The following is a 181,499-nucleotide window of genomic DNA, read 5'->3' as shown; positions in this document are numbered from 1 at the left end:
AGCTATATCCCCCTCCGCCGAGGATTAAAAATCCCCGTCTCATACGGAAAAATCCATTAAAATGGATTAAACGCGCGATCGTATTTTATCGGATGAGGTGACAGGAATAAATCATGGTGATATCCGGATCCGCCGAGGATTAAAAATCCCCGTCTCATCCGAAAAATCCATTAAAATGGATTGAACGCGCGATCGTATTTTATCGGATGAGGTGACAGTAATAAATCATGGTGATATCCGAATCCGCCGAGGATTAAAAATCCCCGTCTCATACAAAAAATCCATTAAAATGGATTGAACGCGCGATCGTATTTTATCGGATGAGGTGACAGTAATAAATCATGGTGATATCCGAATCCGCCGAGGATTAAAAATCCCCGTCTCATACAAAAAATCCATTAAAATGGATTGAACGCGCGATCGTATTTTATCGGATGAGGTGACAGTAATAAATCATGGTGATATCCGAATCCGCCGAGGATTAAAAATCCCCGTCTCATACAAAAAATCCATTAAAATGGATTGAACGCGCGATCGTATTTTATTCACGATTATGACCCGAGTCCTCTTGAGAGGACTTTTCATATGAGGCAGGGAATTCTATTCCCTGACGGATCTGACGGATCTTGTATGAAGCAAGACACGCTATTTTTTGTCAGATATTTGGCGGATCGTCTCGATTTTGGATAATTTCCAAAGCTGCGATCGCCGTTTTATTCGCATGATGTTGTTTTTGATTTTGAACGTAAGCGATCGCGCGATCGAGTTGTTTGCCACCGAGAGAAAAAATGCCATAACCTTCCTGCCAAGCAAATTGTAAAGAATAATCGGTTATGTTATTTAAAAAACGAGAGCTGCTGCCTTTAATCTTCTTCACAAATTCCGCGATCGCCAATTTGGGTGGAATTGAAACAATTAAATGAATATGGTCTTCAATACCTCCAATTGCATGAACGATGCAACCCAGCGAATCGGCTTTATTGATAAGATAAGGATATAATTTTGTTTCTTTAGTTTGGGTTAAATAAGGATAGCGGTTTTTTGTTGCCCAAACCAAATGATAATACAAACGCCAATATGCCATTTTATGAAATTGTCTTGATTTGCGATCGCATTTTATCGGATGAGGTGACAGGAATAAATCATGGTGATATCCGAATCCGCCAGGGATTAAAAATCCCTGTCTCATACAAAAAATCCCTTAAAATGGATTGACCGCGCGATCGCTATTTTATTCACGATATAACCCGAGTCCTCTTGAGAGGACTTTTCCTATGAGACAGGGAATTCTATTCCCTGACGGATTATCGATAAAACCGACAGAGTGTAAACAAGAAATAACAGCTATATCCCCCTCCGCCGAGGATTAAAAATCCCCGTCTCATACAAAAAATCCCTTAAAATGGATTGAACGCGCGATCGCTATTTTATTCACGATATAAGATTTAGTCCTCTTCAGAGGACTTCTCATATGAGGCAGGGAATTCTATTCCCTGACGGATCTGACGGATCGCAAACGAGAACAAGTATCTCAATCATGCCCTCAAACTTCACCTTTCTCAAACCCGACTTTCCCCAACTCTTCGACCACGCCGCCAACGCCGAAGGATTGGTCTATAGCGCCCCTCGCGCCAGTTGTTTCTATTGTCGTTTTACCCTCGAGCAAGCCGTCATCTGGCTCTACGATAACGACCCTTACTTAAAACTTCCCTACGATACTAACCTCAGCGCCCTCATTCACGAGAGCACCTTTCAAGATAATCTTTCCCGCGAACTCCGTCCCAAACTCCGCACCATCCAAAAAATGGGTAACGTTGCCGTCCATCGTGCCGTTACCGTCAGCAAAAAAGACGCTCTCCACCTGATCGAAGAACTCTTTCACTGCCTTTATTGGCTCTGTCGCTACTATTCCCCTAACGGTAGAAATCTCGGTAAACTCGACTTTAATCCCAAACTCATCCCGCAAACTCAAGGACAAGCAGAATTAACCCGACAAGAATTGCAAAAACGCGATCGCGAACTCTCTCAAACCCAAGAGATGAAGCGCATCGCCGAAGAGAGACGCAAACAAACCGAAAGCGAACTCGCTGCCGTTAAAGCCCAACTGAATGCCCTCCTCACTGCGAATAAAACCCAAGGCGATCGCCACGACTACAACGAAAAGCAAACCCGAGATCGCCTCATCGATGTCATGCTCAAAGAAATGGGTTGGGATCTCGCTCATCCCGATGCGATCGAGTATCCCGTAACAGGAATGCCCAAATCTGTTAACCCTTCCGGAAAAGGAAGAATCGATTACGTCCTTTGGGATGATAACGGTTTACCTTTGGCTGTCGTCGAAGCCAAACGCACCCGCAAAAACGTCCGAGAGGGACAACAACAGGCCAAACTTTACGCCGACTGCCTCGAAAGAAAATTCGGTCAACGTCCGATTATTTTCTATAGTAACGGTTATGAGACCTACATCTGGGACGATCGCAACTATCCCCCCCGAGAAATTCACGGTTTCCTGAAAAAAGACGAATTGCAATATCGCATTTGGCAACGCGACAACACTAAACCTTTAGATAGCGTAGACATTAACCTCGATATTGCTGGAGGCGATCGCATCTATCAAACCGAAGCCATTCATCGCATGCGGGAAACCTTCAGCCAACGCAACCGTAAAGCCTTACTCGTCATGGCTACCGGTACCGGCAAAACCCGCACCGCGATCGCCCTCGTCGATATCCTCATGAGTGCCAACTGGGTGAAGCGAGTATTATTCCTCGCCGATCGCAAAACCCTCGTGACCCAAGCACAACGGGCATTTAATAAGCACTTACCCGATATCAATACCGTCAACTTACTGAAAGAAAAAGACATCGCCGGAGCAAACGCCATCTTTTCCACCTATCCCACCATCATGAACGAAATTAACAAAGTGGAGAAAGAAGGCAGAAAAATCGGCCCCGGCTACTTCGATCTGGTGATTCTCGACGAAGCACACCGCAGCGTTTACAAAAAATATCGCTATCTTTTTGATTACTTCGATACCCTCCTCCTGGGACTCACCGCCACCCCCAGAGATGAAGTCAACCGCGACACTTATCAAATCTTCAACCTCGAACCCGGTAATCCCACCTTTGCCTACGAACTCGGCGAGGCGATCGCAGACGGTCATCTCGTCCCCCCGAAAGGAATTAACGTCCCCTTTAAATTCCTGCGAACCGGTATAAAATACAATGAACTTTCCCCCGCAGAACAAGAAGAATACGAAGAGAAATTTACCGACCCAGAAACCGGAGAAATTCCCGCAGCGATCGAACCCAAAGCCGTCAATGATTGGCTCTTTAACGGCGATACCATCGACCAAGCCCTCGAAATCCTCATGGAATTGGGGTTACGGGTCGATGGAGGCGATCGCCTCGGCAAAACCATTATTTTCGCCCGCAACCACAACCACGCCGTTAAAATCGAAGAACATTTCAATCAAAATTATCCCCACTATAAAGGTGCATTCGCCAGAATTATTGACAGTCACGACAACTACGCTCAAACGATTTTAGATGACTTTTCCGAAAAGAATAAAGACCCCGCGATCGCCATTTCCGTCGATATGCTGGATACTGGGGTAGACGTGCCGGAAGTAGTCAATTTAGTCTTTTTCAAACCCGTTTACTCCCGCGTCAAATTCAACCAAACGATCGGACGAGGAACCCGTCTCTGTCCCGATCTATTCGGCATCGATCGCCACAAACAAGAATTTTTCATTTTCGATCTCTGCGGTAACTTCGAGTATTTTCAGCAACAAGTGAGAGAAGCAGAAGGAAAACCCGCCGACAGCCTGACCGCAAAAATCTTTAAAACTCACCTCAAACTCTATCAACAATTGAACGATTCGCCAGAACTGGTAGAATTGAGAAGAGAAATCGGCGATCGCCTCCACACCCATATCGCCAGCATGGAACCGCAAAACTTTATCGTTCGCCGTCACTTAAAAGAAGTGGAAACCTTTTCCCAACGCGATCGATGGGCAAAACTCGACCGCAAAGACCTGCGAATCCTCGGGGATATCCTCTCCCATCTCCCCAACCAACTCCCCCGAGAAAACCCCCTGATAAAGCACTTCGATCTGCTTTGCGGCCAAATCCAACTCGCCATCTTGTCAAACCATCCCAACTTTATAGCCTTGCGAGATAAAGTGAGGGATTTACTCGATAACCTCGAACAAAAACGAACGATTCCCATGATTCAAGTGCAACTACCCTCGATCGAAGCCGTGAGAGAGGAAGAATGGTGGCAAGATGTCACCCTGCCTATCGTAGAATCCCTGCGAAAAAATCTGCGAGACTTGATGCAGTTTATCGATCGCCAAACCGAACCCATCATTTACACCGACTTTCAAGACGAACTGGGAGACCTCGACGAAACAGAAGTTCCCATCCAACAAACCGGCTTCAGTCCCCAACAGTACCGCAAAAAAGTAGAGACATATATTAGAAATAATAAAGACCACGTAGCAATTGCCAAACTGCGGCACAATCTCCCTCTCACCGAAACAGACTTGCGTTCTCTCGAAACCATGCTATTCGCTGAAGAAGGTTTAGAAAGTCGGCAAAAATTCACCGAAGTCTGTCCCGAGGAAGCCCAAAATTTACCGCGTTTTATCTGTTCTCTGGTGGGATTGGATCGTACTGCCGCGAAAAAAGCCTTTGCCCAATACCTTGACCGCCAACACTTTAACGCCAATCAAATTCGTTTTGTCGAACAAATTATCGACTTGCTGACCCAACAAGGGACTATCGAGCCTTCCCGACTCTACAAACCCCCCTTTACTGATTTCCATAGCGACGGCCTTGATGGGGTTTTTGGCGATCGCGATGCGGATAATCTGATCGAGATCGCGCGATCGTTCCCTCGGGCAGTTGAGATGAAATTTGGGGCGTAGAAGACAAACCCCAGACTCCTAACAGTTTTTTCTGCTCGAATCTTCGCGATCGCCGGATCGAGCATCGGTTAGAATTATTAACGGTTAAGTGTTAACGATTGGCTGAAAACGCATGACGCAAGCAAAGAAAGCCCTAATCACGGGAATTACCGGTCAAGATGGTTCTTATTTAAGCGAACTCTTACTTGAAGAAGGTTATGAGGTTCATGGAATTATCCGGCGAACTTCTACATTTAATACGGATCGAATCGATCATATTTATGTCGATCCTCATAGTGAAGGAGCAAGATTTTTCCTTCACTATGGCGATCTCACGGATGGAACGACGTTGGGGCGCATCGTTGAAGAAATTCAACCCAATGAAATCTATAATTTGGGCGCTCAATCTCACGTCCGAGTTAGTTTTGATTCTCCAGAATACACCGTTGATTCTGTGGCCATGGGAACCCTGCGACTCTTAGAAGCCGTGCGGGATTACCAACAGCGTACCGGTCAAGAAGTCCGCTACTATCAAGCAGGTTCTTCAGAAATGTTTGGTAAGGTGCAGGACGTTCCTCAAAAAGAAACCACTCCCTTTTATCCGCGCAGTCCCTACTCTTGTGCGAAGGTTTACGCCCACTGGCAAACGATTAATTATCGCGAATCCTACAATCTCTTTGCTTGTAATGGAATTTTGTTTAACCATGAAAGTCCTCGTCGTGGCGAAACTTTTGTGACTCGCAAAATCACTCGTGCAGTAGCTCGCATCGTTGCCGGACAACAAAAAGACCTCTATTTAGGGAATTTGGATTCCAAACGAGATTGGGGCTATGCCAAAGATTACGTGCGGGCAATGTGGCTGATGTTGCAACAAGAGAAGCCCGATGATTACGTGATTGCCATGAATGAAACCCACTCGATTCACGAGTTTCTCGATTTGGCCTTTAGTTATGTCAATTTGAACTGGAAAGATTACGTAAAGTTCGATCCCCGCTATTTGCGTCCAGCCGAGGTGGATTTGCTCATCGGCGATTGCACGAAAGCGAAAGAGCAACTGGGTTGGCAACCTTCGGTTTCTTTTGAAGAATTGGTGCATTTAATGGTAGAAGCAGATTTAGCCGCCTTGGGACAGTCTTCCCCCAATAAAACCGATGCGATCGCGCAAAAATTAGTGGAAGATAATGCCTACATCCGGCAAAATAGGGGCAAGACTGTCGATTAAACCGAGAAATTTAAACTGACGAAATTGACGAGAGGGAAGAAAACGCAATGCTAGATTTACGGGATAAGCGGATCGTCGTCACTGGCGGTGCGGGGTTTTTGGGCAAACAAGTGATTGCCCAATTACATCAAGCTGGAGTCAAGCCAGAGAAAATTTTTGTGCCGCGATCGCAAGAATTCGATCTCTGCACCTTGGCAGCTTGTCAAAAGGTCGTCCAAAACCAAGATATTGTGATTCACTTGGCGGCTCACGTCGGTGGGATTGGTCTTAATCGAGAAAAACCCGCCGATTTGTTTTATGACAACTTAATGATGGGGACGCAACTCATTCACGAAGCTCACAAAGCAGGAGTCGAGAAATTTGTCTGCGTGGGAACGATTTGTGCCTATCCCAAATTTACCCCCGTTCCGTTTAAGGAAGACGACCTTTGGAATGGCTATCCAGAAGAAACCAACGCCCCCTATGGCATTGCCAAAAAAGCCCTTTTAGTTCAACTCGAATCCTATCGACAGCAGTACGGGTTTAATGGGGTGTATCTACTGCCCGTAAATCTCTACGGGCCTGAAGATAATTTCGATCCTCGCAGTTCTCACGTCATCCCCGCTTTGATTCGTAAAGTTTACGAAGCACAAAAACGAGGAGATAAAACGTTACCCGTTTGGGGCGATGGTTCTCCCACGCGAGAATTTTTGTACTCCACCGATGCGGCGCGAGGAATTGTCATGGCGACGCAAAAATATAATCAATCTTTACCCGTGAATTTGGGAACAAATCGAGAGATTTCCATTCGAGATCTGGTAGAACTCATTTGCCAACTCATGGCATTTGAGGGGGAAATTATTTGGGAAACAGATAAGCCTAACGGCCAACCCCGACGGTGTTTGGATACCCAACGCGCTAAAGAAAAATTTGGCTTTGTTGCGGAAGTCGGCTTTGAAGAAGGCTTGAAAAACACCATCGAATGGTATCGAAAAAATGCGGAATAGGTAATGGGTAATGGGCAATGGGTAATTGCCCGCCGTTTACTGTTTACTATTTTTGATTAAAACCAATGGGCCAAGCAATCGTTCCTCGAATTATTTTCGCGCTTTTAACAGGGTTGTGTACTACCGGATTTATTCTCATTAATCCAGTCCCGATGCTCGCCCAATATTCACCTCAAAATCAACAACTCAACGATCTCTTGCGTCAAGCGCGAGATTTTGCCGATGCCGGCGATTACGATCGCGCGATCGCAACCTACGAACAAGCGGCATATTACGATCGCCGCAATGCCAAAATTTACTCGGGCATCGGTTATCTCCGCACCCTACAAGGGCAATACCGAGAAGCCTCTCGCGCCTATCAACAAGCCCTCGCGATCGAGAGTAACAATCCCGATTTTCAATATGCCTACGCTTATTGTTTGGCGCAGATGCGGGACAATCGCAACGCCATCCGCGCCTATCAACGGGCGATCCAACTCGATCGCCGCAATCTCAAAAGCTATATCGGTTTGGGAGTTGTCCTCATGCGGGAAGGCTACCACGATCGCGCTTTACAAGTGTACGAGCGCATCGCACCGGAAAATCCCGGAGATGGCAGCGTTTACGGGTTGATGTCCACGGCACTGTTAGAACTCGATCGCCCCCGAGAAGCGATCGATCGCTTGCAGCGTGCCGTACAACGCTATCCCAATAACGCGCAATTGTGGCTGCAATTGGGGATTTTTCTGGCAGGGCTGACTGAAAATGAAGAGGCTGCATTAATGGCCCTCGAAAGAGCGGCTCGCTTGAATCCCAACGATCCTCGCGCCCAGTTGCAAATTGGCTGGATATTCCAAGAACAAGGACAAGAGGAGCGAGCAAGAGCGATGTTTAATAAAGCCTCTCTCTCGGGTTACGATTCCTTTGCGGTTCAAATGGAAATCGGGAATATTTTTCTCGAGCAAGATTCTTATTTGACGGCGACGATTGCTTACCGTCGCGCCGTCCAACTTGCGCCCAATAATCCCGAAGCCTTTTATAAACTCGGTTTGGTTCTCAAAGCAAGAAATCGCCGAGAAGAAGCGATGGCAGCTTGGAATCGCGCGATCGCACTATATCGTCGTCAAGGCGATCGCGCGGGTATCCAAAAAATTCAAGCCTTATTAGATGAGGAAGAAAGCACTCGCGAGCGAGTTTTTGAACCGTTTAATTAATTGTAGGGAAAACACCATGCGATCGGGTTTATTGTTCTTATTTTTCTCTATTCTTTGGGCTACTCCTGCTTACGCGGCCAATCCCGCCCATATCGAGCGCTTATTAAATACTAACTCTTGTCCTCGGTGCGATCTCAGAGAAGCGCAACTTGCTCGAGCCGAGTTAGTTGGTGCTGATTTACAAGATGCCAATTTAGAAGGTGCGGATTTAAGCGGCGCAAATTTACAAAGTGCTAATTTGCGCCGTGCCAAGTTAAATGGGGCGCGGTTGGTTTTTGCGGATTTAGTGGGTGCCAATTTACGATTGGCATGGTTTAACCCTATTGGCAAAAATGAAGAAAGAAGGGTTGCAAATTTAGATAGTGCTAATTTACAGGGTGCGGATTTGTCCTCGGCACGATTAGAATTTGCTTTGTTAAATCGGGCCAATTTAAAGAATGTGAATTTAGCTTTTGCCCGATTATTTGCTTCGGATTTGAGGCAGGCAAAACTCGATGATAGTTTCTTGGGTGGTGCTAATTTTTCAAATGCGAATTTAGCGCAAGCCAGTTTAAAAAGAACCGATGCGAGAGGCACGGTTTTTACTAGCGCCAATCTCGATCGCGCTATTTTAACCTTAAGCGATCTGAGAAATAGTAACTTTCAAAGTGCCGTTTTACAAGGTGTCACAGCGAGGGCGACAAATTGGGCGGGCGCAAATTTAATTCGGGCTACATTACAAGAAGCAAATTTTAAAGGGGCTGGTTTTGTTAAGGCCAATTTAACGCAAGCCAATTTGAGTCGCGGTATTTTTCAAGATGCTAGTTTTAATTGGGCTAACTTAGAAGCAGTCAATTTAGAAGCGGCCAATTTAACGCGGGCAAAACTAGCGATCGCGGACTTAACCGACGCGAATTTAATTGGCGCAAGATTACCTTCTGCTTATCTGCACGGAACAAATTTGGTTAACAGCGATCTTAGTGGTGCGGATTTATCTTATGCGACCTTGAGAACAGCCAAATTAACTGATACTATCTTTGTTGGCAGTACATTAGAAAAAGCCGATTTAAGTCAAGCAGAATTAATGAATGCAGATCTCAGCTACACGAATTTGCGAGAAGCAAAATTAATTGATGCTAACCTAGAACGAGCAAATCTCAGTGATGCCAATTTACAACTTGCCGATCTCAGTGGAGCCATCCTTTTAGATGCCAATTTAACCCGCGCCGATCTCACCGATACTATCTTCAAAGGTGCAACTTGGGTCACTTCAATGAACAGTAATCAGTAATCAGTAATCAGTAATCAGTAAATCGCAAATACCCCATTACTCATTATCTAATAAAATGAATACACCGAGTCATTATGTTTTTAATCTTGCCCTCATGGGAACGGCGCTTGCACCGGAGGCAAAAATTGCCATTACGGTAGGTTCAATGTTACCCGATGCGCCGATTTTTGTCTTTTATGCGGTTGCTAAATTCATTTATAGATTGCCAGAGCAACAAATTTGGGGTGAAGCATATTACGAACCATCTTGGCATAATATCATTGCTTTATCTCATTCTATTCCTGTTGCTGCGATCGCCGTTCTCATCTGTCTTTATTTTCGGTGGAAAATGGCGGCGATTCTTTTTGGAAGCATGATTCTTCATTCCTTATTTGATTTGCCTTTTCACCATGATGACGCACACCGTCATTTCTTTCCTTTTCACGATTATCGCTTCATCAGTCCAATTTCTTATTGGGATCCTCGGCATCATGGAACTTGGGTGGCGTTGGCAGAATTGCTTTTAGTTTTAATCGCAACGCCGTTTGTTTTTAAAATGCTCGATACGCGAGTCGCAAAGATAATTCTGGTTTCGATTAATGTGATTTATATTGCAGCTTATTTGCGTTTTTATGTATTTCGTGGTGGTTTTTCGTTTTAGCCAAGGGCTATTGTTTCAACTTAGATATTGATAATTTAATTGTTCATTGAAAAAATTCCTTGAGTTGGACTGAATAAAAAGGCTAAAATAAATAAGCCTGTTGCTACTAAAACGATCGCGGGACCGGAAGGCAAATTATAAAAATAGCTGAGATACATGCCGCTAATACTGGAAATTATACCAAAACCCACGCCCACTAACATCATATGGTGCAAGCGAGTGACTAATAAATAAGCTGTGGCTGCGGGGGTAATGAGCAGAGAAAGAACTAAAATAACCCCAACGGCTTTTAAACTGGCAACAATGGTCATACCAATGAGAATCATTAAGCTAAAATCAAGAAGGCCAACCGGCAATCCGACGGCTTGTGCGCCAAGTTTATCAAAGGTATAAAAGAGAAGTTCTTTATAGAGGAGAAAAACAATCGCTAAAACAATAAGTGCAATAATGAGCGTGTCGCGAACATCCCCTAGGGTTACTCCGAGAATATTGCCAAAGAGAAAGTGATTGAGATCGATTTTATTGTCTTTTTGGATAACGGTGATGAGGGTAATACCGAGGGCAAAGAAAGCAGAGAAAACAATACCCATTGCAGCATCTTCTTTGATTTGCGATCGCGTGCGAATGATATTAATAAAAACCGTACTGAGAATCCCAGCAATAAATGCACCGATGAAAATATTGGCTCCAACCATAAAAGCGATCGCCAGTCCGGGTAAGACGGAATGGCTGATGGCATCACCCAACAAAGCGAGACGCTGTACCATGAGGTAACATCCCACAACTGCACAAATAATGCCGACGATGACAGCAACGATTAGCGATCGCTGCATGAATCCATATTGTAAAGGTTCGATAAGAGCGTTTAACATTACAATCGATTTTAAATTAAAAATTAAGCAGCAAAGTGAGTAGAGTTTTCAGAAAAGAAAGCAACTTTCCCACCGTAAGCGCGATATAAGTTTTCTTCTTGTAAAACAGTTTGTCGTTGTCCGACGGAAATTAATTCTTTATTCAATAAAATCAAATCGTCAAAGTTAGTTATTGATTCGCCAAGATCGTGATTGACGACTAAGACAATATTTCCCGCATCTGCTAACTCGCGGAAAATATTAAATAAAATGGCTTCGGTTTTGCGATCGACTCCGACAAAAGGTTCGTCAAAAAAGAAAATTTCGGCTTCTTGTGCTAAAGAACGTGCTAAAAAAACGCGCTGTTGCTGTCCTCCCGATAATTGTCCGATGGGACGATTTTTAAACTCTAGCATTCCCACCCGCGAAAGGGCTTCTTTAGCAATACGATGACTCACGATGGAAAAACGATGAAACCAGCCTGTTTTTTTGACTCGTCCCATCATGACGACATCCCATACTGTCGCGGGATAACTCCAATCAATTTGCGTCCGTTGGGGGACGTAAGCAACCCGATCCAATTGCTTTTGCAAAGCGCGATCGCCGTACATAACTGGCTGTCCTCCGGCGGGAATTAATCCTAACATGGCCTTGAGTAATGTACTTTTTCCCGCCCCATTGGGACCGATCGCTGCCGTCAGCCGTCCCGGTTGCAAATCAAGGCTAATTTCTCGCAAGGCTTCTAAGGTACGGTATCTCACCCCTAAATTTTTGACTGCGATCGCATTCGTTCCGTCCATTTTTTTTCTTCCGTTTGCTGTGAATGAGAGGGCAAATATTAAACCTCTACAGATCGACTCTAGCAGAAAATGAAAAGAATATGATAAAGATTATGAAAGGAATATGATAAAGATTGTAACGGAGACACGAGAATGATGACTCGCATTTGGGGAAACAAGGTTCGTTGGTCTGCGATCGCTATTATTGCGATGGGAATTTGGCTCAATGGTTGCCAAAGCCCAAAAACCGAAACAGAAAGCAGTCGCCCGCAAGTCGTGGCAACCAGTACTATCATTGCAGATATAACTGAGAAAGTGGGAGGCGAGGAAATCGAACTCAAAGGAATTCTCAAAGCAGGTGACGATCCTCACCTTTACGAACCCGTCCCCCAAGATACCATTGCTCTAGAACGTGCCGATCTCATTCTCTACAACGGTTATAACCTCGAACCCGCTCTCATTCGCCTCGTACAAGGAACGGGGGGAAAAGCGATAAAAGTTGCTGTCGGAGAAAAAGCGATCGCTTTACAAAATACCAATTATGGCAATAACGTTCCCGATCCTCACGTTTGGGGAGATGCGAAAAATGGAATATTAATGTTAGAAGCAGTGCGAGATGCGTTAATTGAACTGTCCCCAAGCGATCGCGAAATATTCGAGAAGAATGCGGCAAAACTGCAAGCATCTCTGCAACAATTGGATATTTGGATCGGCGAACAGATCGCCACGATTCCCCCGGAAAATCGCCAACTCGTCACCACTCACGATGCCTTTGAATATTATGCCCGCGCCTACGGATTGGACGTGACAGGGACATTAATTGGTATGAGTACAGAGGAGCAACCCAGCGCTCAAACCGTGAAAAGTCTCTCCGACGCGATTAAAATAGCCAAGATTCCCACAATTTTTGCGGAAACGACCATTAACCCGACTTTAATTGCAACCGTCGCGCAGGAAGCAGGAGTCACATTAAGCGATCGCCAACTCTATTCCGACTCCATTGGTATTGCAGAAAGTGAGGGGGATAGTTATGTTAAAATGCTGGTAGCTAATACCCGCACTATCGTTGAAGGTTTGGGAGGTAAACATACACCTTTTCTCGATCGCTGATAACTGATAACTGATAACTGTTCACTGGTAACTGATAACTGATAACTGTTCACTGTAACAGGGTATTTCAATGATAAATGTAGTTTTACCGGTTTGGGAGGTACAAGATAGTTTACCGTTGTGTTTTTCGGTTACGATCTGATAGCTAATTGATAAACCCAAACCCGTCCCTTTCCCGACCTTTTTGGTGGTGAAAAAGGGATCGAAAAGTTTGGCTCGGGTTGCCTCGCTCATGCCCAATCCATTATCGCTGATACGAATAATAATATTATCTCTTTTGTGTTGGGTTTGGATGCGAATTTGGCTGGGATTTTCCTGCATTTGTTCTCGGGTTCGCGGGCGATCGCGTTCCTCCAAGGCATCGATCGCATTGCCGAGAATATTCATAAACACCTGATTGAGTTGTCCGGCATGGCATTGCACCCGAGGCAATTCGCCATATTCCTTGATCGTTTGGATTTCCGGTCGCCAATCTTGCGCTCGCAAACGAGTTTGTAGAATCATTAAAGTGCTGTCGATTCCTTCATGAAGGTCTACATCTTTCACCTCCGCTTCATCGAGACGAGAGAAAGTTCGCAGAGATTTGACGATTTCTTGAATGCGATCGGTGCCAACGCGCATCGATTGAAAAAGTTTTTGCAAGTCTGTTTTGAGAAACTCGAGATCGATCGCTTCAATTTCATCGCAGATATCGGGATGAGGTTGGGGGTAATGGCCTTGATAAAGGTCGAGTAATCCCATGATATCGCCCATATATCCGTCCGCATGAACGAGATTGCCGTGAATGAAGTTAACAGGGTTGTTAATTTCGTGGGCGACACCCGCCACCATTTGCCCCAAACTGGACATTTTTTCACTTTGAATGAGTTGGGTTTGAGTGTGTTGCAATTTTGTGAGCAAGTCTTCGAGTTCTTCGGCTCTTGCTTGACTTTGAGCGAGGAGATCTGCTTGGTTGACGGCGATCGCGACTTGAGCAACGACGGCTTCGAGAAATTCGATTTCATCATCGTGCCAAGGTCGCACGCTTTGGTGATGAATGCAAGCAATAATGCCAAAATTTCCCCCTTCGGCTCGCACGGGTAACACCAGTATTGATTGATGTCCTAAAGCCGTTAATACGTCTTGCAAAGCCGAATCTTGAACCGTTGAAGTATCATCCAGTCGTAAAATTTGCTGGCGCAGCAATAGTTCCGAAAGTGCGCCGAAATTCACGGCGTGATGCTGGCCGACTAAACTCGGTAGATCGGGATTTTGCACTTCAGCAATCACATTCCAATAGGCTTCGCGAGCATCGCGGATATACCAAGCAAAGTGACAGCGATCGACATTGAGAAAATGCTGAATCTCTCGTACTGTGGTGTTGAGAATGCGATCGAGATCGAGAGATGTGCGAATCTGATTGGCAATTTGATTGAGTAGTTGCTCTTGTAAGGCTTGTTGGTGAATTTGTTCGGCAGATTCAATCAGGGCAATTTCAGCCATTTTACGCTGAGTGTCATTCAAGATCGATCCCATTAAACCAATTGTTTCTCCCTTCTCATTTCGCCAAATTTCTCCCTCTGCGCGAATCCATTGAATGCTTTCATTAGGAAGAACGATCCGATGTTCGATGTTATATTCTCCTTCAGTTTCGAGGGTTTGCGCGATCGCTTGCAAAACCTTATCTCGATCGTCTGGGTGAATTAAAGCAATATAATCTTCAAATGTGCCGCTAAACGCACCGGGTTGTAAACCTAAAATGCTTTCTACTCCATCAGACCAACCGATCTCGTGGGTTTGTCGGTGCCAACGCCAACAGCCCAATTTTCCCGCTTCGAGGGCTGTTTGCAGGAGAACATCTTTCTCTCGCACGGTTTGTTCGGCTTGTATTCGTTCGATTTCTGCGCCTGTCCGAGCGGCAAAAATCTCTAATATAGAAGACTGTATTTCTAAATCTCGTTCCATGGGGGCGGTATCGAGAACCGCAATAAAACCCAATAAATCTCCTTGAGGATTTAAGATCGGAACGCCAGCATAACTTTCTGCTTCAATCTCAACGAGATACGCATCGTCGGGAAATTGAGACTGAAGAGAATGGGGATAACAACACAAATTGCGAGTGTTGACTATATTAAGACAAGGCGTTCCTTTTAGCTCATATTGGAAGTTTTCCCCGACTCTCGAACCGTCCCAAGACGCAAGAGTTTTGGCAATTTGTCCAGTTTCCGTTGATTGTACTTCTACAATGAAAGCATAGCGAACTTCTAGAGCAAAAGAGAGAGATTTGACACAGGCGCGGAAAAAGGCTTCTCCAGTTTGGGAGGCGGTTCCTTCAACAATGGAACGCAAGGCTTGATTTTGATGTTGCCGATCGCGTTCTAAGCGTATTCTCTCGGTGATATCGCGATCGATGCCTCGATAGCCTTGTAAATTGCCCTCAGTATCAAAAATAGGAACGCCACTGGTTTCTAAAATGACGAGATGCCCGTCTTTATGCCGGATCGTATTTTCAATTTGTTCGATCGCCACCCCCGCCTCAATTTGTTCTCTAAAAATCGGGGTGAGTCTTTGCGCTTCTTCGATGGGCATTAAATCAAAAAGAGTTTTGCCAATAATTTCGGTGGCGGTGTAGCCGGTAATCGTTTCCACTTGAGGACTTACGTAAGTATAAACCCCGTGAGAATCGCATTCCCAGATCCAATCATTCAGGGTTTCTACTAAGCCCCGGAAGCGCTCTTCGCTGTGGCGCAGGCGTTCTTCGGCGGCTTTGCGAGCGCTAACATCCGCGACACTCGACCAAATAAGAGATTCTCCATCTTTCTCGACGATCAACCCGGATAAGACCACGGGAACGAGATGGTTATCTTTGTGAATGTACTCTTTTTCATAGGGGCCGTAGCGTCCGGTGGTTTCTAGGCTCTGTAGCTGTTCGGCTTCGCGATCGGCATATTTATCGGGGGTAATCTCCCAATAAGTCAGTTCTAAGGTTTCTGGAATTGTCCGACCCATAATATCAGCATAGGCCGCATTAACTTTCAGGATTTGTCCGTCCATGCGACAGAGTACTAAGCCGATAGGAAACTCATCAAAAAGATAGCGGTTAAAGGCTTCGCTTTCTTGTAAGGCTTGCTCGGCGGCTTTGCGATCGCTAATATCTAAAGCCGTCCCTACAAGGCGATAAATCCGTCCTGTTGCATCTTTGAGGGGATTAATCGTGGTAAAAAACCACATTGTTCCGTTGGGAAAATTGCGACATTCTTCATAAGCAGAGGATTTGCCTTCCGTAACAACGCGCTGCAAATCTCGACTCATAGCGGCGGCTTGTTCTGGCTCAAAAACCTCCCCGATCGCTTTGCCGGCGATCGCTTCGGTTTTGAGTCCCGTCATGGCTTCGGCAGTGCGATTATAACTGCAATAGCGAAATTCTCCTTCTTCATCGACATCCATGACGAAAATTGGGTGAGGAACGCCATCGTAGATATTGCGAAGAAGTTGCTCTTGCTCCAGAATGTGTATTTCTGCTTGTCTAATCTCGCTAATATTAAAAGTCGTGCCGACAATGCGATAGATACGTCCATCGCGATCGCGCAAGGGGATAAATGTAGTTTGCCACCATGTTTGTTGACCGCCTAAGTGCAAACATTCTTCAATTTCAAGCGGTTTGCCTTTGGCAATACACTGCTCAAAACGCGCGCAAATTTCTTTTCCTGCTTCTTCTCCCATCCAGTCTTGGGGGGTTTTGCCGATAATATCTTCTCGTTTTATTTTCGTTGCTGTTTCGCAGGCCATATTACAGCCCAGATAGCGAAAGTCTCGATTTTCAGTCACATCGACGACAAAAATCGGATGGGCAACGCCATCGTAAACGCTGCGGAGAAATTGTTCTTGTTCTTGGAGTTTGAGTTCGGTTTGTTTTTGTTGGCTAATATCGGTGATAATCCCCAAACAGCCGATGACGCGATCGCTTTCGTCTTTAATACTATCAATGCGAATAATTGCGGGAAAGCGACGACCTTGGCGAGAGATTTGCTCGAGTTCTTCGATCGCAGATCCCCCCGTCACCACCGTCGCGATTAAATCGGGGACAATTGCTGGTGTGGGAGAACAAGCAACAATGCCGCCGGTTTGGTTGAACCTTTCTACCGTTTCGCAGCCGTAGAGTTGGGCGTGAGTGGGATTTTGATAGATGAGATTTCCGGTGGGATCGGCAAGGGCGATCGCATCGCTGGAACTTTCTACGGCTCGTTTAAATAAGCGTAATTCTTCTTCGGCCTGCTGGCGATCGCTAATTTCTTGGCGAAGTTCCTGCGTTCTTTCGGCCACTCTTCGCTCTAATTCTTCGTTCAGTTTCTGCTGTGCTAACTCTGCTTGTTTGCGTTGGGTAATATCGCGGCAGATGCAAATAAATGCGCCTTCTTCGGTGACATTGAGAGAAAGTTCTTGGGTAAAGGTACTGCCATCTTTGCACTTGGCGGTCGCTTCTCCTTGCCAAGAGAGGTTTTGTTGCAACAAAGGAAGAACTTCTCTCCCGAAACGTTCGATTTCATCGGTATCGTAAAGGATTTCCCAGCTTTTGCCCAACAGTTCTTCGGGAGTGTCATAACCGAACATTTGGACGTGAGCTTGATTGACATAAATAAATCCCTCTTGCGTCGAGATCCCAATTCCATCCTTGGCATCAGCGATGGCGATCGCCTGTTGTTTGAGTTGTTTGTCGGTGGCAATGCGATCGCTGACATCCGCAAAAGTTCCCAAAATGCCGATAACCTTGCCGCGATCGTCGTGCAAAGGAATTTTATTGGTTTCGAGCCAATGTTGAGAGCCATCGGCCTGTTGTTGGGGTTCGATAATGCCCAATTCTGGCGTATCGGATGTCATGACCCGGCGATCGCATTCCAGAAAAAATTCAGCTTCTTCGGTTTTCCAAGGCAAATCGCGATCGGTTTTGCCCATAATGTCGGTGGGTGAATCCAAACCCGCGAGCGTCGCAAAATATTGATTGCATCCCAAGTAAACAGATTGACGATCTTTCCAAAACACCGCTTGAGGAAGATGATCGATCGCCAAGCGCAAAAAACGTTCTGAGTCAGAAAGTCCCCGTTGCTGTCTTTCTAAATCATGTCGAGTCTGTTGCAGTTCTTGAGATTGTTGGTTGCAACGCTGCTGAATTTCGGCCAACTGCTGTTGCAAGCGTTGGTTGTCTCTCTCGAGTTGGGCAATTCGTTGTCGATTATCTTTGAGTTTCTTGGACATCGATGTTTTCAGCAGGGACTTTCGGCTCAATTCTCAAGATTTCTTCAGAGAATAGATCTCCTGTCCCGTATGCAGACTTTTTCTCTAAACTTTGATTCTCGAGTTTACACGATAATTGTGAAAAACTTGTGAAAATGACCGATGTTGATTATCTCAAAAAGTCCTCAAGATTGGTTCGATTTATTTTTGTCGAATAGGAATTTTAATTCAAGAGGTTGTTTCACTCGTGTGGGATGTACAAGAAAAGATAACTGAATATTATTTGGTAATAATTTGATAGCTAATCGATAATCGCAATCCCGTTCCTTGTTCGATCGGTTGAGTCATAAAAAAAGGAGCGAACATTTTGAGGGAGAGTGTCTTTCTTCATACCGATTCCATGATCCACGATCGCGATCGTAACTTTTTCGTCTTTAGTGTGGGTGCGAATGCAAAGGATAGGAGCATATTTTTTCTCTGAAAGGAAGGAATTCGTATTTCTCGCTCTTGGATACAATTACTGATGCAAAATATGGATAGCGATCGCCGTTCGAGGAATAGTTCATTCTCTTTTTCTCTGGCTTCGGCCAAAAATCTCAGGGCAGTTTGGTTGCGAAACATCCAGAGGCAACGGATAATCAAATTTGTATCGAGGGTAACTTTTTCTTAAAGATTTAGCGGTAAGCCTTGTAATTGAACGACGGGAGACACATTGAATTTTAGAACAATTAAACGGGACTGGCTCTCAAACATTCGAGCCGATCTTCTTGCTGGAATGGTTGTCGCACTGGCTCTGATTCCCGAAGCGATCGCCTTTTCGATTATTGCTGGAGTTGACCCGAAAGTGGGGCTATATGCCTCTTTTATCATTGCGATGGTCACAGCAGTGGTAGGGGGGCGATCGGGATTAATCTCGGCTGCAACGGGGGCAATGGCGCTTTTGATGGTCTATCTGATTAAAGATCATGGACTACAGTATCTGTTTGCTGCGGGGATATTAGCGGGAATTCTGCAAATCATCTTTGGTTGGCTGAAACTCGGGCGACAGATGAAATATATCCCGCGTGCTGTGATGGTGGGTTTTGTCAATGCTTTAGCGATTTTAATTTTTCTCGCTCAACTCCCTCAGCTAACTAATGTTCCGATTGCCGTTTATCTCATTACGGCTGCATCTTTGGGCATTATTTATCTCCTCCCGCGATTCACGACCCTGATTCCGTCACCATTGGTTGCGATCGTGACCATGACAGCAATTTCTATCTTTGCAAAAATCGACGTACCCACAGTGGGAGATATGGGAGAACTTCCCAGTACCTTTCCCCCCTTTGCTTTGCCCCAAGTGCCGCTAAATTTAGAAACGCTGAATATTATTTTCCCGTATGCGATAACCTTCGCCATTGTGGGCTTGTTAGAATCTTTACTCACGGCTTCTCTACTGGATGAATTAACCAATACTCCCAGCGATAAAAACCAAGAAGCCACCGGACAAGGAATTGCCAATATTGTCAGCAGTTTCTTTGGCGGTATGGCAGGCTGTGCGATGATCGGACAGTCGGTCATTAACATTCAATCTGGCGGACGAGGGCGACTTTCTACGTTTAGTGCGGGGGTTTTTCTCCTCTTTTTTATGTTGGCGTTGGGGACTTGGGTGCGGCAAATTCCCATGGCGGTATTAGTTGCAGTCATGATTATGGTGTCTATTGGCACGTTTAACTGGTCATCTCTGACGCAAATTCGTAAAATTCCCCGCAGCGAAACGGCAGCAATGGTAACAACAGTATTGGTAACAATCTTTAGTCATAATTTAGCGATCGGTGTTGTGGTTGGAATTGCTTTGAGTACGGTTTTCTTTTCCCGCAAAATTGCTAAAGTTGTCTTTGTCGATCGCCTTCTCAGCGAAGATGAATTACATCGGACTTATAGTATTGGGGGACAAATTTTCTTTGTGGCGATCGACGATCTTCTCGAACAATTTGACTTTCACGAAGAAAGGGAAAAAATTACCCTAGATTTTACCCATGCCCATATTTGGGATCAATCCGCAGTGGGGGCGATCGACCAAATCGTGATTAAATTTCGTCGGACTGGGGCGGATGTCGAATTAGTGGGATTGAATGAAGCCAGTGCGGCTTTAATGGATAAATTAGCCATGTACAACGATCCCAAAGCATTAGAAAAAATGGCAAGTCATTAACGGAGAGCAAGAATCGTGAAACGAATTTTATTATGTACTGATGGCTCAATGTTTTCTCATAGCAGCTATGAATATGCCGCGTGGGTAGCGATTCGCTTGGGGGCAACGGTAGATGTGCTTTATGTCACCGATGCACGTAAAAAAGCGGCGGTGGAAGCGAGAAATTTTAGCGGTAGTCTGCGTGCGGGGGCATCGCAAACCCTGCTGAATCAATTGGTTGCTTTAGAGCATGAAAAAGCCAAGTTAGACCACGAACAAGCTAAGCTAATTTTACAAGAAGCCGAACGAATATTAACCCGTAATGGCATTGAGGAAGTTAAGACAATTCACGAAACAGGTTCTTTGGTTGATTATTTATATCACCTTGAAGCCGAAGCGGATTTAATTATTTTGGGAAAACGAGGGGAAACGGCTGAATTTGCTGCCGGACATTTGGGCAGCAACGTGGAACGTATTATTCGTGCCAGCTATAAACCTTGTTTGATAACATCGGAAAAATTTACATCTCTCGAACGTCTGTTGTTAGCTTATGATGGCAGTCCCAGTTGTCAGAAGATGCTGCAATTCCTGATTGATTCGCCGACATTCAAAGGGTTGGCACTCGATATTTTGACCGTTGCTAAAAATGGACGAGATGAGACTGCGATCGCACGCATGAATGACGCGAAACAACAGGCAAAAACGGGCGGATTTGAACCGATCTGTCAAGTGATAGAAGGGAATCCAGAAATTGCGATCGCTCAGTATGCTGAAAACAACAATATCGATTTACTGATGATGGGTGCCTATGGACATAAACGCATTCGTCATTTGGTGATTGGTAGCACAACCACGCAAATTCTCCGCCGTATCAATCTGCCTGTCTTGCTCTTTCGATAATGATATTATTCATAATATCATTCCCTTGATGGGATAGGGATTTCAATCAGAAAGATTGTTTCTCCTTTCTTGGAAGTACAAGACAGTGTTCCTTGGTGTTGTTCTGTGATAATTTGATAGCTAATCGATAATCCTAAACCCGTTCCTTGCCCAATAGGTTTGGTGGTAAAGAAGGGATCGAAGAGTCGCGATCGCGTTTCTTCACTCATTCCCATCCCATTATCGCCGATCGCGATCGCGATCTTTGTGCCGTTGGTTTGGGTGCGAATAAAAATCGTGGGAGACTCTGGGCGATCGCTTTCGTCTAACGCATCAATGGCATTATTGAGAATATTCATAAAAACCTGATTCAATTGTCCGGCATAGCAGGAAACTAAAGGTAAATTGCCATAGTTTTTAATCACTTGTATTTCTTCTCGTTTTTCTTGTTTTTGCAGGCGATTTTGGAGAATCGTTAACGTACTTTCAATCCCTTCGTGTAAATCCACGGCTTTAAATTCCGATTCATCCAAACGCGCAAAATTTCGCAAGGATGTGACGATATTCTTAATGCGATCGCTGCCACTTTGCATAGATTGTAAAAGATTGTGGAAATCTTTTTGCAGAAAAGGTAAATCGATCGCCGCGATCGCGTTTGCAACTTCTGGATGAGCCTGAGAATCGTATCTTTGATAAAGTTCGAGTAAATGCAAAACATCTCTCATATACCCATTCGCATAAACGATATTGCTTTGAATAAAACCGATCGGATTGTTGATTTCATGGGCAATTCCCGCGACCATTTGCCCCAAACTATACATTTTTTCACTTTGGATTAGTTGCAGTTGGGTCTGTTGCAAGTCGCGAAGTTCTTGCTCGAGTTTGAGTGCCTGTTGTGCTTGTTGGTACAGTCGCGCATTTTCAAGGGTAATGGCAGCTTGGGCACAAAGTAAAGAAAGCACTTCCACTCGATCTTCACTAAAAGCGTTGCTACATTGATTATTTTCGAGATAAAGGATGCCAATATGCCGATCGCGATCTTGCAAAGGCAAACATAAAACAGAATGAGGTTGATATTGTTGAATGTAAGCATCCCTCGCATAAGCAGTTTCCAGACTTGCATCTGCCAGAATGAGGGGACATTGCGTCCGTTTAACCGTATTGACGATCGCTAAAGGGACTGCATGGCTCGCTTCAACGGGAATCGCCTCAATCGGTTCGCTGCATCTATTCGTAACTTTCGCTTCTAAGCATAATGTATCTTCGTGAAACAACATTAATACCACGGTTTCAGCAGCAGCATTTTCCCGAATCACTTGCATTAAATTAGCGATGGCGCGATCGCGTTCGATTTCTTGCGACAAGGTGCGAGCGGCTTTCATTACCGAGGCTAAATCTAAGATTGCGCTGACTCCAATACTGGTACTTGCGATCGTTGCATTGGCAGTTAAGTCACGCTTTTGTGAGCCAAGAATAGAGGCAAGGAATTGAGGATAACGTTTTTCTAGGTCATCGGTTTTGGCTTTGGCTCCCCAACGAATATAACAATAGTAAGCTTCTTGGATGTAGAGGCGGGCAAACTTTTCTTTGTTCCAGTCTAGGCAGAATTTTCCAGCGAGTTCATTGGCTAAGGCTTCATCTTGAATGTATTCGTTTTTCTTGGCTCCGGCGATGGCGCGATCGTAAAGTTCGATCGCTTCTGCTTTACGATCGAGAACCCGTGCGGTTTCAGCAGCGATCGTATCGAGCTTATGTTGAAAATTTTCAGGGGCATGGGTTGCCCATATTTCTAAGCGTTGTTGCTGAATTTTAACCTCCTGCAATATTTGCGTTTGCTGTTGAGGGCGAGCGTTGGGATACAGAGCCAATAAGGCCAATGCTCGATACCAAGGAACCTGAGTAATCGGCAACAATCCTCCCGCAGTTTGTTCGTATTGGCTGGCCGACTGGGTATGTATGAGAGTTCCTTCATAGTCAGCGAACAAATAATGCAAAATCGCTTTCGTGATATAGACAAAGAATAAGGCAGTAAAAGCCTTTTGCTCTCTCAGTTTTAGGATTTGCGTCCGTTCGTCAAACCGTTGCCCGACTAATTGTTTGGGGTCTCGGGATATCCCCATGAGATTATTGACAAACTGTCCCCAGATTGCAGCAGCATCATATTGAAATTCTTGCCGGAGGCTATGGATTAATTCAAGATAGTAGGTTTGTTTTTGGTGAACTGTTGGCAAAGGTTCGCCGATGAAACAGAGATTGTCGCAATAGTTAATCGCGGAATAACAGGCAAATTCAATATCCCCTGTTTCTAAGCCCGTGAGTACATTATCCGCCAGACATTCGACGCGATCGCGTGCCGGCTCTTTCCAGTTCCGAATAAAGGCATGAAAGAGTTGATTGACTTTGCAAGTTAATTCCGCATTTTCATATCGCTCTAGAGTATGCAATGCTAGTTTTCCGAAACGATAGCCCAATTCAATGTCCGTCGTCGCCGCACAGAGCAACATACCATAGAGAGCATAGGCAAATGCACCGGTTGCTGAGTTCCCGTGGGTTACAGACAGATTCAACATGGTTAAAATGACTTGAGGCAATCGTTCGGGATCTGCGATGAATGCCGGTGCCCATAATTTACTGAGAATGCTCAAAGCCGCGATCGCTTTCCCGTCGTCGATCGTGGGCAAATGGTAAAGGCGATCGATATCGATATCGGGTGGCGGTGTATTGTAGAGGGAAATATCGAGGGACGTTAAAACCTCAAAACCTATATCTAGCGCTGCTTGACACTGACCTTGCGCGACCCACAGTTGAATGGAAATTTCGTAAACTTTGATGCGATCGAGGATATCTGTCGTGTTCGCCAGAACGATTTGAATCGATTGCTCTGCGGTGGCAAATTCACCATTGAGATAACTAACTTCTGCGAGTAAGTTATGGAGTTGCAACAAGAATGAGTCATGGGTTTGCCATATCTTTAGACTCGTGGGATCGATCCAGATCAGCGCGATCGCTGTTTTTAAGTAGGTCGCAGCAGCATCATAGGCAGCAGATGATTTTGCCTTCCTTGCGGCAGCTAAATTTAAGTGTGCGAGGTTTTCTCGTTCTGTTTGGTTTGCCAACAAGGAAATCCCCATGTTCAATTGGTTCGCAATTTGAAAGAGGGTGTTTTCCCGATCCTGTTCGGAGGTATTCTGCCACAACAATCGTCCAATTTTGAGATGCGTCATCTGTCTGCGCTCTTCTGGAATCAAAGCATAGGCGGCTTGTTGCACGCGATCGTGTAAAAAGCGATAACTGACTGAAACAGGTTCGTTTTCCCCCTCCTCATGCTCGTCTCGTTGAAAAAACTTGTAGGTCTCGCTCTCGGGTAGAATGAACCCTTCTTGCAAGGCTGCCCATAAATCTGTTGCGACCTTTGTTTGAGGTTCTCCGCAGACCATGGCCGCCGTCACCAAATTAAACTGATTCCCAATACAAGCTGCCAGTTTTAAAACCTGTTGGGTGGCCGGTGATAGTTTCAGCAATCGCCTGACCATGAATTCCACCACATTATCCGTCAATGCCAACTGTTGCACTTGGGTTAGATCGCACTGCCAATATCCCACCTCGGGAGCGATCGCGATCCAGCCATCCTCATATAATCCTTGCAAAAACTGAGTGGTAAAGAACGGATTTCCTTTCGTCTTCTGATAAACTAAAGCACTCAGAGGAGCAGCAATTTCTGCGGAACATCCCAAAGTATCGGCAACCAAATGAATAATATCCGCCACATCTAAAGGTGCTAAGGTCAGGGTGTAAAGCCTTGCCTTCTGGTTTCGCATTTCATCTAGGGTCAGCATCAACGGATGGGCCGGAAAAACTTCATTATCGCGATAAGCCCCCAATACGAGCAGATTTCCAGACTTGGATTCCTTCATTAACAATTTCAGCAGGTTTAACGAGGCTAAATCTGCCCATTGCAAATCGTCAATGAAGAGTACGAGAGGATGTTCTCGCAGGGCAAAAACCCCAACGAATTTCTCGAACAGCAAGTTAAAGCGGTTTTGCGCGGCATTCCCCGACAACGCAGGAGCCGGAGGTTGCAAGCCGATAATCTCTTCGAGTTCGGGAATCACTTCGATCATCACTTGCCCATTACCTCCGAGGGCCGCCAGAATTTTCTGTTTCCATCGTTGCAATTGTCGATCGCTTTCTCCTAAGAGCTGCGCCATCAAATCTCGAAAGGCTTGAACGAAAGCAGAGAAGGGAATATTTCTCTGCAATTGGTCGAATTTCCCTTTAATAAAATAACCCCGTTGATGAACGATGGGTTTGTGAACTTCATGGATAACGGCAGTTTTGCCTATTCCCGAATAGCCTGCGACCAGTAGTAGTTCGCACTTTCCTCCCTTCACGCGGTTAAAAGCATCGAGAAGAATTTGTACTTCTTTTGCTCGTCCGTAGAGTTTTTCAGGAATCAAAAAGCGATCGCTCCTATCTCGTTCTCCCAAGACAAACGGTTCGATTGTCTCATTCTCTTGCCACTGTTTTTGACATTTTTCGAGGTCGTATTTCAATCCCAAAGCACTTTGATAGCGATCTTCCGCATTTTTCGCCATCAATTTCATCACAATATCTGCAAGAATTTCTGGAATTGGATCGCCGATAACTGATGACCCTTCGGGGCAGAGCTTCTTGCAGCCGGACGCAGGTTCCGGCTTAAGCACTGCCTGATAACTGTTCACGGAAGGTGGCATTTTTGCAATATGACAGTGAACCAATTCAAGCGGATCGTCACTGGCAAAAGGCAGTTTTCCACTCAAGAGTTGATAAAAAGTAACCCCGAGACCATAAAAGTCGCTACGATAGTCAATCCCGCGATTCATGCGTCCGGTTTGTTCCGGGGAGAGATAGGCGAGAGTTCCTTCTAATAAATGGGGAGTTTGAATAGTTTGATTTTCTTTGGGCAACAAAGAGGAAATACTGAAATCAATGAGCTTGACTTGTTGAGTTGACTGCTGAATCAGTATATTTGCGGGTTTAATATTTTTATGAATAATACGATTTTGATGGAGTTGATGAAGAATTTCAGCCAGTTGAATGGCAATATCAAGAAATTGAGAAATTGTGAGCGATAAAAGCTGACGGGCGATCGCTTCTTCTAAAGAAATACCGTCAACATCTTCCATGATTAAGGCATAACGATTATCGTATCGCTCTAGCGCATAAGGTCTAATAATACCTTCAATCGCAATATCTTTGGCAATGGTGTATTGGTTACGAAATTGAACTAATTCATTCAAGGAAGGATATTGATTTCGCATCAATTTAATCACAATCGGTTGTGAGTCTTCCAATTGCCTTCCGCGATAGACAAGAGTGCGATCGCTTTTATAGATGAGGGATATCGTTTCATAGTTGGAAAATGTCACCGCTTCTGTTTTTATCATGGGATGATGTTATAAATCAATCAATATTGATGATATTTTCAGAGCTTAGAGTGTAATTGTGAAAAACTTGTGAAGGTTATTGGCAATTTAATAAATTTTTATATTCTCTTGGTAAAAATCACCAAAACTATTCTGGAGAAACCGGCAGCGCGATCGTAAATACTGTTCCTCTCTTAAGTCTAAAGCACAGCTCATTGTACTTTTGTATTTCGCAAAAGAGAGAATCATAGTCATTCTAAATAAGGACGAGACGAATATTTGACTAGAATCCCAAAATTTCAAGGTCATGGTGTCTCAGTCTAAATCGAAATTACTATATAGGTTATTGTAACCCAGTGTTTTTCGGTAACGATTTGATAGGCGATCGCTATAGCACTAAGGGATGTACTTCTCTCTCTGTGTTTCTCTGTGACTCTGTGGTTCATTTTCTTCATGTCCTAACGTATTGGCGTAAGGCCTATACTCCTAACCTCATGCCTTTTCCTATTGAGCGATCGCTCAAAAAGAGATTGACAAATTGTGAAAGTCAAGTCAAGAGAATTATCTGATAGGAAGAGAAATAATAAATTCTGCACCTTTACCCAATTCTGACAGACAGGTTATTGTACCGCCATGTTTTTCGGTAACGATTTGATAGGCGATCGCCATCCCCAAACCCGTTCCTTTGCCTACGTCTTTGGTGGTGAATCCTTGCTCGAATATTTTCGCTTTTATCTCCTTGCTCATCCCTTGCCCATTATCAGTAATGCAGATGATAACTTTATTTTTATCTCGCTCTAATTTTGTTGCAATTGTAATTCGATTCGGAGTATTTTGTATTTCATCATAGGTTTTGCCTGTATTCCTTTCCTCTAACGCATCGATCGCATTGGCCAATATATTCATAAACGCTTGATTGATTTGCCCTGCATAGCATTTCACTTCCGGAATATCGTCGTAATCTTTAATAATTTCAATGTCGGGACGTTGTTCGTTCGCTTTGAGGCGGTATTTGAGAATTAATAAGGTGCTGTCGAGACCTTCATGAAGATTAAACTCAGTTTTCGTATCGGTATCCATGCGAGAAAATGTTCGCAAAGATGTGCTAATATTATAAATGCGATCGCATCCAGATTGCATAGATGCGATAAGCTGAGGAAAATCTTTAGTAATAAACTCGATGTCCAAGTCTGCTAATTTTTCGACAAGCTCTGGATCGGGGGATGAGTATTTTTGTTGGTAGAGTGCGAGAGCCGAGAGTAAATCTTGTAAATGCTCTTGCGCGACATTAATATTGCCTCCAATGAAGCCAACAGGATTATTGATTTCGTGAGCCACACCTGCCACGAGGTTTCCCAGAGTCACCATTTTTTCAGTTTGTACCAATTGCAGTTGAGCGTGGCGTAATTGTTCGTAGTTCTTTTGCAATTCTCGATTTGCGTTTTCTAAAGATTGATTCAATTCTAAAAGTTGGCGGTTTTGTTCGGCAAGTTGTTGCGCTTGAATGGCATTTGTTTCTTGTAGCTTGCTTTTCATTTGGTACAATTGCAAATGAGTTGCCACTCGTGCCAAAACTTCTTCTGCTTGAAAAGGTTTGCTAATATAATCCACACCGCCTACTTGAAATGCTTTCACCTTATCAAAAGTTTCATGTAAAGCACTGATAAAAATCACGGGTATATTTTGAGTGACTTCGTTGGCTTTAAGTTGTTGGCAAACTTCGTAGCCATTGATTTCTGGCATCTGGATATCCAACAATATCAAATCGGGGGTGGAATACTTGATTCCTTCAAGAGCCAGTTGCCCTCTCGGAAACGATCGCACGTCATAGCCGGCATTTTCCAAAAGAGTAGAGAGGAGGTGCAAATTAGCCGGGGTGTCGTCAACAACAGCAACTTGACCGAAAGGTTTAGAGGGATTGTTCATGGTTAACTATACTTAGGTGCAAAGTCTTAATCGTATGCAAAATTAGGCAAATCGTCAGCGATCGCTTTAACAAGAGCCGTAAGGATTTGTAAAGGTTGTCCTCAAGCCAGAGAATGAGCGTAGGTAGGGAATTCCCTACCTTTACCGAATTTTGATTGACTAGAGATTGTCCCTCCGGGGGTTTTACCGCGATTTGAGTCTCTCTACGTTAAGCCCCTCATCTATCCGAAGGATGATGAGCGGGTGTATTCACGCACGATCGCCATTATTTTTTCTTGGTGATTGAGAATTATTGGGGGTTAACGATCCTCTTGGGGAAGGAGATGCAAAATTTTATCGTATTCAAAATTCTGGAAACAATCCGCGATCGCCTCTGCCAAAGCAGTATTTTCTGCTCCGATCGCTTCAATAACTATCGCCATTTCTGTCTTGCTAGCACCGATCGTAGCTTGCCGCAGTTGCCTTTGTATTTCTGGCGATAAAGCCTGAAGATTTTCCCAAGTTAACACCGCGATTTTTTGACGATTCTCTTCTGATTTGGGCATTGCTTCTTCATAGACGTAGCGGACCCCTAAATACCGTTCCATTGCCTGAAATATCTGGTCTTCCCGAAAAGGTTTCCGCAGGAAATCATCGCATCCTGCCGATAAAACCATTGCTCGTTCCTCTTCTAGCACGCTCGCAGTTAAGGCGATAATGGCGATCGCTTGTCCGGCAGTAGTGGCTTTAATCGTTTGAGTTGCTGTAAATCCATCCATTACAGGCATCCGCATATCCATCCAGATTAAGTTAGGCTGCCATTGTTGGGCTATCTCCACGGCTTCTTGACCATTATTCGCTTCTTGCAATTCAAAGCCCAAAGGATTCAACAGTTGTACCAACAATTGTCGATTCACCGGTTTATCATCGACGATCAGGATGCGATAGCGAGGCTGGTTGGGTGCGAGAGCGATAATGCGACGTTTAGCTTGCTGGCCTTCGACTTCTGTGGCTTTAACCTCCTCGACCTCAATCTCAAAGCGGAAGACCGTACCTTGTCCCACTTGAGAATTCACCGTTAGATCCCCTCCCATCAACTGCGCGAATTTGCGGCTGATAGAGAGTCCCAAACCCGTTCCTTCTTGAGCTTTTTTCCCACTTTCGGTTTGAGTAAAGGCTTGAAAAAGTTTTTCGAGGTCTTTTGAGGCGATACCGGCTCCAGTATCCTCCACTTCAAAGGCGATTTTATTCTCATCAATCTTTTGACTTCTGAGACAGATTCTCCCCGCTTCGGTAAACTTGAGGGCATTGTTAATCAGATTGATCAGGATTTGCCGCAGTTTAACGGCATCGGTGCGAACGTAGCGGGGAAGTTCGGGAGCGATTTCTAATAAGAATGGCAAGCCTTTATCTGCGGCTTTGAGTTGGAACATATCATGGATATCGGCGAGAAGGCGATGGAGGTCGAAGTTATTCGGGTTGAGAGCGATCGCACCGGCTTCAATTTTGGAGAGGTCGAGGACGTTGTTAATTAAAGTGAGAAGGTGTTCGCCACTGCGATTGATGATGCTAACATTTTCTTGGTGTTCGTGGGGGAGAGTTTGAGAGCGGGTCATAATTTGAGCAAAACCGAGGATGGCGTTGAGGGGAGAGCGCAACTCATGGCTCATATTGGCGATAAAGGAGCTTTTGGCTTGATTGGCGATTTCGGCTTTGTCTTTAGCAATCTCCAGTTCTGCGGTGCGTTTTTGCACGCGGGTTTCTAATGCTTGGTTGGTTTCAGCGAGGCTATCTAGGGCGGAACGCAAGCGGGTTTCGGCGGTGCTTCGCTCTGCGATCGCTGCCATCAATACTAATGAGGTTAAAACAATAACAGCAATAAAAGATTGTAATAAGATTAAAGATTCGTTCGCATCTTCCCGTGCGAATACCCCTAATCCTCTGACTGTTCCCAAAACTGCCGTTGCCGATACGATAAAAATCAGAAAAGTCGTGCCAAATTGGCCGAAGCGAAATACAGACCAAATCAGAAGCGGAATTAAGACGTACTCGATAGGATAGCCTCCCCAAAAAGAATTTTGAGCAATCCAAAATAAGGTTGCAAATAAAATAACTCCTTCCAAAATACGCTCGGTTTTAAGTTGACGAACCAATAATAAAATCTGGTTTTTAAAATCACGAAATCCTCGTTCTTTTTGCCAAGATTTTATGTTATTTTTGTTTGAGCGAAACCAATCTCCCAAACACAAAATTAAGGGCGTAACAACAAATATACCGGCAACATCACCGATCCACCACATCAGCCAGATTCTCGCGTAAATACTTCCCGGAATCGTCCCCTGTAATAATAATAATGTTACGGCTAATGTCGTCCCTAAAAGTGGAGCTAAAAGACCGACAAAAATCAAAAATTTGCATACATCTTGAATTCGCTGAAAAGGATGGCGATTTTTAATCATTTTTCGCCCTAAAAAAGCACTAAACCAATATCCCAAGACAACACTTATTGAGAGGGTCAAAATAACTAGGCTGGAAACGATTGCAGATGTTAAGCTCGTCCCTTGAAAAAAGGCAAACATTGTGGTAAAAATCTCGCCAATAAAAGCGCCGATTAAGGCGCGATTTCCTAGCAGTAAAACGGCTGCGACAGCGATGCCGGCAGATGGCCAAATGGGACTGACATTTTCAGAGGTAGAGGCAATATTGCGAGAAAGTTCTGCTGCCCCATAAAAGATAAGTGCGATTACTACAACAATGATAATATTGAGAATAATCGTGACAGCTTTTTTGTTGCTTGTTTGAGTAAGCTCTGGGTTGTTCATCGGTCAATTTGCGACTCAAGATAATAATTTTATAAAGGAGAATCAAAAAGATATACCCGCAAGATGAAAATCAACGTTTCTGGGGAAGCACGATGACCAATTTCACTCTCCATATTCATTCTGACATACAAACAATTTTTGCTCTATATTTTTCTGCAATAATTGCGCGATCTAAACTCAGTATTTTTACTTGATTTTGATTGACAAGCGATCGCGACTCCATGTTTTTCTGCGATAATCTGACGCGCGATCGCCATCTCCAAACCCGTTCCTTTGCCAATTCTTTTGCAATTCTCGATTTACGCTTTCTAAAGAGGGAGAATAAATCCCTCTTCTGCCTAGAGTGACAGAAGAGAGTAAGAAATTTAACTGAACGGAATAGAGATCGTAAATTCCGTACCTTGACCTAATTTTGATTGACAAGCGATCGCACCACCATGTTTTTCTTCTATGATTTGACGCGCGATCGCCATTCCTAAACCCGTGCCTTTGCCGACTTCTTTCGTGGTAAATCCTTGGTCGAAGACTTGCCTTTTTATCTCCTCGCTTATTCCTTTGCCATTATCAGCAATTCGGACAATGATATTCTGTTTCTCTTGGCTCAATTCACTACTAATGGTAATACAATTAGGAGAAGTTTCAATTTCAGTATATGTTTTTCCTTGATTGCTTTCCTCTAATGCATCGATCGCATTAGCCAAAATATTCATAAACACTTGATTGATCTGTCCGGGATAGCATTCAATTTCAGGAATATCTTCATAATTTTTAATGATTTTAATATCAGGTCTTTTTTCATTAGCTTTGAGGCGATATTTTAAAATTAATAAGGTACTATCAAGTCCTTCATGAAGATTAAATGACATTTTTGTTTCGCGATCGCGGCGAGCAAAGCTTCGCAATGCCATGCTAATCTCGAGAATACGATCGCAACTAACTGTAATCGAATTCAGCATTTTCGGAATATCGTCGAGCAAATACTCTAGATCGATATCTTCTTCGCAATCTTGAATGATTTCATCGGGTTTGCGATCGCGGTACATTTGTAAAAGCTTGAGAATGTCGGCGATCGCTAGTTTTGCCTCGCTGGTATTGCCGCTAATCGCCCCGAGAGGATTATTAATTTCGTGAGCGACTCCAGCAACTAAATTTCCCAAAGCTGACATTTTTTCACTCTGGACTAATTGCAGTTGAAATGTATTTAATTTCTGTAAAGCCGCTTCTAATTTTAGCGTTCGTTCTGATACTTTTTGTTCTAAATTTTGGTTGAGTTGTCGCAATCGTAAATGAGTATCGACTCGGGCGAGCATTTCTTGTTCTTGGAAAGGTTTGGTAATATAATCAACTCCTCCCAAAGAAAATCCTTGTACTTTACTCTCAACATCAGCAAATGCCGTAATAAAAATAATCGGAATTCCGGATGTTTCTGGATTTGATTTAATTTGCCGACAAGCCTCAAAACCATCCATCCCCGGCATTTTAATGTCGAGCAATATTAAATCTGGCTGATAGTTTTTTAGGCGTTTGAGGGCGCGTTCTCCATCAATTGCTGCGACGACAGCATAACCCGCATCGCTTAAAGTTTCGCCAATGACTTCTAAATTGGCGGGGGTATCATCAACTGCTAAAATCTTACCTTTATCAGACATAGTTGTTCTCCTTAATGAGGTGGTTTTGTAAAACTTCTTCAATTTCTTCAATTTTAAAAGCTCGGGCAAGTTCAAGAAGAGGAATTGCAAAGTTTTGATAAGAACTATTGGAATGCACCAAATTTTCGAGTTTCTCTCGCACTCCTCTGATATCTCCTTGCTGTGCGATCGCTAATAATTCCTCTAGCTCTTCAGAGGAGGGTAAAACAATTTCTTTTGTTTCTTCTTCTTGCTGGGAGGATTTTTCTTCAATCCATGCCAATTGCAAATGCTGGGACAAACATTGCAATAATTCTCCCATTGCGACGGGTTTGGGGAGGAAATCATCGCCTCCTGCTCTGAGTGCCATTTGGCGATCGGTTTGGGCGACGGATGCAGAAGAAACGATCGCTTTAGATGCTTGCAATTTCTTATCCTTGCGAAGGCGATCGAGGAATTCAAACCCGTTCATCACCGGCATGGCAATATCGACGATCGCTAGATCCGGTTGCTCTTGACGCATTTTTTCTAGCCCTTCTAAGCCATTTTCGGCTGTACTGACTTGAAAGCCTAAAGGTTCCAATAATCCCACTAAAACATCGCGATTTTCAGGGCGATCGTCAATGACCAAAATGTGACGGCGATTCTCTGTCGCAGAGACTGGATCGATGCTAGTATACCCTGTAATCTTCTCGAACCTATTGCTTGTTTGTTGTTGATTCCAATCATCTACGAGAGGAAACTCTACGGTAAAGAAAAATTGACTCCCGACCCCCAATTGACTCGCGACCTCAATGCGTCCTCCCATCAACTGGACGAGCTTTTGAGAGATAGCCAGTCCTAAACCCGTTCCTTCTGATTGTTTGGCGCGATCGCCCACTTGCTTGAAGGTTTGGAATAGTTTAGCAAGGTCATCAGGAGCAATTCCTACTCCAGTATCCGAGACTTGAAACTTGAGGAGAGCGCGATCGCGCAGCGTCTCGGTACGAGAATCGCTTTGAGTTGATTCTAGCACCTCTACAGACAGCGTGACTGACCCTGTTTCGGTAAATTTGATCGCATTGCCCAACAAGTTAATTAACACCTGTCGCAAGCGTTTCTCGTCGGCTTCAATGCCTTCGGGTAGGCGATCGCTTGGCTCGTAAATAAAATCAACTCCGCGATCGCGGGCGCGAATTTCGCACATTTCCCCGACACTTTGCACCAGAGAGGGAAAATGCACGGGACTGGGATTTAATTCTAGTTTGCGAGCCTCAATTTTAGCTAAATCTAAAACATCATTAATAAGGGTTAATAAATGAGAACCGCATTGATGAATAACATTAACCCCGTTACGTTCTTTCTCCGATAATCCTCGAGAGCGAGACAAGATTTGAGCATAGCCGAGAACGCCATTGAGAGGGGTTCGCAATTCGTGGCTCATATTGGCTAAAAAGTCACTTTTGGCTTGATTGGCACTGTCTGCGGCTTCTTTAGCTGCCTTCAGTTCTAAGGTGCGTTCCTGTACTTTCTGTTCTAGAGTCGTAAAAGATTCTTGGATTTGAGCGGCCATTTGATTAAATGAGTTTGCTAGTTCGCCAACTTCATCGCTGCGTTCGGTTTTTACCTGTTTGTACCATTGACCGCGAGCGAGTTCTTTGGCCGACTGATTTAGGCGTAGTAAGGGTTGCGTGACCCAGCGTGCTGTCAGAATGCCGATGGTACTGGCTACGACTAAGGCGACCAAACAAAGGAGAACGGTCGTGCGCGTATTCGCGTTAATCTGTTCGAGGAAGTCGGACTCGGGTACTGCGATCGCGACGAGCCAATCCAATCCTCCTTCATCTTGAAAAGGTATGACTTTTAAAAAGTACCATTCTTGGTCGATCTTGAGACGAGTGCGAACATTTTCATTGATTTTCGTGAATTTGCCAAAGCGAGAGAGTAAATATTGAGCACTTTCCCCGATCGCTTGATTGGTACTGTCTGCAGCATTAAGTCGTTCTTCGGTTTGCTTGTTTGCGTTGGGGACGAATAGCTCATTTTGATGAGAAGAGGCAACTATTAACCCCGATCGCTCGATAATATAAATTTGTCCCGATTGACTGATTTGCAAATCTTGTAGGAATGTAGAAAGTTGAGCGAGGAGTAAATCCACTCCTAAGACTCCTTTTAAGGTGCGGCGATCGTCAGAAACTGAATGAGCCGCACTGATCCCGAGAGAGGCTTCCAAAGCACCGGCATAAACTTCACTCCAAACGGGAATTTCGGTTGCGGCTGCAGATTTATACCAACCTCGTTGACGGGGATCGAAATCCGGTCTAACATTAGTTAGCGTTTTGGGATTACCAATTTCATCTGTGGAATAGCGTTTAAAATTGCCACTCACAAAATCATCTGTCAGAGAAATATTAAAAGTATGAGTTTCGTCGCGTCCAACCGAAACAATCCCCCCTCGTTCATTGGCAAAATAAATATAATCAACCGTATCAAATTGCTGTAATTGTTGCCAAAAATGTCGTCCCAGCTTCCCCGGATCGGTCGCATCAAGATTCTCAGAGCGGATCAGATCGCGATTGATTTGATTGACAAGATTGGCGGTTTCTAGATAAGCCTCTAATTTTTGTTCGATGCGATCGCCTGTTTCCTGAATGAGTTGGTTGGCGATATCTTCTACAGATTTTTTTCCACTTCTAAAGGAAAGGTAGCCCACTAATGATACCATGCCGACAATTTGAATGACGAAGGGAATAATTAAAATATTCCGCAATGAAGTCCTTTTAATTTTCTGAGAAATTAGGTGCATGAGTCAAAGATAAGAAACTATGCTAACAACTACTATTATGCTAACAACTACTATAAAGAAACCGGGAGCGCGATCGCAAATTCTGTACCTTGACCTAATTCTGACCGACAAGTTATTGTCCCGCCATGTTTTTCTTCGATAATTTGCCGCGCGATCGCCATACCCAAACCCGTTCCTTTACCGACTCCTTTCGTCGTAAATCCTTGGTCGAACATTTTTGCTTTCACTGCTTCTAGCATTCCCGTTCCGTTATCGAGCATTCTGACTGTAACATTCTTTTTATCTGCGCTGAGTTCTGTGTTAATTGTAATGTAATTGGGTGCTTTTTCTATCTCTTCAAAGGTTTTGCCTTCATTACTTTCATCCAAAGCATCGATCGCATTGGCCAATAAATTTATAAACACTTGATTGATTTGCCCGGCATGGCATTTTACTTCGGGAATATTGCCATAGTTTTTCACAATTTCAATGCTCGGTCTTTGCTCATTGGCTTTGAGGCGATATTTTAAGATTAATAAAGTGCTATCGATGCCATCATGTAAATTAAATTCGGTTTTCTTATCCGTATCTGTGCGAGAAAACGTTCGCAGAGATGTACTGATGTTGCCAATGCGATCGCATCCCGATTGCATCGATGCAATGAGTTTGGGAAAATCTTCGGCGATGAATTCGGGATCGAGGTCTTCGATCGCTGCGGCAATTTCTTCGGGAAGGGAGGCATTTTCTTGATAAAGTGAAAGAATTTCTAGCAAATCTTGCAAATGTTCTTGCGCTGCCCCCACATTCCCACCAATAAAACCAACGGGATTATTGATTTCATGGGCAACTCCTGCTACAAGGTTTCCCAAAGTTGCCATTTTTTCGTTTTGCACTATTTGCAACTGTGCATTTTGCAAATCGGTGAGGGCTTGTTGTGCCTGTTGGTAAAGTCGTGCATTGGTTAAGGAAATTGCCGCTTGAGCGCAGAGTGCATCTAATAAGTCTACGCGATCTTTGGTAAACGCATCGGCAGTTAAAATATTTTCTAGATAAAGAACGCCGATTAAATTGCCGCGTTCGAGTAAGGGCAAACAGAGCAAACTTTGAGGAGAATAAAGTAGCAAATAGTTATCGGCAGCAAATTGCGTTTGTGCAGTTTTTGCATCTAAAAGAGCAGTTTCGGTAGTGCGTCGGACATAGTTAATTAATCCTGCGGGTAAGTCTGGATAATCATCTAGAGGTATAGATTGATGCAGAGAATCAAATTTTAACTCTTTTTCTGTATTGGTGCGGGTGGCGATCGCTTCTATCGTTAAACCTGTTTCGCCTATTAATAATAATGCCCCTTTCGTTGCTCCTGCATTTTCGAGAATGAGTTTCATGAGAGTAGAAAGCAGGCGCTCGAGTTCGATTTCTCCCGAGAGAGTTTGAGAGGCTTTCAAGAGTGAAGAAAAATCGAGAAGATTGGAAATATTAGCAACTGTTGCCGTTTGAGAATAAGAATTGCTGGTAATTTTAGCAATGGTAACTTTTGCAGATGAGGAGGAGCGATCTCGTTGCACAATTGGCTTTAACAGTTGAGGATAGCGTTGTTCGAGATCGCTAGTTTTTGCTTTTGCTCCCCATTGAGCATAACAATAATAGGCTTCTTGCATATGCAGAACTGCAAACTTTTCTTTGCCCTTGGATTGAGCGTTGTTGAAGTCCCAGTCGAGGTAAAATTTAGCTGCGAGTTCGTTGGCGAGAGCTTCTTCTTGGATGTAACTATTTTCTTGTGCGTTTGCTATAGCCAGATCGTACAGTTCTACTGCTTTCCAAAAGTCGCCCCGAATGCGAGCAATTTCTGCTGACAAAAGCTGATATTTGTGCAAAAAACTATAGGGACAATTTTGAGACCATGTATAGAGAACTCTTTTTAGCTCGTCAAGTTCTTGCCAGTCAATTTCTTGTTGTTTTCTGTCTGATTGCGAAGAAAGTGCAGTTAGACTGAGTGGGTAGTAAGTATAATAGATAATAATAGGAGAAAACCCAAAATTAGCAGGGAGTGTAGGTTTTAACGAGCGAGCAACTTGAACTGCTTCTGTATATTTTTCTTGTAGATAAAGTCGCTGTACAATCAAAAAACCATACCAATTAATTCCATGATCGTAGTTTTTCTGTCGCCAAATTGAACTTAGAGAACCGTTAAAAAAAGTATGGCAAGTTAACATATTATCAGAAACTGATTCTTCGATGAGTTCTCGTACAAATTTTTGTTTGAGTTCAAAAGAATGCAGCATATTGATATCGTTAATATCTCGGACATAACCAATGTATTTTTGAATTTCTTCATTGATAAAATAAAGCTCGCTGCCTTTGATAATATGAGTCCAAATAATGAAATCAACAGCCCAAACTCCAAAAATCAAATCTCCTAATTCCAAACAAATTTCAAAAGACTGTCGATATAAAGATAAATTGTCTTCAAGAGGACACATATAAGCATTAACTGCATGACCAAAATGATTATTATTTTTGGCAATAAACTGCTTATTATTAAATTTGCGATCGACATCAAGCGAAACCCGACCAAACTCATAGGCTTTTTGATATTGCTTTTGATAGGCTAAGGTCATGCCATAGGAACAGAAAGAGAAACTAGAACTCTCCGCACGACCGTATTTGAGAGAAAGATTCATCATGCGTAGCGTTGTGAACCAATTGAGAGTTGGATTACCTGCCACATAAGCGGCCGACCAGAGAATGCTCAGGAGCTTCATACAACTTTGCTGTATCGGATCTCTCATATCAGGCAACTCTAGAAGTATTGTTGGGGAAGCTGTTTTAAAAAAATCGCGAATTTGTTGGTGTTCTTGTTCGACGAGAGAATTCAATGCTTCTGAATCTGTAGGGAGTTCCATTCCTAAAACAGCTAGTCCTTGTATTCCTGCTTCAACACTTGATAAAATATCAGTACATTGGGTGGTGCGTTGAGTCATTAAAATGCCATAAATTCGAGCTGCATCAAGAGGATGTTGGACTTTAAGCAAAATGTTATTGAGGATGTTTTCAGATTCTTCAAAATGCCCTAAGAAATAATGACATTCCGCTTTCTCCCGACTGAGATCGAGTTTGAGTTGAGAGTAATCAAGCCAACTATTTACAGGAAGCTGAGAGAGACCAAAATCGAAATAATTAATGGCTGCTTGATAGGCAATGGAGAGCTTGGCTTTCATCCCAGCAGACAGGGCAAGACCTGCAAGCTGTATGACAGGAATAGCCAAAGGATCGGCATTGATTCCCACCATCAAATGATTCAAGATATTAAAAATATCCTTATCTGAACCCGTAACTGATTGATGGGCAAGTAATCGTTTGCCAATGGTAAGATGAATGGGCTGTTTTTGAGACTCATCAATCAGTAGATAAGCGGCTTGCTGTACCCGATCGTGAATAAAGCGGTATTTTACCAAAATATCGTCTGAATATTTCTCATCGCGATCGTCCACCTGAAAAAACTTATCAGCCTCAGTAATCGGTAAAATTAACTCGTCTCGTAATGCTTCCCACAAATCTTTTGCCACTACCTCAGCATCTGACTCACAGACAACTGCTAACGTTTCTAGGTCAAACTGGTTGCCAATACAAGCTGCCAACTTCAAAACATTCTGGGTTGTTTGTGGTAATTTCTGCAACCGTCCCACCATAAACTCCACCACATCATCCGTGAGGGCAGCATCTTGCACTTGAACCAAATCGCATTCCCAATATCCCAAATTGCGATCGAAGGCAATCAACTTATCCTCATGCAATCCCTTTAAGAATTGAGTGATAAAGAAGGGATTCCCTCGAGTTTTTTGATACACTAAATGAGTTAGCGATCGCGCAATTTCTATTCCACAACTCAGCGTTTCTGCCACCAATTGATTGATACAATCGACAGATAAAGGAACTAGAGTAATCGTAGAAATCGCCGTTTGTTTTTCTTTTGGTGCGCGTTCCCAAGGCGAATGCGATTCGCCGGGGTCGCACCGCTTCTTTAATTCCGCTATAGTTAACATCAATGGATGGGCGGGAAAGACTTCATTATCTCGATATGCCCCCAATAAGAGTAAATATCCTGTTTGATTGTCCTTCATCAATACTGTTAGCAAGTTTAATGAGGCCGAGTCCGCCCATTGCAAATCATCGAGAAAGATTGTTAAGGGATGCTCTTTTGTCGTGAAAACAGCGATAAATTTCTCAAAGAGTAAGTTAAATCGATTTTGGGCAGCACTCCCAGAAAGTTCTGGAACGGAAGGCTGTTGTCCGATGATGCGCTGAAGTTCGGGAATGACATCAATGAGAATTTGCCCATTTTCTCCCACGGCTTCAAGGATTTTTGCTTTCCATTGTTGCAATTGAGCATCATTTTCTCCGAGTAATTGCCCCATCAAGTCTCGGAAAGCTTGCATGAAGGCACTGAAAGGAAGATTGCGATTGAATTGGTCGAATTTGCCTTTGATAAAGTAGCCTCGTTGCCGCACGATGGGTTTGTGGACTTCATTGACGACGGCAGTTTTCCCGATACCGGAAAAGCCGGCCACTAGCATCATTTCTGCTCTTTTTACAGGGAGTGAGGAATCGGGAGTGGGGAACCGAGCAGGATTGGCGACTCGTTCAAAAGCATCGAGTAAGGCTTGCACTTCTTTTTCCCGTCCGTAGAGTTTTTCGGGAATGAGGAAGCGATCGCACAGATCCCGTTCTCCCAATACAAACGGCTCGATTTCTTTTGTTTCTCGATATTGCACGAGGCATTGTTCTAAATCGTGTTTGAGTCCCAAAGCACTCTGATATCGCTCTTCGGCGTTTAGGAGTTCGTAAAACGTGACTCCCAAGGAATAAAAATCGCTACGATAATCAATGCCTCGATTCATTCGTCCGGTTTGTTCGGGGGATAAGTAGGCTAAGGTTCCCTCTAAGATATTGAGGGTTTGCAGGGTTTGAGTTTCTCTGGGCAGGAGACTAGAAATACTGAAATCGATTAATTTGACTTGTTGGGTTTCCGGATGAATCAGGATATTTGCAGGTTTGATATCTTTATGAATAATATTATTTTGATGCAGATAATGTAGAACGTCTGCCAGTTGGATCGCAATATCGAGAAATTGAGACAAAGAGAGAGATGCTCTTCCTTGATATTCGGCTAAAGATACACCTCCCATATCTTCCATAATCAGAGCGTAGCGGTTTTCGTGGCGCTCTAGGGCATGGGTTCTGATAATGCCTTCTATCTCTAAATTTTTGGCAATCGCGTATTGGTTGCGAAATTTGACTAATTCGTTAAAGGAAGGATATTCATTGCGCATTAACTTGATAATGACGGATTGCCCGTTTTCTATCTCAAGGCCGTGATAAACGAGGGTGCGATCGCTTTCGTAGATGAGTTCTTCGATTGAGTAGTTGGCAAGTTGGGGAAAATCGACCGTTATCATAACAATTGAGAATTTATTGTTTCCAAGATATACGGGAGATCTTAAGCAAAAATTGTGAAAAACTTGTGAAGGCTGTTTTAGCGTTAACAATTTGTAACGGAAGGGCGATCGCTCTTGAAATTTAGTCTACAGATAGAGAAATGATGAATTCTGTCCCTTTACCTAGTTCTGAATGACAAGCGATCGCGCCGCCGTGTTTTTCTTCGATGATTTGACGCGCGATCGCCATCCCCAAACCCGTTCCTTTGCCTACTGTTTTGGTAGTAAATCCTTGCTCGAATATTTTTACTTTCACCTCTTCTGACATGCCTAATCCATTGTCAGAAATTCGGATAATGACATTCTGTCGATCGTCGCTTAATTCGCTACTCATCGTAATTTGATTGGGTGCTTTTTCTATTTGTTCATAAGTTTTCCCTTCGTTGCTTTCATTTAACGCATCGATCGCATTCCCCAAGATATTCATAAACACTTGATTCATTTGTCCGGCATAGCATTTCACTTCGGGAATATCACCGTAATTTTTCACAATTTCAATAGCGGGGCTTTCTTCGTTGGCTTTGAGGCGATATTTTAAGATTAATAAGGTGCTATCGAGACCTTCGTGTAAATTAAATTCGGTTTTTTGGTCTGTATCTGTGCGAGAAAAGGTTCGCAGAGATGTGCTGATATTGCGAATGCGATCGCCTCCATCCTTAATTGCTTGCATGAGTTTAGGTAAATCGTCTTGAATGAAATCTAGCTCGAATTCCTCGAGTTCCTCTGTAAAATCTGCGCCAAGTTGGGGAAACCTATTCCGGTAGAGATCGATAATAGAGAAAAGATCGTTGATGTAACCCTGAAGCGGATTGACATTGCCAACAATACAACCAATCGGATTATTGATTTCGTGGGCGACTCCTGCAACTAACTGTCCCAAAGTAGACAGTTTCTCTTGTTGAACCAGTTGCACTTGAGCCTGTTGCAGTGCTTGAGTTCGTTCTGCTACTTTTTGTTCTAAAGTATCGGTCAGTTGTTTCAATTGCCAGTGAACTTTCACCCGCGCTAACACTTCTTCTTGCTCGAAGGGTTTAGTAATGTAATCCACTGCTCCTAACGATAAACCTTTAACCTTATTTTCGGTATCTGCCAATGCTGTCGTGAAAATCACTGGAATTCCCTGGGTTGTCGGATTTGCTTTCAGGCGACGGCAAGTTTCAAAGCCATCCATTTTTGGCATTTCCACATCGAGTAAGATTAACTCGGGGAGATTGCGCTCGATCTGCGCCAAAGCATCTTCACCATCCATTGCCATGCGGACTTTGTATCCAGCTAGTTTTAAGGCTTTCGAGAGAATGGATAAGTTGGTCGAATTGTCATCGACCGCCAAAATAAAGGGCTTGGTATCGGGCATAGCAGGGAACTCCTAGTGTTAGGTCAGGTATTGCTGAATAAATGCTTTTAATTGTTTGATTTCGCAAGCCTCGGCAAGCAGAATGATTTTTTGGAAAAAGGCAGTTGCGCGAGCATTTTGGTCAGCTCGGGCCATGTCGAGAACGCCATCGAGATCGCCATTGTCAGCGAATTCGGCAAGTTGAGTCAAAATAACGATGTCTGGAGGCTCAATAGTCGTAGCCGCAGATATTTCGGGTTTCTCATTTTCATTTTTGCGATAAATCCAATCGAGTTGTAAATACTCGTGTAATTGTTCGAGCAAGGTTTCTGCTTGTACGGGTTTGGGTAAAAAGTCATTCCCGCCGGCCTCGATACTCTTGTGGCGATCGAGATCGAAGACGCTGGCAGAGGATACGAGAACGATTTTATGTTGAAGTTGGGGATGCGATCGCAGTTGTCGCAAAAACTCAAATCCATCCATTATCGGCATCGCGAGGTCAGTGATAATCAGATCGGGATTCGTTGCCAAAGTTTGTTCGATTCCTTCTTGACCGTTACTGGCTTCCACGATTTCAAAGCCGATGGGTTCTAAAAGATTGAGGAGAACCGAGCGATTTTCCCAACGGTCGTCGATGAGGAGAATTTTAAGTTTCTGACCCTGATAGCCAATAATCTGACCTTGCTCGGAAACTCTCGATGCGGTTGCCCAATTACCAGCAAGGGGAAGTTCGACTTCAAACGAAAAGGTACTGCCTTGAGTGGGGATACTGCTCACTTCGATTTCGCTCCCCATCATCGCAATGATTTTGTGGGTAATGGCGAGTCCTAAACCCGTCCCTTCTGCTTGCTTTTTCGTATTGCCCACTTGCTCGAAAGGGAGAAAGATTTGCTCGATTTGTTCCGGGGTCATTCCCACCCCCGTATCTGCAATTTGAAAGCGAATCTTTTCACCGACGGATTCAATTTTAAAAGTGACAGTCCCGCGATCGGTAAATTTAATGCCATTACCCAGCAGGTTAATTAAAACTTGGCGCAACCGTTTTTCATCGGCAGAAACACCGACCGGTAAGCGATCGTCAGCTTGAAACTGAAAGTCAATCCCTTTTTGTTCGGCACGGATGCGAGTGATTTCAACGATACTTTGCAGGAAGGAAGGAAAGTGAAATGGGGCAGGATGGAGTTCGAGTTTGCGAGCCTCGATTTTGGAGAGATCCAAGATATCGTTAATCAGGGTCAGGAGGTGGGAACCGCATTGGTAGATGATATCAACGCCGTTTTTCCCTTTAGCCGTGAGGGGTTCGCTGCGTTGGAGGATTTGGGCATAGCCGAGAATGCCATTGAGCGGTGTTCGCAATTCGTGGCTCATGTTAGCCAAGAATTCGCTTTTGGCTTCGTTGGCACTGTCAGCCACTTCCTTCGCTTGCTGAATCTCCTGATTGGCTTGCTGAATTTCCTGAAATTTATCTTGGAGGGCACTGACCATGAGTTGAAAGTTATTAGAGAGGGTATTGATTTCTGCGATCGCGCTAGTGGGGATTTGCGGCGATTGCTGGTCGGTGAGTTTGTCGGGCAAATTGTTAGTCAGGGTGGCAAGTTGCAATAAAGGTTTGACTAGATTGCGACTGATGGGTTTGGCCAGAAGGGGAGCGAGGATCGCGATCGCCATGAGAATCGCAAAACTTTTCGTATAAATCCCGTCGAGGACGACCAGATGAGACGCACTCGATCTTTCAATGGCGAGAGTCCAAGGAAGGTCGTCACCGACTACATTCTCGTGTATGTAAAATGATTTCCTCCAGCGCACGACTTTGGCGACGTTCGGTAGAATGGGAACCCAAATATGGGTGTTTCCATCGACCGGCTCGATTTCTCCATTGCCATCGCGATCGAAGGGCTGACCTGCTTTTAAATCCTCGCGGGTGCTAGTAATGACCCGATTTTGTCGATCTAATAGGCTAACCAGTTGGTTTGATGAGGCTTGACCCGTGGGCAATAGCTGTTTCAAGGTCTCTACATCCAGCTCTGCCAGAAGTTGTCCCACCAAGTTTTCATCTTGAAAGATGGGGATGCTCTGGAAGATGGTCGGTGAGTTGGCTATCATCAAGACTTCAGACATCAGGGGCTGTTTTGCCTCGAGCAAAGCCTGAAAGGGTAAAGTTTCTAAGGTTGTGGCATTTTGGGTAGAATTGAGAATGTTTCCGTTGGTATCGACGATAGAGAAATTGCGGAATTCGGGAAGGGTTTGTTGAGCGATTTGTATTTGTTCTTGGAATGTCGATTGGTCGGAGCGATCGCTATTGTCAATGCGAGAGGCTAACCCTTGCAATTTTTCTAAACTTTGCTGATGCCAGTCTTGAAAATCGGCACTAATATTATGATGAGTGTCTTCTAGACGGGTGACTAAGTTTTTTTCTTGAACGGCGGTTGCATCCTGACAATTCCAAATGGTCAGCACCAGTGCGGGAAGCAAGACAAAGGCCACTAACAAATTAAGAAGAGTTTGTTCAAACGCATGCGTTCGGCTTTTCTTTATCCCCAACCACCTAGCAAGAGGCGTATGAGTCAAAATGAGGCTGGCGATCAGGGCGTTACAAATTTGATTGACTGGATTTTTGAAGGAGATCAATAAAACGGCTTGAGGAGGAACTTTCGCCAAGAAAACATACAGCAACCACAGGAGAGGGAAGCCAATCAGTCCCCAATAGATAACGTCGAGTAATAATAAGTTATTGCTGCGCCGTCGTAGTCCCCAGCCGACAAACAGGGCTTCCAGCGTGAATAAAATAAAGGCAGCAGGATGTTTCCACAGCACAATTGTATAGCTGCTGGCGATCGCCGCCGCGATCGCACCCCAACCAAACCCATACAAACGAACAACCAACATAACAAACAGACTGCCAAAGAGCCAGTCTATATGTAGGAGTATCGGAATGCTGAAGTAGTTTCCCAAATATCCAGCAACGAGAAGACACAACAACGCGATTATCGATCTCAACCGATACTTTGAGGATTTTGAATGTCTGTTGTTGTTATCGAGTTCTAAAACATTGGTCATGATTTTCTCCTCATTAAAACTATCGCGTGCTAATTGCAAAACTTGACTAATTTGTTAAAGGAAGGATATTCATATCGCATTAACTTGAATAGGTTGCTGATTATCGGTATTCCTGCCGCAATCAACGAGAGGGCGATCGCTTTTGTAGATGAGTGCGATCGCTCGATAATTAAGAATTTTAGGGAGGTCCGTCGAAATCGCGCTCATTGTTTCTTATCGTTCTGGAAATAGATTCTCAGTGTAAACAAAGATTGTGAAAAACTTGTGAAAAGTTGTGGGAATTTACATTTTTTAAGAATGATGAAGTGTAATTCAGCTTATTGGTAGAGAAATTATAAGTTCTGTTCCTTTCCCGAGTTCCGATTGACAAGCGATCGCGCCGCCGTGTTTTTCGGTTACGATTTGACGTGCGATCGCCATCCCCAAACCCGTTCCTTTCCCTACACCTTTGGTCGTGAATCCTTGCTCGAATATTTTCTCTTTTACCGCTTCTTGCATTCCCATTCCATTGTCGATAATTCTGATAATGATATTTTTTTTGTTCTCGCTTAATTCTGTATTAATTGTAATGTGATTGGGTTGTTTTTCTATCTCATCATACGTTTTTCCTGCATCACTTTCCTCTAAAGCATCGATCGCATTAGCCAATAAGTTCATAAACACTTGATTGAGTTGTCCGGCATAGCATTTGACTTCGGGAATATCACTGTAATTTTTAACAATTTCAATAGCGGGGCGTTGCTCATTGGCTTTGAGACGATATTTGAGGATTAATAAGGTGCTATCGATGCCATCATGTAGATTAAATTCGGTTTGCTTATCTGCATCTGTGCGGGAAAAGGTTCGCAGAGATGTGCTGATGTTACGAATGCGATCGCAGCCTTTTTGCATGGATGCAATGAGCTTGGGGAAATCTTCAGCAATAAACTCGGGATCGAGGTCTTCGATCGCTTCGGCAATTTCTTCAGGAGGAGAGGTATTTTCTTGATAAAGAGAAACGACTTCGAGTAAATCTTGTAAATGTTCTTGCGCTGCACTCACATTCCCACCGATAAAACCGACAGGATTGTTAATTTCGTGAGCAACCCCCGCCACGAGATTTCCTAATGTTGCCATTTTTTCATTTTGGACTAATTGCAACTGTGTCTGCTGTAGGTCTTTGAGTGCCTGTTGTGCTTGTTGGTAAAGCCGTGCATTGGTTAAGGAAATCGCTGCTTGAGCGCAGAGGACATCCAATAAGTCTACGCGATCGCTTGTAAACGCATCGGCGGTTAAATTATTTTCTAAATAAAGAACGCCGATTAAATTCCCTCGTTCGAGTAAGGGCAAACAGAGCAAGCTTTGAGGAGAGAAGCGCAGTAAATAGTTATCGGCAGCAAATTGGGTTTGTGCGGTTTTCGCATCTAGAAGAGCGGTTTCTGTGGTGCGCCGGACATAGTTAATCAATCCGGTGGGTAAATCGGGATAATCATCTAGGAGAATGGATTGATGCAGAGAAGCGAATTCTAACTCATTTTTTGTATCGGTACGAGTGGCGATCGCTTCTACGGTTAATCCCATTTCATTCGTTAATAATAATGCACCTTTGGTTGCTCCGGCATTTTCGAGAATTGTTTTCATTAACTTTGAGAGGAGGCGATCGAGTTCAATTTCTCCGGATAGGGCTTGGGAGGCTTTTAACAAGGAAGAAAAATCGAGAATTGAGGAAATATTGGCAATCGTTGCAGAATGAGAAGTACTGGTAATTTTAGAAATGCTCGTACCGGAAGATAAAGTAATGCGTTCGCGTTGCAAAATTGGCTGTAAAATTTGAGGATAGCATTGTTCGAGATCGTCTGTCTTGGCTTTTGCTCCCCATTGAGCATAACAATAGTAGGCTTTGTTTAAATAGACCTCGGCGATCGCTTCTTTGCCCCATTCAAGGTAGAACTTGGCGGCAAGTTCATTGGCCAATGCTTCTTCTTGGATATATTCATTTTCTTTCGCTCTGGCAATCGCGCGATCGTAGTATTCAATCGCCTCTAATTTTTCCCCTAAAATGCGATGGTATTCTGCTTGTAACAAATCGTATTGATGTTGGTAATTTGTTGGTACGTACCCAGCAAAACTCAGAAGTTCCCCTCGAGCGAAGATCACTTTTTCTAAAGTAGTAGATTGTTCTTTCAAGTTTTGTTTTGGGTGTAGTTGGAGATATGTTAGAGAAGCATAAAAGTATAAAATTGCAACGATAAAATCTCCAGCTACGGCATTGATATACTCATAGGCCAAATTAGCATCTGCTCGGGCTTGCTGAAAATTACCAAACCAGTAATGAACGATCAGCCCATTTAAGTGACAAGTAAATAATCCGTAAAGGTCATTATCTGCTTTAAACCGAGCTTGTTGTCGAGATAGTTCGGATTGAAGTTCCTCAACAGAAAAATCCGGGTTATTAGAATTAACTAATAAATCGATTGTTATTTGGTAAGGTTTTATATAGTTAGCACAAACTTCTTGGCCAAATTTTTGGAGAGCATGGAAATAGGAATAAACTTGAGGTTTAAGAGACTGTAAGTGCTGGCTGCGAAAGAATGCCGTATAACAATAATGCAATGCTGTATGCCCGACAAATTCTAAATCTCCCGCATCTAGACAGAGTTGATACGCGCGTTGAAGCTCCTCCAATACATTATCTAGTGGTAGCTCCCAGACATGAACAAACACGCTAACCACGAATAATGTCCGAGCTTGAAGGCTGCGATCGCTCATTTTCTCAGCTACAGCTAATGCCACTCGAGCAACTTCATAGCCAATGTTGATTGTTTGAGGACTGCTACAGCACATTAAAGCATAACAGGCATACCCAAAAGAAGATAAAGAAGTATTACCATGTTCTAACGAGAGTTGAATTAATTTCAGTACCATTAACTGAAATAAGTTTGGCTCAATGCGGTAACTTGTTGGCATTGAGGCTTGAAGAATTGCAGCAACAGCTAGAAAATGCCTATCGTTCATTGGAGGCAGATCGACAAGGTTGGAAATTGGCTGTCGAGCCAGCATTTTCTCTGTTATCTCGCGAGCCTGTTGAAGGTCTGCTGGAGTAGGTTTTCTGGGCAAGAAAATGTCTAATTCGGCTAGAAGATCTAGTGCTTCTCGGACTACTTCTCCTTGTTCTCCTCCAGATAATGCTTGCAGTTTAATTCGAGCAACAGGAATGCGATCGTAAATCGAGGCGGCATTGCTCAAAACGACTGTAGTCCATGATTCCATTTGGGAGAAGCAGCCACTTAGATAAGCAACTTCAACGGCCAAATTATAGATTTCTAAAGTTTTTGTATAGTTGTGTTGCCAAGTATCTACATTCAAGAGTGCGATCGCCGATCGCAAATACTGAAATGCCGCATCATAAGCGGTGACAGCTTTTGCGTGGCGACCTGCTAGTAAATTAAGGTAAATTAACTCCTCTTTGAGAACTGGGTCAACAATAATATCGACAGCTAAATTCAGGGGATCGACAATTTCAAAAATCCTCTCTTCCTGTTGAGATTTTGGAATAGAGTGCAACAATAATTGACCGATTTTTAAGTAAATTTCTGGTTGGCGGCCATCGGGAATCAAGGAATAAGCAGCCTGCTGAACGCGATCGTGTAGGAAGCGATAACTAATGGCAATATTATCTGCTTTCTTTTCGTCTTTTTCCCATCCTTGAAAAAACTTATAGGCTTCGCTCTGAGGTAAAACCAACCCTTCTCGCAGGGCATTCCATAGATTGGTAGCGACTTCCTCGGAAGAGATTTCGCAGATAATCGCTAAAGTCTCCAAATCAAATTGATTGCCGATACAAGCGGCTAATTTCAGGACGTTTTGAGTGGTTTCTGGTAACTTGTGCAATCGTCCTGCCATAAATTCCACTACATCATCCGTCAGTGCTGCCTCTCGCACCCGCGTCAAATCGCATTGCCAATAGCCTGCCTTGGCATCGAAAATAATATACTTATCCTCGTATAATCCTTGTAAAAACTGGGTTGTAAAAAAGGGATTCCCTCGCGTCTTTTGAAATATCAACTTCGATAAAGGTTTCGTCGTCTCCGGAGAACACTGCAACGCATCTGCGACCAAACAAGTAATTTGTTGGTGTCTTAACGGGGCGAGGGTGAGAGTATTAACATTGGCTTTCTCTTTGCGAATTTCCTCGAGTGCCAGTATGAAGGGATGAGCGGGAAAGACTTCATTATCTCGATATGCTCCCAACACCAACAAATAACCGGTTTCTGATTCTGTCATTAACAGTTTTAATAGGTTGAGGGAGGCAGAATCTGCCCATTGCAAGTCATCGAGAAAAATCACGAGGGGATGCTCTGGGGTCGCGAATACTTGCACGAATTTACCAAAGAGCAGTTTAAAACGATTTTGTGCCGCACTGCCGGAAAGTTCTGGGGCATCGGGTTGCTTGCCGATGATTCGTTCGAGTTCGGGGATGACATCAATGAGAACTTGTCCGCTTTCTCCGAGGGCTTCGAGAATTTTAGACCTCCAAGCAGCCAAAACCGTATCGGATTCTGATAACAATTGCCCCATTAAACTGCGAAAGGCTTGTACGAAGGCAGAGAAGGGAATATTGCGATTAAATTGGTCGAATTTGCCTTTGATAAAGTAGCCTTTGTAACGAGTAATGGGTTTATGAACTTCATTGACGACGGCAGTTTTCCCGATTCCTGAAAATCCTGCCACTAGCATCATTTCTGCTCTGGGGTGTAGAGACGTTGCCGGCAACGTCTCTACAGGAGTTGAGGGAGATGTCACCCGTTCAAAAGCATCGAGTAATGCTTGCACTTCTTTTTCCCGTCCGTAAAGTTTTTCGGGGATGATAAAGCGATCGCACAGATCCCGCTCTCCTAATTCAAACGGCGCGATTTCTCCGGTTTCTCGATCTTGAGTCAAACATCGTTCTAAGTCGTATTTTAGTCCGAGAGCGCTCTGATAGCGATCTTCGGCATTTTTTGCCATTAATTTTAAGACAATATTCGAGAGGGGGGCAGGACAGAATTTTCCTTCCAAACAAACCCATTTACTTGGCGGATCTGGAGTTTGGGCAATATGAGCGTGAATCAACTCTAAAGGATCGTCGTGGGTAAAAGGGACGTTTCCCGTCAGCAATTCGTAAAAGGTGACTCCCAACCCATAAAAGTCGCTGCGATAATCAATCCCGCGATTCATCCGTCCGGTTTGTTCTGGAGATAAATAAGCTAAGGTTCCTTCTAAAACATTGGGAGTTTGTAGGCTTTGAGTTTCTTTCGGCAGAAGAGTAGAAATACTGAAATCAATTAATTGAATTTGCTGAGTTTCTGGGTGAATTAGTATATTTGCAGGTTTGATGTCTTTATGAATAATATTATTTTGATGCAGATGGTGCAGAATGTCTGCTAATTGGATAGCGATCTCGATAAATTCCGAGATAGAGAGAGTTGTTTTGCCTTTGTATTCCGCTAAAGATACGCCTCCCATATCCTCCATAATTAAAGCATAGCGATTCTCGTAGCGCTCTAAGACATGGGTTTTGACAATGCCTTCTATCTCTAGATTTTTGCTAATTGCGTATTGGTTGCGAAATTGAACTAATTCGTTAAAGGAAGGATATTCATTTCGCATTAGTTTGATAACGACAGACTGCCCATTCTCCTCATTGCGAGCGCGATAAACGAGGGTGCGATCGCTTTCGTGAATGAGCGAGATCGCTCGATAATTGAGAACTTTCGGCAGGTCGGTTAAAATGGTGCTCATTATTGCTTCTCGTTCTGGAAATACGGTTCAGTTTAAATTAAACAAAGATTGTGAAAAACTTGTGAAAGTTTTCAAGAATTTACAATTTTTAACAATTGGGTGCAATTCAACTTATCGGCAGAGAAATTATAAATTCTGTGCCTTTATCTGATTCCGATTGGCAAGCGATCGCACCGCCATGTTTTTCTTCGACGATTTGACGCGCGATCGCCATGCCCAAACCCGTCCCTTTGCTAACTTCTTTGGTGGTAAATCCTTGCTCAAAAATCCGCGATTGAGTTGCGGGTTTCATACCGCAGCCGTTATCTTGAATGCGAACCCGTACCTGCTCGTTTTCTAGCATTTTCGTCTCAATTATAATGCAATTTGGCTGAGCTTGAATTTCCGTAAAAGTTTTGCCTTGATTGGCTTCATCAAGAGCATCAATGGCATTAGCCAGCAAATTCATAAAAACTTGATTGAGCTGCCCCGGAAAACAGTAAATTTCCGGAATATTATCGTAATTTTTCACAATTTCTATTGCTGGTCGGTCTGCGTTGGCTTTAGTACGGTGCTTGAGAATAAGTAGGGTGCTATCGATCCCATCATGCAGGTTAAAGGCAATTTTGTGGTCTCGATCGTCTCGTGAAAAGGTTCTCAGGCTATCGCTCACATCACAGATACGATCGATCCCCAAGCCCATTGAATTAATGAGCTTGGGTAGATCTTCGCGAATAAACTCCAAGTCCACTGCTTCGAGTTCATCTTGAATATGAGTTGCATCCTTGGGGCATTCTTGCAACAGAAAATCAATAAGACCGAATAAATCCTGCACGTAGGTTTGAGCAGGGTTGATATTTGCTTTGATAAAACCCGTTGGATTATTGATTTCATGGGCAATTCCTGCCATTAATTCACCCAAAGATGCCATTTTTTCAGCTTGAATTAACTGGAGTTGTGTCGCTTTCATCTGGCAATATTGAGCCTGTAAATCTTGGTTGATTCGGCTCAATTTTTGGTTTTTCTCAGCCAGTTGTACGGTCTGGTGATAAAGTCGTTGCCGGAGATGGTAAATTTCAAGATGAGTGGCAATACGAACCAAAATTTCTTCCCGTTGGAATGGCTTGGCAATATAGTCAATCCCCCCTGCATTAAACGCTTTGACTTTATCTAAAGCCTCATCGAGAGCGCTGATGAAAACGATGGGAATATCTTGGGTTTCCGATCGCGATTTAATGGCTTGACAAAGGGCATAACCGTCCATATCCGGCATCATCACATCAAGTACGATCAAATCCGGTCGAGGATTTTGTACCACCAACTCCAAAGCCTTTGTGCCATTTTTTGCGGCCACAATCGCATAATCCTTTTTAAGGATTTCCAGTAGAATGTGGATGTTCTGAGGATCGTCATCAACGATCAACACCTTAGATTTAGTGGGATTTGTTGGAGCATGAGAGTTCATGAGGTTGAGCTTCCTAGAATTAATGAGTAATTATACTCTGATAAATGCGAGATGGGCGGTACGGGAATTGACAACATTGGTTATGCGTCTATGCGTGCAATTAACTCTTGTAAACGAACGAGTGCGACATCAGTATCAAAATTCAAGACTGTGTCTTGAAGTTGTTGAATTTCAGTGCCGTGTAGGGTTCCTTGGGTGACTTCTGTTAACGCTTTGAGTTGCTCTAAAGCTGTGGCTATATCGGTTTGCAAAAGATGTTCCAGTTCTTGCAGACGCTTTTTCAGGGTTGATGAGGCGATCCTCGTGCTTGCACGTATCGCATTTGTAGAGGGTTTAACCGATAGCTCTAGCTGCTCGAGAGAATCCATCACGACAGTGAAACACTCCTTGAAGGTTGGCATTAAATCGGATAGGGTTTGGGCTGGAGAATTGTTCTGCAAAGATTTTTCTAGGACAGCCGCAGCAGTAAATAAGGCTTCGGCTCCGATATTGCCCGCTACGCCTTTGATCGCATGAACTCGATTCCGAGCGGTAGCATAGTCTGTTGCGGCGATCGCTCCTTGGATATCTGCAAGGGTATTTTGATTCTGTTCGCGAAACTGCCTCACAATCCGGCAGTAGGCCTTGAAATTTCCTCCAATACGATCGACACCAGCTTCAACATCGATCCCTGCTAAAAGGCGCAGCTTCTCGGCAGCAGGGAGCAAGGGAAGAGTAGAGATTGCCTCGGACTCGACCTGTTGTACCGTCGTGTCGCTGTCGATCTTGCCATTGGGCGATTGAAGCCAACGGCGCAAGGTTAGGAAAACAAGGTTGGGATTGATGGGCTTGGTGATATGGTCGTTCATGCCTGCTTGCAGACTCAGATCGCGATCGCCAATCATGGCATGAGCCGTCATGGCAATGATAATTAAATTTGTGAAGCGTTGGCGATCGGGGCGATCCGATTGACCCAGAGCGCGGATGCGCCGAGTGGCCTCAAGACCATCCATTTCCGGCATTTGAATATCCATTAACACCGCATCATAATGTTTGTGCTTCACTGCTTCGAGGGCTTCCAGACCGTTATTCGCGGTATCGAGATTCGCCCCTGCCCCTGCCAATAGTTCTCGGCCGATCTGCTGATTGATTTCGTTATCCTCTACCAGCAAAAGCTTATAGCCCGAAAGAGAATGAGTATCGACCATCGAGCGATCGCTCTCAGATTGAGGGACAGTATCAGAGCCGAAGGTTCTCACTAGAGTATTATAAACCGTCGAACGATTGACGGGTTTGGTTAAACAATCCTCAGCCCCCACTTGTTCGGCACGCTGCTTCACCTCGATTTGCCCATGGCCGGTAATCAGTAGAATCCGAGGCTGGTGGAGCAAGGAACTCGCACGGATGCGTTGAATCAACTCAATCCCATCCATCCCGTCGGGCATCCGCCAATCCGTCATCACCAGTTGATAGGGAATCTTGGTGGTTTGCAGTTCCTCCAGTGCTTCTTCCCCAGAAGCAACGGTGTCAACCTGTAGAGAAAAGGACTGCAACAGTTCCTTGAGAATCTTGCGGGCTGCGGGGTTATCATCGACGATCAGTACTTTGATGTTTTCCAGTGCTGCGGGGGGGTTGGGATATGTTAAGGCGGTCGATATGGTTTCAAATACGGCAAAGAATTGAAAGTTGCTGCCTCGATCGGGCTGACTCTCTACCCAAATCTCGCCGCCCATTAGGTTGACCAAGCGTTTGCAAATGGCTAAACCTAAGCCAGTACCGCCATATTTGCGCGTGGTCGAGTCGTCGGCTTGACTGAAGCTGCGGAACAGGCGCTTGCATTGGTCTTGGTTTAGCCCGATCCCCGTGTCCCGAACGGAAAACCCGACTATAATGCGATTGTTTTGCCGCTCTTGCAAAACAACCCGAATGACAACCTCCCCCACTTCCGTAAATTTGACGGCGTTACTGGTCAGGTTCAGAAGGATTTGTTCTAATCGCAGGGGGTCGCCTCGCAGAAAGTTCGGGATTTCTGGATCGATCGCGATCGAGAATTCGAGGCCTTTTTCTTCTGCCCGCAAGCCGACGAGATTGGTTACATTTTGTAAGATTGCATCCAACTCAAAATCAATTTTTTCCAGTGCGAGTTTACCCGCTTCAATTTTAGAGAAATCGAGAATATCGTTAATGAGGCGCAGGAGGGATTGACCGGATCTTTCGATTTTCTCGACATAGTCCACCTGTTGGTTGTCGAGGTCGGTGCGTAATGCCAAGTGACTCAACCCCAAAATTGCATTCATGGGGGTTCTAATTTCGTGGCTCATGACCGCTAAGAAATTGCTTTTTGCCGCGCTGGCGGATTCGGCCAACTCCCGCGCGTCTTCGAGTTGCTTGGCTCGAGCCTGTTCCGTTTTTCGCAGGAGATCGAGCTCGAGCAATTCCTGTTTGAAGAGGTTGAGACTGCCTAAAATGCCATCGAATTCCAAGTCGTAGCGCCCTTGCTCGATTTCGTAGTCTCCTTCACGCGATCGCAGATATTCCACGGCAAACGTGATTTTATGTAAAGGCTGAAGAATAGCAGTGCGAACGTAGAAAATTAACAGCAATACCAGAGAAATACCAGCGGCGATCGTAAACATCGTGACAATATTGAGGTATCTCACCAATTGGTTGAGGGAGTTTTTACTTTTGCCCACCTGTTCTCGAGCGGTTTGCGAGAGGCTTTCTAACAATTTTTCGGCTTCTTCGTAGTTGCGGCGCTCCAAGTTTTCAATGGTTTGGAGAGCCTCTTCGCGATTATTTCCTTGGTAAGTCTTGAGAATGCTCTCTCCTTCATTTTTCAGCTCGCTAAAGAGCCGTTCGATCTCCCTGAGTCGAATGGTTTCCTGTTCTTTTTTCTCTAGGATTCTGAGATTGTCGAAGGTGATTTCAAAATCAAGGGCATACTGAAAGAACTCTTGTTTGGCATTCGCATCGTTAAGAATGAAGCGGTTCAAGGTAGCAAGCATATTACCGGCGAGTTCGGACAGTTCCAGATAGTAACGAACCCCCGGAAGGTCATCCCGCAGCACCTCCTCGAAACTCTTTGATTTGCCCGCATCTGCCAGTTCTTCCTCTTTGAGTTCTTGCAAAAGCCTTTCCATGGGGATGCCCACCTCTTTTAGGAGCGTGCTAATGCGATCGCTGGCTTTGCGATCGGCACTGGGATCGTAGCCCTCAAACACTTTTTTCTCTGATTCTGCCTTAAAATCCTCAATCAGTCTGTCCAAGCGATCCCAGTCGCGCTTGCGAGTGCTGCGAATTTGGAGAGAAATATTATCGCGAAATTCTAACAACTCCTTATAGTTTTTGAAGTATTCCTGCTCTTCTTCTTCTTCACCGAGAACATATTCTAATAAGTTGCCGCTCATGGTGCCCAACTCTTGAAGCATACTAATCGTACCGACGGCTTTGGGTACTTCTACGTCTAGCACTTGTTGGGTGGATCTTTTGACCTGATAACTAAAAAATAGAACGCCAATGGAAACGCCGCTAATCACGAGAAATATTAAGAAGAAGATAAAGTTTAGGCGCACGACAACCGAACGCTTTTTTTTAAAAAGTTGTTCTTGTATGAGTTTCCAATAACTTGGAGATGTTGAATGGGTCGCGTTCGGAGAAATTCTTTTCTGCATGAGAACCCAACGATAGAATGATGAGTTCAGTATAAACTAAAGATTGTGAAAAACTGGTGAAGGTGTTGGAGGTGGATAAGTTAGCACAAGGACTTATTCTATCGGTAGAGAAATAACGAATTCTGTGCCTTTGCTCAGTTCTGAATGACAGGAGAGGTTACCGCCATGTTTTTCTGCGATAAGACGCGCGATCGCCATGCCTAAACCCGTTCCTTTTCCTACATCTTTGGTGGTAAATCCTTGCTCGAATATTTTCGCTTTTATCTCCTTGCTCATCCCTTGCCCATTATCAGCAATGCAGATGATGACCTTATTTTTATCTCGCTCTAATTTTGTTGCAATTGTAATGCGATTCGGAGTCTTTTTTATTTCATCATAGGTTTTTCCTTCATTTCCTTCATCTAAGGCATCGATCGCATTAGCAATCAGATTCATAAACACTTGGTTGAGCTGTCCGGGAAAACATTGGACTGAGGGTAAGTTTCCATAGTCTTTAACTATTTCAATCTCCGGTCGTTCCTCATTCGCTTTCAGGCGATGCTTGAGAATTAACAAAGTGCTGTCCATACCTTGATGGAGGTCAAAAGGCACTTTATGCTCTTTATCCGTGCGGGAAAAAGTCCGTAAAGAAGTGCTGATATGACGGATGCGATCGGTTCCTTCCGCCATCGAACCAATCAGTTTGGGTAAATCCTTTCGCACAAACTCTAAATCCATCTCTTCGATTTCTGCTTCAATCTCTTCATCTGAATTGGGATATTTCTCTCCATAGAGATCGATTAAATTCAACAGATCCTGCACATAATCTTGGGCAGGTTGTAAATTCCCCGCAATGAACCCAACTGGATTATTGATTTCATGGGCGACCCCAGCGACTAAATTGCCTAATGCCGACATTTTCTCACTTTGTACCAGTTGCAGTTGAGCCTGTTGTAAACCCTTTAGGGATTGTTCCAATTGTTCGGCGTAGATTTGAGCTTGTTGATAAAGTCGAGCATTTTCAAGAGAAATTGCCGCTTGAGAGCAAAGCATGTTCAAAATTTCGATTCGGTCTTGAGTAAAGGCATCTACACTGAGGTTATTTTCTAGATAGAGAATGCCAATAAGCTGACCTTGGCTAAGAATGGGGGTGCAGAATAGGCTTTTGGGTTGCTGTTGGCTCAGATAGCTATCCGATGCAAAGCGGGTGTCTTTTTCGACTTGGTTGAGAATGACGGTTTGTTGAGTCCGTTGGACGGAACGAACAATGCTTGCTGGGAGTGTATCCGCATTGTTGAGAGAGGTTAAGGATAATTCGCAGACTTCTTGGGCGCACTGAGCGACCACTTCCCAAGTTCCGCCGTTGTTCAAGACTAATGCACCTTTATCTGCTCCAGCATTTTCGAGGACGATTTGCATCAGTTGGGCGAGCAAAGCCTCCAGTTCGATTTCACCAGAGAGAGCTTGGGCGGCTTTGATGGCTGCGGAGAGATCGAGAAGGGAGATGGCTGCACTGGTGGAAGTGGCGGTGCAAACCGTTTGATGGGAGGTGAGGGTGGTGGTGGCGTTTAGAGTGAGGGACGATGGGGATTGTTGGAGAATGGGAGTCAGAAGTTGGGGATAGGTGGCTTCGAGGCGATCGGTTTTGGCTTTGGCTCCCCAGCGTGCATAGCAGTAGTAGGCTTCTACCATATAAGTCTGGGCGATTTTCTCTTTACCCCAGTCGAGGTAGAATTTGGCGGCGAGTTCGTTGGCGAGGGCTTCTTCTTGGAGGTATTTGTTTTCTTTAGCTCCGGCTATGGCTTTGTCATATAGTTCTATTGCTTGCAAGCGATCGCCTTTGAGACGAGCCATCTCTGCTGAAATTAATTGATATTTGTGTTGGAAATTCTCTGGACAATTCTGAGACCATGTCTTAAATAATTGCTTTTTCTCTTGTATTTTCTGCCAGTAAATCTCTTGGGTTTCACGATCGACTTCGGGATAGACTGCCGTTAAGCTGAGAGTATAGTAAATATGATAGACAATAACAGGAAAAAAACCAGAAGGAGATTCTAACAATGAAGAGACTTGCAACGCTTCGACATAATTTTCCTTGAGATAAAGTCTTTGTAAGACGAGAAAACTATACCAGTTTATCCCGGGATCGAAGTGACTTTGCTGCCAAATCTTTAGTAATGGGTTATTGAGGAAACCTTGGTAAGTTAAAGATCCATCCTCATTCGTTTCATCCATCATTTCTCGGACAAATTGCTGTTCGAGTTGAAAAAGATAGAGCATATTTTTATCATTGGCTCCTTGGACATAACTAAGATATTTCTCACTTTGCTCTTCCACATCGGCTAGAGCCGTGCCTTTAAGTAGATGAGTCCAGATGAGCAATGCCGCCGCCCATACACCAAAAAGGACATCTCCTACTTCAGAGCAAATCTCAACGGATTCTTGATATAGAGGTAAATTTTCTTTGAGGTGACGGGTGTAAGGATTGATCGCATTGGCAAAGTGATTATTATTTTTGGCAATGAATTTAGGATTGTAAAAGATGCGGTCAACCTCTAGAGCAACTCGACCAAACTGATAGGCTTCGGGATAACGTTCCTGAGAGGCTAACACCATACCATAGGCACAATAGGAAAAACTAGAATTGTCAGCACGTCCATGTTGATTGGAAATATTCATCATGCGTAACGTTGTGAGCCAGTTGAGTCTGTGATTACCAGCTATATAGGATGCAGACCATAAAGTTCCTAGAAGTTTCATGCAGCGTTGCTGCACTGGATCGCTCATGGGAGACAACTCTAAAAGCACTTGCGGAGACATCTGCTCGAAAGCGTTCTGAACTTGCTGTAGTTCTGCCTCAACTAAGGATTCTAAGGCTAGTCCTTCAGTGGGTATTTTCATCCCCAAAATAGCTAAACCTTTGATACCGGCATCGACACTAGACAGGATATCTGTTCCTTGAGTCATGCGTTGAGTCATCAAAATGTCATAAATTTGGGCGGCATCAAGGGGTTTTTGGACTTGTGCTAAGGCATCATTCAGTATGGATTCCGATTCTGCAAATTGCCCCACTAAATAGTGGCATTCTCCTTTTTCTCGGTTCAAATCGAGCATGAGTCGATAGTGAGTATTCCAAGAATCTTGGGACAGTCGAGAGATGCCAAAGTGGAAGTAGTCAATCGCTGCTTGATAAGCAATGGAAAGTTTTGCTTTCATCCCGGCAGAAAGTGCTAGTTCCGCAAGCTGCTTGACTGGAATTGAAGATGGGTCAGCATCAATACCCATCATCAGATGATTCAAGATATTAAAAATATTATCGCTATCTTCTTGCTCGGCGTGCGATTTATGAGCTAAGAGCAATTGTCCAATTTTAAGATGAACGGGCTGTTTTCGGTTGTCAGCAATGAGTAAATAAGCGGCTTGCTGAACGCGATCGTGTAAGAATTGATAGCTTGCTGAGATATCCATTGAGGATTCTCGTGTTTCACTTTCACGACCTTGAAAAAATTTGTAAATTTCGCTTTGAGGTAAGACCAGACCTTCTTGCAGTGCTTTCCACAGTGCGGTTGCTACTTCCTCTAGGGACTGTTCGCTCACAATGGCTAATGTCGCTAAATCGAACTGATTGCCAATACAAGCCGCTAACTTCAACACTTCTTGAGTCTCTGATGGCAACTTCTGTAACTGAGCGGCCATGAACTCTACGACATCTTCTGTCAGTGCCAGTTGCTGCACCGCAACGATATCGCATTGCCAGTAGCCTAATTCTCGGTTGTAACTAATCCATTCGCCTTCGTTGAGTGCCTTGAGAAATTGGGTGGCAAAAAATGGGTTTCCTTTGGTTTTTTGATAGATCAACTCTGTTAAGGGAAAGGCGAGATCGAGGGTGCAACCGAGGGTATCAGCAATCAGATGATTTAATCCCGACTCACTTAAAGGGTCTAGAGTAATGGTGTTGAGAATGGCTTGATTCTTGGTAATCTCATTCAACGCCAACATCAAGGGATGAGCCGGAAAGACTTCGTTATCTCGATAGGCTCCCAACACCAATAAGTGTCCTGTTTCCGCGTCCCCCATCAACAATTTGAGCAGGTTCAACGAGGCGGAATCGGCCCATTGCAAATCGTCAAGGAACAGGACGAGAGGATGCTCTTTGGTGGTGAAGACGCGAACAAATTTGCCAAAGAGTGAGTTAAAACGATTCTGTGCTGCACCTCCAGAAAGTTCGGGGACGGCAGGTTGTTTGCCAATGATCCCTTCAAGGGAAGGAATCGCGTCGATGATGATTTGTCCGCTGTCCCCCAACACTTTGAGGATTTTGGCTTTCCACTGTTGCAATTGAGTATCGCTTTCAGCCAATAATTGCCCCATCAAATCCCGAAATGCCTGCACAAAGGCACTGAAGGGAATATTGCGATTGAACTGGTCGAATTTTCCTTTAATAAAATAACCTCGTTGGCGAACGATGGGTTTGTGAACTTCATTGATAACTGCGGTTTTGCCAATACCGGAAAATCCTGCCACTAGCATCATTTCGCTATTTCCGGCTGCGACTCGTTCAAAGGCATTGAGAAGGGTTTGTACTTCAGTTTCCCGTCCGTAGAGCTTTTCGGGGATATTGAAGCGATCGCAAATATCTCGTTCTCCTAACACAAATGGCTCGATTTTTCCACTTTCTCGATATTGAACGAGGCATTGTTCTAGATCGTATTTGAGTCCCAAGGCGCTCTGATAGCGGTCTTCGGCATTTTTTGCCATCAGTTTCGCGACAATATCCGAGAGGGGTTGAGGACATGGCTTTTCTGCCCAACCACTCTCTTGACTCATCGGATTGGGATGTTGAGCAATATGAGCGTGAATCAATTCTAAGGGATCTTCTTGACTAAACGGCACTGTTCCCGTGAGTAGTTCGTAAAATGTCACCCCCAGAGAATAAAAGTCACTGCGATAGTCGATGCCGCGATTCATGCGTCCGGTTTGTTCGGGGGAGAGATAAGCGAGGGTTCCTTCTAAAATATTGGGGTTTTGAATGGTTTGGGTTTCTTTCGGCAATAGGGTCGAAATACTGAAATCGATGAGTTTAACTTGTTGGGTGTCCGGGTGAATCAGTATATTTGCCGGTTTGATATCTTTATGAATAATATTATTTTGATGCAGAGGATGCAGAATGTTTGCGAGTTGAATGGCAATATCGAAAAATTGCGGCAGCGAGAGAGATGATTTTCTGGAATATTCGGCTAAGGATATGCCACCTATGTCTTCCATAATCAAGGCATAGCTGTTTCCGTAGCGTTCTAAGGCATAAGTTTTAACAACGCCCTCGATATCAAGATTTTTGGCGTTCGCGTCAGCGATGCGGAGCATTATCGTATATTGGTTGCGAAACTTGACTAATTCGTTAAAGGAAGGATATTCATTTCGCATCAGTTTAATGACAACCGGTTTGCTATCATCGGTTTTGCATCCGCGATAAACGAGAGTGCGATCGCTTTCGTGGATGAGTTCAGTTGCTTGATAGTTGGTAATTTTTAAAGCTAATGCGTTCATGCCTGTTGCGTTTTGTGCTTGATGAATTTAATCAGTACCCAATCTAGAGAGCAATTGTGAAAAACTTGTGAAGGTTACAGCACCAAGAAACATTTTTTAACAGTTATTAAATTGCTCGAGTTTAGCTTAGAGGTAGAGAAATAATAAATTCTGTGCCTTGACCTAATTTTGATTGAATTGCGATCGCACCGCCGTGCTAATTGTAATACAATTGGGTGCTTTTTCTATCTCTTCAAAAGTTTTACCAGTATTATTTTCATCTAACGCATCGATCGCATTGGCCAAAAGATTCATAAACACTTGATTGATTTGCCCGGCATAACATTCGCCTAAATTTGGATGAAATTAGCTGGATTTTGATCGCGCCGATCGCGCACCGGAATGGGTATTCCTTGGCGATCGCCAGATAGCGCTGCCGTGGTTTCTAATGCTTCTCTCAGTCGTTTGGCGGCATAGATGGACATATCTCTCGGTACGCTAATGCGATCGCGCAAGTAGCGCAAGGCTGGATCGGAAGCAGAGGGAGGCGGACAGAGTTCTCCCGTTATCATGTAAGTTAGAGCGCAACGCAAGGCTTCATCAAAGAGGCGATCGTCGGCTGGATTAACGCGAATGATATTATGACGATGCTTTATCACCCGGTGCAGAGCTTCTCCTCGAGACGTTTCGGGTTCTGGATACATCACATCTGGTAATCCGAACCATGGACCGCAATCGACTTGTTTTTGATTAATCTCAGTTTGAGATTCTTGGTTAGGATAGCATCCACCCATTTGCGGTGGTAAATCGTGGGCATGGGTATGAAAATCGCTTTGTGTCCCTCGATAGGTGGATCGGGTTTCCATCGCATCAAACCAGTTAGAGAACTTTGGGTTTTCTTCCCGTAATGAATAGCCTTTGTAGTAGTAGAGGCTGGCATTCATCCGCTCGACATAGGGGGTAAAAACCACATCAACTGTACCAAATTCTTCGAGAAAATAAGGCCCCGGAGTACTGGACAAAGCCGCCTCAACTCGAGCAACGATGGCGGTAAATTGCTCGCGATTGCGTTGTTCGTCCCTTTGCGATCGCGTGGGGTAGCACAACCAAGAACACCAGCCTCGAAAGAGTAGGCGTTCTAGCTGACGCAGAGGCAACGCTTGGCGATCGCGCATTCCCACCCGATTTAACGGGCCAAATGCGTCTTCTAATGCTAATAAAATATCATCACTTTCTGTAATTAACCGACCGTCAAGTTCTACTGCCGGAAGCATTCCCGATCGCACTTTTTGCTTATACCACTTTTCTTTCGTTCCATAACAGAACATCGTGACTTTCTCGATACGATACGGAATCCGCTTTTCCTCTAACCATAGCCACACCTTTTGGCAATACGGACACCAAGCATGATGGTCGCGATAGAGAGTAACTCGCACCTCTGATTCTGCTTGTCCAAACAGCCGCAATCTCGCTTGAGAATTGGTTGCCCCGTTAACCGTATCTCGCTCAAATGTGGCGAATTGTTGTAGTTCTTCCCAACTCAAAGGCAAAGATTTGGTCGATCCCATAAGTTACTCCAGAAAAGCAAAAGCGTTCAACGATCGAAAATAGTCGATTGAACAGATGCTATCCCATTTCGTGGCACAATTTCTACTCTTCTCCGGCTACAGGTAGAGCGATCGCCAAGAAACACTAGAGGATGATTGCGAGTTAGAGTACGATCGGGAATTAGAGGGTCTGATGAGTAGTGATGGCGATTGCATTTATTTTAAAGGTAGAGAAATCTTGAATTCTGTTCCTTGTCCGAGTTCCGAATGACAGGAGATTACACCTCCGTGTTTTTCTTCAATAATAGACTTCACGATCGCCATCCCTAAACCCGTTCCTTTGCCTACTTTTTTGGTGGTAAATCCTTGCTCAAATATTTTCGCTTTCACCTCTTCTGACATTCCCATTCCATTATCAATAATTTGAACAATAACACTTTTTCGATCCTCGCTTAATCCTGTATTAATTGTAATGCGATTGGGTTGCTTTTCTATCTCTTGGTAAGTTTTTCTCTCGTTGCCTTCATGTAGCGCATCGATCGCATTGGCCAAAATATTCATAAATACCTGATTGAGTTGCCCTGCATAGCATTTCACCTCGGGAATATCACCGTAATTTTTGACAATTTCAATGGCAGGGCGATGTTCATTAGCTTTGAGGCGATATTTTAAGATTAATAAAGTGCTATCAATCCCTTCATGTAAATTAAAGGCGGTTTTTTGATCTGCATCCGTGCGGGAAAAGGTTCGCAGAGATGTGCTGATGTTGGCAATGCGATCGCATCCCGATTGCATCGATGCGAGGAGTTTTGGGAAATCCTCGGCGATGAATTCGGGATCGAGGTCTGCGATCGCTTCGGCAATTTCTTTGGGGATAGAGGCATTTTCTTGATAGAGAGAAAGGATTTCCAGCAAATCTTGCAGGTGTTCTTGCGCTGCACCCACATTCCCACCGATAAATCCCACGGGATTATTGATTTCGTGGGCGACACCCGCCACCAATTGTCCTAAAGTTGCCATTTTTTCACTTTGCACTAATTGTAATTGTGTGTTTTGCAGCTGTTGAAAGTTTTTTTGTAGTTCTTGATTGGCATCTTCTAAACGCTCGATGGTATATTCTAAAATAATATTTTGTTCTTGAAGTTGTCGATCCTGATCTTCTGTTTTTTCCTGTAGTGTTTTCTGAAATCGATATAAGCTAATATGGGTTTGCACCCGTGCTAACACTTCTTCTGTTTGAAACGGCTTGCAAATATAATCCACCCCGCCGACTTTAAAGGCCTTGACTTTATCAAAGGCATCATTTAAGGCACTGATAAAAATAATCGGAACCCCTCGAGTGCATTCATCCTCTTTGAGGTGTTGACAAACCTCATAGCCCGTCATGTCCGGCATATTGATATCCAATAGAATCAAATCCGGCACGATCGCCTTCACCGATCGCAAGGCCAGATTCCCATTCGTTGCCTTTCGGGTTGAATATCCTTGCTCCCTCAAAACAGTTTCTAAAAGTCGGAGATTGTCAATAATATCATCCACGAGCAAAATTTCGGCTGAGGTATTGGCGGTCATGATTGATAATCCTCCACTAAATTCAGTAATTGTTCTAAATCAAATTGCTCCACCAAAGTTTTCAGGGAGCGAGCGAGAGTTGCGTGAGTAGCAGGAATTTCTTGAATGAGAGTTATCATGACCTCTTCTCTACCTTCGATAATGGCTCGAGCGAAAGCCATTTTCCACGCCTCGGGCATGACGGCTAACATTTCCGGAGTTAGATGGGATAAAGACTCGGACTCGAAGGATTCCTCTTCTTGGCACTCTTCATACACATAGTCCACCCCTAAATGACGGTTGAGATAGGCAAAGATTTCATAGTCTTGAAAGGGTTTTCGCAAGAAGTCATCACAGCCAGCCTCGAGCAGCGCGTTGCGCTCTTCAGCTAAAGCACTAGCAGTGAGGGCAATAATTTTGGTTTTAGCGTCCCCCTCTTGCTCCCGAATCAATCGCGTTGCGGTAATGCCATCCATTTCCGGCATTCGTAAATCCATCCAAATGAGATCGGGATGCCACTGCTGCCAAAGGGCGATCGCTTCTCGACCATTCCCCGCTTTTCGCAGATCAAACCCCAACGGAGCCAATAGTTCATTCAATAACTGACGATTGATCTGAGTATCATCGACGATTAAGAGTTTGTAGGTGGGCTGTCCGGGGGCTAAGGCCACCACCTGCGATCGCCCTTGAGGAGTCGTCGCCTCGGATTTTTCCACTATTTCGGTTTGCATATCAAAGGCGAAGGTACTCCCTTGACCAACTTGAGAGCGCACGGTAATTTCTCCCCCCAGCAAGCGAACGAATTGGCGACTGATGGATACAAGCATGACATTGGGAGACACCCCCAACTGATTGATAATGAGCTTTGCCCCTTGTCCGTCAGCTTGGCGATATTGATATTCTAATAAGCCGGCGGCTTGACTGGCGGTAAAGATACTCTGTTGGCGAATGGCAAACTCAGTACGCTCTCGGGCGCGTAAGAATTCTTGCCGGAAGACGATCGTGCCAATCAAACCACCAAATCCCAAAATTAAGATGGGAATAGAATAGCGCAGGGGCCAAGTGAAGGGGTGCAATGGGGTTCTCATGATTTTAGAGTTGGCTCAGGGGACTCGGATCGAGCAATTTATCGAGGGGGATGACGGTTTCTAAAATTTTCCGATCTTTGAGAAATTGAGCCAAGTTTTTCATCCCTGTCAGAGCATCGCGATCGGTTTGATTGAGAATAGCGAGATTTTCTTTCAGGGTGGGAAAATACAATTGGGATAACCCTCGTTTCACTTGCTCTGGGGTCAGTCCTTCCCGTTCGGCAATACGAGCGATCGCATCATCGGAATTGGTTTGCAGATAATCTAAGGCTTGAAACCAACCGGAAAATAAAACTTGTAGTTGTTTCTTATAAGTCGCGGGTAAATCGGCTCGACCCACCAAAAGATCGACAATTTCACCCGACATTTGCGAGCTATCAAATAAGACTTTCGCGCCTTCAGCTTGGAGTGTAGAGAGTATCGGATCGAAGGTAACGAGAGCATCGATTTCTTTATTTTCAAAAGCGGTTTCTTGCTGGGACAAATCTAAAGTAATAATTGTTGTTTCTTCCGGGGTCAAATTCGCTTTTTCCAAAGCACGAGTTAAGACGAGTTCTCCCATTGGAGCCGGCAATATGCCGATGCGCTTACCTTTGAGATCGCTGAGTTGTTCGATCTCGGGTTGGGCAATTAACGCATCGGCACCATTGGAGATATCCATCACCAAAAAGGTGCGAATATCGTCTTGCAGGGCAGCATTCTCTAGAGTAACGTCTAATGTGGCCGTCACCATTTCCACATCGCCGTTAATAAACCGTTTGATCCCGGCGAGGTGATCTTGGGTCTCAACGATTTGAATGGGAGTTTCGCCAAAATATCCCAGATCGCGAGCCAGCATTAAGGGTTCGTAGCCCAACCAGACGATACAGTTAATGCGTAGAGGTTGAAGAGGTGCAGTGGTACAACTAACGATGAAGGCACAGGTGGCGATCGCAATACCAATGAGTTGCCAAATTTGCAATCGTTTCCCAACCCGTCGCCACTCTATTTTGAACTGCATTGGTTTGCCTCCGTTCATCGCTGATTCTTGGGATTATGTTTGCTGAGTCGAGTAATTTCAACTTTAGACGATCATTGTGAAAAACTTGTGAAGGTCGGCAGCAAAAATGCTTGTTTTCTCAGAATGCGATCGCATTGCCAACATCAATTAATGATAAGGAAGAGAAATCGTAAATTCCGTTCCTTTGCCGAGTTTGGAATGACAAGCGATCGCACCCCCGTGTTTTTCTTCGATAATTTGATGCGCGATCGCCATCCCCAAACCCGTTCCTTTTCCGACTTCTTTCGTGGTAAATCCCTGCTCGAAAATGTGCGTTTCTACCTCTTCTGGCATTCCTATTCCATTGTCGATAATTCTGACAGTAACATTCTTTTTGTCCTCGCTTAATTCCGTGCTAATTGTAATGCGATTGGGTTGCTTTTCTATCTCTTCGTAAGTTTTACCTTGATTGCCTTCATCTAGTGCATCGATCGCATTGGCCAAAATATTCATAAAGACTTGATTGATTTGCCCCGGATAGCATTTGATGTGAGGAAGATCGCCGTAATTTTTGACAATTTCAATCGCGGGGCGGTGTTCGTTAGCTTTAAGGCGATATTTGAGAATTAATAAAGTGCTATCGATACCCTCGTGCAAATTAAACTCGGTTTTTTTATCTGCATCCGTGCGAGAAAAGGTTCGCAAAGATGTGCTGATACTACCAATGCGCTTAACTCCCTCCTGCATCGAAGCAATCGTTTTGGGGATGTCTTCCAAGAGAAAATCGAGATCTAATTCTTCAATCTCTTCTGCAAGTTGGGAACTGGGCTCGGGATACTCTTTGCGATAGCCCTCGATAATCGTAGAGAAATCGGTAAGATTGTCTTGCAAAATTTGAATGTTACCCCCAATGAAACCGAGAGGGTTGTTAATTTCGTGAGCAACCCCCGCAACGAGATTGCCCAAAACTGCCATTTTTTCACGTTGGACGAGTTGTATTTGCGACGAGCGCAATTCTTGCAACGCTTGAGTTAACTCGGCAGTTCGTTGTTTGACCTGTTGTTCTAAGTTCTTGGTCAAGTTTTGGACTTGAAGATGAGTCTTGACGCGAGCGAGAATTTCGGCTTCGCGAAAGGGTTTGGTAATATAATCGACGGCTCCGAGAGAAAAGCCCTTGACAATGCTCTCCTCATCCGAGAGAGCGGTAATAAAAATAATGGGAATCTTGGCAGTGTTGAGATTGGCTTTAATTTGCCGACAGGTTTCAAAGCCATCGATGCCCGGCATCTGAATGTCAAGGAGGATGAGATCGGGAACGTAGGTTTTCAATCGTTTGAGGGCGCGTTCGCCACTCGTCACGGCTGCAATAGTATAACCGGCTAAGGATAAGGTTTCCGTTACCACCTCCAAGTTTGCCGGGACATCATCCACTGCTAAAATTTCAGCGCTACGATTCATGGTGTTCTCCTTCAATGAGATATTGTTGCAGTCGGTTTTCAATCTCTTCGGTCTCAAATTGCTTGGCCAGCTCCAGCAGGGGTTGAGTAAAAGAGATAGAGGTCGCGTCGCGAGCGGCCAACTCTTCCAAGCAATCGCGCAGGTCCTTAATATTATCCCGTTGCGCCAAATCCAATAAAGTATTGAGGATGGAGAGCGGTGGCAAGAAGGTTGTTGTCGCAGTGGACTCAGCTGCAATCTCGGCATCTTCTGGGTTCTCATAAATCCATTGTAAATCCAAGCACTCGGCGATCGCCGCGAATAACTCTCGGGCATCGACGGGTTTGGACAGGAAGCAATTGCCTCCTGCTTTTAGAGCTTGATGTCGATCCATATGGCTGACGGATGCTGACGAGACAATGACTTGATGGTGTTGTAAATCTTCTGCGCTGCGGAGGTGCTGGAGGAATTCAAAACCATCCATGACGGGCATGATAAGGTCGGTTACGACCAAATCCGGCTCGATCTCGCGGAGTTTTTCCAGCCCTTCGCGACCATTTTCCGCCTCTAGGATCTCAAAACCGAGGGGGGCGAGTAAGTTGGAGAGAACGGCGCGGTTTTCCCAGCGATCGTCAATGGCGAGAATCCTTCGCCGATCGCCTTCATAGCCGAGAATGCGCTCTCCTTTATCTAACACGGCTTGGTATTCGGCCCAATCTGTTGCCAAGGGAATGCGAACCGAGAAAGAAAATTCGCTCCCCCGACCCAATTGACTGGTCACTTCAATTTTGCTGCCCATCAACTCGACAATTTGTTGGGAGATTGCCAATCCCAACCCCGTCCCTTCGGATTGTTTGGCGCGATCGCCAACTTGTTCAAAGGCCGCAAAAAGTTTGCTTAAATACTCTGGAGCAATACCCACTCCCGTATCGATGACTTGAAAGAGCAATTCTGCATCGGTCTCGGATCGTGCCAATACATCCACGCACAGGGTCACCGATCCCGAATCGGTAAACTTAATCGCATTGCCCAGTAAGTTGATTAACACTTGACGAGTGCGTTTTTCATCGGTCTCTACTCCTTCTGGCAAGCGCGTGCTGGGCTGATAGATAAAGTCGATACCTTTCTGTTCGGCTTTAATTTTGCACATTTCGACGACGCTCTGGAGCAAAGCGGGCAAATGTATGGGCATCGCAACCAGTTCCAACTTGCGTGCCTCAATTTTGGCTAGATCCAGCACGTCATTAATCAGAGTCAGGAGATGATTGCCGCATTGATAAATAATCCCCACCTTTTCTCGTTCTTTGTCACTTATTCCCTCAGACCGATTCAAGATTTGGGCATAGCCGAGAATGCCATTGAGGGGCGTTCGTAACTCGTGACTCATGTTAGAGAGAAATTCGCTTTTGGCTTGGCTGGCGCGATCGGCCTCTTCTTTGGCGATGGCTAATTCTGAGGTGCGTTTTGTCACTCGTTGTTCCAATTCGTCATTAGTTTTGATCAGTTCGAGAGCAGCTTGGCGATTTTCGTTGATAATCGCGTAAAGAATGTAACCCGTCAACCCGACGACCAGAATAAATGATTGTAGCAAAACTAAGGACTGGGATATATCCTCACGCACAAAAGGACTGAAACCCTGCCGTGTGGCGACAATAGCGATGCCATCAATCAAAAAGACCAGCAGGGTTAATTCTCGTTGCCGAAATCGAAATGCACACCACATCAAGAGGGGAAGTGTCATGTATTCTAAACCATACCCCTGCCAAAAGGAGATATAGCTAATGCCGATGCTCGTGCCAAAAAGTAGGGCAAATTCTCCGATCTGCACACCGCCCCATCGCTGCTTATTTTGCCAATGCACCCAACTCAGTAATCCGGGGGTAATGATGGTGATGCCACTAAAAATAGCAACGTACCAAAGCCGCCACATGACAATAAAATCACTCCAGAGAACAATTCCGTGCAGACAGAGTAATCCGGCGGCTAGATTAGAACTGATTGCGGTGACTCCCAATACAATTGCCAAGAATTTCAAGAAATCTTGAGAACAGTTGAGAAGTTTATGATGTCCGATCCAACGTTGAATTAAAAATCCGAGGATGATAATTTCGCTACCATCGACCAAAGCGATTGACACGATCGCGGAAGCAGTTTCGTAAAAGATGAAATTACCAACGATGTCGGCTAAAAATATCGCCGGCCAAATCCGCCATTTGAAAATCAGCAGGGATGCTAAGTAGAAACCCGATGTCGGCCAGATGACACTGGCTCCACTCGTATCGGATAAGTAGATCGACATCTTTGCTAATCCGTATTGGATTATCGGCATGATGAGGCAAGCTAGCAAAGTGATGCGATCGAAGGCTAATATTTTTCTCTTATTTAATATCATTAATTACTCGTGCTAATTTTCCTAGATTTAAATTCTATTATCTAGATAGCAAGCATTATAAGAAGTAATTGTGAAAAACTCGTGAAGATCGACTGCAAAATAATACGGAAAAAAGCAGAGTGTTTGATTTTTTTCTCTGGCGATCGCTTTTAACTTAAAGGTAGGCAGATCGCAAATTCCGTACCTTTACTTAATACGGAATGACAAGCGATCGCGCCACCGTGTTTTTTCGTAATAGTTTGATAGGCGATGGCTATACCTAACCCCGTTTTCTTTGGTCGTAAAAAATTGATATGAGGAGTCCGGAGCAACTCCTATCATTCGATGAATTTGTTGACTGGTATCCGGAAAATGCGATCGATACATACAAACTAGGCGATCGAGGAGAATTGCCAGAGTTGTTATCCCCGGCTACAGCATCTGGGGCAAGGGGCTTATATTAAGGCTAGTGCTGCTATTCCTGCGTCAGGGTAAATTAACATTACTAGAAGAAGTGCTCGAATAATGAAGCGATCGGGTAAAATTGAGAGTGAGCTGTAGTGGGCGTTACCCAATCTACAATAACAAACCCTGTGGTTATTTTCTTGTATCATGCAGAGCTTATTATTTACGATCTTCAATGATGGGGATGAGATTGAAGGCAGATTTAAATGGGGTAGAGAGAGGCATAAAACCTTTGAAAGGCTAGATAATGCTTTAGACTTGTTTGACTGTGGTGAAACAAAAAAAGCGATAAGCAGACTGAGAGCAATCATAAAAAAAGATCCGTATTTTATTGATGCGTATAATAAAATTGGAGCCGACTTTTTGGAGAGAAATATGGATTATCATTATTTAAGCAGGGTTATTATGCTGATTCAATCGTACAATTCTGGTTGGGATTTTGCGAAAATATATATATAGCTCAGATGATCCTGAATTACCCTGTAATAGTATATGATGTTTCTCATTCTAATAGCTTTAAGTACCCCGATATTGCACAAGAATATTATCGTGATAATATACTGTTGTGGATAGGTGATACTGAAGCCAAAGAATTCGTTAGGAAGATTTTCTTGACACCTTTAGTAAGATATAGAATTGAAGCTATTTATGGGTGTAGGAGATCATTGAAGTATACTAAAGCAGATTCTGAGGAGCAAATAAATGATAGACGCAAATTGCTTAATGATATTGAGCAGATGAAGGACATGATAACTCTCGCAGCAGCACAGAGAATCTATGATAATATGACAGGTCTCTAAATCCAAGTACAATCGCCTAATACCAATTCGTAAAAGTAGCACTATACTTGGTATACGACTAAGAAGAGATAGGGCTGTTTCATGTGTAGTCAAGATTTAGAGATTCTCTTCGATGTCAGAGCGTGAGATGTTTGCCTACTGCGATCGCAGGCATTTTGCGAGTGCGATCGCTTGCTATGCTTTCCTAGAAAATTAGGATATAATGCAATTAAATCGAGAGTTTCACGTTGAGAGATAGGAGTTATTAATGGCTTTTAGTGATTATAAAACTATTGCTCGAGTTCAAGAAGAGTATAAGATTAAATATTTGGAAGCAAACTTTATTGAAATTACCGATCTAAAACCTTCCGATTTTTTTGTTAAGGAATTTGAATTCAGCGAACAGAATATGGATATATACACATCTGAATACTCAAGATGTGAAAATATTATTTACCCAATTTTAAGAGAAGTCTATAAAAGTTTTAGTGATGAATATACGCTTTGGAGCCACAAATCTATAACCTATGATGCAAAACTAAATGGAACACCCGATTACTTGTTCTCAACAAAATCGGAATTAGGTAAAACTGTTTTGGGTTTGCCCATCGTTATTATTGTTGAGGCAAAAAAGAATGATTTTAGCGAGGGATGGGGGCAATGTCTCGCTGAGTTGGTTGCCGTGCAAAAATTAAATGAAGCCGAGGAACTTCCCGTATATGGGATCGTAACAGATGGAAAATTATGGCAATTTGGAAAATTAGTAGCTGATGAATTTACAAAAAGCAAGTTGAGAATTACGATTACCGATTTAGATAAAATTTTCGGAACGATAAGTTTTCTATTGTCAAGCAAAAGAGAAGCAGATGTTCCTGACACATAATTTGGAGAGCGATCGCCCGGGTTCAACGCCAAAATTCGATAGCTCTCCATGTCCCACAGCATTCTATAATTGAATCATGGAACAGCTTACCCTGACCCGACCTGACGATTGGCATCTCCATCTCCGAGACGGCGCAGCACTAAAAGCAGTTTTGCCCCATACGGTGCGCCAGTTTGCCCGCGCGATCGTGATGCCCAATTTGAAACCGCCAGTCCGATCGCTCGCTGATGCGGCGGCTTATCGCGATCGCATTCTTGCTGCAATTCCGGTGGGGAAACAGTTTGAGCCATTGATGACACTGTACCTCACGGACAATACCAGCCCGGAAGAGATTATCGCCGCCAAAGCCTCCGGGTTTGTCAAAGCCGTCAAATATTACCCATCCGGTGCAACAACGAATTCAGAATTCGGGGTAACGGATATTCGCAAGTGCGATCGAGTTTTTGAGGCCATGCAGCAGATAAACTTGCCCTTATTGCTACATGGAGAAGTGACAGATAAAGATGTTGATGTGTTCGATCGCGAAAAGGTGTTTATCGAACGACATTTGATTCCCCTCAAACAGCGATTTCCCCAACTGCGCGTGGTGCTGGAACATATTACCACTTCAGATGCAGTGGAATTTGTCCTAGAGGCAAACAATATCGGGGCAACCATTACCCCACAACACCTATTATTTAACCGCAATCGCATCTTCAAAGGAGGAATTAACCCCCATTTTTATTGCTTGCCCATTTTGAAACGGGAAACCCATCGCCAAGCCCTACTGCAAGCTGCAACATCGGGCAATCCTAAGTTTTTTCTCGGCACCGATAGCGCCCCCCATACCCGTACCCGTAAAGAAAGTGCCTGTGGCTGCGCCGGTTGCTTTTCCGCCCTGCACGCGATGGAATTATATGTAGAAGCCTTTGAGAGTGTCAATGCCTTGGATAAGTTGGAAGCGTTTGCCAGTTTCTACGGACCGGATTTTTATCAACTCCCGCGCAATACCGAACAGATTACCTTGACCAAAACCACTTGGCGAATTCCCGATGAAGTCGCATTTACTGAATCTGGGCTAGTGCCTTTACGGGCAGGTCAGGAGATGACATGGCAAATGGTTTAACGTGGTAGATTTTCGCCCCAATCTTGTGAAGCTCCCGACAGAATCTTTGATTTGTCGGGAGAGAACGTCCCTATATCAAGGAAGTGAGCGCGGTAGAAGCGATGGCGATCGCGCTTAACTCGCGGGCAGAGAAATAATAAATTCCGTCCCTTGCCCGAGTTGCGATTGACAAGCGATCGCGCCTCCGTGTTTTTCTGTGACAATTTGATAAGCGATCGCCATCCCCAAACCCGTTCCTTTTCCTACTCCTTTCGTGGTGAAACCTTGCTCGAAGATTCGCGCTCTCGTTTCGGGTTTCATGCCACAACCATTATCTTTAATCTGAATTTTGACTCGATCGGCAATGATTGAAGTGTGAATCGCAATAACATTCAGATTTTGCTCGATTTCCTCGTAAGTTTTGCCGCGATTGGACTCTTCAAAAGCATCGATCGCATTGGCCAAAATATTCATAAACACTTGATTGATCTGTCCGGGATAGCATTTGATGACAGGGATATCCCCATATTCTTTAATAATCTCAATAGCCGGGCGATGTTCGTTCGCTTTGAGACGATATTTAAGAATTAACAGGGTACTATTGAGGCCATCGTGAAGATTAAATGCGGTTTTCATATCGGTATCGGCACGAGAAAAGGTTCGCAGAGATGTACTGATATTGCCGATACGCTTGACCCCTTCTTGCATGGATGCAATGGTTTTGGGTAAATCTTCGAGGAGAAAATCGAGTTCGAGTTCTTCGATATCTTCTGTGAGTTGGGGACTGGGGTTGGGGAGTTCTGCCCGATAACCTGCGATAATCGCAAACAGATCGGCAAGGTAATCTTGTACAATTTTGACATTCCCGCCAATGAAGCCGAGGGGATTATTAATTTCGTGGGCGACTCCTGCGACGAGATTGCCCAAGGTGGCCATTTTTTCATTTTGGACGAGTTGCAATTGTGCTTGTTGCAGGTCTGTCAAGGTTTGTTGCGCCCGTCGATACAAGCGAGCATTTTCGAGGGAAATGGCGGCTTGAGAACAGAGTAAATTGAGAATTTCCACGCGATCGCCAGTAAATACCCCTGTGCATTGATTATTTTCGAGATAGAGAATACCGATAAGCCGGCCGCGAACGCTCAAGGGAACGCATAAAATGGATTGGGGCTGATAATGTTGAATGTAGGGATCGCCAGCATAGGCGGAGGTATTGCGGGCATCGTCAAGGATCGCCGCTTTTGCCGATCGCTTGACGGTATTGATAATAGAATGGGGCAGGGTATTACTTTCTGCGGCGGGAATGGCTGCGATCTTGCCTGCTTCGTTGGGCGTAATTTTAGCCTCTAGCATTAAAGTGTCCCCGCGAAAGAGCATCAGGGCAACGGTTTCGGCTCCGGCATTTTCTCGGATGACCTGCATTAAATTGGCGATCGCGCCCTCTAATTCGATTTCCTGCGAAAGGGTGCGAGAGGCTTTCATCAAGGCGGCCAAATCCAACATTTCTCCGGTGTTGGTCGTCGTTTTGGAAATCGTTTCCGCACTCAAATTCGCGAAGGTTGCACTCGATGCGAACTCGAGTTTCTGCGAGTCGAGAATGGATTTGAGGAGGGAAGGATAGCGTTGTTCTAAGTCTTCGAGTTTGGCTTTGGCTCCCCAACAAGCATAGCCGTAGTAGGCTTCTTGCATATAACCGCTCGCGATTTTTTCTTTACCCCAGTCGAGGTAGAATTTTCCGGCGAGTTCGTTGGCTAAGGCTTCTTCTTGTAAGTATTCGTTGGCTTTTGCTCCCGCGATCGCGCGATCGTACCAATCTCCAGCTTTATAATTCTGGCCCGAGACCCGGCATTTTTCCGCTTCCACCAAATCTACTTTATGCTGGTGATTCATGGGAGCGTGGTTTGCCCAATGTTGTTGCAATTGCGTTTGATTGCGTTCCACTCTCTCCCATGCTTGCGATCCCTCGGGAGACTCCTGCGATCGCGAATTCAACGGTGCTAAGGCAATTAAGGAATCATAGAAATAAAATGCAGGCTCGACAATCAGCCCGATCGTTGACATCAAATAGCCCTCGGCTTCCGTGGCACACTCTCGCGCCGCTTCCATGTCCCCAAACAGGTAAGCAAGCATCAACTGATATAAGTAGAAGAGAAATAACCCACAAAAGTCATGAGCAGAGAGCAGTTTAGGTATAAATTCGCTCTCGTGAAGTGCTTCCCCAGATAAAATGTGAGGATTCTTGGCAACCCCCAGTAAATTTAAACTTGCTTGCCACACGATCCGACAGTAATTGCCCGTCGTGACTTGATTCGATTGCCTGAGCTTCTGGCAATAAGCGCGAACTTCTGGCTCTACTGAAACGAGAGAACGACCGGACCAAAAAGAATGAATGCAAAAATTATAAGCGTTATAGCCGACGTATTCCAAGATACCGATTTCTAGAGCCGTCATATACCCTTCTTTCAGGAGTGGTAATGTTTTTTTGAGGTGAGATTGGCGATGTAAAATAAAGGACCCGACCACCATTGACACCTCGGGTTGGAACGATCTGGCATCGAGATGCGAGACAACTTGGAGCGCCAATTGACCCCACTTCACCCCCATATCAATAGCTTTTAAGAGATTGCAAGTAATAATGCCATAGGCGGCATAAGCTGTGGTCGAAACGGACGTATTGCCATATTGCAGGGAGAGCTTAACGGTGAGAGTAATCAATAAAGGAAACAAGGGAGACCCAGAGAGATAAGCGGCGGGAGTAATGCTGTTTGCAATTCGCGCAATGGCGATTTTTTCGGGATCCGTCATTCGCGGTAGGCGTGCAAAATCGGTAATTTCCCGGTCTCCGATTAACTGGTCGATTTCGGCAATAGCGTGCTGAATATCTTGCTCTGTAGGGGTTTCGGGAAAAGTTACTCCCAATTGCTGTAAGAATTCTCGGGCGATGGCGATCGCTTCAGCGGGCTGATTCAGGGAGACTTGAGAGAGGATTTTAATGCGATAAACATCAACGCATTCCAGTAAAGATTGCGATCGCGCGATAACGGTCTCGACGAAACTTTCCATTGCCGCGAAGTCACCGCAGAGGGAGGCTAATTCTGCCCCTAAGTTATGGAAGGCGAGGGTCAGGTCATATTGCCTTTGCCAAGCCTCTTCCCCGAGCAAAGATAAGGCGATGCGGACATATTCGCGACCGGCTTGATAGGCGATCGAATTTCTGGCTCGGCGACCGGCGATGAGGTTGAGTTGGGCGAGTTCGTCCCGTTGAGCGCGATCGGCGATCGCTGCCGTGCCATAGTTTAATTGACCCACGAGTTCAAAAATTCGTTCTTCTCTGGCTTCTGGGGGCATCTTTTGCAGCAGCAGTCGTCCGATGCGGTAATGGCTGATTTCTTTTTGGCCGTCGGGAATTAAGGTGTAGGCGGCTTGTTGGACGCGATCGTGTAAAAATTTGTAGCTGATGGAGATATTATCAAACTGTTCTCGCTCCTCGATATCGGTTTCTTGGAAAAATTTATAAGTGTCGTTAACGGGCAATACCAATCCTTCTTGCAGTGCCGGCCAGAGGGCTGTTGCAACCTCTAGCAAAGGTTGTTCTCGGGCGATCGCTACCGTGGCAAGATCGAAGGAATTGCCGATACAACTGGCTAATTTTAAGATCTCCTGCGTGGCTTCTGGGAGCTTGTGCAATCGGGCGGTCATAAACTCCACCACATCCTCAGAAATCGCCAACTCTCGCACTCGTGTCATATCGCACTGCCAATACTCCAAATCCCCACTAAAGGCAATGCAACCCTCCTCGTACAATCCTTTGAGAAACTGAGTGCTAAAGAAAGGATTGCCTCGGGTCTTGGCATAAATTGCTTCCGTTAAAGGCAAGGCGATGGCGCGATCGCAACTGAGGGTATCGGCGACCAAATGATTGAGATCGCTTTGACTTAAAGGTGCAAGGGTTATCGTTGCGATCGCGGCTTGCGATTTGTTCATTTCCTCGAGGGTCAGCATCAAGGGATGAGTCGGAAAGACTTCGTTATCTCGATAAGCGCCCAACAAGAGTAGATAACTCATCCCTGCATCCTCTATCAATAATTGCATTAACTTCAGCGAGGCCAAATCTGCCCACTGTAGATCGTCAATGAAAATCACTAAGGGATGGTCGGGAGTGGTAAAAACTTGAATGAATTTTGCAAACAAGCGGTTAAAGCGATTCTGAGCCGCATTTCCGGAAAGATCGGGGACTGAAGGCTGCTGGCCGATAATTCGTTCTAACTCGGGAATGACATCAATAATAACTTGTCCGTTTTCCCCCAAGGCTTGGAGAATTTTGCTTTTCCACCCCAATACTTGCGCGTCGCTTTCTCCTAAAAGCTGTCCCATTAAATCCCGGAAGGCTTGCACGAAAGCAGAGAAGGGGATATTGCGCTGAAACTGGTCGAATTTACCTTTGATAAAATAGCCGCGCTGTCGCACAATCGGTTTATGAACTTCGTTAATCACCGCAGTTTTCCCAATCCCAGAAAAGCCCGCGACGAGCATCATTTCTGCTCGGGGGTGTAGGGATGTTGCCTGCAACGTTCCTACAGAAGCTGGGGAGGATGACGGGGATGCAACCCGTTCAAAAGCGTCCAGTAATGCTTGCACTTCTTTTTCCCGTCCGTAGAGTTTTTCCGGAATGAGAAAGCGATCGCAGCGATCGCGCTCTCCCAATGCAAACATCTGAATTTTCCCATTTTCTTGCCATTGGTTTTGACATTTTTCAAGGTCGTATTTCAATCCCAAAGCACTCTGATAGCGATCTTCGGCATTTTTCTCCATCAACTTCATCACAATGTTGGCAATTGGTTCGGGTATTGATAACGAGCGATCGATTGAAGGGGGGATTTTTGCAATATGACAGTGAACCAATTCTAAGGGATCTTTATTTTCAAACGGAAGTTTGCCACTCAAAAGTTGATAAAAGGTGACACCGAGATTATAAAAGTCGCTGCGATAGTCAATGCCGCGATTCATGCGTCCGGTTTGTTCGGGGGAGAGATAAGCGAGGGTTCCTTCTAATACATTGGGGGTTTGAATGGCTTGATTTTCTTTCGGTAATAAAGAAGAAATACTGAAGTCAATAAGTTGGACTCGCTGAGTTTCCAAATGAATCAGTATATTCGCGGGTTTAATATCTTTATGAATAATGCGATTTTGGTGGAGTTGCTGGAGAATTTTAGAAAGTTGAATGGCAATGTCGAGAAATTGAGGAATAGTTATTGATAAGAGATGATGGGCGAGCGCGTCCTCTAAAGAAATACCGCCCATATCTTCCATAATCAGGGCATAACGGTTATTATAGCGTTCTAGAGCATAGGGCTTAACAATGCCTTCAATGGCAATATTTTTGGCATTCGCGTCAGCGATGCGGAGCATTATTGCGTATTGGTTGCGAAATTGAACTAATTCATTAAAGGAAGGATATTCATTCCGCATCAGTTTGATGACTACTGGTTTTTCGTCATCATTGTGCTGTCCGCGATAAACGAGGGTGCGATCGCTTTCGTGGACGAGTTCAATGGCTTGATATTTGGCAATTTTAAGCTCTAATCCGTTCATCACAAGCTCTCTCTTTTTTAATATAAGGGTTTTATGAATACCTTCAAACTTAGAGAATAATTGTGAAAAACTTGTGAAGGGTTGAGAAAAGAAACATTCTGTAATAAAAAGAGCCGCATCCGAAATCGACCCCAATGACAAACCGGTCCAATGAGAGCGATTCTCGCCGCAATAATTTCCGCGATCGCGCTTTGAATTTTAACCCAAAGGAAGAGAGATTATAAATTTTGTTCCTTGACTTGATTCTGAGATACAAGTTATCGTGCCGTCATGTTTTTCTGCGACAATTTGATAAGCGATCGCCATGCCCAAACCTGTTCCTTTTCCGACTTCTTTGGTGGTAAAGCCTTGCTCGAATATGCGTTCTTTCACGGCTTCACTAATTCCCATGCCATTATCGGCAATTCGGACAATGACATTCTTACCATCTTGGCTCAATTCTGTAGCGATCGTAATGCAATTGGGAGTGTCTTCAATCTCAGTATATGTTTTACCTGAACTGCTTTCCTCTAAAGCATCGATCGCATTGGCCAAAATATTCATAAACACTTGATTGAGCTGTCCGGGATAGCATTTGATGGCGGGGATATCCCCATATTCTTTTATAATCTCAATAGCCGGGCGATGTTCGTTCGCTTTGAGACGATATTTAAGAATTAACAGGGTACTATTGAGGCCATCGTGAAGATTAAATGCGGTTTTCATATCGGTATCGGCACGAGAAAAGGTTCGCAGAGATGTACTGATATTGCCGATACGCTTGACCCCTTCTTGCATGGATGCAATGGTTTTGGGTAAATCTTCGAGGAGAAAATCGAGTTCGAGTTCTTCGATATCTTCTGTGAGTTGGGGACTGGGGTGGGGGAGTTCTTCCCGATAACCCTCGATAATCAGAGATAAATCGGCAAGATTCTCTTGCAAGATGGTTACATTCCCGCTAATGAAGCCGAGGGGATTATTGATTTCGTGGGCAACTCCTGCGACGAGATTGCCCAAAGTTGCCATTTTTTCCTTTTGGACGAGTTGCAATTGTGCTTGTTGGAGATTGGTTAATGCTTGTTGAGCTTGTTGGTATAAGCGAGCGTTTTCGAGGGAAATGGCGGCTTGGGAACAGAGTAAATTGAGAACTTCAATGCGATCGTGGGTAAATGCCCCGACAATGCGATTATTTTCGAGATAGAGAATGCCAGTGAGTTGACCGCGTTCGAGCAAAGGAAGACATAAAATAGATTGGGGTTGATATTGTTGGATGTAAGCATCTCCTGCGTAAACTGCTTCTTGGCTGGCATTTTCTAATACCAACGGTTTTCGACAACGTTTAACTTGATTGATAATGCTTGCGGGAACGCTATTGCTGGTTTCAATGGGAATGGGAGCGATCGCGATCGCCTCTTTCCCAGTCACTTTAGCGGTTAGCATGAGAACTTGTTCTTGAAAGAGCATTAAAGCGACCGTTTCAGCACCGGCATTTTCTTGGACGACCTGCATTAAATTGGCGATCGCGCCTTCTAATTCGATTTCCTCAGAAAGGGTGCGAGAGGCTTTCAGGAGTGTGGCTAAATCTAACATTGCTCCCGTTTCTGTGGTGGTTTTGGAGACTGTTCCTACACTCAATCTGGTGATGGTTGCACTGGGATTGGGTTTTTGCCGTTCGAGAATCGAAGTAAGAAGAGTGGGATAGCGTTTTTCTAAGTCTTGGGTTTTGGCTTTGGCTCCCCAATGGGCATAATTATAATAGGCTTGCTGTAGATAGATCTCGGCAAATTGCTCTTTGCCCCACTCTAGATAGAATTGAGCGGCAAGCTCGTTAGCAAGGGCTTCTTCTTGGATGTATTGATTGGCTTTGGCTTCTGCGATCGCGCGATCGTACAATTCGATCGCTTCCAGTCGTTTCCCTGCCACTCGCGCTCCCTCGGCTTCGACGAGTAAATACTTATGGAGAAAGTTTTCCGGGCAACTCTCGGCTAAAGTTTTGAGGTATGCTTGATTGGTTTTAATCTCTTCGAGAGCATTTTGGCGATCGTCCTCGGACAAATTGCCATAGCATCCCAAGCCATTGAGAGAACCATAATAGTAATAGCCTGTAGCAATCGTGCAAGACTCGCAAGCCAAGAGAAATTGACGGGCTTCCCTGCCAAAGTCAACACCTTTCTCGAAATCTTGTTGCAAGCAAGCCACGTGCATCTGGAGAATGTGATAAATGCCGAGGGGTAAATAAGAGTGTGCGGCTTGATGGCGTTCGAGCCAAGCCTGTTCTCGGGCCAAGGTGTCAGCCGCATCTCGATTCTTGGCTGTGTGAGACAGTCGATTGATAAAGAAGCGACAAGCCTCAATAACACTCAAGGCGAGATCGTTGTGAATTTTGGCTGCGATCGCCCAAAATTTATCGAGGTCTGTCGCGATCGTCGCCAAGTTTTCCCCTTGAAAGAGGCGATTGTAAATATTGGCAAATAAGTTATAACCGGCATATTGTAGCTCCCCGGAATCCATCCCCGCCAAGAATCCTTCGTAATTCAGTTCTGCGGCTCCTTGGATGGGTTTGGCTTTCACATAAACGCAGCCTCCCAGCAAGAAACAGGCACTCGATCGCTCGGACTTGTTTTCCAGTTTATAACTCAGTTGCAAGGCCAGATCGGCAAATTGCATGCCTCGTTGATGTTGGTGTTGTAACAAGGCTAACCATTCGCCATAGCTGGCATAAGTCATAATCGACTTAGGGATATTCCCGTACTCCATTGACAAACGCACGCTTCTGACTACGGCAAACCCATAGAGATCGCGATTGGAACTGATATAAGCTGCTGATAGTAGTTTCATCAACAATTCGATCGCGACTTTTGCTTCAGGGTGAGTCGCCTCGGGTAAATCCAGCAAAACATCAAGAGGGCGATTGTTGAGCTTTTCTGCAATGACTCTCGCATCTTCTCGCACCAATTGTTTGACATTATCCTCATTGACCGTAATTCCCAATGCTTGCAATCCCGCTAAACCGCTTTGAATCGCATTGGCATAAGCACCTTGCAAGGAATATTGATTGACCTTGAGAACGTAAATACGCGCGCGATCGAGAGATGAATGGGCAAACTCGAGTAAAGTTGCGATCGTTTGCTCCAACGATGGAAAATCAACACTCATTAACTGGACTTCTGCGAGAACGAAATGAAGTTGAAAGGCGCGATCGCTAGCCGTTGTCCAAGCATTGTTTGGCAATAAATCAATACCGATCTGAAAGTAGATTTTTGCTGCATCATAAGCCGTAGAGACTTTTGCTTTTTGACCCGCATTAAGATTAAGTTCGAGGAGTTGTTGTTTCTCCTGTTCGTCGGCGATCGCACTGCGTCCGATATTGATTTGATTGACAATATCAAAAATTTTCTCGTCTCGTTCTGCGGGGGATAATTGTGCGAGGAGGCGTTTGCCGATACGATAATGAGTCGTTTGTTTTTGCTGTTCGGGAATCAAAGAATAGGCCGCTTGTTGAACGCGATCGTGTAAAAACTTGTAGCTGACTGAAACATGATGGGGCTGTTCTTCCTCATCGGCATTCATTTCTTGGAAAAACTTATAAGTATCGCTGACCGGTAACACCAAACCCTCTTGTAGTGCCGACCACAGCGCTACGGCCACGTCCTCCAAGGAGCGATCGCAGGCCATAGCCAAAGTTCCTAACTCGAACTGATTGCCAATACAAGCCGCCAGTTTTAACATCTCCCGAGTCCTTTCGGGGAGTTTGTACAGCCGGGTTGCCATAAACTCTACAACATCATCAGAGAGGGTTAATTCCCGTATCTTGGTCATATTGCCTTGCCAGTAACCCAAATCCCCATTAAAGGCAATCCAGCCATCCTCGTGCAATCCTTTGAGAAACTGAGTAGAAAAAAATGGATTTCCCTTGGTCTTTGCGTACACCAAATCCGTTAAAGGGGATGAAAGTTGGCGATCGCAACTGAGACTATCAGCCACCAAGCAATTGAGATCGGCTTGACTTAAAGGTGCGAGAGTTATCGTCTCGAGGCTTGCCCCGGATTTGCCGATGTCATCGAGAGCAAGCATTAAGGGATGAGTGGGGAAGACCTCGTTATCGCGATAAGCCCCCAACAAGAGTAGATAACCTGTTTCCAAATTTCCCATCAGTAATTGCATCAACTGCAAAGATGCCGAATCTGCCCATTGCAAGTCATCAATAAAGATCGTTAAAGGATGCTCGGGGGTGGTAAAGACTTGAATAAACTTCTCAAACAAGCGGTTAAAGCGATTTTGGGACGCACTTCCGGACAACTCTGCAACGGGGGGCTGCTTGCCGATAATTCGCTCTAATTCGGGAATGACATCAATAATAACTCGGGCGTTTTCCTCCAAGGCCTTGAGAATTTTATTTTTCCATCGTTGCACTTGAATATCGCTTTCTCCTAACAATTGCCCCATTAAATCCCGGAAGGCCTGCACGAAAGCAGAGAAAGGAATATTGCGCTGAAACTGGTCGAATTTGCCTTTGATGAAAGAACCGCGCTGACGAACAATGGGCTTGTGAACTTCATTGATAACGGCGGTTTTGCCAATACCGGAAAAACCCGCCACCAATAACATTTCTGTTTGACCCTTGCCCACGCGGTCAAAAGCAGCGAGGAGGCTTTGAACTTCCGTTTCTCGTCCGTAGAGTTTTTCGGGAATGAGGAAGCGATCGCAAATATCCCGCTCTCCTAATGCAAACATCTGAATTTTTCCGTTTTCTTGCCATTGATTTTGACATTTTTCAAGGTCGTATTGCAATCCCAAAGCACTTTGATAGCGGTCTTCTGCATTTTTCTCCATCAATTTCGTTACAATATTAGCAATCGGTTTCGGGATTGATAGCGAGCGATCGATTACCGGAGGGATTTTCGCAATATGACAGTGAACCAATTCGAGCGGATCGTCACTTTCAAAAGGCAGTTTCCCGCTCAAGAGTTGATAAAAAGTCACGCCAAGATTATAAAAGTCGCTGCGATAATCAATGCCGCGATTCATGCGTCCGGTTTGTTCGGGGGAGAGATAAGCGAGGGTTCCTTCTAATACATTGGGGGTTTGAATGGCTTGATTTTCTTTCGGTAATAAAGAAGAAATACTGAAGTCAATAAGTTGGACTCGCTGAGTTTCCAAATGAATCAGTATATTCGCGGGTTTAATATCTTTATGAATAATGCGATTTTGGTGGAGTTGCTGGAGAATTTTAGAAAGTTGAATGGCAATGTCGAGAAATTGAGGAATAGTTATTGATAAGAGATGATGGGCGAGCGCGTCCTCTAAAGAAATACCGCCCATATCTTCCATAATCAGGGCATAACGGTTATTATAGCGTTCTAGAGCATAGGGCTTAACAATGCCTTCAATGGCAATATTTTTGGCATTCGCGTCAGCGATGCGGAGCATTATTGCGTATTGGTTGCGAAATTGAACTAATTCATTAAAGGAAGGATATTCATTCCGCATCAGTTTGATGACTACTGGTTTTTCGTCATCATTGTGCTGTCCGCGATAAACGAGGGTGCGATCGCTTTCGTGGACGAGTTCAATGGCTTGATATTTGGCAATTTTAAGCTCTAATCCGTTCATCACAAGCTCTCTCTTTTTTAATATAAGGGTTTTATGAATACCTTCAAACTTAGAGAATAATTGTGAAAAACTTGTGAAGGGTTGAGAAAAGAAACATTCTGTAATAAAAAGAGCCGCATCCGAAATCGACCCCAATGACAAACCGGTTCAATGAGAGTGATTCTCGCTGCAATAATTTCCGCGATCGCGCTTTGAGTCTTAACCCAAAGGAAGAGAAATAACAAACTCTGTTCCCTTGTCTAATTCTGAGATACAAGTTATCGTGCCGTCATGTTTTTCTGCGACAATTTGATGTGCGATCGCCATGCCCAAACCCGTTCCTTTTCCGACTTCTTTCGTCGTAAATCCTTGCTCGAAGATTCGCTCTCTTGTTTCGGGTTTCATGCCACAACCATTATCTTTAATCTGAATTTTAACTCGATTGTCAATCATTGAGGTGTCAATGGTAATAATATTGGGATTTTCCTCAAGTTCCTCGTAAGTTTTGCCATAACTTGACTCCTCAAGCGCATCGATCGCATTACTCAATATATTCATAAATACTTGGTTAATCTGTCCCGCATAGCATTTCACTTCCGGAATATCTCCGTAATTTTTTATAATTTCAATGCTGGGTCGTTTTTGATTGGCTTTGAGGCGATATTTTAAAATTAACAAGGTGCTATCGATACCTTCGTACAAATTAAACCGGGTTTTCCGGTCAGTATCCGTGCGTGAAAAGGTTCGCAAAGATGTACTGATGTTGGCAATGCGATCGCATCCCGACTGCATCAATGCAATAGTTGAAGGGAAATTTTCGAGGAGAAAATCAAGATCGAGTTTCTCAATAGTCTCTGCCAGTTGAGGGCCGGGGTTCGGGACTTCTTCTCGATAACCTTCAATAATGGTAAAGAAATCGGCAAGATAATCTTGGATAATATTGATACTACCACCAATGAAACCAAGAGGATTATTAATTTCGTGGGCAACTCCAGCCACAAGATTGCCCAATGTTGCCATTTTTTCATTTTGGATTAATTGCAGTTGAGTTTGCTGTGCTTCTTGATAAAGACGAGCATTTTCAAGAGAAATTGCCGCTTGGGTACAAAGAATCTTGAGAACAGTAATTCGCTCTTGAGTGAAGGCCTCTGAAGTTAGATTATTTTCTAAGTAGAGAATACCTATCAGTTTATTCTCGTGTTCTGGAGAAGAATTGAGATGAATGAGGAGAGGCATACACAGAAGACTTTGCGGAGAACAATGTCTTAAATAAGCATCAGCAGCAAATTGAGTTTGTACGGCTTTGGCATCAAGAAGAAGAATTTCGGTAGTATGTCGAACGTAGCGGATCAGTTTGATGGGAAGATCTTCACTTGCTTCTAGAGGTTGCGATTGACTGAATGCTTCAAGATTTATTGTCCGATCGCTATCATCATAAGTCGCAAAGATAGCAATTGTTAAATCTTTTTCCGAGGGAAGCAATAATGCACCTTTCGTTGCTCCTGCATTTTCGAGAATTACTTTCATTAAAGTTGAAAGCAAGCGATCGAACTTGATTTCTCCCGAAAGAATTTGCGAGGCTTTCAGAACTGAAGAGAAGTCCATTAACAGTGAAAGGTTGGCGGTCTGGGTATTATAAGAATCTGTGGTGATTTTAGCAACGGTCGCCTTGGTCGGAACAGGACGAGTTTTGCGATCTTGGAGAGAAGAAAGAATTTGCGGATAACATTTTTCGAGGTCTTTAACTTTGGCTTTTGCACCCCATTGAACATAACAATAATAGGCATCAATGAGATAAAGATGAGCAATTTTCTCTTTGCTCCATTCGAGGTAAAATTTAGCGGCGAGTTCGTTAGCTAAAGCCTCTTCTTGAATATAACCATTTTCTTTAGCACCAGCAATAGCGCGATCGTAAAGTTCCATTGCTTCTAATTTTCGATCCAAAATTCGACATTTCTCGGCGGCAATCAACTGAAGTTTATGAGCATAGTTCATCGGAGCAAGATCGGCCCATTGTTCCATTCGAGTTTGATGAGATGAGATTCGCTCGATCGCTGTTTCTTTTTCTTTTTCCTCTAGAGTAGAATAAAGAGAAAGCCATAACAAGGCATCATATAGATAGAATAGCGGTACGAAGACTTGCCCGGGGATTGCTTCTAAATAAGATTCTGCTTGGCGAGAATTTTTTAGAGCTTGAAGACTATTGCCAAACAAATAAGAAAGAAAGAGCTTATTAATATAAAACAAGGCGAGAAAACTAATGTTATTGCCTTGTTGATGAATAGGTAACATTGTTTCTTCATTATAGGCCGTCCCTTTAAGAATAGATGGATTATCATTTCTGGTAATTAGATTTAAAACAATTTGTCGGTGCAGTTCATTAACATTAAACATCGCCTTTTGTTGTAACTCATCGATCGCCGTGCTATAATAAAACATCTTCTTTTCTAGATCGATGAGATTTTCACCACAGACCAAAGAATGAGCGCAATAATCACAAGCAGCAAAAGAAGCTGATTCAAAGTCACCGGATTCTAAGCCAATTTTATATGCCTCTAAAAGTAATTCTAATGTTGAATTGATATGTTCTTTCCAATGTTTAACAGAAAGACAAACGATTTCAATGGTTTTAGCATAAAATTCTTGAGAATTGATTTGATGTAATAGATTCAGTGCTAAATTGCCAAAGTCATAGCCCAAATTGAGATCGTTAACGACACTACAAAGAATTAATCCATAGTTTGCATAAGCAGAAGGAGAAACATCCATATTTCCGTAGCTAATAGATAAATTAACCTGTTTCGCAATAATAATCGGGAGTAAATTGGGGAGTCTCAAGTAAGCTGCATTTAAGATTCCTGAAAGAATTCGCATTGATGCTAATTGATTTTTATCAGTTGAGATAGGTAAAGCTGTTAATGACTCAATACGATGGCGAGATAGCTTGGTATCTAACTCTGATAAGGCGCGATCGATATCAAACTCATTGGGATTTTCAGGAAGATTGATGCCTAAACGAGAAAGAAAATCTAAGCCGATTTCAATGGCTTTCATGGGTTCATTTTTACCAATCAAAACTTGGATATTGATTTCACAGGTTTTAATTGTATCTAATAGCGTTTTGGCGCGAGTGAATATCAGTTCTATAAAAGTTTCTGCTGTAATAAAATCACCGATTAGATAAGCTATTTCTACAGATAATTCAAACAAGGATAAAGTAAATTCATAATTCTTTTCCCAAGAATTTTCTGAAATCAACCGCCGGGAAATCTCAGTATATATAGAAGCAGCAGCATATGCTGTTGCTGATTTTGCCTTTTTTCCGGCTATAAAATTTAATCTTGATAACCGATCTTTTTCTGATACTTGAGTAATGAGTTCCGAACCGAGATTGATTTGGTTAACAATGTCAAAAATTTTATCTTCAATATTTTCACTGGACGTATGATTAAGTAATTGTTTGCCAATTTTTAAATGAGTCGCTTTTTTTTGGTCATCGGAAATCAGAGAATATGCTGCTTGTTGAACGCGATCGTGTAGAAATTTATAATTAACTAAGATATCTTCAGATATATTTTGTGGGTTATTTTCACTATCTTGGAAAAACTTATAAGTCTCGTTGGTCGGTAAAACAAGTTCTTCTTGTAGTGCTTTCCATAATAGTATAGCAACTTCTTCTGGGGATTTTTCGCTAACAATGGCTAATGTGGAAAGGTCAAAAATATTGCCAATACAAGCAGCTAATTTTAATATTGCTTGCGTTTTTTGAGGTAATTTATGCAGCCGAGAAGCCATAAAATCCACGACATTATCGGTTAAAGATAATTGTCGTATCCTTGTAATATCACACTGCCACCCTCCTTGAATTTCTGTCTCAGTTAGGGAAGATTGAGAGGTATGAAAGGTGATTTCTCCATCTTCGTACAATCCTTTGAGGAATTGGGTCGCAAAGAAAGGATTTCCTTGTGTTTTTTGATAGACCAATTCTGTTAATGGAATTGCAAGCTCTAGCGTACATTTCAATGTATCAGCAATCAGATGATTTAAACCCAGTTTACTCAAGGGTTCTAAGGTTATTGTATTGACAATTGCTTCATTTTTGCTAATTTCATCAAGAGTTAACATTAAAGGATGAGCGGGATTTACTTCATTGTCTCGATAAGCTCCTAAAATCAATAAATATGAGGATTCAGTTTCCTTCATTAGCAATTTTAATAAGTGCAAAGAAGCTGTATCTGCCCATTGCAAATCATCGAGAAAGATAACCAAAGGATGGTCTTTTGTGGTGAAGACTTGAATAAACTTATTAAAGAGTAAGTTGAAACGGTTTTGAGCCGCATTTCCAGAGAGTTCGGGAATGGGTCTTTGTTGGCCGATAATGCGTTCGAGTTCGGGAATAACTTCGATGATAACTTGGGCATTTTCCCCCAAGGCTTGGAGGATTTTATCTCGCCATTGTTGTAGTTTATTATTGCTTTCAGAAAGGAGTTGACCCATCAAATCGCGGAAGGCTTGCACGAAAGCAAAGAAGGGAATATTGCGGTTGAATTGGTCGAATTTTCCTTTGATGAAATAGCCATGTTGTCGGACAATGGGTTTGTGAACTTCATTGACCACAGCCGTTTTACCAATTCCTGAAAAGCCAGCAACTAAAACCATTTCTGCTCCCTTCGTCTTCCCTTTCTCAATCAGGTCTTCAGGAGGATTAGCAACTCTCTCAAAGGCAGAAAGCAATGTTTCGACTTCTTTCTCTCGTCCGTAGAGTTTTTCGGGGATCAGAAAGCGATCGCAGATATCGCGTTCTCCCAACACAAAGGGTGTGATTTTTTCGGTTTCTTGATATTGTGCGAGACATTTTTCTAAGTCATATTTGAGTCCTAATGCACTCTGATAGCGCTCTTCTGCATTTTTTGCCATCAGTTTCAGGACAATATCCGAGAGGGATTGAGGACACAATTTTCCTTCCAGACACACCCAATTGCTAATTGCTTCGGGATTCCGAGCTATATGGGCATAAATTAACTCTAACGGGTCTTCATTATCAAAAGGTAATGCCCCTGTTAGTAATTCATAAAAGGTGACCCCGAGATTATAAAAGTCGCTGCGATAGTCAATACCGCGATTCATGCGTCCGGTTTGCTCGGGGGATAAGTAAGCAAGAGTTCCTTCTAAGATATTAGGAGTTTGAATAATTTGCGTTTCTTTCGGCAAGCGCGTAGAAATACTGAAATCAATGAGCTTGATTTGTTGCGTCCCTCGATTAATCAGTATATTTGCAGGTTTAATATCTTTATGAATAATGCAATTTTGGTGCAGTTGATGGAGGATTTCAGCGAGTTGAATAGCGATCGCGAGGAATTGAACGAGAGAGAAGGAAAGTGCCGTCGGACGGTAATCGGTTAAAGAGATGCCGTCAAAGTCTTCTAGAATGAGGGCGTAACGGTTTTGATAGCGTTCTAGGGCGATCGCTTTGACAATCCCTTCAATTTCAAGGTTTTTGCCAATGGTATATTGGTTGCGAAACTGAACGTATTCATTAAAAGAAGGATATTCGCGCCCCATCAATTTGATGATAACAGACTGCCCATTATCAGTGTTCCAACCGCGATAGACGCGAGTGCGATCGCTGTCGTGGATGAGTTTAATCGCTTGATAATTGGAGATTTTCAAGTCTAGTCCATTCATGGCTAACTCTTTTGTCATGAGTTAAATCCTTCAACTATAAGAAATCATTGTGAAAAACTTGTGAAGTTATCGAATAAAGAAACATTTTGTAATAAAAGAAAACTGGATGAGCAATTCTCAGAGCCAATCTGGATCGTCTATTTTGAGATTTTCGATAATATTACGGAATGGGAACAGAGTCTTTGTCTCACACCCAATCAAAAATTATGGCGTGAGACTTGACGGAATTTAGCTAAATTCCCGGAATATCCCGGAAATCCTGATTAATCTGTTCCTCGACGGTAAATCCTGTCGCTTGCTTCCATTCTTCTACTGTAAAGTCATAGCCCAATAAATTTGCCCAATGCACAAAAGTTTCTTCATCGGGGGCTTTGTTCATCTCCTCCTTGAGTTCGGGGGTAGTTTGGGAGGCTTGAAATAAACGTTTAACCTCATTCATGGACATAATAGGGGACTCCTAATGCGCCTTTTTCATTACCATACCAATTTGAGGTCAAACTTGCGAAGGGTGAGAAAATGATGGGATTCGCCAAGGGAAAATCGTAGAGTTGCACTGATTGCCGTAGATATCTGCGATCCCGCAGACGCGTTAGTCTGTCGTTAAAATCAATCTCAAATCAATTATTTGTGTCAGAAACAATCGACTATGAAATTCTTAAGCAAACTTGTCATTATTTTAGGAATTACCTTATCGGGATATAGTTCTACATTAACCAACAATACAAATAATCAAACTGCACAAAATTTGGATAGCTTCCCTGAAATCGTTTTTACAAAAAATAATTGTTTTTCTGGCTTGAGATTCGATTAAAAGTTGGGAGAAACATGCGATCGCTTTCCTCGTTTTGACGATCGGTGCGATCGCATCTCTGAATTTAATCTTAACGTCAGTTCGGGGTCAGAAATTCTTCTAGAGTTTAGCGTTAACTTATCCCGAACTCAGGTTAATTAGCAACATTCACTACTACATATTGTATCCTTTGTATCTTCACATTTTTTGCTTCCCAAATAAGTGTTCTCTGATAAGTAAAAACCAGTGAAAGACTCTTCAAAATCCTCCGCGACAGACCTCATAGCAAGACCGCTACTCAGCAACGCAGATTGCCACGCTTTGACTTTCGGGTAGCCGGCAAGAAAATCGTAGCAAGTATAGCGGTTTATAATATCTGCTCGATGCAAAAGGGTTAACCAAGCAATATCTACATTGCCAATAGATTCGCCATTAAAGAAAGGACCCTCTCCCAATACCTTCTCTACCTTGTCAAAAGCGGCACTTAACTTCTTTGTCCGTTCCACTAAAGTTGCCTCATCAGCACTTCTCATGGCACTGCACTGCACAAGATAGTTCTTTGTTGCCTGATAACTCCAAGCACGGTTAATCGCGCGTTCCTCCGCAGATCGATTCGCGTCCAAAGGTGGTTGGATCTCATTAAGATACTCAACGATGGCATCTGACTCAAATAAAGGAACATCTGTGTTTGCGATCAATACAGGAACTTGACCATTCGGCGATATGTCCAAAAACCACTGCGGCTTTTCATTAAGACTAATATATTCAATGTCATAGGGCATATTCTTTGCTTCGAGCAAAGCGGTTACTCGTTGAACAAAAGGGCAAATTTTAAAGCTAACGACCTTCATCATGCTTCGAACCTCATCTTTAGTGTGTCTACTTATAAGACGAGGTTCCTTCGAAAAAGACGAAAAAACTCAGCAATTCTGGCAATCTTCTGATTTTGGCTCATATTCCGCAAGATGTCCCGAACAATCCAAGGTGAAGTGGCAACATTTTTCAAACAGGTTTCGTAATTGTATCCGAGCCTTCTGAACTCGCGATTTTAGCGTAGAGTAGTTCACCCCAAGAGCATTGGCATAATCCTTTTGAGATTGACCTTCTAGCTCAATAGCTGTCAGGAGTTGTGCAGAGTCCTCTGGCAGAGCTTGAATAAACGGCTTTACGCATTGTGACAATTCTTCATGGATTTTCCGATCCTCTTTGGAGTACCAAAGATTGTTAGGATCAAGGTCTTGGGTTCTGGATTTCTGCCGGTAAAAATCGACGATCGTATTATTTGCAATCTGGAATAGCCACGCTTTAATACTCGCTTCATTCTTGATTGTATGGAGCTTTTCGTATGTCTTGATTAACACTTCTTGCAGCAGATCGTCTACCTCAGTCGCATCGGAGACCTTAGAGTGCAAGAAAGACTTGATATTGCTTCTATATTCTGACCAAATTCGTTCGATTTTCACGGTGTACGTTGTGTTAAATATGGGCGATCTTTAGTATAACAACGGAGAAAAAAAGGTCGCTCATGCTCAAAAACAACGGATCGCGAACCCAATTCGCGATCGCACCCTCTCTCTTGACCTAAGACTAGAGATGCGATCGCGCCTTTCTGCCATCATTTTTCCAGACTTTTGTCGATTTGCAAAAAAGGTAGAACAGACATCTGGCCAGAAGAATTCGCGTTTCGGCACATTTTTTCCTCTCACCCTTAGAATAAAATCAATATCGAGATAAACCCAAGGATCGACCCGCCCCTATGAAGTTACTTTGTTTGAGCAACGGTCATGGAGAAGATGGTATAGCCGTTCGCATTCTCGAAGAATTGCGGAAACTCCCCAATGCACCGGAAATTGCTGCCCTCCCTCTCGTTGGCGAAGGACACGCTTATACAAAGGCAGATATTCCCATTATCGGCCCGGTGAAAAATATGCCCTCGGGCGGTTTTATTTACATGGATGGGCGACAGGTGTGGAAAGATGTACGCGGCGGCTTATTGGGACTGACCTGCGCCCAATATCGTCTCGTGGGTCGTTGGCACAAGCGAGGTGGATCGGTGCTGGCTGTAGGAGATATTGTCCCTTTACTCTTTGCTTGGTTGAGTGGGGCAAATTATGCCTTTGTCGGTACAGCCAAATCAGAATATTATTTGCGGGATGAGTCGGGATGGCTGTCGCGATCGCGAGGCTTAGAAGGTTGGTCGGGATCTGTGTATTTGCCTTGGGAGAGGTGGTTAATGGGTCGAAGTCGCTGCAAGGTAATTTTTGCTCGCGATCGCCTCACTACCAGCGTACTCAAGCGCTTTTCCCTGCCTGCATTCGATCTGGGCAATCCCATGATGGACGGTATTTTACCCGAGATTCCCGAACCGATATTTTATGAAAAGGACGCAGAAGAAAAAGAAAAGATCAGACCTTTAAAAGTCTTGTTATTGCCGGGATCGCGAGGGCCAGAAGCCTATAATAATTGGCAATTGATTCTTCAGGCCGTCGCCAATCTCCTGCAAGAATTTCAGGATCGTTCCTTACTATTTTTAGCAGCGATCGCCCCTGCTTTAGATATTGACAGATTTCGAGAAGGCTTATCGACATGGCAAGAAGAAAATCGCCTTCCCGAAGATGCCCCCATTAACGATGTCTCTGCCTTGGTTTTCTCCCGCGATCGCGGACAATTGGTTTTGACGCAAAACGCTTACAATGCTTGTTTGCTGACCGCAGATTTTGCGATCGCCATGGCCGGGACCGCAACGGAACAGTTTGTCGGTTTAGGCAAACCCGTGATTACCTTTCCGGGAGAAGGTCCTCAATTTACCTATCGCTTTGCTGAAGCTCAAACGCGCTTGCTCGGCAATTCGGTAATCTTGGTAGACAAACCCCAAGAAACAACTAAAACCATTCAAGGGGTTTTCGATAAACCCGATCGCTTGCAACTGATTGCTCAAAACGGCGTTAAACGCATGGGAAAACCCGGTGCGGCTGCCAGAATTGCTGACTGTTTATTGGCAAGGATGCAGGATACGCGATAATTTTTACGTCAATTGTTGCATTTAACAATCGACAGAATGATATTGACAAAAACCAAAGTGAGTGTTAAACATATCCCATTGCAAACGCCTATCTAAAGAAATCGATACTATTCTTGCGAGTTGTTCTTCCTTTTGTCCTTAACTCAGTCGAAATACCCAGTCAAAATCCTTTAGATTCTTACATAAAAAGAATCTAAAGGATTTTGAGATTAACCCTAAAAAATCGTACATTGCAAAATGTCTACCTGACTAGAGTGACATAATTTTGTCGTTGTTAATCTTTTTCCATTCTTCAACACAAGGATATATAACGTATGTTGGCTGCTCCGTTTAAAAAGTCGTCTGGTTTTTCAGCGCGATCGATCTCTGAGTATCAGAAATTGCTGAAACAAAAACACTTTATTTATGTGGAAAATGAAGATCCGGATTTTGACTGGATTGAATTTTCCAAATCCGTTACGGGTGAAGACTTAATACTGCAATATGGCAAAGAAATTTTCCAAGTTCAGTTAAAACCCGAGTTTATGAGATTTTCCGATGCCAGAGGTGCAAAACTCGTACTTCCTCATGCCGAGGCCAGCGATTATCCCAACCCACCGAAATATCTGGCGCTTTTTTGTCAAAAACCTGCTGATTGTGGCGGTGGCATGACAACCTTAGCCTATGTGACAGAATTCTTAAAGACCCTCACGGACGCAGAACAGCAAAAACTGACAGAGACTCAGTACTATTTTGGGGCAACAGGAGGCGTTCACGCTAACCGGACGAAGGGAGCAACTCATCCCATTCTTACCTTTGTAGAAGATAAACCGGTGATTCGGTTTTCTTATAATTACATTAAATATGGAGATTACAGTCCCGATCCAGATAACATAAAACCTTTTACACCCGATGCGTTTTTGGAAGACATTGCCGATCGCTTTTTAGCCTATTACGAGCAAAATCACTTGGCAATTCGCATCAAACAGTACTCGGTTTTACTGTGGGATAATCAATGTATGGTTCATGCCAGAACGACCTATAATGACCCCACTCGAAAACTCGATCGCATTTTCTTAGGGTAACTTTAGAACCATAATTCAGGATAATCTCATGCAAATCTTCAGTCAATTGGAATCTAATGTGCGGAGTTATAGTCGGTTATTTCCGACGGTGTTTAAAACCGCACGAGGCGCTATTTTAGAAGATAAAGAAGGCGTGCAGTATCTTGATTTTTTGAGCGGTGTAGGAACTCTGAATTACGGACATAATAATCCTCAAATTAAAGAACGATTATTGCGTTATTTGGAGTCCGATGGTATTGTCCACGGTCTCGATCTGGCCACTGTCGCGAAACAAGAATTGCTGGAAGCTTTTGCTGAGATTATCCTCAAACCCAAGCAATTAAACTATAAAGTTCAATTTCCCGGACCGACGGGAACGAATGCTGTAGAAGCTGCATTAAAATTGGCCCGGAAAGTAACGGGACGAGAAACAGCGATCGCTTTTTCTAATGGCTATCATGGCGTTACCTTGGGATCCTTAGCCACAACGGCCAATACTTCTCAACGCAGTGCGGCGGGCATTGCGGTTTCTGGGGTCACTTTTATGCCTTACGATGGCTACTTGGGGGCGGATATCGATACGACAGAATATCTCGATCGCATCCTGACGGATAAAGGTAGCGGGGTCATGATTCCCGCCGCCGTGATTTTAGAAACGATTCAAGGGGCTGGCGGGGTGAATGTGGCGAGTTTTGAATGGTTGCGATCCCTCGAAAAAGTCTGTCGCAAACACGAGATTCTCTTAATTGTGGACGATATTCAAGTGGGATGCGGACGGACGGGTTCTTTCTTCAGTTTTGAAGAGGTGGGCATTTCCCCCGATATTGTCACCCTGTCTAAATCTTTGAGCGGTTTCGGCTTGCCTTTTTCCTTAGTGCTGATGAAATCGGAGTTAGACCAATGGCAACCCGGCCAGCATAGTGGTACTTTTCGCGGACCCAATCTGGCTTTTGTTACGGCCAAAGCGGCTTTAGAACTGTATTGGCAAGACGACAGTTTTTCGACTTCTATTCAAGAGAAAGGAAGGCAAATGCGATCGCGATTAGAGCAAATTGCCAAAAATCACGAATCAGCCGCTCTTACTGTCAGAGGAAGAGGCATGATTCAAGGGTTAGACTGCCAAGATGGCAATCTCGCCGCTCAAATTATACAGAGAGCTTTTCAAAAGAGGCTCATTATGGAAACGGCTGGCTCGCAAGGGCAAGTGATTCGCTGTCTTCCTCCTTTAACCATTGCGGAAGCGGAATTAGAACAAGGGTTAGACCTACTCGAAAAAGTTGTGATGGAAGCGATCGCCCCATGAAAATTATCTTAGAAGATTCTCCAGAAATTCTCGCCCGCATCGGCCAAATTGAAGCGATTTGCGGACGAGATATTGGCAATGGGATACAACCCCTCGTACAAGCAGCAAAAGGGGAAATGCTCGAGGCGGCGCGATCGCTTGCCGAACATCCATCCCCTCACGTCGCCATTATGACCGGCTTTTTTGTCCCGCGTGGCAATCCTCCCGCAGCCGAAACCGATGGTCCCATCGGTGCCGCTCATTTAGCCGCAGGACTGCTCGGGGTCGGGATTCCCGTCCGTCTCGTCACCGATTCCTTCTGTTTAAATGCCGTCAAAGTTGCCGCTCGGGCCGCCGGTATCGCCGCTAATATTCCTGTTGATGTCGTTCCCCTCGAGGCAGTCAGTGCAGAAGATCCGGCGATCGCGGCGATTATTAACGCTTGGCAAAATAGTAAAACCCCCGTTTCTCATGTCATTGCCATCGAACGGGCGGGCCCGGGTTACGATGGGATTGTCTGGAACATGATCGGCAAGGATATCACCCCTCAAACCGCTCCTTTACATCTGCTCTTTAATCTCCCTAACATTATTTCCATCGGGATTGGGGATGCGGGGAACGAACTGGGAATGGGTAAACTGCCTCGAGAACTGATTGCGAAGGGGGTCAGTACAGGAGGGCAAATCGCTTGTAATATTTCCTGTCATTACCTCATCGTTTGTGGCGTATCCAATTGGGGAGCGATCGGGTTACTGGTGGCCCTCGCTTTATTGCGAAATGAATGGAAACGCCGATTAACTGAAAGGTTGACATTAGAGACCGATCTTCATATTTTACAGGTGCTCATTGAGGAAGGTCCCGCAGTGGATGGAGATACGGGAGTCCAAGAACTGGTAGTGGATACTTTACCTTGGGAATATCATGGCAAAGTCTTGACGGAAATTTTGTCAACTGCCGGTTTAATCGCCTCAGTTTGAGAGTGCAGCCCCGATACTGTCCTGCAAAATATCTAGCCCTTGTTTTAAGGTATCAATTTCAACAGTGAGAGTTGGCTGTAGATTAATTACCTCTTTGTGAGTTCCCATCGGCTCAAAAATCAAACCTCGTTTGAATGCTTCATGGCTGACTTTTTTAGCCAAACCCGGAGTTTTGCAGGCAATTCCTTGAATTAACCCCAGTCCTCGATGTTCCCCGCCAATTTCGGGATAATGGGCGATCGCTTCGTGCAGTCGCTTGCTCGTTATCTCTCCTTTGGCGGCAATCTCTCGGGCAAAAGCATCGGTTTGCCAGTATTCCTCGATCGCGGCGGCGGCTGTCACAAAAGCGAGATTGTTACCTCGGAATGTACCGCTATGTTCTCCCGGTTTCCAGCAGTCCAAATCCGGTCGTATTAAGACAACCGCCATCGGTAGTCCATAGGCACCCAAAGATTTAGAGAGACAAACGAGATCCGGTTGGAAATTGGCTCGCTCAAAACTAAAGAATGGCCCCGTGCGACCGCAACCGACTTTAATCTCATCGACAATCAGGAGAATCTCGTGCGATCGCGCAATGTTGGCCAAGCGATCGAGCCAAGGGACGCTCGCTACGTTAATACCGCCCTCAGATTGAACGGTTTCGAGGATAATTGCGGCGGGTTTTTCTTCCTTCCGACTCAATTCTTGGATGAGTGCTTCGAGGCGATCGAGGCTGGTATCTTCTGCCTCGTTTTTTTCTTCAAAAGACACCGTTACCGCATGATTGAGGGGAATGCCTGCCGCTTTTTGATAGACGGGGTTGGGAGTCACGGCAAGAGCGCCTAAAGTGTGACCGTGATAGCCCTTGGCAAAACAAATGACCGTTTTTCGCCCCGTTGCCTTCCGTGCCAGTTTCAATGCCGCTTCTGCCGCATTCGTCCCGGTTGGACCGGTAAACATAACCTTATAATTGAGTCCTCTGGGCTTTAGAATAATGGACTCAAAACCTTCGAGAAATTTGCGCTTAGCCGCCGTAAACATATCGAGACCGTGGGCGATCGCATCGGATTCAATGTATTCAAGAAGATGCTGTTTGAGTTTGGGATTATTGTGGCCGTAATTGAGGGCACCGGCACCCGCTAAGAAGTCAATGTAAGTGCGCCCGTTTTCATCGGTGAGGCGATCGCCGACGGCCTTCGTAAAAACCGTGGGAAATAAGCGACAATAGCTGCGGACTTCAGATTCTAGTCTTGTGAAAACACTCATCTGTTCAATTTTTCCTATTGTCAACAATGGATAGGGACTCAAAGCACGTCATTTTGTCGAGTCTCTTTTGTAGATATCGTCGGTTTGACTAAAAGTTGACGATATTTAAGGTCTACTTAAGGATATCCAGAACCCAGAATATTATATGCTGCGATCGGACAATAACATCAATGTCATGAGTATTGTGAAACAAGGTAAATTTAGCGAAACTGACACAGAAGCATTATTTGACAATCTCGAACGAGATAAGCGTTTTCGCAGTTTCTGGAATCCAGAAGGCTGTCTTCATTGGGGTTATTTCGATAACTTAGCGACGACTCGGGCAGAGGACTTTGTGTCGGCTTGCGATCGCTGGGATCGGTATATGTTAGAACAGAGCGGTATTACTGCCCAATCCAAAGTCTTAGAAGTCGCTTGCGGTAATGGTAACGCTTCGATTTGGTTAGCACGAGAGACGGGATGTGAAGTGGTGGGAGTCGATCTCTGTAGTAATTATATCGACAATGCTCGAGCCAAGGCCAGCCAATATCCATCTCTACGCTTGAGCTTTCACAAAGAATCTGCGACTCATCTTCCTTTTGCCAATGACACTTTTACTCACGTCTGGAGTCAAGCTGCCCTTTACCATATCCCCGACCTGAGTCTAGCTCTGGCAGAAGCATACCGCGTTTTAAAAACCGGGGGAGTATTCCTCTTTGATGACTTGGTAACTCCTGTCCCGAATGTCAGCAAAATGGCTCGTCAACACGTTTACGATCGCTTGCGGTTTGAGCCGACATTTAGCCCGGAAGCCTACGCCGAAAAGTTGACGCAGCTTGGGTTTACAGTGTTACAACAGACAGATATGAGCGAACATCTGAATAAAAGCTACGAACTCGTGGCCCAATCAGCTCGGGAGGAATATCCCGAGCTAAGTGCTGCTTTTGAGAAAACCCGGGAAGCGATCGTTTCTCGCGATGTGGGTTGGTATTTCCACCTCTGTAAAAAATAAGCAATTTTTACTTAATATTGCACTCATTCAATTTTAGGTTTTGCTTCATTCAAGAGAACTAAAAGAGAGATTTTGATCTTGAGTTGGGGAAGATTGACTAGATACAGAGATGCAAATTCCGAATAAAATGATTGCAAAAACTATCCAGTTCAAAACACCCAACTTCTCTGTAAAAATAATCCAAGCCAGTATAGCGGTAAAAGCGGGATCGAGTAAAAGCACTAAAGCGACGACCTTCGAAGGAATGTCTTTAAGGCTATAGATGACTAATATCTGGCCTAAACTAATAATCGATAAACCGATGAGAAACAACCAACCTAGTCTCGAACTCGGAAAAATAGGAGCATGACTAATTAGGACTAAAGGTAAAGTTAAAATCAAACCAATCCCATAACGCCACCAAAATATTGTAGTTGCCGTAAACTGCGTTCGGAGTTTTTCCGTACAGAGTAAGTAAAACGCATAACAAATTGACGCGAGTAAGGCAATTCCATCTCCTTGTAAATGAAGTGCGCTTTCTGAAAAATCTAGGACTCCCAAAATACAACTTCCGCCAATAGCGATCGCCATGCCAATACCAAATTTAAGACTAAAACCCTTGCCCCAAATCAACCAATCTAAAATAGTCGTGAATAAAGGTGTCAGACCAAAAGCAAGAGCAGAAGTTGCAACTTGAGTTTGCGTTAAAGACCAACTCCAGAAAATGAGACTCCCACAGCCACATATTCCCATTGCGATTAAAAGCAGCAATACTCGATAAGTATAGACAACTTCTTCTCTCGGTTGAGGTTCAGATGCTCGATAAAATGTGCTGTGAAGACCATTCCCTAACCCAAAAAGCACAAGCGCAATCCAAAAGTGATTGAAAATGGTTGCATTAGGATCGAGGGTACTTTCGCTCAATCTAATCAGAATAGGAATAAATCCTTGAATAATTAAAGCACCGAATAAGGCAATACTTGCGATCGCTACCGATGTCCTCAGGCCGGTTCTTCGAGTCGGGGTTTTACGCTCTGACTTCTCAGCCGCTATAATATTATCCACACTATACCCAATAAACTATACTCAATAAATTGTACAAGCTAATTTGCTTACGGTTTTATGCTTCTCTAGAGACACTTTTAGCTATTGCCATTGCTAGAATTCTAGCGCCGAATTCTAGTCAAGTCGCTTCAATTGCGACTATAATCAGGTTCATCTGCTTTTTGGGGAATTGAGATCGCAACAGTTTCTCCTTTTTGTAGATTCTCGTGGATTCTCTATGGTACTATATTGTTCCTTAACAAACAACAAATAACAAAACATGAAACTCAGCCTTTGTACGATTGTTAAAGACGAAGAAAAATCCTTACCACAATGTTTGGATAGCGTGAAAGGTGTCGTAGATGAAATTATTGTTCTCGATACGGGATCGAGCGATCGCACGCCGGAAATTGCGGCGGAATACGGTGCAAAAGTGCATTATTTTGAATGGGGCAATGATTTTGCTGCGGCGCGAAATGAAGCACTAAAATATGTCGAAGGAGATTGGGTATTAATTTTAGATGCAGATGAACGTTTAAATCAAGAAATCGTGCCGCAAATGAAGGTAGCAATGTTGGAAGAACGAGCATTAGTCATTAATTTAATTCGCAAGGAAGTCGGTGCAGCACAAAGTCCGTATTCTTTAACTTCGCGTCTCTTTCGCAAACATCCAAAAATTCAATTTTCCCGACCCTATCACGCTTTAATTGATGATAGCGTCGTCGCTTTGGTGAAAAAGGAACCTCAGTGGCAAATTGCTTCTCTTCCCAGTGTTGCCGTTTTCCACTACGGTTACGATCCCCAAGAAATTGCTGCCAAAGAAAAAGGCGATCGCGCAAAAGCAGTGATGGAAAGTTATATTCAAGATCATCCCGATGATTCCTATGCCTGCAACAAATTAGGGGCGCTCTATTTGGAGGACGGAAAAATTGAAGCAGGAATCGAACTTTTAAAACGAGGGTTAAAAGATATCAATGCTGGGGCAATGGTTGTTTATGAATTAAATTATCACCTTGCCAATGCTTACAATCGCAAACAAGACGTGAATCAAGCAGTCGTGTACTATCAGGCGGCTTTAGCACAAAATATTCTTCCCGCCTTAAAATTAGGGGCGTATAATAATCTCGGCACGCTGTTGTTTTCGGCTGGAGAATATCAAATGGCAGAACGCGCTTTTGCGGCCACTGTTGTTGCCGATCCCAGTTTTGCCTTTGGCTACTATAATTTAGGCATGACCTTAAAAGCACAGGGCAATTTTGACAAGGCCATTCAAGCCTATGGGAAAGCGATCGAATGCAAGCCCGACTACGCCCAAGCCTATCAAAATTTAGGGGTGACTTGGCTCAAATGCGGTAATGTTCAATTGGGTTTGCAAAGCATGGGACGCGCGATCGCTTTATTAGAAATGCAGAATCTTCTCGAAGCCCAGCGTCTGCGTCAAGAGTTAAAAGATATGGGTTTTGATGTTCCTAAAGTGAAAATCGAATCGATTCTTCAATGAACGGCGAATAACTAACTACTAATAACTAACAACTAACAACAAATTATGAACCCTCTTCTCATCGGTCAAGGACTCCCTCCTTTTGCTAAAATCGACGCAGCCCACGTCATTCCGGCAGTGAAACAGTTATTAGAAGATTTAAGCACCTTGCAAGAAAAATTAGAAACTTCTGCAACTCCAACATGGGAAGGTTTAGTCGAACCACTTACGGAAATTGAAGAACGCTTGGGCTGGACTTGGGGGATTATCGGTCATTTAATGGGGGTCAAAAATAGCCCTGAATTACGAGAAGCCTACGAAACCGTACAGTCGGATCTCGTGAAATTTAGCAGTCAACTCAATCAAAGTAAAACGATTTACAAGGCATTTAAAGGCATCCAAGAAAATGAAGGTTTTGTCAGCCTCGAACCCGCTCAAAAACGGATTGTAGAGGCTGCAATTCGCGATGCCGTGCTTTCTGGAGTTGCCTTGGAAGGAGAAAAACAAGAACGCTTTAATGCGATCGAACTGGAGTTAGCAGAATTGTCCACCAAGTTCTCTAATAATCTCCTCGATGCAACCAAAGCTTTTAAACTCAAATTAACAAATCGAGAAGAAGTTGCAGGGTTGCCGGAAAGTTGGCTGGCTTTCGCCGCCCAAAATGCTCGCGAAGAAGGAGAAGAAAAAGCCACTCCTGAAGCAGGTCCTTGGTTGGTAACTCTCGATATTCCGTCCTTTTTTCCTTTTATGAAATATGGGAAACGTCAGGATTTGCGAGAGAAACTTTATCGAACAAGAATTACTCGCGCTTCCCAAGGAGAATGGGATAATAATCCTCTCGTCGATCGCATTTTAGCTTTACGAAGAGAACAGGCTGAAATTTTGGGTTTTTCCAGTTATGCCGAGGTCAGTTTGACCCAAAAAATGGCCCCGGATGTGGCCACTGTAGAAAAATTATTGGAAGAATTGCGATCGCCAGCTTATCAAGCCGCACAAACAGAATTAGCACAGGTCAAAGAATTCGCCCAAACTGACGATTTAAAGCTCTGGGATATTGCCTTTTGGTCGGAACGACAAAGAGAAGAGAAATACGCCTTGAATGCTGAAGAATTACGCCCTTATTTTCCTTTACCACAGGTATTGGATGGCTTATTCGGTCTCATTCAGCGACTTTTTGGTGTAACGATTTCAGCCGCCGATGGACAAGCTTCAGTTTGGCACGAAAATGTCCGATATTTTCAAGTGAAGGATGAAACCGGAGAAGCGATCGCATATTTCTTTCTCGATCCTTACAGTCGTCCCGCAGAAAAACGCGGCGGGGCTTGGATGGATGATTGTATTGGTCGCAGGAAAATTAAAGAAAACGGCGTAATTAAAAATCGCCTTCCTGTCGCTTATATGATCTGCAATCAAACCCCGCCTATCGACGGAAAACCTAGTTTAATGACCTTTGAAGAAGTAGAAACTCTCTTTCATGAATTCGGTCACGGATTGCAACATATGCTGACGAAAATTGACTATCCTCAAGCGGCAGGAATTAATAATATTGAGTGGGATGCCGTGGAATTACCCAGTCAATTTATGGAGAATTGGTGTTACGATCGCGCGACTTTATTTGGCATGGCGAAACACTATGAAACGGGGGAAACTTTACCAGAACATTACTATCAAAAGCTCCTAGCAGCCCGCCACTATCAAAGCGGTTTATCGACTCTGCGTCAATTGCATTTCGGGTTATTGGATATCGAATTACACCATCGCTATCAACCGGAAAGAAAGGAAACTCCGCAAGAAGTTCGCGATCGCCTTGCCAAAATTACTACGGTTATTCCACCTTTACCGGAAGATTCTTTTTTGTGTTCTTTCGCTCATATTTTCTCTGGGGGCTATGCCGCCGGCTATTATAGCTATCATTGGGCAGAAGTTTTGAGTGCTGATGCCTTTGCTGCTTTTGAAGAAGTGGGTTTGGATAACGAAGAAGCTATCGTGGAAACCGGACAGCGTTTTCGCAATACGGTATTAGCTTTAGGAGGAAGTTTGTCCCCGATGGAAGTGTTTAAAACTTTCCGAGGTCGGGAACCGAAAACCGAACCTTTATTACGTCATAAAGGGTTAATTACTGTTAGTTGATTTTATCAGTCGCGGGAATGCTAACACGAATGCAAAGCGTCTCTGGAAGAGTTGTTCGATTCGTCGAGGTTGCACCGCTTGCACAATGAATGAGAAACCCATATTATTCTATCTCAAAGAGTAGGAATTTGCGAGGAAAAAGAGGTAGAAATGATTCTAAATCTATTGAAGGAAGAAAGTAGAATGATTATTAGTCTTATGAAAAAGTTAGAAAAATGAAATCTATTCCCTGTTCCCCGTTCCCTCAAGACCAAATTATCATTGTGCTATCAATTGACTCCTCTAATACTTTCAGTAACAAATATAACTTAATTTGCGATCGCAAAAAGACAATGAAGAACATAAAAATAATTGAAATTATAGTGATGGCTCTTTTCTCGATAAAATAATCAAGCATTAAAGACCGAGAACGAATTGCCCCGAAATCGCTCTCAAACCAAGTTTTCAGCCCGTCTTATGGTAGAATTCGCTAATATTGGAGGGCTAATTTAGGAAAACCCTTGAAAAAAAAGGACATAGCAGGAGTTTTGTCGAACGTGAGTAAAATTGTTCTTGTTTCCGATACCAATTTCGAGCAGGAGGTCTTTCAATCTCAAACCCCCGTACTCGCCTATTTTTGGGCAAATTGGTGCGGGCCTTGTCGATTGGTCGCTCCTTCAGTGGAACATATTTCCGAACAGTATAGCGATCGCCTCAAAGTTGTCAAGATGGAAATCGATCCCAATCCTAATGCCGTCAAGCGCTTCCAAGTTGAAGGTGTTCCCGCTTTGAGAGTAATTCAAGGAGATAAGGTGATCAAATCCCATGAAGGGGCAATTACGCGGGCGGCCTTGATAGAAATGGTTGATGAGTGTTTAAATTAACTGTTTAAATTAACTGCCCCTAAATCATGCAATTGGCTCGGCGACTTTCTTCTCTACAAACCAATGTTTTTGCCGATATGGATCGGGCAAAAGCAAAAGCGATCGCGGCAGGACAAGACCTTATCGATCTATCTTTAGGGTCGTCAGATCTCCCCGTCGCCCAGCCAATTATCGATGCGATCGCTTCTGCCCTTCAAGATCCCGCCACCCACGGCTATACTTTATTTCACAGCACTCAGCCTTTCCGAGAAGCTGTTGCCCACTCATACCAGCAAAAATACGGCATTACCATCGATCCTGAAACCGAAGTGCTGCCCTTAATTGGCTGTCAAGAAGGTACCGCCCATCTGCCTTTAACTGTCCTCGATCCGGGGGATGTTGCCCTACTCTGCGATCCCGGTTATCCGTCTCATGCGGGGGGCGTGCATTTAGCAGGAGGCGAAGTACATCTCATGCCCCTGCGAGAAGAAGAACAGTTTTTACCTATCTTTACTGAGATTCCGCAAGATATTGTCCAGCGATCGCGCTTGATGGTTTTAAGTTATCCTCATAATCCCACCACAGCGATCGCATCCCTTGAATTTTTCCAAAAAGCCGTCACTTTTTGTCAAGAAAATAATATTATCTTGGCCCATGATTTTCCCTACGCTGATTTTGTTTTTGCGGGCAGTGAGATTCCCCCTTCTATTTTGCAGGCCGATCGCGAGAAAACTCACGCCATTGAATTCTTTACCTTCTCTAAATCCTATAATATGGGGGGATTTCGCATTGCTTACGCGATCGGGAATCGGGAACTCATCGGCGCATTGCGTCGAGTCAAAGCTGTTATCGACTTCAATCAGTATCGCGGCATCATGCGCGGCGCGATCGCGGCTTTATCGGCAGAACAAGCGATCGTCAAAGAAACCGTCTCCACGTTCCAACAGCGCCGCGATATTTTTGTTAGATCTCTCAATAAGATCGGTTGGAATGTCCCTACCCCTGCCGCGACTTTATATGCTTGGGGGAAATTACCGCCCCCTTGGGAGAATAAGTCCCTGCAATTTTGCTTGCAATTGGTAGAAAAAACCGGAGTCGCTCTCTCTCCGGGTTCCGGTTTCGGTCAAAACGGGGAAGGTTACGTGCGTTTTGCGCTGGTACATCCCCCCGATATCCTACAAACTGCGGTGGCGCGGATTGCTGAATTTTTAGAGAATAGTTAGGACGTAGGGACGTTAAATTTAACGTCCCGGCATTGGAAATTACGGGATAAGGGCGATCGCGATCGCAGAAAAAAGCGTCTCTTCCTTCTATATTAAGCAATGGGTGGAGGAAGTCAGCTTCCTTAAAGTAACATTCTACTCCGGTAGAAAAAACCACAAAATCTTTATCGAAAACCGAGGAAACTTTACACAAATTTCACCCATTTGAGAAACATATCCTTTTTAATGAGAAAAGGAAAAGAGATAAATTAACGGCTTCCAGCCAAGCCTATAAAAACTCGCTCGCACATCAAGAGGAAAATTACTATGAAAGGGATCGCTCAAAAACTTTTAGTTGGTACATCTGTTTTAGTTGGCACGATCGCAACTTCTGCACCTGCCCTTGCTTCATCTCTCAGCAACGTGCAAATGTTTGGTACTGACTACGGCGTTTACGGTGCAGGTGATGCAGTCACAGCTTTAACGGACAACGATCGCTACAGCCACGTTGAATTAAACATTGCCGACGAAATTTTAAGCAATAATGACACGGGTTTTACCGGAAACTTAGGGTCTGACTCCATTCGAGTCGAAGGTATTACCCAAGATGACTGGGATGGCGGTTTAGGCGCGCAATGGATGGCAGATTTTACCACAGCATATCCTCTGCTTGCTAATGCAACTTATAATAATGTTCCCATCGGTCAAATCATTAGTGCAGAAATCGAAACCGCGATCGGACGTTCTGGCGATCCCAACGTAGCTTACTTGGCTAAAGATGATGGTTCCGGAGACATTGAAATCGACTTAATTGGTCACTATAACGTTTGGGATGCACCTTGGGTAGAAACTTATGAAGCTAATCCTCTTTACGCTCCAGTCATTGCCGCACTCAAAACAACAACTCCTCTGTTGCAAATCAGTGAAATTGCGAAAGTGACGGTTAACGGAGAAGTCCAATACGCTTACAGTTTCTCGGCTGAAAATACTGGAGTTGTCGCAGGAGACGATGGAGTTTCCCACTCTGGACGCTATACCGTCGCTTTAGCCGGAACTGCGGAAGAAGATCCCACAGATGTCCCCGAACCTTCGATCGTTCTTGGTTTGATGACGGTTAGCGGCTTATTTGCTGCTTCTAAGCGCAAGTCTCAAAAAGCATAATTCATTCTCATTCATTCAAGGTTTCTCTCGTATCAATCCTCATAATCTCAATTGGGAAGCAGATTACTGCTTCCTTTTTTTTGCTATGGTGTGAATATCTCGATATTGCAGAGAAATTAATCAATTTGCAGCACGCGATCGCTAAAGCCTTCCTACAAGAACGAGGTAACGGCAACATGGATGAATAAACCGATTTTTGCCAAACCTGCAAATCGCAGTAAAAGATTTATGGGGCGGGTGTTTGAATCATTCCCCGATCTTTGGTATATTAGCGGCGTATCTCGTCAAGAAAAGATTTGGTGTTCTGATGTCGTTCGTTGGTTGAATGAATATCGCGTTTATATTCTTCATTCTCAAATTATTGGTATTTATGTTTATGAGCAGAAAAGCGATCGCGGTTTAGATGAGGCAATTATTCAAGAAGCGATTCAATGTTTGGATAATGCAGGAGAATCGGTAGCAGGATATGCTTTAGATTTTGGCGTATTGAGTACGGGAGAAACAGCACTGATTGAAATGAACGACGGATTTTCCTTGGGAAATTATGGCTTGAGCGATCGCAACTATACCGATTTATTATTAGCACGATGGCAAGAGTTATTACAAAAGTGAGGCGATCGCATTTTTAGCTAAGATAAAATATAGTTTTAAAATATAGTTTTAAAATATAGCTTTCTTCTCTACAGTACGATTAATATGCGAATTAAGTTTTCTAAAATAACCTCTTCCTTCTTAATACGTTTCAGCACTACAATTTTATTGTTATTTTTATCCAGTTTGAGTTTTGCACTTTATCTTGCATCTAATCGTCTCTTATTTCCCAAAAAGCCGACCTTGGAAAAGCGCCATCTGCAAATTATCCAAAATCCACAAAAAGTTGGGTTTAATTTGCAACCATTTACCGTCCAAGCAAAGGATCGTGTTGCGATCGCAGCCTATTTAATTTCTCCCAGTGCCGAGATTGTACAATCCTCAAAACCGCGAGGAACAATCTTGATGTTACACGGAATATCGGGGATTAAAGAACATAACTTTGCGATCGCAGAACGATTCGTTGCAGCAGGATTTAATTGCATTACTTACGATAGTCGATCGCATGGTGAAAGTTCCGGTCAATTTGTTACTTATGGACTCCAAGAAGTTGCCGACGCATCATTAATTCTTGATGAAGCCAGCCGCCTTTTTGGGGAAGATTTAGCACCTTATAGTTTATTTGGTATTTCTCTCGGGGCATCAGTGGGCTTACAACTCATTCCTACAGATTCGCGCATTCAAAAAGCAATTATTGTCAGTCCTTTTTCGAATTTAAAAAAATTAGTCGGAGAGCATAGTCAACAATATTTGGGAGAAATAGGAATGAATTTATTTGTTCCTTTATTATTTTGGTTAACTGAAAAACGCACGAGTTTTTCTTTCCATCAAGTTAACCCGATCGCTTCAGCAAAAGAGATTAAAATTCCCATTCTCATCGTACATGGAGAACACGATCCTTTTACCGCGATCGACCACGGAAGACAAATTGATACAGCCATCCCTAACCCGCACAAAGTTTGGCGAATTGTCCCCCAAGGAAATCATCATCAAGTTTTAATGCAAGGTGGAGATGAGTTATATCGAGAAATAGTCGAATTTTTAATCCCTTAAATGACTCAAAAACTCTCTCTGCGTCTTCTGTGTCTCTGGGGTGTATTAATAATCATCTTCCAAAAGCTCATCAATCATTCCTCCCGGATTTTCGATGCGATTTTCCCAATATTCAAGATTGGTATTGTCAGGATCGACTTGTTTCCAAATTCCCAACCACGATCGCGCCCCATCGGGTTGTTTTTTGGCCAAATCTAATTCAATATTCGTCTGACATAAGAAATGAAAGGCGAGATAATTCATCGACTTCCATTGAATCATCGGCTGAAGGAGTTCCTCTGTTTTTTCAAGTTCCTTGCGATCGAGATGGCATTTCGCGAGAGCAACTCTGGCAAAGGGATAATTCGGATCGCGATCGTAGATTTCTTGACATAATGCCTCCATTTCTTCGTCCCGATCTTGCATTTGATAAGCGATCGCTAAATTATAATTCAGATCTCGTGCTTCTGGGTTAATTTCTAAAGCTTGCTTAAATAATTCTTCGGCTTTTTCAGCATTGCTGGCTTTTAATTCCGCGATTCCTGCTGTCAAGAGCTTCGAGGTTTCTGGGGAATGTTCGTCAACCATTTCATTATGTAATTCAATGCCAATCAAGAGAATATCTTGCCACTGATCTCGAATCCACATTCTTGTTTGTCCTGCCGGCATTAAACCCGCTTGGGAAGCAATATAACCCGCTTCGTGGCGCATTTCATCGGGGCCGATATCGCTGAGAGCAAATTCTCGCAAGACTGCTAATAATTCTGGAGTTTTAGTATATTTTGCGAGGGCGATCGCAAGGGTTCTGCTACTCGGATCGCCACGCTTTATCATGAGAGGAATAAGAGTGTTTAATTCGGGGTATTTTTCCAAACAGAATTGAGCAGCTTCTTGTAATTTTTCTTCCTCTCCTTCTATTGGAGCGATCGCTTTCACAATTCCTTTTCGAGTTGCACCGAATAACCAGCGATCGCTCGAAAAAAACCACGGAGAATGGTGAAAGCCTGCGGGTTGTTTCATATCTTCTAAATTAGCGCGAGCAATACCGAGATTAGGATTTTGTTTGAGTGCTTTTTCCCAAAAAATCTTTGCTTCTTGTTCGTGTTTTTTTTGCAGATGAGCAGCAGCGAGATAATGATAAAATATTCCCATTAAGTTCTTTGAATTATTGCTCTCTTCTGCTGTTTTGTATAACTCAAATATACTTTCATCGTCTTCTAGCCAAGCAAAAGCCTCCGCCGCTTTTGTCCAATAATCGGGATCTTTGTGCCAGCGATCGCTTGTTTGTTTCAATTTCTCTATATATTCTTCTAAGCCATCTTGACGGCCTAGCCAGACACGGTAAGCAATATAATTAGAGATAGCATGATAACTATTGGGATTGGCAGCCAGACATCGTTCTGTGACCGCGATCGCTTCTTCAGGTTGGTTATCAAACCAATAAGCAAAACTGAGATTATTTAATGCTCCCGCAAAATTCGGTTCAATTTCTAATAACTGTTCGGTATATTGTCGCGTTTCGGCAAAGTTATTAATCGCTAAAGCGGACATGGCTTTCTCGTGTAGTAACATAATTTGTTGCGTGCGATCGCCAACTTCCATGTCGCTTTCTTTGGCGATTTCTGCGATCGCTTGTTCGAGAGTGGCGATCATTTCACTAATCTCTTTTGTCTCTTCACTATCGGGAAATTTGTCGCGGGCGAGATTGAATGTTTCTAATGCAAGGGCTGGACGTTCTTTTTCCACATAAGCAGCCCCAAGAGCCAGTAAAGCATTGCGATCGTCTGGGGCTGCTTTGACCCACCTTTCGAGGTTAAATTGATATAAAGAAGAATGCCCGAGTTCATTATAAGTATAAGCTAAATATTTCAGCACTTCTGGGCGATCGGGATAGCGATCGTCAAGTTCGCGCAATTTAGTAAGAGCATTATCGAGTTCTCCAAGAGCCAGAAACTTTTGTGCTTTGGCGACACCGGCTTGGACATTTTGGAGATTAAGACCAAATCCTTTTTTAGGAGAACGAGTAACATATTTTTTCTTCTTCTTAGCCATGTTTTCAGTCTCTCAGTTTATTATTTTTACTATAGATTACTCAGCATATCGTTTTTATTCCTTCTTAAGAGATAATTGCTTGGTTTTTCTTAATGAAATTCGGTGGGATTTTCAAAAAATCAAATATTTTCTTGACGTTTGGCACAATTTATGAGAGAGGCTGGCTTTTATCGAGGTGAAAGCGATCGCCCAATTCTGAAAGAAGAATGTAAAGAAATTCAAGAAAAGCGATCGCCGGAAATAGAGAAGTAATGCGATCGCACAATTCATAATCAAACGATCGCATCAATCAAGCTAACTACTAAAATATTCTTTTTCGAAGAATTTATCGTGCAAAATTCTCAAACAATTTTGGCACTTGAAGTTTAAGAGACTATACTTAGGATCTAAATTTTTCTAAAGTCCCTATCAATGAAAACTCAACTTAAACCCAAGCTTCTAAGGTTACTCTATCTTCTATTCTTCGCTTGGTTTCTAGGGGCTAACACCCTCCCAGCACGCTCCGAGTCCATTACCGCAGCACCGGATGGTACGGGAACAATTATTAACTACAACGGCAATACCTACCATATTAACGGAGGAACCCAAGCCGGGGCCAATTTATTTCACTCCTTCGAGGAATTCGGCTTAAACCCGCAAGAAATTGCCAACTTCCTCTCTAACCCCGACATTCTCAACGTCGTGGGACGAGTCACGGGAGGAAATACCAGTATTATTGAAGGACTCATTCAACTCACGGGGGGAAATTCTAACCTCTTCTTGATGAATCCTGCGGGATGGGTCTTTACCCAAGGGGCGAGTTTGGACGTACCCAGCAGTTTTGGGGCAACAACCGCCACGAGAATCGGTTTTGGGGACAACTACTTCAACGCCTATGGCGACAACCTTTACGGCGAACTAACAGGCAATCCCACCAGTTTAATTTTCGACCAAAATGCCCCCAGTTGGATCGTCAACGAAGCCGATTTAGCCGTACCTGCTGGAGAAAGTTTCTGGTTAGTCGGTGGGGGAATCATCTCGACAGGAACCGTAGAAACAGAAGGGGGCAATATCACCCTCGCCGCCGTCCCCGGCAAGAGTCAAATCGAACTCTCTCACGATGGATTGATATTAGACTTCATCTTAACTGCTGCCCCCGTAGAAGGAAGCGTTATTATCCCCACCCATGCAACAGGCATGAGAGCCGTAGATATTCCCCGTTATCTCACTGGAGGTAGCGAGGTCGGCCACGCCAATGAGGCCATTGTTGAAGCCGATGGGACGGTGAGTTTAGTGAGATCTAACACCACCATTACAGAAGGCGATACCGTCATCGCAGGGGAAGTCAACGCCGAGAATATCGCTCTGATGGCAGCCGGACGAGTCACCTCCCTTGATAACAACCTCATCAGCAATAATCCCACCGTTGTTTTATTCCCAGAAGCGATCGGAGATACAGTCGAAACCAGCTTCATTGACGAAGGCGTAGAAGACTATCAAACCCTGCTCTATGGCGGCAAAAGCGGTACGATCTCCCAAGTCGTTACTCATCAGGAAAATGGGATTAATTTCGTCACCGATACCCTGACAGAAATAGCCGCACAAGGTGGAGAAGTCAGCGCGGTACATCTGCTCAATGAAGGGAATGAAGGAGAATTTTGGTTAGGAAATGCTTATGTTTCCAATGAGACAATCGGACAATACCAGGCACAATTAGAACAATGGGGAGTCGCCTTAACCCCAGAAGCAGATATTTTACTTTATGCCTGTTATACCGCCTTGGGAGGAAACGGGATTGAATTGGTCAATACTCTCGCAGGGTTAACCGGAGCAGATGTAGCCGCATCAACGAATTTAACGGGAAATGCAGCTTTGGGGGGAGATTGGAACCTAGAAGTCCAAACCGGAAGCATCGAAGCAGAGTTGGGACTCCAACAACAGGTCATGGATGACTTTGCGGGCAAGTTGCAGGTGTTTACCGCCAGTGATGCGGCAACTTTGATCGCGGCCATTACAACCGCCAACGGGAATACTCAGACCGATACAATTAATTTTGCTGGGGATATTACCCTAACAGCAGTGGATAACGTGACGGATGGACCCAATGGCTTACCCTCAATTGTGGCAGATGGGGGGAATAAATTAACCATTAATGGGATGGGGAATACGCTTTCTCGGGATGCCGGCGCACCTAACTTCCGACTGCTCCATGTTGCCTTGGGTGGCGATTTGGAGATAAACGAGACTACCCTTTCGGGTGGGGTAGCTGACACGGGCAGCACGGTTGTACTTGTACCCGCAGATAGTGGGGGAGCTATCTTCAATCGAGGAACGGTGACCCTGAATGATAGTACCCTTTCTGGTAATCGGGCATTAAATGATGGTGGCGCTATTTATAGCACTGCTAGTACTGCTAATACAGCGACGACGAACATCATCAATAGCACCGTTTCTAACAATGCAGCAGGGGACAACGGCGGCGGCCTCGCCAACTCGGTCTTTGTGGGCGGAGCGGGTGCACTTCCCAATGCCTCGGTAGTAAACATCACCAATAGCACGTTTTCGGGCAATTCAGCGACGGATGGCGGCGCTGTTTCCAACTTTGGACAAAATGGTGACGGTGGTTCCGTGATGAACATTACCAATAGCACCCTTTCTGGTAATACTGCCAACTCCACTGGCGGTGCCATCTACAGCCGGGGACAAAGCGCTCTCTTTGGATCGACGGTAACCCTCACCAATAGTACTGTTACCAATAATACAGTGGTCAATGCGGTGGGCCGAGGAGGTGGCATCTTCAACACTGGCTTTTTTAGTGTTAATGCAAGCAGGATTATCGTCGGGAACAGCATCATTGCCGGAAATACAGCTGCGATAGAAACAGATGTTCACCAAGACAACCCTGCCGCCAATGCCCCGTTTGTCGATCAAGGCAATAACCTGATTGGCGTTGATTCTCAGACGCTATTCGCTACCAGTACCCTCGTCGGCAGTGCTGCAAGTCCACTCGATCCCGGCCTCCTTCCTCTGGGGGATTATGGCGGCCCAACCCAAACCCACGGTTTCGATCCCTCCAGTCCTGCTTTCAATGCTGGGAGTGATGCCCTTGCAGCCGCATTAACCACCGATCAACGGGGCGCGCCCGGACAGCGCATTGTTGATGGGACGGTAGATATCGGGGCGTTTGAATTTCAAGGCAGTTTTGAAATCATCCCTGTTGGCGACCAAAATCTAGCCGTGAGCAGTCTTCCTTCTACGATTGATGTCAGTGTTAAAGTTGTGGAAGCCGTGTTTAATCTTCTCCCCAGTGTTGGCACGACTGTTAATTTTAGTCCGGTGGGAACCGTAACGGGATCCTTTACCAACGGCGCTAGCGTTGTTACCAACTCTAGTGGTATCGCCCTCAACTTCTTTGACATCTTGAGTGCAACTGGGGATTTCCAAATTTTAGCAGCATCAACGGGTTTGGACTCCCTCACCTTTAACGTTACCCCTACCGCCTCTGCCATCTCTTCCGCCGCCTCTGCCGCCAGTTCGAATTCACTCTCAAACTTCGAACAGATATTCGAGTCTCTCGAAGTTCCCCGAAATGACATTCTTTTCGGACGGGGTTGTGCTGCTCCCCCACAGGATGAGCTCCTTCAGCAAGAAGAAAATTCTGATGAGGAAGAAGTCGCGGCAGCAGAAGAGGGGAATGCTTCGCTGAGTTATGACGGCAGTTGCGATCCCGTTGATGCCGGTGGCGATGGTGGCGGCGAAGGATCTTAAGATCGTTCAGAGCAATAACCAACATAGACCGATTGCCGACGATTCAATAAATATTGAGAAGAGATGTCGGCGATCGACTTTTTTGGCTTATTTCTCGATCGCCCAGTTCGCGGCACTTCATATTGTCTAGCCGCCGTGGATGCCAATGCAAGTAGATCTGTAAAATTGTCAGATTACCGGACAAAACCATAACATTAGTAGCGTGAGGAACAAAATGCCTTCTCAAAGATTGAGTGCTTTTACCACTATTATTCTCCTATCCAGTTTTACTGCTCCTACCTTAGCCGAACCCGTTAGTTTGCAAGCTGTCGATCTTATCGGACAGTCTCCTCAAGAACGCACCGATCCCACCAGTCCCGATCGCGATTTCCTCCAACCCATCGATCCCGTTCTCCCTCCCGAGGAGGAACCCGACTTTTTCCCCGATATTGAGGATACTACTCCCTCAGACTCCCCCAGCGAAGGCGTTTCCTTCCCCATTAAACGCATTGAAGTCGTTGACAGCACTATTTTCAGCCGCGAAGACTTTACCGAAATTCTCGACCCCTTGCAAGGACAAAACGTTACCCTTGCTCAACTCGAAGAAGCGGTCGATGCTATCACTCAACTCTACATTAGCAAGGGCTATATTAATTCCCGCGCCGTCCTCGGAGAACAAAACATCGCCGATGGAGTTGTCACTATTGCTATTATCGAAGGTAGCATTACCGATATCGAACTGAACGGACTCGAACGGTTTCAACCGGTTTATTTTACCTCTCGCCTCGATCTCGGCACTGATACTCCCTTTAATGTCAACGCCCTCGAAGACCAGCTGCGCCTATTGCAAATTAATCCCTTGATTGAAGATTTGCAGGTAGATCTCCAACCCGGAGAGGAAGCGGGAGAAAGCACCCTACTCCTCGATATTGAAGAAGCCTCGCCCTTTTTTGGTACGGCATTTTTTGATAACTATTCGGCTGCTAGCGTCGGTTCCGAACGTTACGGACTCAATGGAGGATATCGCAATCTTTTAGGATTAGGGGATATTTTCAGCGCTACCGTCACGCGCTCGTCTACAGGAGGATCTCGCGTCTACGACTTCAGCTACAGCATTCCTATCAATGCGATGGACGGCACCGTCAACGCGGGAATTACCCTCGATCGCAACAATGTCACCCAGTCCCCCTTTGACGTTTTAGGCATTCGAGGAGAGTCAGAAACTTACGAACTTTCCCTGCGCCAACCCCTCATTCGCAGGTTTGCCGAAGAATTTGCCCTCTCTGTGGGATTGCGACATAAAACCGGGCAAACTTTCCTATTTGATAATACGGGAACTTCTTTTAGTAGTGGTGCGGACGCTGATGGAAGCACTCGCACGATGGTGTTGAGTTTTGGGCAAGATTATCTCAAACGCGATCGACAAGGAGCGTGGATTTTCCGTTCTCAGTTTAATTTCGGGGTTGATTGGTGGGATGCAACCAACAATAACGACCCTACCCCAGACGGTCAATTTTTCAGTTGGACGGGACAGGCACAACGCATCTATCGGTTAGGCGATCGCCATGTCTTTGTTATCCAAGGCGATGTACAACTGTCTCCCAATAACTTGTTAGCTTCAGAACGATTTGGCATCGGTGGCGGCCAAACCTTGCGAGGTTATCGTCAAGGGGCGCGATCGGGGGATAACGGTTGGCGCATTTCCATCGAAGATCGCATCACTTTAGCGTCTGGAGACCCTGCCGTGCATTTGTTTCAGGTGATTCCTTTTTTAGATATGGGGATGGTGTGGAATAATCCCAGCAACCCCGACCAAATTGCCAACGAGCATTTCTTGGCGGGTGCAGGAGTGGGATTGCTTTATTCCCCTGTGGAAAATGTAACCATGCGCCTCGATCTAACTTTGCCTTTGGTTAATGCCAGCGATCGCTCGGTTAATGCTCAAGATGATGGCGTTTATTTTAGTCTGGCTTATCGTTTTTAAGCGCAGAAATCTAGACTTCCTCTCTGTACATTTCCGATGGATAGAGAGGAAGAATAACTTATTTTTGTACGCTCCAACCGAGTTGCGTGGGTTGTTCGTAGATCTTTTTTAAAGTATTGATATCTCGTGGAGAAATTGGTGGCGGATCGCCTGTTTGCGCCTCATAAAGGGCATCGGTTTCTAAGGGACTGTGACCCCAAATTCCGAGGGCGTGACCTAACTCGTGACGTGCGGTCCCTAAAGTATGTTTCTCGCTTTGATGAGCACCTAAAAAAATCTGGAAGCGATGGGCGAGAAGGGGGGGATCTGTCGATCGCAAATAAAAATCATATTTTGCTTCGGCAGTCCGGGCGCGAGGGATAATTAATTGGCGGTTTTCTCGGTCGATCCTCGCTCGCATGGGGGGTCGCGATCGCACCCAAATGATATCTGCATTTTCTTTTTCAGTGACTTCTTGTAAGGGGAGATAAATATTCCATTCTGCGATCGCGTCTCGGATTGCTTTTGTCCATTTTTGCTGCGTCTTATCGCGATCGGGTTCAAGATAAACTTTAACTGGAAAATCCGACCAAACTAAATATCCTAACGGGGTAGCATCAATGCGATCGAAATAATCCCCGTTAGGATTTTGCCATTGTTCTAATTGTTGGGGTAAGGGATGGGAGCTTGCCGCAGGAAGGGAGGCAGAATGAGCAAAAAACGATGAATTTAAATTTCCCAACAGGAAAAATAAAGCCAAATGCAAGACAATTCCCAAACTAAAAAAACGCCCCCAGTTCCTCATGCTTCAAGATTAGTGCGTCGGTTACTGCACTACCATAACCGTACAAGTAGCATGGTGCAAGACATAATTGCTGACGCTGCCGAGGAGCATTTCCGAAAGTCCCGATCGTCCGCGACGACCGATAACGATTGTATCGGCACCCCAACTTTCAGCCAAAGCGCAAATGGTTTGACCGGCATCCCCTTGCTTGTAGTCAAATTCCGTAGCAATGCCTAAATCTGTCAGTTTTTGACACCAAGATTGCAACCACGCTAAAACCTCATCTTTTCGTTGTTGTGCTAATTTTTGGGATTGTTCGAGCATTTCGACGGAGTAACTACCCCCATAAATGCCCATACTTCCTGCGGCTAAAACATTAGAACTATTGGGAAAAGGATCTCCCATGCAATAGAACAGCATCAAATGACCGTTAAACTGTTTGGCCAGAGAAACTGCTTTTTCTAAAACTTCTGGGGGGGTAGATTCGCGATCGATCGCGACTAAAATCTTCTGAAACCCTTTATCGTCAATCTGAAAATCAGCGATCGCATTTTCGAGTGTTTTTTGACTCAGTTCTTGAACGGTCATAATCTCCTCCAGCAATTCAAAATAGGGAGATTTCGCCTTATCTCAATTCTCAATTTACAATTAGGAAACCCTTAAGAATAGACATTTTAAAGACGAAATTCTTATACTTTTAGGTTGACATATTTCTCAATGGTTGGATTGATTCTGACAGAAAAATTAACAGAACTGACCAAGATTCCTCTCTAATTTTTATAGGGGATTAATAGCGAATCCGAGGATCGATGTAAGCGTTGATAATATCGATCGCGATACTAGCAAACACGACAATGCCACCAAAAAAGACCAGAATGCCCTGTACGGTAGGATAGTCGCGATCGCCAATTGCCTCGTACAATCGTTTTCCCAACCCCGGCCAAGAGAAAGTGACTTCGGTTAAAAGAGCGCCTCCCAATAAAGCAGCAATGGTTAAACCCAAAACAGTAATTACAGGAATAAGGGCATTTTTAAAGGCATGAGCAAATAAGATACGCCGTTCGGGAATACCTCGGGCTCGGGCGGCTTCGATATAATCGGCTTTTAAGGTATGTTTCAGGTTGACTCGCACGATACGTTCAAAGATACCGCTCAGGAGCAAACCCAAGGAACCACAAGGTAAAACAAGATAATAGAGAGCGGTAAAAAGTTGTCCGAAGTTGCCCGTGAGGAGACTATCAAGGGTGTAGAGTCCGGTAATTTGTGCGGGAGGCAGCACATTGATGGGATAGCGCGTCCCTAGAGGAAACCAGCCCAATTTCACTGAGAAAATGAGTTGAAACACCATTCCCATCCAAAAGAGGGGCAGAGAGTAGGTAATAATGCCAAATAAGCGTCCGCCAGCATCCATGACCGTCCCCGGACGAGAAGCGGCTAGCATTCCTACCGTAACGCCAATGAGAACGGCGATGGCCATCCCAAAGAAAGTTAATTCAACCGTCGCGGGGAAATGTTGTTGAATGACCTCCCAAACCGGTTGTCCTTGACTGGTCACAGATTCCCCTAAATCGAAGCGCAGAAGTTGTCCTAAATACTTAAAATATTGCAACCAAAGGGGATCTGTGAGGCCGAGACGCTCTCTCAAGATTTCTTTGGCGGCTTCTGGGGCGCGATTGCCGAGGATAGCATCGGCGGGATCCCCCGGGGTTGCTCGCAAGAGAAGAAAAACAAGTGTTACAATTGTTAGTAACATTAAAGGGGCGAGTAATAAGCGAGTCAGAATATAAAATTGTAAGGCTTTAGTCCGTGACATTATTTAGAGGTAATGGGTTAGAGTAAAATTATCCCATCAGAAATGCTGCCCCGATCGCGAAACAAATGCTGAAAACCATTACGCGACTCTTAGATTGGTTAGAACGTCATTGGGTGAAACCTGCTTATTCTGGCGGGGTTTTACTGGGAATTGCACTCTGTTTTTTCGGGGCTGCCACTAATACAATGGCGGGTTGGTTATATGCCATTAGCGGTATTATTTTTGCCCTCTTGGGACTCGGTGCCGTCCTTGCTGCGCGATCGCTTGCCTCGATTCAAGTGCGTCGTCGTCTCATTGCCCCTATTAGTGCGGGGGATGACCTGATCCTCGAGTTAGAGTTAGAAAATACGAGCAATCAACCGCGATCGCTTCTACAAGTCTGCGATGTTTTGCCCTCAGTTCTCGGTCGCGCTAAACCGACAGCGATCGAGGTGATTCCTCCTCATCAAACTCATCGTATTACTTATTATCATCCGACTCAAAGACGAGGAGTTTATCGCTGGCAAGAAGTAGAATTGAAAACAGCGACTCCTTTAGGGTTATTTTGGGCGCTTCGCAGTCGTCTTGTACCCGCAAAAGCAATTGTTTACCCACAAGTTTTACCCTTGCGTTCCTGCCCTCTCGTAGATACCATCGGACGAGAAGAAAGCCTGCAAACCGAACGCGATCGCCGTTATGAATCGGCAACTGAAGGGATTACAAAAGCCCTCCGCCCCTATCGTATCGGCGATCCGACCCGTTTAATTCACTGGCGAACAAGCGCGAAACTGGGGAATTTACAAGTACGAGAACTGGAAGTAATTACCAGTGGGAAAGAAGTGATTATTTGTTTGGATAGCGGGACGGCTTGGGATTCTGAGGCCTTTGAGCAAGCTGTTATTGCAGCAGCATCGCTTTATTTTTATGCCAGTCGCTGTCAATTTAGCGTTCAGTTGTGGACGGCACAAACAGGTTTAGTGAAAGGGAATCGCGTCGTTTTGGAAACTCTCGCGGCCACTTATATTCAAGAAGAACAAAATGCAGCCCCACCCACAGAGCCGCCCTTGGTTTGGCTGAGTCCAAATACGAATAGTCTGAATTCTCTACCTCGGGGAAGTTGTTATTTAGTCTTTGCTCGTGCTGTTGCCAAGACCACTCCTTCTAATCTCAATTTAAAGGGTTTGGCCATCGATCCAGAACAACCATTATCAGACCAGTTACAGAGACCAGTTAGATGATAGGGGCATAAGTTAATTAATTATTAATTTGTCAATTGCTGATGTCGCGATCGCTGATAATAGGAAGTCTCTAATCGATCGTGGATTTCATGTCAACAGCAACAATTCCTAACCCCAATCTCGCTCAAACGTCCTCTTCTCCGGATACTTTAACCATTGCCGGACGTACTTTTCAATCTCGTTTGATGACGGGAACGGGTAAATATTCCAATATTGAAACCATGCAGCGCAGTATTATTGCAAGCGGTTGCGAAATTGTCACGGTTGCAGTGCGACGAGTGCAAACTCAAGCCCCCGGACATGAAGGACTCGCAGAAGCGATCGACTGGAATAAAATTTGGATGCTGCCCAATACTGCCGGCTGTAAAACTGTGGAAGAAGCCGTGCGCGTTGCCCGTTTGGGGCGAGAAATGGCGAAACTTTTGGGACAGGAAGAAAACAATTTTATCAAACTGGAAGTGATCCCCGATGCCAAATATTTACTTCCCGACCCCATCGGCACCCTAGAAGCTGCAGAACAGTTGGTAAAGGAAGGATTTGCCGTTTTACCTTATATCAATGCCGATCCTCTCTTAGCCAAGCGTTTAGAGGAAGTGGGGTGCGTGACAGTAATGCCGTTGGGTTCTCCTATTGGTTCCGGACAAGGGCTGAAAAATGCCGCCAATATCCAAATTATTATCGAACAAGCTAAGGTGCCGGTGGTTATCGATGCGGGGATCGGTTCCCCTAGTGAAGCCGCCGCAGCGATGGAAATGGGGGCAGATGCTTTATTGATTAATAGCGCGATCGCCCTTGCTCGAGATCCTATTAAAATGGGGCAAGCAATGGGGATGGCCGCAGAAGCCGGACGCATGGCCTATCAAGCCGGACGCATTCCCGTGAAAGCCTACGCGAGTGCTAGTTCTCCCCTTACGGGTACGGTGGCTTAAAACAATACAGAGGAAGAAACCAAGAATAAATTCTTCCTCTGTCCTCTATTCCTTGGTATTTTTTATGACTTGAAGAAACATCTCGATTTCTTTGATCAAGTTATTATAGAGTGCGCTTTCTTGTAAGAGTAATTGTAAATCTGAAATGCGATCGGGATAGCGATCGCGCCAAAATTCGCTTGGGACAAAATTAGTTTTCACTAATTCAAAATCCACATCTAAATAGAGGGCAAGAGGAGTATTTGCACAGCCTTGCGCTTGCCATTCTTGGTTTAAACGACGAGAAAACAGACTCAGTCCTAAAGGGGTAATAGGTCGCACATGGGTGGGATCGTGCATAAAATCATCGTGACGAGGATGGGGAACGATAATATGAATCATTGCACCATTCGCACAAATGCGATACATTTCTTGAATGATTTTCAGATAAGTATCGGTTTGTTGTCCGAGATGTTCGAGGACGTGAATGAGTTTAATTTCCATAACACTGTTATCTGGCCACGGCCAGGGAAAGGTTTCGAGATCGAACTGGAGATCGGGATTTCCAAAGCGATCGACGTTGACATAACCTGCTAATAATTTGCAGCCACAGCCGAGATTTAAACGTAAATTGGACATATAATTACCCGATAGGGGAGAATATTCATCACTTTGTATTTTAAAGAAAGAAGAAACATTGATGACAATTCTCTCTCAATTATTCACTACTCACGATCTAAAACCATGGACGACAAAGCAGCAGTCATTGCAGTCAATGAAGCCTTTTATCGTGCTTTTGAGAAAAAAGATATCGGGGCCATGTCCGAAGTTTGGTCTCAAGGAACATGGAGTTCCTGTATCCATCCCGGACGAGAAACTTTACGAGGATGGGAAGAGACTCGCACCTCGTGGGAACAAATTTTTCGCAATACGAATTATCTCGAAATCAATACAGAAATTATCAATGTCGATCTCGGAGAGGCGATCGCTTATATAATCCTTGTGGAAAATGTCATGCAAATTGTAGGAAATCAGCGTTATGAGGCGCGATCGATGGCGACAAATATATTTCGGAAAATGGCACAAAAATGGTATCTCATTCATCATCATGGTAGCCCTATTGCAAGTAGAAGAGAATAATAAATGAAACCAAAAATCTTCTTTAACTCTCGCTTTCTGTTTCTCATGATCTCGATTTTTATTATTTTAGAAGGGGGATTACGTTTTAAATTTGGTTTGGGAAATCCAGTATTAAGTCAAGCTGATGCAGAAATTGGATATCGTTTTCAACCCAATCAAAATATAACTCGTTTTGGGAATAAAATTATTTACAATCAATATTCTCAACGTTCCGATCGCATTCTCTCTCCTAAACCTGAAAAAACTCTGAGAATTCTTATGGTTGGCGACTCGGTATTAAATGGAGGAATGTTAACAGATCAAAACCAAATAATTTCCGAACAGTTAGAAGCAGAAATCAAAGAAATAGGCATCAATGTAGAAGTTTTAAATGCGTCGGCAGGATCTTGGGGAATTGGCAATCAACTCGGATATTTGCATGAATTTGGCACATTTGCCAGCGATCTGCTCATTTTACAGATTGGCACTCACGATTTAATTCAGCCGACCAGTATCGGAAATCGCGTGGGAATTGACCCTAATTATCCCGATCGCAAGCCATTATTTGCCTTACAAGAACTCTTTACTCGTTATATTATCCCACAAGTTTTACTGCGTTTGCACTTACCTCCATCATATCAGGAAATTCCCTCTACTGTAACCCCAGAGGAACAATTTCAAAAAAATATTGCGCTTTTAGATCGCATTCTCGATCGCAATATCCCCATAATTATTCTCTTTACTCCCAACCGTATTGATGTTATTCCAACGCCCAATATTCCTGCATATAAAACCAAGTTTTTTCAGTTTTTAAAAACTCGTCAAATTTCGATTATCGATACTCATGCGGCTTGGTCAAAATTACCTGCAACCCAGACAGAATCTTATTTTCGCGATCTCGTGCATTTAACACCTGAAGGCAATACCGCGATCGCACAACTTTTATTTGTGCAAATTTGCCAGCGCGATCGCTTATGTTCTCCCTAAATTCTTGCTTCTTATTCAGAAGATTGAATTAAAATCGTTCCCTTACCCGTAAAATTCAATTGTCTTTCTTCTCCAGATTTTTTTAATCCCGCTAAACTTCCTACCGCAGACACAACATCTTTAATATATTCATAATCATAATGATAAGAAGGACTGGGTAAATCTGCCCATCCTAAAACAGCCTCGGGATCGACTTTTGCCGGTGCCTCAAGAAAGACGACAGGACCGTTAGAAGAGGCAATGAGTTGACCTGTCCCTAGAAAAGTCAAATAACCTCCCAAGGTTGATTCTTGACAGGTTAAAGACGAAGAAAATGCCAAAACCCGAGACGCTTTGACTGTCAAATGTGCGTCCTCTAAATCGTAAGAGGCAATTTCGCAAGCGCGATCGCCTAGAATGAGTTTTCCTTGTCCCGTTACCACAATAAACTCATTAGCATATCGAGGTGTATTAATTGATTCTTGCACAATCAAATCGAGCAAATTTGCCCCTACTGCTTGAAATCTCAACATTCCATAATAGGCAATCATCTTGCCTTTTTTTATCATCATCTGGTTGACAACATTCAGACAATAACTAAACTTATTGAGATTATCATTGTCGGGTAAGGTTTCGTAGTTATAAATCATAATTGCCTATTATTTGAATTTATAATTTTAATTTTGAATTGATGTAGTTTCTCGTTCGTATGCTTGAATATAAACTGTACCTTGTCCGCTAAATTTGAACTGATAACTTTCTCCAGAAGTTTGACCGATTAAAGTTTTCCAATTCACATCTGTTACAAACTGAGAAGTTAACATTCCTTTGTGACCGAGATAGGCATTCAGATCGACAAATATCGGCTCTTTTGGCGTCACCTCAAGTGCGATCGCATCCCCTTGAGAAATAATGGCGACTTCTCCATGTCCCGAAAAAGTCGTTGTAAACAAACCTTGACCGCTAGCAACTCCTTTAATAATTCCTTGAATACCACTTTGATTTCCTTGAAAAACTGTTCCAGTTTGCAAACGATTATCATATGCTAAAACACTATCGCTTTCAATGTACAATATCTCGCCTTGTAAAGGAATAATCGTTACATACTCACCTTGATAACCATAGCAAACTTTCCCTGTCCCTCGGGCGCGCATCAGGATTAATTCTTCGTTTGTAACTTCGCGCAGGGCTAAATTTTGTACTCCACCTCCCGCCAAATAACTGCGAGTAAAGTTTATTTTTCCGGTATAGCAAAGCATTGAACCACGTTTGGCAAAAACTTCCTCATTGTTCAGTGCGATCGCTAACATTTTATAATTAACTAGGCTGTAGGTAGGCATAATTTCTCCACGGTTAAACTGTTAAATATAGATATGCTATTGATTGATAATTGCTCATTGTTCATTGCTCATTGATAAATACGTTCTGCGGGTTGAATATAAATCGTACCTTGTCCGGTAAATTTTAACTGATAGCTTTCTCCAGAAGTTTCTCCGACCATTGTTTTCCAGTTAACATCAAAAATAAATTCTTTTTGCACATTTCCTTGATAGCCAATAAACGCATCAGGATCGACACAAAATGGATATACTCCATTAACCTCAAATGCTAAAATCCCACCGTGAGAAATGACAGCCACATTACCACTTCCTTCAACTGTTGTGGTAAATAATCCTTGACCTGAAGTTGCTCCAGTAATTCCAGCAAAAGCAACATTGGTTTTGAGTGTTTCATCAAAGGCTAAAAGACTATTACTCTCAATAAACATTTTATCATTATTCAGAGGGAGAAGAGAAATTTCTTGTGCTTTATTGGCAAAATATACCGTACCTGAACCTTTGGCGCACATAAGTTCAAATTTCTCTTTCGTGACTTTGCGTTTGAGAACACCTAATAATCCTTCTCCTCCTAATAATGCCTTTTCAAATTTAACATTTCCATCGCAAGCAACCATCGATCCGGCTGTTGCCATCACTTTCTCATTATTTAAGGTCACTTGAAGAAGGCGATCGTTTTTTAATGCAAAAGTAGTCATTTCAGTTATCAGTTCCGACTGCTAAAGTAGGAGGCTTGAGATCTGATTATTTTGGTCATGTTTATAAACAGTGAATCGCTGACTCTCCCATATTAGTCAAGAAAAGACAATTTTTGCGCGATTTCTTCTAGATAAATTGTTAAACTCGTTTCAATTCCGCGATCGCGCAGAGTTTTCAGATTGGTATTTTGCCAGCATTTTTGTTCTCGTTGCATTTGTTGGCTTGTTAGCCGTTCTAAAATAACTTTAGGGTTTCTCGTGCGATCGCTGTTTTCTCTCGAGGTAGAACGCAATTTATGCGCTTCGGTGCAAGGATCGAAGGATAATTGCATCTTGATTTCTGCTAAAATTTGCTCTTCTTCTGGATTTTCAGGAAGAAATCCATTCAGTACCCACGCTTCTCTTTTGGGATTCGCCGTACCGAGTATAATCTCTAATTGAGGTTTGCGATCGCAATGCTCCCTTCTGGCTTGTTCGAGTCCTCGTCTGCGATCGGGTTGATTATCGAGATCGCGAATGAAAAGAATTGCTTTAATTTCTCGCGTTTTCTGTAAAAAACGGACTAAATTTAATACTTTCATTGCTGCTACACCATCAGGTTTAAATTTTTTACCATCTCGAGTGCGACCCAAAAACCCGAGTTTAAATTTTGGGGAACGAACATTGCGAATAATTTTTTTGATGTCTTTCCAGCAAGAATATTCTGTTCCTGCCTCTAACCCACTCCACTGAAACATATATTGAAGATTTTCTTCTTCTAACCAATCAATTGTCTCGACAAGCACTCGATTTGCTAATTCAGTTGCAATTTGCCAATCCGCACGACTTTCTACAATAACTATAACTTCAGACATTTACAACTCCTTCGTTAATCCATTCTTCACCTTCTGCATTCCAAAATTCTCCCGTTGTTAAGGTTTGTTTTGCCCATTCTACATCAGGATGCTCATCTAATCGTTTACAGCTTGTAAAACCGGAAGGATTAGTATCGAGTACGTGAACTTGAGAAAAATCTAGTTCATCGACAATATAAGGAGAATGAGTTGTAAAGATAATTTGTAGATTAGGATTAGTTCTTACAATTTCTTTGAAAACAGCAATTAACTCTCGTTGCGCCCGTGGATGCAGTCCTTGTTCAATATCATCTAATAAAATTAAATTTGGCTGTTTAGGATGCAGCAAAACTGTCAGGAATCCTAAAGTCAGTAATGTCCCTTCACTCAGTGCATGGGCAGGAATTCTATTACCTGTATTAGTATCCAAAACTACTTCTTTTCCCATAATTTCTTGATTGTCTTCATATGAGATGGATTTGCCATCAATTTCAATCAATCGCTGATGGTTTATAATAGTTTTTGCGCGCGTTACTCCGACTTTATACACTTCTGGTATAATCCGTTTTAAAGTTTCTTGTAGTAATTGAAATTGATCTGGAGCATCATCGCGAAAATAATCTATAGCAGGTGCAAGTCCCGAGCCATCAAACTCAACTCTTGGTGTATCTCGATCGCTGTAAGCTGCTTTAGCAAGATTACCAGCAACTAGCTTTAGATATACCGAATATTTCAGAGATTTAATAATTGAATCGGGAGCTATATCTAATGAAGCATTCCAATCACCTCGATTTGAACCATCCGAATTATTATCTATATTCCAGAATGTTTTTGGTTTCCAGGAATAACCATCATTCTGTTCCCAACTAAAAGATGCTTTCCAAAATTTTGGGTTAATATTTCCCCAATAACCACAGGATAAAACTGACATATTTTGTTGCCCGGTTTTTGTAAGAAATTCCGGAGATCTATCATCTTGAAAAATACGGGCAAATGATTTATCAGCAAGCATACTTAAATAATATATTGCTTGTAGAATGGATGTTTTGCCTGAACTATTTTTTCCCACCAATGCGTGTAAGCGAGAATCATCTAAACTCAGTTGAGTGGATTGATGACCTTTAAAGTTTTCGAGTTTAATTTCTGTTATCATACCTCTCCTTCTCTAAATTGAATCATTGATGCTTTAACCAATCAAAGATATCTCCTACTGTTAATTGTAACTCTAATTGTAAATCTTGGACTAACTCTGGAACAGGTAAAACCGCCCATTCATTTTTGAATCGGCGCTTCTTCAAGCTACACTCTCTTCAATTGAATATAACATGAAAGTAGAAAACTGTATCGAACTAAAACAAGAGGATTAGTTCCTCTTGTTTTAGTCAAGCGTTTAAACAATATATTCTTGCAATGCTTTCACTTCTAAAGGTTGCGATCGCAAGGATTTTATTGCCGCTACCGTTGCTTTTGCCCCGGCAAGAGTAGTAATGAGAGGGATTTTGTAAGCCAAACAAGAACGACGAATTAAACGCCCATCTTCCCGCGAATCTTGTCCCGATGGAGTATTTACAATCAGGTTGATATTCTCGTTTTTAATGGCATCTAAAACATGAGGACGGCCTTCATGTAGTTTCAATACCAATTCCGACTCTACACCATTTTCCTGTAACACTTTATGAGTTCCTGAAGTGGCAATAATTTTGAACCCTAGATCGCAGAACTCTTTAATGATAGGAACGACTGGAGATTTATCGCGATCGTTAACAGAAACAAAAACTGTTCCTGCTCGCGGTAACTGTTCGCCGGCGGCAATTTCTGCTTTGGCAAATGCCTTACCAAAATCGGAATCAATACCCATGACTTCTCCAGTCGAACGCATTTCAGGACCGAGAAGAGTATCGGTTCCGGGGAACTTTTTAAAAGGCAATACCGCTTCTTTAACTGCAACATGCTTGAATGTAGGTTCTTCGGTAAAATTCAATTCCTTTAAGGTTTTGCCAGACATGACCAAAGAAGCCATTTTGGCCAAAGGAATTCCTGTTGCTTTGGAAACATAAGGAACCGTCCGCGATGCCCGAGGATTGGCTTCTAAAATATAAACAATATCTCCTTGAACGGCGTATTGAATGTTCATTAGACCCACAACATTTAAGACCTTTGCCAGTTTAAAGGTCCATGTCCGAATTGTATTGAGAGCAGTATCCGAAAGCGATGTATAAGGTAGAGAACAAGCTGAATCTCCCGAGTGAATTCCTGCTTGCTCGATATGTTCCATGATACCGCCAATCACTGCATTTCCTTCGCGATCGGCAATACAATCAACATCTACTTCAACGGCATTTTCAAGGAACTTATCCACTAAAATAGGACGATCGGGTTCGACTTGTACGGCAAAGGTCATATAATGCTCTAATTCTGAGTCTGCGTAGACAATTTCCATCGCCCGACCTCCTAATACATAAGAAGGACGAACGACAACCGGATAGCCAATTCGGTTGGCAATAGCTAGTGATTCTTCGTAACTGCGAGAAATGCCATTGGGAGGCTGTAGAATTTCTAATTCGTTGAGAATTTTTTCAAACCGTTCCCGGTCTTCTGCGGTATCGATGGAGTCTGGAGAAGTTCCCCAGATTGTGGTTTTACTGGGATTTTGGTTGAGATAACTTTGTAAAGGAACAGCTAATTTAAGAGGAGTTTGTCCGCCAAATTGCACAATAATTCCGTCTGGTTGTTCGGCTTCAATGATATTGAGAACATCTTCTTTTGTTAAGGGTTCAAAATAGAGACGATCGCTTGTATCGTAGTCCGTCGAAACGGTTTCAGGATTGGAATTCACCATGATGGTTTCATAGCCTGCATCGCTGAGAGAGAAGGCAGCATGACAACAACAATAGTCGAATTCAATCCCCTGTCCGATGCGGTTTGGTCCCCCACCAAGGATCATCACTTTGGGTTTATCGGAGGTGCGAATTTCCGATTCTTCCGGTTCGTAGGTAGAATAATAATAGGGGGTATAAGCCTCAAATTCTGCCGCGCAAGTATCCACCAATTTATAAACAGGAGTAACCTTTAATTGTTGGCGATGGTTGCGGACTTCATCTTCTGTCGTACTGGTCGCAAAAGCAATTTGACGATCGCTAAATCCCTGTTGCTTAATGAAACGCATATCCGTTGCAGAAATCTCTTTTAATGGCGTTTGCTTGAGGAAACGTTCGGTTTTCAGTAAATCTGCCAATTTGTCCAAAAACCAAATATCGATCGCAGTCAAATTATGAATTTCTTCCACTGTCATGCCCAATTTTAGTGCCTGATGGATACTAAAAATGCGATCGGGGTTGGGGGTTCGCAAATTAGCGCTCACTTGTACTAAGGTCGGTAAAGGTTCGCTGCGATCGCATCCAAAGCCATAGCGTCCGGTTTCTAAGGAACGTAGGGCTTTTTGAAAAGATTCTTGGAAGGTTCGTCCGATGGCCATTGCTTCCCCGACGGATTTCATTTGCGTTGTGAGGATGGGTTTGGAACCGGGGAATTTCTCGAAAGCAAAGCGTGGTATTTTTGTGACAACATAATCGATCGTGGGTTCAAAGGAAGCCGGAGTTTGTTGTGTGATGTCGTTAGAAATCTCTGGTAAAGTGTAACCGACAGCGAGTTTAGCCGCAAATTTGGCAATGGGGAAACCCGTGGCTTTCGATGCAAGGGCAGACGATCGCGACACCCGAGGGTTCATTTCAATGACAATGACATCCCCATTCGTGGGATTAACCGAAAACTGAATGTTTGAACCTCCCGTTTCTACGCCAATTTCCCGGATAATTGCAATGGAATAGTCTCGCAAGCGCTGATATTCTTTGTCCGTCAGGGTTTGGGCGGGGGCGACGGTGATAGAATCTCCAGTATGTACCCCCATCGGATCGAAGTTTTCGATACTGCAAATAATGACAACATTATCAGCGAGATCTCGCATTACTTCTAGTTCGTACTCTTTCCACCCTAAAAGCGATCGCTCCACCAAAATTTGCGACACGGGAGAAGCATCGATCCCTCCTTGTGCCATTGCTTCATATTCTTCTTGGTTGTAAGCAATTCCTCCTCCGGTACCACCCATGGTGAAAGCGGGGCGGATAATGAGAGGATAGGAACCGATTTCTCGAGCGATCGCACGGGCTTCGTCTAATGTATTGGCAATTCCCGAAGGACACACCCCTACACCGATTTTTTCCATTGCTTCTTTAAACAGCAAGCGATCCTCGGCTTTTTCAATAGCAGGGAGTTTTGCACCGATGAGTTCTACTCCATATTTCTCTAGGGTACCGTCTTTCGCTAAAGCAACAGCGAGGTTGAGGGCGGTTTGTCCTCCCATCGTCGGTAAAATCGCATCCGGTCGCTCTTTTTCGATGACCTTGGCAACAATTTCCGGGACGAGAGGTTCGACATAAGTGCGATCGGCAGTTTCGGGATCTGTCATGATCGTTGCCGGATTGGAATTCACTAAAATTACTTCATAGCCTTCTTGTCGGAGGGCTTTACAGGCTTGCGTTCCCGAGTAATCGAATTCGCAGGCTTGACCGATGACGATGGGGCCAGAACCGAGGATCAGGATTTTTTTGAGGTCTTCGCGACGAGGCATAGGAGTTTGTAGAGCGTAAGGTGTATAAAGTCAAACTATTTTACAGCAAGGCTTTCTTTGCGATCGTCCATTAGCTGAATGTTTTTAACTTATCTCTCAGTCCCTGAAAATATTCCTCAACAAAAAATTGAGACCGGTGTGACAATCTTGGCCGCGATCGCCATCAAAATCAAGCGCGATTTTAATCTTAAACGATCTAATCTCTTTGGTTTTATTGTTATTAATTGTAACTCTTGATACTTGCAATGAGTTCCTCTCTCTCGATCGCATCTATCTCTGCGGACGAGCTCGCGATCGCTCCTCGAGAAAAAATGTATGATGAGGACTGAAGTTAGAGTAACAGGGAATTTTGAGTAGCCAAGGTAATCGACAGAAATCGCTCCCAAGTCGATCGGCGCTAAAATACAAGCTGAATTAAATTCAGCGATCGGCCACCAAGAACCAATAACTAATAAACAATAACTAAAACTGAGATTCTCGTTTTTGGTTCTTGTCAGAGACCATTAAAGCAATCGGATCTTCAAGAAGAATAAATCTTTCCGATTTTGCCAACTCTGTCGGTGTATTGCAAAGATGGTAAACTCCGAGAGAGAGTAAATTTAACAACAACAATACTAAGATACAATTGCAGGTGACTGTTTTGGTTTCTTGCATGGCGTACTGAACCTCCCGCACTCTTTCCCAAAGAAAAAGTACTATTCGATCTGGGTTTTCATCGAATTGGATGGTACCGAGTTCTATCTTAAAAGACTTTTTAAGTAGTGCTTTAGTTCCATTCCCAGCAAAGATCGGGGTGTTTTGGGCAATATTCTTGCACGGCGTTCGCTCCTCACAGAGAAATATTTTCCCTAATTTTGAATTCGCATATTCTCACCTAGTTTTAATTGTACCCGCAATTCAGCGAAAAATCTTGTTTGCTAATTGCTCGGATAAAGCCAAAATGTCATAAAAGCCAGCAATTTGTTGTATCCAATCGGCGGGAATATCTTTAACACCGTAAGATATTCCCGCTAAGCCTCCGGCTAAAGCCGCGATCGCATTGGTACTCTCGCCTAAATTCACGGCTTCTAAAACTGTCTCGGAGTAAGAGGAGCAATTGAGCAAGCACCAGAGAGTGGCCTCTAGGGTATGAATGACATATCCCCCCGAGGAAATCTCCCCTCGGGGCAGTTCGGCTAAATTGCCGCCGATAATATTATGAAAATGGAATAATTGAGCGCTATAGGGAGGATGCCAATACAGAGGCTCAATGCGAGCAATGCCCCGTAAATACGCTTCTTCGGGAGGATAACCCTGTAGCAAATCGATCGCAATGCTAATGTAAAATCCGCAGGCCATTTGCGATCGCGGATGGGCGTGAGTAATGCGGGAGATAAGATGAATGCCCTCGAGCAAATCGGGAAATGAGAGTAAATGAGAGCAAAAAACTAAGGGAAGCGTCCGCACCAAAGAACCATTCCCATTGCTCATCTCTTCCGTTTCTCCAGATAGTCGCGGGGAAATCCCTGCTTGCAAGCGAGCGATCGCTTTGGCGGTAGTCAACCCCATATCAAGATGCCTGTCATGGAACGTGCCAATTTCTCCCTCGTGACCGCGAGAGAGGAGATTTGCTGTCACATCAACGAAAGCTTCTGCCGTCATACTCTCCGCACAAAGAGCTTCCGCAACGCAAAACATTAAGGCACTGGCATCAGACAAAGTTCCGGGGGGGCGATCGTGGGTGCCGTATCCTTGCATTCCCGTGACGGGAGACTGTTGCAGTTGCGATCGCGAGGAAAATTCTACGGGAACCCCGAGAGCATCTCCGACGCAAAATCCCAATAATCCGGATAAAATTTTTGCCCCAGAAATATCCGCTTGTTCTCGTGTCATGGTTGTCGCCGCGATCGCCGTGCCGTGGTGTAGCCTATTCGTAATCATCCGAGTCAGTTCCTATTTTTTTCGTTCGCACAAAAATGAATTTCGTTCGCGCACCCTATTTCTTTGTACTCGATGTTCAACTCCAAACCCGAAAATTTTATCGAGCAGTCTTGGCTCTGGCGGTTCTGCATGGCACTTTTCCTTGTGGGACAGCTCGGGTTGCGTCTTTTCAAGGGTAGGATTTACCCGCGTGCCTTTCTCGAACAATTTGCGAAAGCCGGACCTCGTTCTTTCCTACCTGTTATTCTAATCGCAATTTCTGCCAGTGCCATCTTTACCATCCAGACGGCGCGAGAATTAAACCGTTTTGGGGCAATTGCGGCGTTGGGAGGGGCTTTTGCTTTGGCATTTTGTCGGGAGTTAGGTCCGGTTTTAACGGCAAGTATTGTCGCCGGACAGGTGGGATCTGCTTATGCGGCGGAATTAGGCGCGATGCAGGTCACAGAGCAAATCGATGCGTTGATGATTTTAAAAACGGATCCGATCGATTATTTGGTGTTACCGAGGGCGATCGCTTGCTGTTTGATGTTGCCTTTATTAAGTATTTGCGCGATCGCTGTGGGGATTGTAGTAGGGATGCTGACGGCACAGCAATTTTATCATCTCAATCCTTGGTTATTTCTGCGATCGGTGCGATCGTTTTTAACGCCGTTGGATTTGCTGGCAGTGTTGCTAAAAGGGTTATTGTTTGGTGTCGTGGTGTCGGCGATCGGCTGTAGTTGGGGATTGACAACCCGGGGAGGAGCAAAGGAGGTGGGACAATCTTCAACCAATGCTGTTGTAACCACATGGATCGCTATTTTCTTTCTCGATTTTTTCCTCTCTTTGCTATTGTTTAAAACCCCCATTCTTTAAAATGGCTCATTATCTTCTCTCTTGCTACAATTGAAAAATTCCCAATCTCAAAAATAAATATGATTATCGCACCTCCTCCAGTAATGCGATCGGGGATTTTACTCGATAATATTAGCTGGCAAACTTACGAAACCCTGCTTGAAGCCTTCCAAGACCAGCGAGGACTTCGACTGACCTACGATTGCGGTAAATTAGAAATCATGACACCACTCGCTCCCCATGAAGGATATAAAAAATTAGTCGGTCGTTGCCTTGAAACGGTAACGGAGGAGTTTAACATTAATATCAGAAGTTTGGGATCTCTAACCTGTCGTCGCCAAGATTTAGCCAAAGGTTTAGAGCCCGACCAATGCTATTACATTGCCAATGAAGCGATCGTTCGGGACTTGGAACAAATCGATCTCGATCGCGATCCACCTCCCGATCTGGTCATTGAAATTGATATTACCAGCAGTTCTCTCGATCGCATGAGTTTATATCTGGCTTTAGGCGTACTAGAAGTGTGGTGCTATGATGGCGAAAGATTGCAATTTTATACTTTACAAGAACAGTCTTATCAGATTGTAGATTATTCCTCTACTTTTCCCTTTCTCTCTCCTAATGATATTCTGCATTTTATCGAACAACGCGCAACAATTGGAGAAACTGCACTAATTCGTTCTTTTCGACAGTGGCTTAAAGTGCAAGCTCAAAATGAGTAATCAAGATTTTTGTGAATCGATCGAGCTAAGATTGGCAATCTTCAATAATTTTAATATTGAGAGATTCGATGTCAATTTCGAGAATATATTGGAAACCTAATTTCCCCTTGAAAGTAAGACCAGTAGTCTCGCTTTTAGAACTTGAACTCTATCTCAGGGACTAGACTGGAAAAATATAAAGAAAAAATAAAACAATAAAACAACAAAATTCTTGCTTAACTAATAGGAACTCTAGAGAATTCTAGCTTAGAATCAAAACAGATGGAAATAAAATTTCATCGCCTTGCAATTTATCGTCAACTCTCCCGAAGCGACCGAATTCTTAACCTCTAACTGCTGCAATTAGAAGCACCGAAGGAGCCAATTATGGTGACAACTATGATACAACCCGATCCCGCCCAAAATATCTTGGGGTATGAAAAACAACCTTTAGATGTGTTTTTTCGTCCCAAAAATGTTGCCCTCATTGGTGCCAGCGAAAAATCCAGCAGTGTCGGACGTACTCTTCTCTGGAACTTGATCGGACATCCCTTCGGCGGGACGGTCTTTCCCGTTAACCCCAAGCGAGGGAGCGTTTTGGGAATTAAAGCCTATCCCAATGTTGCTGCCGTCCCCGAAGCCGTGGATCTGGCGATTATTGCCACCCCTGCCGCCACAGTACCGCGCATTATTACCGAATGTGCCGAAGCAGGAGTCCAGGGTGCGATCGTAATTTCGGCAGGATTTAAAGAAATCGGACCCGAAGGCATCGAACTCGAACGACAAATTTTAGAAATTGCCCGTCGCAGTAAAATGCGAATTATCGGTCCGAATTGCTTAGGGGTCATGAATCCCGTCTCTGGGCTGAATGCGACCTTTGCCGGCGCGATCGCCCGTCCCGGCAATGTCGGGTTTGTCTCCCAAAGCGGAGCGCTTTGCACCTCGATCCTCGATTGGAGTTTTCGGGAAAATGTCGGGTTTAGTGCTTTTGTTTCCATTGGTTCGATGCTGGATGTGGATTGGGGCGACCTGATCGACCACCTCGGGGACGATCCCAACACCGAGAGTATTGTGATTTACATGGAAAGCATCGGTAATGCCCGTTCCTTCCTGTCTGCAGCACGAGAAGTCGCCCGCACCAAACCGATTATCGTTATTAAAGCCGGGCGCACAGAAGCCGCCGCCGCCGCCGCCGCGTCTCATACGGGGACTTTAGCAGGGAGCGATGATGTCCTTGATGCTGCTTTCCGACGGTGCGGCGTGTTGCGCGTCGATACCATTGACGACCTTTTCAATATGGCAGAAGTTCTCGCCAAACAACCGCGACCGAAGGGAAAAGCCTTGACTATTCTCACTAATGCGGGAGGTCCCGGCGTTTTAACGACCGATGCCCTCATTGCTGACGGTGGCGAACTTGCGGCACTCTCCGAAGAAACAATCCGCGCCCTCGATGAAATTTTGCCCCCTCACTGGAGTCATAGTAACCCCATCGATATTTTGGGAGATGCCGACCCCGATCGCTATGCCGAAGCGATTGAAATTGCCCTTAACGATACCAATAGTGACGGCTTATTGGCAATTCTCACCCCGCAAGCCATGACGGCCCCGACCCAAACCGCCCAGAAGTTTTTAGAGGTCCTACAAAGCAAGGCTCACCCCTCCAAACCGATTTTAGCGAGTTGGATGGGAGGCAATAGCATTACCCCGGGGGAAGAATTGCTGAACACGGCCAAAATATTTACCTTGCCCTTCCCAGATACCGCCGCCCGAGTGTTTAACTATATGTGGCGCTATACCTATAACTTGCAAGGCTTGTACGAAACCCCTGCTCTTGCCTTAGAGGAGGAAAATAATCTGCTCGATCGCGATCGCGCCAAGGCAGCCATTGAAGACATCCGCAGCGCAGGACGCACCCTGCTCACGGAATACGAGTCCAAACAGCTTTTAGAGGCATACAAAATCCCCACTATTCCCACCCATGTTGCCACCCATGTCGAGGAAGCTGTCGAACAAGCTGCCAAAATCGGCTATCCCGTGGTTTTAAAGCTCAATTCCACCACGATTACCCATAAAACCGATGTAGGGGGCGTGCGCTTGTTATTGCAGGACGAACACGCCGTGCGCGGTGCTTATCACGGCATTGAAGTCTCGGTAACGGAGAAAGTCGGAGCGGAACATTTCCAAGGGGTGACGGTACAACCGATGTTGCAGATGTCCCACGGGGATTACGAATTGATTATCGGTAGCAGTTTCGATCCCCAATTCGGTCCCGTGTTGCTTTTTGGTACGGGGGGATCTTTGGTGGAAGTCTTCAAAGATCGTTCTCTGGCTATTCCGCCTCTGAATACCACCTTAGTGCGGCGCATGATGGAACAAACGAAGATTTACCAAGCCTTGCAAGGGGTACGAGGGCAAGCGGCGGTCGATTTGAAGGCGTTAGAGCAAGCGATCGTTCGGTTTAGCCAGTTGGTGGTAGAGCAACGTTGGATTAAGGAAATTGAAATTAATCCGCTTTTGGCTTCTTCCCAACACTTCATCGCTTTAGATGCGCGGGTGGTGCTGCACGATCTACAAGTGCAAGAGGAAGAGATTCCTTCCCCGGCTATTTGTCCCTATCCCTTGGAATATGTTGATTCATGGACGATGAAGGATGGCAAAACCGTGACTATTCGCCCCATTCGTCCGGAAGATGAGCCGTTAGCGGTGAAATTCCACGAGCCTTTATCGGAGGAAAGTATTTATCTGCGCTATTTTCACTTAATGGCGCTGAAAACTCGGGTTGCTCACGATCGCCTTTCTCGCCTCTGTTTTATCGACTACGATCGCGAAATGGCATTGGTGGCGGATTATAAGGATCCCGAAACCGGGGAACACGAGATTTTGGGGATCGGTCGCCTGCGTCAGGGTCACAGTACCGATGATGCTGAATTTGCCGCTTTGGTGAGCGATCGCTTTCAGTATCAAGGCTTGGGCACCGAGTTGTTAAAACGCTTGGTGAAAATTGGCCGCGATCGCAAGTTATCTCGCATCGTGGCGGAAATTCTCCCGGAAAATGGAGCCATGCAGCGCGTCTGCGAAAAGGCGGGTTTTAAACTGTCGCGTCACACTCCCGATGTGGTCTCGGCAGAATTAGAATTGGAAACAGAACCCGCTATTTCGATGAAGCCGATCGGGTCTTGAGATTGAGTTTTTTAAAGCGATCGCGCCTCTTGGGGTGAGATCGCTTTTTCTCAGAGGAGTATTTTCAATTTTCAGCGCGATCGCTATTCGATTCCGCAGTTTCTGATTCAATCTTCGCCAACCAAGCTGTTAGATCGTCACATATTTATCACTACCAATATTTTCGTTCAGCGAATAAAAGGAGAGGGTTCATAGTAGAGATTATCTTTGTATTCTTCAAGGGACATGGGAGGAAAGATAACTAAAAAACTGAGCTTTTTATTATCTGCCGAAAAAGCAATTCCTTTGTTGGCATAAATATACTGGCGATCGCATCTTCCAGTATGAGAAGGTAAAATAGCCTCGGGTTCTCCTAAATAATCCTGTAATATTTGCGAGGTAAAGCCCTCTAATTCTCCATTGATATCTTCGATATAAAATACGGCAAAAGAATCATCGCCAAAATAATATAACCAGCCGGGATGCGTTTGCGGATTGTGCAGTTCGATTAAGCGATCGAGTGCCACATAACACCCTCCTGTCTGAATATGCTGGTCAGAAATACTATATTTTTCCTGTATCTCTTGGCGAGTTAAAATTTGTACGGCGAGCCAATCTTCTAGTTGTTCGAGATTTGGAGTTCGTGTCATGTTTTTTCTCCACATTCCATACATTATCCAAGTGGTGCATCTAACAAGGGTTGAATATTATCTCGAACAAAGGCAAAACGGATAGGACATTTTTTCCGAAGTGTTGCAGGCTCTTCAAAATAGAACATAACCGCTTCGCAAAGGTCTTCTTCTGCATTTTTCGCACCATACTCTGTAATTGGCACTTCCACACCTCCCATTTTACCATTTTCAATCCTTTCTGTCCAATCTTTCCCACCAAATTTTGGTTTACTTTTTGTTTGCCAGAAATCAAGAAGAGTTGAATATTCTTGATGATATTTCACCTCTTCTCTGATCTTAGTATCTGCAATTAAAGCATGAGTTAATTCGTGGGTCATTGTCCCTCGAAAACCTTGACGACGTTCGTCTAAAGTAGGGGATGATGTTACTTTAACAAAATCATCAACGGTTTGACTTTTATCATACATATAAATTTTTTCGCCATGGGTCATACCAGCAGTGCTGTCATCTTCTAGATTTCGTCTTGTGCGAATGACCTTCTCTAACTCCTGTTCGCCTATACCAGATTTGCGAAGATCGCCTAATAAGTATTGGAAGCGTTTGAGAGCAGCTTCTATATCTTCCAACTCTGCTAAAGTCCACTTTTTCTTCATATCAATTTTGTAGGTTTCTTTGATACGTAGTGTTATAATCTCTGTTACGGGAATCTGAAAAGCATCGAGAATTTTCGTTTTGAATTTTCCGGAATCTGAAGCTGCGGTGAGAGCCCAAACCACCTTATCTTCTTGTCTTGCTATCTTCGCTTCTTTTATGATTACTTCTAACTCATATGCTTCTTTCTCTGTCAAATTCAAATATTTAGCTTTCGCATTTTCTAATACTCTCTCACCGCTAATTTGACCACCGATTTGGAAATCGAAGCTATTCCATTTTTCTTCTCTGCGAGATCCTTTCGCTGCTTCGCGAACTTCACCAAGCATAGTATCTAAAGTTTTGGCTGCATTAGCAAATGCCGTCACTGCAGATACTTTATCTAAAGTATCTCCCAAACCATTCAAAATCAGCCTGAATTTTTGAGCATTTTCATCATCTAATTCCAAATATTTAGCTTGAGCTAAATTAGGAATGGTATCAGAATCAAAGAGCGCTTCAATCTCTAGATCCGGCCATTCTTCCTCTCTTGCTTTGTTAGCGATCGCGCCTTTAATTTCACCAATCACGCTGCCGTTGTGTAACGCATTTACAGCAGCTGTGACTTGTGTGTCGGATTCTATCTTCGCGTCATAGATTGCAATGCGGAATTTTTTGGCATCTTCGTCGGATAATCCTAAATAATTGGTTTTGGCATTGCCGGGATCGACAAGAGTTAATGCGTCCCATTCTTCGTCTCTTTTTTGTCGAGTAATCGCCGTTTCGATATCACTAATCGATCCACCACCGTGTAACGTATTTACCGCAGCATCAACTTGCTCTGGAGTGCCTTCCTTTGCCTTAGCGATCGCCATTCGGAATCGCTCGGCATGCTCATCTGATAATGTTAAGTAATTGGTCTTAGCATTACCGGGATCGACAAGAGTTAATGCCGTCCATTCTTCGTCTCTTTGTTGTCGAGTAATTGCCGTTTCGATATCATTAATCGATCCACCACCGTGTAACGTATTTACCGCAGCATCAACTTGCTCTGGAGTGCCTTCCTTTGCCTTAGCGATCGCCATTCGGAATCGCTCGGCATGCTCATCTGATAATGTTAAGTAATTGGTCTTAGCATTGCCGGGATCGACAAGGGTTAACGCGTCCCATTCTAGTCCTCTCTCAGCTATCTTTGCTTCTTGGATTTTCTGGGCGGCGTAGTCATTAATTGTATCTTTCTCCAAAGAATCTCTTTCGAGACATCCTTTGAGTCTGTATTTCAACTCATCCCCAGTTTTAGAGTCTATAACGTTATCTATAAATTGTTGTTTATCACCTCCGAGTGTCAGGAATTTTTCTTGAAGTCGTTCTATCTCCTCATTGCTTAAAATTGTATCGGCTTGTGTCGGTAGGCTGAGTGTCGTTTCCCATTCTATTCTCGAATTATAAATCTGCAGAACAGTTAAACCAGAAAATTTGATTTGATCCTGATGAATACAAAACCATTCATTCGATCCAGATGGTTTAAAAGTGAAATATCCGCGATAAAAGTTATCGCAAGTTACATTATATTCTGCATCATATTGCCCTGCAGACTGAGCGGCGGGGTTGCTCGGATTAAAGACAACCTCTGTCCCATTATTTGTAGTGTATCGATAAATAGAAGCATTAACAATATTTTTTCCCATTCGCGGTAATTTAACCTGAGTTGCTGCATCCCAAAAACGTTGAATTACAGGTTCGCTTTGACGTTGAATTGAATCCGCTAGCGAGTCGTTCGTTTCAGTTTCTCGTCTTTCTTTTTTCTGAATCGCATCCCCATTTTGCTGTACTACGTGAGTTAATTCATGAGCAATTAACTCTTGTCCACTTTGGCTTCCGGGCTGATATTTTCCCGACTTAAAAAAGATATCTTTTCCTGTAGTAAATGCCTTCGCTTGTATCGATTGATTGAGCTTATTACTCCCAGAATCTGTATGAATTTTGACACTGCTAAAATCCGTACCAAATGCTTTTCCCATTTGGTTTTGCAATTTAGGTTCTAGGGATTGTCCCCCGCTTCTGGCACGATTTAACTCTCCTTCAAAGTCATTATTAACCATTCCTCCTTCTAATTCTCTTCCGCTTGCTTGCAGGACATCGCCCCAAACTTGCTGATAGGCTTCGGTTTTACTCTGTAAGGTTGTCTCATCTACCTCTGTTGGGGTCAGTATATCTCTTGAGGCGTTGAAGGGAATTTGCGTTTTTCGCTGTAGGGGATTAATTTCAGGAGCAGAAGCAGAAATCGGCGTGCGAATTTTCTGCACGACTTCTTTGGCCATGCGATCGGCTTCTTGTTCGTACTTATCTCCCGGTTCGCCGATCGCAAGTTTGGGTTGCAAAAATTCTCGCGGTGGCGTTTCGGGAAGGTTCGCACTTGTTGTTGCTTGCATGACATTATCCATCATCGCACCAGGAGCAACCTTTGCTACTTCTAAAGGTGTTTCTGTTTTCGAGCTTCTGGCAGCCGATCTCGTTTGTTGGGAATTGCGATCGGGTTGATGTTGATGAATGCGTTTCGAGGCCATGAGGAATAAACCAACGACAAAAGGAGTTTTAAGGATAGCTTTGAATTATCGATACCGATATGTTAGTGCTTTCTTCATTTATCCTAGTCGAGTTTTTTGCCGCAGCCAATTTATGTGCTTATTGCTTGAGATTTCTTAATAGTCTGGATCGATGTACTGTATTCGCTATTGAGGTTCGGCTCTGGCAGACTCCCAAAAATCTCCGTAAAGATCTGATATTGTTTTCAACAATGCTTGATAATTCTCTTCAGGTATCGCGAGTTCGGTTTCGAGACCTCGCGCTTCAATTTCGTCTAATAGCTCTCGAGTGTTTGCGCTTATCTCGACATCGTTAAGCTCCTTGATGAGTCGAATTGCTTCAAGAGAATCTGGCGTGGACTTGCATTTCCAGTAGCCCGACAAGGAACCTTTTTGGGTAAAGCATCGCTTCACCCTATAGAATAAGTGACCGGCACTTTCTTTAATATGCATCAGTTGTTGGTGGTTGATTTGAATCTCAGCAATAATAGCTCCTTGTAGCCCGCGTTGGAAAATACCCGAACTATATCTCTCCTGTAGTTTTTGCTGGTAATATTCATACCATAACTGTCGTTCTTGTTTGTCTTTGTCGCTTGGCTCGTGTTTGGTTTGTTTGTCTCTCAGTTCATGTTCTTTTTTCTTATCCTCTATCTGTAAATCTATCAGTTTTTCTTTCCAAGTTTCTGGCAATTTAAACTTAACTGGCATATTCGCTTTCATATCTCCATAACTGGGAGCTTCTACTTCAGGATTTAAGTTGTTGGTAAAAGTATCTCCGATGGGGCGAGGCATAACATGACATTCTTTGCTGTTATTTATAACTTCCCGCTCTAATACTTTTTTGGACTCTAACATAGCCTTTACTGTTTTACAGACAAGAGTTGTCCGGAGAGCATCTCCCACGGAAATTGCTGTTCCTTGATCTCGCTTTTTCTGCCCTTTCTTGGCTTTTTGACGAGCCGAAAGTCCTTTAACCAAATATCTGTCGCCATGTTCGATCAACTCGCATGAGTTTCCCGATTCATCACCAGAGGACGAGGCGTTAATCTCGTTAATACATTGTTGGACAATCTTCATAAAGTTTTCCTTCGTAGATTCTGCAACAACTCGCAAAATATCGATTTGTAAGTTTTGTTCTTCTTGTGTTGCTGGTGGCATCATACCGGGCAGAAGGCCATCGGATCCGGCTTCGATTCTTGCCAAAGCATTGTCTCGATCTCTTCCCTCTATCATTGTTGTATCGCTTTCTTTTTCATCTGATTGTTCGCCTTCCGGGGGAATCGATTCAATACGGTTAAAAATGGCTATATTTCTCGACTTAAACTCCAGAGGATTTCCTAATCGATCCTCTCGTGCTTTATCATTTTTATAAAAAGGCCTTGTATCTTCTTCATCTAAAGGTCTGCCAAATTTGTTTGTTTCCGTCCATAACTCCCAGAAATCCATTACCAAATTTTCATCTTTTGCCTCCAATTCGAGTAGAAAACTTCTGAATTCTTCCTCTGTTGTGGTATCGTTGATATTTCTAAATTCTTCTTTCGCTTTGTTGCGTGCTGCTTCAAAATCCCTTTGAATAACATTATCGGGAAATTCTGCTCCGTTAGATTCTACAATTTGCCGTTGGACATCCCCCTCAACAGAAGAACTGGGATTTTGTTGCACCACATGGGTTAGCTCGTGAGCGATTAACTCTTGTCCGCCCTGAGAACCGGGGTTATAAGCACCTTTTTTAAAAAATACATCCTTTCCGGTTGTAAAGGCTTTCGCTTGGATCGATTGACTCAGATCGTTTGCTGTCGAATCTGTATGCACCTTCACGCTGCTAAAATCAGCCCTCATCGCGTTTCCCATCGATCGCTGCAAATTGGAATCTAGGGACTGCCCTCCACTTTTGGCACGATTTAAGGTTTGCTCGAACTCGTTGCTAGCTTCTCCGCCTTCGTCCCCTTTCGCTTGCAGGATCGGTCGCCAAATCTGTTGAAAGGCTTCGGCTTTGCATTGAAGGGAAGGTTCTACTGAGGTTTTCCCAGAAAGAGAAGGTGGATCGGTAGCACGAATCTGTTGTACCGTTTGCTTGGCAACGAGATCGGCTTCCCGTTCGTACTTATCATTCGGTTGTCCAATTGTGAGTTTGGGTTGCAGGAATTCTCGCGGTGGCGTTGCGGGGAGGTCTTGTTGAGTCATTGCCCGCATGACATTATCCAACATCGCACCGGGAGCGACATCGGCGACTTCCAACGGTTTTTTGCGGTTGGGTACGGGAGAGGGATTTGTTTTCTGGGTCGTTTGGCTGCGATCGGGTTGCCCAGATGATTGTTGTCGAGCGTATTGTTTGGAGGACATCAGTAATCTCTTGAGTTCTTCAAGAAGTTGAGAACGATCTTAGCTTTTGCACGGATGCAAAGCGATCGCGCTATCCTCAATGACAGCGAGTTATGTTTTGGGAGTTCGCGTTCTCTGCTTCAGTTGATTTGCATCCTAAACAAACAATGTCAAGAACTCGACAAGATTTCTAAAAAGTTGAATTTGGGAGATAGTCTCGCACGATAAAAAGGCTTGTACCTTCTGTAGCGATCGCTCATTATCGAGGATTCTCTCAAAGAAAAAAGCCGCTATATTGCCAAGAAAAAGAGTGACAAAAGTTCTCTCACTAGACGCAAGGAATCTTTGCCACTCTGGGGGATTTTTAGATGAGTTTAGTATGCTAAACCCATGCTGCGGGTGGTTTCTGCTCCGAGATAAACGCGGATGCTTAGGAAGTCAGTCGGACAGGCAGTTTCACATCGCTTGCAACCCACGCAGTCTTCTGTGCGGGGAGAAGAAGCAATTTGAGACGCTTTACAGCCATCCCAAGGCACCATTTCTAAAACGTCGAGAGGACAAGCTCGAACGCATTGGGTGCAGCCGATGCAGGTGTCGTAAATTTTTACGCTATGAGACATTTGAAGTATTCGCTCCTTAGCGGGTGTTCTCTTAATAAATTTTTACTCAAAGGTAAGTTTACCTTAGCGATTAATCTTCACTACCCAAAGATGACAGAACCTTTAAATTCTGTAATATTTCCCCGTTCCCTCGGGCGATCGGTAATACCCGATACAAATTCAAAATCTCCACACTACCCCAAACCAGAAATATTCACCATGTCCTCTTCACTGATAACTGATAACTGAAAGGTCGGTTTCCCCCAATGGCGCGGAATTGCGGATGAGGGGAAGATAAAGGTGCGAGCGATCGCACTAACAATCTGGAGAATTAAATCATGTTAAGAAGCCATTATTCCTACCCCGACTTAGCCAGCCTGCGCCAACAGATGAACCAACTGTATCGCAACGGAAGCGATAGAAATGGACTTAGCGATCGCAACACCGCTTGGACTCCTCCCATCGAATTAGAAAATTTTAGCGATCGCCTTATGTTGCGAGTTTTGCTTCCGGGGGTCAATCCTCAAGATGTCGATATTGGTGTTACTCGCGAAACCGTCACGATTCAAGGAAAGCGTCCCTATCGCCAAAAAGCAGACAGCCGAGGATTTTTCCAAGCGGAATTCCAGTATGGAGAATTCGCACGCACAATTCATTTACCCATCCCTATCAGTCGCGAGGATATTGAAGCCGATTTCTCCCACGGAATTCTCACACTTACCCTATACAAATGGGAAGCGCGAGAAAATCGCCCGGTTAAAGTGAATCTCAGCGACACAGAAAATCGCGATCGCACCAAAATTCAACCCAATGCGATCGCCGATCCTTGGGCAGAATAACAGTCACCAGTCACCAGTCACCAGTCACCAGATGACTTAATCCAGTTTCCCGTTGACACGACCGTTTAAGCCGTAAACCTCGCGACTTCCCGCTAAGGCGACTAATTCGACTTCTTTTTCATCTCCCGGCTCAAAACGTACTGCTGTACCAGCCGGGATATTTAATCGCATTCCCTTGGTCGCCTCGCGATCGAAATTCAGCGCCGAATTGACCTCATAAAAATGAAAATGGGAACCGACTTGAATGGGACGATCGCCCGCATTGCCCACATTTACTGTTAACGTCTCGCGTCCTTCATTTAACGCGATCGTGCCGTCCTCTACCAATAATTCACCCGGGATCATTCTTTTTTTTGCAATGAACAGTGTATCAATTATCAATCACTTCGCGCACGCGATAAATCGGTCTGCCTTGAGATTCGTGATAGGTTCGCATTAATAACTCTCCTAATAAGCCAAAACTAAATAACTGAACTCCCGTTAAAATCAGAATCGCGACGAGAATAAGAAGAGGGCGATCGCCAATTTGTTGTCCCAGTCCCAATTTAAGAAAAGTTAAATATCCTCCCAAGACAATCCCCAAAACCGTGCAGATAATGCCTGCTAACCCAAAAACGTGCATGGGACGCGTGAGAAATTTTCGCATAAAGAACACCGTTAATAAGTCCAAAACCACTCGGATCGTCCGTCCCAAACCGTACTTGCTGCGTCCGTATTTGCGGGCATGATGGCGCACGGGTAACTCGGTAATTCTGGCTCCTTCAATGTAGGCAAGGGCGGGTAAAAAACGATGCAATTCCCCATATAAATTCATATCTGCCACCAAATCTGCCCGATATGCTTTCAAAGAACAGCCGTAATCATGGACTTTAACCCCGGTAATACGACCGATCAACCAATTAGCAATTTTAGACGGTAAGAGGCGAGTGAGAGCATGATCTTGGCGATTTTGCCGCCATCCGCTTACAAAATCGTAACCCTCCTCCAACTTGGCCAATAACCGAGGAATATCTGCTGGATCGTTTTGTAAATCCCCATCCAACGTCACGATCGCGCGTCCCTTCGCATAGTCAAATCCCGCCGCCATTGCCGGAGTCTGCCCGTAATTTCGCCGCAATAAAACCCCCCGCAAAAGCGGATCTTTTCCTGCCAATTCCTTCAATAATTGTGCCGATCCATCCGTCGATCCGTCATCAATACAAAGAATTTCATACTTCAGTCCCGTCTCTTGCAAACTGGTATGAATTGCCGCAATTAACTCCGGCAAACTCTCCTCCTCGTTATAAAGTGGAATCGCCACCGAAACATCGAAATGAGTCGGTAATTGTTCATTGTTCATTGTTTATTGCTCATTGAAAAATTGTTCATTGCTCATTGAAAAAAGCGATCGCAGCCCCCAATGCTTCGGCTAACGTGCCGATGAGGCGATAGAGGGCGATCGCGAGGGCAAATTCTCCGTGCAACAGGGCGATCGCGGTGCCTTCAAATACGCCCAGCCCCCCGGGAGCCCCCGGTACGATCATCCCCAATAACCAAGCGATAATAAATGCGCCGAATAATTGCGGAATTTGTCCCAACTCCACAGAATACAATGCGAAGACGACCATTAAAAAACCACTTCCCCGCAATCCCAGAAAAATGAATTCTCCCAGAAGCGGGAGAAAAGGATAGCGTCGCACTCGCAAACTGGATTGATTTGCCGCAATTTTTCCCCTTCCCTTGAGTTTTCCCGCGATCGCCAAAGCAGGATTGAGAAAAATGGGATGCACTCCCACCAATATCCCCCCCAAAAATAAGAATTGCCAATGGGGGTTAAATTGGGGATAACTGAGTAGAGCTAAGATCGTCGCCGCTGCCACCAAAAGCAGAGATTCAAGGAGAATACTGAGAGCGGAAATATCCAGTTCAATGTTTTTTTCCTTGGCTGCACGAATGCGTCCGTAAAAATGCCAAATATTACCGGGGATGTATTTGGCAATATTGGTGGTCAAATAGACGCGAATACTCCATTGTGGAGTTACTGGATGCTCTAAAAATGACAAGATCCAACCCCAAACCCATCCCGTCCAACAATGCGCCACGATTGTTACCGATAAAGCGATCGCTAAATACCCCCAATGCACATTCTCAATGGTACTTGCCATGACAGCTTGCCAATGAACCCGCAAAGTCCGCACGACAAAAAAAACAATCCCACCGAAAATTATCCAGCGTACAACGGGTTTGAGATGGGAAATAATAGATTGAAGGGAAAATTTCATCGTGCCGAGGAGATCGACAAAAGCGCTTTTGGGGATTTTGTTTGCGAGTTCCGGCTCGCTGCTCTTTATGATAGATGAGAGAATAATATCAGGGTGAGTGCTGTTCCAACTGAGACTGAATGACGATTGTGGAGTAGAAATTATGAAAACGCTGATCGTGGCTAACAAGTCCGTTAATCTTTTTTCCCTTGAGGAGGCTTTGCGATCGCGCCGTCACGAGTTATTTTTCATCGATCGCTCGACCTTAGAGGATCAATTATCTCATCCTGCTTACGCTTGGATTTTTCTCGCTTTACCGCCTTCTCTCCAAGGCGGCATTACACTGTGTCGATCCCTCAAACATCAATTTTCTCAGTCTCTGATTATTCTTTTGACCGAAAAAATATCTGACGAAACGTTACAAGAATTTCTCAAGGTTGGCATTGATGATTTTTTAACACTTCCTTTTCGCGATCGAGAGTTAAATTTACGCTTATCCGTGCTGGAAAAACAAATTGAGAATAAAATTGTCAAAAGAACGAAAACAAAAACATCCAATGGGTTTAGAACAGCCGCATTGCAACAATTTCCTTATATTGTCAGCCATCATCTCCGACAAACTTTAATTCAAATCAAAAAACAATTGAATGAGTTACTCATTCAACCGCGAAGAGTCCCTCTAGACACAGAAACAAAAAACTATCTCGGACAACTTTTAGAGCGAACTCGACTCATGCACCAATTAATCGGTGAAGTTCTTTTCGATACCAGCCATGACTTGAAAAGAGATAATTCTGATTCGCCTCTGACTCACCAAGATTATTTAATTGTCGATCGTCATTTGATTATTCAAGAACATTCAGATGGTATCAAGCGCTATGCAGAACGCGATATGGTGATTTTTAAAGGCGAAGACGTGCGAACGAGTTTTCCAGAATTAACAGGAAGTGAAGATACACTATTCAACATTATTCAAGATAAAAAAAACAGTTTTGAAATACCGGGAATTGCTAGAGTTTCCGAACGAGATTCTCCTTTGTATTTTGATGTTTATATCACGCAATACAAAAGTGAATTAATTAGAAATCCCTATCTAATTGTGCTTTTAAATGATGCAACAGACCGCATGATTTTTCAACAAAAATTAGTTCAATCAGCGAATGAAGCCGAACTCTTGTTGAGAAAACTCAGAGAAACGAATGATTATATCGATCGCGTTGTTAATTCGATGGCGGATGCTCTCATTGTCACCACGCAGGCTGGAATTATTAAAAAAGTGAATCGAGCCACAAAAGAATTATTTGGGTATAGCGAAGTAGAATTGCTACATCAGCCTTTTACCAAACTTCTGTGCGATCGCGAAGCCTCGATCCAAGTTGAAGATAACAATGTCAGACCTCGAACGGAAATTTCTTGCCTTCGTAAAACAGGGGAAAAAATTTCAGTGGCCTTTTCTTGTGGCTTAATTCAAACCGTAGACGATCGCCAAGAATATGTTTATGTCGGTCGTAATATTACCGAACAAAAAAAGGCAGAAATGAGAATTCGCAAACTGAATGTATCTCTTCAAGAGAATGCGATCGAATTACAGAATGTTAATGAAGAACTAGAGGCATTTTCCCGCACGGTTTCTCACGATCTGAGAACGCCAATCTCTCACATTGAATTTTTCAATCAAATGCTTTTAGAAGAATATGGCACTAAATTAGATGAAGAAGGACAAGACTATATTCAGCAAATTGAGAAATCCTGTCAAAGAATGAAACGTTTAATTGAAGATTTATTACAGCTTTCTCGCGTCACCAAAAGCGATCTCCAATTAACAGCAGTCAACTTAAGTCAAATGTCTGAACATGTTCTTAACTCTTTAAAAGTTAATGCACCTCATCGCCAAGTGAAATTTATTGTTGTCCCTGATTTAATCGTGCAGGCCAATGAGCCGCTTTTGCGAATTGTTTTGGAAAATCTCTTGGGGAATGCGTGGAAATATACGAGCAAGCAAGATATTACCGCGATCGAATTGGGAGTCAGTCATTCATCTTTACTCGATTCGGGAAACCCCCAGATTTTAAACTCTCTGGTCTATTACATTCGCGATAATGGGGCGGGATTTGATATGGATCATGCGGCTAAATTGTTTCGTGCTTTTGAGCGCTTGCACTCTCCCAAAGAATTTGAAGGAACGGGTATTGGTTTAACTACAGTTCAACGTATTATTCAACGACATGGCGGCCAAATTTGGGCAGAAGGAGAAGTCGATCGCGGTGCTACTTTCTATTTTACGTTAAACAGCGAGGCTTTTCAATGAACAATGAACATTTCAACTGCGTTTAGTGCAATGATTAAGGCCTAGAGATTAAGTTTTTCGATAAATGTTAAAAGATGTTGATGAAAATCTTCTGTTGCTCGCATATAACAGGCATGACCGGCATTAGGTAAAATCACTTTTTGGGCGTGGGGAAGTAGTTCGACGAGTAAATCGGCCAATTTGGGCGGCACGACGCGATCGTTGCTCCCCCAAATCGCCAGAATGGGGAGAGAAATGCCTTCGATCGCTTCTTGATAGCGATGAATGCCCACTGGGGCAACGGCAACAAATCCCCGCAATTTTTCGGCATATTGGGTAATAAAGGGTAAGCTATAGCCACCGCTCATAGAAGGAGAAACGAGAACTGGGCGATCGCATTCTATGCTCTCGAGCAATTCCCAGAGAAATTCTTTGCGGGGAAAGTTAATACTTTGGGATTTTCCATATCCCGGTACGTCGATCGCGATCGCCCGATAACCGCGATCGGCAAAATAAGCCAACGTCCCGATCTCTCGCCAAGTGTCGGCGGTGAAACTCGCACCGTGTAAAAATAAAATGACAGGAGAACTTATTTCTCCCACTTCGAGATAATGAATCGACGCGCCCCGAATTTCCAGCGTGCGCGATGTAATAACAGGGGGCATAATTTTCAACCAATTGGAAATCATCTATGAACATCGTACTGCGTCCGCAACGAGATTTGGATATTCGAGGAGCATCTCTCCTTCAACAAAAAGTTGTCAATTTAATGCCAGCACCGGAAAATTCCTGTTGGGCGATCGATCTTGTGCAAGTCAATACGATCGACCATTTTGGTCTTACTGCTCTCATGGGCATACGTCGGGCAGCCAAACAACATCAATGTCGATTTTATTTACTCAACCTCAAACAGCCCGTTCGTTATATGTTAGAAATTACCGAACTCGATCGCGAGTTCAAGATCGTTGCAAGTCTCGATGATATTTTTCAATCTAAAATTCGTTTGTTACTCTGTTAGTTAGTGACCACTTTATCAGTTCGTTAATTATTGTTACTCGATATGCGTTGGCTCGTTTGTTTTTTATTTTTCTTATTCGTTTTGATGCCCATGCCTGCCGTTCGTGCGGAGAATGTCTCTGATGCCACTGTTCTCGAACAGCAGTTGCAACAAGGAGAAGCGATCGCAGGAGAGGCGATCGCAGCCCTCGAACAAGGTGATTTAGCAACAGCAGAAGACTATTGGAGCGAATTAATCGATCGCTTTCCCCATAATCCGGCTGTGTGGAGCAATCGCGGGGGAACGCGGGTACTCGCAGGAAAACTCGAAGCTGCGATCGCGGATTTCGATCGCGCCATCGAACTTGCTCCCAATGCTGCCGATCCTTACCTGAATCGAGGAATTGCTCGAGAAGGACTCCAACATTGGCAAGGGGCGATCGCCGATTATAATCGCGTTTTGGACTTAGATCCCGAAGATGCCATGGCCTACAATAATCGAGGCAACGCTCGAGCCGGAGAAGGGCGCTGGGAAGAAGCGATCGCCGATTATCAAAAAGCCTCGGAACTCTCTTCAGAGCTTGCCATTGCTCGCGCCAATTATGCCCTAGCTTTATATCAGAGCGATCGATCGGGAGAAGCGATCGAAACTATGCGAAATCTCGTACAACAATACCCCATGTTTGCCGACATGCGAGCCGCCCTAGCTGCCGTTCTCTGGGTTCGAGGATTGCAGGGAGAAGCCGAAAGTAATTGGGTTGCTGTCGTTGGTTTAGACAGTCGCTATCAAGATATTGACTGGGTTAAAAACGTCCGTCGCTGGCCGCCCCGTGCGATCGATGACTTAGAGCATTTTCTCAATCTCGACTAACAAACCGGCAAACAACTTAACTTTCCGTCACTGATAACTGTTCGCTGATAGCTACTAAATTATCTGATTCAGTGCCGTATTAAAGTCTTCTTCTGAAACAAACTCGGCTTCTCCTATAATTGAAATAGTGGGAATTTGAGTCTCAAAATTAATAAATAAAAGTTCGATTTTGTTTTTGTTTATTCGTGCTTCTTTACAAGCATAAAGAATAGGTTCTTGTGTAGGAGGAATAATAATATAGAACTCAAAATGTGAGATAAATTCAAGGTTATGTACCGTTCCAAGCTCTTCAGTATCCGTGTAATAAAAGTTTTTAATCGGTGGCGTGAACAGAGTTGTCGGCATCGGAATTTTTCCGAAAGAAGTGGACTTCAAGATACATTTAACTCTCATATTTTTGTCCTCCTGAAGAGAATTTGTAAGAAAATCTTAGCATAATTTAGCAACTCAATTGAAACATTAAAGTCTATCAAGACAACAAACCCAAAAAAAAGCAGCCGCCTTTTGAAGGGGCTGCGATCGCATTAATATTGATGAGTTCGAGAACTAAGCATCGTAATAAAGCGCAAACTCAAAAGGATGAGGACGCAAGCGCATGGGGTTGATTTCCGTATCTAACTTATAAGAAATCCAGTTCTCAATAAAGTCTTCAGTGAAAATCCCCGGCCCGGTCAAGAATTCATGATCGTTTTGCAAGTTTTCTAAAGCATCTTCCAAAGAACCCGGAGTGCTAGGAATCTTGCTCAATTCTTCCGGAGAGAGATCGTAAATATCTACATCCAACGGAGAACCGGGATCGATCTGATTCTTAATGCCATCAATCCCCGCTAACAACATGGCAGAAAATGCCAGATAGGGATTTGCCATCGCATCGGGGCAACGGAATTCAAGGCGCTTTGCCTTAGGATTAGGACCGGAGAGAGGAATGCGAACCGAAGCAGAACGGTTTCCTTGAGAATAAGCCAAGTTAACAGGAGCCTCAAATCCGGGAACCAATCGCTTGTAAGAATTCATCGAAGGATTGGTAAATGCCAGCAATGCGGGGGCATGCTTGAGAAGTCCGCCAATATAGTGCAGTGCGGTTTGACTCAAGTTTGCATAACCCCCTTCACCCCAGAAAAGAGGATTGCCATCTTTCCAAATCGATTGATGAGTGTGCATCCCAGAACCATTATCGTTAAACAAGGGCTTGGGCATAAAGGTCGCACTGCGGCCATATTTCTTAGCAACATTTTTAACGACATACTTATAAGTCATTAAATCGTCGGCTGCTTTAATCAGGGTATTGAAGCGAATCCCTAGTTCGTTTTGTCCTCCAGTTGCGACTTCGTGGTGATGTTTTTCAATGGGAACGCCACAGGCCTTCATGGTTAACAGCATTTCCGTCCGCATATCTTGCAGGGTATCCGTCGGGGCAACGGGGAAATAACCTTCTTTATAACGGGGTTTGTAGCCGAGGTTTCCGCCGACTTCTTCTCGTCCGGAATTCCAACGCCCTTCAATACTGTCAACGTAGTAGTAGCCTTCGTGTTCGTTTTGGTCGAAGCGCACATCGTCAAAAATAAAGAACTCCGCTTCAGGTCCGAAGAACGCCGTATCGCCAATGCCGGTATCGTTGAGATAATTGATGGCTTTTGTGGCAATACTACGCGGATCGCGAGCATATAATTCCCCTGTGCGCGGCTCTTTAATTGTGCAGATCATGCTTAGGGTTTTATCTTTATAGAAAGGATCGATCCACGCCGTTGTGGGATCGGCCACCATCGACATATCTGATTCATTGATTGCCTTCCAACCGCGAATACTGGAACCATCAAAAGCAACACCATCAGTGAAAGCGCTTTCGTCAATTTGATCTTGGTAAAACGAACAGTGCTGCCACGTTCCGGGCAGATCGATGAATTTCAGATCGATGATTTCGATGTTTTCATCCTGAATCATCTTTAAGACTTCTTGGGCTGTTTCCGGCATATGAGGCGTTACTCCTTAATTCGTTGCGTCTTGCAGAACTCTCATCGTAGGAAGAGGTTTGGGCATATTTTGTATGGCTCGCTACAAAATTACCCGATTGCTGGCGATCGCAAATCTGTAAAAATTGCAAAACTGTAACTTAGCGAACAAAATCTGGGGAAAACTGCCGTTTTTTGAAGAAATGTATCAAAACGGCGGGAAAAAGATTTGGATAACTGCGAGCGGTCAGCCCTATGGGATGATAGGTAAATAATTATGTCAATGTAAAAATTGTTTTCATTGGGAGCGCAGTTTTAATGAGAGATGCGGTAACAAGCCTAATAAGAAATTACGATGTCGCAGGACGCTACTTCGATCGCAATGCGATGGATAGTCTCAAGTCCTATTTTGATTCGGGCATGGCACGGGTGGAAGTGGCCACGATGATTACAGCCAATGCTGCTGCAATTGTTAAGGGCGCAAGCGCCCAACTATTTGAAACCGTGCCGGAACTTCTCCGTCCGGGTGGTTATGCTTACACGACTCGCCGCTATTCTGCCTGTTTGCGGGACATGGACTATTATCTCCGCTATGCCAGTTATGCCTTGGTTGCGGGAGATACCAATGTTTTAGACGAGCGGGTTTTACAGGGCTTGCGAGAAACTTATAATTCTTTGAATGTTCCCATCGGTCCGACGGTGGTGGGTATTCAAATTATGAAGGATATCGTTAAAGATATGGCAGCCCAAGCCGGAATTGCCGATACGGCCTTTATCGATGCGCCTTTTGAACATATGGCTCGGGATTTTGGTGAAAAAGATATCTAGTTCTGGACATTAAATTTAAGAATGTAAATTTAACATTCTTATCGGGAATGCGATCGCTTTCTTTATTAAGAAATAGCGATCGCATTTTTTTCAGTCTTTTTTCAGTTGTTCTCTTGACTACTCACTCAATGTAAATCCTTGAGTGTAAATGCCAATGTCACCTCCCATATTAGTTTGAAAAAAAGATTGGCGTTGCCCTCTCACATCCCATTGATGGTCGCGATTTCCCCAAATAGTCCCATATTCATCATGAGCATGGAAATAGATATATCGATTCCGGACTCGGTTTTCTTGATTTAAGATCAAAGCGCGTTGTCCGGGGTCTAGCCGCCAATATCCTCTCGTGCGCCAAGGTGGTCGAGGCCGCGGCCAAACTGCAACCTCAGACTCATTCGATGCAAGAGCTGGGGGGCTGGAAAGATAATGAGCCGCAACCCAAATTGTCCGATTGGTTTTGTTTTGAACATAAACTTCATAATAAGATTGTCTGTCGTGGTCTGTCCCTAAAGGATCGTTCCCAATGCGACCATCAACTTTACAATCTCTTTCCCAAGGATAACAAAACAAGTCTGCTTTGGCAGGGGGAGGAGAAGCAAGGCTTAAGAAGCTAACCAAGCCAATGACTCCCATATTCAGGAGAAGTTTTGCAACTGTCATAATTGACCTCCTCTTATCTAGAAAAGTTATCTTCTTCTAGGGGAGGTTGGTTGACTTTTGTGACAACCAAACCTTCTATATTTTGATTTCAACATATTTAATAAGTAAATATGCTAATTATTACTAAATTTTTGAGAATCTTGACATTCTTTTACTTCTAAAGTCGTCGGGACGACCGATCTTTTAGGGACTTTTCTCGTCTATCTCATACAATAGAAATCGAGACTGGCGATAACAAGGGAAAAACGAATGAACGGCAAAGTATTAAACCCAATTTTCCTTGCAATTTTGAGTTTGGCTGGAATGGCACTACCGAGTCGAGGACAAGATTTGAATGCCGAGTTAAATAATGCCGTTTGTCATCAAAATTGGGGGAAGGCGATCGCAATTATCGATCGCATTGGTGCAATTTCCCCTCAGTCTGGTTCTCAGTTAGAAGAGTACCGCGATCGCCTCGTTACGTTACAAAATACCGGGGCGCGAATGCCGGAATGGCGAGGAGATTGTACACCTCCGGCAACGACAGATCGTCCGGACAATTAAGCACGATCGCATTTTTAGAAAAATTCTTTTTGGGAGATGCGATCTTAACTTTTGTTTTCATCGGGAGATATTGTCAGTATTTATCACTATTTATTAAGGTCACAATCTTAAAAGCCCTAGTATGATTAATGTTACGGATTAACCTTAATCTATTGATTTCACAAAAGTCTTATGAGATCGAAACAAACGCGTCAACAATGGCAACCTGATAAGAGCCAAAATCAAGGTAAAAAAGGAAAGGCAAATCACCTTGCTCCTCAAATCGATCGCCCTCTGGAAGTGGCAGATGTTGCACCCGGTGGGATGATGGATAATGTCATGCGATCGCAGGAGCAACAGCCTGCAACACCACCACGAGAGTTCGTGCAACCCAAGCTCACTATCGGCGAACCGAATGATAAATACGAGCAAGAGGCCGATCGCGTTGCCAAGCAAGTCGTCCAAAGGATGCGTGCCCCCAATCCACCTCCTCTAACCAACTCCCACGGAGAAGAGCCTTCCCTTCAGTGCAAACACGAGGCCTTTCAACAGATTTGGCGACCGATCTTACAAGCAGATGGAGGTGAAGGCGGAACGACAAGCGAGGAGTTCGATCGCACCTTACATAGCGCTCGCAGTGGCGGACAGGCTTTGGATTCTAACATGCAGCGATCGATGGGACAAGCAATAGGAGCGGATTTTAGCGGCGTGAAAGTTCATACAGATGCGACGGCAAATCGCTTGAGCGAGTCGATACAGGCAAAAGCATTCACGACAGGACAAGATGTATTTTTCAAGCGAGGAACCTATCAACCGGGTTCAAAGGAAGGGCAAGAACTCATCGCCCACGAGTTGACCCATACGGTACAACAAGGGGCAGCCGTGCAATGCCAGACGGAAGAAGTCGTACAGCGACGGCTCGTGAGCGGGACGGACAATACCAAGATGGTGACGATCGAGCAAACACTGCAATTTTTGTGCGATCGGGTCGATCCACCTACTGGGAAAAATAAAAAATTCTTGATAAAGCTGGTTCATCGGCATAACAGAATGAAAGCGCCATTCTCGCCGAGCGATCTCGTCAGAATAGCGATCGAGCAAGGATGTACCAAGAAATCTAACAAGGCTAAAATAAAATCTCTGACCACTTCGATACCAACTTCAAAAGATTCAGACATTGAGGACGAGTCAAATACTAGTGTTAGCGAACAATCGCCAAGTACGGGCGCACAAGCGAATGATGTTGCTTCAGAACAAGCTCAAAATCAGATATCAGAAGCAGATGCACAGGATACTATCCAAGAAGCCACTAAAATTCGGGAGTTGAATAAACTGGACGGGCTAGAAGAATATGAAAATAGCCTGCATCGCTATGCCAGATTCTTTTGGGTTATCGAAGAAATACCAGGAAAAATAAAAGATGCTATATGGGAGTCTTGCAGGAAGAGGGATCTTGCTTCCGACCATAAATCCAATAAAGGCGATAAATTTTTTAATGAGGTTGTCAAGCCTGCTCTTAGTTCCATTGAATTCATTGATTCTGACGATTACTTTGAAGAAATCGAGGAAGGGAACCGCACTGAACAAGAGATTATCGAGACGTTTCGCACAAAGATAAAGGCAGAAATCGATAAAACAATTACGGCAGTGAAGAACGTGGGTGTAGACAAACAAGATTATAGAAAGGTCAAAATTCCCGATATCAGTACTTTTGATGCTTTTATGGAGGAACTTGGGGGTTTTATTCCAGATCCATCGTTGGTAGCTCCTCCTGAAGATATGAACGCGGCACTCCTGGATATGAGGCAAGAGTTTGGTAAAGGAGCATGCAATCTAGCAGCTTCGTTTGCAAATATATTTATGAGTGAAAGTACGAGTTTAAGAAATAATTTACGCGCTTGTTTCTTGGGAGAGAGTAATGATGTCTTGAGCTATAAGTTCTACGGACAGAACAATGCACTTGCTCCCTATCAAGGCAAAGGAGCAGAAGACTGGGACAACGAAACAATTAACAAAGTTTTGCAGTATTCAAAAGTGACATACACCGTACAAAAAACGGAAAGAACTTTTACAACGGATATGCTACCCTTCACTCCACTTTGGATTTTTCACATGGCACAGGCATACTTTCAATATGAGTATGATATGGGTTTTACAGAACCCAAAGCGTATCAGATTGACATGGATCTTAAGATTAAAGAGGATGATAATTCTGAGGTGGAACGCATCTCGTACAACTTGGCAATGAACAGCATCGGTAAGAGGGAGTATATGGCTAAGGATGAAGATTACCAGAGCATTCCAGATGATGAAGGTTGTAAAGGGAAGATGTTTAAACTCGGTACGGGCAATCACGCAACATCGCTCGTTTGTACGCTAACAGGCGAGAAGCGCTATTACGATAATCAAAATGACGAGAATGAGCCTTATATCGTTATTAACGATAAAACTATAAGGGCATTTATAAAAAATCATAGTGCCAAAAGTTTTATCGTGTACGATGCCCCACCAGAACTTGTGCAAGAGTAGTCGTTAGGGAAGCGATCGCATTGCTGGAAAGTTTGAGATTCAGAGAATGCGATCGCAAGAAACAGGCCAACTTTTATCAACTCAAGAGGCCAATTTTTGTGAATATCTCCGAAAAAATCGAGGTTAGACTTAAGTTAAGAGTTACCCACCATAGCATTTTAGACTCTCTTGAGAGAATTATTGACCATGACTGACACCGCAACTCTTCGCCCTCAAAACTCCATTTTAGAGACCAAACAGCGCCTCTCGCAATCTCTCCTTTGGCAACTGCAACGGGATTTTTTCGATCGCGAAGGAATGGGAGCATGGAATACAGGAAAAGTCCCTCACTACGCTACTAGCAATCCTTTTATTGCCAAGGCTTACGGTAAAGTAGTCACGGGTTTTCTGCGAGACTATCTCACAGAAATTGACACAATCCAACCCATTTATATTGTCGAATTGGGGGCAGGTTCCGGACGCTTTGCTTATCACTTTCTCAAACAATTTTTTGAGTCTCATCGTAATTCTGCCCTCAAAGAGATTCCGGTTAAATACATCATGACGGATTTTGCCCAAAGGAATATCGATTTCTGGCAAAATCATCCGGCTTTACTTCCTTTTATTAACGAAGAATTACTCGATTTTGCTCGCTTTGATATCACACAAGATAACACGATCGCGCTACTGCATTCTGGCGAAATTCTCGATTCTCAAACTCTGAAAAATCCTCTCATTGTCCTCGCTAACTATTTTTTCGATAGCATTCCTCAAGACTTATTTTCTATCCATAACGGAAAACTCTACGAGACGTTACTCACTCTCAGCACACCCGAAAACCTCAGCGATCTCGAACTCTTAGAAAATCTCCAAATTACCTACACCGACGTAGAAATTGAAAGCGATCGCTGTTATGGCGATCCCGCTTTTAACCAAGTTCTCAAGGATTACCAAACCCGTTTAAAATCCACAGCTTTACTCTTCCCTTGCACTGCCTTAAACGGCTTGAAAAACCTGCGCCAACTGAGCCGCGATCGCCTTCTTTTCCTCTCTGGTGACAAAGGCTACCATCGAGAAGAGAGCTTGGAAGGACGAGGAAAGCCTAAACTCACTTTTCATAAGGGTTGTTTTTCCTTGATGGCTAATTATCCCGCGATCGCTCGTTATGTCGATCGTGAAGGCGGAATCTCTCTGATGCGCTGCGATCGCCATCGCAGTATTGCTATTTGTGCTTTTCTCTTCGGGTCTCGAGATTATCTGGAAACTCGCCACGCCTATCAAACCAATATCGAGCAATCCAACCCCGATGACTTCTTCATCTTAAAAAAAGCCCTAGAGCCTCACTTCAATACCTTAAATCTGCAACAAATTCTTGCTTATCTACGTTTTAGCGGTTGGGATTTCAAACTCTTTTTAGGTTGTTTTGATAACCTCATGATACAAGTCGAAAATATCTCGGAATCCTTGCGCCAAGAACTTTACCAAGCCATTGAAAACATCTGGGAAACTTACTATTTCATTGGCGAAGAAAAAGATATTCCCTTTCATCTGTCCATGCTGCTCTACAAAATGGGTTATTATGCTGAGGCGATCGCCTATCTCGATCTCTCTCTCCAATTGTACGGTGAAGATCCCGGTATACTCTACAACCAAGCAAAGTGTTACGCACAATTACAAGCTTGGGAAAAAACTTTAGAAACTCTTGAGAAAGCCCTAATACTCTATCCTCAATTTGAAGCCGCACAATTCTTAAAAACTGAAATAGAAACAGCATCCCACCTCAAAGTTAATCAGATAGGATGAGTGATTCAATATTAGATCGCGTTAATTTGCTCTTTCGGGTAAAGTTAACCTCGCATTTATCTATCTTATCTAAAACTATTAAACCCTGATCTGACAATCGCAATTTAAAATAACTCATGGAAACGACTCAACAACAAAACTGGTACTGGGAAAATCAACAAATTCTGCGTCGAGAAGTGGATCGCGTAGGTGAGATTTTAGAATGTTATTTGCAAGGCAAAACCCTCTCACGGCCAGAGCCAGAAACCCTTCCTTCGACATCCACCCTCGCACAGCTTTGCGATCGCTTCAATCTCTCTCCTTTTGAACGGGATATTTTACTCCTCTGTGCAGGGATGGAAATTCACCCTCATTTTCATTCCCTCTGTGCCAAAGCCCAAGGTAACACCCAAAAAAATTATCCTTCTCTCGGTTTGGCACTGTCTATCTGTCCCAATGCCCAATGGCGAGTGCTTTCTCCGCAAAATCCCCTACATCGCTGGCAACTCATTGAAGTGACTCCCGGAGCTTCCCTGACTCAAGCTGCCATCCACATCGATCGCCGCATTCTCTGCTACCTTTTAGGAGAATCCGCCACAGACGAACGCTTGACGGGATGGCTTTATCGGATTCCGCGCGAGAATATCGCCGCTCTTTCTCTCCCTTCTTCTCGTGCCGCGATCGCCGAACAAATTGCCGCCGCATGGTCGAATTCTCATCAGAGTGAGATCCAACCTCTGATGCAACTCTGCGGCCACGAGAACAGTGCTAAATACGAAATTGCTCGAGATGCTTGCGATCGCCTTGATTTCAGCCTCATTCTCCTGTCGGCAACGAATTTACCCACAGCAGCAGAAGAATTGTATCACTTGCGACAACGTTGGGAGCGAGAAGCAATTTTGAGCAATGCCGTTCTTTTGATCGAATGTGACGGCATCTCCAATAACGATACGGCCAAAGAAACCGCCTTCTTACAATTTATCGAACAGTTTCACACCCCCGCGATCGTCAGTAGCGAAGAGCGCAAAACTTTCCCTCATCGCAATGCGATCGCGTTTGAGATTACCGCTTTACCCTATGCTGAAAAACGTCACTTATGGGAAACACACCTCGGAACGAAGAAACAAGAAATGAACGGTTATCTCGAACCTCTCATCGCTCAATTCAATCTTGACAGACAAACCATTCAAGTTGCTTGTGCATCCATGCAACATCCCGAAGTCGATCTCAAAACGCATCTATGGGAGTTTTGCCGCTTGCAAGCTCGTCCTCGTTTGGACAACTTAGCACAGCGCATCGAATCTACCGCTACTTGGGAGGATTTGGTTTTACCCGAACGGGAAAAAAGCATTTTGCGCGATGTCTCTGCACAGGTGCAACAGCGTTTTCGCGTTTATGAAGAATGGGGGTTTTCCGGTAAAGGTCGTCGAGGATTGGGTATCAGTGCCTTATTTGCCGGGGCGAGCGGGACTGGTAAAACCATGGCCGCCGAAGTCATTGCCAAAGAGTTTCGCCTCGATCTCTATCGCATCGATCTCAGTGCGGTGGTTAGCAAGTATATCGGCGAAACTGAGAAAAACTTGCGACGCATCTTTGACGCGGCTGAAGCAGGGGGAGCCGTGTTACTCTTTGATGAAGCAGATGCTCTCTTTGGTAAACGCACTCAAGTCAAAGATAGCCACGATCGCCATGCCAATATCGAGGTGAGCTATCTCTTACAACGGATGGAAGCATATCAAGGTTTAGCGATTCTCACTACTAACCTGAAAGATTCATTAGATCAAGCCTTTTTGCGTCGCATTCGTTTTATTCTTAACTTTCCTTTCCCGAAAGCCGATGCGAGGAGCGAAATTTGGCGGCGAATTTTCCCGAAACAAACCCCTACCGAAGGGTTAGATTATCAGAAATTGGGACAATTGAGTGTAGCTGGGGGAAATATTCGTTCCATTGCTCTCAATGCGGCATTTTTGGCGGCGGATGCAGGAGAGTCAGTGATGATGAAACATATCAAACAAGCAGCACAAACTGAATATCTAAAAGTTGGTCGCAGTTTGACCAGTGCTGAAATACAAGATTGGGTTTGAGTTAGTTAGAATTCTCCACAAACATAGCTTTTCTCTCGACTTTTGTTATCGAGAAAGCCCACTTCGATCGCGCATTTCTGTCCTTCGCGGGAAAACTCCCATTGATATACGATCTTTTCTTGTTCTTGCGACGGCTGACCTAAAATTTGCCGGACTTGCGTGTCAGTCATTCCATTTTCTACCCGTTCAAATTGTGGAGGAGTCTCGCCACTGGATGCGATACCAATTCCACTCAAGCGATCGCCTTGAAATTCTCCCTCAAAAGTTGACCCGTCGGCAGTTTCCCAAGTATAAATGCGATCGCGCCGTATTTCCCGACCCGGAGAGCCTAACAAAGCAACGACCTCTTGATAACTTATCTCCTCAATGCGATCGTAAGCTCGTCTCGCAGAATTTTCCTCCTCTTCAGAAGTATCCGGAGAAAGTTCTTCTTCGGGAAGCAAGGTAGAGGGGGAAGCCGGGGTAGCGGGAGGTGGACAATTTGGCTCCCAACCCGAAACTCGCGCCCCGGAATTTTGTAAGCTGACGAGATGGACGAGGAAAGTCCTCAAAATCCCTTCATTAAACGCGATCGCATTTCCCAAAATTCTCTCATCAAACGCGATCGCTCCTTCCCAAAATTCTCTCATCAAATGCGATCGATCGCATTTGATGAGACAGAGACAAGTTATCGCGATCTCTTTCAACCTTTCAAAAAACGAAATGATAATACCAGAAGGTAGAATTCGCAACATTGGTGTGGAAGTGCGATCGCTGTTTTTGAAACGGCAAAAATCAATTTGTTTTATTGTTTGAGTTTCACACAATCTTCCACAAACTCATCGCAGAGCGATTGCGTCACATGACCCATTGCATAAAAATGAACGAAGCGATCGCTTTTTACTAAGTTATATTTTTCATAGAGTTGTTGTTGAGAGAACCAAGAAAAATAAGCATTAAAGGCAGCGAGAGGAAAAAATATAGCCATGCCAAAAGGATGACGATAGACACTTTTTATTCCTTGTTTTTGTAAGCAATTCACGACATAACTTGCTCGCTCCAGACAAGTTTTGACCAGATTTGCGATCGCGTCTTTGTCCATTGCTGCTAAACGAGCAAACACGACTAAAGCACGAAATCCATCGCGACTGCCATAGAGAGTAATATCTTTAATATTTCCCAAATAAGAAACCTCATTAACTTGTTTTTTAAAATCACAAATTATCTCTTTACGACAGAGAAAAACGTTGGCTGGCATTGGCGAACCTAAAATTTTATGTACGCTAATCGTCATGGAATTAATATCAGGATTTTTAAAAGTATAATGAGGAGCAGGACAAGCTAGATCTCGATCCATAAAAGGAATGACTAGACCTCCTAAAGCCGCATCGACGTGCAGATAAAAATTACATTGTTTTTGTTTGAGAATTTCTACACATTCATCAATGGGATCGTACATTGCTGTCATCGTTGTTCCCGCAGTTAAGATTAAAATGATAGGCTCACGATCGCTAATTTTTTCCTGAAAATCGAACAAATCTAATTGTTCGTGTTCTCGTGTCTTGATAATCTTGATTGTTTGAAAACCGAGAAGCTGAGAATATTTATAAATACTGTAGTGAGAACTATCTGGGAAAACGAGAGTTGCTTCTGGATGGAGCGTTTTTCCGATCCACATACCTTGCAAATTTCCTAAAGAAGAGCCACCTCCTACATATCCCCAGCAGTTTTCCTTCGCAAGGTTTTGGTATTCGGCAAAACATTCGACAACTTCTCTTTCTTTATCTAAGGTATTAGGAAGCGGACAGCGATCGGGTAAAAAACAATCGCCTAAATTATTATTTAATTGTTCTAAATAAGGCTGTAAAAGATTCCCCAGATCGGGAAATCTTTCTAAATTCACTTGAATACCAGTATAGTATTTATTTTGTCGATCTAATTGCTGTCTAGGCTGAGAATGAGCGATTTTTTCTTGGGACAGAGGAAAATCTCGATCGATTTTTGTGAGTTTCATCTTGTTTCTTTAAGCCTGAGTTAAGTTTAAAGATCAATTTTAAATCATATCTCTATCATTTTAGCAAGTCTCCACCAAACGCGATCGCATTCCCTCAAAAACTCTACCCAATTCTTGCTAGACGTAAAGTGAACTCTGGTAAAATATCTTCTCCAGATAATAATGAAGGATTATCTAAGAATTCTACCTCTTTACTTTGCCGATAAATTTCAATTTTTTTGGTTTTTGGGTTAATCAACCAACCCAATTGTGTACCATTCTCTAAATATTCTTCCATCTTTTTCCGAGTATCTTTTAATGTATCGCTGGGAGACATTAACTCTATTACAAAATCTGGACAAAGAGGCAAGAATTTTGTACGTTGTTCAATAGGAAGTGCATCCCATTTTTCTAGAGGAATCCAAGCTGCATCTGGCGATCGATCTGCACCATTAGGTAATTTAAAACCGGTAGAAGAATCAAAAACTTTACCTAATTGTTTTTCCTCATTCCACAACCACAATATCGCTGTAATTCCAGCGTTACGATTGCCTGTTTCTCCTCCTGCTGGAGACATAATAATCAAGACTCCGTTAGCATTGCGTTCAAAGCGAATATTTTTATTTCTAACACACAATTGGTAATATTGTTCGTCTGTAAGATTCACGGTTGCCAAGTCGAGAGTCAAATTAGTCATCTTAACTCCTAACAATTTTAGGTCTATCTGTAATTATAGTCGCGATCGCACCACGAAGATCGCCGTTCTCGATCGCACTTCCTCAAAATTCTCTCAGTAAATACGATCGCACTTCCCAAAACACTCTCAGCAAACGCGATCGCACTTCCCTCAAAAATTCCTCGATCTGGTAAAATAACACTAGGAACTCCTATCTGAGATAAAAGCCATGCAAGTTAAAGACATGACAGTAGAACAATTACAGGATTTAATTCGGCATACAGTCGAGCAATGTTTAGAGGAATATTTTGGCGATCCTGATGAAGGTTTAAACGTTCGTGATGCAGTAAAACAACAACTTTTAGAATCGTTACAACAGACAAAAAATAAGCAGTCTAATCATTCTTAAGTTGCCTAGGAAAGTACAGTAAAATGACTTATTCAGTTGAGTTAACCGATAATGCTGTACGAGATCGAGAAAAATTGGGTCAGGTTATGACAGAACGCATCGATCGCAAAATTAATTGGTTGGCTGAAAATTTTGAACAAATTACACCGCAAGCATTAACAGCAAATTTGGCAGGTTTATTTAAGCTAAGAGTGGGAGATTATCGAGTAATTTATTCCTTTAATTCTGAGTTGAAACTCATTGCAGTTCACAAAATTGGTCATCGTCGGGAAATTTACGATATTTGAATAGGCGATCGCATCTCTATCATTTTAGCAAGTCTCCAGCAAAGGCGATCGCATTCCCCAAATCTCCTCATCAACAGCGATCGCACTCCTCAAAACTCTCTCAGCAAAGGCGATCGCATTCCCCAAATCTCCTCATCAACAGCGATCGCACTTCTCAAAACTCTCTCAGCAAATGCGATCGCACTTCTCAAAACTCTCTCAGCAAAGGTGATCGCACTTCCTAAAACTCTTCTCAACCAACGCGATCGCACTTCCCCCAATCCTCTCAGCAAACGCGATCGAGAAGTTAATTCTCTTTTTCAAGACTTACGCCCTCTGCTAAAATCAGTTACGAGTTGTCCTGTAAAACTGAAATACCTAGTACAAGAACATAGTGGGTTTTCCCGTCATAATCCCATGCTTCTGTCAGTTGCAGCCGATCATTCTAAATCCGTCCCTGCAATATCTGCGGAGCTAAAACGCAATGCTGATGAAGAAGGTGGTTCTGCTAATGAAGAATCTCACTTCACCATCTATACTCAGGGATTACAAGAATCCTTCAACTTTAAAGTCGATGAGTATACACTGTCGATGGCAACTCAGTCTTTCCTCAACACCATGCTTAATCTCTGCAAATCAGACTCTGCAAGTAGAATCTGTGGTGTGTTTTATGCAACTGAAGCAGGAGCTATTCCAGAACTGAACTGGAACTCGTTCGCGATCTAGTCGACTCATACTCAGAATCTCGGCAAGATAGTTATGTTTCAGAAAGATTGAGCCACTTTTTCGATCTACATCTCAATGGTGTGGAACAAGAACATAAAGATGGTCTGGGAATATTTATTGACCAGCATGAAGATTACGATCTTAACGTACAGCAAATCCATGAAGGTTTCATTGATGCCTTAGCAACCATGAAAATTTGGTGGACAAATCTAATTGAAACTGATTTAAACTGAGTGAAAGCATGATGGTTTCTATTAAATCATATAGATCGCCCAAAGTAGAGGTTCGAACAAATAGTATTTCGGGTAGAGGTCTGTTTGCTAAAGATTTTATCTTCAAGGATGAGGTTGTTGCCATCAGATCTGGTCATATTGTGGAAGTTGAAGAATCTCTCAAATTAGACAAGAGCATTGGAGATTTTAGCCTTCAAATTCACGATAATTTTTGCTTGTGTCCTCGTTCGGTTGATGAGGTTGACGATATCGTGATTTTCTTAAATCATTCATGCGATCCTAATATTGGTATGAATGGAGAAACAATCTACGTAGCCATGCGGAATATCCAACCTGATGAAGAACTGTATTATGACTATTCTATGGCTATGACACATCTATACTATCTTGACTGTAACTGTGGAGCGAAGAACTGTCGAGGAGTTATTACTGGCCAAGACTGGACAAATCAAGAACTTCAGCAGAGATATGGCTCTTACTTTTCCTCTTTCATTTTGAAGAAAATCAAGTCAATCTCTGAATAATACTTGGAATCACGTATAGCGTTTCTCGATTTACCGAAGTACATAAAAAACACCCAAAAGCCTTGTTTTTGCTCGATTTAACTGTACTCCATCTATTTGAGAAACGCTATATATAAAATTCTTCAGATTTTTGATATGAGGATTAAGTATGAATGCCTTTATTTCTGGAATATGGCTTGGTTTTTCCTTATTGGTGGCAATTGGAGCACAAAATAGCTTAATTTTAAGACAAGGCTTAAGGCAAGAATATGTTTTTATTGTGTGCCTTATGTTTGCTTGTTCGGATGCTATTTTAATAAGCCTTGGTATTTCTGGCTTTGGGGTTTTTGCCAAAGTAAATCCTTGGATAGAAGAAATTGCCAGAGATGGTGGGGCACTGTTTCTGATAGGTTATGGCCTTCACAGTTTTTGGCTAGCTATCAAATCATCTGATTCTTTGCTTCCAGACACTGATGCAAACACATCTCTTTCCTTAATCATCTCAACATGTCTTGCTTTTACATGGCTTAATCCACATGTATACTTGGATACAATGTTCTTAATAGGTTCTGTGTCTACATCTTACTCCGATCTGAAGATTCAATTTGCATTAGGAGCGATCTCGGCATCATTTATATTCTTTTTTGCTCTAGGTTATGGAGCAAGTAAGTTAGCACCAGTACTCAATAATCCAGTATCATGGAAGATTATTGAGATCGCAATAGGGATTATTATGTTTCTAGTTGCAATAAGTCTATTTTTATAACAGAAATAGAACAATCATTAAATTTCTAGGTATATTTTATTATGGAGAGGGAGTCACCTTTAACTATCTCTCTAAAGTTTATCTCTTATTCAATTCCCTCAATCCGATCTTCCACCTCCTGATACAACTCCCGCAAACGGTCTAAATTCTCCTCCAAACCTCCCAGCAAAGGCGATCGCATCTCCCTAAAAATTCTCTCAGCAAATGCGATCGCATCCAACAATTTTGCGATATTATGAAAATAGTAAATTAGAACTGAAGCATTTTATGGCAACTTATACCGAGGTACTCCATCAAGTTCACGATCTTTCCCTCATCGAGCAAATTCGACTTTTTGAGGAGTTGAAAGCGATCGTTCCCACTCCTGTAGAAGTGGAAGGAACAGATGAGGTTATTTCTCCAGAAGAAGTTGCAATGAGTGATGCAGCTTGGCAAAATTATATTAGCGGACGCGATCGCGGTATCTCTTCAAAAGAATTAAAACATAAACTTTTTGGAGAGAACAAGAACGGTGATTGATTATGTTTTGCTTAAGTCAGCAGAACGCTATTTATCGCGAATGCAACCTGATGACCAAATTCGTATTATCAATGCGTTGGATACTTTGTTAGAAAATCCTACTTTATTAGATATTAAACTCCTCAAGGGTCGTCCTGAATCTCGATTGCGTGTAGGAAAATATCGTGTTCTGTTTAAAGAAGATTTAGAAAATCAAGTCTATCTTATCACGGCAATTGGTCCGCGTGGAGATGTTTATAAATAAACGCGATCGCATCTCCTCAAATCCTTCCCAGAAACGCGATCGCACTTCCCAAAATTTTCTCAACTAATGCGATCGCATCTCCCAAAACTCTCTCAGCAAAAGCGATCTCGCTCCTCAAAATTCTCCCAGTAAATGCGATCGCACTTCAAAAAAACTCTCTCATCTTGAAGATTTACCAAATTTTAGCTAATTTTAAAATAAAGCCGGGTAAGATATTTTCTCCTGATAGTGTGGAAGGGTTTTCTAAAATTTCTACTTCTTTACTTTGTCGATAAATTTCTACTCGTCGTTTTTTGCGATTGATAAGCCATCCTAATTTTGCCCCATTCTCTAGGTATTCCTGCATTTTTGCTTGAGTCGCCTTCAAGGAATCGCTAGGAGACATTAGTTCTACAACAAAATCCGGACAAATATTACTAAATTTTTCTCGTTCTTTTGGAGGTATTTTTTCCCATTTGTCGAGAGGAATCCATGAAGCATCAGGGGAACGTTCTGCACCATTAGGTAATTTAAAACCCCCTGAAGAATCAAATGAAATCCCTAATTCATTAGTATCTGACCAGTTAAATAATTGTTGTGTCAGCCTTCCATTTCGATTACTGGTTTCATCACCTGCGGGGGACATGATGACTAAATCTCCATTAGCATTACGTTCAAAGCGAAGATTTTGATTTTTAGTACACAACTGATAATATTGCTCATCAGTCAGGTTGACGGTTTCTAGGTCGAGAGTCAAATTGGCCATCTTAACTCCTAACAACTTTAGGTCTATCTGTATTATAGTCGCGATCGCACTGCTGAGGATCGAGAAAGCGCGATCGCACTTCCCAAAATTCTCTCATCAAATGCGATCGCACTTCCTCCAACATCTTCTCATCAAAGGCGATCGCATTTCATCAAAACTCTCTCATCAGAAACGCGATCGCACTTCCTCAAACTCCTCTCTGTGTTAGGATTGAGATGTCGTCAAGGCACAATTTGAGGATTTATGTTTTTAAGGTACTGTGAAGCCGCATTAAAGCAAACTCGATATAAACAATTAGAAGATGAATCTTGGTTTGCTGAGATTGAAGGATTTGAGGGAGTATGGGGAAATGGTGATACAGTAGAAGAATGTCGCACGGATTTGTTAGAGGTTTTGGAAGAATGGATACTTTTAAAGTTAAGAGATGGCGACTCTCTACCAATTGTTGATGGAGTAGATTTGAAAATTGTTGAGGAGGTAGAGGTTTAAAAATGCCTTCCGTTATTTCTCGCAAAGAGTTGATTCGTAAATTTAGAGCATTAGGTTATACGGGACCGTATTCTGGAGGAAAGCATCAGTTTATGACAAAAGGCGAACTGAAAATTCGCATTCCTAATCCTCATAAAAGTAAAGATATTTCAGTGGGTTTAGTTAAGGAAATTTTGCGACAGGCTGGAATTAGTAATGATGAATGGGATAATGCTTGAACCATGCGATCTCACTTCCTCAACAGCCTCTCATCAAACGCGATCGCACTCCCAAAAATTCTCTCTGCAAATGCGATCGCAAGTTTACAAAATGAATAAAGCTAGATTTTTATTTCTGTTTCTAACTCGATCTGAACGTTAGATATTTCTGTATAAATTGGGATTTTATTATTGAGTGATTCAAAACTCACGACTAAATGATAAGGAACTGCAGCAAAAGGATCGTTATTCCATCCTTCGTGTCCAATTACAGCAATACAAAATGAGTCTCTCAAATTATAAGCTTTAACAATTGCCCAATCTTTTTGTAAAGTCCCATTACTTCTCGAGACAGTTTTAAGTGTTTTATGATGTTTTTGTTTGCCTAGAGTCCATGTAAATAAACCTTCTCCTTTTTCTACTTCACTAGAAGATTGATAACCTTTTAAAATTCTTTCTTTAAATGATTCTGGATTTTCACCTTGTTTGCTACATTCCCAATCTAACCAAGTAGAAAGATATCTTCTTTTATTTCGTCTTGTCCGGCGAGGTTGTGCTTTATACGAAAGTGTAATTTCCACTAAAAATTCTATCTCATCTCCAGTCGATAGTAAATTTTCTGGGAGTTGAACTTGATATATTTTAACTTGTTTTGCTCGAATAATATTATTTCCTGTAGTTATAAGTGTTACTCTATAATTTGAATTAGCGATCGCTCGATTAAGATCGGGAATACCATAACCAATTTGACGAATAATATTTTCTTTTTCTTCGTTACTTTGATTAATTGCCCATTCTGGCCATCGTGCTGATTGCACAATTAAAGCACGATAAAGCAAACAATTTTCATCGAGAAATTCTGCCGCAAGACAAGCAGCAATATAAGTTACTTTTGGGGCAGCAAATGATGTTCCGAAATCATCTGCTGCAACAGAAGGTGCAGCATTTTGATTTAAAGTAGAACGAACTAATTGAGGAGTAGATGGAGAACATTTAATCGTGATGGGATTATTATGATCTTGCACCAAATCTCCTCCGTACTCTACTACTTCGGGTTTGATAGTATCCCAAATTCCAAAGCCAGAACAAGAAAATGCAGAAGGATGATCTTTTTCTCCAAGAGACACCCATGAACTGTCATTGTAAAAATTTTGATTTACAGATCCAACAGTCAACGCTTGGAAACTTTGGGCTGGATTGGCAATTCGACAAGAATTTGCTAACAAATAATTTGGATATGAGCGGTTGGCTTCTAAATGTTCTTTAATAGATAATCTTGATGATAATCGATGATAATTTAAAGGAATATTGCCCGCAGCAACGACAAATAAAATATCTTTCTCCCATGTTAATTTATCTATAGTTTCTGCCCATGTACTCATATTCTTTGTCCAGCAAGGTACATCCCCAGTAATTGAATGATTGAAAATTCTAGTATTAGTTTGATTGCTATAGATATCAACAATCTCTTCTAAAAGGAGAGGTGGATAGAGGCGATCGGATAATCTACAATTATTGTCTAAAATTCGAGCATTTTGAATCCAAAAAACTGCATTATATTTTCCTTGTTTGGGAATATTCCGTGGATAAAGCATTGCTCCTGCTACTCTTGTTCCATGACCACCATTGCCAACCAAATCAGCCGTTAAATTATCTGCAACCCACGATCTTGACTGAGTAGAATCGATAGCATTAGCTAAGATAGGATGATGCTCTTGAATTCCGCTATCTATAACACAAACTTTAGGTGCATTAGCATTTGGGGACTCTAGTTCAAAAAAGATATCATCTCCATTTTCAAGTTGAGCATTAGTTTCAACTTGAATAATATCTGGTTCAGTAACTTCAAAAATATAGGGAAAATTAGAAACTAAATCTTTGAGTCCTTGTCCTGAAATTTGAATGCGACAAGAAAAACTATCTGGTGCTTGAGCAAATTTTGGAGTTTTACCATCAATAAAACTACCCAAAAATTCACCATTGTAGTGCTGAATAAATTGAGCTAACTTCGCTTGTCTATCGGATGCTAAATCATCCCACTCTTCATAGGTTTTACTTTGTTTTGCAGTCCAGCGAATAATTGCATCTCTATATTGTTCGGAACTTTGAGATTCTCTTTTTTTCGGATAATCACTCAATTTTGCTTTAGTACCGAGACAGGAAATCCCAACATCAACTATATACATTTGCGGATCTCTAATTTTATCCCAATTTTCTACTAGAGTTGGAGATAAAATAAATTCCAGTTTTTGATGAGGTTGACTAATATCTAAAATTTTAGCAATAACTCCTCCTCCTCTTTCCTCTTGGAAAAACTTCTCTATTTTATTTTGTAACTCGCTAAGTTCTACATCTCCGGAAGCACCAATAATATAGCCATCTTCTAATTCAGCGATAATTTCTATATCTGAAGTTTTTAGATTATCTAAATCAAATGTATCAGGATCAATTTTTAAAATTAATGGTACAGCGTCTGGTAATTCAGGTTTATTTTCCTCTTCTCGTTGTTCTTGAGTAGTTTGCCAGTCATCAACAACTGATAACACTGAATTTCTAATTTTAGTGCCATGTCCTTGACGATTATTCAAATTCATTGCAGTTTGTGTATTCCTTTTTCCTCCACCTCTAGGACTATTAAATGTTCCTTGGGTAGTTAATTTTAATGAAATATGAGGAAAAGATTGTGGATTATCGATCATTTAATTTCCAATTAATAATTAATTCAAAACAGACTTAATTTCTTGAATTGCTAATAAAAGATGCTCTTGAATGACCAATCCTTCTCGTTCGAGAATCGCAAGTTTAGCAGCATCTTCAGCAATTCTTACTGCTTGAGCAGCAGAAAAACCTTTGATTTTCTGAATAATGTTATCCCAGTCAATTGTTCCTACTTCTACAGTAGAGAGAGTTTGTTTGATTATAAATAATAACTCTTGTTCACCGGGTTTTGGTACTTCAATGAGATCGTCAAATCGTCTCCAAAGAGCAGTATCTAAAGACTGATTGAGATTAGTTGCAGCAACTAAAAGACTTGATGATGCTTCATACTCATCTAAAATTTGTAGAAAAGTATTAACAACTCGTTTGATTTCTCCAACTTCTTGACGATCCTCTCGAGATTTAGCAATGGAATCGCATTCATCAAAAAACAGCAAACATGGTTCTGATGAAGCTCTTTCAAACACTAATCTCAAATTATGAGCAGTTTCCCCCAAAAATGAAGACACAATTGCATCAAAGCGGACTTTGAGTAAAGGGAGTCCTGTATTCCACGCTAAACGTTCTGCACCTAGTGTCTTTCCACATCCCGGAGAACCATATAACAAAATTCTTTGTCTATAGCGTAGTCCATAATGGGCTAGACGATCTCTGGCAGCATACTCGCGTTCAATACGCTGAAAACGCCTCTCAATAGGATCGGATAATACCATATGATGTCTGAGTTTATCCCTTGATATATATGTTACCAGAGGGATGTTAGATCTGGGACTGGTTGGCAGTTCGCTGAGATTACCAAAACTCTCTGATGATTTCGGGGATGACTCAGAAGATGCAGGAGATTCTTTATTTTTATTTCTTTTTTGGATATTCTCTAATTGTTGGGCTAGAAGGGTATGACCTTTTTTTCGTTCCTCTTCAATGACCAGATACGAGAGTTTGTCGATCGCCTCGGTGTCAGAAGCAGCGATCGCTCTAAATAATCTTTTGAGAAGCTCGGCTTTCATAATAATGCCCCTCAATCCTGTATTAGGAGTATAAAAGATGGACTAACGAGAATTTGTAACAAAGTTTGTATGATACTATTATACTTATAATTTGATTTTTAAGTCTACAAGGTTCAGACAAAATGTAGAGGTGTCGATCGCACCTCTACATTACCCTAGTCTAGAAGGTTTCCGAGCTTGATAGATTATTCAATTCCCTCAATCCGATCTTCGACCTCCTGATACAACTCCCGCAAGCGGTCTAAATTCTCCTCGCTGGTCTCCCAGTAACCGCGACCGTTGACCTCCAAGAGAGTTCCTACCATCTTGCGGAAAGAATTGGGATTCAAATTCATCAACCGCTTGCACATTTCCGGGTCATCGATGAACGTCGTATTGACATCCTCGTACACCCAATTATCCACCGCGTCCGCCGTCGCTGACCATCCCATCGTATTCACCAGACGCTTAGATAACTCTCGCACGCCTTCATAACCGTGACTCAGCATCCCCTCATACCATTTTGGGTTCAGCATCTTTGTCCGCGCATCCAAACGCACGGTTTCCGAGAGGGTGCGTACCTGTGCGTTGGCGGTGGTGGTGTCGGCGATGTATGCAGCCGGTTTTTTGCCATCTGTGCGAAGACTCGATACAACTTTCGTCGGGTCGGAGTCGAAATAGTGAGAAACGTCGGTTAAACTGATCTCGGAAGAATCGAGGTTTTGGAAGGTGACATCGGCGGTTTTTAGGGAGGCTTCAAAAATATCCCGCTTTTCGTCCATCACCCCCGGATTATCGGAATTGAAGGCGAAGGATTTACGATTCAGGTACATATCCTGTAATTCCTTCTCTTCCTCCCAACTGCTATTCTCTACCGCAAGGTTCACATTGGAAGAATAAGACCCGGAAGCATTGGAGAAAATCCGCGTCGCTGCTTCTCGCACATTTACCCCCATTTCCTCCGCTTGTTGCAAAGCGTGTTTGCGAATGTAGTTCATTTCGAGGGGTTCCTCAGCTTCGGCGGCCATTTTGACCCCCCGATCTAACAAGGCCATTTGGTTGATGAAGAGGTCGCGGAAAACGCCGGAACAGTTGACGACGACATCAAGGCGAGGACGGCCTAATTCTTCTAAGGAAATCAGTTCTAATTTATTCACTCGTCCCAAGGAGTCGGGGACGGGTTTGACTCCCACCATCCAGAGAATTTGTGCGAGGGATTCCCCGTAGGTTTTGATGTTATCGGTCCCCCAGAGGACGCAGGCGATAGTTTCCGGGTATTCTCCCCCATTATCGATGCGTTGGCGTTCGATAAGGCGATCCACGACGATTTTAGCGGATTTGACGGCGGCGAGGGTGGGGATGGATTGGGGATCGAGAGCGTGGATATTCTTTCCGGTGGGGAGGACATCGGGGTTGCGAATGGGGTCGCCTCCGGGCCCGGGAAGGACGTATTCCCCCTCTAATGCTTTCAGGAGTCCTCCCAGTTCGTTATCGGCGCAAACCTGTTCTAAGCAGAATTCGAGGTATTCAAACAGGGGTTTTAAGTCTTCTGCGTTGACTTCAGGATAGCCGCATTCTGTCAGCGCATCGATCCAAGGGGCTTTTTTACCCAAGTTGAAGAAGTTTAATTTGGAAATAAAATCGACTCGTCCTTCTTCGTTGACTTGTGCTTTGACCAGCGATCCCACTGCTTCGCGGGTTGCAAGGGTAATATCCTGTAGGAGTTCCACATCTTGGAGAATTCCCCGATCGCTATTCCGGTAAATCTCCTCCATATCCCGTGCGATACTTTCGGCGATGATGCGGGGTAAACTCTTCATCCCTTCCTCTTCGCGATCCAAACTGGCAATATTGACTAAAGTTGCGATCGCCTCTTCTGCGGTAGGGGGTTTTCCAACCACGTGCAGTCCGCAGGGTAACAAGCGGGATTCAATTTCCATCAACTTGCGATAGACCGATCCTACTAAATTATCCCGTTCTTCTGTTGCATCTTCTTGTTGCAAGCGTGCTTTTAAATTGTCTGCATCCTGCAACTCTGTAATATCCTTATCCAAGTTGAGGATAATACTTTGGTCTACAATTGTCAGGGCAATTTGCACCCCGCGTCCCCCTTCCTTCAAACTTTGGTAGGAACCAATCAACTCGCTGAGTTCCCGCAAACCCTTGTAGAGTCCGGCATTTTCCGCAGGAGGGGTGAGATAGGAGATGGTTTCTGCATAGCTGCGACGCTTGGCGATGGTTGCTTCGCTGGGATTATTGGCGGCATAGTAGTAGAGATTGGGAGTCGATCCGATTAAACTATCGGGATAGCAGTCTCCGGACATTCCCATCTGTTTCCCCGGCATAAATTCCAGAGACCCGTGGGTACCAAAGTGTAGGACTGCATCCGCTTGCCAAATCTGTTCCAAATAGGTGTAATATGCGGCAAAACCGTGATGGGGAGAAGCCGATCGCGAGAACAATAATCGCATGGGATCGCCTTCGTATCCGAATGTCGGTTGTACGCCAATGAAGACATTCCCAAACTGTTTCCCGTAAATGAGGAGATTTTGGCCGTCCGTGTTTAAATGTCCCGGAGGTGGACCCCAATTCTCTTCCAAACGCTCATAATAGGGCGTGAGGCGTTCGTATTCCATCACTGACATGCGATGGGCTATATTTAACTCGGGACTGGCATACTGGGCTCGTGCGTCGTGTATGACGGCTTCCATCAACCCCATCGGCGTATCGGGTAACTCTTGGATGTCGTAGCCGTTGCGTTTTAATGCCTGCATGACTTCGTAAATAGAGCCGAAAACATCCAAATATGCCGCCGTCCCTACATTACCCTTATCCGGCGGGAAACTAAAGACCGTGATGGCAACCTTCTTATTTAACTTGGGCTTTTTCCGCAGATTTGCCCATTTCATCGCCCGTTTTGCGATCGCCTCGATCCGATCCTGCAATGCGATCGCGCGTCCGGTCATCCCATCCCGTCCCGAAACAATGATAGGCTCGATCGCGCCATCCAGTTCGGGAATGGCTATTTGCAACGCCACTTGAATCGGGTGCAATCCCAGATCGCTATCTTCCCATTCCTCTGTCGTTTGGAATACCAACGGTAACGCAACCATATAGGGACGATTGAGGCGTTTTAACGAGTCTATCGCCTTGGGGTGGTCTTGACGCGCCGGACCGCCGACGAGGGCAAATCCGGTTAAGGAGACGGTAACATCCACATAAGGAGTCGGTTCGATCCCCTTGACTCGCTTATCCCAGAACAGTTCGTCTACGGGTTTCGAGAAGTCCAACCCACCGGAAAAGACAGGAAGAACTCGCGCCCCCATCACCTCCAATTCCTGTACCATAGCCACATAATGGGCATCATCCCCGGTCACTAAATGAGTCCGTTGTAGAACAATCCCGACACAAGGTGCGAGGGGATCCCGCAGATCCTCATTAATATCATCCCGTTGATTAAACCAGTCCCAATATTCCTGTACATCCTCAAACATTTTTGGGGCGAGGGGATGCCATACTCCCATATCGGGATAAACTACGGGATCGTTATATTTTGCCCCGTCACCCTGTCCCGGAAAGACATATTTATCCGCCAGCATGAGGAGGAAATTCTCTAAATTATCCGCCGATCCCCCCAGCCAATACTGGAAACTTAACATGAAGTGACGCGCATCTTGCGCCCGATCCATGGGCATATATTTAAGGACTTTTGGCAGCGTCCGCAGCAGCTTTAACATACTATCTTGGAACGAGGATCCCGATTTTTCCTTCCGCTTCCGCATAAACTGCGCGATCGCACTTTTACTCTGTCCCAAATTCTCCATAGAAAAACTCCCCATCTTATTGAGGCGCATCACTTGGGGCATGGAGGGGAAAACCACCGCTACATCTAGGTTATCCCGATGGGGTTTCACCGCTTCAACGACTTTCTCTGCCAAATCCTCCAAAAATATCAGAGAAGCGATAAAAATGTTTGCTTCTGCAACAGATTGTTTAAAATTTTCATAATTCTCTGGATCTCGCAGTTCTTCGATCAGATAACCGCTAATTTCGATCGCCAGATTGGGATTGTGTTCGTTAATGGACTGCACCGCCGCCGAAAGCGTACTTTGATATTGCGGCTCTAACACGACATAGACCACCTTTAACAGCGAACGATCTCGCAAATCCCTTGGTGTGACGCGACGAATGGTGGACTTGACGTTGGTGAACATACAGGCATTCTCCTTTTAGCGATCGGCTCTTGGCTATGGGGTTATGGGTTGCTGAACTCCGGCGTTTCGTGCCAGTCCAGAAAAAAAGCACTAACCCACCAATAAATCAGATTTAGATGGATCTTGCCTCGATTTGACACAATTCGATAAGGAATACAACGCAATTTTTACAATTTGTTGTAATTTGGCGAGAGCGATCGCTTTTCTGCTTTGTAACAAAATGAGATATAAAAAACTTGACTAATGATTAAAAATGTTTTTTTGCTAGCCGTTGTCAAAATCGTAAAATTATGTGTACGATAAATCAATAATTGAATAAACTCTGCTACCGGACAAAATCAAGGGTAGGGTTAAACTGCTAATACCGCAGCCACCGGGGATGCTCCCGATGACCTCAGACTTCGTTAGAAGTCTCTAATGTCTCTAAACTTAGTTCATACCATATACCATTTTGACAGGGACTCAGTATATCCCTGTCTTGGGCAAGATGAGAACTCTACATAGGGGATTAGTATTAGAAAACTTTACCCATACGATTTTAGTATATTCGAGAAAATGATCACTTCAAATCGCTACCTAGAATTACTTACAACCTTTCCACCTCGTCCCATAACTTCCGAGGAAGAATTAATAGAAACACAAAGTCGAGTCGATCGCTTACTCGATTCCAAAGAATTAACACGAGATGAAAAAGACTATCTCAATGTTTTGGGAACATTAATTTATGAATACGAACAAAAACAGGATATTATTCCCGATATTTATGGTGTAGAACTTCTTAAATCTTTGATGGAAGAACTTGCTCATTTTTTTCATGTGTCACCTTCTCTTTTTCTTCCAAATCAATAAATTTACAATTGGCAAGATCGTGAACGGTGCAAAAGTTCCAGCTAGCGATAGTTATCAAGACTATTTAATTGAATTTCTCAGTAAAAATCCTCAACTTGCGGCGAATTATATCTCAGCAACTTTAGAAGAGAAAAATCCCGATCGCGATCTACTTAAAAGTGCGCTTTTACAAGTTACTGAAGCATTGAAAAAACAGCAGAAAATGACCCCACAGCAAATGCAATTACACGCTGAAAAGTTGCAGGAATTGCTTTCAGTAGAAGGAAGTAAAGTTATTTACGATTTTGCCGAGTGGCTCGATCTGTTGGGGTTAAAATTAACTGTCACTGTAGCAGAGCGATCGCAAGATACGAGCCAGATACGCGATCTCAAATTTATTGATATTATTGAGGAATCCCAGAAAAGTCAAAGCTAAGAAGAGAGAATTTCTCTGGATGATATCGATATTTACTAATTTATTTTTCTCGCTTCAGGCAATCGCGGAGCAGGTTCATTTGTGATTTAACTATTAAAAAATTAGTGATATTCTACCCATGTATAATTGCAGTCATGACAGCGAAAATAAACATCTGCCTCTGTGTTTCCAGATCCAAAAGTGCCTCTGGTAAACTCAGTATAGCTATGGCTTGCATAACCTCCACATTTTACGCAAACTTTATCTCTGTTAGTTATTCTTCTGCTAATTTTAAGTATTGTATTCCTAAGATTTGCTTTGTTAAATTCTGTACTAAGAGTATCTATATTTGTATATAGAGTGTAAATAGAAGATAATCGAGCATTCGTGAAATCGGCCCTATCTAACTTAACCAAATAAAAATAAGCATCGGTTAGATCTACATCAACCAAACTTGCTTGATTGAGGTTGACCATTGATAAATCAATTTTTCGCAAAATTGCGCCAGATAAATTTGCGCCAGATAGATTGGAATTGCTAATACGAGATTCTCTTAAATCAGCCTCAAAAAAATTTGTATTATTTAGCTTACATCTTTCAATTTGAGCGTCATTTAGTTTTGCATGACTCAAATTTGCACGCTTTAAACTGGATCCATAAATATTTAAGCTGCTTAGATCTGCACCACTTAAATTAATATTTTCTAGGTTAACTGCTTCTAGTTTTAATCCAGAGAAATCGCGTTTACCTTGATTATATTGTGCAATTAATGTTTCCACATTCATTTTTTAGCCTCCAATAACATCAATATAGCATTTAACGAGTCGAAATTGCATCCTCAATATACAACCCATATTCCGCACTTCGTAATGTCGGTACAATTTCCTCATCTTGCGATCGGAAGTACAAAGATTAGAGATAGGATGTGGAGAGAGTTCGTCCTCATCCATCCCTTGATTAGCCAGAGAAATTAATGTCCATATAGCAATTCTCGTGTTCCGAATGCGAGCGTGACCGCCACAAACACCGGGTGTTTTCTGGATGGTTTTAGCAATTAAAGTAGACTGAAACAGAACATAATCTTCTGGTGAGAGAGCATTAACAGCATCGGCCAGTGATTCAACTAACTTCGCATTCATTCAACTGCCTCCTAAACTTTTAGAAGTTTAATTAGGGCTTGCTGAAAAAGTTAGAAAAAAATTGGGGGAGAGGGCGATCGCATTTTAGAAGTGAGAAATCATAATCTGAGGTTTCAAAAATCGATACCGACTCGCAGTTTGAATATTCTCAGTTTAATGTGGAAATCGAACGGAATTCAAAATTATCAACTCGTTCGATTTGGTAAAATTGCTTTCCCGATGATTTGGCTTATCGGTTGCTTAATTTGGTATGCGATCTATGCTTAGAGTGGATAACGAGACCTTGCTAAAACAGGAGAATTTCAAGGCAATTTACTCCCGATTAACGCGGAATGACACGGCTTCCGTCTGCGAGTTTTTCTGAAGGATGAAGAATAGCAATTTCTTCTTCTTTTAACCCGCTTTGAATCGCTACTAAAAAGTCATTCTTTTGTCCGATCGCGATCGCTCGTTTTTGAGCTTTGCCTTCTTCAACCACAAAGGCACACCAGCGATCGCCGTCGCAGCGAAATATCGCGCTTACGGGAACTGTTAAAGCATCTTTTTCTTCCCAAATGACAATGCGAGCTTCGACGCGATAACCATCCCCTAAAGTAGGCGGCGGATCGATGAGATCGGCAATAATATTCACGCGTTGT

General features: G+C 43.7%; 125 protein-coding genes and 3 pseudogenes (1 of these 128 only partly in view). 57 read left to right on the top strand and 71 right to left on the bottom strand.

The features are described 5' to 3' along the window. Positions 1 to 655 precede the first annotated feature (655 nt). The gene (gene tnpA / locus AC6RV6_RS00865) at positions 656 to 1,084 is read right to left on the bottom strand and encodes an IS200/IS605 family transposase (RefSeq protein ID WP_500238345.1); all 429 of its coding nucleotides are present in this window, start codon (positions 1,082 to 1,084) and stop codon (positions 656 to 658) included. Positions 1,085 to 1,537: 453 nt separating this feature from the next. On the opposite strand from tnpA, the gene AC6RV6_RS00860 reads away from it, so the two are divergent. The 6 genes from AC6RV6_RS00860 to AC6RV6_RS00835 all read left to right on the top strand — a co-directional run bounded on the left by AC6RV6_RS00860 (position 1,538) and on the right by AC6RV6_RS00835 (position 10,220). Further along, on the top strand, positions 1,538 to 4,930 hold the full coding sequence (locus AC6RV6_RS00860) for a DEAD/DEAH box helicase family protein (protein ID WP_500238146.1): 3,393 nt from the start codon (positions 1,538 to 1,540) through the stop codon (positions 4,928 to 4,930). A gap of 112 nt (positions 4,931 to 5,042) precedes the next feature. After that, positions 5,043 to 6,131: a GDP-mannose 4,6-dehydratase gene (gene gmd, locus AC6RV6_RS00855; protein WP_500238142.1), complete on the top strand. Its 1,089-nt coding sequence runs from the start codon at positions 5,043 to 5,045 to the stop codon at positions 6,129 to 6,131. A 47-nt stretch (positions 6,132 to 6,178) separates the two neighbouring features. Beyond that, complete coding sequence (locus AC6RV6_RS00850; protein ID WP_500238140.1) at positions 6,179 to 7,117, top strand: GDP-L-fucose synthase family protein; 939 nt, start codon at positions 6,179 to 6,181, stop codon at positions 7,115 to 7,117. Between the two features lie 65 nt (positions 7,118 to 7,182). Further along, a complete protein-coding gene (locus tag AC6RV6_RS00845) occupies positions 7,183 to 8,310 on the top strand; it encodes a tetratricopeptide repeat protein (RefSeq protein ID WP_500238138.1) in 1,128 nt (375 codons plus the stop codon). 16 nt (positions 8,311 to 8,326) lie between these two features. Next, positions 8,327 to 9,580: a pentapeptide repeat-containing protein gene (locus AC6RV6_RS00840; protein WP_500238137.1), complete on the top strand. Its 1,254-nt coding sequence runs from the start codon at positions 8,327 to 8,329 to the stop codon at positions 9,578 to 9,580. A gap of 55 nt (positions 9,581 to 9,635) precedes the next feature. Beyond that, complete coding sequence (locus AC6RV6_RS00835; protein ID WP_500238136.1) at positions 9,636 to 10,220, top strand: hypothetical protein; 585 nt, start codon at positions 9,636 to 9,638, stop codon at positions 10,218 to 10,220. A gap of 35 nt (positions 10,221 to 10,255) precedes the next feature. Here the strand turns inward: AC6RV6_RS00835 and AC6RV6_RS00830 are convergent, their stop codons facing one another. Together AC6RV6_RS00830 and AC6RV6_RS00825 are read right to left on the bottom strand one after the other, a co-directional pair. Then, the gene (locus AC6RV6_RS00830) at positions 10,256 to 11,092 is read right to left on the bottom strand and encodes a metal ABC transporter permease (RefSeq protein ID WP_500238135.1); all 837 of its coding nucleotides are present in this window, start codon (positions 11,090 to 11,092) and stop codon (positions 10,256 to 10,258) included. 23 nt (positions 11,093 to 11,115) lie between these two features. After that, entirely contained in the window at positions 11,116 to 11,871 is a 756-nt protein-coding gene (locus tag AC6RV6_RS00825) for a metal ABC transporter ATP-binding protein (protein ID WP_500238133.1), read from the bottom strand. A gap of 132 nt (positions 11,872 to 12,003) precedes the next feature. Here AC6RV6_RS00825 and AC6RV6_RS00820 point away from each other — a divergent pair, with 132 nt between their 5' ends. Continuing rightward, positions 12,004 to 12,960 carry a metal ABC transporter solute-binding protein, Zn/Mn family gene (locus AC6RV6_RS00820; protein ID WP_500238129.1) on the top strand — a complete coding sequence of 319 codons (957 nt, stop codon included), beginning with the start codon at positions 12,004 to 12,006 and terminating at the stop codon, positions 12,958 to 12,960. A gap of 21 nt (positions 12,961 to 12,981) precedes the next feature. Here the strand turns inward: AC6RV6_RS00820 and AC6RV6_RS00815 are convergent, their stop codons facing one another. After that, positions 12,982 to 18,192, bottom strand: a complete 5,211-nt coding sequence (locus AC6RV6_RS00815) for a PAS domain S-box protein (protein ID WP_500238128.1) — start codon at positions 18,190 to 18,192, stop codon at positions 12,982 to 12,984. Positions 18,193 to 18,883: 691 nt separating this feature from the next. Here AC6RV6_RS00815 and AC6RV6_RS00810 point away from each other — a divergent pair. Both AC6RV6_RS00810 and AC6RV6_RS00805 read left to right on the top strand, forming a co-directional pair. Continuing rightward, positions 18,884 to 20,365: a SulP family inorganic anion transporter gene (locus AC6RV6_RS00810; RefSeq protein WP_500238127.1), complete on the top strand. Its 1,482-nt coding sequence runs from the start codon at positions 18,884 to 18,886 to the stop codon at positions 20,363 to 20,365. Positions 20,366 to 20,380: 15 nt separating this feature from the next. After that, positions 20,381 to 21,244 carry a universal stress protein gene (locus AC6RV6_RS00805; RefSeq protein ID WP_500238126.1) on the top strand — a complete coding sequence of 288 codons (864 nt, stop codon included), beginning with the start codon at positions 20,381 to 20,383 and terminating at the stop codon, positions 21,242 to 21,244. Between the two features lie 17 nt (positions 21,245 to 21,261). Here the strand turns inward: AC6RV6_RS00805 and AC6RV6_RS00800 are convergent, their stop codons facing one another. From AC6RV6_RS00800 to AC6RV6_RS00695, 22 genes and pseudogenes are all read right to left on the bottom strand, one after another. Further along, positions 21,262 to 26,649, bottom strand: a complete 5,388-nt coding sequence (locus AC6RV6_RS00800) for a trifunctional serine/threonine-protein kinase/ATP-binding protein/sensor histidine kinase (RefSeq protein WP_500238125.1) — start codon at positions 26,647 to 26,649, stop codon at positions 21,262 to 21,264. Between the two features lie 540 nt (positions 26,650 to 27,189). Continuing rightward, positions 27,190 to 28,554 carry a hybrid sensor histidine kinase/response regulator gene (locus AC6RV6_RS00795; protein ID WP_500238124.1) on the bottom strand — a complete coding sequence of 455 codons (1,365 nt, stop codon included), beginning with the start codon at positions 28,552 to 28,554 and terminating at the stop codon, positions 27,190 to 27,192. Between the two features lie 299 nt (positions 28,555 to 28,853). Then, positions 28,854 to 31,355, bottom strand: a complete 2,502-nt coding sequence (locus AC6RV6_RS00790) for an MASE1 domain-containing protein (RefSeq protein WP_500238123.1) — start codon at positions 31,353 to 31,355, stop codon at positions 28,854 to 28,856. Positions 31,356 to 31,720: 365 nt separating this feature from the next. Continuing rightward, positions 31,721 to 33,004: a sensor histidine kinase gene (locus AC6RV6_RS00785; RefSeq protein ID WP_500238121.1), complete on the bottom strand. Its 1,284-nt coding sequence runs from the start codon at positions 33,002 to 33,004 to the stop codon at positions 31,721 to 31,723. Further along, positions 32,997 to 35,768 carry a hybrid sensor histidine kinase/response regulator gene (locus tag AC6RV6_RS00780; RefSeq protein ID WP_500238119.1) on the bottom strand — a complete coding sequence of 924 codons (2,772 nt, stop codon included), beginning with the start codon at positions 35,766 to 35,768 and terminating at the stop codon, positions 32,997 to 32,999. Before AC6RV6_RS00780 ends, AC6RV6_RS00785 begins: the two co-directional genes overlap by 8 nt. Positions 35,769 to 35,818: 50 nt before the next feature. Further along, positions 35,819 to 36,400 carry a sensor histidine kinase gene (locus AC6RV6_RS00775; RefSeq protein WP_500238342.1) on the bottom strand — a complete coding sequence of 194 codons (582 nt, stop codon included), beginning with the start codon at positions 36,398 to 36,400 and terminating at the stop codon, positions 35,819 to 35,821. Between the two features lie 321 nt (positions 36,401 to 36,721). After that, positions 36,722 to 41,200, bottom strand: a pseudogene (locus AC6RV6_RS00770) (ATP-binding protein); the annotation flags it as partial. A 121-nt stretch (positions 41,201 to 41,321) separates the two neighbouring features. After that, positions 41,322 to 42,593, bottom strand: a complete 1,272-nt coding sequence (locus tag AC6RV6_RS00765; RefSeq protein ID WP_500238118.1) for a hybrid sensor histidine kinase/response regulator — start codon at positions 42,591 to 42,593, stop codon at positions 41,322 to 41,324. 18 nt (positions 42,594 to 42,611) lie between these two features. Continuing rightward, positions 42,612 to 45,629: a hybrid sensor histidine kinase/response regulator gene (locus tag AC6RV6_RS00760; protein ID WP_500238116.1), complete on the bottom strand. Its 3,018-nt coding sequence runs from the start codon at positions 45,627 to 45,629 to the stop codon at positions 42,612 to 42,614. A gap of 69 nt (positions 45,630 to 45,698) precedes the next feature. Further along, positions 45,699 to 45,836, bottom strand: a complete 138-nt coding sequence (locus AC6RV6_RS00755; protein WP_500238115.1) for a hypothetical protein — start codon at positions 45,834 to 45,836, stop codon at positions 45,699 to 45,701. A gap of 105 nt (positions 45,837 to 45,941) precedes the next feature. Then, positions 45,942 to 51,389: a trifunctional serine/threonine-protein kinase/ATP-binding protein/sensor histidine kinase gene (locus tag AC6RV6_RS00750; RefSeq protein WP_500238114.1), complete on the bottom strand. Its 5,448-nt coding sequence runs from the start codon at positions 51,387 to 51,389 to the stop codon at positions 45,942 to 45,944. A 106-nt stretch (positions 51,390 to 51,495) separates the two neighbouring features. Next, positions 51,496 to 52,833 (bottom strand): response regulator, encoded by a 1,338-nt coding sequence (locus AC6RV6_RS00745; RefSeq protein ID WP_500238113.1) that lies wholly within the window; start codon positions 52,831 to 52,833, stop codon positions 51,496 to 51,498. Positions 52,834 to 52,913: 80 nt separating this feature from the next. Continuing rightward, positions 52,914 to 56,483: a hybrid sensor histidine kinase/response regulator gene (locus AC6RV6_RS00740; RefSeq protein ID WP_500238111.1), complete on the bottom strand. Its 3,570-nt coding sequence runs from the start codon at positions 56,481 to 56,483 to the stop codon at positions 52,914 to 52,916. Positions 56,484 to 56,576: 93 nt separating this feature from the next. Then, on the bottom strand, positions 56,577 to 62,009 hold the full coding sequence (locus AC6RV6_RS00735) for a trifunctional serine/threonine-protein kinase/ATP-binding protein/sensor histidine kinase (protein ID WP_500238109.1): 5,433 nt from the start codon (positions 62,007 to 62,009) through the stop codon (positions 56,577 to 56,579). A gap of 180 nt (positions 62,010 to 62,189) precedes the next feature. Next, positions 62,190 to 62,336 (bottom strand): annotated as a pseudogene (locus AC6RV6_RS00730) (hybrid sensor histidine kinase/response regulator); the annotation flags it as partial. Between the two features lie 2 nt (positions 62,337 to 62,338). After that, complete coding sequence (locus AC6RV6_RS00725; RefSeq protein WP_500238107.1) at positions 62,339 to 63,556, bottom strand: glutathione S-transferase family protein; 1,218 nt, start codon at positions 63,554 to 63,556, stop codon at positions 62,339 to 62,341. Between the two features lie 195 nt (positions 63,557 to 63,751). Next, positions 63,752 to 65,107: a hybrid sensor histidine kinase/response regulator gene (locus tag AC6RV6_RS00720; RefSeq protein ID WP_500238105.1), complete on the bottom strand. Its 1,356-nt coding sequence runs from the start codon at positions 65,105 to 65,107 to the stop codon at positions 63,752 to 63,754. Further along, positions 65,104 to 66,174 carry an ATP-binding response regulator gene (locus AC6RV6_RS00715; protein WP_500238102.1) on the bottom strand — a complete coding sequence of 357 codons (1,071 nt, stop codon included), beginning with the start codon at positions 66,172 to 66,174 and terminating at the stop codon, positions 65,104 to 65,106. Before AC6RV6_RS00715 ends, AC6RV6_RS00720 begins: the two co-directional genes overlap by 4 nt. A 4-nt stretch (positions 66,175 to 66,178) precedes the next feature. Then, entirely contained in the window at positions 66,179 to 67,174 is a 996-nt protein-coding gene (locus AC6RV6_RS00710; RefSeq protein ID WP_500238100.1) for an ABC transporter substrate-binding protein, read from the bottom strand. A gap of 147 nt (positions 67,175 to 67,321) precedes the next feature. Continuing rightward, positions 67,322 to 68,611: a sensor histidine kinase gene (locus AC6RV6_RS00705; RefSeq protein WP_500238095.1), complete on the bottom strand. Its 1,290-nt coding sequence runs from the start codon at positions 68,609 to 68,611 to the stop codon at positions 67,322 to 67,324. Further along, positions 68,601 to 70,982: an MASE1 domain-containing protein gene (locus AC6RV6_RS00700; protein ID WP_500238093.1), complete on the bottom strand. Its 2,382-nt coding sequence runs from the start codon at positions 70,980 to 70,982 to the stop codon at positions 68,601 to 68,603. The genes AC6RV6_RS00705 and AC6RV6_RS00700 overlap by 11 nt, the downstream gene beginning before the upstream one ends. 149 nt (positions 70,983 to 71,131) lie before the next feature. Then, positions 71,132 to 71,293 carry an ATP-binding protein gene (locus AC6RV6_RS00695; RefSeq protein ID WP_500238091.1) on the bottom strand — a complete coding sequence of 54 codons (162 nt, stop codon included), beginning with the start codon at positions 71,291 to 71,293 and terminating at the stop codon, positions 71,132 to 71,134. Between AC6RV6_RS00695 and AC6RV6_RS00690 the strand changes: the two genes are divergently transcribed. The 4 genes from AC6RV6_RS00690 to pyrC all read left to right on the top strand — a co-directional run bounded on the left by AC6RV6_RS00690 (position 71,276) and on the right by pyrC (position 74,193). Next, a complete protein-coding gene (locus AC6RV6_RS00690) occupies positions 71,276 to 71,425 on the top strand; it encodes a hypothetical protein (protein ID WP_500238359.1) in 150 nt (49 codons plus the stop codon). The genes AC6RV6_RS00695 and AC6RV6_RS00690 overlap by 18 nt on opposite strands. Positions 71,426 to 71,573: 148 nt before the next feature. Continuing rightward, complete coding sequence (locus AC6RV6_RS00685) at positions 71,574 to 71,885, top strand: hypothetical protein (protein ID WP_500238090.1); 312 nt, start codon at positions 71,574 to 71,576, stop codon at positions 71,883 to 71,885. Positions 71,886 to 72,473: 588 nt separating this feature from the next. Further along, complete coding sequence (locus tag AC6RV6_RS00680) at positions 72,474 to 73,088, top strand: hypothetical protein (RefSeq protein WP_500238088.1); 615 nt, start codon at positions 72,474 to 72,476, stop codon at positions 73,086 to 73,088. Between the two features lie 76 nt (positions 73,089 to 73,164). Then, positions 73,165 to 74,193, top strand: a complete 1,029-nt coding sequence (gene pyrC / locus AC6RV6_RS00675; protein WP_500238086.1) for a dihydroorotase — start codon at positions 73,165 to 73,167, stop codon at positions 74,191 to 74,193. A 114-nt stretch (positions 74,194 to 74,307) separates the two neighbouring features. On the opposite strand, the gene AC6RV6_RS00670 is transcribed toward pyrC, so the two are convergent. From AC6RV6_RS00670 to AC6RV6_RS00655, 4 genes are all read right to left on the bottom strand, one after another. Continuing rightward, positions 74,308 to 79,761 (bottom strand): trifunctional serine/threonine-protein kinase/ATP-binding protein/sensor histidine kinase, encoded by a 5,454-nt coding sequence (locus AC6RV6_RS00670; protein WP_500238085.1) that lies wholly within the window; start codon positions 79,759 to 79,761, stop codon positions 74,308 to 74,310. A gap of 198 nt (positions 79,762 to 79,959) precedes the next feature. Beyond that, positions 79,960 to 85,353, bottom strand: a complete 5,394-nt coding sequence (locus AC6RV6_RS00665) for a trifunctional serine/threonine-protein kinase/ATP-binding protein/sensor histidine kinase (RefSeq protein ID WP_500238081.1) — start codon at positions 85,351 to 85,353, stop codon at positions 79,960 to 79,962. Positions 85,354 to 85,551: 198 nt separating this feature from the next. Further along, complete coding sequence (locus AC6RV6_RS00660; protein WP_500238079.1) at positions 85,552 to 91,035, bottom strand: trifunctional serine/threonine-protein kinase/ATP-binding protein/sensor histidine kinase; 5,484 nt, start codon at positions 91,033 to 91,035, stop codon at positions 85,552 to 85,554. Between the two features lie 214 nt (positions 91,036 to 91,249). Next, positions 91,250 to 91,462 carry a Nif11-like leader peptide family natural product precursor gene (locus AC6RV6_RS00655; protein ID WP_500238077.1) on the bottom strand — a complete coding sequence of 71 codons (213 nt, stop codon included), beginning with the start codon at positions 91,460 to 91,462 and terminating at the stop codon, positions 91,250 to 91,252. Between the two features lie 369 nt (positions 91,463 to 91,831). On the opposite strand from AC6RV6_RS00655, the gene AC6RV6_RS00650 reads away from it, so the two are divergent. Then, positions 91,832 to 91,969 carry a hypothetical protein gene (locus tag AC6RV6_RS00650; protein ID WP_500238075.1) on the top strand — a complete coding sequence of 46 codons (138 nt, stop codon included), beginning with the start codon at positions 91,832 to 91,834 and terminating at the stop codon, positions 91,967 to 91,969. Here AC6RV6_RS00650 and AC6RV6_RS00645 read toward each other — a convergent pair. Both AC6RV6_RS00645 and sigZ read right to left on the bottom strand, forming a co-directional pair. Next, entirely contained in the window at positions 91,966 to 92,661 is a 696-nt protein-coding gene (locus tag AC6RV6_RS00645) for a glutathione S-transferase family protein (RefSeq protein ID WP_500238074.1), read from the bottom strand. The two genes, AC6RV6_RS00650 and AC6RV6_RS00645, sit on opposite strands and share 4 nt — an antisense overlap. 66 nt (positions 92,662 to 92,727) lie before the next feature. Next, a complete protein-coding gene (gene sigZ / locus AC6RV6_RS00640; protein ID WP_500238073.1) occupies positions 92,728 to 93,270 on the bottom strand; it encodes an RNA polymerase sigma factor SigZ in 543 nt (180 codons plus the stop codon). A gap of 293 nt (positions 93,271 to 93,563) precedes the next feature. Between sigZ and AC6RV6_RS00635 the strand changes: the two genes are divergently transcribed. The 4 genes from AC6RV6_RS00635 to AC6RV6_RS00620 all read left to right on the top strand — a co-directional run bounded on the left by AC6RV6_RS00635 (position 93,564) and on the right by AC6RV6_RS00620 (position 98,131). Then, complete coding sequence (locus tag AC6RV6_RS00635) at positions 93,564 to 94,829, top strand: lipid-A-disaccharide synthase-related protein (RefSeq protein WP_500238072.1); 1,266 nt, start codon at positions 93,564 to 93,566, stop codon at positions 94,827 to 94,829. 314 nt (positions 94,830 to 95,143) lie between these two features. Further along, complete coding sequence (locus AC6RV6_RS00630) at positions 95,144 to 95,893, top strand: TauD/TfdA family dioxygenase (protein ID WP_500238071.1); 750 nt, start codon at positions 95,144 to 95,146, stop codon at positions 95,891 to 95,893. Positions 95,894 to 95,921: 28 nt separating this feature from the next. Continuing rightward, the gene (gene ectB, locus AC6RV6_RS00625) at positions 95,922 to 97,175 is read left to right on the top strand and encodes a diaminobutyrate--2-oxoglutarate transaminase (RefSeq protein ID WP_500238069.1); all 1,254 of its coding nucleotides are present in this window, start codon (positions 95,922 to 95,924) and stop codon (positions 97,173 to 97,175) included. Then, complete coding sequence (locus AC6RV6_RS00620; protein WP_500238067.1) at positions 97,172 to 98,131, top strand: glutamate cyclase domain-containing protein; 960 nt, start codon at positions 97,172 to 97,174, stop codon at positions 98,129 to 98,131. The genes ectB (AC6RV6_RS00625) and AC6RV6_RS00620 overlap by 4 nt, the downstream gene beginning before the upstream one ends. On the opposite strand, the gene ectB (AC6RV6_RS00615) is transcribed toward AC6RV6_RS00620, so the two are convergent. Continuing rightward, positions 98,123 to 99,376, bottom strand: a complete 1,254-nt coding sequence (ectB, locus tag AC6RV6_RS00615) for a diaminobutyrate--2-oxoglutarate transaminase (RefSeq protein WP_500238065.1) — start codon at positions 99,374 to 99,376, stop codon at positions 98,123 to 98,125. The two genes, AC6RV6_RS00620 and ectB (AC6RV6_RS00615), sit on opposite strands and share 9 nt — an antisense overlap. A gap of 145 nt (positions 99,377 to 99,521) precedes the next feature. On the opposite strand from ectB (AC6RV6_RS00615), the gene AC6RV6_RS00610 reads away from it, so the two are divergent. Next, complete coding sequence (locus tag AC6RV6_RS00610) at positions 99,522 to 100,367, top strand: class I SAM-dependent methyltransferase (protein WP_500238063.1); 846 nt, start codon at positions 99,522 to 99,524, stop codon at positions 100,365 to 100,367. 45 nt (positions 100,368 to 100,412) lie between these two features. On the opposite strand, the gene AC6RV6_RS00605 is transcribed toward AC6RV6_RS00610, so the two are convergent. Further along, positions 100,413 to 101,411: a DMT family transporter gene (locus tag AC6RV6_RS00605; protein ID WP_500238060.1), complete on the bottom strand. Its 999-nt coding sequence runs from the start codon at positions 101,409 to 101,411 to the stop codon at positions 100,413 to 100,415. Positions 101,412 to 101,670: 259 nt separating this feature from the next. On the opposite strand from AC6RV6_RS00605, the gene AC6RV6_RS00600 reads away from it, so the two are divergent. The 7 genes from AC6RV6_RS00600 to AC6RV6_RS00570 all read left to right on the top strand — a co-directional run bounded on the left by AC6RV6_RS00600 (position 101,671) and on the right by AC6RV6_RS00570 (position 109,849). Beyond that, positions 101,671 to 102,891, top strand: a complete 1,221-nt coding sequence (locus AC6RV6_RS00600; RefSeq protein WP_500238058.1) for a glycosyltransferase — start codon at positions 101,671 to 101,673, stop codon at positions 102,889 to 102,891. Between the two features lie 45 nt (positions 102,892 to 102,936). Beyond that, positions 102,937 to 105,000, top strand: coding sequence for a M3 family metallopeptidase (locus AC6RV6_RS00595; RefSeq protein ID WP_500238056.1), 2,064 nt, complete (start codon positions 102,937 to 102,939; stop codon positions 104,998 to 105,000). Between the two features lie 536 nt (positions 105,001 to 105,536). Beyond that, the gene (locus AC6RV6_RS00590) at positions 105,537 to 105,863 is read left to right on the top strand and encodes a thioredoxin family protein (protein WP_500238054.1); all 327 of its coding nucleotides are present in this window, start codon (positions 105,537 to 105,539) and stop codon (positions 105,861 to 105,863) included. A gap of 26 nt (positions 105,864 to 105,889) precedes the next feature. After that, complete coding sequence (locus AC6RV6_RS00585; protein WP_500238053.1) at positions 105,890 to 107,065, top strand: LL-diaminopimelate aminotransferase; 1,176 nt, start codon at positions 105,890 to 105,892, stop codon at positions 107,063 to 107,065. 306 nt (positions 107,066 to 107,371) lie between these two features. Next, positions 107,372 to 108,205, top strand: coding sequence for an NF038130 family PEP-CTERM protein (locus tag AC6RV6_RS00580; RefSeq protein WP_500238051.1), 834 nt, complete (start codon positions 107,372 to 107,374; stop codon positions 108,203 to 108,205). Positions 108,206 to 108,385: 180 nt separating this feature from the next. Continuing rightward, positions 108,386 to 108,817: an ATP-grasp domain-containing protein gene (locus AC6RV6_RS00575; protein ID WP_500238049.1), complete on the top strand. Its 432-nt coding sequence runs from the start codon at positions 108,386 to 108,388 to the stop codon at positions 108,815 to 108,817. Between the two features lie 147 nt (positions 108,818 to 108,964). Then, positions 108,965 to 109,849 (top strand): alpha/beta hydrolase, encoded by an 885-nt coding sequence (locus tag AC6RV6_RS00570; RefSeq protein WP_500238047.1) that lies wholly within the window; start codon positions 108,965 to 108,967, stop codon positions 109,847 to 109,849. Between the two features lie 45 nt (positions 109,850 to 109,894). On the opposite strand, the gene AC6RV6_RS00565 is transcribed toward AC6RV6_RS00570, so the two are convergent. Together AC6RV6_RS00565 and AC6RV6_RS00560 are read right to left on the bottom strand one after the other, a co-directional pair. Then, a complete protein-coding gene (locus tag AC6RV6_RS00565) occupies positions 109,895 to 111,880 on the bottom strand; it encodes a tetratricopeptide repeat protein (RefSeq protein ID WP_500238046.1) in 1,986 nt (661 codons plus the stop codon). 148 nt (positions 111,881 to 112,028) lie between these two features. Further along, positions 112,029 to 112,166 carry a hypothetical protein gene (locus AC6RV6_RS00560; RefSeq protein ID WP_500238044.1) on the bottom strand — a complete coding sequence of 46 codons (138 nt, stop codon included), beginning with the start codon at positions 112,164 to 112,166 and terminating at the stop codon, positions 112,029 to 112,031. A 125-nt stretch (positions 112,167 to 112,291) separates the two neighbouring features. Between AC6RV6_RS00560 and AC6RV6_RS00555 the strand changes: the two genes are divergently transcribed. Next, on the top strand, positions 112,292 to 115,627 hold the full coding sequence (locus tag AC6RV6_RS00555) for a DUF4347 domain-containing protein (RefSeq protein WP_500238041.1): 3,336 nt from the start codon (positions 112,292 to 112,294) through the stop codon (positions 115,625 to 115,627). Between the two features lie 214 nt (positions 115,628 to 115,841). Continuing rightward, positions 115,842 to 117,590, top strand: a complete 1,749-nt coding sequence (locus AC6RV6_RS00550) for a ShlB/FhaC/HecB family hemolysin secretion/activation protein (RefSeq protein WP_500238040.1) — start codon at positions 115,842 to 115,844, stop codon at positions 117,588 to 117,590. Positions 117,591 to 117,648: 58 nt separating this feature from the next. Here AC6RV6_RS00550 and AC6RV6_RS00545 read toward each other — a convergent pair whose 3' ends face one another. From AC6RV6_RS00545 to AC6RV6_RS00535, 3 genes are all read right to left on the bottom strand, one after another. Continuing rightward, positions 117,649 to 118,374 carry a peptidase gene (locus tag AC6RV6_RS00545; protein WP_500238038.1) on the bottom strand — a complete coding sequence of 242 codons (726 nt, stop codon included), beginning with the start codon at positions 118,372 to 118,374 and terminating at the stop codon, positions 117,649 to 117,651. A 21-nt stretch (positions 118,375 to 118,395) separates the two neighbouring features. Beyond that, positions 118,396 to 118,941 (bottom strand): universal stress protein, encoded by a 546-nt coding sequence (locus tag AC6RV6_RS00540; RefSeq protein ID WP_500238037.1) that lies wholly within the window; start codon positions 118,939 to 118,941, stop codon positions 118,396 to 118,398. A 199-nt stretch (positions 118,942 to 119,140) separates the two neighbouring features. Continuing rightward, positions 119,141 to 120,166 carry an ABC transporter permease gene (locus AC6RV6_RS00535; protein WP_500238035.1) on the bottom strand — a complete coding sequence of 342 codons (1,026 nt, stop codon included), beginning with the start codon at positions 120,164 to 120,166 and terminating at the stop codon, positions 119,141 to 119,143. A gap of 68 nt (positions 120,167 to 120,234) precedes the next feature. Between AC6RV6_RS00535 and AC6RV6_RS00530 the strand changes: the two genes are divergently transcribed. Then, a complete protein-coding gene (locus AC6RV6_RS00530; protein ID WP_500238340.1) occupies positions 120,235 to 121,383 on the top strand; it encodes a DUF58 domain-containing protein in 1,149 nt (382 codons plus the stop codon). A 143-nt stretch (positions 121,384 to 121,526) separates the two neighbouring features. After that, a pseudogene (locus AC6RV6_RS00525) lies at positions 121,527 to 122,312 on the top strand (thiazole synthase); the annotation flags it as partial. A gap of 45 nt (positions 122,313 to 122,357) precedes the next feature. Here the strand turns inward: AC6RV6_RS00525 and AC6RV6_RS00520 are convergent. After that, entirely contained in the window at positions 122,358 to 122,930 is a 573-nt protein-coding gene (locus AC6RV6_RS00520) for a class I SAM-dependent methyltransferase (protein ID WP_500238034.1), read from the bottom strand. A 105-nt stretch (positions 122,931 to 123,035) separates the two neighbouring features. Here AC6RV6_RS00520 and AC6RV6_RS00515 point away from each other — a divergent pair, with 105 nt between their 5' ends. After that, positions 123,036 to 123,431 (top strand): nuclear transport factor 2 family protein, encoded by a 396-nt coding sequence (locus AC6RV6_RS00515; RefSeq protein ID WP_500238033.1) that lies wholly within the window; start codon positions 123,036 to 123,038, stop codon positions 123,429 to 123,431. Positions 123,432 to 123,434: 3 nt separating this feature from the next. Then, positions 123,435 to 124,397, top strand: a complete 963-nt coding sequence (locus AC6RV6_RS00510; RefSeq protein WP_500238032.1) for an SGNH/GDSL hydrolase family protein — start codon at positions 123,435 to 123,437, stop codon at positions 124,395 to 124,397. Between the two features lie 11 nt (positions 124,398 to 124,408). Here the strand turns inward: AC6RV6_RS00510 and AC6RV6_RS00505 are convergent, their stop codons facing one another. The 9 genes from AC6RV6_RS00505 to AC6RV6_RS00465 form a co-directional block, all read right to left on the bottom strand. Further along, positions 124,409 to 125,026, bottom strand: a complete 618-nt coding sequence (locus AC6RV6_RS00505; protein WP_500238031.1) for an AIM24 family protein — start codon at positions 125,024 to 125,026, stop codon at positions 124,409 to 124,411. A gap of 27 nt (positions 125,027 to 125,053) precedes the next feature. Continuing rightward, positions 125,054 to 125,716, bottom strand: a complete 663-nt coding sequence (locus AC6RV6_RS00500; RefSeq protein WP_500238030.1) for an AIM24 family protein — start codon at positions 125,714 to 125,716, stop codon at positions 125,054 to 125,056. Between the two features lie 68 nt (positions 125,717 to 125,784). Further along, entirely contained in the window at positions 125,785 to 126,411 is a 627-nt protein-coding gene (locus AC6RV6_RS00495; protein ID WP_500238029.1) for an AIM24 family protein, read from the bottom strand. Between the two features lie 92 nt (positions 126,412 to 126,503). Further along, positions 126,504 to 127,265, bottom strand: coding sequence for a hypothetical protein (locus AC6RV6_RS00490; RefSeq protein WP_500238027.1), 762 nt, complete (start codon positions 127,263 to 127,265; stop codon positions 126,504 to 126,506). Further along, positions 127,258 to 128,397 carry an AAA family ATPase gene (locus AC6RV6_RS00485; protein ID WP_500238026.1) on the bottom strand — a complete coding sequence of 380 codons (1,140 nt, stop codon included), beginning with the start codon at positions 128,395 to 128,397 and terminating at the stop codon, positions 127,258 to 127,260. Before AC6RV6_RS00485 ends, AC6RV6_RS00490 begins: the two co-directional genes overlap by 8 nt. Positions 128,398 to 128,419: 22 nt before the next feature. Continuing rightward, positions 128,420 to 128,542: a hypothetical protein gene (locus AC6RV6_RS00480; protein WP_500238024.1), complete on the bottom strand. Its 123-nt coding sequence runs from the start codon at positions 128,540 to 128,542 to the stop codon at positions 128,420 to 128,422. Between the two features lie 92 nt (positions 128,543 to 128,634). After that, positions 128,635 to 131,871, bottom strand: coding sequence for a carbamoyl-phosphate synthase large subunit (gene carB / locus AC6RV6_RS00475; protein ID WP_500238021.1), 3,237 nt, complete (start codon positions 131,869 to 131,871; stop codon positions 128,635 to 128,637). 462 nt (positions 131,872 to 132,333) lie between these two features. Further along, on the bottom strand, positions 132,334 to 132,525 hold the full coding sequence (locus AC6RV6_RS00470) for a hypothetical protein (protein ID WP_500238020.1): 192 nt from the start codon (positions 132,523 to 132,525) through the stop codon (positions 132,334 to 132,336). 243 nt (positions 132,526 to 132,768) lie between these two features. Continuing rightward, positions 132,769 to 133,791, bottom strand: coding sequence for an ADP-ribosylglycohydrolase family protein (locus tag AC6RV6_RS00465; RefSeq protein WP_500238019.1), 1,023 nt, complete (start codon positions 133,789 to 133,791; stop codon positions 132,769 to 132,771). 72 nt (positions 133,792 to 133,863) lie between these two features. Between AC6RV6_RS00465 and AC6RV6_RS00460 the strand changes: the two genes are divergently transcribed. From AC6RV6_RS00460 to AC6RV6_RS00450, 3 genes are all read left to right on the top strand, one after another. Next, positions 133,864 to 134,646: an MlaE family ABC transporter permease gene (locus AC6RV6_RS00460; protein ID WP_500238017.1), complete on the top strand. Its 783-nt coding sequence runs from the start codon at positions 133,864 to 133,866 to the stop codon at positions 134,644 to 134,646. 59 nt (positions 134,647 to 134,705) lie between these two features. Further along, positions 134,706 to 135,347 (top strand): Uma2 family endonuclease, encoded by a 642-nt coding sequence (locus tag AC6RV6_RS00455; protein WP_500238016.1) that lies wholly within the window; start codon positions 134,706 to 134,708, stop codon positions 135,345 to 135,347. A 366-nt stretch (positions 135,348 to 135,713) separates the two neighbouring features. Further along, positions 135,714 to 138,506 (top strand): bifunctional acetate--CoA ligase family protein/GNAT family N-acetyltransferase, encoded by a 2,793-nt coding sequence (locus tag AC6RV6_RS00450; RefSeq protein WP_500238015.1) that lies wholly within the window; start codon positions 135,714 to 135,716, stop codon positions 138,504 to 138,506. Between the two features lie 167 nt (positions 138,507 to 138,673). Here the strand turns inward: AC6RV6_RS00450 and AC6RV6_RS00445 are convergent, their stop codons facing one another. From AC6RV6_RS00445 to psaC, 4 genes are all read right to left on the bottom strand, one after another. Further along, positions 138,674 to 139,135 carry a hypothetical protein gene (locus AC6RV6_RS00445; protein ID WP_500238014.1) on the bottom strand — a complete coding sequence of 154 codons (462 nt, stop codon included), beginning with the start codon at positions 139,133 to 139,135 and terminating at the stop codon, positions 138,674 to 138,676. A gap of 23 nt (positions 139,136 to 139,158) precedes the next feature. Further along, positions 139,159 to 142,314, bottom strand: a complete 3,156-nt coding sequence (locus tag AC6RV6_RS00440) for an eCIS core domain-containing protein (protein ID WP_500238013.1) — start codon at positions 142,312 to 142,314, stop codon at positions 139,159 to 139,161. A gap of 165 nt (positions 142,315 to 142,479) precedes the next feature. Then, positions 142,480 to 144,675 carry an eCIS core domain-containing protein gene (locus tag AC6RV6_RS00435; protein WP_500238012.1) on the bottom strand — a complete coding sequence of 732 codons (2,196 nt, stop codon included), beginning with the start codon at positions 144,673 to 144,675 and terminating at the stop codon, positions 142,480 to 142,482. 353 nt (positions 144,676 to 145,028) lie between these two features. Next, positions 145,029 to 145,274, bottom strand: a complete 246-nt coding sequence (gene psaC / locus AC6RV6_RS00430) for a photosystem I iron-sulfur center protein PsaC (RefSeq protein WP_204106816.1) — start codon at positions 145,272 to 145,274, stop codon at positions 145,029 to 145,031. A gap of 317 nt (positions 145,275 to 145,591) precedes the next feature. Here psaC and AC6RV6_RS00425 point away from each other — a divergent pair, with 317 nt between their 5' ends. Beyond that, positions 145,592 to 146,092 (top strand): Hsp20/alpha crystallin family protein, encoded by a 501-nt coding sequence (locus tag AC6RV6_RS00425; protein WP_500238011.1) that lies wholly within the window; start codon positions 145,592 to 145,594, stop codon positions 146,090 to 146,092. Positions 146,093 to 146,128: 36 nt separating this feature from the next. Here the strand turns inward: AC6RV6_RS00425 and AC6RV6_RS00420 are convergent, their stop codons facing one another. From AC6RV6_RS00420 to AC6RV6_RS00410, 3 genes are read right to left on the bottom strand one after another with little or no spacing between them, the layout of a single operon-like run. Then, positions 146,129 to 146,437: an urease subunit beta gene (locus tag AC6RV6_RS00420; RefSeq protein WP_500238010.1), complete on the bottom strand. Its 309-nt coding sequence runs from the start codon at positions 146,435 to 146,437 to the stop codon at positions 146,129 to 146,131. Positions 146,438 to 146,462: 25 nt separating this feature from the next. Continuing rightward, complete coding sequence (locus AC6RV6_RS00415) at positions 146,463 to 147,431, bottom strand: glycosyltransferase family 2 protein (protein ID WP_500238008.1); 969 nt, start codon at positions 147,429 to 147,431, stop codon at positions 146,463 to 146,465. 25 nt (positions 147,432 to 147,456) lie between these two features. Beyond that, positions 147,457 to 148,353, bottom strand: coding sequence for a lysylphosphatidylglycerol synthase domain-containing protein (locus tag AC6RV6_RS00410; RefSeq protein ID WP_500238007.1), 897 nt, complete (start codon positions 148,351 to 148,353; stop codon positions 147,457 to 147,459). A 142-nt stretch (positions 148,354 to 148,495) separates the two neighbouring features. Here AC6RV6_RS00410 and AC6RV6_RS00405 point away from each other — a divergent pair, with 142 nt between their 5' ends. Then, on the top strand, positions 148,496 to 150,640 hold the full coding sequence (locus AC6RV6_RS00405; RefSeq protein WP_500238004.1) for a histidine kinase dimerization/phospho-acceptor domain-containing protein: 2,145 nt from the start codon (positions 148,496 to 148,498) through the stop codon (positions 150,638 to 150,640). A 41-nt stretch (positions 150,641 to 150,681) separates the two neighbouring features. Here the strand turns inward: AC6RV6_RS00405 and AC6RV6_RS00400 are convergent, their stop codons facing one another. Then, complete coding sequence (locus AC6RV6_RS00400) at positions 150,682 to 151,284, bottom strand: alpha/beta fold hydrolase (protein ID WP_500238002.1); 603 nt, start codon at positions 151,282 to 151,284, stop codon at positions 150,682 to 150,684. A 26-nt stretch (positions 151,285 to 151,310) separates the two neighbouring features. Between AC6RV6_RS00400 and AC6RV6_RS00395 the strand changes: the two genes are divergently transcribed. Both AC6RV6_RS00395 and AC6RV6_RS00390 read left to right on the top strand, forming a co-directional pair. Beyond that, complete coding sequence (locus AC6RV6_RS00395) at positions 151,311 to 151,637, top strand: STAS domain-containing protein (RefSeq protein WP_500238000.1); 327 nt, start codon at positions 151,311 to 151,313, stop codon at positions 151,635 to 151,637. A 42-nt stretch (positions 151,638 to 151,679) separates the two neighbouring features. Next, positions 151,680 to 152,486: a tetratricopeptide repeat protein gene (locus AC6RV6_RS00390; protein WP_500237999.1), complete on the top strand. Its 807-nt coding sequence runs from the start codon at positions 151,680 to 151,682 to the stop codon at positions 152,484 to 152,486. A 54-nt stretch (positions 152,487 to 152,540) separates the two neighbouring features. Here AC6RV6_RS00390 and AC6RV6_RS00385 read toward each other — a convergent pair whose 3' ends face one another. Together AC6RV6_RS00385 and glnA are read right to left on the bottom strand one after the other, a co-directional pair. Beyond that, complete coding sequence (locus AC6RV6_RS00385) at positions 152,541 to 152,831, bottom strand: hypothetical protein (RefSeq protein ID WP_500237998.1); 291 nt, start codon at positions 152,829 to 152,831, stop codon at positions 152,541 to 152,543. 201 nt (positions 152,832 to 153,032) lie between these two features. Then, complete coding sequence (gene glnA, locus AC6RV6_RS00380) at positions 153,033 to 154,457, bottom strand: type I glutamate--ammonia ligase (protein WP_500237995.1); 1,425 nt, start codon at positions 154,455 to 154,457, stop codon at positions 153,033 to 153,035. 296 nt (positions 154,458 to 154,753) lie between these two features. Here glnA and apcB point away from each other — a divergent pair, with 296 nt between their 5' ends. Further along, complete coding sequence (gene apcB, locus AC6RV6_RS00375; protein ID WP_500237993.1) at positions 154,754 to 155,263, top strand: allophycocyanin subunit beta; 510 nt, start codon at positions 154,754 to 154,756, stop codon at positions 155,261 to 155,263. Positions 155,264 to 155,380: 117 nt separating this feature from the next. Here the strand turns inward: apcB and AC6RV6_RS00370 are convergent, their stop codons facing one another. After that, positions 155,381 to 155,920: a hypothetical protein gene (locus AC6RV6_RS00370; protein ID WP_500237990.1), complete on the bottom strand. Its 540-nt coding sequence runs from the start codon at positions 155,918 to 155,920 to the stop codon at positions 155,381 to 155,383. Positions 155,921 to 156,169: 249 nt separating this feature from the next. Between AC6RV6_RS00370 and AC6RV6_RS00365 the strand changes: the two genes are divergently transcribed. The 4 genes from AC6RV6_RS00365 to AC6RV6_RS00350 all read left to right on the top strand — a co-directional run bounded on the left by AC6RV6_RS00365 (position 156,170) and on the right by AC6RV6_RS00350 (position 162,816). Beyond that, on the top strand, positions 156,170 to 156,463 hold the full coding sequence (locus AC6RV6_RS00365; protein WP_500237987.1) for a hypothetical protein: 294 nt from the start codon (positions 156,170 to 156,172) through the stop codon (positions 156,461 to 156,463). Between the two features lie 171 nt (positions 156,464 to 156,634). Continuing rightward, positions 156,635 to 158,971: an eCIS core domain-containing protein gene (locus tag AC6RV6_RS00360; protein WP_500237986.1), complete on the top strand. Its 2,337-nt coding sequence runs from the start codon at positions 156,635 to 156,637 to the stop codon at positions 158,969 to 158,971. Between the two features lie 186 nt (positions 158,972 to 159,157). Then, the gene (locus AC6RV6_RS00355) at positions 159,158 to 160,753 is read left to right on the top strand and encodes a tetratricopeptide repeat protein (RefSeq protein ID WP_500237983.1); all 1,596 of its coding nucleotides are present in this window, start codon (positions 159,158 to 159,160) and stop codon (positions 160,751 to 160,753) included. Positions 160,754 to 160,869: 116 nt separating this feature from the next. After that, positions 160,870 to 162,816 carry an ATP-binding protein gene (locus AC6RV6_RS00350; RefSeq protein ID WP_500237981.1) on the top strand — a complete coding sequence of 649 codons (1,947 nt, stop codon included), beginning with the start codon at positions 160,870 to 160,872 and terminating at the stop codon, positions 162,814 to 162,816. A gap of 5 nt (positions 162,817 to 162,821) precedes the next feature. On the opposite strand, the gene AC6RV6_RS00345 is transcribed toward AC6RV6_RS00350, so the two are convergent. From AC6RV6_RS00345 to AC6RV6_RS00335, 3 genes are all read right to left on the bottom strand, one after another. Then, positions 162,822 to 163,445, bottom strand: coding sequence for a hypothetical protein (locus AC6RV6_RS00345; protein ID WP_500237979.1), 624 nt, complete (start codon positions 163,443 to 163,445; stop codon positions 162,822 to 162,824). Positions 163,446 to 163,600: 155 nt separating this feature from the next. Further along, positions 163,601 to 164,809 (bottom strand): pyridoxal-dependent decarboxylase, encoded by a 1,209-nt coding sequence (locus AC6RV6_RS00340; protein WP_500237978.1) that lies wholly within the window; start codon positions 164,807 to 164,809, stop codon positions 163,601 to 163,603. Between the two features lie 103 nt (positions 164,810 to 164,912). Then, positions 164,913 to 165,485 carry a Uma2 family endonuclease gene (locus tag AC6RV6_RS00335; RefSeq protein WP_500237977.1) on the bottom strand — a complete coding sequence of 191 codons (573 nt, stop codon included), beginning with the start codon at positions 165,483 to 165,485 and terminating at the stop codon, positions 164,913 to 164,915. A gap of 208 nt (positions 165,486 to 165,693) precedes the next feature. Here AC6RV6_RS00335 and AC6RV6_RS00330 point away from each other — a divergent pair, with 208 nt between their 5' ends. From AC6RV6_RS00330 to AC6RV6_RS00290, 9 genes are all read left to right on the top strand, one after another. Beyond that, the gene (locus AC6RV6_RS00330; protein WP_500237976.1) at positions 165,694 to 165,873 is read left to right on the top strand and encodes a hypothetical protein; all 180 of its coding nucleotides are present in this window, start codon (positions 165,694 to 165,696) and stop codon (positions 165,871 to 165,873) included. 23 nt (positions 165,874 to 165,896) lie between these two features. Then, positions 165,897 to 166,160, top strand: coding sequence for a type II toxin-antitoxin system RelE family toxin (locus AC6RV6_RS00325; protein WP_500237973.1), 264 nt, complete (start codon positions 165,897 to 165,899; stop codon positions 166,158 to 166,160). Then, positions 166,157 to 166,384, top strand: coding sequence for a hypothetical protein (locus AC6RV6_RS00320; protein WP_500237971.1), 228 nt, complete (start codon positions 166,157 to 166,159; stop codon positions 166,382 to 166,384). The genes AC6RV6_RS00325 and AC6RV6_RS00320 overlap by 4 nt, the downstream gene beginning before the upstream one ends. Next, the gene (locus AC6RV6_RS00315) at positions 166,368 to 166,865 is read left to right on the top strand and encodes a DUF3865 domain-containing protein (RefSeq protein WP_500237969.1); all 498 of its coding nucleotides are present in this window, start codon (positions 166,368 to 166,370) and stop codon (positions 166,863 to 166,865) included. The genes AC6RV6_RS00320 and AC6RV6_RS00315 overlap by 17 nt, the downstream gene beginning before the upstream one ends. A gap of 47 nt (positions 166,866 to 166,912) precedes the next feature. Next, a complete protein-coding gene (locus AC6RV6_RS00310; protein ID WP_500237967.1) occupies positions 166,913 to 167,098 on the top strand; it encodes a hypothetical protein in 186 nt (61 codons plus the stop codon). A gap of 8 nt (positions 167,099 to 167,106) precedes the next feature. Continuing rightward, positions 167,107 to 167,622 carry an SET domain-containing protein gene (locus tag AC6RV6_RS00305; protein WP_500237966.1) on the top strand — a complete coding sequence of 172 codons (516 nt, stop codon included), beginning with the start codon at positions 167,107 to 167,109 and terminating at the stop codon, positions 167,620 to 167,622. A gap of 148 nt (positions 167,623 to 167,770) precedes the next feature. Continuing rightward, entirely contained in the window at positions 167,771 to 168,367 is a 597-nt protein-coding gene (locus tag AC6RV6_RS00300; RefSeq protein ID WP_500237963.1) for a LysE/ArgO family amino acid transporter, read from the top strand. A 204-nt stretch (positions 168,368 to 168,571) separates the two neighbouring features. Beyond that, the gene (locus AC6RV6_RS00295) at positions 168,572 to 168,886 is read left to right on the top strand and encodes a hypothetical protein (protein ID WP_500237962.1); all 315 of its coding nucleotides are present in this window, start codon (positions 168,572 to 168,574) and stop codon (positions 168,884 to 168,886) included. Beyond that, positions 168,879 to 169,130 (top strand): type II toxin-antitoxin system RelE family toxin, encoded by a 252-nt coding sequence (locus tag AC6RV6_RS00290; protein WP_500237961.1) that lies wholly within the window; start codon positions 168,879 to 168,881, stop codon positions 169,128 to 169,130. The genes AC6RV6_RS00295 and AC6RV6_RS00290 overlap by 8 nt, the downstream gene beginning before the upstream one ends. A gap of 172 nt (positions 169,131 to 169,302) precedes the next feature. On the opposite strand, the gene AC6RV6_RS00285 is transcribed toward AC6RV6_RS00290, so the two are convergent. Together AC6RV6_RS00285 and AC6RV6_RS00280 are read right to left on the bottom strand one after the other, a co-directional pair. Then, the gene (locus tag AC6RV6_RS00285; protein ID WP_500237960.1) at positions 169,303 to 169,875 is read right to left on the bottom strand and encodes a Uma2 family endonuclease; all 573 of its coding nucleotides are present in this window, start codon (positions 169,873 to 169,875) and stop codon (positions 169,303 to 169,305) included. Between the two features lies 1 nt (position 169,876). Next, complete coding sequence (locus AC6RV6_RS00280) at positions 169,877 to 169,999, bottom strand: hypothetical protein (RefSeq protein WP_500237959.1); 123 nt, start codon at positions 169,997 to 169,999, stop codon at positions 169,877 to 169,879. 119 nt (positions 170,000 to 170,118) lie between these two features. On the opposite strand from AC6RV6_RS00280, the gene AC6RV6_RS00275 reads away from it, so the two are divergent. Then, on the top strand, positions 170,119 to 170,364 hold the full coding sequence (locus AC6RV6_RS00275; protein WP_500237955.1) for a type II toxin-antitoxin system HicB family antitoxin: 246 nt from the start codon (positions 170,119 to 170,121) through the stop codon (positions 170,362 to 170,364). Between the two features lie 2 nt (positions 170,365 to 170,366). After that, on the top strand, positions 170,367 to 170,582 hold the full coding sequence (locus AC6RV6_RS00270) for a type II toxin-antitoxin system HicA family toxin (protein ID WP_500237951.1): 216 nt from the start codon (positions 170,367 to 170,369) through the stop codon (positions 170,580 to 170,582). A 101-nt stretch (positions 170,583 to 170,683) separates the two neighbouring features. Here the strand turns inward: AC6RV6_RS00270 and AC6RV6_RS00265 are convergent, their stop codons facing one another. From AC6RV6_RS00265 to AC6RV6_RS00255, 3 genes are all read right to left on the bottom strand, one after another. Beyond that, a complete protein-coding gene (locus AC6RV6_RS00265; RefSeq protein WP_500237947.1) occupies positions 170,684 to 173,260 on the bottom strand; it encodes a S8 family peptidase in 2,577 nt (858 codons plus the stop codon). Between the two features lie 18 nt (positions 173,261 to 173,278). Continuing rightward, complete coding sequence (locus AC6RV6_RS00260; RefSeq protein ID WP_500237943.1) at positions 173,279 to 174,286, bottom strand: ATP-binding protein; 1,008 nt, start codon at positions 174,284 to 174,286, stop codon at positions 173,279 to 173,281. Between the two features lie 185 nt (positions 174,287 to 174,471). Then, on the bottom strand, positions 174,472 to 178,479 hold the full coding sequence (locus tag AC6RV6_RS00255) for a magnesium chelatase subunit H (RefSeq protein WP_500237941.1): 4,008 nt from the start codon (positions 178,477 to 178,479) through the stop codon (positions 174,472 to 174,474). 555 nt (positions 178,480 to 179,034) lie between these two features. Here AC6RV6_RS00255 and AC6RV6_RS00250 point away from each other — a divergent pair. Both AC6RV6_RS00250 and AC6RV6_RS00245 read left to right on the top strand, forming a co-directional pair. After that, positions 179,035 to 179,328, top strand: a complete 294-nt coding sequence (locus tag AC6RV6_RS00250) for a helix-turn-helix domain-containing protein (protein ID WP_500237940.1) — start codon at positions 179,035 to 179,037, stop codon at positions 179,326 to 179,328. A 19-nt stretch (positions 179,329 to 179,347) separates the two neighbouring features. Next, entirely contained in the window at positions 179,348 to 179,743 is a 396-nt protein-coding gene (locus AC6RV6_RS00245; RefSeq protein ID WP_500237939.1) for a helix-turn-helix domain-containing transcriptional regulator, read from the top strand. 101 nt (positions 179,744 to 179,844) lie between these two features. Here AC6RV6_RS00245 and AC6RV6_RS00240 read toward each other — a convergent pair whose 3' ends face one another. From AC6RV6_RS00240 to AC6RV6_RS00230, 3 genes are all read right to left on the bottom strand, one after another. Beyond that, on the bottom strand, positions 179,845 to 180,507 hold the full coding sequence (locus AC6RV6_RS00240) for a pentapeptide repeat-containing protein (RefSeq protein WP_500237937.1): 663 nt from the start codon (positions 180,505 to 180,507) through the stop codon (positions 179,845 to 179,847). A 3-nt stretch (positions 180,508 to 180,510) separates the two neighbouring features. After that, positions 180,511 to 180,861 (bottom strand): DUF433 domain-containing protein, encoded by a 351-nt coding sequence (locus AC6RV6_RS00235; protein WP_500237934.1) that lies wholly within the window; start codon positions 180,859 to 180,861, stop codon positions 180,511 to 180,513. A gap of 322 nt (positions 180,862 to 181,183) precedes the next feature. Then, positions 181,184 to 181,499 carry the final stretch of an efflux RND transporter periplasmic adaptor subunit gene (locus tag AC6RV6_RS00230; protein WP_500237930.1) on the bottom strand. Its footprint extends 1,091 nt past the window's final position, so only the last 316 of its 1,407 coding nucleotides appear in the window; its start codon lies off the right edge, out of view; the stop codon is at positions 181,184 to 181,186.

The sequence above is a fragment of the Spirulina sp. LEGE 11439 genome (assembly GCF_059821285.1).
The sequence above is the reverse complement of the archived record's forward strand: the minus strand, read 5'-3'. Positions and strand labels throughout refer to the sequence as shown.

Excerpts from the sequence above, each read along its gene's own strand:
- AC6RV6_RS00235 (WP_500237934.1), bottom strand. The coding sequence starts at position 180,861 with ATGAATGCGAAGTTAGTTGAATCACTGGCCGATGCTGTTAATGCTCTC.
- AC6RV6_RS00765 (WP_500238118.1), bottom strand. The coding sequence starts at position 42,593 with ATGCCCGATACCAAGCCCTTTATTTTGGCGGTCGATGACAATTCGACC.
- AC6RV6_RS00655 (WP_500238077.1), bottom strand. The coding sequence starts at position 91,462 with ATGTCCATGAATGAGGTTAAACGTTTATTTCAAGCCTCCCAAACTACC.
- AC6RV6_RS00660 (WP_500238079.1), bottom strand. The coding sequence starts at position 91,035 with ATGACAAAAGAGTTAGCCATGAATGGACTAGACTTGAAAATCTCCAAT.
- pyrC (WP_500238086.1), top strand. The coding sequence starts at position 73,165 with ATGGAACAGCTTACCCTGACCCGACCTGACGATTGGCATCTCCATCTC.
- AC6RV6_RS00285 (WP_500237960.1), bottom strand. The coding sequence starts at position 169,875 with ATGGCCAATTTGACTCTCGACCTAGAAACCGTCAACCTGACTGATGAG.
- AC6RV6_RS00340 (WP_500237978.1), bottom strand. The coding sequence starts at position 164,809 with ATGAAACTCACAAAAATCGATCGAGATTTTCCTCTGTCCCAAGAAAAA.
- AC6RV6_RS00740 (WP_500238111.1), bottom strand. The coding sequence starts at position 56,483 with ATGCAGAAAAGAATTTCTCCGAACGCGACCCATTCAACATCTCCAAGT.
- AC6RV6_RS00560 (WP_500238044.1), bottom strand. The coding sequence starts at position 112,166 with ATGCGATCGTTTGATTATGAATTGTGCGATCGCATTACTTCTCTATTT.
- AC6RV6_RS00280 (WP_500237959.1), bottom strand. The coding sequence starts at position 169,999 with ATGTTGGAGGAAGTGCGATCGCATTTGATGAGAGAATTTTGGGAAGTG.
- AC6RV6_RS00630 (WP_500238071.1), top strand. The coding sequence starts at position 95,144 with ATGTTGGCTGCTCCGTTTAAAAAGTCGTCTGGTTTTTCAGCGCGATCG.
- AC6RV6_RS00390 (WP_500237999.1), top strand. The coding sequence starts at position 151,680 with ATGCGTTGGCTCGTTTGTTTTTTATTTTTCTTATTCGTTTTGATGCCC.
- AC6RV6_RS00490 (WP_500238027.1), bottom strand. The coding sequence starts at position 127,265 with ATGTCTGAAGTTATAGTTATTGTAGAAAGTCGTGCGGATTGGCAAATT.
- tnpA (WP_500238345.1), bottom strand. The coding sequence starts at position 1,084 with ATGGCATATTGGCGTTTGTATTATCATTTGGTTTGGGCAACAAAAAAC.
- AC6RV6_RS00745 (WP_500238113.1), bottom strand. The coding sequence starts at position 52,833 with ATGAACTCTCATGCTCCAACAAATCCCACTAAATCTAAGGTGTTGATC.
- apcB (WP_500237993.1), top strand. The coding sequence starts at position 154,754 with ATGAGAGATGCGGTAACAAGCCTAATAAGAAATTACGATGTCGCAGGA.
- AC6RV6_RS00450 (WP_500238015.1), top strand. The coding sequence starts at position 135,714 with ATGGTGACAACTATGATACAACCCGATCCCGCCCAAAATATCTTGGGG.
- AC6RV6_RS00325 (WP_500237973.1), top strand. The coding sequence starts at position 165,897 with ATGACTTATTCAGTTGAGTTAACCGATAATGCTGTACGAGATCGAGAA.
- glnA (WP_500237995.1), bottom strand. The coding sequence starts at position 154,457 with ATGCCGGAAACAGCCCAAGAAGTCTTAAAGATGATTCAGGATGAAAAC.
- AC6RV6_RS00365 (WP_500237987.1), top strand. The coding sequence starts at position 156,170 with ATGAACGGCAAAGTATTAAACCCAATTTTCCTTGCAATTTTGAGTTTG.
- AC6RV6_RS00795 (WP_500238124.1), bottom strand. The coding sequence starts at position 28,554 with ATGAACAATCCCTCTAAACCTTTCGGTCAAGTTGCTGTTGTTGACGAC.
- AC6RV6_RS00435 (WP_500238012.1), bottom strand. The coding sequence starts at position 144,675 with ATGTCCTCCAAACAATACGCTCGACAACAATCATCTGGGCAACCCGAT.
- psaC (WP_204106816.1), bottom strand. The coding sequence starts at position 145,274 with ATGTCTCATAGCGTAAAAATTTACGACACCTGCATCGGCTGCACCCAA.
- AC6RV6_RS00645 (WP_500238074.1), bottom strand. The coding sequence starts at position 92,661 with ATGATGAAGGTCGTTAGCTTTAAAATTTGCCCTTTTGTTCAACGAGTA.
- AC6RV6_RS00260 (WP_500237943.1), bottom strand. The coding sequence starts at position 174,286 with ATGAAAGCCGAGCTTCTCAAAAGATTATTTAGAGCGATCGCTGCTTCT.
- AC6RV6_RS00715 (WP_500238102.1), bottom strand. The coding sequence starts at position 66,174 with ATGAGAACCCCATTGCACCCCTTCACTTGGCCCCTGCGCTATTCTATT.
- AC6RV6_RS00345 (WP_500237979.1), bottom strand. The coding sequence starts at position 163,445 with ATGAGAGAATTTTGGGAAGGAGCGATCGCGTTTGATGAGAGAATTTTG.
- AC6RV6_RS00775 (WP_500238342.1), bottom strand. The coding sequence starts at position 36,400 with ATGCAATCGGGATGCGATCGCATTGGCAACATCAGTACATCTCTGCGA.
- AC6RV6_RS00255 (WP_500237941.1), bottom strand. The coding sequence starts at position 178,479 with ATGTTCACCAACGTCAAGTCCACCATTCGTCGCGTCACACCAAGGGAT.
- AC6RV6_RS00690 (WP_500238359.1), top strand. The coding sequence starts at position 71,276 with ATGAGGAGTCCGGAGCAACTCCTATCATTCGATGAATTTGTTGACTGG.
- AC6RV6_RS00455 (WP_500238016.1), top strand. The coding sequence starts at position 134,706 with ATGATTATCGCACCTCCTCCAGTAATGCGATCGGGGATTTTACTCGAT.
- AC6RV6_RS00635 (WP_500238072.1), top strand. The coding sequence starts at position 93,564 with ATGAAGTTACTTTGTTTGAGCAACGGTCATGGAGAAGATGGTATAGCC.
- ectB (WP_500238065.1), bottom strand. The coding sequence starts at position 99,376 with ATGAGTGTTTTCACAAGACTAGAATCTGAAGTCCGCAGCTATTGTCGC.
- AC6RV6_RS00420 (WP_500238010.1), bottom strand. The coding sequence starts at position 146,437 with ATGATCCCGGGTGAATTATTGGTAGAGGACGGCACGATCGCGTTAAAT.
- AC6RV6_RS00800 (WP_500238125.1), bottom strand. The coding sequence starts at position 26,649 with ATGATAAAAACAGAAGCGGTGACATTTTCCAACTATGAAACGATATCC.
- AC6RV6_RS00735 (WP_500238109.1), bottom strand. The coding sequence starts at position 62,009 with ATGAACGCATTAGCTTTAAAAATTACCAACTATCAAGCAACTGAACTC.
- AC6RV6_RS00610 (WP_500238063.1), top strand. The coding sequence starts at position 99,522 with ATGCTGCGATCGGACAATAACATCAATGTCATGAGTATTGTGAAACAA.
- AC6RV6_RS00825 (WP_500238133.1), bottom strand. The coding sequence starts at position 11,871 with ATGGACGGAACGAATGCGATCGCAGTCAAAAATTTAGGGGTGAGATAC.
- AC6RV6_RS00335 (WP_500237977.1), bottom strand. The coding sequence starts at position 165,485 with ATGACTAATTTGACTCTCGACTTGGCAACCGTGAATCTTACAGACGAA.
- AC6RV6_RS00505 (WP_500238031.1), bottom strand. The coding sequence starts at position 125,026 with ATGATTTATAACTACGAAACCTTACCCGACAATGATAATCTCAATAAG.
- AC6RV6_RS00580 (WP_500238051.1), top strand. The coding sequence starts at position 107,372 with ATGAAAGGGATCGCTCAAAAACTTTTAGTTGGTACATCTGTTTTAGTT.
- AC6RV6_RS00410 (WP_500238007.1), bottom strand. The coding sequence starts at position 148,353 with ATGAAATTTTCCCTTCAATCTATTATTTCCCATCTCAAACCCGTTGTA.
- AC6RV6_RS00305 (WP_500237966.1), top strand. The coding sequence starts at position 167,107 with ATGATGGTTTCTATTAAATCATATAGATCGCCCAAAGTAGAGGTTCGA.
- AC6RV6_RS00350 (WP_500237981.1), top strand. The coding sequence starts at position 160,870 with ATGGAAACGACTCAACAACAAAACTGGTACTGGGAAAATCAACAAATT.
- AC6RV6_RS00300 (WP_500237963.1), top strand. The coding sequence starts at position 167,771 with ATGAATGCCTTTATTTCTGGAATATGGCTTGGTTTTTCCTTATTGGTG.
- AC6RV6_RS00840 (WP_500238137.1), top strand. The coding sequence starts at position 8,327 with ATGCGATCGGGTTTATTGTTCTTATTTTTCTCTATTCTTTGGGCTACT.
- AC6RV6_RS00760 (WP_500238116.1), bottom strand. The coding sequence starts at position 45,629 with ATGACCAATGTTTTAGAACTCGATAACAACAACAGACATTCAAAATCC.
- AC6RV6_RS00515 (WP_500238033.1), top strand. The coding sequence starts at position 123,036 with ATGGACGACAAAGCAGCAGTCATTGCAGTCAATGAAGCCTTTTATCGT.
- AC6RV6_RS00850 (WP_500238140.1), top strand. The coding sequence starts at position 6,179 with ATGCTAGATTTACGGGATAAGCGGATCGTCGTCACTGGCGGTGCGGGG.
- AC6RV6_RS00785 (WP_500238121.1), bottom strand. The coding sequence starts at position 33,004 with ATGTCTGATAAAGGTAAGATTTTAGCAGTTGATGATACCCCCGCCAAT.
- AC6RV6_RS00520 (WP_500238034.1), bottom strand. The coding sequence starts at position 122,930 with ATGTCCAATTTACGTTTAAATCTCGGCTGTGGCTGCAAATTATTAGCA.
- AC6RV6_RS00535 (WP_500238035.1), bottom strand. The coding sequence starts at position 120,166 with ATGTCACGGACTAAAGCCTTACAATTTTATATTCTGACTCGCTTATTA.
- AC6RV6_RS00830 (WP_500238135.1), bottom strand. The coding sequence starts at position 11,092 with ATGTTAAACGCTCTTATCGAACCTTTACAATATGGATTCATGCAGCGA.
- AC6RV6_RS00275 (WP_500237955.1), top strand. The coding sequence starts at position 170,119 with ATGTTTTTAAGGTACTGTGAAGCCGCATTAAAGCAAACTCGATATAAA.
- AC6RV6_RS00400 (WP_500238002.1), bottom strand. The coding sequence starts at position 151,284 with ATGCCCCCTGTTATTACATCGCGCACGCTGGAAATTCGGGGCGCGTCG.
- AC6RV6_RS00720 (WP_500238105.1), bottom strand. The coding sequence starts at position 65,107 with ATGACCGCCAATACCTCAGCCGAAATTTTGCTCGTGGATGATATTATT.
- AC6RV6_RS00595 (WP_500238056.1), top strand. The coding sequence starts at position 102,937 with ATGAACCCTCTTCTCATCGGTCAAGGACTCCCTCCTTTTGCTAAAATC.
- AC6RV6_RS00495 (WP_500238029.1), bottom strand. The coding sequence starts at position 126,411 with ATGACTACTTTTGCATTAAAAAACGATCGCCTTCTTCAAGTGACCTTA.
- carB (WP_500238021.1), bottom strand. The coding sequence starts at position 131,871 with ATGCCTCGTCGCGAAGACCTCAAAAAAATCCTGATCCTCGGTTCTGGC.
- AC6RV6_RS00680 (WP_500238088.1), top strand. The coding sequence starts at position 72,474 with ATGGCTTTTAGTGATTATAAAACTATTGCTCGAGTTCAAGAAGAGTAT.
- AC6RV6_RS00750 (WP_500238114.1), bottom strand. The coding sequence starts at position 51,389 with ATGAGCACCATTTTAACCGACCTGCCGAAAGTTCTCAATTATCGAGCG.
- AC6RV6_RS00415 (WP_500238008.1), bottom strand. The coding sequence starts at position 147,431 with ATGAACAATGAACAATTACCGACTCATTTCGATGTTTCGGTGGCGATT.
- AC6RV6_RS00330 (WP_500237976.1), top strand. The coding sequence starts at position 165,694 with ATGCAAGTTAAAGACATGACAGTAGAACAATTACAGGATTTAATTCGG.
- AC6RV6_RS00815 (WP_500238128.1), bottom strand. The coding sequence starts at position 18,192 with ATGTCCAAGAAACTCAAAGATAATCGACAACGAATTGCCCAACTCGAG.
- AC6RV6_RS00440 (WP_500238013.1), bottom strand. The coding sequence starts at position 142,314 with ATGGCCTCGAAACGCATTCATCAACATCAACCCGATCGCAATTCCCAA.
- AC6RV6_RS00360 (WP_500237986.1), top strand. The coding sequence starts at position 156,635 with ATGAGATCGAAACAAACGCGTCAACAATGGCAACCTGATAAGAGCCAA.
- AC6RV6_RS00425 (WP_500238011.1), top strand. The coding sequence starts at position 145,592 with ATGTTAAGAAGCCATTATTCCTACCCCGACTTAGCCAGCCTGCGCCAA.
- AC6RV6_RS00620 (WP_500238067.1), top strand. The coding sequence starts at position 97,172 with ATGAAAATTATCTTAGAAGATTCTCCAGAAATTCTCGCCCGCATCGGC.
- AC6RV6_RS00790 (WP_500238123.1), bottom strand. The coding sequence starts at position 31,355 with ATGAACAACCCAGAGCTTACTCAAACAAGCAACAAAAAAGCTGTCACG.
- AC6RV6_RS00270 (WP_500237951.1), top strand. The coding sequence starts at position 170,367 with ATGCCTTCCGTTATTTCTCGCAAAGAGTTGATTCGTAAATTTAGAGCA.
- gmd (WP_500238142.1), top strand. The coding sequence starts at position 5,043 with ATGACGCAAGCAAAGAAAGCCCTAATCACGGGAATTACCGGTCAAGAT.
- AC6RV6_RS00385 (WP_500237998.1), bottom strand. The coding sequence starts at position 152,831 with ATGCCGACAACTCTGTTCACGCCACCGATTAAAAACTTTTATTACACG.
- AC6RV6_RS00585 (WP_500238053.1), top strand. The coding sequence starts at position 105,890 with ATGCAATTGGCTCGGCGACTTTCTTCTCTACAAACCAATGTTTTTGCC.
- AC6RV6_RS00240 (WP_500237937.1), bottom strand. The coding sequence starts at position 180,507 with ATGAATGTGGAAACATTAATTGCACAATATAATCAAGGTAAACGCGAT.
- AC6RV6_RS00545 (WP_500238038.1), bottom strand. The coding sequence starts at position 118,374 with ATGAGGAACTGGGGGCGTTTTTTTAGTTTGGGAATTGTCTTGCATTTG.
- AC6RV6_RS00780 (WP_500238119.1), bottom strand. The coding sequence starts at position 35,768 with ATGCACCTAATTTCTCAGAAAATTAAAAGGACTTCATTGCGGAATATT.
- AC6RV6_RS00295 (WP_500237962.1), top strand. The coding sequence starts at position 168,572 with ATGCGATCGCATCCAACAATTTTGCGATATTATGAAAATAGTAAATTA.
- AC6RV6_RS00370 (WP_500237990.1), bottom strand. The coding sequence starts at position 155,920 with ATGACAGTTGCAAAACTTCTCCTGAATATGGGAGTCATTGGCTTGGTT.
- AC6RV6_RS00500 (WP_500238030.1), bottom strand. The coding sequence starts at position 125,716 with ATGCCTACCTACAGCCTAGTTAATTATAAAATGTTAGCGATCGCACTG.
- AC6RV6_RS00405 (WP_500238004.1), top strand. The coding sequence starts at position 148,496 with ATGAAAACGCTGATCGTGGCTAACAAGTCCGTTAATCTTTTTTCCCTT.
- AC6RV6_RS00665 (WP_500238081.1), bottom strand. The coding sequence starts at position 85,353 with ATGAACGGATTAGAGCTTAAAATTGCCAAATATCAAGCCATTGAACTC.
- AC6RV6_RS00250 (WP_500237940.1), top strand. The coding sequence starts at position 179,035 with ATGATCACTTCAAATCGCTACCTAGAATTACTTACAACCTTTCCACCT.
- AC6RV6_RS00705 (WP_500238095.1), bottom strand. The coding sequence starts at position 68,611 with ATGAATCGTAGCGCTGAAATTTTAGCAGTGGATGATGTCCCGGCAAAC.
- AC6RV6_RS00395 (WP_500238000.1), top strand. The coding sequence starts at position 151,311 with ATGAACATCGTACTGCGTCCGCAACGAGATTTGGATATTCGAGGAGCA.
- AC6RV6_RS00860 (WP_500238146.1), top strand. The coding sequence starts at position 1,538 with ATGCCCTCAAACTTCACCTTTCTCAAACCCGACTTTCCCCAACTCTTC.
- AC6RV6_RS00700 (WP_500238093.1), bottom strand. The coding sequence starts at position 70,982 with ATGATATTAAATAAGAGAAAAATATTAGCCTTCGATCGCATCACTTTG.
- AC6RV6_RS00265 (WP_500237947.1), bottom strand. The coding sequence starts at position 173,260 with ATGATCGATAATCCACAATCTTTTCCTCATATTTCATTAAAATTAACT.
- AC6RV6_RS00460 (WP_500238017.1), top strand. The coding sequence starts at position 133,864 with ATGTTCAACTCCAAACCCGAAAATTTTATCGAGCAGTCTTGGCTCTGG.
- AC6RV6_RS00820 (WP_500238129.1), top strand. The coding sequence starts at position 12,004 with ATGATGACTCGCATTTGGGGAAACAAGGTTCGTTGGTCTGCGATCGCT.
- AC6RV6_RS00355 (WP_500237983.1), top strand. The coding sequence starts at position 159,158 with ATGACTGACACCGCAACTCTTCGCCCTCAAAACTCCATTTTAGAGACC.
- AC6RV6_RS00510 (WP_500238032.1), top strand. The coding sequence starts at position 123,435 with ATGAAACCAAAAATCTTCTTTAACTCTCGCTTTCTGTTTCTCATGATC.
- AC6RV6_RS00485 (WP_500238026.1), bottom strand. The coding sequence starts at position 128,397 with ATGATAACAGAAATTAAACTCGAAAACTTTAAAGGTCATCAATCCACT.
- ectB (WP_500238069.1), top strand. The coding sequence starts at position 95,922 with ATGCAAATCTTCAGTCAATTGGAATCTAATGTGCGGAGTTATAGTCGG.
- AC6RV6_RS00555 (WP_500238041.1), top strand. The coding sequence starts at position 112,292 with ATGAAAACTCAACTTAAACCCAAGCTTCTAAGGTTACTCTATCTTCTA.
- AC6RV6_RS00600 (WP_500238058.1), top strand. The coding sequence starts at position 101,671 with ATGAAACTCAGCCTTTGTACGATTGTTAAAGACGAAGAAAAATCCTTA.
- AC6RV6_RS00470 (WP_500238020.1), bottom strand. The coding sequence starts at position 132,525 with ATGCAAGAAACCAAAACAGTCACCTGCAATTGTATCTTAGTATTGTTG.
- AC6RV6_RS00755 (WP_500238115.1), bottom strand. The coding sequence starts at position 45,836 with ATGAGCGCGATTTCGACGGACCTCCCTAAAATTCTTAATTATCGAGCG.
- AC6RV6_RS00540 (WP_500238037.1), bottom strand. The coding sequence starts at position 118,941 with ATGACCGTTCAAGAACTGAGTCAAAAAACACTCGAAAATGCGATCGCT.
- AC6RV6_RS00575 (WP_500238049.1), top strand. The coding sequence starts at position 108,386 with ATGAATAAACCGATTTTTGCCAAACCTGCAAATCGCAGTAAAAGATTT.
- AC6RV6_RS00845 (WP_500238138.1), top strand. The coding sequence starts at position 7,183 with ATGGGCCAAGCAATCGTTCCTCGAATTATTTTCGCGCTTTTAACAGGG.
- AC6RV6_RS00670 (WP_500238085.1), bottom strand. The coding sequence starts at position 79,761 with ATGAACGGATTAGAGCTTAAAATTGCCAAATATCAAGCCATTGAACTC.
- AC6RV6_RS00710 (WP_500238100.1), bottom strand. The coding sequence starts at position 67,174 with ATGCAGTTCAAAATAGAGTGGCGACGGGTTGGGAAACGATTGCAAATT.
- AC6RV6_RS00835 (WP_500238136.1), top strand. The coding sequence starts at position 9,636 with ATGAATACACCGAGTCATTATGTTTTTAATCTTGCCCTCATGGGAACG.
- AC6RV6_RS00685 (WP_500238090.1), top strand. The coding sequence starts at position 71,574 with ATGCAGAGCTTATTATTTACGATCTTCAATGATGGGGATGAGATTGAA.
- AC6RV6_RS00445 (WP_500238014.1), bottom strand. The coding sequence starts at position 139,135 with ATGACACGAACTCCAAATCTCGAACAACTAGAAGATTGGCTCGCCGTA.
- AC6RV6_RS00565 (WP_500238046.1), bottom strand. The coding sequence starts at position 111,880 with ATGGCTAAGAAGAAGAAAAAATATGTTACTCGTTCTCCTAAAAAAGGA.
- AC6RV6_RS00725 (WP_500238107.1), bottom strand. The coding sequence starts at position 63,556 with ATGGGATCGACCAAATCTTTGCCTTTGAGTTGGGAAGAACTACAACAA.
- AC6RV6_RS00550 (WP_500238040.1), top strand. The coding sequence starts at position 115,842 with ATGCCTTCTCAAAGATTGAGTGCTTTTACCACTATTATTCTCCTATCC.
- AC6RV6_RS00465 (WP_500238019.1), bottom strand. The coding sequence starts at position 133,791 with ATGATTACGAATAGGCTACACCACGGCACGGCGATCGCGGCGACAACC.